Here is a 230,686-nt window from a genome sequence, read left to right as displayed (position 1 = left end):
TGGCTTCCGTACAGCTTTGACCGATCACCTCGACACCATGGCTGAACGCGCCGTACAGTTGGGCGGTGTGGCACTGGGCACAACTCAGGTTATTAATAGCAAAACGCCTCTGAAAAGTTACCCGCTGGATATCCATAGCGTACAGGACCACTTAAAAGAGCTGGCCGAACGTTATGCCGTAGTTGCAAACAGCGTACGTAAAGCTATCAGCGAAGCAAAAGACGAAGATACCGCGGATATCTTTACCGCAGCTTCTCGCGACCTCGATAAATTCCTGTGGTTTATCGAAGCCAACATTGAGTAACAGCAGACATAAGAATTACCTATATAACCCTCGCTCCGGCGGGGGTTTTGCACATCTATGGTGCATAACATTGATCATTCGTCACTCCAAAGTAAATTATTTGTAATAATCACCTCACACAATCGTTAACGAAAGATTGTTTTATCAACAATTTTTACGCTAAATAGTCATACCGTTTGCACCGTGACTGGTTCGCACCAAATGAGTGCCCCAAAACAGTGCAGATTACTCACTTTGCCCTACTTATTGTGCAACAAAACGAGACACCCTCTTGTTAAAACAATGAGTTGCAAAATTGGCACGATTTTTTCATTAAGCCATATGTTCTCGCAGGGGATCGCCCCGTGGATATAAAAGGAAATCCTATGAAGTCTGTATTAAAAGTTTCACTGGCTGCACTTACCCTGGCTTTTGCGGTGTCCTCCCATGCCGCAGACAAGAAACTGGTTGTCGCAACCGACACCGCGTTTGTACCGTTTGAATTCAAACAGGGTGACAAATACGTTGGTTTTGATGTGGATCTGTGGGCTGCCGTGGCCAAAGAACTGAAACTGGATTATGAACTGAAACCAATGGATTTCAGCGGCATCATCCCGGCTCTGCAAACCAAAAATATCGACCTGGCACTGGCAGGTATCACCATCACCGATGAGCGTAAAAAAGCGATCGACTTCTCCGACGGCTACTACAAAAGCGGTCTGTTAGTGATGGTGAAAGCGAATAACAACGACGTCAAAAGCGTAAAAGATCTGGATGGTAAAGTCGTTGCGGTTAAGAGTGGCACCGGTTCCGTTGATTACGCGAAAGCGAATATCAAAACCAAAGACCTGCGTCAGTTCCCGAATATAGATAACGCATATATGGAACTGGGCACCAACCGCGCAGACGCTGTACTGCACGACACACCAAACATTCTTTACTTTATCAAAACAGCTGGCAATGGTCAGTTCAAAGCTGTAGGCGAATCGCTGGAAGCCCAGCAGTACGGTATCGCCTTCCCGAAAGGCAGCGACGACCTGCGTGAGAAAGTGAACGGCGCACTGAAAACGCTGAAAGAGAACGGTACTTACAACGAAATCTACAAAAAATGGTTCGGTACTGAACCTAAATAATAACCGGCAGCGTTGCCCGGTAGCGTGATGCTTACCGGGCCTACGCCTGGATTTTTGAGACCTGTAGGCCGGATAAGCACAGCACATCCGGCAAAACGGGCATTTGAATATTTACACCACGGTAACAGGAACGACATATGCAGTTTGACTGGAGTGCCATCTGGCCCGCCATCCCGCTTTTGATTGAAGGCGCCAAAATGACCCTGTGGATCTCGGTCCTCGGTCTGGCTGGCGGTCTGATAATCGGACTTGCAGCAGGGTTTGCGCGCACTTTCGGCGGTTGGATCGCCAACCACGTAGCGCTGGTGTTTATCGAAGTCATTCGCGGTACGCCAATCGTTGTGCAGGTAATGTTTATTTACTTCGCTCTGCCAATGGCATTTAACGATTTACGCATTGACCCCTTTAGTGCCGCCGTTGTCACCATCATGATCAACTCCGGGGCCTATATTGCGGAAATCACCCGCGGTGCGGTGCTCTCAATCCATAAAGGGTTCAGCGAAGCCGGTTTGGCGCTTGGACTTTCACGCACAGAGACTATCCGCCACGTTATTTTACCTCTCGCACTGCGTCGTATGCTGCCGCCGCTGGGCAACCAGTGGATCATCAGCATTAAAGATACCTCGCTGTTTATTGTCATTGGCGTCGCTGAACTGACCCGTCAGGGCCAGGAAATCATTGCCGGTAACTTCCGCGCACTGGAAATCTGGAGCGCCGTTGCGGTGTTCTATCTGATCATTACGCTGGTGCTGAGCTTCATTCTGCGTCGTCTGGAAAGAAGGATGAAAATCCTGTGATTGAATTTAAAAACGTTTCTAAGCACTTTGGTCCAACCCAGGTGCTGCACAATATTGACCTGAACATTCAGCAGGGTGAAGTCGTGGTGATTATCGGGCCGTCAGGATCCGGTAAATCTACCCTGCTGCGCTGCATTAACAAGCTGGAAGAGATAACCTCCGGCGATCTGATCGTCGACGGTCTGAAAGTAAACGATCCGAAGGTAGACGAGCGCTTAATCCGTCAGGAAGCCGGAATGGTATTTCAGCAGTTTTACCTGTTCCCACATCTGACGGCGCTGGAAAACGTCATGTTTGGACCGCAGCGCGTACGCGGGGCGAATAAAGAACAGGCCGAGAAACTGGCGAAAGAGCTGCTGGCAAAAGTGGGTCTGGCCGAACGTGCACATCACTACCCTTCTGAACTGTCCGGCGGTCAACAACAGCGTGTGGCTATCGCCCGTGCGCTGGCGGTAAAACCGAAAATGATGCTGTTTGATGAGCCAACCTCAGCACTCGACCCGGAACTGCGCCATGAAGTTCTGAAAGTTATGCAGGACCTGGCGGAAGAAGGGATGACCATGGTGATTGTGACCCACGAAATTGGCTTTGCCGAAAAAGTGGCTTCACGCCTGATTTTCATTGATAAGGGACGAATTGCCGAAGACGGTAATCCGCAGGCCCTGATTGAAAATCCACCCAGCCAACGCTTACAGGAATTCTTGCAGCACGTTTCCTGATAGCTCAACCTCCCTTCGCCCGAAGGGAGGTTTTTCACCAGAATCCTCTCATTTCAATTCCCTCCCGCCCTGACATCTATACTTATCCTTTTGAATTTATTTTCTCATGGGAGGAGTCATGCGCTGGATCCTGTTCATCTTTGTTTGTCTGTTGAGTCTTCCGGCACAAGCAGTGACGATACCTGGCGTCACCACGCCAACGTCAACCAACGCACAAACCGCCCCGGCAAAGGAGCCAGATGTTGAACAGAAGAAAGCGGCTTACGGCGCACTGGCTGATGTGCTGGAAAATGACACCTCTCGGAAGGAACTGATCGATCAATTACGCAAAGTGGCAACTGCGCCCCCTGCTGAGCCGGTGCCAACCATTGTCCCACCCACGTTAACGGAAGAAAAAACGGTACTGGAAAACGTCACGGATGTCACCCGGCACTACGGTGAGGCGCTCTCCAGCCGCTTTGCCCAGCTTTATCGCAATATTACCGATGCACCGCACAAGACCTTTAACTCGCAAACGTTCACCAATGCCCTGACTCATTTTTTAATGCTGGCGGCGTCAGTGTTCGGGTTTTACTGGCTGATCCGCCTGTGCGCGCTGCCTCTGTATCGCAAAATGGGGCAATGGGCACGGCGGAAAAACCGCGAACGCAGCAACTGGCTGCAGCTTCCGGCGATGATCGTTGGCGCATTCATTATTGATTTGCTTCTGCTGGCGCTGACATTGTTTGTCGGGCAGATACTGAGCGACAGAATGAATGCCGGCAGTCGCACCATCGCCTTTCAGCAAAGCCTGTTTCTCAATGCCTTTGCCCTGATTGAGTTCTTCAAAGCCATTTTGCGTCTGATATTTTGCCCAACGGTGGCTGAACTACGCCCGTTTAACATTCAGGATGCAGGTGCGCGCTACTGGAATCGGCGTTTGAGTTCATTAAGCAGTTTGATTGGTTACGGGCTTATAGTTGCCGTTCCCATTATCTCCAATCAGGTCAATGTGCAGGTCGGCGCGATGGCCAACGTCATCATCATGCTGTGTATCACGCTATGGGCGCTGTACCTGATTTTCAGAAACAAGAAAGAGATAACGCTGCATTTACAGAATCTGGCAGAAAGATCGTTAGCTTTTTTCAGCCTGTTTATCCGTGCCTTTGCGTTGGTATGGCACTGGCTGGCCAGCGCCTACTTCATTGTGCTGTTTTTCTTTTCGCTGTTTGATCCGGGCAACAGCCTGAAATTCATGATGGGCGCTACGCTGCGCAGCCTGGTAATCATTGGAATTGCCGCCTTTGTTTCCGGCATGTTTTCCCGCTGGATAGCCAAAACTATTACCCTTTCGCCACACACCCAGCGCAGCTATCCGGAATTACAAAAACGACTGAATGGCTGGCTGTCGACGGCGTTAAGCGTGGCCAGGATCCTGACGGTGTGCGTTGCGGTGATGCTGCTATTGAATGCCTGGGGATTGTTCGACTTCTGGAACTGGCTGCATTACGGCGCAGGAGAAAAAACGGTGGATATTCTGATCCGTATCGCGCTGATTTTATTCTTCTCCGCCATCGGCTGGACGATCCTTGCCAGCCTGATTGAAAATCGTCTGGCTTCCGATATTCACGGACGCCCGCTACCCAGCGCTCGTACCCGAACCCTGTTGACGCTGTTTCGCAACGCGCTGGCGGTGATCATCAGCACGATCACCATCATGATTGTGCTGTCGGAAATTGGCGTTAATATCGCCCCATTGCTGGCCGGGGCCGGGGCGCTGGGGTTGGCTATCTCTTTCGGCTCGCAAACGCTGGTAAAAGATATTATTACCGGGATTTTTATTCAGTTTGAAAATGGCATGAACACCGGCGACCTGGTGACCATCGGTCCACTCACCGGTACGGTTGAACGAATGTCCATTCGTTCTGTGGGCGTGCGTCAGGACACCGGGGCGTACCATATCATTCCCTGGTCATCGATTACGACCTTCGCCAACTTTGTGCGTGGAATTGGATCGGTCGTCGCCAATTACGACGTAGACCGCCATGAGGATGCGGATAAAGCGAATCAGGCGTTGAAAGATGCAGTTGCTGCGGTGATGGAAAAAGATGATATTCGCGGGCTGATTATCGGCGAGCCGTCGTTTGCCGGGATTGTAGGATTAACCAATACGGCATTCACGCTACGGGTCTCGTTTACCACCTTACCGCTGAAGCAGTGGACGGTACGTTTTGCGCTCGACAGCCAGGTGAAGAAATACTTCGATCTGGCCAACATACGCGCCCCGGTACAGACGTATCAAGTGTTACCTGCACCAGGGAATGGTCCTGCGTCGGCTGCAAGCGAACCGCTACCGCCAACCGAGCAAACGCTTTAGCGTTTACGCGCCATAAAACGACGACGCTGATCGTTATCCATAAAGGTCCAGGCAATAAAGCGGCTCTGCTTTTGCCCCTGGGCCATCTCTTTCTTAACCACTTTCACCGCGCCCGCATCCGTTAGCGCGTGATACAGTGGAGGCAAGTTCTCACCGCGCGAAACCAGCGCGGTAAACCACATCACCTGGCGACCAAAGGCCTGGCTTTCAGCAATCATTTTCTTGATGAACGCCACTTCACCGCCTTCACACCACAACTCCTGCTGCTGTCCGCCAAAGTTCAGCGCATCGTCTTTGTCCTGTCCCAGATTACGGCGTTTGCGCTCGCTTCCGGCACGGGCTGAGGCCGCAGAATCATGGAATGGCGGGTTACATAATGTGGCTTCATACTGCTCATTTTTGTGAATGATGCCGTTGAAGATTGCCGTTGCATCTTTCTGGCGACGCAGACGAATAGCACGGGTTAATCCCGGATTGGCGTTGACGATCGCCTGAGCGCTGTTAAACGCTTCGCTACTGGTTTCACTACCCGTGAATCGCCAGCCATATTCATGCACGCCGATCAGTGGATAAATACAGTTTGCCCCAACTCCCACGTCCAGCACGCTCGCATTTGCCGGAATGGTTCCGCTGGTTTCACTCAACAGATCGGCCAAATGGTGTATGTAGTCAGCACGACCAGGCACCGGCGGACACAAAAAACCATCTGGAATATCCCAGTTTTTCACCGCATAAAAATGCGCCAGTAGTGCTTTATTGAGCGCCTTTACTGCCTGCGGATTCGCGAAATCAACACTCTGCTCGCCGCCGGGCGTGAGGGTGAGAAATTGCGTCAGCTCGGGCGTAACCTGGCATAAAGTCGCAAGATCATAACGGCCATTGTGGCGGTTGCGTGGGTGTAATCCCGGTTTCAGGGCGGACATAGCATTCTCCTTTTAACAGCGGCGTAAGATACCCGCATAACGCCACGCGGTAAACACACACAACAAGGAAATTTGATTTTTTACACCTGTTTGACGCTTTGCGAATTGTTCAAAAAACAGACAGCTCATCACCAATTTTTTGCGGTAAATGTCATCCGCTGACGACCTAAACTTATCAGGCACACCTGTTGTTTTTCAGAGGATATCACCATGAAGAAATGCCTCACATTACTTGCTGCTACCGTACTTTCCGGCATGACATTTGCCTCCTTTGCTGCACAGCCATACACCAGCCCAGCTACCGGTCAGCTACAAGCTTCCGGCACAGTATCCGCTACCGGCGCCTCTAACCTGAGCGACCTCGAAGACAAGCTGGCAGAGAAAGCGAAAGAGCAAGGGGCAAAAGGCTTTGTCGTTGATTCTGCGGGCGGCAAAAATCAGATGTACGGTACCGCAACCATCTATAAGTAACCCCCCCTTCTCAGCCCAACTGCATTCACCCCGAATGCAGTTTTCTGCGTGCGGTTCACTTCATTGCAGCTCAATTTGTAATCAATATGTTGGCATTTTGAATCCAATGTAAATAAATGTATTTATTTTTGAATTAATGAATGCTAAAACGTCGCACTGATTAGTAATGCTTATCAAAATCATTATCAATTACATATTCATTTCCGCGAGGCCTGCAGGGTATAACATCCATAGAGATGTCCCTTCGCGCGAGTGAAACCGTCCACTCAAACAATAATAAGTCACTCATTAACATGGATAAAAATCGCAACTTGCCGTCCAGTAGCTTTCACTCACTGACTTTTTTTGCCGGTCTGTGCATTGGCCTGTCCCCTATAGCTCAGGCTGTCGCTGCGGACGACCAGGATAAAAAACAAGAAGACACTCTGGTCGTTGAAGCGGCCAAACCTTCGCTGTACGCCCCAACACAGTCTGCCGACCCTAAATTCTCCCGTCCGGTGGCGGATACAACCCGCACCATGACGGTGATTTCTGAGCAGGTGATTAAGGATCAAGGCGCAACAAATCTGACCGACGCGTTGAAAAACGTCCCGGGCGTTGGCGCATTTTTCGCGGGTGAGAATGGTAACTCCAGCACCGGAGACGCGGTTTACATGCGTGGTGCGGATACCTCGAACAGTATTTATATCGACGGTATCCGTGATATTGGCAGCGTCACGCGCGACACCTTCAATACCGAACAAGTGGAAGTAATCAAAGGTCCTTCCGGTACCGACTATGGACGTAGCGCACCGACTGGCTCTATCAATATGATCAGCAAACAGCCACGCACCGACTCAGGAATCGATGCATCGGCCAGCATCGGTAGCGCCTGGTTCCGCCGTGGTACGCTGGACATTAACCAGGTCATCGGCGAGACCACCGCCGCACGTTTAAACCTGATGGGCGAAAAAACGCATGATGCCGGTCGCGATAATGTTAAGAATGAACGTTACGGTGTGGCCCCCTCTCTCGCTTTTGGCTTAGGGACTGAGAACCGACTGTACCTGAACTATCTACATGTCACCCAGCACAACACGCCGGATGGCGGCATCCCTACCATTGGCCTGCCGGGATATTCCGCACCTTCTGCGGGGACTTCTGCACTGAATCATTCAGGCAAAGTGGATACGCATAATTTCTACGGTACCAACTCGGATTATGACGATTCGACAACCGATACCGCGACGATGCGTTTTGAACATGACCTGAACGACAGCACCACTATTCGCAACACCACCCGCTGGTCGCGCATTAAACAGGATTATCTGATGACGGCGGTGATGGGCGGCGCGTCTAACATCACCCAACCCACCAGCAGCGTCGACAGCTGGACCTGGTCACGCCTGGCAAATACCAAGGATGTCAGCAATAAGATCTTGACCAACCAGACCAACCTGACCTCAACGTTCTACACGGGATCCATCGGTCACGACATCAGCACCGGTGTGGAGCTGACGCGCGAAACACAAACCAACTATGGCGTGGCGCCGATCACCCCACCACCGGTGAATATCTATCACCCCGACAGCAATGTGAATATCGGCGGATTGTCTCGTAATGGCGCCAACGCTAACGGGCAAACAGACACCTTCGGTGTATACGCTTTTGATACGCTACAAATTACCCGTGAATTCGAGCTGAACGGTGGTATTCGCCTCGACAATTACCGCACAGAATATGACAGCGCCACCGCTTGCGGCGCTTCCGGTCGCGGCGCAGTCGCGTGCCCGACAGGCGTGGCTAAAGGTTCCCCGGTCACCACTGTGGATACTGCCAAATCAGGCAATCTGGTGAACTGGAAAGCTGGCGCGCTGTATCACCTGACCGATAACGGTAACGTGTACATCAACTATGCCGTTTCTCAGCAACCGCCGGGCGGCAGCAACTTTGCTCTTGCTCAGGGCGGCAGCGGTAACAGTGCGAATCGTACCGATTTCAAACCGCAGAAAGCGAAAACCAGCGAGATCGGCACCAAATGGGAGGTGCTGGATAAGCGCCTGCTGTTAACCGCTGCGATTTTCCGCACGGATATTGAGAATGAAGTTGAGCAGAACGACGACGGTACCTATTCCCAGTACGGAGAGAAACGCGTTGAAGGCTACGAGCTCTCGGTAGCAGGCAACATCACCCCCGCATGGCAGATTATTGGGGGTTACACCCAGCAACGCGCGACCATCCACAGCGGTAAAAACGTTGCTCAGGATGGCTCCTCTTCCCTGCCATATACACCTGAACATGCGTTCACGCTGTGGAACCAGTATCAGGCTACCAATGATATCTCCGTTGGCGCAGGCGCTCGCTACGTGGGTAGTATGCATCGCGGTTCCGACGGTGCAGTGGGTACGCCATCCTACACTGAAGGTTACTGGGTCGCTGACGCCAAACTGGGCTATCGCGTGAATCACAATCTCGATTTCCAGCTAAACGTCTATAACCTGTTCGACACCGATTATGTATCCTCCATAAACAAGAGTGGATACCGTTATCATCCGGGCGAGCCAAGAACTTTCCTGCTCACCGCCAATATGCATTTCTAATCCATCGCGTGGGGCGTAAGCCCCACTTTCAGGAGAAATACTGATGATGTACCACATTCCCGGCGTTCTGTCGGCGCAGGATGTAGCCTGGTTTCGTGAACAACTGGACGCTGCCGACTGGGTTGATGGCCGCACAACCACCGGCGCTCAGGGGGCGCAGGTAAAAAACAACCAGCAGGTGAATACGCAAAGTGAACGCTACGGCGTTTTACAACAGGCGGTACAGACTGCGGTAAATAACAGCGAGCTTTTCTTCGCCGCAGCACTACCGAAAACGCTCTCCACACCGCTGTTTAATCGCTACCAGGACAACGAGACCTACGGTTTTCACGTTGACGGTGCGGTGCGTAGCCATCCGCAAAACGGCTGGATGCGCACGGACCTTTCCGCAACTTTATTCCTGAGTAACCCGAATGATTATGAAGGAGGAGAACTGCTGGTCAATGATACTTACGGCCAGCATGCGGTGAAGCTTCCGGCAGGCGATCTGGTGCTTTACCCTTCCAGCAGCCTACATTGCGTCACGCCAGTGACCCATGGCGTTCGTGTAGCGTCTTTTATATGGATACAGTCGATGGTCCGTGACGACAAAAATCGCGCCATGCTTTTTGAACTGGATAAAAACATTCAATCCCTGAAAGCTCGCCATGGGGAGAGCAGCGAGATCCTGTCATTACTCAATCTCTACCATAACCTGCTGCGTGAATGGTCTGAAATCTGATACTGCTGGCGCGTGGTCGTTTTTCAGCCATCACCTTCGCTATACTTAGTCTGTAGACATCAGCAGGAGGTACACATGGCATCCGGATGGGCAAATGACGACGCGGTTAACGAACAGATCAACAATACTATTGAAGATGCTGTTGCCCGCGCTCGCGGTGAGTTACCGACGGGGAAAAGTCTGTATGAATGCGAAGAATGCGGCAATCCTATCCCTCAGGCCAGACGTGAGGCCGTGCCAGGGGTACGCTTGTGCATCGCCTGCCAACAGGATAAAGATTCACATAACTCAGCATTTTCAGGATATAATCGCAGAGGTTCGAAAGACAGCCAGCTACGTTGACTTATCTTTACCAAAAGTTTCAGCGCATACGATTTCCTTTACGAGCACGATTTTTTGCACCCTGTGTAGCAAAATGTGCCGTTGTCGCCTTCTCTGTAAAGCGCAATGACAAGAACTGTAAATCCCTTACTCGAATTTATTAATATTCAATAAGTTATTTGTCATTCAATTTATTTGATTGATGTGGTCAATTCTATTCGATTTTCTCTCACCAAAAAAAACGTGATACTTATCACATCGACGGAACAACGTCTTCTTAAAGAACACTGACTAACAGAACAACCCTGCGAGAGATTAATCATGAAAAATATCAAATTTGCTGTTGCTGCCATCGCCCTGTCTACCCTGTCATTTGGCGTTTTCGCTGCCGAGCCGGTTTCCTCTACTCAGGCGCAAAACATGAACAAAATTGGTGTGGTATCTGCTGACGGCGCTACTACGCTGGACGGCCTGGAAGCCAAACTGGCTGAGAAAGCGAATGCAGCTGGCGCAACTGGCTACAGCATCACTTCCGCTATCGGCAAAGACAAAATGAGCGGCACCGCGGTTATCTATAAATAACCGAAAGATTACCTGTACGACCCAATGCTCCAACCCTCATTGACCCTGTTTGTTACCCTTTGTTTGCCCGTCCGCCACTGGACGGGCTTTTTTTTGCCTATTTTTCCAGCCGTTGACAGAATTCCTGCAACACGGTGTCTGGCATCCCAATTTGCAGTGCCGCCTCACAAATCGCTTGCCAGCTTCCGGCATCCAGCGGAATACCGTGTTCCAGCCGTTCCTCGCGAGTATTCACCTCCCACTCCCCAGGCAACAGGATCGGGGCATCTTCAGCATGCGGGGACGCTTTCACCCACTCAGCAAATGCCGCGACCTGGTTGTCGCAGTCCGGCGCGCCGAACAGTTGTGGATTCATAATGATGGTGGTCATACAGTTAATGATGGCGTCCGCGCTGGTCTGCAGGCTCTCTTCATGTGTGGTTTTACCGCCAGAAAGCGCACCGCCCATAATTTCGCACATCGCCGCCAGCGCATACCCCTTGTGCTCGGCAAAGGTCAGCAACGACCCCAGCGGAGAAACCTGCATTACCGCAGGATCGGTAGTGGGCACACCCGCCACATCAATCAGGCATCCTGGAGCCACCGGCTCGCCCTTATGCCATGCCACACGGGTTTTGCCAAACGCGATGGCGCTGGTTGCATAGTCCAGCAACAGTGGGAAGGTATTTTTACGCGGGAATACGACGCAGAAGGGATTGGTGCCAAAACGGCTATCGCGGCCATGAAACGGTGCGACCATCGGGATCCCCACCACATTCACAAAATGCACCGAGACAAAACCTGCTGCCGCACATTGCTCCGCCCAGTAGCCAATACGGCCGATATGGTGCGAATTATGTAATGCCACAGCGGCGATTCCGTACTGACGCGCCTTTTCGATTCCAAGCGTGATTGCCTCGTGCGCCGCCACCTGACCAAACGCACAGTCGCCGTCAAGCGTAATCACCGCCCCCGCATCTTTTACCACTTTGGCATGACGGTTGATCTGCAGATGCCCCTGCGAGAATGAGCGAATATAGCTTGGGATCATACCGATGCCATGGGAGTCGTGACCGGCGAGGTTAGAGGCTATCAGATGGTCGGCCACCAGCCGCGCCTCCTGATCATTGCTTCCCATCTGATGAAAAACGGCCTGGATAAAGGCGTGCAGCGTTGGCACATGGAAGCGATGTCCACTGTTCATTGTTATCTCCTTTGTGTCGCGTGTTTGTTGTGTTTCTTATTTTTCAACAAACTATGCTGCGCCACGGTGCGCTGGAGGTCAATAAACGTGCAGAAATTTCACATTGCCGAAAAGAGAGAACCGACAGGCCAGGCAACAGGCCCGTCGGGATAACAAATGGTTTAGAAACTTTGCTCGACGCGGGCAAGTCCTTCAGCCAGTGAGGCGGACTCACCGGTTGCCACCAGGCAGCAGGCCATCTGGATTTTCAACGATGCCGGAACAGGCTCGCTGCCAGCCAGACAACGCTCAATCCAGCGCGCGGTGGTTTCCGGGTCTTTTGCTACCGGTAGCGGTACCGGCTCGTCAGGCATCTCGCTCTGTCGGTCTTGTAGCACTCGCACACCGGATGAATCGATCAGGCTTATCTGCGGGCAGCGCTGCGGGTTGGCATACACTTCGCCCTCGGTACCATGCATCAACAGGCCGCGCCCACCGATATCGCCGAAGAACTTCGCCACGCGCGAAACGTATTCCGGGTGGGACACGCTGGAAAGACGCAGCGCGGCATCTTCAGCAAACGGCGTGGCTAATTTAGCCAGCGTGTGCGCACTGTTACGCACACCCATGCGCCAGCGCATCGCCAGCTGTTTCTCCAGCGGAGGGCACAGCGCGCTCACCGGAATAAACACCGGCTCATGACCATCCAGCTTTGCCTGCGCCTGCCCGGCATGCAGCGTTGGCGTAATTCCCATCAGTTCGAAAATGGTTTCAGTCAGCACGCGGGTCGGATCCTCGCTGACGCCGTGCACCACCACCGGGAAGCCAAGTTTATGCAATAAAATCGCCAGCAGCGGAGTCAAATTCGCCTGCTTGCGCGCACCATTGTAGCTGGGAATGACAATCGGCATGGGTTTGGCTACCGGCGGAGTCAGGCGAATGGTGTGGTTTTGCATCGCTTCGTAAAAGCCCAGCATCTCCGCTTCACCTTCGCCCTTGATACGTAGCGCAATCAGTACCCCGCCCATCTCGAGGTCAGGTACGTCGCCGTTCATCATATGGGTATACAGTCCGCGAGCGGTATCCTTGTCCAGGTCACGCGCGTGATTTTTTCCTCGCCCAATCTCTTTAATGATTTTGCGGTAATCCATCGATAACTCCTTGCCTGTTGCTCGCATCGTTAACGCCGACGGCGGCGCGTGGGTTTCGCTTTTTCTTTTGGTTTTACTATAACGTCTGGCACAGCAGGTTGCTCTATCGGAAATATGGGTAACGCGTTCAGTAAACGCTTGCCATAGCTTTTGGTCAATAAACGCTTGTCATAAATAACCACTTCTCCCCAGCAGCCATGGCTACGGATGAGTCGCCCAACCTGCTGGATCAAATTGAACGACGCCGCAGGCAGGCTCTGCACCTCGAAGGGGTAGCGGTTCAGGCTTTTCAACCACTCGCCCTCGGTGATCACCACCGGACTGTCGATAGGCGGAAAAGCAATTTTGTGAATATGCACCTGAGTCAGCAGATCGCCTTTCAAGTCCAGACCTTCAGCAAAAGATTGCAGCCCAACCAGCACGCTGCGCTCGCCGTTGGTCACCCGTTTGCGGTGCAACTCCACCAGACGGTAGCGCGGCTGATCGCCCTGCACCAACAACAGCAGGCGCAAATCGGTAACGTGCTCAAGAAAACGCTGCATCGCCCGACCGCTGGCAAAGAGTACCAGCATGCCCTGATGCTTTTTACTCTCCAGCTGTTCACGAAAATAGGCGGCCATTTCCGCGATATGCTGCTCTTCGTTATCAATTAACGGTTCATAGCGCATTTGCGGAATGACGATTTTGCCCTGTTCAACGTGATTAAACGGTGAATCCAGCGCGACAAACCGGTCCCCTGCTTTTTCCTTCAGACCGCTCATCTCCTGCAAACGCGAGAAGCTGTTGAGCGAGCGCAGCGTTGCGGAAGTGACAATAATATGCGGGACGCTACGCCACAGCAGTCGTTCGAGCTGATCGCTCACACGAATCCCCACGCAGTGGAACCAGACGTGGATCTGCCCGTCACGCACCTCGCGCGTCGCCCATTTACTTACCGGTGCACCTGACGACTGCGCGAGCGATGCCAGCCGCCACAGTTTGCTTTGCGCCTCAAACATGCCAAGCGCCCGGTTCATCTGCAAAATAACCCGATGCAGACGCACGATATCGTGAGTGCCGGTTTTTTCGCTGAGATCGTTGAGGAAAAGTTCCGCCAGACCGCGCAGCATTTCCGTTAGCTTTGCCAGACGCTGACAAATATCCATCACTTCCGTAGGCAATTCGCCCATCGCGAAGCGGTGTTCCGCCTCCTGGGTAGCGGGCATATACAGATTAAGAATGTTATTGAGCGATGAAATCAGCTCATACAGCTCCTCACAGTGACCGTTCAGACGCTCGGCATTTGCCAGTGGCGGCGTGGTCTTCGGGCGAAACTGCTCCAGGCAGGTAGCCACTAATTTGCAAAATAGATCCAACTGCAGTCGATACCAGGGGGCGCTGATTTCTGCGCTCATCTCCAGCGCATCGCGCGCGACATCCGGCAAATGGTGGCCTTCATCAAGTACCAGCAGTAGATTTTTCGGCTCCGGCAAAACGGCTTCGCTTTCCATGGCCGCCATTACCAGCGCATGATTAGCCACGACCACTTCAGCTTCCTGAATCTCCCGGCGGGCGACAAAAAAAGGGCATTCACGATAGTAGTGACAGTTGCGATTCAGACAGCTGGCTTTATCGGTGCTCAGACGCAGCCAGAGTCCGTCGTCGATAGCGATATCGGTGTGATCGCGCAGCCCGTCCCACTTGTAGCTGTCGAGATCGACTTTTAGCCTGGCACAGCGCTTTTGTTCTTCCTGGTTGTTAGGCGTCAGGTCATCGTCGAGAAAAGCCAGCAGATCCTGCTGATTGGGTTCAGTGCTGGCCAGCGCCGCTAAGTTACGCGGGCAGACATAGCGTCCGCGACCAAACGCAGCGGTAAAACGCAGGTCGGGGATAATTTTGCGCAGCAGCGGTAAATCTTTGCTGTAGATCTGGTCCTGCAAAGCGACGTTGGCGGTACTGACCACCAGCGTTTTTTGTTCTTCACGCGCGATGGCAATACCGGGGATCAGATACGACAGGGTTTTCCCCACCCCGGTCGGTGCTTCAATCGCCAGATGTCGCCCTTCTTCCCCGGAGAGCGTTTTCGCGACGTCAGCAATCATCTGCCGCTGCGGCGCACGGGGGATAAAGTCGGGGATCTGTTCCTGAAGCGCCTTGTACCAGGCGGCGATTTGCGCTTTTAGCGCAGCCGTAAGTGCCATGAGAAAACCTGAAATACTGTATAAACAGCCACTATTGTGGCACATTTCAGGCGTTGGATGTACCTTTTTCCCCCATTCTGGAAAGCGCTTCGCAGCTCTGGCTTAAATTACCGGATGGCGGCTTACACCTTATCCGGCCTACAGTCAGGTACATTGCAGGCCGAATAAACGTGTCGGTTAATAGTATCCCAGCAGCTTCCACCACAGCATGCCCACTGCAAAAATGATAATCACATTTGCCGTTACCACACAGAGGTTAATTTTGTAAAAACGCGGTCGTTCAAAATAGCCTTGGGCAAAATAAATAGGACCAGGTCCGCCACCATACTCGGTATTCCCCCACATCAGATTACTAAAGATACCGAAGCAAATAGCAACCATCATCGGCGGTGCACCCGCAGCGATCGCCGTGGCCGCGAAAGGAGCATACAGCGCAGCTACGTGCCCGGTAGCCGTAGCAAAGAGATAGTGGACGTAAATGTAAAGGATCCCCAGCACAATAAAGGACTCAATCGCACCAAACCCTTGAATACCGCTGCCTAACTTTATTGTCATCCATTTAATAAAACCCAGATCGGCAAGTCCGGTCGCAAGGCTAATAATGACGCTAAACCAGATAACCGTATCCCAGGCTGCATGGTCATTAAGCAAACTTTTCCAGCTAACAGCACCCGAAGCAAACAGATAAGCAGCCAGCCCCAGCCCGACAGATGTGGCAGACAATCCAGTAATCAAACTGGTGCCCCAGCCAACCAGCGCCAGCACAAAACCAAACGCGACCTTTTTCTCGTTGCTGCTCATCGAACCGAGCTCACCGAGCGCCTGCTTACCCATCGCTTTTGCCTCTGGCGTACGCTTAAGCTCAGGATCCAATAATTTATAGACCAGTAGCGGCATCAGACAGAAACAAACCATCGCAGGGACTACTGCGGAAATAAACCATCCGCCCCAGGTTATCTCCATACCCAATGACGATTTCGCCAGGCTCGCTACCAGCGGATTCGCCGCCATCCCGGTGAGAAATATCGCCCCGGTAATCGGCGTAAACTGGAAGCACACCATGGTTAAGAAATCGCCAATACGTTTGCCCGTTACCCCTGGAGCGGAGCCCAACACATCATTGATGGAACGCGTGATGGGAAAAATTATGCCCCCGGACCGCGCAGTTACTGACGGCATTGCCGGGGCCATAATCAGATCGGAAACCCCCAGTGAGTAAGCAATACCCAGGCTGCTGCCGCCAAAGAGCGATAACATTTTATACGCAATACGTTTCCCCAGTCCTGACGTCACAAACCCCAGAGACAAGACGTAGGCGCAGAAAATGAGCCATACCGTACCGGACGCAAACCCTGACAGCGCCTTTGCCTCTGGTAACGTTTTGGTGAAAATAACCACGCAAAGTGCAATCAACATCACCGCCCCCGAAGGGAGCGGCTGAGTGAGAATGGCGGCAATGGTCGCGGCAAATATCGCGAACATATGCCAGGCCTGAGGCGTTAGACCATCAGGAACAGGATAAAACCAAATGATCGCGCCTATCGCCAGCGGTATCAGGAACGACAGAATGGATTTTCCCGTGACAGAATTCGTTGACATAAAAATATCCTTATTCCGTTAGCCCGAGAGCATTCATTTCCGCGACATGTATCTTGCTAATACCTGATCCACCATCGCCGGTGCCATTCCAAGGTAATTTGCTGGGTCGGTCAGTTTTTCAATCAACTGTGGGTCCAGTCGTTCAGAGACAGATGGCATCGCATTCAGCACATCAGCCAATCGTCCACCTTGTTCGTTGACGATACGACAGGCGTCATACACCACGTCATGTGCATCCTGACGACCAATATACGGAGCCAACCCCATCATGACCGCTTCAGCCACAATCAATCCGTTAGTCATGCCGAGGTTACGTTTCATCGCCTCTTCATCGACCACCAGCCCCGCCAGCATAAAGTTGGCCTGATGCAATGCCCCCGCGCTGAGAACGAAACTTTCTGGGATAGCAATCCATTCGGCATGCCACGGCCCGGTTGCGCGCTCCAGATCTTGCACCATCGCATCAAGCATCAACCCTGCCTGTTGGCGAACGCCTTTGGCACAGGCCAGCATCAGCTCACTGGAAATAGGGTTGCGTTTCTGCGGCATGGTACTGCTGGCGCCACGCCCTTTAACAAACGGCTCATACAGTTCGCCAAACTCGTTTGCTGCCAGCAGCATTACGTCGTAGGCAATCTTGCCCAGCGACCCGGTAATCACCGCTAACAGGTTCACCGCTTCGGCAAAACCATCACGCGCGACGTGCCAGGTGGATGTTGGGACATTTAGCCCAAGCTCTTCCATCATCGCTTTTTGTACCGCGAGGCCTTTATCCCCCAGTGATGCCAGCGTACCGGCTGCCCCCGCAAATTCGCCGACCAATACACGAGGACGCGCCTGGGTAAGACGTTCCGCGTGGCGTTCAAACATATCCAGCCAGATGGCCGTTTTGTAACCAAAGGTCACGGGCAAAGCCTGTTGTAAATGGGTTCGCCCGGCCATCGGCGTATCACGGTAGCGGCGTGAAAGATCGGCCAGCGTGGCGCGGAGTTTGTCCATATCGGACTCAATGAGCGCAAAAGCATCACGAATTTGCAGAACCACTGCGGTGTCCATAATGTCCTGAGTGGTGGCCCCCCAGTGCACATAACCACCGGACTCGCCAGCCTGTTTAGAAATCTGGTGCACCAGCGGTAGGATCGGATAACCCACAATTTCGGTTTCATGGCGCAATAAATCAAAATCGAGCGTGTCAGCATTACATTTTTCTGCGATTTCCTGCGCCGCAGCCTCGGGTATCACACCGCAGCGTGCCTGGGCTTTGGCTAATGCCACTTCCACTTCCACGTATTTGCGCACCAGCTCACGATCGTCAAACACCGCGCGCATCGCCGGTGTGCCGAAAGAATCCCTGAACAGAACAGAATCAAGTACATTCGAAGCCATAAATCCCCCTGGAAAATCTGATAATGATAAGATGCGTGTTTACGGCAGTTTGTTGGATATTCAAATGCCGCCACAATGTCCAGACATAAACAAATGTCCGTACATTTTAATGTACGGACATTTATAGTATTCATAAGAAATGTAGGGAATAGTCCGTACAAATTTTCGTGATAAAGATCACTAATATTTTGATGAAACTGCGATGAAAGAATCTCTGTACAAGCGAATAGCACGTGAACTGGCGCAGCAAATTGCGGTGGGAACTTTTGCCCCCGGTTCGCTGTTTCCTACGGAAATGGAACTGTGCGAAACATGGCAGGTCAGCCGCCACACCATGCGTGAGGCGTTAAGGGAATTAACAGAGCAAGGTCTGATATCACGGCGTAAAGGCGCGGGAACCCGCGTTTGCGAACCTAAGGCTAACGGCGTCAATCACCCGCTATCGCATCTTGAGGATCTGTTGCTGCTGGCCAAAAACAATCTGCGCGTCATCAAGAAAATCGATGAGATTGTGGCGGACATAGAGTTGTCCCAGATGATTGGCTGCCCGCCCGGTTCCCGTTGGCTGCACATTGCCAGCACTCGCGAAGATGCGCAAAACCCCGACGCGCCAATCTGCTGGACGGACAGTTATGCCAGCACGGATTACGCCAAGCTGCGTACGTACATCCGTGACGACCCACACTCGTTAATCAGCGATTTGATCGAAACCCATTACGGTATTAAAAGCCATGAGGTGCATCAGACCATTACGGCTGTCGGCGTGCCCAAAAAGGTGGCAAAGATTCTCAATGTAGCACCTGATTCGCCAGCGATGAGAATCGTGCGTCGTTATCTGGACAGGGACGGGAAAGTATTTGAGACGACGATTTCGATTCACCCGGCAGGACGATATACCTGCTCAATCGTGCTGAAATCGCAAAGTTCGGGGGAGTGATTGACCTATCCGGTCTACACAGTGTGTAGGCCGGATAGCGTGTTTATACTGCCATACAGCAAGGTGAATTACTGTGCTGCAGACGGTTTGCGCGGACGGCGCGGTGGACGAGGCTTATCGCCTGCCGGGTTGCCTTCTCCGCTACGCGGTTTCGCTTTTGGCGCACCGCCATCCTGACGACGCGGCTGCTGGCCACGCCCTGCTCCGCCCTGCCCACGACCACCGCCGCCGCCACGCTGCTGGCGACCGTTCTGGATCGGCTCAGCTTTAATGGACGGATCTGGCTCGTAGCCTGGCGTTGCAATACGCGGGATCTCTTTTTTCAGCAACTTCTCGATATCACGCAACAGCTTGTGTTCATCGACGCACACCAGAGACAACGCTTCGCCGGTAGCGGCCGCACGACCGGTACGACCAATGCGGTGCACGTAGTCTTCCGGGACGTTTGGCAGCTCGTAGTTCACTACGTGCGGTAACTCTTCAATGTCCAGACCACGCGCGGCAATATCGGTCGCTACCAGCACGCGAATATCACCGGATTTAAAATCAGCCAGCGCACGCGTACGCGCACCCTGAGATTTATTACCGTGGATAGCCGCACTGCGGATGCCGTCTTTATTCAGCTGCTCTGCCAGATGGTTCGCGCCATGTTTGGTACGGGTAAACACCAGCACCTGCTGCCAGTTGCCCTGACCAATCATCTGCGACAGCAGTTCACGTTTACGTTTTTTATCAACGAAATGAACGTGCTGAGTAACCTGCTCTGACGCGGTATTACGACGCGCCACTTCAATTTCCAGCGGGTTGTGCAACAGTTTTTCGGCCAGCGATTTAATGTCATCAGAGAACGTTGCCGAGAACAGCAGGTTCTGACGTTTTGCCGGCAGTTTTGCCAGAACGCGACGAATATCGTGAATAAAGCCCATATCCAGCATGCGGTCAGCTTCATCCAGTACCAGGATCTCAACCTGATCCAGTTTCACCGCATTCTGGTGTTCCAGATCGAGCAAACGACCCGGAGTGGCGATCAGCACATCTACGCCGCCACGCAGCTTCATCATCTGCGGGTTAATACTGACGCCACCGAAGACCACCAGCGAGCGAATATTCAGATACTTACTGTAATCACGGACGTTTTCGCCAATCTGGGCCGCCAGTTCGCGGGTTGGCGTGAGGATCAGCGCACGAACCGGACGACGGCTTTTACCATGCGGCTGATTGGTGATCAGGTGCTGCAACAGCGGCAAGGTAAATCCTGCCGTTTTCCCCGTACCGGTCTGGGCGCTGGCCATCAGATCGCGGCCTTCCAGCACGGCAGGAATAGCCTGCTGCTGAATAGGGGTAGGTTCACGGTAACCCTGCTCGGCAACGGCACGTAAAATTTCAGGGTTTAAACCAAGGGAATCAAAAGACATAACAACTCCGAACCGCCCTGACCGTTACCGGTGTCGTTTTCAGGGAGATACATACAATAGAGATGACAAAAACCACAATGTCATGAAGGGGCGGAGTGTAGCAGTTTTTGTGATGTGCCGCATAAATTATCCCTTAACTGGAAAATAACGCTCCGGACTGGACAAGGCTACACATCAGTCATAATCTTAATCAATCGATTGATTAAGATCAGAGTCGTGCCATGAATACACCCACCATGACAACCAAAGGTGAACAGGCGAAGAACCAGCTCATTGCCGCCGCATTGGCGCAATTCGGCGAGTATGGTCTGCACGCCACGACGCGCGATATAGCTGCACAGGCCGGGCAAAACATTGCGGCTATCACCTACTATTTTGGCTCAAAAGAGGATTTATATCTCGCCTGCGCCCAGTGGATTGCGGATTTTATCGGTGCACAGTTTCGCCCGCACGCTGAAGAGGCCGAGCGTTTATTCGCCCAACCAGAGCCGGACCGTGGCGCGATGCGCGAACTGATCCTGCGCGCCTGCAAAAATATGATCATGCTGTTAACTCAGGACGACACCGTTAACCTGAGCAAATTTATCTCGCGTGAACAGCTTTCCCCCACCGCGGCTTATCAACTGGTGCACGACCAGGTTATCAATCCGCTGCATACACATCTGACGCGCCTGATTGCCGCCTATACGGGCGGCGATGCCAATGATACCCAAATGATTCTGCACACCCACGCCATTCTCGGCGAGGTGCTGGCTTTTCGTCTGGGGAAAGAAACCATTCTGTTGCGTACGGGCTGGTCACAATTTGATGAGGATAAAACCGCGCTGATTGACCAAACGATCACCTGTCACATCGATCTTATTCTGCAAGGTTTAACGCAAAGGAGTCTGGAGTCATGAAAAAACCTGTCGTTCTCGGGCTGGTTATCGCGGCCCTCGTTGCCGTGATTGCCGGTGGAACGTGGTGGTATCAAAGTCGGCAAGATAATGGTTTAACACTGTACGGCAATGTCGATATCCGTAGCGTCAACCTGAGTTTTCGCGTCGGCGGCAGGCTGGCCTCGCTGGCGGTTGACGAAGGCGATGCCATTACCGCCGGTCAGGTGCTGGGTGAACTGGACCGCGCACCGTATGAAAACGCATTGATGCAGGCAAAAGCCAACGTTGCCGCCGCACAGGCACAATACGATCTGATGCTGGCAGGGTATCGCGAAGAAGAGATCGCGCAAACCGCGGCAGCAGTCAAACAGGCGCAGGCCGCCTATGATTACGCGCAGAACTTTTACAATCGGCAGGTCGGATTGTGGAAAAGCCGCACCATTTCTGCCAACGATCTGGAAAACGCCCGTTCATCTCGCGATCAGGCGTTAGCTTCGCTTAAATCCGCACAGGATAAACTCACGCAATATCGCAGCGGTAATCGTGTGCAGGACATCGAGCAGGCGAAAGCCACGCTCGAACAAGCTCAGGCCGAGCTGGCACAGGCAGAGCTTAATTTGCATGACACCACGCTGACCTCGCCGTCTGACGGCACGCTTCTCACCCGTGCGGTTGAACCCGGCAGCATGCTGAACGAAGGGGGCACAGTACTGACGCTGTCGCTCACGCGTCCGGTTTGGGTTCGTGCTTACGTTGACGAACGAAATCTGAGCCAGGCGCAGCCAGGACGTGAGATCCTGCTCTATACCGATGGCCGACCGGACAAACCGTATCACGGCAAAATCGGCTTCGTTTCTCCTACCGCCGAATTTACCCCGAAAACGGTCGAGACTCCTGACCTGCGTACCGACCTGGTTTATCGCCTGCGAATTGTCGTCACCGACGCGGACGATTCGCTGCGCCAGGGAATGCCGGTAACGATTAAGTTTGGCGATGAGGCACGGCATGAATGACGCCGTCATTACGCTTAAAGGGCTGACGAAAAACTTTGCCGGAATGGAAAAGCCGGCCGTCGCCCCGCTCGACTGTACCGTTCATGCGGGCTACGTGACCGGACTTGTCGGGCCTGACGGCGCGGGCAAAACCACGCTGATGCGAATGCTGGCGGGATTATTAAAACCTGATGCCGGAAGTGCTGCGGTGATTGGTTTTGACCCCATCAAAGACGACAGCGCGCTGCATGCGGTGCTGGGCTATATGCCGCAGAAATTTGGTCTGTACGAAGATTTAACCGTCATGGAGAACCTCAATCTCTATGCCGACTTACGCAGCGTCACCGGTGAAGCGCGAGAAAAAACCTTTGCCCGACTACTGGAGTTTACCTCGTTAGGGCCGTTTACCGGGCGACTGGCGGGCAAGCTTTCTGGCGGCATGAAGCAGAAGCTCGGGCTTGCCTGTACGCTGGTTGGCGAACCCAAAGTGTTGCTGCTGGATGAGCCAGGCGTGGGTGTCGACCCTATTTCCCGTCGCGAACTGTGGCAAATGGTCCACGAACTGGCCGGGGACGGCATGCTGATCCTCTGGAGTACGTCGTATCTGGATGAAGCAGAGCAATGCCGTGATGTGCTGCTGATGAACGAAGGTGAACTGTTATACCAGGGCGATCCTACTCAGCTTACGCAAACCATGGCGGGTCGTAGCTTCCTGATGAGCAGTCCACAGGAAAACAACCGCCGACTGCTGCAACGCGCGTTAAAGCTGCCGCTGGTCAGCGACGGAATGATTCAGGGCAAATCCGTCCGTTTAATCCTGAAAAAAGAGGCTACTGCTCAGCAGATCCAAAACGCTGACGGCATGCCGGAGATAACCATCAACGAAACAGCCCCCCGCTTCGAAGATGCCTTTATCGATTTACTCGGCGGAGCCGGAACATCGGAGTCCCCGCTGGGCGCTATCCTGCATACCGTGGAAGGCACGCCTGGTGAAACGGTGATCGAAGCCAAAGCGTTGACCAAGAAATTTGGCGATTTTGCCGCTACCGACCACGTAGACTTTGCCGTGCAGCGCGGCGAGATTTTTGGTCTGTTAGGCCCTAATGGCGCTGGCAAATCCACCACCTTTAAAATGATGTGCGGCCTGCTGGTCCCCACTTCCGGCAAAGCGCTGGTGCTGGATATGGACCTGAAAGTCAGCTCCGGCAAAGCGCGTCAGCATCTGGGCTATATGGCGCAGAAATTCTCCCTGTACGGTAACCTGACGGTTGAACAGAATCTCCGCTTTTTCTCCGGCGTCTACGGCCTGCGCGGTCGGGCGCAGAAAGAGAAAATCGATCGTATGAGCGAGGCATTTGGCCTGAAAAGTATCGCCTCCCACGCCACCGACGAACTGCCGCTGGGCTTTAAGCAGCGTCTGGCGCTGGCCTGCTCGCTGATGCATGAACCCGACATTCTGTTCCTTGATGAACCCACTTCCGGGGTCGATCCCCTTACCCGCCGCGAGTTCTGGTTGCATATCAACAGCATGGTGGAAAAAGGCGTCACGGTGATGGTGACCACCCACTTTATGGATGAGGCGGAATACTGCGATCGCATCGGGTTGGTATATCGCGGCAAGCTGATTGCCAGCGGTACACCGGACGACCTGAAGGCTCAGGCTGCCGACAGCGACACGCCGGACCCGACCATGGAACAGGCGTTCATCACGCTAATCAATGACTGGGATAAGGAGCATACGCATGAGTAACTCCGCTCTCTCCTGGCGTCGCGTCCGCGCGCTGTGCGTGAAAGAGACGCGCCAGATCGTCCGCGATCCCAGCAGTTGGCTGATTGCGGTGGTGATCCCGCTGCTGCTGCTGTTTATCTTCGGCTACGGGATCAACCTCGACTCCAGCAAGCTGCGGGTAGGGATTTTGCTCGAACAGCAGAGCGAAGAGGCGCTGGATTTTACCCATACCATGACCGGTTCGCCGTATATTGACGCTACCATCAGCGATAACCGTCAGGAACTGATTGAGAAAATGCAGGCCGGGCGCATTCGCGGGCTGGTGGTGATCCCGGTGGATTTTGCCCAGCAGATGGCACGACCCAATGACGTGGCACCGATCCAGGTGATCACCGACGGCAGCGAACCCAATACCGCCAACTTTGTGCAGGGTTATGTCGAAGGCATCTGGCAAATCTGGCAGCAACAGCGGGCAGAAGATCGTGGGGAATCGTTCAAACCATTGATCGACGTGCAGACCCGTTACTGGTTTAACCCGGCGGCCATCAGCCAGCACTTTATTATTCCCGGGGCGGTCACCATCATCATGACGGTCATTGGCGCCATCCTCACCTCATTAGTGGTGGCGCGCGAATGGGAGCGCGGCACCATGGAAGCGCTGCTGTCGACAGAAGTCACCCGCGTCGAACTCCTACTGTGCAAACTTATCCCGTATTACTTTCTGGGCATGCTGGCGATGCTGCTGTGTATGCTGGTGTCGGTGTTTATTCTTGGCGTGCCCTACCGTGGCTCGTTGCTGATCCTGTTTTTCATTACCAGCCTGTTTCTGCTCAGTACGCTAGGCATGGGGTTGCTTATTTCCACCATCACCCGCAACCAGTTTAACGCCGCGCAGGTCGCGCTGAACGCCGCCTTCCTGCCCTCTATTATGCTGTCGGGTTTTATCTTCCAGATAGACAGCATGCCCGCGATTATCCGGGCGGTAACCTACATTATTCCGGCGCGTTATTTCGTCAGCACCCTGCAAAGCCTGTTCCTGGCGGGAAATATTCCGGTGGTGCTGATTATCAACGTGCTGTTTTTAATCGCTTCGGCGGTGATGTTTATTGGCCTGACGTGGCTTAAAACCAAACGTCGGCTGGATTAAATATGTGTATGGATAATTGTAGCCGTAGGCCGGATAAGGCGTTCACGTCGCCATCCGGCATTATGCCTGATGCGCTTTGCTTATCAGGCCTACAAACTGGACTGAGAGGACGGGCATGTTTCATCGCTTATGGACATTAATTCGCAAAGAGCTGCAATCGCTATTACGCGAACCGCAGACGCGAGCCATTCTGATTTTACCGGTGCTGATTCAGGTTATCCTGTTCCCGTTCGCGGCAACGCTGGAAGTCACCAACGCCACTATCGCTATCTATAACGAAGACAACGGTAAACATTCGGTTGAGCTTACCCAGCGCTTCGCCCGCGCCAGCGCTTTTACGCATGTTCTGCTGCTGAAAAGCCCGCAGGAGATCCAGCCCACCATCGACACGCAAAAAGCCCTGCTGTTGGTGCGTTTCCCGGCCAATTTTTCGCGTAATCTGGATACCTTCCAGCAGGCACCCATGCAGATTATCCTCGACGGGCGAAACTCCAACAGCGCGCAAATTGCCGCGAATTACCTGCAGCAAATCGTTAAGGAGTATCAGCAGGAGCTGATGGACGGCAAGCCGAAACCGAACAACAGTGAGCTGGTAGTGCGTAACTGGTACAACCCGAATCTGGATTACAAATGGTTTGTGGTTCCGTCGCTGATCGCCATGATCACCACCATCGGCGTAATGATCGTCACCTCGCTCTCGGTTGCCCGCGAGCGCGAGCAAGGCACGCTGGATCAACTGCTGGTTTCCCCGCTGACCACCTGGCAGATTTTTATCGGTAAAGCGGTGCCCGCGCTCATTGTGGCTACTTTTCAGGCCACCATTGTGCTGGCGATCGGTATCTGGGCTTATCACATTCCGTTTGCCGGTTCATTGGGGCTGTTCTATTTCACAATGGTGATTTACGGGCTGTCGCTGGTTGGCTTTGGTCTGCTGATTTCGTCACTGTGCGCCACCCAGCAGCAGGCGTTTATCGGCGTGTTTGTGTTTATGATGCCGGCGATTTTACTCTCGGGCTACGTCTCACCGGTCGAAAACATGCCGGTCTGGTTGCAGAATCTGACGTGGATAAACCCGATCCGCCATTTTACGGACATCACGAAACAAATTTACCTGAAAGATGCGAGTTTGAAGATTGTCTGGGGAAGCTTGTGGCCGCTGTTGGTGATAGCGGCCACGACCGGATCAGCGGCGTATGCGATGTTTAGACGCAAGGTGATGTAGCTTTTTGTCTTTCGCCAGCAGCGAGACCACGGCGGGTCCGGCAAGGATTACCAGCCCCGCCAGTGCCAGCAAGACGTTGTTTTGCAGCACACGCGACAGCAGCCACAGCACGATCATTGCGGCACCGAAATACCACGTCGTGGTCAACTCTTCCAGCACATCAGCCACGTCGCGCCAGCGCTGTTCGTGGTGACGTTGCAATGCCAGCATCAATAAAACCGTAACGCCGTACACGACGCACAATCCCAGGCCGACATGCACCAGTCTGCCGCTCATCCAGCCCATTACCAGCAACGCCACTACCAGTAAATGCAACACTATCTGCCAGCAACTTAGACCCGTTGCGACACGAACACGTTGTTGCCACCTCATGGCTATTCTCCTGAAGGATTTTCGACTAATTGTTCAGAGTACCGGACTTTACGGAAAATTCCGCAACACCGCATCTTTTTGTGACGACGACTACACTATTTTATTTAGGAAGTGACGCCATCGGGAGGCTCATGAGCGGATCGGGAGTTCAATTTTCATTCAATGTGCTCACCATTAATACTCACAAAGGGTTCACCGCCTTCAACCGGCGTTTTATTTTGCCTGAGCTACGGGAGGCCGTCAGAACGGTTGGTGCAGACATTGTATGTCTGCAGGAAGTCATGGGCGCACACGAAGCGCATTCGCTGCACATTGATAACTGGCCGGATACCAGCCATTACGAATTTCTGGCGGACACCATGTGGAGCGACTTCGCCTACGGGCGTAACGCCGTGTACCCGCAGGGACATCATGGTAATGCGGTGCTGTCGCGGTATCCCATTGAGCATTATGAAAATCGTGATGTGTCAGTCGGCGCGAGTGAAAAGCGCGGAGTCCTTTACTGCCGAATCGTACCGCCAATGCTCCCCCACCCCATTCATGTGATGTGTGTACATCTCGGCCTGCGTGAAGCTCACCGCCAGACCCAGCTCTCTATGCTGGCAGACTGGGTTAACGCCCTACCCAACGCGGAGCCCGTAGTGATTGCCGGAGATTTTAATGACTGGCGGCAAACGGCCAATCGTCCGTTGAAAGCCAAAGCTGGCCTTGACGAGATTTTTACCCGCGCCCACGGCCGCCCGGCGCGAACGTTTCCGGTGCAGTTTCCCCTGCTGCGTCTGGACAGGATCTATGTGAAAAACGCGAATGCCAGTACCCCAACGACGCTGGCGCTGCGTCACTGGCGACATTTGTCCGATCATGCCCCCCTGAATGCGGAGATTCATTTATGAAATATGGCTGGCGTGAAGGCAATCAAATTCAACTGCTGGAAAATGGCGATCAATTCTACCCCGCCGTCTTTGACGCCATTGAGCAGGCAGAGCAAAAAATTATCCTTGAGACCTTTATCTGGTTTGAAGATGCGGTCGGAAAACGGTTGCATGCCGCGTTGCTCGAAGCCGCCCGGCGAGGCATCAAAGCAGAGGTGCTGCTGGATGGCTACGGTTCGCCGGATCTGAGCGACAGTTTTGTTGAAGAGCTGACCGTAGCCGGCATTGTTTTCCGCTACTACGATCCGCGCCCACGCCTGTTCGGTATGCGCACCAATCTCTTTCGCCGTATGCATCGAAAAATAGTGGTCATTGATGACCGTGTTGCCTTTGTCGGCGGCATCAATTACTCCGCTGAACATATGTCTGATTACGGCCCGGAGGCCAAACAGGATTACGCCGTGCGCGTTGAAGGTCCAGTCGTAGCCGACATCCTAAGATTCGTGCTGGAAAACTTGCCCGGACAGAGCGCCGTACGACGCTGGTGGCGACGTCATCACCGGGCAATCGACAATCATCGCCCTGGCGAAGCGCAGGCGTTGTTTGTCTGGCGCGATAACGAAGAGCATCGCGATGATATTGAACGCCACTATCTGAAAATGCTGACCCAGGCCCGACGGGAAGTGATCATTGCCAATGCCTATTTCTTTCCCGGTTATCGTCTGCTGCATGCCCTGCGTAAAGCAGCGCGACGCGGCGTTCGGGTAAAACTCATCGTGCAAGGTGAACCGGATATGCCGATTGTGAAAGTGGGTGCCCGCCTGCTGTACAACTATCTGGTTAAGGGTGGCGTCCATGTCTATGAATACCGCCGTAAACCTCTGCATGGCAAAGTGGCGCTGATGGACGATCACTGGGCGACGGTGGGATCCAGCAATCTTGATCCGCTGAGCCTGTCGCTGAATCTGGAAGCGAATCTGATTATTCATGACCGCACGTTTAACCAGACCCTGCGCGACAACCTGAACCCTATTATTGCGCAGGACTGCAAGCGGGTTGATGAATCCATGCTGCCAAAACGCACCTGGTGGAACCTGACTAAAAGCGTGTTGGCCTTCCACTTTTTACGCCACTTCCCGGCGCTGGTCGGCTGGCTTCCGGCGCATACCCCGCATCTGGCCGAGATAGAGCCGCCCGCGCAGCCCGCTCTGGAAACTCAGGACCGTATACAAACTGAGGATGCAGGAGGGAAAACCTGATGGCAAAAAATCACCGACGCTGGCGGTTAGCGAAAAAGATCCTCACATGGTTATTTTTTATTGCGGTGATCGTGTTGCTGGTTGTTTATGCCAGCAAAGTCAACTGGCAGGAAGTGTGGACGGTAATTCACGATTACAACCGGATCGCCCTGCTCAGCGCCGTGGGGTTGGTGATCGTCAGTTATTTACTTTACGGCTGTTATGATCTGCTCGGGCGCTACTACTGCGGTCACAAACTGGCAAAACGCCAGGTCATGCTGGTGTCGTTTATCTGTTACGCGTTCAACCTGACGTTAAGCACCTGGGTGGGTGGTATTGGGATGCGTTATCGGCTCTACTCGCGTCTCGGGTTGCCGGGGGGCACAATAACGCGGATTTTTTCGCTGAGCATAACCACAAACTGGCTGGGCTATATTCTGCTGGGCGGTTTTATATTTACCTTCGGCGTCGTCGAACTGCCCGCACACTGGTATATCGATGAAGGCACATTGCGCATTTTAGGCATAGCGCTGCTGCTGATTATTGTTGTTTATCTGTGGTTTTGCGCTTTCGCTAAACATCGTCACATCACCATCAAGGGCCAAAAGCTGGTGCTACCCTCGTGGAAATTTGCCCTCGCGCAAATGGTGATATCCGGGGCTAACTGGATGGTAATGGGGGCGATTATCTGGTTGTTGCTGGGCCAGAACATCAACTATTTCTTCGTGCTGGGCGTGCTGCTGGTAAGCAGTATTGCCGGGGTGATTGTGCATATTCCGGCGGGGATCGGCGTGCTGGAGGCAGTGTTTATGGCGCTGCTGGCAGGAGAGAATACGTCTCAGGGCACGATCATTGCTGCCCTGCTCGCGTATCGCGTGTTGTACTATTTTATTCCGCTGCTGCTGGCGCTGATGTGTTATTTGCTGTTGGAGAGTCGGGCGAAAAAGCTACGGGCAAAGAACGAGAAGGCGATGGCGAAATAAGGGTGTATATAGTGCCGGATGCGGCGTACCGCCTGGTATCAAAAGTAGGCCGGATAAGGCGTTAAGCCGCATCCGGCAACAGACAATTAACGACGATTGCCGAAAATACGCAGCAGCATCAGGAACAGGTTGATGAAGTCCAGATACAGCGTTAAGGCCCCAAGAATCGCGTATTTACGCAGATTGGAGCTGTCGCGCAGGTCGATCTGCTCACCGATATTTTTCAGCTTCTGCGTGTCATAGGCGGTAAGACCGACAAACACAATCACCCCGATATAGGTCACCGCCCACATCAGCGCTTCGCTCTTCAGCCAGAAGTTAACCAGCGAGGCCAGCACAATACCGATCAGTGCCATGAACAGCATATTGCCGAAGCCGCTCAGATCGCGCTTGGTGGTGTAGCCATACAAGCTCATGATCCCGAACATCCCACCAGTGACCACGAAGGTGCTAGCGATAGACGAGTAGGTATAGACGATAAAAATGCTTGATAGCGTCAACCCGGTTAATGCCGAATAGAGCATAAACAGCGTGGTCGCCATACCCGCGCTCAGCCTTTGCACCATGCCGGACAGGACAAACACCAGCGCCAGTTGAGCGATGATCAGGCCAAAGAAGGTGATTTTGCTGGAGAAGACAAACATCATCACCGCGGGCGTATTTGCCGCATACCAGGCGATAAACGCCGTCAGCAACAGTCCGCAGGTCATCCAGCCGTACACCTGCGCCATATACGTTTGCAGACCGGAACGGGCCTGTACAATAGAATCGGATCGTGGGAATCGGTCCATGACAATCTCCTGAATCAGTATGAGCCTACAACAATTGTACTCTACCAGCGTTTTGCTGCTAGCTTATCGCTGTCGCGGGCATCAACCCAGCGCTCACCTTCCGGCGTAGCCTCGCGTTTCCAGAACGGCGCGCGGGTTTTCAGGTAATCCATAATGAACTGCCCGGCATCAAATGCGCTGCTGCGATGCGCACTGGTCACGCCAACAAACACGATTTCGTCACCCGGCCACAGTTCGCCAATGCGATGAATCACCGTCACCCGACCCAGTGGCCAGCGCGAACGCGCTTCGTCGACAATCTCCGCCAGCGCTTTTTCGGTCATTCCCGGATAGTGTTCCAGCGTTAACGCCTGCACGCTGTCACCGAGATTGTGATTGCGCACTTTACCGGTGAAAGTGACGACCGCGCCGTCTTCATCGCGCTCTGCCAGCCAGGGATACTCATCCCCGACGCTGAACGGCGCATGGCCAACAACAATTCGCGTTTGAGCCATTTTAGCCTCCGGTTACCGGCGGGAAGAAAGCGACTTCATCACCCGCGTTAAGAGGATGGTCAAAACTGACCAGCGTCTGATTCACCGCCGCCAGCAGCTTGCCGTCTTCCAGCGCCAGCGCCCAGCGATCGCTTTGCGCCGCCAGATGCTTGCGCAGCGCTTCTACCGTTGCAAACTCGGCGGCAACTTCTAACGCATCGGTGTTCACCAGTTCCCGTACCTGAGCAAAGAAAAGAACCTTAATCATGCGCATCCACCTTAAAATCACCCGATTTGCCGCCGCTTTTTGCCAGCAGACGCACCGGACCAATCACCATATCCTTTTGTACCGCTTTGCACATATCGTAGATGGTCAATGCCGCCACGGAGGCTGCCGTTAACGCTTCCATTTCAACGCCGGTTTTACCGGTCAGGCGACACAGCGTTTCAATACGTACGCGATTGTGCTCCGGCTCGGCGTGCAAATTGACTTCGACCTTGCTCAACATCAGCGGGTGACACAGTGGGATAAGATCCCAGGTCCGTTTGGCAGCCTGAATACCGGCAATACGCGCCGTGGCGAAAACGTCACCTTTATGGTGGCTGCCGTCGATGATCATCGCCAGCGTTTCGCTATGCATGGTTACGAATGCTTCTGCACGCGCCTCGCGTACGGTTTCCGCTTTGGCGGAGACATCCACCATATGCGCTTCGCCAGCGGCGTTAATATGAGTCAGTTGCGACATACTTATTTCTTCAAATGTGGGTGGAAATTACACGGACGCGTACGGGCATCAAGCTGCGGCGCAATGATATTTTCCCATGCGGTACGACACGCTTTCGTCGAACCCGGCATGGCAAAAATCAGCGTTTTATTGGCCACCCCGGCAATCGCCCGGGATTGCAGCGTCGCGGTGCCAATCTCTTCAAACGACAGCATACGGAAGACTTCGCCAAACCCTTCAACTTCTCTGTCGAACAGCGGTTGCAGCGCTTCCGGCGCCTGGTCCCCTTCGGTTAAGCCAGTGCCACCGGTAATGAGCACCACCTGTACATCGTCACTGGCAATCCAGGCAGAAACCTGGGCGCGGATGGCGTAGCGGTTCTCTTTGACAATCGCCTTATCGACAATCTGATGACCCGCTTCTTGCGCCGAGTCACGCAGATAATGGCCGGAGGTGTCATCTTCTTCGCCGCGACGGTTGGAAACAGTAAGAATAGCAATGCGTGTCGGGATAAATTCAGCGCTTACCTGACTCATGAAAAACTCCTTTTAGCGATCAGCCGCCAATGTAAGATAAGTTTTGCGTAATACCGGTATTGTTCTGATGCAGGAAATGGGTCTGCTTTTTCTCCAGCAGCGCGGCTGAAATACGTTCTTCCAGCGCCGGTTGCTGAGCATCGTCTTCCAGCAAATCACGCAGGCTTACGCCACCTTCACCAAATAAACACAGATGAAGCTTGCCGACAGAGGAAACGCGCAGACGATTACAGGTGGCGCAGAAGTCTTTCTCATAAGGCATGATCAGACCAATTTCGCCAACATAATCAGGATGACAGAATACCTGAGCCGGGCCGTCGCTACGCTGTCGGATCTGGTGGATCCAGCCGCGACGCAGCAGCTCATCGCGCAGTACCTGTCCGGAAATATGGTGTTTACGGAAGAGAGAGCTGCCCTCGCCCGTTTCCATCAGTTCAATAAAACGCAGTTGGATTGGTCGAGGTTGGATCCACGCCAGGAAGGTGTCCAGTTGATGATGGTTTACGTCGCGCATCAGCACGGTGTTGACTTTCACTTTTTCAAAACCGGCATCAAAGGCGGCATCAATGCCTGCCATCACCTGCTGAAACTTGTCCTGTCCGGTAATGGCGTGAAACTGACGGGCATCGAGGCTGTCGACGCTGACGTTGAGCGCGGTCAGTCCGGCATCGCGCCAGGCGGCGGCATCGCGCGCCAGACGATAACCATTGGTGGTTACCGCAATCTGGCGGATGGCGTCGTTTTCGCGCACGGCGGCGATGATGTCAGTGAAGTCGCGACGCAGTGAAGGTTCGCCCCCCGTCAGACGCACTTTTTCCGTTCCCAGACTGGCGAACGCACGCGTGACGCGGCGAATTTCATCAACGGTCAAAAAGCCGTTATTGGTGACCCCGCCGGGCTTATAGCCATCCGGCAGGCAGTAGGTGCAACGAAAGTTACACACATCGGTAATCGACAAACGTAAGTAGTAAAACTTACGTGCGAAAGCATCGGTAAGTTGAGAGCCCATGTACACCTTTCCAAATACGGGAGACGTAGTCATTTCTTCCTGCGCCCTGGTGACAAACTTTTTCAAGTCTTGTCACGGCCAAAGCACCGTATCATTTGACCCAGGTGCAGAGGCTAGAGTGTTTATACTCATCATACTTCGAGTTGCAGATGCGTTGGCTTTCGGCAACTCAAATTATTAAAAGTACTTTGTGGTTATGCCGATACTAGCGTGTAAATGACGCTTTTGCCATGTACACTTTCGCTGTATAAATACATACATAACGACATGATCGTGCAATTTCGCTACAGAATAAGCAAAAACTGCAGTTTTGCATTGATATACATCATCTTGCTATCAGGTGGGTGTCGTCAGAAAGGAGTAGATTGCAGAAAAAAATTACGGCAGATGCCGACTGGATAATTGCCGAAAACACGCTATTTACGTTACTGTAGCGCCGATCAATTGATATCAGGAAAATATATGCGCACTCGCACGCTGGCAGATCTGGACCGCGTTGTCGCTCTCGGCGGAGGGCATGGATTAGGACGCGTTCTCTCCTCTCTTTCCCCATTAGGTTCCCGACTGACGGGGATCGTCACCACCACGGATAACGGCGGGTCGACAGGTCGTATTCGTCGCTCTGAAGGAGGGATAGCCTGGGGAGACATGCGTAACTGTCTGAACCAGTTAATTACCCAACCCAGCGTTGCATCCGCCATGTTTGAGTATCGTTTTGGCGGTAATGGCGAACTTTCCGGGCATAACCTCGGAAATCTGATGTTAAAGGCGCTCGATCACCTCAGCGTGCGGCCTCTGGAAGCTATCAATTTAATTCGTAGCCTGCTGAAAGTTGACGCACATTTAATTCCGATGTCGGAGCTGCCGGTGGATCTGATGGCCATTGATGACCAGGGACATGAAGTTTATGGCGAAGTGAATATCGATCAGCTCACCGTCCCGCCTCAGGAACTGATGCTGTCGCCAAAAGTCCCGACTACGCGTGAGGCCGTTGAGGCTATCGCTGAAGCGGATTTGATTTTGATAGGCCCTGGCAGTTTTTACACCAGCCTGATGCCGATTCTGTTACTCGATGAAATGTCACAGGCATTACGTCGCACACCGGCTCCGATGGTCTACATAGGCAATCTTGGGCGCGAATTAAGCCTGCCAGCAGCCAGCCTGACGCTTAGCGATAAGCTGGCCATTATTGAACAGTACGTCGGGAAGAAAGTGATTGATGCGGTGGTTGTGGGGCCGAAAGTGGATACTTCCGCTGTTACCGACCGCGTTGTGATCCAGGAAGTGCTGGAAGCCAGCGATATTCCCTACCGCCATGACCGCCAGCTATTGCATAGTGCGCTGGAGAAAGCGGTGCAGGCGTTAGGTTGACCATATTTGCCTGATGCGCTGCGCTTATCAGGCCTACAAAACGCTCTGCTCCGCCATCCGGCCTACGTACGCTATCTACCCCGTAGGTCGGATAAGGGTTTACCCCGCATCCGACACCGCCTTACGATGCCGCAATAAACAACTCGCGCAGCTGATGCAACTGGTCACGGATTGTCGCGGCCTCTTCAAACTCGAGATTCTGTGCGTGCTGCATCATTTGCCCTTCCAGCTCGTGAATCTTCTGCTGCAGCGCTTTTGGCGTCATATCCAGTTCGACAACCTCAGACTTCGCGCCTGCGCGTGACTTCCCTTTGCCTTTCGCTTTGGTCTTCGCAATATTCTGACCCAACGCCAGAATATCGACCACTTTCTTGTTCAGGCCCTGCGGCGTAATACCGTGCTCTTCGTTGTAGAGCTGCTGTTTCTCACGACGACGTTCGGTTTCACCAATCGCTTTGGCCATTGAGGCGGTAATTTTATCACCGTAAAGAATCGCCTTACCGTTGATATTACGCGCCGCACGACCGATGGTCTGGATAAGCGAACGTTCAGAACGCAGGAACCCTTCTTTGTCTGCGTCCAGAATCGCCACCAGGGAGACCTCAGGCATGTCCAGGCCTTCACGTAACAGGTTGATACCCACCAGCACGTCAAACTCGCCCAGACGCAGGTCACGAATGATTTCCATACGTTCCACGGTATCGATGTCAGAGTGCAGATAACGCACCCGCTCGCCGTGTTCTTCGAGGTATTCTGTGAGGTCTTCCGCCATCCGTTTGGTGAGCGTGGTGACCAGCACACGTTCGTTAATCGCCGCACGGGTGCGGATTTCAGACAGCAGGTCGTCAACCTGCGTCGCCACCGGACGCACCTCAATAACCGGATCCAGCAGCCCGGTCGGTCGTACCACCTGATCGACCACATCATCACCGGATTTCTCCAGCTCATAGTTGCCCGGCGTCGCCGAAACGTAGATGGTTTGCGGGGCCAGCGCTTCAAACTCTTCAAATTTAAGCGGACGGTTATCCAGCGCCGACGGCAGACGGAATCCGTATTCGACCAGGGTTTCTTTACGCGCCCGGTCACCGCGATACATGCCGCCAATTTGCGGTATAGTCACGTGGGATTCATCCACAACCAGCAGGCCATCGGCAGGCAGGTAATCAAACAGCGTCGGCGGCGGCTCGCCCGGACCACGCCCGGACAGATAGCGGGAATAGTTTTCAATCCCCGAGCAGTAACCCAGCTCGTTCATCATTTCCAGATCGAACTGGGTACGCTGACTTAAGCGCTGTTCTTCCAGAAGTTTGTTATTTGCCAACAGGACTTTTCGCCGCTCTGCAAGCTCAACCTTAATTTCTTCCATCGCCTGTACAATACGTTCGCGCGGCGTCACGTAGTGCGTTTTAGGGTAGATGGTAAAGCGCGAAATAGTGGATTCGACCTGCCCGGTAAGCGGGTCAAACAGCGACAAACGTTCGACCTCTTCATCAAACAGTTCCACGCGCAACGCAATGTCGTCAGATTCTGCCGGGAATATGTCGATCACTTCACCGCGCACGCGGAAGGTCCCGCGCTGGAATGCCTGATCGTTGCGGGTATATTGCAGCTCCGCCAGACGACGCAGGATCGCGCGCTGGTCGATAATCATCCCCACCGTCAGGTGCAGCATCATTTTCAGGTACAGATCCGGGTCACCCAGACCATAAATCGCGGAAACCGACGCCACGACAACGACATCCCGTCGCTCAAGCAACGCTTTGGTCGCTGACAGTCGCATCTGCTCAATGTGTTCGTTAACCGAGGCATCCTTCTCGATGAAGGTGTCAGAACTTGGCACGTAGGCTTCCGGCTGATAATAGTCGTAGTAGGAGACGAAATATTCCACCGCGTTATCCGGGAAAAACTCTTTCATCTCACCGTACAACTGTGCGGCAAGCGTCTTATTGGGGGCCAGCACCATGGTAGGTCGCTGTAAGTCCGCAATCACGTTCGCGATGGTGAATGTTTTCCCCGACCCCGTCACCCCCAGCAGCGTCTGATGCGCCAGTCCATCCTCCAGACCTTCTTCCAGGCGACGAATCGCCTCAGGCTGATCGCCAGAGGGTTTAAAAGCGGAATTTAGTTTGAACGGTTTACTCATGAGCAGCTACCTGAAGCAATGGGCGGGCAGGTGTGTAATTTTACTCGCAGCCGTATATTTTGCCAGTAAAATATACTGGATGGAAAAACAGTAACGCGCCAGAATATTTCTGTTACCCCAGCAAAATGGCCGTGACTACAGGCTAAAATTTGTCCGCAGGCAAGATAAAACACCAGCAAAAATGTGTTATCCCCAAACCAATGACTTTTTTAACATTTGTCAAGCTACCCGATGAAAGTTTTGTGGCAACACATGACACTTCTGCGACAGCCATTGCATTTATCTAACACACTGTAATTTAATGATTATTATCTCAAGCCGTCTTTCGCATCAATTTAGTCGCAGGCCGCGTCTTCTCTCGCTTACCTTGTGTTTTCTAACTCTAATACACAAGGTTATCCACAGGAATAGTGGATAACTGCCTCCAGCCCGTATGGACTGTAGCCTGGCAAAAACGTCCTGATGGTCTTTTCTGGTGGGATAAAAAAAAATTATCGCTATTTTTTGATATTTATCAGCTAACGAAGCGACCTGGAATGGCCGAGATCTTGCTCGCATTTTCATCATTTTCCTGCCTGCACCATCACAATGCCACCAGGCACTGACAATGTGCACACTGCGGCGCTCATCCACAACAAGCCAGATACCGCAACCCGCTCAATACACTATTCTGCTGTATTTTCCCCTCATTCCGCTTCTGGCAAGAGATTTGCAGTTTTCTCCCGACCATCAGCCCGCGAGGCGGATATCATCATGAGGGAGAAATCTATGTTGAGTCTTCGTGCAGTGAATCACTATTACGGTAATCAACACTCGCTTTGGGATGTCGATCTCGACCTGTTGCCCGGTAAATGTACCGCCGTGCTGGGTCTTCCAGGGATGGGAAAAACCACGCTGGCCAATTGCATCACAGGCAATTTACCGATTAAGAGCGGAACCATGTTCTGGCATCAGGCTGGCGCACCACCTTGCGATCTGCTTCAGATTCCGGCGGCAAAGCGCATTGCGCTGGGTATTAACTGTGTATCACAGGAACGGCGAATTTTTTCGCAGCTGACGGTAGAGGAAAATCTGCACATTGCGCGCCAGGCGGTTGAGAAAAGCGAAACGATGAACAGCAGCGATATTTACCGCCTGTTTCCACAGCTGTTTGTACTGCGTCAGGCCAAAGGGGTGGCATTGTCGGAGGAAAATCAGCACCAGCTTGCACTCGCCAGTGCGTTAGTCACTCGCCCGCGCCTGCTGATTCTCGATGAGCCGACGCGAGGAAGTGGCCAGGCGTATATCCACAAACTGGGGAATCTGATAGTGAGGCTAAGCCAGGAGCTTGGCATCGCCATTATGCTCGCGGAGCAGAGCCTGCCGTTTATTCGTCGGGTCGCTGACTGCTATTGCTTGTTATACCGGGGGCGCAACGTGGCTCAGGGGGAAATAACACCGTTCGGCGACCCGTTAATCAATGACTGGGGGACGCCAGAGATAAAACGCTAAGATCGATATAACGCCCTGTCGATGCCTGCTCCGGCTCTTCTGCCAGCCAGGGAATTTCCCCCAGCATTGGAGCCGCAAGTACACGTCTGAGCGTTGCCATATATTCAGCATGACGCTTGCCGGGTGGCGTCACATCATTGGCAACCCATCCGGCAAGTTTCAGCCCGGCCTGCTGCACCGCCTGGGCGGTCAGCATAGCGTGGTTGATGCACCCGAGCTTAACGCCAACCACCAGAATCACCGGCAGTTGCTCTGCTGTTACCCAGTCAGCAAAACTCAGCGTTGGCGAAAGCGGCGTAAACCACCCGCCAGCGCCCTCCACCAGCACCCACTCAGCCTGCTCTTCCAGCGCGCGTAAACCTGCAGACATCACTGAGGCCTGAATCGGGCGGCCTTCGTCAGCGCTGATGATATGCGGTGAGGTAGGTTCTGCGAAGGTATAGGGGTTGATAGCCGCATAATCCACTGGCACAACGCTGTTGCGCTGTAATGCCAGGGCATCGCTATTACGCAGACCTTCAGTCGTCATTTCACTGCCTGACGCCACGGGTTTATAACCAACGGTTCGTAACCCCAGCTGTCCCGCCGCCTGAAGCAGCGCACAGCTGGCGATAGTTTTACCCACCTCAGTATCCGTCCCGGTGACAAAATAGGTGTTAGTCACGTTGAATCACTCCCAAAAATAGTTGATAAGTCAGCGGATATTTCCCCTGCTGACAGGGCCAGGCTAGCTGTAGCTGACGCAACTGCGAACGGGTAAGCACGCGCTGCTCGCGTCCATCATGCAAATGCGTCGCGCCGATGCCTTTTAGCGAGCGCATGGCGCTCAGCGCATCATCAAACCACAGCGTGACGGCATGAGACTGGTATTCCGCATCCCAGCCATGCAGCGCGTTTTCCAGTTGTTCCACGGGCAAAAAACGGTTGGCATGCTCCCGATCGTCAACCGCCTGCCAGGCCTGACGAAGCTCCGGCATTGAACCCTGCGCCAGAGTACTAAACGCCACCACCCCGCAAGGGCGCACCACCCGGTAAAGCTCGCTTAATGCGCCTCGAAAGTCGCTGCACCACTGTACGGCCAGATTGCTCCAGGCCAGGTCGAAAGTACCGGCGGCCTGCGGAATGGCTTCGATATCCGCCAGCAGATAGCGGTGGGCGACATCATGACGCTGCGCTTGCGTCAGCATTTGCGCCGACAGATCCAGCGCGCAGACCTCGCTCCCCTGCTCCCGCCAGTAACGACTCATACGGCCTGGCCCACAGCCCGCATCCAGTACCTGAGAGAACACCCGACCATCGAGTCGCGCCAGTAACGCATCGGCGCTCTGACGCTGAAGCTCAGCGTGTTGCTCATAGTGCGTGGCCGCACGACCAAACGCCGCGGCAATCGCCTGCTTATTGACCTGCGCCATGCAGCACCTCCAGTAAGTTGTCGATATCCTGGGCTTCATGCGCCTGAGTCAGCGTAAGCCGCAGCCTGGCCGTACCCGCCGGCACCGTCGGTGGACGAATCGCCGTCACCCAGCATCCCTGTTGCCGTAACGTCTGTGCCAGTTGCAAGGCCTTATGGTTATCGCCAACGATCAGCGGCTGAATAGCGCTGTCTGAATGCGCCAACGTTAAGTCCGGCGTATTAATCCCAGCACGAAAACGCTGGATCAGCATCGCCAGCTTTTCTCTGCGCTCATCGCCTTCGCGGCTGCGGATCACCGCCAGCGCGGCGCGCAAGGCCTGAGCCTGTGCCGGGGGCATACTGGTGCTGTAGATCAGATGCCGGGCAAACTGCAGCAGATAATCGGCTACGCTATCGGAACACAGGATTGCTGCGCCGCTAACGCCAAACCCTTTGCCAAACGTCACCACTAACAGCTCAGGTTTTACCTGCTGTCGAGAGCAGGAGCCGCGCCCTTCCTCGCCGCACACGCCGATCCCGTGTGCGTCATCCACCAGCAGCCACGCGTTATGCCGTTTCGCCACCGCGTGAATTTCAGCCAGCGGCGCGCTGTCGCCGTCCATGCTGAACACGCCTTCAGTCACCACGAGCTGCTGCCCCGGACAGGGAGTAGTCAGCAGACGCTCCAGATGTTGCGAGTCGTTATGGGTAAAGCGACGTAACACGGCGGGGCTAAGGCTGGCAGCTTCCAGCAGCGAAGCATGGCTGAGCCGGTCTGCAACAATCCGATCCTCTTTTCCCATCAATGCGGCAATGACCGCCTGATTAGCGGCAAAACCGGAGATAAACAGCAGCGCCCGGGAGTAGCCGAGCCACTGCGCCAGCTCTTCTTCCAGTGCCTGATGAGCAACGGAATAACCGCTGACATGGCCCGAGCCGCCGCTACCGACGCCAAAACGCTCAGCACCCTGCTGCCACGCGCAGATAATCTGCGGATGGTGGCTCAAGCCAAGGTAGTCGTTGCTGGAGAAATTCAGATACTGGCGACCATCAGCCTGCAGCCAGCGACCGGCGCCCTGCGTCACCGCATAGCGCTGACGCCACGCATCAGCACGACGACGCGCCGTTAGCGCATCGTCTATTTTTTGCTGCCAGGTCATACGGTTGCCGCGTTGTAGTAATCGTCAGTATCCGGAGTACGCAGCGCCTGCTCCAGGCGTTGCTGCTGTTCGTTATCGCCCGCCAGTACCGCCGTTTGCTGCGGATTAAGGCCCAGCTTGCGAAACAACAGTAAATCTTTGTCTTCGTTCGGATTGGGTGTAGTAAGCAGTTTGCAGCCGTAGAAAATCGAGTTGGCCCCGGCCATAAAGCACATTGCCTGGGTTTGTTCGTTCATTTGCTCGCGCCCGGCAGAAAGACGCACGTACGAGGTCGGCATCATGATGCGCGCCACGGCAATAGTACGAATGAAATCAAAGGCATCTACGTCGTCATTATCGGCGAGCGGCGTGCCCTTCACTTTTACCAGCATATTGATCGGCACGCTTTCCGGCGGCGTCGGCAGATTAGCTAATTGCAGCAGTAAACCCGCGCGATCGGTCACCGTTTCCCCCAGCCCCACAATTCCGCCGGAACAGACTTTAATGCCCGCCTCACGCACTTTATCCAGCGTATCCAGGCGCTCCTGGTACGAACGAGTGGTGATAATATTGCCGTAGAATTCCGGCGAGGTGTCGAGGTTGTGGTTGTAGTAGTCCAGACCCGCATTGGCCAGGCGCTGGGCCTGAGTTTCGTCCAGCGTGCCCAGCGTCATACAGGCTTCCAGCCCCAACTCTTTCACGCCCTGAACCATCTGTTCCAGGTAAGGCATATCGCGTTCGTGAGGGTTCTTCCACGCCGCGCCCATGCAAAACCGCGTTGAACCGGCCTGTTTCGCCTTACGCGCCGAGTCCAGTACCTGTTCAACCTCCATCAAACGCTCCGTTTCCAGACCGGTTTTATAGCGGGAACTTTGCGGGCAGTATTTGCAGTCCTCCGGGCAGGCGCCGGTCTTAATCGACAGCAGCGTACTGACCTGAACCTGCTGCGGATCGAAGTGCTGACGATGAACCTGCTGCGCTTCAAATAGCAGATCCAGCAGCGGTTTTTGAAATAATTCGGTGACTTGCGACATTGTCCAGCGAGAAGAATGAGCCATATTGGTATACGTTTCGTTGTTAGTTTGGTGTAGACTCGTAAACCTAAATCTTTTTAATTTGGTTTACAAGTCGATTATGACAACGGACGATCTTGCGTTTGACCAACGCCATATCTGGCACCCTTACACCTCCATGACCTCCCCGCTGCCGGTTTATCCGGTGGCGCGTGCCGAAGGCTGTGAATTGATTTTAGCCAGCGGTGAGAAGCTGATTGACGGCATGTCGTCCTGGTGGGCGGCTATCCACGGTTACAATCACCCACAGCTGAACGCCGCGATGAAAACGCAGATTGATGCCATGTCGCATGTGATGTTTGGCGGCATTACCCATGCCCCGGCCATTGCGCTGTGCCGTCAGTTGGTGGCGATGACGCCAGAGGCGCTGGAGTGTGTTTTTCTCGCGGATTCAGGGTCGGTCGCCGTAGAAGTCGCAATGAAAATGGCGCTGCAATACTGGCAGGCTAAAGGCGAATCCCGTCAGCGTTTCCTGACGTTTCGTAACGGCTACCATGGCGATACCTTCGGCGCGATGTCGGTCTGCGATCCCGACAACTCGATGCACAGTCTGTGGAAGGGATATCTGCCGGAAAACCTGTTTGCACCCGCCCCGCAAAGCCGCATGGGCGGCGAGTGGGACGAACTGGATATGGTGCCTTTTGCCCGCCTGATGGCCGCGCATCGCCACGAGATTGCGGCGGTGATCCTTGAGCCAATCGTACAGGGCGCTGGCGGTATGCGGATGTATCATCCCGAATGGTTAAAGCGCATCCGTAAAATGTGCGACCGTGAAGGGATCCTGCTGATTGCCGATGAAATCGCCACCGGATTTGGCCGTACAGGTAAGCTGTTTGCCTGCGAGCACGCCGACATCACTCCGGACATTTTGTGCCTGGGTAAAGCGTTAACCGGTGGGACAATGACTCTTTCAGCAACCCTGACCACGCGTCAGGTCGCAGAAACCATCAGCAACGGCGAAGCGGGCTGCTTCATGCACGGCCCAACCTTTATGGGCAATCCGCTGGCCTGCGCCGTCGCCTCCGCCAGCCTGTCGTTACTCGAAACCGGCGAGTGGCGCTCGCAGGTCGCGGCCATTGAAGCGCAGCTGCGGGCAGAACTTGCCCCGGCGGCGGATTCCAGTTGGGTAGCGGACGTACGCGTACTCGGCGCCATCGGCGTCATCGAAACCACCCATCCGGTGAATATGGCGGCGTTACAGAAGTTCTTTGTCGAACAGGGCGTCTGGGTACGACCATTTGGTAAACTGATTTATCTGATGCCGCCGTACATTATCAAGCCCGATCAGTTGCGTCGCCTGACCCTGGCCGTGAACGAGGCTGTGCGCAGTGCAACATTTTTTAGCGATTAATCAGCGGTAAGCTCCACGGTTTCTGGCTACACTTTTTGGCTAACGAGAGGAGTCAGCATGAAACTAATCAGTAACGATCTGCGCGATGGCGATAAGCTTGGACATCGCCACGTCTTTAACGGCATGGGGTATGACGGGGATAATATTTCCCCACATCTGGCGTGGGATGACGTGCCCGCAGGAACCAAAAGCTTTGTCGTGACCTGCTTTGATCCTGATGCGCCAACTGGCTCCGGCTGGTGGCATTGGGTGGTGGTAAATCTGCCGGCTGATACCCGCGTACTGACGCAAGGATTCGGCTCCGGGCTGGTTGCAGTGCCGGATGGCGTGATTCAGACCCGTACGGATTTTGGTAAAGCCGGTTATGGTGGAGCAGCCCCGCCGAAGGGGGAAACCCATCGCTATATCTTCACGGTTCACGCGCTGGATGTGGAGCGTATTGATGTCGATGAAGACGCCAGCGGCGCGATGGTCGGATTTAACGTTCACTTCCATTCGCTCGCCAGCGCCTCGATTACGGCGATGTTTAGCTAAGCTTTGTTGTGCCGGATGTCGGCTTCGCCTCATCCGGCCTACAAAGCAGACAGTAGGCCTGATAAGATGCGTCAGCGTCGCCATCAGGCAATTTTCTACAGAAATTCAGGCAACAATTTCAACAACTTTCCTTGCGCTAACAGTTCGGTCGCGCACTCAATATCCGGGGCGAAAAAGCGGTCCTGGGTATAGTGGGCAACTTGTTCACGTAATGCCTGACGCGCCTGCTCCAGCAGCGGACTTGAGGTTAACCCTTCGCGCAGGTCGATCCCCTGGCACGCCGCCAGCCACTCCACGGCAATCACGCCGCGCGTATTCGCCGCCATCTCCCACAATCTGCGACCCGCCGCAGGCGCCATAGATACGTGATCTTCCTGGTTGGCGGAGGTCGGCAAGCTGTCCACGCTGTGCGGATGCGCCAGCGCTTTGTTCTCGCTCGCCAGCGCGGCGGCGGTTACCTGAGCAATCATAAAGCCGGAGTTAACCCCACCGTTTTTCACCAGGAACGGCGGCAACTGCGACATATGTTTGTCCATCATCAGCGCAATGCGCCGCTCTGATAACGCGCCGATTTCCGCAATCGCCAGCGCCAGGTTATCTGCCGCCATCGCCACCGGTTCGGCATGGAAGTTGCCGCCTGAAATCACATCGCCCTCTTCGGCAAACACCAGCGGGTTGTCGGAAACCGCGTTAGCTTCCACCAGCAGGACATCCAATACCTGGCGCATTTGCGTCAGACACGCCCCCATCACCTGCGGCTGACAGCGCAGAGAATACGGATCCTGCACTTTTTCACAGTTATGATGCGACTGGGAAAGCGCGCTGGTGTCGGTCAACACATGGCGATAAAGTGCAGCGGCATCAATCTGCCCACGCTGTCCTCGCGCCGCATGAATGCGGGCGTCAAACGGACGACGGGAGCCCAGCACGGCTTCTGTGGTCAGCGCCCCGCACACCGTCGCAGACGCAAACAGTTCCTGAGCTTCAATTAACCCGCGCAGTGCAAAGGCGGTGGAAGCCTGAGTGCCGTTGAGCAGCGCCAGTCCCTCTTTCGCCTCCAGCGTGATCGGCTCCAGTCCGGCCTTTTTCAGCGCGTCGGTCGCCGGGAGCCATTCTCCCTGCCAGCGCGCTTTCCCTTCGCCCAGCAGCGTCAGAGACATATGTGCCAGAGGCGCCAGGTCGCCCGATGCGCCCACCGACCCTTTCGCCGGGATCAGTGGATACACCTCGGCATTCACCAGCGCAATCAGCGCTTCAATCACGCTCAAACGAATGCCGGAAAAACCGCGCGCCAGGCTGTTGATTTTCAGCACCATAATCAGGCGAACCATTGCGTCATCCAGCGCTTCGCCAACGCCTGCCGCATGGGAAAGCACCAGCGAACGCTGTAAATTCTGCAAATCTTCCGTGGCGATACGGGTCTGGGCCAGCAGACCAAACCCGGTATTAATGCCATACGCCGTACGGCCTTCAGCGACAATATTATTGACGCAGGCGACGCTGGTGTTGATTGCATCAATCGCCCCGGCATCCAGACTCAGTTTGACCGGCTGCTGCCAGATTTCACGTAGCTGGGTAAAACTCAGATGGCCCGGCGTGAGTGTCATGGTGTTCATATCAGCGTTTCTCCTGCGTCGCGGCAACCATCGGCAAATTCAGCCCTTCTTCAACGGCGCACTCCACCGCAATGTCATACCCGGCATCAGCGTGACGCATCACCCCGGTTGCCGGATCGTTATGTAATACCCGGGCGATGCGCGCCGCGGCTTCATCGGTGCCATCGCAAACAATCACCATCCCGGCATGCTGGGAGAAGCCCATGCCAACCCCGCCGCCGTGATGAAGCGACACCCAGGTCGCGCCGCTGGCGGTGTTAAGCAGCGCGTTCAGCAGCGGCCAGTCGGATACGGCGTCTGAACCGTCGCGCATAGCTTCGGTTTCGCGGTTTGGGCTGGCAACAGAGCCGGAGTCCAGATGATCGCGACCAATAACAATCGGCGCAGATACTTCACCACTGCGCACCATTTCATTAAACGCCAGCCCCAGTTTCTGACGCCACTCCAGGCCGACCCAGCAGATACGCGCCGGTAAGCCCTGGAAGTTAATCCGCTCACGCGCCATATCCAGCCAGTGATGAAGATGCTTATCATCAGCCACGATCTCTTTCACTTTGGCATCTGTCTTATAAATATCCTGCGGATCGCCGGACAGCGCCACCCAACGGAATGGCCCTATGCCGCGACAGAACAGGGGGCGAATATAAGCAGGTACGAAGCCGGGGAAATCAAAGGCGTTTTCCACGCCCATCTCTTTGGCCATCTGGCGAATGTTGTTGCCGTAATCAAACGTCGGCACGCCCATTTTGCTGAAAGCCAGCATCGCCTCGACGTGCGTTGCCATTGAACGTTTCGCCGCCTGTACCGTGCCCTGAGGATCGGACACCGCTTTCGCCTGGTATTCTTCCCAGCTCCAGCCGGACGGCAGATAACCATGCAGCGGATCATGGGCGCTGGTCTGGTCGGTGACCATATCCGGTCGCACACCGCGTTTCACCATTTCCGGTACAACGTCGGCGGCGTTAGCGCATAGCGCGATAGAGACCGCTTTACCCTCACGGGTATACTTGTCGATACGCGCCAGCGCGTCGTCAAGCGATGTCGCCTGCTCGTCCACGTAGCGGGTACGCAGACGGAAATCGATTCGGCTTTGCTGGCATTCAATGTTCAGCGAACAAGCGCCTGCCAGCGTAGCGGCTAACGGCTGCGCCCCGCCCATCCCGCCCAGCCCGGCGGTCAGTACCCAGCGTCCGCTCAGGTTCCCCTGATAATGCTGACGCCCGGCCTCAACGAAGGTTTCATAAGTCCCCTGCACGATGCCCTGGCTGCCGATGTAGATCCAGCTTCCGGCGGTCATCTGGCCGTACATCGCCAGCCCTTTGGCGTCCAGTTCGTTGAAGTGTTCCCAGGTAGCCCAATGCGGCACCAGGTTGGAGTTAGCAATCAGCACGCGCGGCGCATTGTCATGAGTTTTGAACACGCCAACCGGTTTACCGGACTGGACCAGCAGGGTCTCATCGGTCTCCAGTTTGGTCAGCGCGTTGACGATGGCGTCATAGCACTCCCAGTCCCGCGCCGCACGACCGATCCCGCCGTAAACCACCAACTCATGGGGATTTTCCGCCACGTCGGGATCGAGATTGTTCATTAACATGCGCAATGGCGCTTCGGTCAGCCAGCTTTTGGCCGTTAAGGCAGTGCCACGTGGGGCACGAATATCCTGCTGACGATATTTGCTATGGGACATGACAGAAAACTCCTCAGGCTGAATGTAGGCCGGATCAGGCGTGTACGCCGCCATCCGGCACAGCGCCTGATGGCGACGCTAACGCGTCTTATCAGGCCTACGATTAACGGTCACATTAGCTAAAAGTATATACTTGTCTATACAATTAAACGCAAGATCGCAGTTAACAACTGAGCTACATTTTTGCCATACTGCGGCAGCAATCACGATTTTCAGGACATGAAGCGCCCTTGCAGACGATAGCGGGAACCCGGGAACAGCAAACGGGCATGAGATACAATGGATGACGCAGACCAGGTTTTACGACGGATTAGCAGGCAGGGATCGTGTTCTTTGATATTCAGCAGTACACATTCTTCGGCGCTGGCACGCACCGCTTCAACAATATGTTCACCTTCCGTTAAAGGGGCTATCAGCGACAGGTAAGCGTGCGGCGTGGTCTGGCTGTAATCCTGCGCCAGATACTCCGGCACAATTTCGGCATTCACGCAGCGATCCTCAATCTGCACCGGCAAATCGTTCTCGAAGTGCACCATGACAGAGTGAAAAATGGAGGTGCCTTCTTTGACGTTTAACACCAAAGCCTGCTGCGCGTTTGCCTGGGTTCTTTCCAGCGTCAGCACTTCGCACCGGTGCTGATGCTGACGGGCGTTGATTTCATCCGCGATGCTGCGGATTTCAAACAGCGCGGACTGGCCTTTTGGTTCGGCGACAAACGTCCCCACGCCCTGTAAACGCACCAGTAGACCTTCATCCGTTAACTCACGCAGCGCACGGTTGATGGTCATGCGGCTGAAACCATACTGCGCCACCAGCTCAGCCTCAGACGGAATGCGATCGTGAGGTTGCCAGATACCACTGGCAATTTTTTCGCTGATCTCCTGTTTGACCTTTTCGTAAAAAGGAGCCGGAGCAGAACGGGATGGGAGCATGCGTGAGCCTTCCTTAAGCTGAGAATGTGAGTGGGTACAGTTTACAGGCATTACCCGAACCTGATAAGCGCAACGCCATCAGGTATGTCAGTGCCACCAGTGCGCGATTTGCCAGCCTAATCGCGCCGCAACCCGCGCCGCCCTGCCATCATCGTCAAAGCGTGGATTAAATTCAACCATATCCACCGCCTGTAGTTTACCGCTACGGCACAGGGGCTCAATCAGTCTCAGCAGCGTCGCCAACGGTACGCCAAGCGCGGCGGGGGCCGACACGCCGGGCATTTCCCACACTGGCATCACGTCGAGGTCGATAGTCAGATAGACGACATCCAGGTTGGCGGCAAACTGCGCCAGCTGAGCCTGCGCCGTATCACAATGCAGATCCTCCACTACGGTCACACCGAGTCGCTGGGCTTCATCCCATAGCGCCTGGGTATTTGCCGCCCGGCTGACGCCGATACAGGCATAGTGAAATTCACGCTGCTGTTCGTCGCACAGTTGCGCCAGTTGGCGAAACGGCGTACCGGACGTGGCCTGCCCGGCATGGCGCAAATCGAGATGCGCATCGAAGTTGACTATCCCCACTTTCGCCTGCGGGAACGCATCCAGTACGCCAGCGCCGTGCGCAAAGGCGGTTTCGTGTCCTCCACCCAGAACGAAGGTACGCATGTTCTCCTGCTGACAGCGCTGTACCGCATTGCGTAACGCCTGCTGCGCGCCCTCAAGATCGGGAGCCTGCGCCACAATATTTCCCAGATCCACCAGCCGATGATGCCCATCGTGGCTGGCTAAATTTGCCAGCGCCTTGCGCAGTACATCGGGCGCACCGGCGGCTCCCGTGCGCCCCTGATTACGTTTCACGCCTTCGTCACAGGCAAAACCAAGCAGTGCTATCTGCTCTCGATACATTTCCGGGCTAAACGTCGGGCTCAGGGTGATAGTCTGAAACAGGCGCAGCGCATTCGGCGATTCGGCGCGGTCATCACGTCCCTGCCACAGCGCAGGTGAAGCAGGTTGCCAGTTAGTCATGCTATTTGTCCTTTGAATATGCGTTGGTAGAGCGGGTTGCGTCCGGGTTCATACAAGATCTCGACCGGGAGAGTTGCGTCCCACACCACAAAATCGGCCACAAACCCGGCCTTCAATTGACCGTGGGTGGCATGACGCCCCAGTGCCCGAGCCGCATGACGGGTTACGCCCGCCCATGCTTCTTCCGGCGTTAGGCCAAACTGAACACAGGCCATATTCATCGCCCAGTGCAGGCTGATAAACGGACTGGTACCGGGGTTAAAATCTGTCGCTACCGCCATCGGTACCTGATATTGTCGCAGCAACGCTACCGGTGGGCGCTGCTGCTCTTTGAGGAAATAGAACGCGCCGGGCAGCAGCACGCCGACCGTACCGCTTTGGCTCATCGCCGCCACGCCCGCTTCATCGAGGTATTCAATATGATCGGCGGATAGCCCGTGGTAGCGGCTTACTAATTGCGCACCACCAAGCAATGACAGTTGTTCGACATGACCTTTAATCGGGATGCCCAGCGCCTGCGCAGCCTGAAACACCCGCTCACTCTGCGCCAACGAAAAACCAACGCTTTCACAGAACAGGTCGACGGTCTCGAAAAGCCCTTGTTCCCACAACTGCGGCAAAATGGTCTCGCAAACCAGCGTAATATAGCCGTCAGGGTCATCACGGTATTCCGCTGGAGTCGCATGCGCAGCCAACAGCGTCGGGCTGATTTCAACGATATTCTCTGCCGCCAGCGTCGCCGCCACGCGCAATATTTTCTCTTCTGTCTGTAAATCCAGGCCGTAACCCGATTTTATTTCCAGCAGCGTAACGCCTTCTTTGATCAACTGTTCCATCCGCTGATGGGCTACGTGTAAGAGTTGTTCATCCGTGGCGCTGCGGGTCGCCGACACGGTGGCATTAATCCCCCCGCCCTCGGCGCTTATCTGCTGGTAGGAGACACCGTTTAGCCGTTGCTCCCATTCACCTGCGCGGTTTCCGCCAAAAACCAGATGCGTATGGCAGTCAATCAGGCCAGGCGTAATCAATCTGCCCTGCATATCAAAGGTATTATCATGAGTCAGATATAACGATGACTCCGGGACGATATCGCGAATCTTACCCTGGCGGACGATCAGCGCATGGCCATCCACCAGCCCATACGGGGTGCCTCGTTCAGGATCCATAGTCGCCAGACGAACATTGCGCCAGATAACATCATCAGGGAAGAATTGCTGCATTCGACTCACCACTTGTCATAGGTTGTATAGACATTTATTTTTGATTATAGGGATGTTGTCAACCTGAAGGACCGTAATTGTTATGTATTTGTGATATAAGGACTCTCCGCGCCGGGCTTTGTGGTGATAAAAACAACTTTTTACCTTTTAACCTTCCCGTTTCGCTCAACTTAGTATAAAAAAGCAGGCTTCAATGGATAACTTTCAAAGCCCGGAGCAACCTGTGAACATATCATCAGTTTCCCGTCTGGCGCTGGCTATGGCTTTTGGCGTGACGCTGACCGCCTGTAGCTCTACGCCGCCCGATCAAATTCCTTCCGATCAGACCGCGCCAGGCACCTCTTCGCGCCCGATCCTGTCGGCCAATGAAGCGAAAAACTTCGTTGCTGCGCACTATTTTTCCGCACTGACGCCAAACACCGCGCCGTGGAGCCCTTCTGCTATTTCTTTGCCTGCGCAGCCTGACTTCGTCGTTGGCCCGGCAGGCACTCAGGGCGTCACCCATACCAGCATTCAGGCTGCGGTTGATGCGGCAATCATCAAACGTACTAACAAACGTCAGTACATCGCGATTATGCCGGGCGAGTATCAGGGTACGGTATACATTCCGGCAGCAACGGGTAGCCTGACGCTGTACGGTATGGGCGAAAAACCGCTGGATGTAAAAATCGGCCAGGCCATTGACGGTGACATGAGCACCGCAGACTGGCGTCGTACGGTGAACCCGGGCGGTAAATACATGCCGGGTAAACCTGCGTGGTATATGTTTGATAATTGCCAGAACAAACGTGGCGCAAATATTGGCGTAATGTGTTCCGCCGTCGTCTGGTCGCAAAATAACGGTCTGCAATTGCAAAACCTGACCATCGAGAACAACCTCGGTGACAGCGTTGATGCGGGCAACCACCCGGCCGTTGCGCTGCGTACCGATGGCGATAAAGTGCAGATTAACAAGGTTAACATCCTGGGCCGCCAGAATACCTTCTTCGTGACCAACAGCGGCGTGCAAAACCGTCTGGAAAACGATCGTCAGCCGCGTACGCTGGTTACCAACAGCTACATTGAAGGCGATGTGGATATTGTGTCCGGTCGCGGTGCAGTGGTGTTCGATAACACCGAATTCCGTGTAGTGAATTCCCGTACCCAGCAGGAAGCCTATGTGTTCGCACCGGCTACCCTGTCAAACATCTACTACGGTTTCCTGGCTATCAATAGCCGCTTCACGGCAAGTGGTGATGGCGTGGCGCAACTGGGCCGTTCGCTGGATGTCGATTCCAACACTAACGGTCAGGTCGTGATTCGTGACAGCGTAATTAACGAAGGCTTTAACATGGCAAAACCATGGGCTGACAGCGTTATCGCAAAACACCCGTTTGCCGGAAATACGGGTGCAGAAGATGATAAAGGTGAAATCCAGCGTAACCTGAACGACACCAATTTCAACCGCATGTGGGAATACAACAACCGCGGTATCGGTAGTAAAGTGGTTGCTGAACCTAAGAAGTAAACGTCATTCTCTTATGTAAACCCGGCAGAATCATGCTCTGCCGGGCAGTATGCCGGATGCTCATCCGGCATTCGACGCAGAATTAATACGCGTTAACCACGACCCACATTGGGCCCTGACCTACTGCATAACGTCCTTTCTCTGTCAGCAGCCCTTGCTCGCCTGCAATCTCGTACACCGCGATATGGTGCGATTTTTGCCCGGCGGCAATCAGGTATTTACCACTGTGGTCGACATTAAAACCGCGCGGCTGAGTTTCGGTAGGCTGGAAACCCTCTTTGGTCAGCACGCTGCCATCTTCAGACACGCTAAAGACCGTAATCAGGCTGGCGGTGCGATCGCAGGCATACAGATGACGCCCATCCGGCGTGATGTGAATATCTGCGGCCCAACGGGTATCAGCGAAATCAGCAGGCATCATATCCAGCGTCTGCACGCACTCGATCTTACCGTACGGATCTTTCAGCTCCCAGACGTCAACGGAGCTGTTCAGTTCATTCACACAGTAGGCATATTGTTTATTCGGATGGAACGCCATATGACGTGGGCCCGCACCTTCAACGGTGTTTACTTCAGCCGGTTCCTGCGCGACCAGATGACCATCATCGCTTACCTCAAACAGGCAGATACGATCCTGCTTCAACGCAGGAACCCACAGAATACGGTTATCCGGAGAGATGTTGGCCGAGTGACAGCCATCCAGACCTTCAACCACGTCAACCAGTTCCACCGGCAGACCATCTTCCAGACGCGTGACGCTCACGCTGCCAGCGTTATAAGAGCCAACGAACACGAAACGTCCCTGATGATCGGTAGAAATATGCGTCGGGCTGCCCGGCAGCGCAGACTCCGCCGCGAAAGTCAGCGCACCGTCATCAGGCGCAATACGGTAAGCCAACACGCGAAACTCCGGGCGCACACCTACATACAGGTAGCGCTTATCCGGGCTGACGACCATCGGCTGTACCTGACCCGGCACATCAACCACCTGCGTCAGCGTCAGAGAACCATCGTGATTCAGGCTCCAGACGTGGATTTGCTGACTTTCAGGGCTGGCGGTATAAACGGTTTGCTTCATGAATACTCCTTTGCTTTTTGGCAGGTGGCTGCAATTGCCTGACACACGCCTAAGGTAGACGCTTTTAACGGTGAATGCTTAATTAAGGCTCAGAATTTTGTCCGGCTCCCGTCTCGGTGTACCATTCCAGCAGACGAAATTCTCAACCTTAATCTGGAAAAAACTATGACCGCACGCGTGATTGCCCTGGATTTAGACGGTACCCTGTTGACCCCGAAAAAAACCTTGCTGCCATCCTCTCTGGAAGCGCTCTCGCGCGCCAGAGAAGCAGGCTACCAACTTATCATTGTCACAGGTCGCCATCACGTTGCTATTCATCCTTTTTATCAGGCACTGGCGCTGGATACACCTGCAATTTGCTGTAACGGTACCTACTTGTATGATTATCAGGCAAAAAAGGTACTGGATTCCGATCCTCTTCCGGTAGACCAGGCATTACAGCTGATCGAAATGCTGGATGAACATCAGATCCACGGGCTGATGTATGTCGATGAGGCCATGCTGTATGAGCGCCCGACCGGGCATGTAGTACGTACCGCTAACTGGGCGCAAACTCTGCCGCCGGAACAGCGCCCAACCTTCACCCAGGTGCCTTCGCTGGCACAGGCCGCACATGACGTTAACGCCGTCTGGAAATTTGCGCTGACCGACGAAGATATTCCGAAACTGCAGCAGTTTGGTCAGTACGTCGAGCAACAGTTGGGGCTGGAGTGTGAATGGTCCTGGCACGATCAGGTCGACATTGCCCGTAAAGGCAACAGCAAAGGACGACGCCTTACCCAATGGATTGAAGCACAGGGCGGATCAATGGAAAACGTGATTGCCTTTGGTGATAACTTCAACGATATCAGCATGCTGGAAGCCGCAGGCACTGGCGTGGCGATGGGCAATGCGGATGACGCGGTCAAAGCCCGCGCCAACATCGTGATTGGTGACAACACCACCGACAGCATCGCGAAATTTATTTACTCGCACCTGCTGTAATCAGGCGGTAATCGACACGCTCTTAATTTGCGCGTACAGCCACAGGCCAGGTTTGATACCCAGGTCATCCCTGGCCCATGGGCTAATCCTCGCCCACAGCGTCCTGCCGCCCACTTCAAGCTGAACTTCCACCTGGCCGTTATCGTCATAGCACTGCGCGACTTTCGCCCGGAGAACGTTACGAATACTGGTCTGCTGCGGCGGTTGGAGCACCAGTGAAACATCAGATGCCTGAATACGAATACGCAGCGCGGTTTGCAGCGGTTGATCCAGCTTATTGACCCACAAATGCTGATCGCCAAGCGCCAACGCGGTCATCGCGTAGTGTGGATGATGTTCCAGCACGCTGACTTTCAGAATACTGCTTTGCTGTTCCTTAGGCAGCCAGGGGTGCATCACGCTGCTGCCCCAGACATCTTCCAGCGAACCAAACGCTTTGACCTGCCCGTTTTCCAGTACCATCACTTTGTCCGCCAGGTGCAAGATTTCATCGAGCGAGTGGCTGACGTACAGCATCGGAATATTGATTTCTCGCGCCAGGCGTTGCAGATAAGGCAGCAGTTCGCGCTTACGCGGAATATCCAGCGAGGCTAACGGCTCATCAAGCAGCAACAGTTCCGGCGCGGTAAGCAACGCCCGGCCGATCGCGACGCGCTGCTTTTCGCCACCAGAAAGACCGCCGGGCAGACGGTCAAGCAGCGGCTCAATGCCCAACAGCGCCACCAGCTTGTCAAACTGTCCGGCCATGCTTTTCGCCATTCCATAACGCAGGTTACCGCGTACTTTATAATGCGGGAACAGGCGCGCATCCTGGAAAACATAGCCCACCCGGCGTTTTTCAGGCGTTAAACAGACACCGTTCTCGACGTCGTTTAAGACCCGACCGTTGAGCACGATACGCCCGGACTGCGGCTGGGTCAGACCGCTGATGGCGTTAATCAGTGAGGTTTTTCCCGCGCCGGAAACACCGAAAATAGCGGTGATCCCGCTGGCTGGCAGCGTTTCGTTGAGCGTCAGGCAATGCGTTCCCAGCGTCTGAGAGAAATTAAGTTCCAGCATGGTTATCGCCCCGTCCGTTCACGGCTAATACGCGCCAGCCATTCAGAGATCAGCAGTGAAATCAGCGCTAACACAATAGAAATAATACATAACCTTGCCGCCGCGCTTTCGCCGCCGGGGGTCTGGATCAAGGTATACATCGCCGAAGGGATAGTGCGGGTTTCGCCAGGAATATTGGAGACAAAGGTAATTGTTGCGCCGAATTCCCCGAGGGAACGCGCAAACGCCAGCACCGTACCGACAATAATGCCGGGTAGCATCAGCGGTAGCGTAATGGTCATAAATACGCGCCAGCGTCCGGCTCCCAGCGTGCGGGCCGCCTGCTCCAGTTTGACGTCAACACCTTCCAACGCCAGACGAATAGCCCTTACCATCAGAGGGAAGGACATCACCGCTGCGGCCAGCACCGCACCGCGCCAGCTAAAGGCAAAGGTGATGCCAAACCAGTCGTACAGCCATTCGCCAATGAATCCGCGCCGCCCCATAGCAATCAACAGCAGATAGCCCACCACCACCGGCGGCAGAACCAGCGGCAAATGCAGAACGCTGTCGAGCAGTGCTTTGCCCGGGAACTTGCATCGCACAAGCAGCCAGGCAAAGAAGATCCCAAACGGCAGGCTAAACAAGACGGCCAGGGAAGAAACTTTCAGGCTCAGTATGACGGCCTGCCATTCAGGATCGGTCAGTATCATTACTTGGTCGTAAATCCATAACGTTTAAAGATTTCAGCAGCCTGCGGTCCTTTCAGGTAATCATAGAACGCGCTAACCGTTGCGTTTTTGTGCCCATCAACAATCGCGATAGGGTATTCCACTTTTTTGTGCGAATCTTCCGGGAAAGTCGCAACGACTTTTACGCCCTTGCTGGCGACGGCATCGGAACCATAGACGATACCCAGCGGCGCTTCGTTACGCTCTACCAGTGCCAGCGCACCGCGCACGTCTTCAGCAGGAGCCAGTTTCGGGGCCAGGGTATCCCATGCACCCAGTTTTTGCAGCGCTTCTTTGGCATAAATGCCCGCCGGAACATGTTCTGGATCGCCAACAGCCAGGCGTCCACCGTTCAACAGACTGGTCCAGTTGGTTTTGCTGTCAATGGTGAAGTCTTTCTGCGCGCTGGCTTTCGGCGCAACCACCACCAGACTGTTACCCAGCAGCGTTTCACGCGATGCGGTATCAATCGACTTCTTGTCTACCGCGTAGTCCATCCATTTCTGATCGGCAGAAATAAACAGATCGGCCGGAGCGCCTGCTTCAATCTGACGCGCCAGCGTGGAAGAAGAAGCAAAAGAGGAGACAACATCAACGTTCTTCTCTTTTTTATATTGCGTTGCAATGTCCTGCATCGCGTTGGTCAGCGAAGCAGCTGCAAAAACGGTAATCTTTCCTTCATCCGCCAGCGCATGTCCGGCAACGGTAAGAGAAAGTGTTGCCCCTGCAAACAAGCGTAACCATGTACGTGCCATCTGTAACTCCTTTGCGTTTCGTTATGTAGGCGCAAATATAGCGAGTAAATCAGGATTTTCCCAGTGGTTATTGATACCAATTAGAGGTTACACAAAGAAAATATCGGCAGGGAAAGCAAGATCTTGAGAAAACGAGTTGGCAGGCAAAAAATATAAACGCCCGACTGAGCGGGCGTTTGGGGAATCAATGATTCTGTCTGGACTGGTCTTTCTGACCGATACCGGAGAAAATGTTAAACACTTCACCCAGTCCGTAAATCAGACCCAGAATGATGGCCATTACCACAGGTACCATGATTACGGCGAATACCAGACTTTTCAATAACTCTAACATGGTCAACTCCAGATATAGTCCTTAGTTGTATTCTAACCACATAACACAGAAAAGCACTCCCCTTTTGTGCGGTTGGCTTTGCGCGCGCGCGGTTTTCCGTCACAATACCCCTTTTGCCAGGAGCTTGTGATGCAGGCCGAAATCCTTCTTACGCTGAAACTTCAGCAAAAACTGTTTGCCGATCCCCGTCGCATTTCTCTGCTTAAACACATTGCGCTTTCCGGCTCCATCAGTCAGGGCGCAAAGGATGCAGGTATCAGTTATAAAAGCGCCTGGGATGCGATTAACGAAATGAACCAGCTCAGTGAGCAAACGCTGGTTGAGCGCGCCACTGGCGGCAAAGGCGGCGGCGGCGCGGTGTTAACGCGCTATGGCCAACGCTTAATCCAGCTGTATGATTTATTAGCGCAAATCCAACAGAAAGCCTTCGATGTTTTGAGCGATGACGATGCCCTGCCACTCAATAGCCTGCTGGCGGCGATCTCTCGCTTTTCGCTGCAAACCAGCGCCCGTAACCAGTGGTTTGGCACCATTACCGCCCGCGACCACGATCAGGTTCAACAGCATGTCGACGTCCTGCTGGCGGATGGCGAAACGCGCCTGAAAGTGGCAATCACTGCGCAAAGCGGCGAGCGTCTCGGGCTTGAAGAAGGCAAAGAAGTCCTGATTCTGTTGAAAGCGCCGTGGGTGGGAATCACTCAGGACGACGCCATTGCCCAGGCCGCCGATAACCAGTTGCAGGGTACAATTAGCCATATCGAACGCGGAGCTGAGCAGTGTGAAGTGTTGATGACCTTGCCAGACGGCCAGACGCTGTGCGCGACGTTGCCGATAGAGCAGACCCACACATTAACGGAAGGCGCTAACGTCACAGCATATTTTAATGCGGACAGAGTGATTATCGCCACACTGTGCTGAGTTAATTGACATCAGCCTGAAGAACACGTATCCCTGTTATTCATCGCTGCAAATAATGGGATACAAAATGTCATCATTGCAAATTTCGCAAGGCACGTTTCGTCTTAGCGACACAAAAACGCTCCAGTTAGATGCGTTGACGTTAAACGCGGGTGATAGCTGGGCGTTTGTTGGCTCTAACGGCAGTGGGAAATCTGCGCTGGCCCGCGCGCTGGCGGGCGAGTTGCCGCTCCTGAAAGGCGAACGCCGCTGCCAGTTCACACGTATTACCCGACTCTCCTTTGAGCAGCTCCAAAAGCTGGTCAGCGACGAGTGGCAGCGAAACAACACCGATCTTCTTAGTCCCGGTGAAGACGACACCGGGCGCACCACCGCAGAAATCATTCAGGATGAGGTTCACGACCCCGCCCGCTGCGCTACGCTGGCGCAGCAGTTTGGCATTTCTGCCCTGCTCAACAGGCGTTTCAAATACCTTTCCACCGGTGAAACCCGCAAAACTCTGCTCTGCCAGGCATTAATGTCCACGCCAGATTTGCTGATCCTTGATGAACCCTTTGACGGGCTGGACGTCGCGTCCCGCCGCCAGTTAGCAGATTTGCTCGCTGAGTTGCACCAGGCCGGTTTAACGCTGGTGCTGGTGCTAAACCGCTTTGATGAAATTCCCGAGTTCGTGCAGTTTGCCGGCGTGCTTGCCGATTGCACGCTGACGGAAACCGGCGCAAAAACAGACCTTCTGCAACAGGCATTAATCGCTCAGCTTGCCCATAGCGAACGGCTGGAAGGCATCCAGTTACCCGAACCGGATGAGCCTTCGGTGCGCCACACGTTGTCAGATAACGAGCCGCGCATTGTGCTTAACGACGGCACCGTCTCGTATAACGATCGCCCTATCCTGCATCATCTGAGTTGGCGGGTAAATCCGGGGGAACACTGGCAAATCATCGGTCCCAACGGTGCGGGGAAATCAACCCTGCTCAGTTTAATCACCGGCGATCATCCCCAGGGATATAGCAACGACCTGACCCTGTTTGGCCGCCGCCGGGGCAGCGGTGAAACTATCTGGGATATCAAAAAACACATTGGCTATGTCAGCAGCAGCCTGCATCTGGATTACCGGGTAAGTACAACAGTTCGCAACGTTATTCTCTCCGGTTATTTCGATTCAATCGGCATTTATCAGGCCGTCTCCGACAGGCAGAACAAGCTGGTACAACAGTGGCTGGATATTCTGGGCATCGATAAACGTACCGCGGATGCGCCATTTCATAGTCTTTCCTGGGGGCAGCAGCGGCTGGCATTGATTGTTCGTGCACTGGTGAAACATCCTACGTTGCTGATCCTTGATGAACCGTTGCAAGGATTAGATCCGCTCAACCGTCAACTGATCCGTCGGTTTGTGGATGTCCTGATCGGTGAAGGTGAAACTCAGCTTTTGTTTGTCTCTCATCACGCCGAAGATGCCCCGGGCTGCATTACCCATCGGCTAGAGTTTGTACCCGAGGGTGATATCTACGCCTATCGACAAACCTCTCTGCGTTAATTTTCATGTCAGGGCGTTTATCACGCCCTTTTTTCTGCTTTTTTTTCAGACAAGTGCTGAAATAACAACCTAACATAATGATTTATAATAAAGTAACTGGCAGCATCGAGTGAAAACACCGGAGTGTAAACGATTCCACTAATTTATTCCGTGTCACACTTTTCGCATCTTTGTTATGCTATGGTTATTGCATACCATAGGCTTAACGGAGCGAATTATGAGAGTATTGGTTACAGGTGGTAGCGGTTACATTGGAAGCCACACTTGCGTGCAGTTGCTGAAAAACGGTCACGAAGTGGTGATCCTGGACAATCTCTGCAACAGCAAGCGCAGCGTACTGCCCGTCATTGAGCGTTTAGGCGGCAAGCATCCGACCTTCGTGGAAGGAGACATCCGTAACGAAGCGCTGATAACCGAAATTCTGCACGATCATGCCATTGATACGGTCATCCATTTTGCCGGTTTAAAAGCCGTTGGAGAATCCGTTGCCAAGCCGCTGGAGTACTATGACAACAACGTCAACGGCACTCTGCGTCTGGTGAATGCAATGCGCGCTGCTAACGTGAAAAACTTCATTTTCAGCTCCTCCGCGACCGTCTATGGCGATCAGCCGCAAATTCCTTACGTTGAAAGCTTCCCCACCGGCACGCCGCAGAGTCCGTACGGCAAAAGCAAGCTGATGGTGGAACAGATCCTGACCGATCTGCAAAAAGCGCAGCCCGACTGGAGTATTGCCCTGCTGCGCTACTTTAACCCGGTTGGTGCTCATCCATCGGGAGATATGGGGGAAGATCCGCAAGGTATTCCAAACAACCTGATGCCTTACATCGCGCAGGTAGCCGTTGGCCGCCGCGAGTCTCTTGCCATATTTGGCAATGACTACCCTACTGAAGATGGCACCGGTGTACGCGACTATATCCACGTGATGGATCTCGCCGACGGCCACGTTGCCGCCATGGAAAAACTGGCGGGCAAACAGGGCGTACATATTTACAACCTCGGTGCAGGCATCGGCAGCAGCGTGCTGGACGTGGTCAACGCCTTCAGCAAAGCCTGTGGTAAACCGGTGAATTACCATTTCGCGCCGCGCCGTGATGGCGATCTTCCTGCCTACTGGGCTGATGCCAGCAAAGCCGATCGCGAGCTCAACTGGCGCGTGACCCGCACACTGGATGAAATGGCACAAGATACCTGGCACTGGCAGTCACGACACCCGCAGGGATATTCGGATTAAGGACCAATCATGACGCAATTCAATCCTGTCGATCATCCACATCGCCGTTTTAACCCGCTCACCGGGCAGTGGATCCTCGTCTCACCGCATCGCGCCAAACGCCCGTGGCAAGGGGCGCAGGAAACTCCGTCTAAGCAGGTACTGCCTGCACATGACCCGGACTGCTTCCTGTGCGCTGGCAATACGCGAGTTACCGGCGACAAAAACCCGGATTACACCGGGACCTATGTCTTTACCAATGACTTTGCGGCGCTGATGTCCGATACCCCGGACGCACCGGACAGTCACGATCCGTTGATGCGCTGCCAGAGCGCACGCGGTACCAGCCGTGTGATTTGCTTCTCACCCGATCACAGCAAAACGTTGCCGGAACTCAGCGTCCCTGCACTGACAGAAATCGTAAAAACGTGGCAGGAACAGACCGAAGACTTAGGGAAAACCTACCCTTGGGTGCAGGTATTTGAGAATAAAGGCGCAGCGATGGGGTGCTCGAACCCGCACCCACACGGACAAATTTGGGCCAACAGCTTTTTGCCTAACGAAGCCGAACGTGAAGATCGCCTGCAGAAAGCGTACTTCGCCGAACAAGGCGCGCCGATGCTCGTTGATTACGTCCAGCGAGAACTGGCGGATGGCAGCCGTACGGTCGTTGAAACCGAGCACTGGCTGGCGGTTGTACCTTACTGGGCCGCGTGGCCGTTCGAAACGCTGCTGCTGCCGAAAGCGCATGTGCTGCGTATTACCGATTTGACCGACGAACAGCGTGCTGACCTGGCGCTGGCGTTGAAAAAACTGACCAGTCGTTATGACAACCTGTTCCAGTGCTCATTCCCCTATTCCATGGGCTGGCACGGCGCACCGTTCAACGGTGAAGAAAACCATCACTGGCAGTTGCATGCACACTTTTATCCGCCGCTGCTGCGTTCCGCGACCGTGCGTAAATTTATGGTCGGATACGAAATGCTGGCAGAAACCCAGCGCGACCTGACGGCCGAACAAGCAGCTGAACGACTGCGTGCGGTCAGCGACATCCATTTTCGCGAATCCGGAGTTTAAATAATGAGTCTGAAAGAAAAAACACAATCTCTGTTTGCTGAAACATTTGGCTACCCTGCCACCCATACTATTCAGGCACCGGGTCGTGTGAACCTGATCGGTGAACATACCGATTATAACGACGGCTTCGTTCTGCCCTGCGCTATCGACTATCAAACCGTTATCAGCTGTGCGGCACGCGACGATCGAAAAGTCCGTGTGATCGCCGCTGATTACGAGAATCAGGTTGATGAGTTCTCGCTTGATGCGCCGATTATCGCTCATGACAGCCAACAGTGGTCAAACTACGTGCGTGGCGTAGTGAAACATCTGCAAAAGCGCAATAACGCCTTTGGCGGTGCTGATCTGGTGATCAGCGGTAATGTCCCGCAGGGTGCGGGCTTAAGTTCTTCTGCCTCGCTGGAAGTCGCTGTTGGTACGGTATTCCAGCAGCTCTATCATCTGCCGCTCGACGGCGCGCAAATTGCCCTGAATGGTCAGGAAGCTGAAAACCAGTTTGTCGGCTGTAACTGCGGCATTATGGATCAGTTGATCTCGGCACTTGGTAAGAAAGATCATGCGCTACTGATCGACTGCCGAACGCTGGGCACCAAAGCCGTTTCCATGCCTGAGGGCGTCGCGGTGGTGATCATCAACAGTAACTTTAAACGCACATTGGTCGGTAGCGAATACAACACCCGTCGCGAACAGTGTGAAACCGGCGCGCGCTTCTTCCAACAGCCAGCGCTGCGTGATGTCAGCCTTGAAGCGTTTAACGCCGTCGCCCACGAGCTGGATCCGATTGTCGCCAAACGCGTTCGCCACGTGATCACGGAAAATGCGCGTACCGTTGAAGCCGCGCAGGCGCTGGAAAAAGGCGACCTGCTGCGTATGGGCCAATTGATGGAGGAATCTCACGCCTCCATGCGCGATGACTTTGAAATTACCGTGCCGCAAATTGATACGCTGGTAGAGATTGTCAAAGCGACCATTGGCGATAAAGGCGGTGTCCGTATGACCGGTGGCGGCTTCGGCGGCTGCATCGTGGCGCTGATCCCGCAAGATTTGGTTCCTGCCGTACAGCAGGCCGTCGCGGAACAATACGAAGCGAAAACCGGTATCAAAGAAACATTCTACGTCTGCAAACCTTCACAAGGAGCAGGACAATGTTAAACGAAATCCCGGTGCAGGCTCCGGACGGTCAGCCGTTTCGCCTGCTCACCCTGCGCAATGACGCAGGGATGGTCGTCACGCTCATGGACTGGGGCGCGACACTGCTCTCTGCACGTATTCCGCTTAGCGATGGCAGCGTGCGCGAAGCATTGCTCGGGTGCGCCAGTCCGGAACAATACCCGGAGCAGGCTGCATTTCTGGGGGCTTCGATTGGTCGCTACGCCAACCGTATCGCCAACAGCCGCTATACCTTTGCCGGCGAAACCGTTGAATTAATACCAAGTCAGGGTGAAAACCAGCTGCATGGCGGGCCAGACGGTTTCGACAAACGTCGCTGGCAGATAGTCAATCAGAATGACCGTCAGGTGCTGTTCGCCTTAACATCTGACGATGGCGACCAGGGTTTCCCTGGCCATCTATGCGCCACCGCGCAGTATCGCCTGACTGACGATAATCGTATTTCGATAACCTACCGCGCCACGGTCGATAAGCCCTGTCCGGTGAATCTGACGAATCACGTTTATTTTAACCTCGATGGTGACAAAACAGATGTGCGCCAGCATAAGCTGCAAATTATGGCAGACGAGTACTTGCCGGTTGATGAAATGGGCATCCCGCATGACGGGCTGAAATCCGTCGCTGGTAGCAGTTTCGATTTCCGCACGCCTAAAATCATCAGCAGTGAATTTCTTGCCGATGACGATCAGCGCAAGGTAAAAGGTTACGATCACGCCTTCCTGCTTCAGGCACAGGGCAATGCGCGTACGCCGGTCGCTCGACTGTGGTCCCAGGATGAAAAACTGCAGATGGTGGTATACACCTCCGCCCCGGCATTGCAGTTTTACTCCGGCAACTTCCTCGGCGGTACACCATCTCGCGGACCAGGCGCCTACGAAGACTGGCAAGGTCTGGCGCTGGAAAGTGAGTTTCTCCCGGACAGCCCAAATCATCCTGAGTGGCAGCAGCCGGACTGCTTCCTGCGTCCGGGCGAAGAATATGCCAGCGTGACGGAATATCAGTTTATTCCAGTCTGATCCTTTCCCCTCACAGGCCCGATGACGTAACGTAGCGGGCCTGTTATTTGTTTATCACAGTATAACCGCTCAAATCCCCACCACTCAAAGACAAAATCGCAACCTTGAATTCACAAGAACCTTACACTGTGGCGCTATTTTCGCTATGGTTATGCGTAAGCATTGCCGCTGACGCTTTACGGCAATATAATGAGAATTATTATCATTCAATATGATTTATAGGAGTGAGTGTATGGCTGTAACTAAGCTGGTTCTGGTACGTCACGGTGAAAGTCAGTGGAACAACGAAAACCGTTTTACCGGTTGGTATGACGTTGATCTGTCAGAGAAAGGCGTGGGCGAAGCAAAAGCGGCAGGTAAACTGCTGAAAGAAGAAGGCTACAGCTTCGATTTTGCTTATACCTCTGTGCTGAAACGTGCCATCCACACCCTGTGGAACGTACTGGACGAACTGGATCAGGCCTGGCTGCCGGTTGAAAAATCCTGGAAACTGAACGAACGTCATTACGGCGCGCTGCAGGGTCTGAACAAAGCTGAAACCGCTGAAAAATACGGTGACGAGCAGGTTAAGCAATGGCGTCGCGGCTTTGCGGTAACACCACCGGAGCTGACCAAAGATGACGAGCGTTATCCAGGTCACGATCCGCGTTATGCGAAGTTGACCGACAAAGAGTTACCGGTTACCGAAAGCCTGGCGCTGACCATCGATCGCGTTATCCCCTACTGGAACGAAACCATTCTGCCGCGTATGAAAAGTGGTGAGCGCGTAATTATCGCCGCTCACGGTAACTCTCTGCGTGCGCTGGTTAAATACCTGGATAACATGGGCGAAGATGAGATCCTTGAACTGAACATCCCGACCGGCGTACCGCTGGTATATGAGTTCGACGAAAACTTCAAACCAATCAAACACTACTATCTGGGTAATGCTGACGAGATCGCAGCAAAAGCGGCAGCCGTTGCGAACCAGGGTAAAGCGAAGTAATTTTCATCCCGGGTCAAACGAAAAAAGCGTGGAATGCTCCACGCTTTTTTATTGCCGGATGACGGCGTTGCCTTATCCGGCCTACCGAGCGTAGCCCGGATGAATTTTTTAACCGCGGCGCGCTTTTACAGCATCCGCCAGCTGGCGCAACACCGCATCGGTATCTTCCCAACCAATGCAGGCGTCAGTGATACTTTTACCGTAGGTCAGCGGCTCACCGCTATCCGGGTTCTGATTACCTTCTACCAGATGGCTTTCGATCATCACGCCAATAATTGCTTTTTCGCCCCCAGCAACTTGTCCGCAAACATCTTTCGCAACATCCATCTGCTTTTTGAACTGCTTGCTGGAGTTGGCATGGCTAAAGTCGATCATCACCTGCGCTGAAAGCCCTGCTTTGATCAGACCTTCTTTCACGTCGGCAACGTGCTGAGCGCTGTAGTTCGGCTCTTTGCCGCCGCGCAGAATAATATGGCAATCGCCATTACCACTGGTATTCACGATCGCCGAATGGCCCCATTTGGTCACAGACAGGAAGCAGTGCGGCGCTCCCGCGGCGTTAATCGCATCAATCGCTACTTTTATCGTGCCATCAGTACCGTTTTTAAAGCCAACCGGGCAGGACAGACCAGACGCCAATTCGCGGTGCACTTGAGATTCTGTGGTACGTGCCCCAATCGCGCCCCAGCTCATCAGGTCGGCGAGGTATTGCGGCGTAATCATATCGAGGAATTCACCCGCAGCAGGCAATCCGCTGTCATTGATATCCAGCAGCAGTTTACGCGCAATGCGCAGCCCATCGTTGATCTGGAAACTGTTGTCCATGTGCGGATCGTTGATAAGCCCTTTCCAGCCGACGGTAGTTCGCGGTTTTTCAAAATAGACGCGCATAACGATTTCAAGCTCGCCTTTTAACTCTTCACGCAGTGCCAGCAGGCGAGCGGCATACTCTTTGGCGGCTGCCGGATCATGAATAGAGCAAGGCCCAATCACTACCAGCAGGCGATCGTCACTCCCTTTCAGGATTTTATGAATTGCCTTACGGGCATGAGCTACCGTGTTTGCGGCATTTTCAGTAGCGGGGAATTTTTCCAACAATGCGACTGGCGGTAATAACTCGTTGATCTCTTTAATGCGTAAATCGTCGTTCTGATAATTCATGATTATTCCAGCGTTGCCATACTTATATAAATGAATGCAATCCCTCCAATCTATATCTTCAGTCATAAAGTGTAAACGGGGTTTTACACTTTGGACGGATTAATCCTGGAATTAGCCAAAAAAACGCAATAAAGTAGCGAAAAACGAGATCCAACCTACAATTTATAACTGTAACAGCTTTAATTTTCATAAATTTCAAGATTCTATGCTGGGTTTAATTTCTCTGGCAAAACTATTAACCACATATTGATGATGTAACTGGCACATGCACTGTTGGAAGACGTTATCCGACATATCGACCATAACAGGAGCATATTATGCATATGACAAAGCTGGCTTCACTCTTTCTTACCGCTACACTCAGCCTCGCCAGCGGCGCGGCGCTGGCAGCTGAAACCAATACGCAGTCCAATAACGGCCAGGCAAATTCCTCGGCGGATGCCGGTCAGGTCGCCCCAGACGCACGCGAAAACGTGGCACCAAATAATGTCGACAACAGTAACGTGAATTCGGGTGGCACAATGCTGCACCCGAACGGTTCATCAATGAACCATGAAGGGATGACCAAAGACGAGATGCACAAAAACACCATGTGTAAGGACGGTCGCTGCCCTGATGTGAATAAGAAGGTTGAGACCGGAAACGGCATTAACAATGATGCTGAGACAAAAACTGATGGCACTACGCAGTAACGCTGAAAATAAAGCTAATAATGGGAGAGCAATAGCTCTCCTTTTTAATTTTATCATCCCAAAAACGGTATGATGGCATACAGTAAAGATGAGAATAACAAAGGGATGGCATAATGGCGCACTCGCATACTCATACTTCTTCTGAGCAACCCAAGGACAATAATGCCCGCCGCTTGATGTTTGCATTCTGCATTACAGCCGGATTTATGTTGGTTGAAGTGGTGGGTGGATTACTTTCAGGTTCACTGGCCTTGTTGGCCGATGCCGGGCATATGCTCACTGATGCCGCAGCGCTCCTTTTTGCGCTGCTGGCCGTCCGGTTTTCCCAGCGCCCGCCCACAATACGACACACCTTCGGCTGGCTGAGGCTCACGACACTGGCCGCGTTTGTTAATGCCATCGCATTGGTCGTGATCACCATTTTAATCGTCTGGGAAGCCATTGAGCGTTTCCATACGCCCCGCCCCGTGGCTGGCGGCATGATGATGGTTATAGCTGTCGCGGGTTTACTGGCCAACGTGCTGGCTTTTTGGGTTCTACACCGCGGCAGTGAGGAGAAAAACCTGAACGTCCGCGCCGCGGCACTGCATGTGATGGGCGATTTACTCGGCTCGGTCGGGGCGATCATCGCTGCGCTGATTATTATCTGGACGGGCTGGACGCCTGCGGACCCGATTCTCTCGATTCTGGTTTCCGTGCTGGTACTGCGTAGCGCCTGGCGACTGTTAAAGGATAGCGTTAATGAATTACTGGAAGGCGCCCCGCTGACGCTGGATATCGCCGCACTGCAGCGCCATCTCAGCCGGGATATCCCTGAAGTCCGCAATGTACACCATGTCCATGTCTGGATGGTGGGTGAAAAACCGGTAATGACGCTGCATGTGCAGGTGGTTCCGCCGCACGATCACGACGCGCTGCTGGAGCGTATTCAGCACTTTCTTATCCATCACTACCAGATTGAACACGCCACGATCCAGATGGAGTATCAGCCGTGTAATGGGCCGGACTGCCACCTGTATCAGGGGGTATCCGGCCATTCACACCATCACCATTAATGGGACAGCGCGTGGGACCCCCGCTCACGCGCGCTGTTAATCCACATCCTGCTACCGTTCAGGGCGATAACAGTCAGGATCACATACTCCAGCGACATGGCATATACGCCTTGCAGGGCGAAAATCACTACGCTTATTACGTTAATGATCACCCACAGCAGCCAGTTTTCAACGTACTTACGCGTCATCAGGATCATCGCCGCAATCGACAACACCATCATGCAGGAGTCCCAGAATGGGAATGCATCGGGTTGCAACTCAGGCACAACAACCTGTAATCCCAATGCCTGCATAATGTTCACCGCAATGCGGGTCAGGAACGCAAAGACCGGATCGATATAGACCGACATCAGGCCGATCGCCACCACGCAAGCCGCCAGCCAGCCGATCGCTTTTGGTAACGGCAGCCAGCGAATTTTCAGTTCCGCTTCATGCTGGTTGGTTTGCCTGGACCAGGCATACCAGCCGTAGATGTTGGCGGCAAAAAAGAAAACTTGCAGCAACAGGCTTGCATAGAGCTGGATCTGAAAGAAGATAATCGCAAACAGCGTGACGTTTATCAGGCCGAAGAAGTAATTGCTGATTTTCTCAAGGCTCGCCAGGCCAATACACAGCAACCCGGCGATCGTCCCCACAGCTTCGATCCAAGACAGATCGTAACCGCCAGCGCCAATCGGAATATGTACCAGAATGTTCTGCGTGCTAAAAAAGTCCATCTTTTCCCCCAGAGCAAAAATATTAATTAAGCTCGAAGTGTAGCCGCAAATTCCAACATGCGGTTTAACGGCAACAACGCCCCTTCTCGAAGCCCAGCATCAACATGTATCTCATGAGCCACTCCGCCTTGTTCCAGGCCCTCAGCAATCGCCTTGAGGCCGTTCATCGCCATCCACGGACAATGCGCACAGCTGCGACAGGTTGCCCCCTCACCAGCCGTCGGCGCTTCGAGTAACTCTTTATCCGGAACAGCCTGCTGCATTTTGTAAAAAATGCCCCGGTCAGTCGCCACAATCAGCTGTTGATGCGGTAACGATTTAGCTGCGTTGATTAACTGGCTGGTTGAGCCAACCGCATCGGCCATATCAACGATAGACTGGGGGGACTCCGGGTGCACCAACACCGCAGCATCAGGGTAAAGCCCCTTCATGCGTGTTAAAGCCTGAGTTTTAAATTCGTCGTGGACGATACAGGCCCCCTGCCAACAAAGAACGTCTGCACCGGTCTGTTTTTGTACGTAGTTGCCCAGATGTCTGTCCGGAGCCCAGATGATTTTTTCACCTAAACTATCAAGATGCTCAATAAGTTCTACCGCGATACTGGATGTGACGACCCAGTCCGCACGTGCTTTAACGGCGGCTGAGGTATTGGCGTAAACCACCACGGTACGATCCGGATGCGCATCGCAAAACGCGCTGAACGCATCAATCGGACAGCCCAGATCTAATGAGCATTCCGCCTGTAGGGTCGGCATCAGGATGGTCTTTTCCGGGCTGAGGATTTTGGCGGTTTCCCCCATAAATCTCACGCCTGCAACCAACAGCGTAGAGGCAGAATGCTTTGAGCCGAAACGCGCCATCTCCAGAGAATCAGAAATACAACCACCGGTCTCTTCGGCCAACTGCTGAATTTCGGGATCGGTGTAATAGTGCGCGACCATAACGGCATCACGCTCTTTCAGCAGGCGCTTGATTTTTTCACGATAAAATTGCTTTTCATCCACACTCAGCGGGGCTGGCTTCGGCGGAAACGGATAAATTGCTGCTTCTGGATCAAACATCACGCTCATCTTGCTTTCTCGTTTTACTGGCTTAACGAAATAACCGATTAAAAGCGTGACGCACGCCGTATTCGGTTAGATTTGTTTTATATGCTAAACAAGATAGCGGATTGGCGTAAGAAAGTCACAATAATTGCGTGTGATGAATACCGGAAGGCGACTGACGTCTTATCCGGCCTACGTGAATAGTGTCGTCTGTAGGACTGATAAGCGAAGCGCATCAGGCAAGCAGGTTCGAATCTTATAAATCGCAGATAGCAAAAAGGCGCCTTTAGGGCGCCTTTTTACACTGGTGGGGCGTGCAGGATTCGAACCTGCGACCAATTGATTAAAAGTCAACTGCTCTACCAACTGAGCTAACGCCCCCTTATGGGGTTTACTTCTTTATACTTTCAGGATGGTGGGTCGTGCAGGATTCGAACCTGCGACCAATTGATTAAAAGTCAACTGCTCTACCAACTGAGCTAACGACCCGCTCGGGTATAACCTGAAAATTTTTACTCGGTACCACCAATAAATTGGTGGGGCGTGCAGGATGACTCGACTTCGTCTCGCCCTAACGGGCCGTTGCTAAAGCAACGTTATCCTTCACGTTTAACATCTGAGTACGATGTTAAAGTTGGTGGGGCGTGCAGGATTCGAACCTGCGACCAATTGATTAAAAGTCAACTGCTCTACCAACTGAGCTAACGCCCCGAGTGGTGGGTGATGACGGGATCGAACCGCCGACCCCCTCCTTGTAAGGGAGGTGCTCTCCCAGCTGAGCTAATCACCCGATACTGCGCTGGATACTACTTACTAACTAAGTTAGTGGTGGGTCGTGCAGGATTCGAACCTGCGACCAATTGATTAAAAGTCAACTGCTCTACCAACTGAGCTAACGACCCACTTTTTTTGCCGCTTTCGGGCTGTTTGATATCCCTTGGCAACGGCGGCATATATTACTGATTTCAGATTTTAGCGCAACAAAAATTTCGATGTAAATAACTCAACTGCTTAGGAATCACACGACGCGACCAGAATTAACACGATTTCTGGTCGCATGGTGTTCATTACATCGCGCCAAGGCGTTTTTGCGCTTGTTTCGCGCCATCAGTGCCAGGGTATTTAGTGATAACCTGCTGATAAACGGCTTTCGCTTTCTCTTTATCACCTTTGTCCTGCATGATGACACCGACTTTATACATCGCGTCTGCAGCCTTTGGTGATTTAGGGAAGTTTTTGACTACAGAAGCAAAATAGAACGCTGCATCATCTTTTTTCCCCTTGTTGTAATTCAACTGACCCAGCCAGTAATTCGCATTTGGCAGGTAAGTTGAGTCTGGGTACTTTTTAATGAAGTTCTGAAATGCTTCAATCGCGTCATCCTGGCGGGATTTATCCTGCACCAGAGCAATGGCCGCATTGTAATCGGTATTCGCATCGCCAGTTTGTACCGGAGCACCTGACGCTGCCGCTGCACCCGCATCAGGTGCAGGGGTTGCTGCTGCCCCACTCTGATCGCCGCCCGCTGATTGCGCCGCAGGTGCACTACCGCTGCCAAGATTATTCATCTGCAGCAATATCTGCTTCTGGCGTTCAACAACCTGATTCAGTTGATACTGATTTTCCTGAATTTGACCGCGCAGGGAATCAATATCGGACTGATTATCGGAGAGTTGTTGCTGGAGTTGGGTTAAAAGCTGACTGTGAGCGTTAGAAATACGCTCGAGTTGAGTGACACGGTCTTCGACCGAGCCAGAGCCGACACTACTGATTGGCGCCTGTGCAAAAGCGGCCCAGGGGGCCGCTATGCCAACCAGTAACGACAGACTCAACAGATGATGTCTGAAGTTACTGCTCATGCAATTCTCTTAGTAAACCAGTACGGCGCGACGGTTTTTGGCGTAAGCCGCTTCGTCATGACCCAGTACTGCAGGTTTTTCTTTACCGTAAGAAACGATGGAGATCTGGTCAGCAGAAACGCCTTTACCCTGCAGGTACATCTTAACGGCGTTCGCACGACGCTCACCCAGGGAGATGTTGTACTCAGGAGTACCACGTTCGTCCGCATGACCTTCTACGGTGACTTTGTAAGACGGGTTGCTACGCAGGAAGTTAGCGTGAGCATCCAGCATTGCAGCGAAGTCAGAACGGATATCGTACTTGTCCAGATCGAAGTAAACGATGTTGTTCTGCTGCAGCTGTTGCATCTGAAGACGCGCTTGCTCTTCAGAAGACATGTTGCCGCTGCCGTTTGCATCCATACCAGTGCCGGCACCCAGCATGCCTTCGCTGCCGTCATTGCTGGCGTTCTTGTTAGAAGAACACGCTGCAATAGCCATAACAGGCAGAGCAATCATCAGCCCTTTCAGCACTTTGTTCAGTTGCATTTCAATGATTCCTTTATTAATCAATTATTTATTATCACAGATACGGCGACCAGGCAGGGAATTTAACCTGTCCATCAGTTGCCGGAAGACGCGCTTTGAAACGCCCATCTGTAGAAACCAAATTCAGCACGGATCCCATCCCCTGAGAAGAGCTGTAGATTACCATAGTGCCGTTAGGTGCCAGACTTGGCGTTTCGTCCAGGAACGTTGACGACAGAACTTGTACGCCACCCGCTACCAGATCTTGTTTGGCAATGTGCTGCTGACCGTTGGCCGAGCTTACCATTACCATAAATTTACCGTCGCTGCTCACATCCGCATCCTGGTTTTGCGAACCTTCCCAGGTAATGCGCTGCGGAGCACCGCCGTTGACGTTAACTTTATAAACCTGCGGACGACCGGCCTGGTCAGAAGTAAAGGCCAGGTTTTGGCTGTCCGGGAACCAGGTAGGTTCCGTGTTGTTGCTACGACCATCCGTCACCTGACGGATCTGACCGGAACCAATGTCCATGACATACAGGTTCAGGCTACCGGTTTTAGACAGGGCAAACGCCAGTTTGCTGCCATCCGGAGAAAACGCTGGCGCACCGTTGTGACGTGGGAACGACGCTACCTGACGAACCGCGCCGTTAGACAGTGTCTGAATAACCAGCGCAGAACGACCGCTTTCGAAAGTGACGTATGCCAGTTTTGAACCGTCCGGAGACCATGCCGGTGACATCAGCGGCTGCGGAGAACGGTGTACCACGAACTGGTTGTAACCATCGTAGTCAGACACACGTAATTCGTACGGGAACTGACCGCCGTTAGTCTGAACAACATAAGCGATACGGGTACGGAATGCACCTTTAATACCGGTCAGTTTTTCAAACACTTCGTCACTGGCAGTATGGCCCGCATAACGCAGCCACTGCTTGTTCACTTTATAAGTATTCTGCGCCAGTACGGTACCCGGCGCGCCACCGGTATCTACCAGTTGATAAGCGACGCTGTAGGAACCATCCGGATTCGGTGTAACCTGACCGACGACCACGGCATCAATACCCAGCGCAGACCATGCGGCAGGTTGAACTTCCTGCGCGGTACCCGGCTGCTGAGGCAGACGAGAGCGGTCTAACGGATTAAATTTACCGCTGTTACGCAGGTCAGCGCCTACGATGCCACCGATATCTTCAGGTGCAGCACCCGGCCCTGCCCACTGGAAGGGGACAACACCAATCGGGCGTGCCGAGTCCACCCCCTGGGTGATCTCGATACGTACTTCTGCGTGCAGCACCGCTGCCCACAGCATCAGAAAACCAAATGCTACTCGTAATGCCTGCTTCATCATATCTCCCTTATCTGGACGGAAAGCCCACGATAATTTAGCAGAATGTTAACAAACTCAAATACACAAAACTACCAGAACTCTGTCTCAACCTTAGACCGTTTCCCCTGAATTCTCAGGGGGCGTTATTACAGTTTAAAGTCCAGTTTGGCATCTTTTACTTTTTCATAAACAGCCTGGCTAGGCGGTTTAGGAATTCTGGCTGTTTTCGCAGCCGTCAGCGCAGCCTGGCACAATGCCGGATCTCCGCCCTCTTCGGTCACATCCAGTAACAGACCATCGGGTGCTAACTTGATATGTAATACGCAAGATTTACCTGCATACAAATCGGCACCATACAGACGACTCTGGATCGCATTACGAATTTGAGATGCGTAAGCACTGATATCAGCGCCAGATGCACCGCCATTAGCACCACTTGTACCACTATCTTTCGCCGGTTGACCGCTTCCTTTCGCTCCACCACCCGATTTCGGTGCATTCTTACCGGAGCTTAGGTCACCTAACAAGTCGTCAACGCCAGAGGCTGCTGCGGCTTTTTCGGCCGCAGCCTTTTTCGCAGCAGCCGCTTTATCAGCCGCAGCTTTCTTATCGGCAGCGGCTTTCTCGGCTGCAGCTTTTTTATCTGCAGCTGCTTTTTCAGCCGCGGCTTTCTTATCAGCCGCCGCTTTTTCAGCAGCGGCAGCTTTCGCGGCGGCGGCTTTTTCTGCTTTCTCAGCGGCAGCTTTCTCGGCTGCAGCTTGCTTAGCGGCCTCAGCCTGCGCTTTCTTCGCAGCGTCTGCTGCTGCCTTAGCAGCTTGTGCTTCTGCAGCTTTCTTCGCATCAGCGGCGGCTTTAGCAGCTTCAGCCTCAGCTTTTTTCTGTGCGTCCGCAGCGGCTTTCTTCGCAGCATCTGCCGCTTGTTTCGCCTGAGCATCAGCTTTGGCCTTCGCATCTGCAGCAGCCTTCGCCGCAGCTTCTTCAGCCTGTTTCTGTTGCTCTTGCGCTTTCGCGGCGGCGGCTTCGGCCTGCTTTTGCTGTTCCGCCTGTTCGCGCACTTTTTCCTGCGCGGCTAAACGTTCTTTTTCCAGCTGCTTCAGTCGCTCTTGCTCAGCCGCTTGCTTCTCGCGAAGTTCCTCAGCTTGCTGCTGCGCCTGTTTTTCACGCTGTTCTTCTGCACGTTTCGCACTTGCCTGCTGCTGCTGCTGCCTGTCGTACTGTTGCACAACGGCGCCAGGATCGACCATAACGGCGTCGATGGACGAACCGCCACCGCCGCCAGCTGAAGCATCAATGTGCTCATCGAACGAACTCCAGATCAGTACTGCAAATAAAATGACATGCAGCACCGCTGAAATAATTATCGCCCTTTTGAGCTTGTCGTTTTGTTCGGTTGCCTTTGACACTCTCGGTTCCCAAAAAACTGTTCGCCTGTTACGCGCTATCTTTCAAGCCAGCAAAACGCGGTCATCAGATTGGCTGCGTCATCAAGCCAACCGATTTTACGCCTGCACTGTGTAACAAGTTCAGCGCTTTAATTATTTCATCATAAGGCACGTCTTTCGCACCACCGATTAAAAAGACCGTTTTCGGATTGGTCTGCAGGCGGCTTTTCGCTTCCGCGATAACCTGCTCCGGCGGCAGTTGATCCATCCTGTCTTTCTCAACGACCACGCTGTATTGCCCAATACCGGAAACCTCAATAATGACCGGCGGTTCGTCGTTACTGCTGACGGCTTGCGATTCGGTCGCATCCGGCAGGTCGACTTCCACACTCTGCGTAATGATCGGCGCGGTTGCCATAAAGATCAGCAACAGCACCAGCAGTACGTCGAGCAGCGGTACAATATTGATTTCGGACTTGAGTTCGCGACGACCTCGTCCACGCGTTCTGGCCATGGCTTACCCCTTGTTGCTCTCGCTAACGGTAAACGCCTGGCGGTGCAGAATCGCGGTGAACTCTTCCATAAAGTTGTCGTAATTCAGTTCCAGCTTGTTCACGCGCTGATTCAGTCGGTTGTAAGCCATAACCGCCGGGATTGCCGCAAACAGACCGATAGCCGTGGCGATCAACGCTTCCGCGATACCCGGCGCGACCATTTGCAGCGTGGCCTGTTTTACCGCGCCCAGCGCGATAAATGCGTGCATGATCCCCCAAACGGTACCGAACAGACCGATATACGGGCTGATGGAGCCGACGGTGCCGAGGAATGGAATATGCGTTTCCAGCGTTTCCAGTTCACGGTTCATCGAGATACGCATCGCACGGGATGCCCCTTCAACGACCGCTTCCGGCGCGTGGCTATTCGCCCGATGCAGACGCGCAAACTCTTTGAATCCGCTATAGAAAATTTGCTCTGAGCCCGCCAGATTATCACGACGCCCCTGGCTTTCCTGATACAGACGCGACAATTCAATACCAGACCAGAACTTGTCTTCAAATGCTTCGGCTTCACGTGAAGCAGCATTAAGAATACGGGTCCGCTGGATAATAATGGCCCAGGATGCGATTGAGAAACCAATCAAAATCAACATGATAAGTTTAACCAGAAGGCTTGCCTTCAGGAACAAATCAAGGATATTCATGTCAGTCACTGCTTAAACTCCGCGACAATAGACTTGGGAAGCGCACGAGGCTTCATTTTGAGTGGATCAACGCAAACGATCAGAACTTCGGCTTCATTCAGCACGGTGTTCTCTGCGTTGACAATGCGTTGCGTGAAAACCAATGAGGTGCCACGCATTGACGTAATTTCGGTTTGAACTTCGAGCATATCGTCGAGCCGGGCAGGCGCAAAATACTCGAGGGTCATCTTGCGCACCACAAAGGCTACACGTTCGGCCAACAGGACCTGCTGACTGAAGTGATGATGACGCAGCATCTCTGTACGAGCTCTTTCATAAAAAGCGACGTAGCTGGCGTGGTAAACCACCCCACCGGCATCGGTATCTTCATAGTAGACACGAACCGGCCATCGAAACATATACTTATTCATTCCTACTGCCTCTTTGTTGGCTTCGCCCACTCACACCAGTTGCTTACCCTGGTAAGCGCCTGGTGACTCGCGTTCTTGCCGCCGCGATGCATCAAGAATGTCGTTGTATATCGCGCTGTCTTCACTGTACATCCCGGTAATGCAACAAAAGGTTAGTGCTTTCAAACTTCGCTACTATACGCGCGGGAATGGTGCTTTGGAATGGGGGAAAGTAAACGGAGAGTAAAAAATTATGGGCTTATGCAAGCCCATAAATATTTAAGGATGTTTCTTATTCAAAAGAAGAAGAAAAACAGTCCAACAACGAGGACGATATCCGCGATCAGCGGGCAGAAGATACCCTGCCAGTGTACGGCACGAGGACGGAAGCCAACGCCGTGAATAATGCCTGCGCAGACCGCCCACATCAGCAGGAAACCATGCCAGATTTCAAGCTCACTGGTTTTGGCCGCAAAACGTGACGGATCCCAGAATATGCAGCCAGCCAACACGATTGCCAGCACAAAGGAAAGCGCCCGCAGGGGGCGCTTGTCCATCGCGTTGTATACCATCGCGATAATGTTGGTCATCAGCTATCTTCTTGTCCGGCTTTGCCTGATTCAACGTGCTCAAGCGCCAGCGCTGTGATTATCCCAAATGCACAGGCAAGAAGCGTTCCCAAAATCCATGCGAAATACCACATTTTAAGCTCCTTACTTAGTACAGAGAGTGGGTGTTGCTTTCAATATCTTCTTTAGTGATGCGACCGAACATCTTCCAGTAGCACCAGCCGGTGTACAACAGAATGATCGGTACAAACACCGCCGCGACCCAGGTCATCAAGTTCAATGTAAGCTGGCTGGAGGTGGCATCCCACATAGTCAGGCTTGCGTTCATCATGGTGCTGGATGGCATCACAAACGGGAACATTGCGATACCGGCAGTCAGGATGATGCAGGCTAACGTCAGTGAGGAGAAGACGAACGCCCATGCCCCTTTCTCCATACGAGAAGTCAGGATAGTCAACAGCGGCAGAACGACGCCCAGTGCAGGAACCAGCCACAGGATAGGTGCGTTATTAAAGTTCACCATCCATGCGCCAGCCTCGCGAGCCACTTCTTTGGTCAGCGGGTTTGAGGCGGCATGGTGATCCAGTGCGGAGGTCACAACATAACCGTCAATACCGTAAATCACCCATACACCGGCCAGCGCGAAGCAGACCAGAGTCACCAGTGCCGCAACCTGCGAAGTTGCACGTGCACGCAGATGCAGCTCACCTACCGTACGCATCTGCAGATAGGTCGCGCCCTGGGTGATGATCATCCCAACACTCACGACACCCGCCAGCAGACCAAACGGATTCAGCAACTGGAAGAAGTTACCGGTGTAGTACAGACGCATGTAGTCGTCTACGTGGAACGGAACCCCTTGCAGCAGGTTGCCGAATGCCACGCCAATAACCAGCGGTGGAACGAAGCTACCAATGAAGATGCCCCAGTCCCACATGTTGCGCCAGCGCATGTCTTCAATCTTGGAGCGGTAATCAAAACCGACCGGACGGAAGAACAACGACGCCAGTACCAGAATCATCGCCACATAGAAGCCGGAGAACGCGGCGGCATACACCATCGGCCAGGCTGCGAACAGTGCGCCGCCTGCGGTGATGAGCCAAACCTGGTTACCGTCCCAGTGTGGGGCGATGGAGTTAATCATAATTCGACGCTCGGTATCATTACGACCGAGGAAACGGGTGAGCATGCCCACCCCCATGTCGAAGCCATCAGTGACCGCGAAACCAATCAGCAGAATGCCAACCAGCAGCCACCAGATAAAACGCAATACTTCATAATCGATCATTTGACGACTCCTGTCTTAGCGTGCCGGCTGAGAAGTCACAGTGGACTGCTCGTAGTGATAACGACCGGTTTTCAGGCTACTCGGCCCAAGGCGTGCGAACTTGAACATCAGATACAGTTCAGCCACCAGGAACAGGGTATACAGGCCGCAAATCAACAGCATCGAGAAGATGAGGTCGCCAGCGGTCAGCGAAGAGTTCGCTACGGCTGTTGGTAACACTTCACCAATCGCCCACGGTTGACGACCGTACTCTGCGACAAACCAACCGGATTCGATCGCAATCCACGGCAGAGGAATCGCATACAGCGCAGTGCGCAGCAGCCATTTTTTCTCACCGATACGGTTACGAAGTACGGTCCAGAAGGACACAGCGATGATTGCCAGCATCAGAATGCCGCATGCCACCATGATACGGAATGCGAAGTACAGCGGCGCAACGCGAGGAATAGAATCTTTCGTTGCCTGCTGAATTTGCGCTTCGGTCGCGTCGGTGACGTTATCCGTATAGCGTTTCAGCAGCAGACCATAACCCAGGTCTTTCTTCATGCTGTTGAACTGATCGCGAACGGCCTGATCGGTCGTACCAGCACGCAGCTCTTCCAGCAGTTGATACGCTTTCATCCCGTTACGGATGCGCTCTTCGTGCTGCACCATCAGATCTTTCAGACCAATGACCGGTGTATCAACAGAGCGGGTGGCAATGATGCCCAGCGCATAAGGAATTTGAATCGCAAAATGGTTTTCCTGCGCATCCTGGTCCGGAATACCGAACAGCGTAAAGGAAGCCGGTGCAGGCTGAGTTTCCCATTCTGCTTCAATCGCAGCGAGTTTGGTTTTCTGCACGTCGCCCATTTCGTAACCGGATTCATCACCCAGAACGATAACAGACAGAATTGCAGCCATACCAAAGCTGGCGGCGATGGCAAAAGAACGTTTAGCGAACGCGAAGTCACGACCGCGCAGCATATAGTAGGAGCTGATCCCCAGAACGAACATCGCGCCACAGACATAACCAGATGCCACAGTGTGAACAAATTTCACCTGTGCAACCGGGTTGAGCACCAGTTCAGAGAAGCTCAGCATTTCCATACGCATGGTTTCGAAATTGAAATCCGCGGCGATTGGGTTTTGCATCCAGCCGTTCGCAACCAGAATCCACAGCGCGGACAGGTTAGAACCCAGAGCTACCAGCCAGGTGACGCACATATGCTGGACTTTACCCAAACGGTCCCAGCCGAAGAAGAACAGACCTACAAAGGTGGATTCGAGGAAGAAGGCCATCAAACCTTCGATCGCCAGCGGCGCACCGAAAATATCCCCTACATAGTGGGAGTAGTAGGACCAGTTAGTCCCGAACTGGAACTCCATGGTCAGACCGGTTGCCACACCCAGAGCGAAGTTGATACCAAACAACTTACCCCAGAACTTGGTCATATCTTTATAAATCTGTTTGCCGGAAAGGACGTAGACCGTTTCCATGATGGCCAGCAAGAACGCCATACCGAGCGTCAGTGGCACAAACAGGAAGTGGTACATCGCGGTCAAGGCAAACTGTAAGCGCGACAGTTCGACTATATCTAACATCATGACTCCTTGCTCATCGCATGAAGACTCCGAGAGTGAACCCCGTTAGAAAGGGTCACACGCATGCCCCAATACAAATTTATCTGCTTCCTTCCGCCGCTACCCTTCCCTCTCATTTGAAGAAAGGATAATGATGAAAAGTTACAAACATGTTAATAAAACACTCAAATTGATCCCGCAATTATATTACGCCGTAAAATCCTTACAATAAACAGGTTTTTATCGAGACAAATTTGCATTTTTCGATAGTGATCAATTTATAGCTAATTTACCACTTTCAGACCAATTTGATCTGAAGCAATTTAACCTCTTTTGATGCTGTTTTCCAAGTTTTAAACATTGATTTAAATCAATTTTCAAATTTAATGTTAATAGTGTTTAGCACTCACGCTACTAGTAAACGCTATGTTAACAACATGTTTTTCAATGAGTAATTGCCGTTACTACAAATGATAGGATATTTATTTAAATGTACACGATCTTTTAACCAGCCCGGCTGACTAAATTGATAGCAGATAAAGAATCACTAATGCTGGGTAGCTCACAGTTTTTTGTTTAGCAAGTCATGGATTTGTTATTTCATACAAATTATTCATTTAAATTTTACTTATAATTAACACCGAGATGTAACTATCTCAACTGGAAGCGAAAACGTTCCACAATGACCGATGCATTGCGTTTGTCGTTCTGCGAGAGAATGCTGACGTTTCGCTTAAATCATCACTGAAAGTTATCATTAACACCCCCTCTTCTCTTATGTGGCAAAGATTAAATATGCCACAAACATTTCCTTATCATTTTTATCCTAAATTTAACAAAAATGAATTATGACATATAAGATTAAAAAATAAAAAACCGTTATGTCGTTCACAAGTTAATTAGTAATTGGGATTTTTGAAATTATTTAAAACACGTCATAAATGGCGCGCATAACAAAATAAGATTTCGATCACAAACATGGCAAGTAATTTATTACCCAATTCTCTAATAAATTAAAACCAGTTAAAAAAATACATCACATCACATTGATTACAAAGGGATTTTACACCAGCTAAATATAACAATCATTTTTCTCAGGATATTTTGAAAATAGATCAATTGCTTCCTTTTTCGCTTCCACAGAAACTCCAACCCTATTAAGAGGTTGTCACAATCCATGTTCTAAATATTAGAAAATAATTTCACTTATTGACCATCAGCCCTACAGAGGATTACCCATGAAGAAATCTACACTTGTTATTGGCGTCATCGGTGCTGACTGCCATGCAGTAGGTAATAAAGTTCTGGATCGCGTTTTTACTGCTCATGATTTTCACGTAATCAACCTCGGGGTGATGGTGAGCCAGGATGAATATATCGATGCTGCGATTGAAACAGGCGCCGATGCCATCGTGGTGTCCTCTATCTACGGTCATGGCGACATTGACTGCCTCGGGTTACGTGAGCGCTGCATCGAACGCGGCCTTGGCGACATTCTGCTGTACGTCGGCGGCAACCTGGTCGTCGGTAAACATGACTTCGCCGACGTGGAAGTGAAGTTTAAAGAGATGGGCTTTAACCGGGTCTTCGCCCCCAGCCACGATCTGGAAGATGTTTGCGCGCTTATCACTAATGATATTCACCAACACAATGGCCTCGAACAGCGTTGCCTGGAAGAGGCCATCTGATGCAAACAGTTTCTGTCGATATCGGCTCGACATGGACCAAGGCAGCCCTCTTCGCACATGAAGGCGAGGAATTAACCCTGGTAAACCATGTCCTGACCCCAACCACCACACATCATCTGGCAGACGGTTTTTTTGCCAGCCTGAATCAGGTGCTGAATGTTGCCGATGCTCGCCCGTTACTGAAAAGTGGTGAAGTGCAGTTGAAATACTCCTCCTCAGCGAAAGGTGGGCTCGCCGTTGCAGCAATGGGGCTGGTGCCTTCCATTACGCTGGAGTCGGCAAAAGTTACCGCCCATTCGGCAGGAGCGAAAATCGCGCAATATTATTCGTACAAGCTGAACCGTCATGACATCCAGGAGCTGGAATCATCACCACCAGACATTCTGTTGTTTACCGGCGGGACAGACGGTGGCGAAGAAAGTTACGGCCTGGCGAATGCACACGCGCTGGCAGGCTCAAAGCTTGATTGCGCCATTATCTACGCCGGAAACCGGGACATTCAGGACGAAATACAAACGATTCTGGGACATAAGGATCTGACCACGGTAGACAACATTCTGCCGGACCTCGATCACCCGAATCCGTTTGCCGCGCGCCAGGCGATTTGCGATGTGTTCTTGTCACGCATCGTCAAAGGCAAAGGTCTGGACGTTATCGTCGGCGAAACAGGCGAAGAGCCTATGCCGACGCCATGGACGGTATATGAGTTAGTCAAAGCCATTAGCGATTACGACAGCGCATGGAAGGAATTCATGCTGATTGATATGGGCGGAGCCACCACGGATGTCTATTCGGCCAGCGCGAATACCCTCTCCCCCGATACCGTCCTGCATGGTGTTCCTGAACCGTTCGTCAAACGTACCGTTGAAGGCGACCTTGGCATGCGCGTTTCCGCCGTTGTGGTGGGAGAAAGCACGCAGGATATGGTGAAAGTCATCTTCGCCCAGCAGCCACAGCGCGAGGAAGCGTTTTACCGCTATCTACGCCACTTGGTTGGGCAACCGGATTACCTGCCACTCAGCGAGGAAGAGAAATATTTCGACACCCTGCTGGCAGGTTTATGCGTGGGCTATGCCGCTGAGCGCCACGCGGGCACTAAAAAGCAGGTTTGCACCTGCGTGGGTAATGTGGATTTACAGATGGGTCGCGATCTCACCACCGTACGCAAAGTCGTCGGTTCAGGGGGATGGCTCTCTCGCGCCAGCCAGTTCGATATCCATAACTGGCTCAAATACAGGGAGCTGGACGACCAGGGTAAAAGAATTCTGTTACCGAATCAGTTTGAGTATTACCGCGATTCAAATGGCCTGCTCCCGCTACTGGCAAACGTCGCCAGGCTGTACCCGCAAGCCGCTGCTCGCACCAGCATTCAGTGTTTAACCCTATAAAACTTAAGGCAGCTACGAATGGAACTTCGAAATAAAAAATTGACCCATGACGAATTCATGACCGAAAGGCATCAGGTGTTACAAACCTGGGAAACCGGTAAAGACGTTGAGAACTTCGAAGATGGCGTGAAGTACCAGCAATCAATTCCAGAGAAAAAGCGTTTCTCCCTCGCCCTGCTGAAGGCCGATCAGGAGGGTAAAACTCTGAGCCAGCCGCGCGCAGGTGTGGCATTAATGGATGAGCATATTGCGCTGCTCAAAACATTGCAGGAAGAGTGCGACCTCCTGCCAAGTACTATCGATGCCTATACCCGTCTGAACCGCTATGAAGAAGCCGCTGTCGGGATCCAAAAATCCATCGAAGCAGGTACTTCCAAGCTGAATGGTTTACCGGTCGTCAATCACGGGGTTGCTGCCTGCCGTCGTATGACTGAATCGCTGGATAAACCGATCCAGGTTCGCCACGGTACACCGGATGCGCGTCTGCTGGCAGAAATCGCCATGGCCAGTGGCTTTACCAGCTACGAAGGCGGCGGTATCTCCTACAACATCCCTTACGCCAAACGCGTCACCCTGGAAAAATCTATCCGCGACTGGCAGTACTGCGACCGTCTGATGGGTCTGTACGAAGAGAACGGCATTCGCATCAACCGTGAGCCGTTTGGTCCGCTGACCGGCACGCTGATCCCGCCGTTCATGTCCCACTCAGTCGCGATTATCGAAGGTCTGCTGGCGCTGGAGCAGGGCGTGAAGTCTATTACCGTCGGTTACGGCCAGGTCGGTAGCCTGACACAGGATATCGCTGCTATTCAGGCACTGCGTGAACTGTCCCACGAATACTTCCATAACCATGGCTTCGACGATTACGAGCTGAGCACCGTTTTCCACCAGTGGATGGGCGGATTCCCGGAAGATGAAGCAAAAGCTTTCTCCGTTATCGCCTGGGGCGCAGCGGTTGCCGGTATGTCTGGTGCCACAAAAGTCATTACCAAAAGTCCGCACGAAGCATTCGGTATCCCAACCGCGGCAGCTAACGCCCAGGGCCTGAAAGCGTCACGCCAGATGCTCAACATGGTCAGCGATCAGAAATTCCCGCAGTGCGCTGCCGTGGAGCAGGAAGTTGACCTGATTAAGAGCGAAGTCCGCGCGGTATTGAAGAAAGTCTTCGAACTGGGCAATGGCGACATTGCGCGCGGTACGGTGCTGGCCTTTGAAGCTGGCGTGCTGGATGTGCCTTTCGCTCCTGCCGCCTGTAACGCCGGTAAGATCCTGCCTGTTCGCGATAACACAGGCGCAATCCGTATTCTTGAAGCCGGTGCAGTGCCGCTGCCGAAAGATATTCTCGCCCTGCACCACGACTACGTTGCAGAGCGCGCACATTTCGAAGGTCGCAAGCCTTCTTTCCAGATGGTCATTGATGACATCAACGCCGTATCCCACAGTAAATTAATAGGAAGACCATAATGAAAATTAAACAGGCCCTTTTCACAGCTGGCTACTCCTCATTTTATTTTGACGATCAGCAGGCCATCAAAAACGGCGCCGGTCATGACGGGTTTATCTATACCGGCGATCCGGTAACGCCTGGATTTACGTCTGTTCGTCAGGCGGGTGAATGTGTTTCCGTACAGCTGATTCTGGAAAACGGCGCGGTAGCTGTGGGCGATTGCGCAGCGGTGCAATATTCAGGTGCAGGCGGTCGTGACCCACTGTTCCTGGCTGAAAACTTCATTCCGTTCCTCAACGACCACATCAAGCCGTTACTGGAAGGTCGTGACGTTGATTCGTTCCTGCCGAACGCGCGTTTCTTTGACCAACTGCGTATTGACGGTCATCTGCTGCATACCGCCGTCCGCTATGGTTTGTCTCAGGCGCTGCTCGACGCTGCGGCGCTGGCTACCGGTCGTCTGAAAACTGAAGTGGTTTGCGATGAATGGCAACTGCCGTGCGTCCCGGAAGCCATTCCATTATTTGGTCAGAGCGGTGACGACCGTTATATCGCCGTTGATAAGATGATCCTCAAAGGTGTGGACGTCCTGCCGCATGCGCTGATCAACAACGTGGAAGAGAAACTGGGCTTTAAAGGCGAAAAACTGCGTGAGTATGTACGTTGGTTATCCGACCGCATCTTAAGCCTACGCACCAGCGAACGTTATCACCCGACGCTGCACATTGATGTGTACGGCACGATCGGTCTGATCTTCGATATGGATCCAGTGCGTTGCGCCGAATACATCGCCAGCCTGGAAGCCGAAGCCCAGGGTCTGCCGCTGTATATCGAAGGTCCGGTTGATGCCGGTAACAAGCCGGATCAGATCCGCATGTTGACCGCCATCACCAAAGAACTGACTCGTCTGGGTTCCGGCGTGAAAATCGTTGCGGATGAATGGTGTAACACCTATCAGGATATCGTGGACTTTACCGATGCGGGCAGCTGCCACATGGTACAGATCAAGACTCCGGATCTGGGCGGTATTCACAACATCGTTGATGCGGTGCTGTATTGCAACAAACACGCGATGGAAGCCTATCAGGGCGGTACCTGTAACGAAACCGAGATCAGTGCCCGCACCTGCGTACACGTGGCACTTGCCGCGCGCCCAATGCGTATGCTGGTTAAACCGGGTATGGGTTTCGATGAAGGTCTCAACATCGTGTTTAACGAAATGAACCGCACCATCGCGTTGTTGCAAACTAAGGATTAAGAGATGGCACGCACATTTAAGATCTTATCGCCTACGGCTATCCTGGGTTATGGCTTCCCGGAAGAAAGTTTTCGTAAAGCCATGGAAGAGTCACCGGATCTTATTGCTGTTGACGCAGGTTCCTCCGATCCTGGCCCCCACTACCTGGGGGCAGGTAAACCCTTTACTGACAGGGCCGGTGTGAAACGCGATCTGCGCTATATGATTGTGGCAGGCGTTAAGAACAACATCCCGGTAGTAATCGGCACAGCTGGTGGTTCTGGCGCAGCTCCGCATCTGGAGTGGTGTCGCCAGATAATCCATGAGATCGCGCAGGAAGAAAAACTGTCTTTCTCAATGGCGCTAATTCCGTCTGATGTCGACAAAGAAATCGTTCATCAGGCGCTGGATAACGGCAAAATCACTGCGCTCGATTTTGTGCCGGAACTGACTCACGAGGCCATTGAAGAGAGCACCTACATTGTCGCACAAATGGGCATCGAGCCTTTCCAGCGTGCGCTGAAAGCCGGTGCGCAGGTGGTCCTGGGCGGACGTGCCTACGATCCGGCCTGCTTCGCCGCGCTGCCGATTATGCAGGGCTTTGATGAAGGTCTGGCGCTTCATTGCGGTAAGATCCTTGAGTGTGCAGCCATTGCCGCCACCCCTGGTTCCGGCTCAGATTGTGCGATGGGAATCATTGACGATAACGGCTTTACGCTGAAGGCGTTCAATCCCAAGCGTAAGTTCACCGAGACTTCCGCAGCAGCGCACACCCTGTACGAGAAGTCAGATCCGTACTTCCTGCCAGGGCCAGGCGGTGTGCTGAACCTGAAGGCATGTACTTTCACCCAGGTTAACGAAGGTGAAGTGTATGTCAGCGGTTCACGCCATGAAGAAACACCGTATGCGTTGAAACTGGAAGGTGCACGCCAGGTTGGCTTCCGTTGCCTAACCATCGCCGGAACACGTGACCCGATTATGATTGCCGGGATTGACACGATTCTTGAAGAGGTACAGGCAAGCGTGGCACGTAACCTCTCGCTGAATGACGACAGTATCCGCATGACGTTCCACCTGTACGGTAAGAACGGTGTGATGGGCAACCATGAGCCGATGAAAACTGCGGGCCATGAACTGGGAATTTTACTGGATGTCGTCGCGCCAACGCAGGATATCGCCAACAGCGTTTGCTCTCTGGTGCGCTCTACCCTGCTGCACTACGGCTATGAAAATCGCATTGCGACTGCGGGCAACCTCGCCTTCCCGTTCTCGCCATCTGATATTCAGAGTGGACCGGTGTATGAGTTCTCGATCTATCACCTGATTGAAGCGAGCGATGCGCTGCGTTTTGATTTCCACATTGAACAGGTGACGCCAGAAGGAGTTCAGGCATGAAACACTCAATTTGTTCACTGGCGCAAGTAATTCGTTCCAAAAACGCCGGACCGTACGAACTAGTTTTAGATATTTTATTTAAAACAAGGGAAGACTATCAGCGGGTAAAAGCCTGCGAGCAATTAACGCCGCAGCTTATTGCCGGTTTATATAATGTTGAGCCTGAGTTTATTCACAATATCGTCTGGTTCGATCCAGCGAATGCCGTAAAAATCGTCATGCCACGGGATATTATTTCCGGCAATGTCGGTGACAATGATGTTTATGGTGCGCAGCAACACGCTCCATTATTAAGTATTGAGTTTAACTTGTAACAAAAAAACACAATAACAACCATTGGAGCACAGAATTCAGCTGTATCACAGTGCTTCGAATTATTCATGCGGTTGGTCACAACAGGCGTGCGTCTGAGCTGCTGTCCAGGTTCAGGCGCACGCCACCCTACACAATTCCAATTACCAGCCTTTATCCGATGGAGTACACATGAAGAAAATTAGTTTAACGAAGATGATCATATTAGGCCTGATACTCGGCATGATTGCCGGGGTGGCCATAAATAATATGGCCGCGGCTGAAACAGCAAAATCTTATGCAGCAGATATTTCCATTTTTACCACTATATTCTTACGTATGGTGAAAATGATTATCGCTCCATTGGTTATTTCAACTCTGGTTGTGGGTATTGCCAAAATGGGCGATGCCAAAACGCTGGGACGTATATTTTCGAAAACCTTCTTCCTGTTTATTTGCGCCTCTCTGGTGTCAATTGCACTGGGTCTGGTTATCGTTAATATCTTCCAGCCAGGCGCAGGTATCAACTTTGTGCCACATGACGTCGGAGCCGTTGCCGCCGTTAAGTCAGAGCCATTCACGCTGAAAGTATTCATCTCACACGCGGTACCGACCAGTATTGTCGATGCGATGGCGCGTAACGAAATTCTGCAGATCGTCGTGTTCTCAATCTTCCTCGGTTGCAGCCTCGCTGCGATTGGTGAAAAAGCCGATCCTATCGTGAAAGTGCTGGATTCACTGGTACACGTCATGCTGAAGCTGACGGGTTACGTCATGCTGTTTGCACCACTGACCGTTTTTGCCGCTATTTCAGGTCTGATTGCCGAACGTGGTCTGGGTGTGATGGTTAGCGCCGGGATCTTCATGGGTGAGTTCTACCTGACATTGGGTATGCTGTGGGCAATCCTGATTGGCCTGTCTACTATGATCGTCGGGCCTTGCATCGCACGGTTAACTAAATCAATCCTCGAACCCGCTCTGCTGGCCTTTACCACTTCAAGCTCTGAAGCCGCCTTCCCGGGTACGCTGGACAAGCTGGAAAAATTCGGTGTTTCTTCAAAAATCGCCAGCTTCGTTCTGCCTATCGGTTATTCCTTTAACCTGGTCGGTTCCATGGCTTATTGCTCATTTGCCACCGTCTTTATTGCCCAGGCGTGCAACATCGAACTGAGCATGGGCGAGCAAATCACCATGCTGTTGATCCTGATGCTGACCTCGAAAGGAATGGCAGGCGTACCGCGCGCATCCATGGTGGTTATCGCTGCAACCCTGAACCAGTTCAACATTCCAGAAGCTGGCCTGATTCTGCTGATGGGCGTCGATCCGTTCCTCGATATGGGTCGTTCCGCCACCAACGTTATGAGTAACGCAATGGGTGCTGCCATCGTGGGCCGTTGGGAAGGCGAACACTACGGCCAGGGTTGCCGTGGAACTGCGCCGGTGAAGACCCCGGAACAAGAACGTCCGGTTACCGAAACGGAAGTCGCTTTGTCCTGACAGTAGAAGAACGACTAATCGTAGGCCGGATAAAACGCGTCAGCGTTGCCATCCGGCAATTATACCGTGTTAACGCCGGATGGCGGCGTGAACGCCTTATCCGGCCTACAGGATAGTTTTCCCAACAACACCAACAGGAATGCATAATGAATAAAACAATTCTCGGCGTGAGTCTCTTTTCTTTCAGCGTCTTGTTTAGCGCAACCACATTCGCGCAAACCACGCCCGACTACGCCAAGCTGATAGAACAGGCTCATCAGAAGTACAAAAGTAACAACGATGGAAAAGTCGCCGACTACATCCCTGCTCTGGCGACCTATAGCCCGAAAAATTTTGCCATCACCATTGCGACGGTGGACGGCAAGATCTACCAGGTTGGCGATGTTAACAAACCTTTCCCAATGGAATCCCTGAGTAAAGTGTTCACCATGGCGCTCGCCATGGAGCAGCACGGTCCTCAGGTAGTGCTGGATAAACTTGGCGCCAATGCCACCGGTATGCCATTCAACTCAGGTTTAGCCGTTGAACTGACCAAAGGTGCGCCTGAAAACCCGCTGGTAAACGCCGGGGCCATGAGCACCGTTAGCCTGATCGAAGCCAAAGACAAAACCGATCGTTGGAACAAAATTCTCGACAACCTGAACGTCTGGGCCGATGCCACTCTCACCGTGAACGAACCGGTTTTCAAATCTGAAATGGAAACCAACCAGCACAATCAGGCGCTGGCCAAGCTGATGGAATCCTATAACAGCTTCTATGGCAACACTGACGAAGCCGTCGAAATTTATACCCGCCAGTGCTCGGTGGATATCACCGTTGAGCAACTGGCCAAAATGGGTGCCGTACTCGCGAACAAAGGCAAATCTCCGTTCAACGGTAAACAGTTGCTGAACGAGAAATATGTTCCGCAGGTGCTGGCAGAAATGGCAATCGCCGGGCTTTACGACGGTAGCGGTAAATGGCTGTACACCGTTGGCATCCCGGCGAAAAGCGGCGTCGGCGGCGGCATGGTTGCCGTTGTCCCTGGCGAATATGCGATTGCAGTCTATTCTCCGCCGCTGGATGCAGCCGGTAATAGCGTTCGAGCCCAGCAAACTATCGAATATGTCGCCGAAGCGACAAAAGCCAATGTCTTTTTAGCCAAATAACTTTACGCCGGATGGCGCTTCGCTTATCCGGCCTACGATTAGCGCATTTATTTACGCCGTCATCCGGCAAAATGAAAAGGTGAGAAGTACTATGTCTAAACCATTTGTCTGGCAGGAACTCTTTGTTCAGAGTAAAGATAGTACCGAGTATGAATTACTGAGTAACCAGCACGTTACGGTAACGGAGTTAGACGGAGAGGAAGTGATCAAGGTTGCACCGGAAGCGTTAACCTTGTTAGCACAGCAGGCGTTTTATGAGGCTTCATTTTTCCTGCGCGCCGGACATTTAAAACAGATTGCCAGCATTTTGCACGACCCACAGGCCAGCAGTAACGATAAGTACGTCGCATTGCAGCTGCTGCGCAATGCAGAGGTTTCAGCTAAAGGCGTACTGCCCAACTGCCAGGATACCGGGACGGCAACCATTGTGGCCAGCAAAGGACAACATGTCTGGACCGGCGGCGATGACGCAGAAGCATTAAGCAAAGGCGTGTATTCCACCTTTACCGAAAACAACCTGCGTTACTCGCAAAATGCCCCGCTGGATATGTATACCGAGGTCAATACCCAGACCAACCTGCCCGCACAAATCGATATTAGCGCCACCCCAGGTAACGAATACCGTTTCCTGTTCGTCAATAAAGGTGGCGGCTCAGCTAACAAAGCGGCACTGTACCAGGAAACCAAATCCATTCTACAGCCGGAAAAACTCACTGCGTTCCTGATCGAAAAAATGAAATCACTGGGTACAGCCGCTTGCCCGCCATATCACATCGCTTTTGTGGTTGGGGGCTTATCCGCCGACCAGGCGCTGAAAGTCGCCAAACTGGCTTCAACCAAATATTACGATAATCTGCCCACCAGCGGGAACGAGCTGGGCCAGGCGTTCCGTGATACGGCGCTGGAAGCCGAGTTGCTCAATGCCAGCCGCGAGTTTGGCATCGGGGCGCAGTTTGGCGGCAAATACTTTGCCCACGATATCCGCGTAATTCGCTTACCGCGCCACGGCGGCTCCTGCCCAATCGCGATGGCCCTCTCCTGCTCTGCCGACCGCAACATTAAGGCCAAAATTAATAAACACGGTATCTGGCTGGAAAAACTCGAGCATAATCCGGGCAAATTTATCCCCGATTCTCACCGGGTAGAAAACGGCGCTCAGACCGTACAACTGGATCTGAACCGTCCGCTGCGTGACATCCTGCATGACCTTTCAGCTCTGCCCATTGGTACACGCCTGTCGTTAAGCGGCCCGATTGTTGTCGCTCGCGATATCGCCCACGCGAACATCAAAGCGCGACTGGATAACGGCGAACCTATGCCGGAATACATGAAAAAGCATATCGTTTACTACGCTGGTCCCGCCAAAACCCCGGAAAATCAGGCCTGTGGCTCGATGGGGCCCACCACCGGCGGGCGCATGGATGGGTATGTCGATGCTTTCCAGGCACAAGGCGGCAGCCTCATTATGCTCACCAAGGGTAACCGCAGCCAGCAGGTCACTGATGCCTGTCACAAACACGGTGGATTTAGCCTCGGCAGCATTGGCGGTGCCGCCGCCCTACTGGCGCAGCAGTACGTGAAGAGTCTGCAGTGCCTTGAGTATCCCGAACTGGGAATGGAAGCGGTGTGGATGATGGAAGTTAAAAATATGCCTGCCTTCGTATTGGTGGATGACAAAGGTAATAACTTCTTCAGCCAGTTCGAACAGCAGCATCGCTGTGCAACCTGTCCGGCAGGGCATTAAGGAGTTTCCATGGAAGCGCGCGCCAATAACGACAGACACCGCCAGCGTCAGCAGAAACTGAAAGAACAGGTTGATACCCGCGTAGCGGCTGCAACGGAGAAGAAAGGGATCCTGATTGTCTTCACCGGCAACGGAAAAGGAAAATCCACCGCAGCCTTTGGCACGGCAACGCGCGCAGTGGGTCACGGAAAAACCGTTGGCATCGCGCAGTTTATTAAAGGTCAGTGGGATAATGGCGAGTACAACACACTGCAACCGCTCGGCGTCGAGTTCCATATTATGGGCACAGGATTTACCTGGGAAACCCAAAATCGGCAAGCAGATATCGAGGCGGCAACGGTTGTGTGGCAGGAGAGTAAGCGCATGCTGGCTGATGCGCATTACGATCTAGTGGTGCTGGATGAACTCACCTACATGCTGGCTTACCACTATCTGGATACGCAAGAGGTTATCAGCGCCATCGAAAATCGCCCTGCCGGTCAGAGCGTTATCGTCACAGGGCGCGGATGCCATACGCTGTTACTGGAACTGGCCGATACGGTCAGTGAAATTCGCCCGGTCAAACACGCGTTTGACCGCGGTATTCAGGCACAGGTTGGGATCGATTGGTAGCCGTTCTTTTGCCGGATAACGATGCTAACGCGTCTTATCCGGCCTACCCATCGTTGTAGGCCTGATAAGGCGCAAGCCACCCTCAGGCAGCCGATACCACGGACTTACTGAGCAACCAGTTACGGAAAATCTGTAAATGCTCGGATTCCGATTTCTCTTCACGCCACGTCATAATAAATCGATTCCCGGTACGCATTGGAACATCGCAAGGAATGACCATATCACCACTGTCCAGATCGTGCTGAATGGCAAAACGCGGGAGCAGCGCAACGCCCAGATTAGAACGGACCGCCGCGATCAGCATCGATAACAAATCAAATCTCGGACCTTTATTCACCAGCGGACTGCTGACATCTGACAGCGCAAACCACTCCTGCCACCCTTTGATGCGCGTACTTTGGTGCAAGAGCGGAAATTCGTTTAGTAATTCGTTCACCGCCAGTTTTCGTTCCGGTTCGGCCAGCAAACAGCGGCTGCATACCGGCAGAATTTCCTCTTCAAACAGGTACTCAACCCCTGACCATGGCGAATAAAAGTCTTCACGCATAATTGCCGCGTCATACTCTCGATTGAGAAAATCACCAATATTCGCCAGGGAATGAATGTTCACGATAATATCAGGATTAAGTTTGTTAAATTCACGCAGGTTTGGGATCAGCCAGTGCGTGCTGAACGTCGGATTCACCGCCAGCTCAATAACCTGTACCGTTGGCTGCCAGGTCATTATCGTCGTCGTATCTCGTTCAAGTTTATTTAACGTTTCTTTAACGATACTTAAATAGTGTTTGCCAGCCGCATTTAAAAAAATGCGTTTTTTGGCATGATTAAATAGCGCGGTATTGAGAAAATCCTCCAGTGCATTTACCTGGCGGAAAACAGCACTTTGTGTTAAAGCCAGCTCTTCAGCTGCCCGGGTATAACTTTCGTGACGCGCAACAACTTCAAAAGTTACCAGCAACTCCGTCTTAGGTATTTTTCCTCTCATAACCTCTTCCATATGCAGCGTGCAAAAATAGTTTAATTTATAAAAAATAATTCAAGATACCCAGATAAGCACCGAGAGTTATATTTTATTTCATCCATTAATGTCATTGATCCAATCCATGATTTGCTCACACTGATGGCGGATAAATATTAACCGATAATACTCAAGGGCAACAATAAACACAATTTAAATAAGGTTAAACCCAAGCAAATAGTGCCAATAAGTTCTTAATAATTTTTCAAGTTATCTTGTTTATTGCAGAAAAAACTTTGCGAGATTAATCAATATTATCAGTGCGATAATTTTGGATAATTTCACGTTATAACTTACGGGCAAACGACTGCTTTTTATCATTCCTTGATGTAGTTTCTGCCTTTTTTTGAATGATGTGATAAAGGACACAATGTGAAAACTTTCGGAAAGGTCTGGCTCGTTGGGGCAGGTCCCGGTGATATTTCATTACTTACCCTCAAAGCAATGATGTGCATTAAACAGGCTGATGTCATTATTTACGATCGGCTGGTCAATCCTAAAATTTTGGAATGGGCATTACCTGATTGTCTGCTTATCAATGTCGGCAAAAACCCAGGCTTCCATTGTGTACCGCAGGATGAAATCAATGCACTGCTTGTCCAGTATGCCCAAACGCACAATAATATTGTGCGTCTGAAAGGCGGCGATCCGTATGTTTTTGGACGTGGGGCTGAAGAAGTTGAGGATCTCGTCGAGACGGGAATCCCGTTTGAAGTGGTGCCGGGTATCAGCTCAACTATTGGTGGCCTGACCTATGCCGGGATTCCGGTAACACACCGCGATTTCGCCTCGGGATTTCACGTGGTAACCGGTCATACGCGGGAGGGCAACCAACAGCAGGACTGGCGTCAGCTGGCCAAACTGAATGGTACGCTGGTTATCGTCATGGGTATCGCCAATCTGGCGTTTATCTGTGAGGAATTATTGATGGGTGGAAAATCGGCAGATACACCTGCAGCGCTAATTATGTCCGCCACCCGGGATAACCAACGCCGACTGACCTGTACGCTCGGTTCACTACTGAGCAAGGCGCAGGAAGCTAACATCCTCCCCCCTGCGCTGATAGTGATTGGTGATGTGGTAACCCTGAGCGATCGGCTCTCTTTTATCCCTGAAGCCATCACGCTGCCAGAAAACCTTTACTGCGACAGTCTGGCATGACGAAAAGACTGGGGCGACGTTTGATGCGCCGCCCGGAAAACGCGGCAAAAGTAACTGGTTTGTGCGTATTGGAGTTTCCGGGCAATGCTGTCTATTGAATGAATGGGATCGTGCAATAACTCCCCCGCTTTTTGCATTTTTTTCTGATTCACCCAGGTTTTAAAGTTAACGCCCTGCCGTTTCTTAAAAAAACGGCTGAAATAGTTTGCGCTTAAGCAGACATGAGCCGCTACGGATTCCAGAGATAATTCACTATATAAATTCTCATCAATATAACGCAACGCTGCCAGAAGCTTTTTTTCGTGTCGGGAAGGTTCTGTAAAATAATGACGCGTGTAACTGGTCGGCGGAATAACAAACTCATCCGATTGCTGCTGTTCTGTCTCGAAATTATCAACAATAAAACTTAATAAATTAGCTGATGCCACCAGCGCATTATTATCTACTACCGCTACCTGACTCCATTCAGCTTTTATTTTTGGTTCATCCATCCATGAGCATTCATTATCAATAACGATAGTTTTATATTCCTGATATTTTGCCCGCACCTGCCCACAGAGCATAAAACCGTACAGATGCCCCTCACGAATTAATGGCATAGAAAACAGACTTAGCCCTGCGTGACAGCTGAGTATTCTGGGTTTAAGGTGTTTTAATCCTTCAAATGCACAATACTTGTCGCACTTTTGGCAACTCACACAATAGCGTTCATCCGCCCGCATTAATGTGCAGAACGAATTAAAGTTATGGCAATCCGAGAGAGTTTTTCCGCTAACATCAACCACAACAGTGGCTAATCCAGTCGCACTGGAGAATACTTTTGCTATCGAGAAAAAACGTTGTAGGTAATCATCCTGGATTTTCAACGACACGGTATCCTCCGGCATTAATGAAATTAAAGCCGGTAATATGCAGAATTTCATCAGGAGAAAGAATGATGCTCACCGCAAAAAATAATCTCATTTATGCAGATGATTATGATCAAATTGCAAGATAAATATTGAATGCCATGATGGTTATTACCTACAGAAGAAAAATCGTATAGCTTTAAGCAGGTTATAAAAATAACGCACAGACAAAAGATGAATTGCAGACATAAAAAAGGCCATCATCAGATGGCCAACCATGTCGAAACGGGACCAGCCCTTGACTATGCAGAGAGTCAGGGCTGTTTTTTTATTTCTTACTTAATAACGGTTTTCAGCGCTTCGCCGATATCGGCCAGGCTACGAACAGTTTTCACGCCTGCAGCTTCCAGCGCAGCGAATTTCTCATCCGCTGTACCTTTACCACCCGCGATGATCGCACCCGCGTGACCCATACGCTTACCTTTCGGCGCAGTCACACCCGCGATGTAACCTACAACCGGCTTGGTTACATGATCTTTGATGTAAGCAGCCGCTTCTTCTTCCGCGCTACCGCCGATCTCACCGATCATGACGATCGCTTCAGTCTGCGGATCTTCCTGGAACAGCTTCAGGATGTCGATGAAGTTAGAGCCTGGGATCGGGTCACCACCGATGCCTACACAGGTAGACTGGCCGAAACCATAGTCGGTAGTCTGCTTAACCGCTTCATAGGTCAGGGTACCTGAACGGGAAACGATACCCACTTTACCCGGCTTGTGAATGTGGCCCGGCATGATACCGATTTTACATTCACCCGGAGTGATAACGCCTGGGCAGTTCGGGCCGATCATGCGTACGCCAGCTTCATCCAGCTTCACTTTCACGGTCAGCATATCCAGCGTTGGGATACCTTCGGTGATGGTGATAATCAGTTTGATGCCTGCATCGATTGCTTCCAGAATGGAGTCTTTGCAGAACGGGGCCGGAACGTAGATAACGGTGGCGGTTGCGCCGGTCGCTTCTACCGCTTCACGTACGGTGTTGAACACTGGCAGACCCAGATGCGTGGTGCCGCCTTTGCCCGGCGTAACGCCACCGACCATTTGCGTACCGTAAGCGATCGCTTGTTCAGAGTGGAATGTCCCCTGGCTACCGGTGAAGCCCTGGCAGATAACCTTGGTATCTTTATTAATTAAAACTGACATTATTTCCCCTCCACTGCGGCAACAACCTGCTGAGCTGCATCCGTCAGACTTTTCGCTGCAATAATATTCAGGCCGCTATCAGCCAGTTTTTTCGCGCCGAGTTCAGCGTTGTTACCTTCCAGACGTACCACGACCGGAACGTTTACGCCTACTTCTGCTACCGCGCCGATGATACCGTCAGCGATCAGGTCGCAACGTACGATACCGCCGAAGATGTTAACCAGTACGGCTTTAACATTGTCATCAGAGAGGATAATTTTGAACGCTTCGGTTACACGCTCTTTGGTCGCACCGCCGCCAACGTCGAGGAAGTTAGCCGGTTCGCCGCCGTGCAGCTTAACGATGTCCATGGTGCCCATTGCCAGGCCCGCACCGTTAACCATACAACCGATGTTGCCGTCCAGCGCAACGTAGTTCAGTTCCCACTGTGCAGCCTGCGCTTCACGCGGATCTTCCTGAGACTGGTCGCGCATTTCGCGCAGGTCAGCCTGGCGGAACAGTGCGTTGCCGTCAGCGCCCAGTTTGCCGTCGAGGCAGATCAGGTCACCCTGCTTGGTCACAACCAGCGGGTTGATTTCGATCAGCGCCAGATCGCGCTCCAGGAAGATAGTCGCCAGACCCATGAAGATCTTGGTGAACTGCTGAACCTGTTTACCTTCCAGACCCAGTTTGAACGCCAGCTCACGCCCCTGGTAAGGCATCGGACCTGCCAGCGGATCGAGCGCCACTTTGTGGATCAGATGCGGGGTTTCTTCCGCCACTTTTTCGATTTCCACGCCGCCTTCGGTAGAGGCCATGAAGACCACGCGACGGGAGCTACGGTCAACAACTGCGCCGAGGTAAAGTTCTTTACCAATGTCGGTCGCGGCTTCAACCAGAATCTGATTTACCGGTTGGCCATGAGCGTCTGTCTGGTAAGTAACCAGACGTTTACCCAGCCAGTGCTCAGCAAAAGCGCGAATGTCTTCTTTGCTGTTTACCACCTTCACACCGCCCGCTTTACCACGGCCACCAGCGTGAACCTGACATTTCACTACCCACGGGCCAGCACCGATTTTAGATGCAGCTTCTTCGGCTTCACGCGGAGTAGTACAGGCATAACCCACCGGTGCCGGTAAGCCATAGCGGGCAAAAAGTTGTTTTGCCTGATATTCATGTAAGTTCATGTGTTCTGTCCATCCTTCAGGTAATCGTTATCTTTTACCCGTAGGTCTGATAAGCGTCCAGACCTACGGGGCAGGTGATACTCTTATTAACTACACGTCCAGCAGCAGACGCGTTGGATCTTCCAGCAACTCTTTAATGGTTACCAGGAAGCCTACTGACTCACGACCATCGATCAGACGGTGGTCATAAGACAGCGCCAGATACATCATCGGCAGGATTTCAACCTTGCCGTCTACCGCCATCGGACGATCTTTGATGGCATGCATACCCAGGATGGCGCTCTGCGGTGGGTTGATGATCGGCGTAGACATCAGGGAACCGAACACACCACCGTTAGTGATGGTGAAGTTACCACCCGTCAGATCTTCGACCGTCAACTTGCCGTCGCGACCTTTAACTGCCAGTTCTTTAATATTCTTCTCAATGTCAGCCATACCCAGCAGATCCACATCACGCAGGACCGGCGTGACCAGGCCACGCGGCGTGGAGACCGCCATGCTGACATCAAAGTAGTTGTGGTAAACCACGTCATCGCCGTCGATGGACGCGTTCACTTCCGGATAGCGTTTCAGCGCTTCAACAACCGCTTTCACGTAGAAAGACATAAAGCCCAGACGGATACCGTGGCGTTTCTCAAACGCATCACCGTATTGCTTACGCAGGTCCATGATTGGCTTCATGTTGACTTCGTTGAACGTGGTCAGCATGGCGGTAGAATTTTTCGCTTCCAGCAGACGCTCTGCTACGCGTTTGCGCAGACGAGTCATCGGAACACGTTTTTCGCCACGCGCGCCCAGTTGAGCCTGCGGTGCAGGTGCTGCAGCCGGGGCTTTTGCTTCGGCTTTCGCAGCCGGAGCTTTCGCCAGATGTTTTTCAACATCTTCACGGGTGATACGACCGCCGACACCGGTGCCGTTGATAGCGCTGGCTTCGAGGTTATGCTCACCCAGCAGGCGACGGATCGCCGGGCTCAGGGCATCGTTGTTCTGCTCAGCAAGAGACGCCTGCTGGCGCTGTGCCGGAGTAGAATCTTTCTCTTCAGACTTAGCACTGGTTTCTTTACCGGTGCTATTGCCTTCACGCAGGCGACCGAGGATCTGGCGAGAAGTGACGGTTGTCCCTTCATCTTCCAGAACCGCATCAAGAATACCGTCCGCTGATGCCGGTACTTCCAGTACCACTTTGTCAGTTTCGATTTCTACCAGTACTTCATCACGACGTACTGCATCGCCCGGTTTTTTGTGCCAGGTTGCAACCGTTGCATCCGCTACGGATTCAGGCAGGTCGGGAACAAGAATATCTACGCTACTCATTATTTATCCTTTATTTAATCGACGTTCAGCGCGTCATTTACCAGATCTTGTTGCTGCTTCTGGTGAACGGACATATACCCTACTGCCGGAGAGGCAGAGGCCGGGCGACCTGCATAACGCAGAGCTGACCCAAATGGAATTACTTCACGGAAATGATGCTGGCTGCAGTACCATGCGCCCTGGTTGAGCGGCTCTTCCTGGCACCAGACAAAATCATGTACATGAGCAAACGGTTTCAGCGCTTCCTGCACCGCTTTATGCGGGAACGGATAGAGCTGTTCGATGCGCACAATGGCGACATCTTTTTGGTCGTTCTTGCGGCGTTGCTCCAGCAGGTCGTAATAAACCTTACCAGAACACATCACGACACGCTTCACGCCTTTAGGATCAAGTTCATCTACTTCGCCAATGGCTGGCAGGAAAGTACCATTTGCCAGTTCGTCCAGCGTAGACACCGCCAGCGGATGACGCAGCAGCGACTTCGGTGACATCACCACCAGCGGACGACGCATACCTCGCAGCGCCTGACGACGCAGCATGTGGTAAACCTGCGCCGGGGTAGACGGGACGCAAACCTGCATGTTTTGCTCAGCGCAAAGTTGCAGATATCGTTCCAGACGCGCGGAGGAGTGCTCCGGACCCTGACCTTCATAGCCGTGCGGCAGCAGCATAACCAGACCGCACATACGGCCCCATTTCTGCTCACCGGAAGAGATGAACTGGTCGATAACGACCTGCGCACCGTTGGCGAAGTCGCCGAACTGTGCTTCCCAGATGGTTAGCGTGCGCGGTTCTGCTGTGGCATAACCGTACTCGAACGCCAGCACGGCTTCTTCAGACAGTACGGAGTCCCATACGCGGAAGGTGCCTTGTCCGTTATGCACATGCTGCAGCGGAGTGTAGGTTGAACCGTTGGCCTGGTTATGAATTACTGCGTGACGGTGGAAGAAGGTTCCGCGACCGGAGTCTTCACCAGACAGACGGACCGGAATGCCTTCGTCAACCAGCGTGGCGTAAGCCAGATTCTCTGCACCACCCCAGTCAAACAGCTTCTCGCCTGCGGCCATGGCCTGACGGTCGCCGTAAATCTTGGCAACACGCGACTGCATTTCAACCGCTTCAGGTACAGTGCTGATGCGTTTTGCCAGCTCCTGCAGACGCTTCATCTCAACTTTGTTCGGGTAGCTTTCATCCCACTCGTGGTTGAGGTACGGCGACCAGGTGAAGGAGTGCATGTTCATTGGACGCCACTCTTTCACTACGCATTCGCCAGCATCCAGCGCGTCACGGTACAGATTGACCATTTCAGTCGCATCTTCCAGCGTGGCGACCTTGTCCGCTTCCAGCTTATCAGCGTAGATTTTGCGCGGGGTCGGATGCTTTTTGATTTTCTGATACATCAGCGGCTGGGTTGCGCTCGGCTCGTCGGCTTCGTTGTGGCCGTGACGGCGGTAGCACACCAGATCGATGAAGACATCGCGTTTAAAGGTATTACGGAAATCCAGCGCCAGGCGGGTCACGAAAGCGACCGCTTCCGGGTCATCCGCGTTCACGTGGAAAATCGGCGCCTGAACCATCTTACCGATGTCGGTACAGTACGGTGTAGAACGCGCATCCAGCGGGTTAGACGTAGTGAAGCCCACCTGGTTGTTGATAACGATGCGAACGGTACCGCCCACTTCGTAACCACGCGCTTTCGACATGTTCAGGGTTTCCTGAACCACGCCCTGCCCGGTAACTGCCGCATCACCGTGAATGGTGATTGGCAGGACTTTATTGCTGCTCGGCTCGTCCAGACGATCCAGACGTGCACGTACGGAACCGATAACTACCGGGCTAACGATTTCCAGGTGCGACGGGTTAAACGCCAGCGCCAGGTGTACCAAGCCGCCTTCGGTTTCGATATCAGACGAGAAGCCCATATGGTACTTCACGTCACCGGTGCCGAGGTGTTCTTTATGTTTGCCCGCAAATTCGTCGAACAGTTCCTGCGGGCGTTTGCCCAGTACGTTAACCAGAACGTTCAGACGACCACGGTGCGCCATGCCCAGTACCACTTCACGGGTACCGCTGTTACCGGCGTGGCGGATCATCTCTTTGAGCATTGGGATTAACGCATCGCCGCCTTCCAGCGAGAAGCGTTTCGCGCCCGGGAACTTAGCGCCCAGGTAGCGTTCCAGACCTTCTGCTGCGGTCAGTTCACTGAGGAAACGTTTCTTCTCTTCGCTACTGAATGCGGCACGGCCAGACTCGATACGCTGCTGAAGCCAACGTTTTTCTTCAGTGCTGGTGATGTGCATATACTCGGCACCAATTGGGCCGCAGTAGGTTTGTTTCAGCGCAACAACCAGGTCGCTCAGCTTCATCGTGTCTTTGCCGCCGGCAAAAGAACCTACGTTAAAGCTTTCCTGGAAATCCGCATCGGTCAGATCGTGGAAAGACGGGTCCAGATCGGCCACATTTTCTTGCTGCCACAGTCCCAGCGGATCAAGATTCGCATGCTGATGACCGCGGAAACGATAGGCGTTAATGAGCTGCAGGACTTTAACCTGCTTCACATTGGCATCAGGGTCGGAAATAGAAGAAGAGTAACGTGGGGTAATCAACGCCTGTCGACGGAAATAATCACGTGTTTTTGAGTGAAGTTGATCCGGTTTGACTCCGGTACCAGGTAACTGCTGGAACGTCGAACGCCAGTTAGCATCTACCGAGTCAGGGTCGGTTAAGAAGTCTTCATAGAGCTGTTCTATCCAGCTCTGGTTAGAACCAGAGAGGTAAGAAGAGTCCAACCAGGCTTTCAAAGCGCTGTTCTGCATCGTGATCCCTTAAGCATTTGTATGCTTACTTCGCCGTGGATACTACCACGCACACCGCTGTGCGTGCCGGGGTTCACTTGTTGCGGACTGTCGTGTCATCTGCGTCCGCTAAGGAACCTTTAAAAACTGTCTAATAATGTGGCAGTTTTTAGAGGTTTCCTGCACTTAAATTGCCTGATGGCGCTTCGCTAATCAGGCCTACAAGGTACGTAACCCGTAGGCCGGATAAGACGCTACGTCGCCATCCGGCAACCACTACAACAACTTACGCACTACGTTTGAGAAGCATCGACTTAATATGGCCGATGGCACGCGTCGGGTTCAGTCCTTTCGGACATACGCTGACGCAGTTCATGATGCTATGGCAGCGGAATACGCTGAAAGCGTCACTTAAACCTTCCAGGCGGCTGTCGGTCTCGGTATCGCGGCTATCAATTAAGAAGCGATAGGCTGCCAGCAGGCCTGCCGGGCCAATAAACTTGTCCGGGTTCCACCAGAATGATGGGCAGGACGTTGAGCAGCATGCACACAAAATACATTCATACAGCCCATCGAGCTTCTCACGCTGCTCTGGCATTTGTAAATGCTCACGAGCTGGCGGATTTTTCCCATTATTCAACAAGTAAGGCTTAATCTTCTCATACTGTGCGTAGAATTGCCCCATGTCTACCACCAAATCGCGCACAACCGGTAAACCCGGCAGCGGGCGAATGACAATTTTCTTGCCCGGCTGATTCAGCGCAGAAATAGGTGTGATACAGGCCAGTCCATTTTTGCCGTTCATATTCAGACCGTCGGAGCCACAAACCCCTTCACGGCAGGAGCGACGAAACGACAGCGACGGATCTTTTTCTTTCAGCTGCATCAAGGCATCCAGCAGCATCATGTCACGCCCTTCTTCCGCCTCCAGGGTGTAATCCTGCATGCGCGGAGCGTCGTCAACATCCGGGTTATAGCGATAAACTGAAAACTCGAGTTTCATTGTCCTGTCTCCGCATTAATAAGTACGAATCTTCGGCGGGAATGCCGGGCGCAGCTTCGGTTCCATATTGACTTGACGTCGCGTCATGGATTCCGATTCTGGCAGGTACAGGGAATGGCACAGCCAGTTTTCATCATCACGTTCCGGGAAGTCGAAGCGGCTATGCGCGCCACGGCTTTCGGTACGGAAGTTTGCAGATACTGCAGTGGCGTACGCGGTCTCCATCAGGTTATCCAGCTCCAGACACTCAACGCGCTGGGTGTTGAACTCGCTGGAGGTATCGTCCAGACGGGCATTTTTCAGGCGTTCGCGGATCGCTTTCAGCTCTTCCAGACCTTTCGCCATCGCATCGCCTTCGCGGAATACCGAGAAGTTATGCTGCATACATTCTTGCAGCGCTTTGCGAATCGCCACCGGGTCTTCACCGTTACGGTTACCGTTCCAGCGGTTCAGACGCGCCAGAGAAGCGTCGATTTCATCTTCGGTCGCTTCCAGCAGGTCACCCTGCTCAGCGATAGATTCCTGCAGGTGCAGACCAACCGCACGACCAAATACGACCAGGTCCAGCAGCGAGTTGCCGCCAAGACGGTTGGCGCCGTGAACCGATACGCAGGCGATTTCGCCGACGGCAAACAGCCCAGGGATCACCACATCTTCACCCTGCTCATTCACGGTCAGCGCCTGGCCAGTGACTTTGGTCGGAATACCGCCCATCATATAGTGGCAGGTTGGGATAACCGGAATCGGCTCTTTGACCGGGTCAACGTGAGCAAAGGTACGAGACAGTTCGAGAATGCCCGGCAGACGGGATTCCAGCACTTCTTTACCCAGGTGGTCGAGTTTCAGTTTGGCGTGTGGACCCCACGGGCCGTCGCAGCCGCGACCTTCGCGAATTTCGATCATGATGGAACGCGCCACCACGTCACGACCCGCCAGGTCTTTCGCATTCGGGGCATAACGCTCCATGAAGCGCTCACCGTGTTTGTTCAGCAGGTAGCCACCTTCACCACGGCAGCCTTCTGTTACCAGAACGCCAGCACCGGCGATACCGGTTGGGTGAAACTGCCACATCTCCATATCCTGCACCGGCACGCCAGCGCGGATAGCCATACCAACACCGTCACCGGTATTGATGTGGGCATTAGTAGTGGACTGATAAATACGGCCAGCACCGCCGGTGGCCAGCACGGTCGCACGGGCTTTGAAGTAAACCACTTCACCGGTTTCGATACACAGCGCGGTACAACCGACAACTGCGCCATCGGCGTTTTTCACCAGGTCCAGCGCATACCACTCGGAGAAGATGGTGGTATGGTTTTTCAGGTTCTGCTGATACAGCGTGTGCAATAGTGCATGACCGGTACGGTCGGCCGCTGCCGCTGTACGAGCCGCCTGCTCGCCGCCGAAGTTCTTCGACTGGCCGCCAAACGGACGTTGATAAATTGTGCCATTGTCGAGGCGAGAGAACGGCAGCCCCATGTGGTCCAGCTCCAGAATCGCTTCCGGACCGGTTTTACACATATATTCAATAGCGTCTTGGTCACCAATGTAGTCCGACCCTTTAACGGTGTCGTACATGTGCCATTCCCAGTTATCTTCATGGGTATTACCGAGCGCAACGGTGATGCCACCCTGCGCGGATACGGTATGGGAACGGGTTGGGAACACTTTGGAGAGCAGCGCACAGGTCTGACCGCTCTGGGAAATTTGCAGCGCCGCGCGCATACCTGCGCCGCCGGCACCAATCACAACAGCATCAAATTCTCTGACTGGCAGTTTCATTACACACCCCACACCACAACAAATCCATAAATGACGTAAACCACCAGCGCAACGACGATAGCCAGTTGCAGAATCAGGCGCACAGCCAGAGGTTTAACGTAGTCGGTCAACACCTGCCACATGCCGATCCAGGCATGAATCAAGATGGAGAAAAGTGCCAGCAGGGTGAAGACTTTGGTGAATGCCGATGAGAAGAAACCGGTCCAGACTTCATACGTCAGCTCGCCGCTGGTGGCGAAGAAACCGACCATATAGATGATGTATAACGTCAGAACGATAGCGGTAGCACGGACCAGAATGAAGTCATGTACGCCGTTGCGTCCTAATGCGGAGGCGTTGCTTACCATACGAGGACTCCTGCGAGAAGTGAAAGCACGACAATGATAACGAAACAAATTTTGGCGGAGCGTGTCCCTGCTTCGAGGGTTTCTTCGATATAGCCAAAATCCATCAACAGATGGCGAATGCCCATTACGGCGTGATATGCCAGCGCAATCAGGATCCCCCACAGAATTAACTCTACAAAGAAGTTATTCATAATGGATGACGCGGTGAGGAAACCTTCAGGGGAGGAAAGGCTGGTACCCAATAACCACAACAGAATCCCGACCGCCACGAAGGTGATCACTCCGGATACGCGATGGAGAATGGACGCTATCGCCGTGATTGGGAACCGGATCGTTTGCAGATCCAGATTGACAGGTCTTTGTTTTTTCACATTTCTTATCATGAATAACGCCCACATGCTGTTCTTATTATTCCCTTTAGACTTCGGGTACAGAAGATGAAGACACCTGTAGCCTGAAAGACGACGGGATTTCCTTCCTCCGGTCTGCGTGCGGGTCAGACAGCGTCCTTACTATAACTACGCGTCATATAAAACACTGCTTCCAGATGCTAAAACGACACGTTACAACGCTGGTTGGCTCGGGATTGCAGGGTATTCCGGAGACCTGGCGGCAGTATAGGACGTTCACAAAATCATTACAATTAACCTACATATAGTTTGTCGGGTTTTATCCCGAACAGTGACATAGGTCACGATAACAACATTATTTTAATTTTTAATCATCTGATTTGACAATCATTAAACAAAGTTGTTACAAACGACACCAGAAAAAGCATATAATGCGTAAAAGTTATGGGGTCACTCTTTCACCGGAGATTTAGTTATGTAACAGTGTGGAAGTATTGACCAATACCTTCAGGACAGTTATTAGTGATAGACAGGTTAAATAATTCGGATTGCTAAGTTCTTGATTTGCAGTTTATTCGCCATGAAAAGACCGTTTTACCTGCAAGCGCCCATAGCTCTGTACCCAGGTCATCCCCTCTTTCGCAGAGCGGCGAGCCAAATAACAAACTGGTAACGGTTTATTGATGCACGAAGGCAAATTTAAGTTCCGGCAGTCTTAAGCAATAAGGCGCTAAGGAGACCGTAAATGGCTGATACTAAAGCAAAACTCACTCTAAATGGTGACGCTGCTATTGAACTGGATGTGCTGAAAGGTACGCTCGGTCAAGATGTTATTGATATTCGTAGCCTTGGCTCAAAAGGGATGTTTACTTTTGACCCAGGTTTCACCTCTACCGCATCCTGCGAATCCAAAATTACTTTCATCGACGGTGACGAAGGTGTTTTGCTGCATCGCGGCTTCCCGATTGACCAGTTGGCGACCGAGTCCAACTATCTGGAAGTGTGTTATATCCTGCTGTACGGCGAAAAACCGACGCAGGAAGAGTACGACGAGTTCAAAACCACAGTCACTCGCCATACCATGATCCACGAGCAGATCACCCGTCTGTTCCACGGTTTCCGCCGCGACTCTCACCCGATGGCCGTTATGTGCGGTGTAACCGGAGCGCTGGCAGCGTTCTATCATGACTCGCTGGATGTAAACAACGCGCGTCACCGTGAAATCGCCGCCTTCCGCCTGCTGTCCAAAATGCCAACCATGGCAGCGATGTGCTACAAATATTCCATCGGGCAGCCGTTCGTGTACCCACGTAACGATCTCTCCTACGCCGGTAACTTCCTGAACATGATGTTCTCTACGCCGTGCGAAAAATACGAAGTGAATCCTATCCTGGAACGCGCAATGGACCGTATCTTAATCCTGCACGCTGACCACGAACAGAACGCCTCAACCTCTACCGTACGTACCGCGGGCTCTTCTGGCGCTAACCCGTTTGCCTGCATCGCAGCCGGTATTGCTTCCCTGTGGGGACCGGCTCACGGTGGCGCAAACGAAGCTGCGCTGAAAATGCTGGAAGAAATCAGCTCTGTTAAACACATTCCGGAATTTGTTCGCCGCGCGAAAGACAAGAATGATTCCTTCCGCCTGATGGGCTTTGGTCACCGTGTTTATAAAAACTATGACCCGCGCGCTACCGTCATGCGTGAAACCTGCCACGAAGTGCTGAAAGAACTGGGTACCAAAGATGATCTGCTGGAAGTGGCGATGGAACTTGAGCACATTGCGCTCAACGACCCGTACTTCATCGAGAAGAAGCTCTACCCGAACGTCGACTTCTACTCCGGCATCATCCTGAAAGCGATGGGCATTCCGTCCTCCATGTTCACCGTTATCTTCGCCATGGCACGTACCGTTGGCTGGATTGCACACTGGAACGAAATGCACACCGACGGCATGAAAATCGCCCGTCCGCGTCAGCTGTACACCGGCTACGACAAGCGCGATTTTAAGTCTGATATTAAGCGTTAATTGTCTGCCGGATGGCGCTAGCGCTTGTCCGGCTTAAAGTTATAAACGCTCCCAGGCCGGATAAAGCAGTGATGCCTATGTCCGGCCTGTTTTTATTTGATCCGCATTATTTTATTCTTATCGTGCTTTCTCTATGATTTACTGAGATTTCTCACATTTTACTCAGGAGCATGGGATGCCTGTTTTGCAGTGGAGCCTGTTGTTTGTGCTATCGCTCCTTCTTTCCCTGCTCTTTCTGTTTATCCATCTTCCAGGCCCCTTGCTGCTCGGTTCGATGATCGTCGGCATCATTTTCAGTATGCGCGGCATCTCGCTGCATCCTCCTCGCTGCACATTTCTTGGCGCACAGGCGATTCTCGGCTGCATGATTGCCCAAAATCTGACCGGTTCAATCTTCACAACCCTTGCGGCCCACTGGCCGATGGTGATTGCTATCCTGCTGGCAACCCTTATCAGCAGCGCGGTAATCGGCTGGCTGCTGGTTCGCTACAGTAATCTACCGGGGAATACCGGTGCGTGGGGCTCGTCACCAGGCGGCGCAGCGGCAATGGTCGCGATGGCCCAGGATTACGGTGCCGACATCCGGCTGGTGGCATTTATGCAGTATCTGCGCGTACTGCTGGTGGTCGGCGCGGCTGCGCTGGTCACCCGGCTGGTGATGGGCGACCAGGCCCAAACGATCAGTGAACAAATCATCTGGTTTCCGCCGCTAAGCGGCAATCTTTTCAACACTCTGATGCTGGCCGCCATTGCCGGCACGGCTGGACGCCTACTGCGTATTCCCTCTGGCGTTATGCTATTGCCAATGCTGGTGGGTGCCATGCTGAATGCAAGCGGAGTGATGGTGATTGAACTGCCGGAGTGGCTGCTGGCGATAGCCTACATGTCAATTGGCTGGCAAATCGGTCTTGGCTTTGATAAGCAGATCTTTTTAATGGCATTACGACCACTGCCGCAGATCCTGTTGTCCATTTTTTCACTGATGGCGATCTGCGCCGCCATGGCCTGGGGGCTGGCGCATTACATGCAGATCGACTTTCTCACTGCCTATCTGGCAACCAGTCCTGGAGGAGTGGATTCTGTTGCGGTAATCGCCGCAGGAAGCCACGCAGATATGGCGCTCATCATGGCGATGCAAACCCTGCGACTGTTCAGCATTTTGTTAACTGGCCCCGCAGTCGCAAGGTTTATTTCGGTGCACGCGCCAAAACAGCCCGCTTAGTGCTGACATCCCGGACACCAGTAAAAGGGGCGCGAAGAGAGCATCGTTTTTTCGATGATTCCACCACAGCGCTCACAGGCTTCACCGTCCCGATGAAAGACCTTGAAGCGAAACAGCGCGCCGTGATGTTTATTCTCATCGACCAGGCCACGGGTGTTATAAGACAGGCGCGGAATATCAAGCAGCGCATGTGCCAGTTTATCCAGTTGCTCATCACTAAGCTGCGACGCTTTATGCTGCCCGGTCAACCCGACCTGCCAAAGGATCTCTACCCGCAGGTAGTTACCTAATCCCGCCAGAAACGCCTGGTCCAGTAGCAGACCAGAAAACTGGCGGTTGCGAAAACGCGGAGATAACAGACGCGCTTTAACCTCATCGGGCGTTAAACGTAAATCCAGTACATCCGGCCCTACCCGTTGCAGGAACGGGTGGGTGGAGAGCTGTTCTGGCGTCAGTATTTCGATATCAGACGCGCTATAGAGCAGAATAGTTTTGTCGTGTGTCTGCAGCCTGACACGCAGTACCCGCGAAGTTTGCGGAATTTTGCCTGTATCCACCACTCGCCACACGCCATAGAGCTGATTGTGACTGTACAGCGTCAGGCCATTAGAAAAATGGGTCAGTAATGCTTTCCCCCGCGTTTCAAGCTGGGTTACACGTTGCCCAATCAGTTGAGATTGATACGGTTTTAACTGCTCAAAGGCAAACCAGACATCCGTCAGGGGTTTGCCTTTGACTGCCGCCTCCAGGTTATCCGCCGCACGGCGGATCTCCGGGCCTTCAGGCATAATACTTTCCTTTGTTAATGTGTTGCGCCGCCCGTCACTGCGATATCGCTTTCCACTTGCAAGGCGGTGGCAATCGCAATCTCCAGCGCACGGCGCACCGTTTCTGTCGCCATACTTGGCGCCCCGGGATGCTGTGCAGCCTGTTGCGGCAAATAAGGGATATGAATAAAGCCGCCCTTCACCGCCGGTACGTCGCGTAGTTTATGCAGCAGGCCATACATCACGTGGTTACACACGAAAGTACCCGCAGTCTGGGAAACCGAGGCCGGTATTCCCGCGTTGCGCATGGCGACAACCATCGCTTTAATCGGCAACGTACTAAACCATGCCGCCGGGCCATCGACTACAATCGGCACATCGACCGGCTGTTGCCCCTGGTTATCTGCAATACGCGCATCGTCAACGTTAATCGCCACGCGTTCCACGGTGATATCCGTGCGACCACCCGCCTGCCCCACCGCCAGCACCAGAGATGGCGACAACGCGTCAATCGCGGCATTGAGTACGGCGAGAGACTCGCCAAAGACGCACGGCAGCTGGCGGGCAATAACGCGGCATCCGCCGATAATAGCATTGTCGAGGCTCGAGACCACTTCCCAGGAAGGGTTAACTGACTCGCCGCCAAAGGGTTCAAATCCCGTGATGAGTACTGTTTTCATCCTTCCTCCTTACAGGAACATCAGGAAATACATCAGGAACACGTTGACCAGTAGCAGCAGTACGCCTGTTGGCACCTGCGCTTTAATCACCGCATTTTTGTCCGGTAGTTCCAGCAACGCTGCAGGAACAATATTAAAGTTCGCCGCCATCGGCGTCATCAGCGTCCCGCAATAGCCGGAGAACATACCAATCGCCGCCATTACCGCTGGGTTGCCGCCGTGTTGCAGTACGAGGATTGGGATACCAATCCCAGCGGTCACGATCGGGAAAGCAGCAAACGCATTACCCATAACCATGGTCAGCAATGCCATGCCGATGGTGTACACCGCCACCGCGATAAAGCGACTATCCACCGCCAGATATTCCTGCGTCAGGTATGAAATGCCGCTACCCACACCCGCCGCTGTAAACAGCAGCCCAAGCGTAGCCAGAATCTGCGGCAGAATGAACGCCCAGCCAATGGAGTCCAGCAGACGGCGTGCCTCCTGAATCGGTTGATGCACCCGCTCATGGGTCATTTTTATCGCCATCGCCAGACCAATCAACGAGCCCGCTGTCATTGAAAAGAGCGTTACCAGCGTGGCGTGATTACCCGGCCCGAACAGCGCATCCTGTAAGCCCGGAATATGGTTGAACATCAGTACGCCAATGACCGTTACCACCGGGATCGCTAATGCCGGGAAAAACAGGTGGTTGCCCAGGCGGCTGGCGCTTTCTTCGCGCTGTTGCTGCGTGCGTTGATGGTAGCTTCCCAGCTTCACACCGCCAAAACCCGCGATCAGGGCCAGCACGACCACCGCAACGCCGACGGCAATATGCACTGCGCGTTTATCGCCAAACAGCGAGTATGTCCAGTCACCAAGCAGAAACAGTACGCCATATATGCCCCAAAACAGGCCTGTGGTAAAGCGGCGCGGGTTTGCTTTGTCCTGCCAGGACATCAGCGCCACAATCAGTAATACCGCACCTGCCAGCCAGTAGAGATAGCTTTGTTGAAAATTCATTTCGCTTCCCCTTTCGCTGCGGCATTCGCTTTCGCCACCTCACGTTGCAAATAGCTATCCAGACGCCACAAACGCGTGCCGTGGATCAGGAAAGCACAAATTGCCGTTGGGATCCCCCACAAGGCGATATGCAGCGGTTCGGTCTGGATCCCACCAGACTCCAGCATAAAGTTGTGCATGAATATGATCGCGCCGAAGGCAACAAAGATATCTTCACCGAAAAACAGCCCGACGTTATCGGTCGCCGCTGACATTGCGCGCAGGCGATAGCGAACCGCGCCGGGTAGCTCGCCGTGATTTTTCTCGGCGGCCCCTTCCGCCATTGGCGCCAGCAGCGGGCGCACCATCTGCGGATGCCCCCCCAGACTGGTCAACCCTAACGCAGCAGTCGCTTCGCGAATGAACAGATAGACAATAAGCAGACGGCCACTGGTGGCACTGCGGATTTTAGCAATCCACGCCTGAGCACGCTCTTTGAGTCCGTGGCGTTCCAGCAGGCCAATAACCGCCAGCGGGATCAGCAGGATAAACGGCAGGTTGCGGGTGTTAAGAAAACCTTCACCCAGCTTCTCGAGGATGGTGGCGATCGGCATATGCGCCGCCAGTCCCGTGACGATCCCGGCAATAATAACCACCAATACCGGATTAAAACGTAAAAGAAATCCGACCACGATGACGGCGATCCCCGTCAATGGCCAGAGAGATATCACCTCTCCCATAATTCATTCCCGTATATGTTGTTGTGTAATATATTGTTGTTTTGTATGGTAAATCTTATGCACCAATTTCAATATTGCATGCATTAAAGGCGCTACGCAAGCGACGGGCAAAAGCGAGTGCGTGCTCGCCATCCCCATGAATGCATACCGTCTGGCCGGTCACGCTTGCCCATGTTCCACTTTGGCTTTTTACTCTGCCGGATTGCACCATTTCTAACGTTTGCGCCAGCGCCTGCTCTTCATCCTCAATCAGTGCGCCCGGCTGGTTACGTGGCACCAGACTGCCATCGGCCTGATAACCCCGATCGGCAAAAACCTCCTGACGCGTTATCAAGCCATAGTGTTCTCCAGCGCGAATCAGTTCGCTTCCCGCCAGCCCGACCAGAACCAGCGACGGATCGCAGGCATGAACCGCTTTCGCAATCGCATCGGCCAATTGAGGATCTTTCGCCGCCTGGTTATAGAGCATGCCATGCGGTTTGACATGGCGCATCACGCCACCTTCTGCCCTCGTGATGGCAGCCAGCGCGCCAATTTGATACAGCGTCTGTGCATACACCGTTTGTGCAGGCAGAGTCATGGCGCTACGACCAAAATTTTCCCGATCCGGAAAGCTGGGATGCGCGCCTACCGCCACACCATTTTTTAACGCATCACGCACGCTTGAGAGCATAGTTTGCGCATCGCCGGCGTGAAACCCACAGGCGATGTTGGCCGATGACACCAATTGCAGCAACGCTGCATCGTTCGCACATCCCTCACCGAGGTCTGCATTGAGATCAATTTTCATTGTTAAGTCGCCATGCTAACTGTTCCAGATAACGCTGCTGGTCGTACCGCGCCTTCAGCGCTTCCTCCAGCGAACACTGCACAAAATGAATCGGCTGACCGAGCGGGATCTGCGCCAGATGATACATATCTGCCTCGATAATACAGGCGATGCGCGGATAGCCACCCGTCGTCTGAGCATCGTTCATCAGCACGATTGGCTGGCCATTATGCGGAACCTGCACCACGCCGGGGAGCAAACCATGCGACAGCAGCTCGCGATCGGTCGTGCGCGTCAGCGGCTGCCCCTGAAGACGATACCCCATACGGTTACTTTGCGGGCTAAGCTGCCACGGCGAGCGCCAGAAAGAGGCCTGCGATACCTCATCAAACTCCTGATACTCAGGGCCGGGCAGTGCGCGAATGAGATTACCCCACATCAGTTGTTTTACACCTTGTGCCCCGCTGAATTGCTGGGTCGATACGCCAATCGCCAGTCGATCGCCATCACGCAGCAGACGCCCTTCAAACCCACCAATGCCCACTTTCAGATCGGTACTACGCGAGCCCATCACTTCGGGAACATCAATACCGCCCGCTACCGCCAGATAACTGCGCATGCCATGAAGTGGGCGTTTTAGCGTCAGGCGCTGCCCGGCTTTTACCGGTAACCGCCATCCGCTCCATACGGGAGTTCGATCCAGATGCGCTTCGCATCCGGCACCGGTCAGGGCAAACCAGCCATCGGCTTCAAACTCCACCACCAGTTGCCCCAGCGTGATTTCCAGCGCTGCGGCATTCGCATCATTACCCACCAGCAGGTTAGCCACGTTCAGCGCCGGTTTATCCAGCGCGCCGCAGTGACTAATTCCGGATTGACGAAAACTATGGCGTCCCCCGTCCTGTACTGAGGTGTACATGCCAGCGCGGATGATGTTTAACATATCCCCTCCTTCTGCGGGACAAAACGCACGGTATCGCCAGCCCGTAACAGAATCGGCTCCTCCCGTTTTGGATCAAATAACGAAACGGAGGTACGCCCAATCAATTGCCACCCACCGGGTGTGGCAAGCGGGTAGATCCCCGTTTGAGATCCACCGATACCGACAGAACCTGCCGGAACAAGCAAACGCGGTTCCGCACGTCTGGGGGTATGCAGCTGTTCAGGTAAGCTCCCGAGATAGGGAAATCCCGGCTGAAAACCGATAAACCACACCACATAGTCAACTGACGCATGAAGTTCTACGACCTGCTTGTCGCTTAATCCACTGTGTCGGGCGACCTCTGCCAGATCAGGGCCAAACTCACCACCATAGGTCACAGGTATTTCAATAAAGCGTGAATCCGGCTCCAGTGCTTCGCTCTCTTCCCACCAGCGCTGCAGGCGTTCAATCGCATCCAGCGCCAGTGTTTGCGGGTCGCGCAGGGTAACCGTGATATTGTTCATTCCCGGAATAGCTTCAAGCACATTCGGGGCGTCAACTAAACGCTGAGCCAGACGCCAGATGCGTTTCTGAGTCGCCAGCGTGATGGGGGGCTCCAGTTCAAGAACCACCGCCGTTTCACCTAACAGATAACAACGCGCTCGCTGCACTTTCATCCCTCTTTTATTACGCTGGATTAGGAATATCGATAAAGGTTACGTCCAGATCGGTATTTTCATTCAGCCATTCGCTTAATGCGCGAATGCCACCGCGTTCGGTCGCATGGTGACCGGCAGCATAAAAATGCAGCCCCTGCTCGCGGGCTGAGTGAATGGTTTGCTCAGAGACTTCACCGGTAATAAAGGCGTCGACACCAAATCGGGCTGCGCTATCAATAAAACTTTGCCCCCCCCCGGTACACCAGGCAACGCGCTGAACTTTCTCCGGCCCGGTATCACCGCACCATAACGGTTTACGACCTAAACGCGCTTCAATCCACGATGCCAGCTCCAGCCCCGGAACCGGCATGGAGAGTTCGCCCCATGGCACCAGCGGTTCAATTTCACCCATCACGGTGATTCCTAACAGCGCGGCCAACTGCGCGTTATTCCCCAATTCCGGGTGTGCATCCAGCGGCAAGTGCCAGCCATACAGGTTGATATCATTTTCTAACAGCGTTTTCAGACGATTGCGCTTCATGCCGCGAATAACCGGAGATTCGCCTTTCCAGAAATAACCGTGGTGAACGATAACCGCATCCGCTTGCTGGCGTACCGCCTCGTCCAGCAATGCCTGGCTTGCAGTCACACCGGTCACGATTTTATGCACCGTCTCTTTGCCCTCAACCTGCAAACCATTCGGCGCATAATCGCTAATGGCGGCGCTGTTTAGTTTGTCGTTGATCAGTTGTTCCAGTTCGGTGTTTTTCATCATCGTCCTCGTAGTCATCATTTCTGCCTGCCCAATCAGCAACACAGCTTAGGTTAAAATAGCGTCCCCGCCTGCGTTCGTCGATAGCCATTTCACTGACACATAAAGAAACAATCACACCCGCTTTGAACGTGATTTGCTTACCACTACGCGATCTAATTCATGTATATTTATGCAATCAGACAGCATATTGCAAAAATAATCAGATCTGTATCAAAGTTACAACTTTAAGGAAACACACTCGCGCAGCACGTTCAGCCAGTCGCGAGGCATTTACTTCGAGAAAATAATGAATAAACAAGCATCTCAACCACGGGCGATATACTACGTTGTCGCGCTACAAATCTGGGAATACTTCAGTTTTTACGGCATGCGTGCGCTGCTGATCCTGTATCTCACTAACCAGCTTAAGTACAACGATAATCACGCATATGAACTGTTCAGCGCCTACTGCTCGCTGGTCTATGTCACCCCTATTCTCGGGGGATACCTGGCCGATAAAGTGCTCGGCAATCGAATGGCGGTGATGATCGGCGCATTTTTAATGGCGGTGGGGCATCTGGTTTTGGGTGCCAGTGAAATGGCCCCGGCGTTCCTCTATTTGTCGCTGGCGATAATTGTCTGCGGTTACGGTCTGTTTAAATCAAATATCAGTTGCCTGCTTGGCGAGTTATATCAACCTGAAGACCCACGTCGCGATGGTGGATTCTCTCTGCTCTACGCCGCCGGTAACATCGGTTCGATCATCGCACCAATTGCCTGCGGATACGTGCAGGAAGAGTACAGTTGGGCGATGGGCTTTGCGCTGGCTGCCATCGGCATGCTGGCAGGGCTGGTGATATTCTTATGTGGTAATCGCCATTTCGCCCACACCACCGGCGTCAACAAGGCCGTTCTGTGTGCTAAAACCTTTATTCTGCCAAACTGGGCCTGGCTGTTAGTTTTGTTGGTTGCCGCACCGCTGCTGATTACCGTGCTGTTCTGGAAAGAGTGGTCCGTTTACGCACTGATTGTTGCCACCATTATTGGTCTGGCAGTTCTGGCGAAGATTTATCGCCAGGCACAGACGCAGAAACAACGCAAAGAGCTGGGGCTTATCGTCACGCTGACCTTCTTCAGCCTGTTGTTTTGGGCCTTTGCTCAACAGGGCGGCAGCTCGATCAGCCTGTATATCGACCGCTTCGTTAACCGCGATATTCTGGGGTATTCCGTCCCTACCGCGATGTTCCAGTCGGTTAACGCTTTTGCCGTTATGCTGTGCGGTATCGTACTGGCGTGGGTAGTCAAAGAAAGCGTGAGTGGCAATCGTACCGTACGTATCTGGGGTAAATTTGCCCTTGGCCTCGGCTTAATGAGCGCTGGGTTCTGTATTCTAACCTTGAGCGCTCGCTGGTCCGCTGCTTACGGCCACTCTTCGATGCCGCTGATGGTACTTGGGTTGGCGGTCATGGGCTTTGCCGAACTGTTTATCGATCCGGTGGCAATGTCACAAATTACGCGTATTGAGATCCCTGGTGTTACCGGCGTATTAACCGGCATTTATATGCTGCTTTCCGGTGCCATCGCCAACTACCTGGCAGGCGTTATCGCCGATCAGACCTCACAAGGCTCGTTTGATGCTGCGGGCGCTATCAACTACTCCATCAATGCCTATATTGATGTCTTTAGTGAAATTACCTGGGGCGCGCTGGCCTGTGTGGTGCTGGTGCTGATGATTTGGCTGTACCAGTCGCTTAAGTTCAGAAACCGTTCACTGGCGGTAGAATCCTGAGTGTAGGGGCCCGATGATGTAATCTGATTCGGGCTTTTTTTCAGGAATTACGCATGGCTGGCAGTCAACTCCTCTTCAGAAAGACCTGTAACCAGAAGCACCATGTTGCGATCTATTCCCTGCTCCAACATAGTTTGCGCTATACGTAATGCGGCTTCTCGTTTGCCTCGCTGCAACCCTTCCTGTAATCCATCTAAGCGTAACCGCTCGGCAATCGTCATCAGCTTCTCCTTATGTTGGGGGATCCGTTGCGCCATCTCTTGTATAAATTCATTAAAGCGAGATTCATCGCCGGATTGCAGGATGTAATTAAACATCGCCTGTAGTTGCGTGTCATTAGCGCACCCTGTAAGTAACAGCGTGGCCAGTTGATCTACCAGCCCCATCAAATCCCGCTGACGGATATGTTTTTGCAGATCTGCTGGAAGGTATTACGCAGAAATCCGCTGCGCGCTTATCCCTTACGCGCCGCCTCATATGCCGCCAGCGTCGCCAGCCTCGCCTGTTTATGATCCACAATCGGGCGAGGATAACTTAGTGTCACCTGCGCTTTTTCAGCCCACGACCACGGTTCATGAATGGCTTTACCCGGCACGTCGCGCAGTTCCGGCACCCACTGGCGGATAAACTCACCGTCACGGTCGAATTTTTCGCCCTGCGTCGTGGGGTTAAAGATACGGAAATACGGTGCGGCGTCGGTTCCGGTTGAGGCTGCCCATTGCCAGCCGCCGTTATTGGCCGCCAGGTCGCCATCGATCAGTTGCGACATAAAATACTGTTCGCCTTTACGCCAGTCGATCAGCAGGTCTTTCACTAAAAAACTGGCGGTAATCATGCGTAAACGATTATGCATCCAGCCCGTTGCGTTAAGCTGACGCATGGCCGCATCCACAATGGGGTAGCCCGTATTCCCTGTTTTCCAGGCCTGCAAATGCGTCGGATTATTCTGCCATTGCACGCGATCGGTCCAGCGAATAAAAGGTTGATACCGACACAGCGACGGATGGTAAGTCATTAGATGACGATAAAATTCACGCCAGATAAGCTCATTCAACCAAACGCTACCTGCCCCATCCTCAAGCGCCTGCGGCTGCTCCACGAGCAGTCGATTCAGGCACTGGCGCGGTGATAGTCCTCCTGTCGCCAGGCTTGCGGATAATCGACTGGTTCCGTCAATCGCCGGAAAGTCACGCAGTTGTTCATATTCTCCGGCGGCCTGCTGGCAAAAATGGCGTAACTGCACGATGGCCAATTTTTCTTCTGCCGGAAATTGCTGCGTATCAAAATCCTGCTGCGGGTAGCTCAGCGAGATGGATGTTAATGGAGAGTCAAGAGCACCGCTTTCTCTCACCTTCGGCGCACTGACACATTCTGGGATCCCGTCTTTTATCCGCTTCAGCCAGGCATTTTTAAACGGCGTAAAGACTTTATACATCTCGTGATTACCGGTCATGACCGCCCCCGGAGGCAGAATCACGCTGTCGTCAAACCCTTCGCACACCACCTGAGGTAATAACTTTTCGACGGCAACATCACGCTGGCGTTCGTTTATTTCATATTGATAGTTATAAAATATTCGACTGACGCCATGCTGTACGCAGACGTTTTTGACGGTTTCCACACTGGTCGCAAAATCAGCAACTTCATGAAACAGAAGCGGGATGCCCTTTTCTGCCAGCGCCGTTTGCAACGCGTTCAGCTGCGCGTTAACCAATGCCGCCTGACGTGGGGCCATATCATGCGCCTTCCACTGTTCAGGCGTGGAAATATAGAGCGCGAGTACATGTGCAGAACGATCCCGACAAGCCGCCGCCAGCGCGAGATTGTCGTGCAGACGCAAATCACGCCGAAACCAGACCAGATGCGTGGTCATAACACTCCCTGATAAAAATTAATCATTGCCCTGTAAACGCCAAATCGCAGGCCAGAGTTCAAAATAACGTTGCCCGGACAACCAGGTGTTCGGGTGCTCAGCCATATAGTGTTTGAGGAGCATTAAGGGTGCAAGTAGCGGCTGCGCCTCGCGTCGATAGTTATCGATTATCGAGGTCAATTCCTGACGTTGACGCAGATCGAGCTGATTACGGAAATAGCCCTGCACGTGCATCAATACATTGGTATGGTTACGCCGGGTAGCAGGATTTAATAACAGATGGGTCAATCGTAGGCGATACTCGGTAAAAAAAGCATCGAGATCTTGCCATTCATGGATTGCGGCAACGAAGGGGCCAAGCTCCCGATACTCTGGCTGGGAATGCGCCAGTAGTACCAGTTTGTAGCGAGTATGATAGTCAATTAATGCGCCCCGCGTTAATTTTCGCTGACGCAGGCGGTGCAATTCATGCAAAGCGTAAACACGTATTAATGTATTTTCGTCGAACTGAGGTGCCTCACTCGCTTCTGTGGTCAGACAGGTGCGGATACCAACAGGAATTCTCGTGCTCATCGCCACTCCTTATCCGTTACTCAGATAAGTGTAGACGTCGGCGTATAAAAAAACCGCCACATTGCTGTTAGCGGTTTTCTTGAACAATAACGACAACTTAATAGAAGTCGCAGGTGGCTTTTTCAGCCTGCTCCATCCACACCGGTTTATCACTGGTTTTGGACCAGACGCGGTGCAGATAGCTGTAAAAACGGGCGCGGTCTTTCCAGAACAACATGACCGGCAGCGCCAGCACGCCCGCCACAACGGCAAAGGTACGGCGCAAGAAAACAATGTGTGCTGGATATTCTTTATAAAAGTCCATAATCCTCTCCCATATATCTGTTCGGTGAATCGCACCGGAAAAATAAACTTGGTTAACTGATGAAAATAATACCGCCTTGTGTGTAATTTTGCTACTCATCCGACCACTTATTTTTATCTATTGATGCTCCGTTTAGCTAAAAACCGTAATTAAGTTACATAAAAGTTAAATTAATACTAATCATTAGTTAAATAATGGTCTTTGCCATTTTTATACTTTTTTTACACCCCTCCCACTGATTTTTGCGAAATCTTTGCAAGCAAAAATCTACGCTCTGGTTATCACATTTATGCCACTGGAGGTGCACCGTGAGTGCAGGCGTGATAACCGGCATTGTGCTGGTCTTTTTATTATTAGGTTATCTGGTGTATGCCCTGATTAATGCGGAGGCGTTCTGATGGCGGCCCAAGGATTTTTACTCATTGCCAGTTTCTTGCTGGTACTGTTTATCATCGCCAGACCGCTGGGTTTTGGCTTGGCTCGGCTGATCAATAATACGTCCCTGCCGGGCCTGGCTGGCGTGGAACATCTGCTCTGGCGCGGTCTGGGCATCTCGCAGCAGGAGATGAACTGGCGGCAGTATCTGTTGGCGATCCTCGCGCTCAATGTGCTGGGGTTGCTGGTCCTGTTTTCAATGCTGATGGCGCAAAACCTGCTGCCGCTAAATCCGCAACAGCTACCTGGGCTTTCGTGGGATTTAGCGCTCAACACGGCGGTAAGTTTTGTCACCAACACCAACTGGCAATCCTATGCTGGCGAAACCACCTTAAGCTACTTCAGCCAGATGGTCGGGCTGACCGTGCAGAACTTCCTGTCAGCGGCAACCGGGATTGCGGTGATTTTTGCCCTGGCTCGTGCCTTTACTCGCCAGAGTATGAACACGCTGGGCAACGCCTGGGTCGATCTGGTTCGCATTACGCTGTGGATCCTGCTCCCCATTGCATTGCTCATTGCGTTGTTCTTCATTCAGCAAGGTGTGCTGCAAAACGTGTTGCCCTATCAGCCCATTACTACCCTTGAAGGGGTGAAACAGCTGCTGCCGATGGGGCCCGTCGCCTCACAGGAAGCGATTAAGATGCTTGGCACTAACGGGGGCGGGTTCTTTAACGCTAACTCATCACATCCGTTTGAAAACCCTACCGCGTTGACCAATCTGGTACAGATGTTGGCCATTTTCTTAATTCCTACCGCGCTGTGTTTTGCCTTTGGTGATGTGGTTGGCGATCGTCGCCAGGGGCGGACCCTGCTGTGGGCCATGTCGCTGATATTTGTGGTCTGCGTAGCCGTGGTGATGTGGGCCGAAGTTCAAGGCAACCCGCACCTGATGGCATTCGGTACAGACAGTAATATCAACATGGAAGGCAAAGAAAGCCGCTTTGGCGTGCTGGCTACGAGTCTTTTTTCCGTCGTGACGACAGCGGCATCTTGCGGCGCTGTCGATGCGATGCATGACTCCTTCACCGCGCTGGGTGGGATGGTGCCGATGTGGCTAATGCAGATTGGCGAAGTGGTCTTCGGTGGTGTCGGTTCGGGCCTGTACGGCATGCTGCTGTTCGTGTTGTTGGCGGTGTTTATCGCGGGCCTGATGATTGGTCGCACGCCGGAATATCTGGGTAAGAAAATAGACGTGCGTGAAATGAAAATGACTGCACTGGCGATTCTGGTCACCCCTGCGCTGGTACTGCTCGGTACGGCGATAGCGATGATGAGCGATGCCGGGCGCAGCGCCATGCTCAATCCTGGTCCACATGGCTTTAGCGAAGTGTTGTACGCCGTATCGTCTGCCGCGAACAACAACGGTAGCGCCTTCGCCGGATTAAGCGCCAACAGCCCGTTCTGGAACTGTCTGCTGGCCCTGTGCATGTTCTTCGGCCGTTTCGGCGTGATCATTCCCGTGATGGCAATTGCCGGATCGCTGGTCAGTAAAAAGATCCAGCCAGCAAGCCCTGGCACGCTGCCTACTCACGGTGCACTGTTTGTCGGGTTGTTAATCGGTACGGTGTTACTGGTTGGCGCCCTCACCTTTGTTCCTGCCCTGGCACTTGGCCCGGTCGCAGAATACCTGTCATTACACTGAGTGATGCGGAGCACATGACTATGAGTCGCAAGCAACTGGCGCTGTTCGAACCCTCTCTGGTCGCACAGGCGCTGATGGACGCCGTGAAAAAATTAAGCCCACATACCCAGTGGCGCAATCCGGTGATGTTTATCGTCTGGCTGGGCAGTCTGCTGACAACCCTGTTAACGCTGGCAATGGCCACAGGCCATATGCAAGGCAATCCGTGGTTTACCGGCGCGATAAGTCTGTGGCTGTGGATTACCGTTCTGTTCGCCAACTTTGCCGAAGCGCTGGCGGAAGGACGCAGTAAGGCTCAGGCTAACAGTCTGAAAGGAGTTAAAAAAACCGCTTTTGCTCGCAAACTCCGCGAACCGAAATACGGTGCCGCCATGGATCACGTTCCGGCGGAGGATTTGCGCAAAGGAGATATCGTGTTAGTAGAAGCGGGCGATATTATCCCGTGTGACGGCGAGGTCATCGAAGGTGGCGCATCGGTGGATGAAAGCGCCATTACCGGTGAATCCGCGCCGGTCATTCGTGAATCCGGTGGTGATTTCGCCTCCGTCACCGGCGGGACCCGCATCCTCTCCGACTGGCTGGTGATCGAATGTAGCGTAAACCCTGGTGAAACGTTCCTCGACCGGATGATCGCCATGGTTGAAGGCGCGCAGCGGCGTAAAACGCCGAATGAAATCGCCCTGACGATCCTGTTGATAGCCCTGACCATCGTTTTTCTGCTGGCGACCGCCACGCTGTGGCCGTTTTCCGCCTGGGGTGGTAGCGCGGTTAGCGTCACGGTACTGGTTGCCCTGCTGGTGTGTCTGATCCCCACCACCATCGGTGGGTTGCTCTCTGCTATTGGCGTCGCCGGGATGAGCCGCATGTTGGGCGCGAACGTCATCGCCACCAGCGGACGTGCAGTGGAAGCGGCGGGTGACGTGGACGTACTGCTGCTGGACAAAACCGGCACCATTACGCTGGGCAACCGCCAGGCTTCAGATTTTTTGCCCGCCCAAGGGGTGGATGAAAAGACGCTGGCCGACGCCGCGCAGCTTTCATCACTGGCCGATGAAACCCCTGAAGGCCGCAGTATCGTGATTCTGGCAAAACAGCGCTTTAATCTGCGTATTCGCGACGTGCAATCGCTGCACGCCACCTTTGTACCGTTTACCGCCCAAAGCCGAATGAGCGGGATCAACATCGACAACCGCATGATCCGCAAAGGGTCGGTCGATGCTATTCGTCGTCACGTCGAAGCCAACGGCGGCCACTTCCCTGCCGACGTGGAGCAGAAGGTCGAAAACGTCGCACGCCTTGGCGCTACGCCGCTGCTGGTTGCCGAAGGCTCCCACGTGCTGGGCGTGATTGCCCTGAAAGATATCGTAAAAGGCGGAATCAAAGAACGTTTTGCCCAACTACGCAAAATGGGCATCAAAACGGTGATGATCACCGGCGATAACCGCCTGACCGCCGCCGCGATTGCGGCAGAAGCCGGGGTAGATGACTTCTTAGCTGAAGCCACGCCGGAAGCCAAGCTGGCGCTGATTCGTCAGTATCAGGCGGAAGGTCGTCTGGTGGCGATGACCGGCGATGGAACCAATGACGCCCCGGCGCTGGCGCAAGCCGACGTGGCGGTCGCCATGAACTCCGGGACCCAAGCGGCGAAAGAAGCAGGCAACATGGTGGATCTCGACTCTAACCCCACCAAGCTGATTGAAGTGGTGCACATTGGTAAACAGATGCTGATGACGCGTGGTTCGCTGACCACCTTCAGTATCGCCAACGACGTGGCGAAGTATTTCGCCATTATCCCGGCCGCGTTCGCCGCCACCTACCCGCAGCTCAATGCGCTTAACGTGATGGGCTTGCATTCGCCGGACTCGGCGATCCTCAGCGCGGTTATCTTTAATGCGCTGGTTATCGTCTTACTGATCCCGCTGGCGCTTAAAGGCGTGGGCTACAAACCGTTATCCGCATCCGCAATGCTGCGCCGTAATTTGTGGATCTATGGTCTGGGTGGTCTGGTTGTGCCGTTTATCGGTATCAAAGCAATTGATTTACTGCTGACCCTACTGGGTCTGGTGTGAGGTTTCAGATGAGTGGATTACGTCCTGCATTATCAACATTGATTTTCCTGATGCTTATCACCGGCGGAGCTTACCCGTTGTTGACCACCGCGTTGGGGCAGTGGTGGTTTCCCCACCAGGCTAACGGCTCGCTTCTACGCGAAGATCAAGTCGTTCGCGGCTCTGCGCTCATTGGGCAACATTTTACCGCGGCCGGTTATTTTCAGGGACGTCCGTCAGCTACAGCAGAAATGCCCTATAATCCAATGGCTTCAGGCGGCAGTAACCTGGCAGCCAGCAATCCGGAACTGGATAAACAGCTGCAAAGCCGGATAACCGCACTGCGTGCTGCTAACCCGCAGGCAAATCCTATCGTTCCGGTAGAGCTGGTAACGGCTTCTGCCAGCGGGTTGGATAACAATCTGACGCCAGCCGCGGTGGCCTGGCAAATCCCCCGCGTGGCGCAGGCTCGCAACCTCAGCGTTGAAGAGGTCACGCGCCTGGTTGCACAATACACGCAAAAGCCGTTGGTCAGTTTTATCGGCCAGCCGGTGGTGAACCTGGTAGAACTTAATTTAGCGCTGGATAAGCACTGAGAAAAAGGACATGCATAACGAACCCTTACGCCCCGACCCCGATCGCCTGCTGGAGCAGACCGCTGCCCCGCACCGCGGAAAACTGAAAATTTTCTTCGGCGCGTGTGCAGGCGTCGGTAAAACCTGGGCCATGCTGGCAGAGGCCCAACGGTTGCGGGCGCAGGGGTTAGATGTGCTGATTGGGGTGGTGGAAACCCACGGACGCAAAGAGACCGCCGCGTTGCTGGACGGTCTCAGCATCCTGCCGCTAAAGAGACAGGCGCGCCATGGTCGTCATATTAGCGAGTTCGATCTCGACGCGGCGCTGGCCCGCCGTCCGGCGCTCATTTTGATGGATGAACTGGCGCACAGTAATGCGCCTGGCTCACGCCACCCTAAGCGTTGGCAAGACATTGAAGAGCTGCTCGAAGCCGGTATTGACGTTTTTACTACCGTCAACGTGCAGCATCTGGAAAGCCTCAATGATGTGGTCAGCGGCGTCACCGGCATTCAGGTTCGCGAAACCGTCCCCGATCCTTTTTTCGATGCCGCCGACGATGTGGTTCTGGTCGATCTTCCCCCCGACGATTTGCGCCAACGACTGAACGAAGGCAAGGTCTATATCGCCGGTCAGGCGGAAAGAGCCATCGAGCATTTCTTTCGCAAAGGGAACTTGATCGCGCTACGTGAGCTGGCCCTGCGCCGCACGGCCGATCGGGTTGACGATCAGATGCGTGCCTGGCGAGGGCGTCCGGGGGAAGAAAAAGTCTGGCATACCCGTGACGCCATTTTACTGTGCATTGGACACAATACCGGCAGCGAAAAGCTGGTGCGTGCTGCCGCGCGTCTGGCAGCGCGCCTCGGCAGCGTCTGGCATGCAGTGTATGTCGAAACGCCAGCGCTGCACCGGCTGCCCGAAAAACAGCGCCGCGCAATTTTAAGCGCTCTGCGGTTAGCCCAGGAGCTGGGTGCAGAAACCGCCACCCTTTCCGATCCCGCTGAAGACAAGGCTGTAATCCGCTACGCCCGTGAGCATAATCTGGGAAAAATTGTCCTCGGACGTCCGGCTACACGACGCTGGTGGCGCAGTGATTCTTTTGCTGACAGACTGGCCCATCGCGCACCGGATCTCGACCTGATGATCGTTGCGCTCGATGAGCCACCTTCGCGCCCTGTGCTACAAACTGCAGATAACCGCACCTTTAAGGATAAATGGCGGGTACAAATTCAGGGTTGTGTGGTTGCCGTCGCGCTGTGCGCCATCATTACGTTGATTGCCATGCAGTGGTTGATGGCCTTTGACGCCGCCAACCTGGTGATGATCTATTTATTAGGCGTGGTGGTTATCGCCCTCTTTTACGGACGCTGGCCGTCGGTGCTGGCAACTTTTATTAACGTCGCCAGCTTCGATCTCTTCTTTATTGCTCCACGCGGCACGCTGGCCGTTTCCGACGTCCAGTACCTGCTCACCTTCGCCGTGATGCTAACGGTAGGGCTGGTAATCGGTAATCTTACCGCCGGAGTGCGTTATCAGGCGCGGGTAGCCCGTTATCGCGAACAACGTACGCGCCATTTGTATGAGATGTCGAAAGCGCTGGCCGTCGGACGGAGTCAGCAAGATATCGCTGCCACCAGCGAACAGTTTATTGCCTCAACGTTCCAGGCCCGCAGCCAGGTTTTACTGCCCGGTGAGAACGGTAAGCTGGCCCCTCTCACCCATCAACAAGGCATGACACCGTGGGATGATGCCATTGCCCAATGGAGCTTTGATAAAGGGCAACCGGCTGGCGCAGGTACTGACACGTTGCCAGGAGTGCCGTATCAAATTTTACCGTTAAAAAGTGCCGACAAAACGCATGGGCTGCTGGTTGTGGAACCGGGAAATTTACGCCAGCTGATGATCCCCGAACAGCAACGCCTGCTGGAAACTTTCACTTTACTGGTCGCCAGTGCGCTGGAGCGTCTGACGCTAACCGCCAGCGAAGAGCAGGCCCGGTTTGCCAGCGAGCGCGAAAGCATTCGCAACGCGCTGCTCGCCGCCCTTTCCCACGATTTACGTACGCCGCTAACGGTGCTGTTTGGTCAGGCAGAGATCTTAACGTTGGATCTGGCAAGCGAAGGATCGCCGCACGCGCGCCAGGCCAGTGAGATTCGCCAGCACGTCCTTAATACGACCCGACTGGTTAATAACCTGCTGGATATGGCGCGAATTCAGTCCGGCGGCTTTAATCTTAAGAAGGAGTGGTTAACACTGGAAGAGGTGGTCGGCAGCGCCCTGCAGATGCTGGAGCCAGGACTCTCTGCTCCTATTAATTTGTCGCTACCAGCACCGTTGACGCTGATCCACGTCGATGGCCCACTCTTTGAACGGGTGCTGATTAATCTGCTAGAAAATGCCGTTAAATACGCAGGTCCAGCGGCGCAAATCGGTATTGATGCCAGCGTCAATGGCGAGCACCTGCAACTGGACGTCTGGGATAATGGCCCCGGCATTCCATCGGGTATGGAGCAGCGAGTTTTTGACAAGTTTTCCCGGGGAAACAAAGAGTCATCGGTACCGGGCGTTGGGCTGGGGCTGGCAATCTGTCAGGCCATTGTGGACGTGCACGGCGGTACGATTTCCGTCCACAATCGCGCACAGGGAGGAGCATGTTTCCGTGTTACACTGCCCCAGGAAATCCCCCCTGAACTTGAAGATTTTCATGAGGATATGTGACGAACGTACTGATTGTTGAAGATGAACAGGCTATCCGTCGCTTTCTGCGTACCGCGCTGGAAGCCGATGGTCTGCGTGTATATGAAGCAGAAACGCTGCAACGTGGTCTGCTGGAAGCCGCCACGCGAAAACCCGATCTCATCATTCTCGATCTCGGTCTGCCGGACGGTGACGGCATTGATTTTATTCGTGACCTGCGACAATGGAGCGCGATACCGGTAATTGTGCTCTCAGCCCGCAGCGAAGAAAGCGATAAAATCGCCGCTCTGGATGCCGGCGCCGATGACTATCTCAGTAAACCCTTTGGTATTGGCGAGCTACAGGCGCGATTACGTGTGGCATTGCGCCGCCACAACAGCGGCGCGTCTCCCGAGCCAGTGGTGCATTTTTCCAACGTAAAAGTAGATATCGCCGCCCGGCTCGTACATCGTGGTGATGAAGAGATTCATCTGACGCCGATTGAGTTTCGCCTGTTAGCGGTACTGCTGAATAATGCCGGAAAGGTACTAACGCAACGCCAGCTGTTAAATCAGGTTTGGGGACCGAACGCCGTCGAACACAGTCACTATCTGCGAATTTACATGGGACACCTACGCCAGAAGCTGGAACTGGACCCGGCGCGTCCGCGTCATTTTCTGACCGAAACCGGGATTGGTTATCGGTTTATGCCGTGAATCTAAGCCGAATAAAAAAAGCCGGATCAGCACAAAGCTATCCGGCTTTTTAATTCATGCCGGATAGCGACGCTAGCGTCTTATCCGGCCTACGGTTTACGCGTTTTTCAGCACTTCGCTGACGATTTCAACCGCTTCTTTTTCGATCTGCTTGCGGTGTTCTTCACCGAGGAAGCTCTCGCAATAGATTTTATAAGCGTCTTCGGTGCCGGACGGACGAGCGGCAAACCAGCCGTTGTCAGTCATCACTTTCAGACCGCCGATAGAAGCACCGTTGCCCGGTGCCGCCGTCAGACGTGCGGTGATCGGGTCGCCCGCCAGCGTGCTGGCACTCACCATTTCCGGAGACAGTTTAGACAGCGCCGCTTTCTGTGCGGAGGTCGCACTTGCCTGCAGGCGGTTGTAGCTCGGCGCACCAAAGCGGGCAGCCAGTTCGTTGTAGTGCTCCTGCGGATTCTTACCGGTCACTGCGGTAATTTCTGCCGCCAACAAGCACATGATGATGCCGTCTTTGTCGGTCGACCACGGTGTACCGTCGAAACGCAGGAAAGATGCCCCCGCGCTCTCTTCACCACCAAAGCCAAAGCTGCCGTCGAACAGACCGTCAACAAACCATTTAAAGCCAACCGGCACTTCGACCAGTTTACGCCCTAAATCATTCACCACGCGGTCAATCATCGCCGAGGACACCAGCGTCTTACCAACGGCAACATCTTTGCCCCACTGCGGGCGATGCTGGAACAGGTAGTTGATCGCCACCGCCAGATAGTGGTTCGGATTCATCAGCCCCGCCGGGGTGACAATACCGTGACGGTCGTAGTCTGGGTCGTTGGCAAAGGCCAGATCGAACTTGTCGCGCAGCGCCAGCAGGCCTGCCATCGCGCACTCGGAGGAGCAGTCCATGCGGATTGCGCCATCTTTGTCGAGATGCATGAAACGGAAAGTCTGATCAACGTGATCATTAACGATAGTCAGGTTCAGGTTGTAGTGCTTAGCAATACGCTTCCAGTATTCGATACCGGAACCGCCCAGCGGATCGACACCCAGCGTCAGACCCGCTTTTTGGATCGCCGCCATGTCGACGATGTCAGCCAGTCCTTCAACAAACGGCTGAACCAGATCCTGCTCTGTTACATGGCCAGATGCCAGCGCAGCGTCCAGCGACATGCGCTTCACGCCTTGCAAACCGTCAGCCAGCAGCGCGTTGGCTCTGTCTTCCACCACTTTGGTGACGTTGGTATCTGCCGGACCACCGTTTGGCGGGTTATATTTAATGCCGCCATCTTCCGGCGGATTGTGGGACGGCGTGATCACAATGCCGTCAGCCAGCGGGCCGCCTTTTTTGTTGTGGACCAGGATAGCATTCGACACAGCAGGGGTCGGCGTAAAACCATTACTTTCCTGCACGATGACGTCAACGCCGTTCGCCGCCAGCACTTCCAGTACAGAGATAAAAGCCGGTTCAGACAGCGCGTGGGTATCCTTGCCCACATAGCACGGGCCAGTAATCCCGTTTTTCGCACGTTCTTCAGCAATCGCCTGAGCGATAGCCAGAATATGCGGCTCGTTAAAACTATGACGACCTGCACTGCCGCGATGTCCGGACGTACCGAACTTAACGGCGTGCTCAGCGTTCCCTGCTGTTGGTTTCAGTACATAATACTGTGCCGTCAGTTGGGCGACGTTAATCAAATCACTCTGTTGCGCAGGTTGACCTGCACGGTTGTGGATTGCCATTGCCTGGTCCTTCTAATGCAAGGATTAAATTGTTCCGCAAACCTTTTCAATCAATTCCGCGGGGAATTGCATTGACTGCATGATGTGTTCAACCATGCTGCATTTACGGCCGGTATTGGTGTTGGTGATCACCCAGTACGGCGTGCCTGGCACGTGTTTCGGTTTGGTTTGATTACCATTTTTCAGCAGCGTCTGTTCATCTGCTGCAAAATAAACGCGCGTACGGCCATGCAACGATTCCGTTGCTTCGGCGAACGCGTTTTGATCCAGTGAATAGAGTGTAGACAGCACCAGCATAAAGCGATTTACTGCTTTCTTCTGTTCCGCGTATTCGTCGGACAGCAGCAGTTCACGCATCGCGCGCACTTTATCTTTTACGGGGTTAACCGGCTTAGCTTCCACGACAGGTTGCACAGCGCGGACTTCTTTGACTATCGGAGTGACAGGCTGTGATGCGGCGGAAAATTTCAACATACGCCGTAAAATGTCGGATGCGCTCTCGCCAATATGCTTGGTGTGGCTGGCAATATAGCTATAGAGTTCATCATCAACTTCAATCGTTTTCATCTTAATCCAGTGCAGTGTTTAGCTGAATACAAGTTGTCGGGGTAAACACACGTAGTGTAAAGGCAAATCCCAACAGCGGATAGCGTCAAGCCTGGTGGCCAGCAAAACTCAGAGTAACCGTAGTTGTTGCAGCCATGTGGCAGAATGGTCAACATGATACCCTAACCCGTGAGTGTGAAAAAAAGAACTTTGCCATGAAATTGAATATCCGAGCGCAATCTGCGCAAAACCTGCACAATAATTCTCCCATCGTCCTGGTTCACGGCCTGTTTGGCAGTCTGGATAACCTGGGGATCCTGGCGCGCGATCTGGTGGTCGATCACGATATCATCCAGGTCGATATGCGAAATCATGGCCTCTCCCCTCGTTCCCCTGAGATGAATTATCCGGCCATGGCGCAAGATTTGCTGGATACGCTGGACGCTCAGCAAATAGAAAAGGCGACCTTTATTGGTCACTCGATGGGGGGGAAAGCCGTCATGGCGTTAACCGCGCTGGCTCCTGATCGTATCGATCGACTGGTGGCCATTGATATTGCTCCGGTCGACTATCATGTTCGCCGTCACGATGCGATCTTTACCGCTATTAATGCCGTAACCGATGCCCAGGCCACTTCGCGTCAGCAGGCGGCCAGCGTCATGCGTCAGCATCTGCATGAGGAAGGCGTAATCCAGTTTCTGCTGAAATCTTTCGTCGACGGCGAATGGCGTTTTAACGTTCCCGTGCTGTGGGATCAGTATCCTCATATCGTCGGTTGGGAAACCATTCCTGCGTGGGAGCACCCGGCGCTGTTTATCCCTGGCGGCAACTCACCGTATGTTACCGAAGCGTATCGCGAACAGCTGCTGGCGCAATTTCCGCAGGCTCGGGCGCATGTTATTGCTGGAGCCGGTCATTGGGTGCATGCGGAAAAACCGGAGGCGGTGCTGCGCGCCATCCGTCGTTATCTGAACGAACACGCTAACTGATTAAAAACTCAGCGTCTGCGCGCGATTACGCGCGTGGGCGTTGGCGTGTCACCCCTGCTGATGTATTATGGCGCGCTATCCATCCGGGCAGACGCCTGGCTGATTGTTTCCCCGAAGTCACCAAGATCATGGCCAAAGAACAAACGGACCGTACGACATTAGATCTGTTCGCGCAGGAGCGTCGCCCGGGACGACCCAAAACTAATCCGCTCTCGCGTGATGAACAGTTACGTATTAATAAACGTAATCAGCTTAAACGCGATAAAGTTCGCGGGCTTAAGCGTGTCGAACTGAAACTGAACGCTGATGCCGTTGACGCTCTGAACGAGCTGGCTGAGGCGCGCAACATGAGTCGCAGTGAACTCATCGAAGAGATGCTGATGACCCAACTCAGCACATTGCGCGGTCAGGCATAGTCTGAATTTCTGCTCTAAATCATAAATCGTGTAGCACAGAGTGCAGTCCTGCGTGTTTGCTGTTTCCGCATGCCTGACTGTTCTGCTATGATTGCCCTTATCCGTGGGCAATGCGCCACCACCATTTCAATAAGTTTCAAGAGGTTATTTAACTCATGGCAATCACTGGCATCTTTTTCGGCAGCGACACCGGTAATACCGAAAACATCGCAAAAATGATTCAAAAACAGCTTGGTAAAGACGTTGCCGATGTTCATGACATTGCAAAAAGTAGCAAAGAAGACCTCGAAGGTTATGACATTCTGCTGCTCGGCATCCCAACCTGGTACTACGGTGAAGCGCAGTGTGACTGGGATGACTTCTTCCCTACCCTCGAAGACATTGATTTTAACGGCAAACTGGTTGCATTGTTCGGCTGTGGCGACCAGGAAGATTACGCAGAGTATTTCTGCGATGCGTTAGGCACAATTCGCGACATCATCGAACCGCGCGGTGCAACCATCGTTGGTCACTGGCCGACTGCGGGTTATCACTTTGAAGCGTCTAAAGGCCTGGCTGACGACGACCACTTTGTCGGTCTGGCTATCGATGAAGATCGCCAGCCAGAACTGACAGCAGAACGCGTAGAAAAATGGGTTAAGCAGATCTCTGAAGAGCTGCACCTCGACGAAATCATTAATGCCTGATTTCGTGCGGCGTAGATTTCCATCTGCGCCGCATCAATAGATAAAACCAATCAAAATAATTGCTACAAATTTGTAACTTTTTCGTCTGACCCTGTACAATGGCTGGATGCCAATCGGGTGTTGCACAGTGTGTTTGTCGGCGATACCACGTTTTGATTAACAATATATGCCAGAGACTTGCAGTTTTCATTTAGCCATGGCAGTTCTATAATGATACGCATTATCTCAAGTGCAATTTCTGTCACTTCTGTTAATGAAGTGAATCGTTTAGCTACAGGACAGATTCCGCATGACTGACAACAATACCGCATTAAAGAAGGCTGGCCTGAAAGTAACGCTTCCTCGTTTAAAAATTCTGGAAGTTCTTCAGGAACCGGATAACCATCACGTCAGTGCGGAAGACTTATACAAACGCCTGATCGATATGGGTGAAGAAATTGGTCTGGCGACCGTGTATCGCGTGCTGAACCAGTTTGATGATGCCGGTATCGTGACCCGCCATAATTTTGAAGGTGGTAAATCCGTCTTCGAACTGACTCAACAGCATCATCACGATCACCTCATCTGCCTTGACTGCGGCAAAGTGGTCGAGTTCAGCGATGATTCCATCGAAGCGCGCCAGCGTGAGATTGCGGCTAAACATGGCATTCGCTTAACTAACCATAGCCTCTATCTTTACGGTCACTGCGCCGAAGGCGATTGCCGCGAAGATGAGCACGCCCACGACGGCAAATAATGTAATGCTTTCTGAAAAGCCAACCCTCCGGTTGGCTTTTTTTATGGGCGTTACCTGCCCTTTTCCCCTTCCCTCCGCTCCTGTGTTGCTTTAATGTAAAAATCAATTGCCCCTTCCGGAGAGTCGAAATGGAACTTCGCCAGCTACGCTATTTTGTGCGCATTGTAGAAACCGGCAGCATGGGTAGCGCGGCGCTCGATCTCAATATCGGGGTTTCGGCACTCAGCCAGCAAATGTCGCGTCTGGAAAACGAACTCGCTATTCGCCTGCTGCAACGCACCTCACGAGGCGTGACACCCACCAGCGCCGGGCTGGCTTTTTACTCCCAGGCGCAGCTGGCGCTTCGTCACGCAGACGACGCGATCCTAGCCGCACGCGAGTCCCGACTTTCCGGGCACGTCAGCGTCGGCATGGCTCCCAGTACCGCTTCCGTTCTCGGAATGCCGTTTATCAACGCCATGCAGGAAAGCTACAGTGATGTCCGTCTGCATGTGGTGGAAAGCCTCTCTGGCAATCTGGAGCGGATGATTAATACCCGCCAGATTGATCTGGCTGTCGTGTTTCAGAAAGAAAAGATCCTGCGCTGGAGCGCCATACCGATTCTCGAAGAGCGGCTGTTTTTGATTGGGACTCATGCCTTACTGGCTGATATTGCCGATGACAATATTGCTCCAGCCCAGCTGGCAAGTATCCCATTGATAATGCCAAGCCCGGGCCACGGTCTGCGCGGCAGGCTGGAAGCGATTTGTCAGGAACACGCGCTGAACATTGAGATCGCCACGGAAATTGATGGTCTGGCGCTACTCATGCGTGCCGTGCGCAGTGGCATTGGTGCCACTCTCCAGCCCGGTGCGGCAATTTCCCATCTCGATAAAGAGACGCTAAGAGTGATCGGCGTCCACAATCCAATACTTAGCCGCCCCAACTTTCTGGTGAGTCTCTCAGACGATGAACTCACCCCGGCAGGCCTCGCGGCCCGCGTAGTGCTGACGAAAGTGATGCATCAACTGGTGGAAGCAGGAAGCTGGCCTGGCGCCATCCTTTACAATAACTAAAGTACCGTTTAGCACTACGTCATAGCGCCCGCACAAGCTGCGCGTATACATTTCAATTACAAATTTAACAAATGGTTAAATGGTGATGGAGTATACGATGGTTGATGTTCTGGTGATTGGTGGTGGCAATGCCGCGTTATGCGCTGCCTTGTCCGCCCGGGAGCAAGGAGCTTCGGTACTTCTGCTCGAAGCGGCTCCCCGGGAATGGCGCGGGGGAAATTCCCAACACACGCGTAATCTGCGCTGTATGCATGATGCGCCGCAGGATGTGCTGGTGGAAAGCTATCCGGAAGAGGAGTTCTGGCAAGACCTGCAGCGCGTAACTGAAGGAAATACCAACGAAGCCCTGGCGCGTCTGGTGATCCGTACCTCATCACAGTGTCGCGACTGGATGCGCCAGCACGGCGTCAATTTTCAGCCCCCACTATCTGGCGCTCTACACGTGGCGCGAACCAACGCTTTTTTTATGGGGGGCGGTAAAGCTCTCGTGAATGCCTATTATCGCAGCGCAGAAAAGCTGGGCGTGCAAATCCGCTATAACACACCGGTGCAGGCGCTTGAACTGCACAACGGCGAGTTCGTGGCGGCGCTGGCAGGCAAAGAGCGTATCACAGCGAAATCCTGCGTGCTTGCCGCTGGCGGATTCGAATCTAACCGGGAGTGGTTGCGCGAAGCCTGGGGGGAAAATGCCCGCGGCGAGTGGCCTGCGGATAACTTTCTGATTCGCGGCACGCGTTTTAATCAGGGCGTACTGCTCAAATTTATGATGGATGCTGGCGCAGACATTATCGGCGATCCCTCCCAGTCACACTGTGTGGCAATTGATGCCAGAGCGCCATTATATGACGGCGGGATTTGCACCCGCGTGGACTGCGTTTCGCTCGGTATTGTGGTGAACCGGGACGCTGAGCGTTTTTATGATGAAGGTGAAGATTTCTGGCCCAAACGCTACGCCATCTGGGGACGTCTGGTCGCTCAACAACCAGGACAGATTGGCTACTCCATCATCGACAGTAAAGCTATCGGACACTTCATGCCTCCGGTCTTTCCTGGCACGCAGGCCAATACGCTGGCTGAACTGGCCTTTCAGTTAGGACTGGATGCCGAACGCTTTACCCACACCGTGACAGAGTACAACAACGCCTGCCAGCCAGGTCAGTTCGACCATACCGTTCTGGATAACTGCGCCACTAAAGATTTGCTACCCGCGAAAACGCATTGGGCGCGACCGCTGGATCAACCGCCTTACTACGGCTACGCCCTGCGGCCAGGAATCACCTTCACTTATCTTGGGTTAAAAGTGAACGAACGCGCCGCTGTACATTTTGCAGGGCTTCCAAGCCGTAACCTGTTCGTCGCCGGAGAGATGATGGCGGGCAACGTGCTGGGCAAGGGTTACACCGCAGGCGTGGGGATGTCGATCGGCACGACCTTTGGCCGCATTGCCGGAAAAGAAGCCGCGCTGGCTGCACGTAAGGAGACACGTCATGAAGCAGCTTGAGAAACTGATCATCGAAGCGCAAATTATCACCGAACCGGAAGCGGAAGTTGAACGCGTGATGCAGGTGTGTAACGCCTGCCGCTATTGCGAAGGCTTTTGCGCCGTGTTCCCGGCCATGACTCAGCGTCTGGAATTCGGTAAAGCGGATATCAATTATCTGGCAAACTTGTGCCATAACTGCGGCGCTTGCCTGCACGCCTGTCAGTATGCCCCGCCTCATGAGTTTGCCATCAACGTGCCGAAGGCGATGGCGGAAGTCCGGCTTGAAACCTATCAGCACTACGCGCAACCCGCCGCTTTTGGAGCGCTATATCGTCGCGCAGGCGTAACCGTGACGCTGGCGCTGGTATTCGGTCTGATCCTGTTTTTACTCCTCGCTACAGGTTTGAAAGGTTCACTATTACATCCACCGCTGGCCGGGGATTTCTATCAAATTTTCCCGCATAACCTGCTGGCCTGGATGTTTGGTTCGGTCTTTGTTCTGGCGATCGGTTTGCTGATGGCAGGCGTGATCCGCTTCTGGCGCGAGATTTCTCCGGGCATGCCGCGTTCCGCCGAGATTGCTGAAGCCTCACACAATGCGCTGACGCTGAAGTATCTCGATGGAGGCCATGGCAAAGGTTGTAACGAAGCGGATGATGCTTTCACCCTGATGCGTCGCCGTTTCCACCACTTCACCTTCTACGGTTTTCTGCTCTGCTTTGCCGCCACCGTGGTGGCAACAGGCTATCACTACTTTGCCGGCATAGAAGCACCCTACCCGTTCTTCAGCGTTCCGGTCATGCTGGGCACGTTGGGTGGCATTGGCCTGGTTGTAGGCCCGGCTGGCTTGCTATGGCTTAATCTCAGGCGCTCACCGCTACACGGCGACGCCCGGCAAAAACCGATGGATCGCGGTTTTATTTTGCTGCTGCTGCTGACCAGTCTGACCGGTCTGGCGCTGCTGGCAGGAAGAGATACCTCATGGATGGCTATTTTACTGGCCATTCATCTCGGCGTGGTCATGGCGCTTTTTCTGACCATTCCTTACGGAAAATTTGCCCACGGATTTTACCGCTGCGCAGCCTTACTCAAGTGGGCAATTGAGAAACGGCGCGGCAAACAGGCGGGAGTCTCAGGCGACTAACCCGCAAACTCTTACCTCTATAAATATTATGATAAGACAGTGGAGCAAACCCAATGACACAACAACCATCGCGCACCGGAACTTTCGGCGCAATACTGCGGGTAACCAGCGGTAATTTTCTCGAACAGTTCGACTTTTTTCTGTTCGGGTTTTACGCCACCTATATCGCAAAGACTTTCTTCCCCGCGGAGAGTGAGTTTGCCGGGCTCATGTTGACCTTTGCGGTTTTCGGTTCGGGTTTTTTAATGCGGCCCGTTGGCGCAATCGTGCTGGGTGCTTATATCGACAGAATTGGTCGCCGCAAAGGACTGATGGTGACGCTGGCGATCATGGGCTGTGGGACCCTGCTGATTGCCCTGGTTCCCGGTTATCAAAGTATTGGCCTGCTGGCTCCTGTGCTGGTATTAGTCGGTCGATTATTGCAGGGCTTCTCTGCGGGCGTAGAGTTGGGCGGCGTTTCGGTTTATCTTTCTGAAATCGCCACGCCTGGCAATAAAGGTTTCTACACCAGCTGGCAGTCCGCCAGCCAACAGGTTGCCATTGTGGTGGCAGCGCTGATTGGCTACGGCCTGAATGCCACGCTGGGGCACGATGAAATCTCTGAATGGGGCTGGCGCATTCCGTTCTTTATTGGTTGTATGATTATTCCGTTGATCTTCGTCCTGCGCCGCTCGCTTCAGGAAACGGACGCATTTTTACAACGTACACACCGTCCCGACACCAGGGAAATTTTCACCACTATCATCAAAAACTGGCGTCTGATCTCAGCGGGTACGCTGCTGGTGGCGATGACCACAACGACGTTTTACTTTATTACCGTCTATACCCCGACCTATGGCAGGGCTGTACTCCATCTGAGCGCTCGCGACAGCCTGGTTGTCACCATGCTGGTCGGTATTTCTAACTTTATCTGGCTGCCGATTGGCGGAGCGATTTCTGACCGAATTGGTCGCCGCCCGGTGTTGATGGGGATTACCGTACTCGCTCTGATCACCACCTGGCCGGTCATGCACTGGCTCACCGCCGCGCCAGATTTTATGCGCATGACGTTGGTCCTGCTTTGGTTCTCGTTCTTTTTTGGTATGTACAATGGGGCAATGGTCGCGGCACTCACCGAGGTGATGCCTGTCTATGTCCGTACGGTGGGTTTTTCACTGGCCTTCAGTCTGGCTACGGCGATTTTTGGCGGTCTGACACCCGTCATATCCACGGCACTGGTTCAGCTAACCGGAGATAAAAGCTCACCGGGATGGTGGCTGATGTGCGCGGCACTTTGCGGACTCGCCGCCACGGCAATGCTGTTTGTCCGGCTGAGTCGGGGTTATCAACCAGTGGAAAATAAGCTCTGAAATGCAAACGGGCGGAAAATTCTCCGCCCGTTGTCTTTTTCATTTTTTGAATTACTGTGCGGCATTCTTGCTGCGAATTTCCTGCCAGACCTTGTCACAATCAGCATTAACGGACTGACCGTTACCCGTGCGCGTGGCCTGGATACACTGCTGATAATCCAGCACACGTACGCTTTCTTCATTGGCAAACTGCTGGTGCTGTTTTTCTTTCTTCAGTACATTCAACACGCTTTGGCAGGCTTCTATTTTTTCCGGCGATCCTTGAGCGGTATTAATACACGCGCTGTAGGCTTCTTTCAGACGGCTGTCCTCTTTCGGCGCAGGAGATTGCGCACACGCCACCAGCCCTGATGCCATAACGGCAATGAGTATCAGTTTTTTCATAGCACTTTCCTCAACGAAGCGGCAGGCCCCCGGCCTGCCGCTGTTGGCATTAGAAGATGGTGAACGGAGCAATAACGATGAACTTCACGTCGCGCTCATCCTGGAACATGTTGCCGTAGCCACCGCCCCAGCTCGGAATGTCTGAATGGTTGTCGTACTGAGTGAAGTGCAGCTTAAACATGGTGCCCTTCGCACGACCATCCTGCAGGGTGTAGACCGCATCCAGGCTGTAAGAAGATTCTTCGATAGTCCGGTTTTTGTCGTAGTACGCATCCGGGTTAAGCTGCCAGGTTGATGGCTTAGCATCCCATGCGTAAACGTAGGACGCGCCTACCGCCCAGCCCGGCAGATTCCAGTTCTTCAGGTCATACATTGCGCCGAAGAAGACCGCCTTTTCACCGTTGGCGTTGAAGTCAGAACGGTTATCCCACCAGACATCCAGACGACCGTTTGAAGAGGCATAGGTTGGGGTCATACGCTGCAGGAAGTAACCCTGCTGGCCGTCCGCTTTAACCCAGGTCCCTTCCAGACGAAGGTCAACGACTTCTGCCACTTTGTAGCCAAAAGTCAACGCCTGCAACCAGGCAGTACCATCATAAATATCGTTCACGGTACGATCATCAACCTTGTCGCGTGCACCGTAGAACTGGTAGCTGGTGGTAAATGGGTTACCGCCTAAATCGAATTTGTAGCTGGCTTTTGCGAAGTACTGATCGACGTAACCTTCAGACTGACCAAATGCCGCTTCCAGCAAGAGGTTATTTTTGAAGTCATATTTCGCGCCAATTGAGTGCAAGTAATCAACGCTGGTCTTTTTATCAGCCTGATAGAATTTATCGACTTCGGTATGCCACGGTGCTTTATATTCGTTAGCCCACATATAGGAGAAGCTCAGCGCGCCAGCATCACCATAGTCGAAGTTGGCACCGGCTTCAGCACCCTGATAGGTACCTGGCATAAAGCTCCAATGCGGTGCCAGCAGAGTCTGCCCGGTTGGTTGAATGTAACCGGCGCGCGCCCAGGTTGGGCCGTATTTAAATTTGGCTGCTGCTTTATAAAGGCTAATCCCGCTCTTATCTCCGGAGTAATCCTCGTCATAGCCTTTATTTTTGGAAGAGAATGCGATTTCGTTTGGATGGCCGCTTTCGCTACTTTCGTTCATTTCAATAGCGGTAAATGCTGCGATATCAATACCAAACATATCGGCCGCATAACCGGACTGGAAGTCGAGGTTAGCGTTCCAGGTGGAGTGAGAAAGGTTGGTTTTGTATTTGTCATGATCGGTCACATCTTTACGGTCACGCTCACGCTGCCAGTAATAGATGCCGCCGGTTAAGGTTGAGTCATCAATAAATCCTTCGGCGTGTACCTGGGGAGCAACAACAAAACCCGACATTGCTGTGATACCGGCGATAGCCAGCGCCAGCGTACTACGTTTGCCACTAAACGTACGCATATGTTAATCCTCTTTGACGTATAAAATGCTGCCGACAAAAGCGGACAGCGAAAAAACAAAAAATAAAAAAAGTAGCGCTAAGAAAACCTCAGTGACTACAATGAATAGACTATTTTTCGCGACGCGAATTATCAATCTCTTTCTGTAACGAGTATGTAATAGTATGAGCAACCGCACATATTTCATTGCTTTCTGTTACATTTTCATTGGGAGATAAAAAAGCGTTGAAAAATGAAGAAAGCGCTTGTTTTCCATGGAGATGAAATCGGTTTCAGCCCATTTCACATTGAGGTAAGTTATTTAAACGCAAAAACATTCAGCTAAGCCATTATTACAAGCATGTAATTAATTCGCTCCGCAAATGGAGCTCGTTACACGGTTTTTTTGCGAAAAAAAACGCCGCATGAAGCGGCGTTTAGAGAGGATGTGTTGCGGCTTATTCGCCCGCTTTAGCCCACGTATCACGCAGACCAACGGTACGGTTAAACACCAGCTTTTCAGCCGTTGCATAACGGCTGTCCAGGCAGAAGTAACCTTCACGCTCGAACTGGAACGCTTTACCTGCAACCGCTGCCTGCAGCGACGGCTCACCGTAACCCTGCTTAATGACCAGCGACTCAGGGTTAATAACAGACAAGAAGTCTTCCGCCGCACCTGGATTTGGCACGCTAAACAGACGGTCGTACAGACGGATTTCAATCGGTAGCGCATGGGACGCGCTCACCCAGTGAATAACGCCTTTGACTTTACGACCATCGGCCGGGTCTTTGCTCAGGGTGTCGGCATCGTAGGTGCAGAAAATGGTGGTGATATTTCCTTCCGCATCTTTCTCAACACGTTCGGCTTTGATCACATAAGCATTACGCAGGCGTACTTCTTTGCCCATCACCAGACGCTTGTACTGCTTGTTCGCTTCTTCACGGAAGTCTGCGCGATCGATCCAAATTTCACCGCTAAATGGCACTTCACGGCTGCCCATTTCCGGTTTGTTCGGATGGTTAGGCATGGTGACCAATTCGCTTTCGCCCTGCGGATAGTTTTCGATAACCAGTTTAACCGGATCGATAACCGCCATCGCGCGCGGGGCGTTTTCGTTCAGATCTTCGCGGATACAGGATTCCAGAGAAGCGATCTCAATGGTGTTGTCTTGCTTGGTCACGCCAATGCGTTTGCAGAACTCACGGATCGCGGCAGCGGTGTAACCGCGACGACGCAGGCCAGAAATCGTCGGCATACGCGGATCGTCCCAGCCTTCAACGTGCTTGTCGGTCACCAGCAGGTTCAGCTTGCGCTTGGACATCACGGTATATTCCAGATTCAGGCGCGAGAATTCGTACTGACGCGGATGAACCGGAATGGTGATGTTGTCCAGCACCCAGTCGTACAGACGACGGTTATCCTGGAACTCAAGCGTGCACAGGGAATGCGTAATGCCTTCCAGCGCATCGCTGATGCAGTGGGTAAAGTCGTACATCGGGTAGATGCACCACTTGTTGCCGGTCTGGTGGTGTTCGGCGAACTTAATGCGGTACAGCACCGGATCGCGCATCACAATAAACGGCGACGCCATGTCGATTTTCGCACGCAGGCACGCTTTACCTTCTTCAAAACCACCGGCACGCATTTTTTCGAACAGCGCCAGGTTCTCTTCGACGCTACGATCGCGGTACGGGCTGTTTTTGCCTGGCTGAGTCAGCGTGCCGCGGTATTCGCGGATTTCGTCCGCTGACAGTTCGTCAACGTACGCCAGTCCTTTATTAATAAGCTCTACCGCATAGGCGTGAAGCTGATCGAAGTAATCCGAAGAGTAGCGAATATCGCCAGTCCAGTGGAAACCTAACCATTCAACGTCGTTTTTAATCGACTCAACGTACTCGATATCTTCTTTAACCGGGTTCGTATCATCAAAACGCAGGTTGCACTGGCCCTGGTAATCTTGCGCAATGCCAAAGTTCAGACAAATGGATTTCGCGTGGCCAATGTGCAGATAGCCATTTGGCTCCGGCGGAAAACGGGTATGGATAGTGGTGTGCTTACCACTGGCCAGATCTTCATCGATGATCTGACGAATAAAGTTACTCGGGCGGGCTTCAGCCTCACTCATCGTGGATTCCTCAAAGCGTAAACAACGTATAACGGAGTATGATCTTATAAGCGACGTCAGGAGACAACTATTAGTTGCACAAAAAAGGTGTTTCAACAGGATATATGAGGGCATTTGCTGCAAAAAAAAGCGGCGGAGGAATATCCCCCGCCGCTTAAGGCACTTAACTCACTTTACTCAGGAGCAGTTATTTACCTTTAATCTCATATAGTGGTGTTTGACCGGCAACCACATGACCTTCGGCTTTAATAACCAGAGCGCCGAAATCATCGCTGTTGCTGCACACAACCGGGCTTATCATGGAACGTGCGTTAGCGTTCAGGAACTCCAGATCCATTTCCAGAATCGGTTGGCCTGCAGTAACTTCCGCACCTTCTTCGACCAGACGCTTAAAGCCTTTGCCTTCCAGCGCTACGGTGTCGATGCCCATATGGACCACGATTTCCGCGCCTTTAACCGTTTCCAGGCAGAACGCATGGTTAGTGTTGAAGATTTTCACGATGGTGCCCGCAGCCGGAGCAACCACGATTTTATCCGTTGGTTTCACTGCCACGCCGTCGCCTACAGCTTTACTGGCGAAGGCTTCATCAGGAACCTGTTCCAGCGCAACTACGTCACCAGTAATCGGAGAAACCAGCGCTTCAACGGTGACTGCATTCGCTACAGCCTGCGGTTTTGCTACTGGGGCCGCTGCTGCTGGCGCACTTTCACCAGATGCTGCTGCCACCGGGCCACGCGCGACAACTTTCTTCATTTCGTCGCCGATGGATTCAGCTTTCGCACCCACGATGACCTGGATAGTTTGCTTGTTCAGCTTAACTACTCCAGATGCACCTAAACGCTTACACATCGCATCGTTTACGCGACCGGAGTCGGCAACAGTCAGACGCAGACGAGTGATACAGGCATCAATCGCTTTCAGGTTATCAGTACCGCCAACCGCTGCAATGTAGTTGGTTGCCAGTTGAGCCAAACCTTCTTCAGTGTTGCTGTTGGCTTCTTCAGTAACGATATCGTCTTCTTTATCTTCGCGGCCCGGCGTTTTCAGGTTAAACATACGAATAACCGCGCTGAACAGCACAAAGTAGATAACGAAGAACACCAGCCCCATCACCACCAGCATCCAGACGTTCTGGCTTGCTGCCGGCAGGTTGTACATCAACACGTAGTCGATAGCACCTGCGGAGAAGGAGAAGCCTGCGTGGATCCCCAGCAGTGTTGCAACGAACAGGCTGATACCCGTTAACAGTGCGTGCAGGAGGTACAGCAGTGGAGCCAGGAACATGAACAGGAATTCCAGCGGCTCGGTAACACCGGTCAGGAACGCGGTGATCGCAACGGACAGCAGCATACCGCCAACCATCGGACGACGTGCTTTAGGAGCCGCGAAGTACATCGCCAGCGCCGCACCCGGCAGACCAAACATCATGATTGGGAAGAAGCCAGACATGAACATACCCGCAGTGCCGTCACCCGCGTAGAAGCGGTTGATGTCACCGTGGAATACGGTACCTGCAGCGTTAGTAAATTCGCCAATCTGGAACCATGCGATGGTGTTCAGCACCTGATGCAGACCGGTTGGGATCAGCAGACGGTTGATGAAACCAAAGATACCGGAACCCAGCGCACCAGCGCCCACGATCCACTCACCACCCGCATGGATGGCATTCTGTACCGGCGGCCATACGTAACCGAAGATAGCAGCCAGCACCAGACAGAAGAAACCAGTGGCGATCGGCACAAAGCGTTTGCCGCCAAAGAAGCTCAGGAAGTCAGGCAGTTTGATACCAGACCAGCGGTTATACACGGCACCGCCGACCAGACCGGTGATGATACCAGCCAGCACGCCCATATTGATTGCAGGGTTAATGGTAACCATTGCTTTGGTCAATATGAAATAACCGACCGCACCTGCCAGCGCTGCCGCACCTGCGCTGTCTTTTGACCAGCTGGAAGCAACACCGATCGCAAAAATTAACGCGAGGTTATCAAAGATGGCCCCACCCGCTTGCGCGATGAAGGGTACGTTAAGTAAATCTGGTTGGCCGAATCGCAGCAGCAGTGCCGCGACTGGCAGCACAGCGATGGGGAGCTGTAACGCCCTACCCAGCCGCTGGAAAAAACCTAAAATATTCATTTTATTCCCCCTACGAGACCCCGATTAGGCTTCTTTGAAGCCATATTTTTATTGTGCGACCATTCCTGACAGCAAGATTCTGGAACAACGATATTAACCATTCATCTACATTCAGAGTGTGTGAAAAATTAATTCGTATCGCAAATTAAACGCGTGTTTTTTGTGATTCCAGTCACCAAATATCGTTATTAACCCTCCCTTTCACTGGCTAACTACGAAAACTTATTTTATCATTCAAAAAATCGAAACGGATTGATCCTTACCGATGCAAAACCAGGTTACGCTTATTACTGCACAGAGACTCAATCCGCCAATTGCTTACATTTACTTTTGAGGTGAAGAATGAGACTGATCCCCCTGAATACCGCTGAACAAGTCGGCAAATGGGCTGCTCGCCATATCGTTAACCGTATTAACGCGTTCAAACCAACGGCAGATCGTCCGTTCGTTCTGGGCCTGCCGACTGGCGGTACTCCGCTGACAGCTTATAAAGCATTGGTTGAAATGCACAAAGCGGGCCAGGTGAGCTTCAAGCATGTTGTTACTTTCAACATGGACGAATATGTTGGCCTGCCGAAAGAGCATCCGGAAAGCTACCACAGCTTTATGCACCGCAATTTCTTTGATCACGTTGATATTCCAGCAGAAAACATCAACCTCCTCAATGGTAACGCGCCGGATATTGATGCAGAATGCCGTCAGTATGAAGAAAAAATCCGTTCTTACGGTAAAATCCACCTGTTTATGGGCGGTGTTGGTAACGATGGTCACATCGCGTTCAACGAACCAGCTTCCTCTTTGGCTTCCCGTACCCGCATCAAAACGCTGACTCACGACACACGTGTTGCTAACTCACGCTTCTTTGACGGCGACGTAAGCCAGGTGCCTAAATATGCGCTGACCGTTGGCGTGGGTACCCTGCTGGATGCTGAAGAAGTGATGATCCTGGTTCTGGGCCACCAGAAAGCACAGGCGCTGCAAGCCGCCGTTGAAGGCAACGTTAACCACATGTGGACCATCAGCTGCCTGCAGTTGCATCCAAAAGCCGTTGTGGTCTGCGATGAGCCTTCCACCATGGAACTGAAAGTGAAGACGCTGAAATACTTCAACGAGTTAGAAGCGGAAAATATTAAAGGTCTGTAATTGATGTCTCCGCCCTGTCGATAAGTTGCAGGGCGGCATTTTTTTGAAATCGGGGGTCGGAATGTATGCTTTAACCCAGGGCCGGATCTTTACCGGTCACGAAATTCTTGATGACCATGCGATTGTTGTCGCCAATGGCCTGATCGACAGCGTTTGCCCACTGGCTGAATTACCGTCAGGGATTGAACAGCGCTCACTGAATGGGGCCATTGTTTCCCCCGGTTTTATTGATGTACAGCTGAACGGCTGCGGCGGTGTGCAGTTTAATGATACGGCAGAAGCCGTGACCGTTGAAACGCTGGAAATCATGCAGAAAGCCAATGAAAAATCTGGCTGCACCAACTATCTGCCAACGCTTATCACCACCAGCGATGACCTGATGAAACAGGGTGTTCGCGTGATGCGTGAATACCTGGCGAAACACCCGAATCAGGCATTAGGACTTCATCTTGAAGGACCGTGGCTGAACCTGGTGAAAAAAGGTACCCATAATCCGGGATTTGTCCGTCAGCCGGACGCTGCACTGGTTGATTTCCTGTGCGATAATGCGGATGTGATCACCAAAGTCACACTGGCACCAGAAATGGTCCCGGTAGAGGTCATCACCAAACTGGTGAATGCGGGTATCGTGGTTTCTGCGGGTCACTCCAATGCAACGGTAAAAGAAGCAAAAATTGGCTTCCGCGCAGGCATCACCTTTGCGACACATCTGTTCAACGCGATGCCGTACATTACCGGCCGTGAGCCCGGTCTGGCGGGCGCTATTTTGGATGAAGCCGATATCTACTGCGGTATCATCGCCGATGGCCTGCATGTTGACTACGTTAACATCCGTAATGCTAAGCGCCTGAAAGGCGACAAGCTGTGCCTGGTCACTGACGCAACCGCGCCAGCAGGTGCAAACATTGAACAGTTCATTTTCGCTGGTAAAACAATATACTACCGCAATGGACTGTGTGTTGATGAGAATGGTACGTTGAGCGGTTCATCATTAACCATGATTGAAGGCGTACGCAATCTGGTCGAGCATGCAAATATCGCCCTCGACGAAGTCTTACGCATGGCAACGCTCTACCCTGCTCGCGCCATCGGCGTCGACAAACAACTCGGCAGCATCGCGCCAGGCAAAGTAGCCAACCTGACTGCGTTCACGCACGACTTTAAAATCATCAAGACCATCGTTAATGGCAACGAGGTCGTTACTGAGTAAGAGAAAGAATGACACCAGGCGGACAAGCTCAAATAGGTAATGTTGATCTCGTAAAACAGCTTAACAGCGCGGCGGTTTATCGCCTGATTGACCAGCATGGGCCAATCTCGCGAATTCAAATTGCCGAGCAAAGCCAGCTTGCCCCCGCCAGCGTAACCAAAATTACGCGTCAGTTGATCGAACGCGGGCTGATCAAAGAAGTCGATCAGCAGGCCTCCACCGGGGGCCGCCGCGCTATCTCTATCGTCACAGAAACCCGCAATTTCCACGCCATCGGCGTACGCCTGGGTCGCCACGACACAACGCTCACGCTCTATGATATGAGCAGTAAAGTGGTTGCTGAAGAGCATTACCCTCTCCCGGAGCGCACCCAGGAAACGCTGGAATATGCGCTGCTCAACACCATTGCCATCTTTATTGAGAACTGCCAGCGGAAAATCCGTGAGCTGATCGCAATTTCTGTCATCTTGCCAGGCCTTGTCGATCCTGAAAGCGGCGTCATCCGCTATATGCCACACATTCAGGTCGAAAACTGGGGACTGGTCGAAGCGCTCGAAAAACGCTTCAACGTCACCTGCTTTGTTGGTCATGATATTCGCAGCCTTGCGCTGGCTGAGCACTATTTCGGAGCAAGCCAGGATTGCGAAGACTCCATTTTGGTGCGAGTGCACCGCGGAACCGGCGCGGGTATCATCTCCAATGGCCGAATTTTCATCGGTCGCAATGGCAACGTCGGCGAGATTGGTCATATTCAGGTAGAGCCGCTGGGTGAGCGCTGTCACTGCGGTAACTTCGGCTGTCTGGAAACCATTGCCGCCAATGCCTCTATCGAACACCGCGTGCAGAACTTATTGAAACAGGGTTATCCAAGCCGGCTCACGCTGGATGATTGCAGCATCAAAGCTATCTGTAAGGCGGCAAATAAAGGCGATAACCTGGCAGCAGAAGTCATTGAGCACGTTGGTCGCCACCTGGGTAAAACCATCGCCATCGCCATCAACCTGTTTAACCCACAAAAAATCGTCATTGCGGGCGAAATTACCGAGGCGGATAAAGTGCTGCTGCCTGCAATAGAAAGCTGTATCAACACGCAGGCGTTGAAAGCGTTTCGCCACAATTTACCGGTGGTTCGTTCCACGCTGGATCACCGCTCTGCCATTGGCGCCTTTGCGTTGGTGAAGCGTGCGATGCTCAACGGTACACTGCTGCAACGTTTGCTGGAAAACTAATACACGTCATCCTTCGAGCTGCCTCTGCGTTAGCTGCATCTGCTCACCCCGGTCACTTACTTCAGTAAGCTCCAGGGGTTCGCAGACTTGCCGCCTTGATGCAACTCGAATGATGTAGTGTATTTTGTGTATAGTAATGCCTTCTTTTTTTAATGTCGGATTGTCCATGGCCATTAAGAATGTAATTTGTGATATCGACGGCGTGCTGATGCACGACAATGTTGCCGTACCAGGTGCGGCAGAATTTCTGACTGGGATCCTGGAAAAAGGCCTGCCGTTAGTCCTGCTGACTAACTACCCTTCGCAGACCGGGCAAGATCTGGCAAACCGCTTCGCCACCGCGGGTGTGAATGTCCCTGATAGCGTCTTTTATACTTCCGCGATGGCTACCGCTGATTTCCTTCGTCGCCAGGAAGGAAAAAAGGCCTATGTGGTGGGTGAAGGCGCGTTAATTCACGAACTGTACAAAGCTGGATTTACCATTACCGACGTGAACCCCGATTTTGTGATTGTTGGCGAGACACGTTCCTATAACTGGGACATGATGCATAAAGCAGCATATTTTGTCGCCAACGGCGCGCGTTTTATCGCCACTAACCCGGATACCCACGGTCGCGGCTTTTATCCCGCCTGTGGAGCACTCTGTGCCGGTATTGAGAAGATCTCAGGTCGTAAACCGTTTTATGTCGGCAAACCCAGCCCGTGGATTATTCGCGCGGCTCTCAACAAAATGCAGGCGCACTCGGAAGAAACCGTTATCGTTGGCGACAACCTGCGTACCGATATTCTGGCTGGTTTTCAGGCGGGTCTGGAAACTATCCTGGTACTGTCTGGCGTATCCAAGCTTGATGATATTGACAACATGCCGTTCAGACCAAGCTGGATTTACCCATCCGTTGCTGAAATAGACGTCATTTAATCTCTTTAGCCGGATAACAACATCTGTAAGTTATCCGGCCTGAAAAATACATCCATTCAATAAAATCACCACTTCACTGTTGATTCATCAATAATAGCGCTCATTACATAATCTTTTTTCACCAATCCACAATGACTATTGCGTTTTTTATTTTCTGACCCGTAATTCGCTTGCGCCCTCTCCAGCTTTGCGGCATTTTCTTTATCAAGCAAACATAAAAAGCATCACGCAACAGGTTAACGGAGAAGGTTATGTGTTCTATTTTTGGCGTATTCGATATTAAAACTGACGCAGTTGAACTGCGTAAAAAAGCCCTGGAACTGTCTCGTCTGATGCGCCACCGCGGCCCGGACTGGTCAGGTATTTACGCCTGTGATAACGCCATTCTGGCGCACGAACGTCTGTCCATCGTCGACGTCAATGCCGGTGCTCAGCCGCTGTACAACATGAAGAAGACACATATCCTGGCGGTTAACGGTGAAATTTATAACCACCAGACACTGCGTGCTGAATACGGCGATCGCTACCAGTTCCAGACCGGTTCCGACTGCGAAGTTATCCTCGCGCTGTATCAGGAAAAAGGACCCGCTTTCCTCGATGACCTGCAAGGGATGTTCGCTTTTGCCCTGTACGACAGCGAGCAGGACGCCTACCTGATCGGTCGTGATCATATCGGGATCATCCCGCTGTATATGGGTTACGACGAGCACGGTAACTTCTACGTTGCGTCTGAAATGAAAGCGCTGGTTCCTGTCTGCCGCACAATCAAAGAATTCCCGGCCGGTAGCTATTTGTGGAGTAAAGACGGTGAAATTCGTCAGTACTACCAGCGCGACTGGTTTGAATACGATGCCGTCAAAGACAACGTTACCGATAAAAACGAGCTGCGCCAGGCGCTGGAAGATGCGGTGAAAAGTCACCTGATGTCAGATGTTCCTTATGGAGTTCTGTTGTCCGGTGGTCTGGATTCATCCGTCATTTCCGCGATCACTAAAAAATACGCGGCACGCCGTGTTGAAGATCAGGAACGTAGCGAAGCCTGGTGGCCACAGCTACACTCCTTCGCCGTCGGCCTGGAAGGCGCTCCGGATCTGAAAGCTGCGCAAGAGGTGGCGAACCATCTGGGGACCGTGCACCATGAGATCCACTTCACCGTGCAGGAAGGTCTGGATGCGATCCGCGACGTGATTTACCACATCGAAACTTACGATGTCACGACGATTCGCGCCTCGACGCCAATGTACTTAATGTCGCGTAAAATTAAAGCGATGGGCATTAAAATGGTGTTGTCGGGTGAAGGTTCGGACGAGGTGTTTGGCGGCTACCTCTATTTCCACAAAGCGCCAGATGCAAAAGAACTGCACGAAGAAACTGTACGCAAGCTGCAAGCGTTGCATATGTTCGACTGCGCCCGTGCCAACAAAGCCATGTCGGCCTGGGGTGTAGAAGCTCGCGTGCCCTTCCTGGATAAGAAATTCCTTGATGTGGCGATGCGCATCAACCCGCAGGACAAAATGTGCGGCAACGGCAAAATGGAAAAACACGTTCTGCGCGAATGTTTTGAGTCCTACCTGCCGGCAAGCGTCGCATGGCGTCAGAAAGAACAGTTCTCTGACGGTGTCGGTTACAGCTGGATTGACACCCTGAAAGAGGTGGCTGCAGAACAAGTTTCTGACCAACAACTGGAAACTGCCAGCTTCCGTTTCCCGTACAACACGCCATCGTCAAAAGAAGCGTATTTGTACCGTGAGATTTTCGAAGAGTTGTTCCCGGTAGCAAGCGCTGCCGAATGTGTGCCTGGCGGGCCGTCGGTTGCCTGTTCTTCTGCCAAGGCGATCGAATGGGATGAGGCGTTTAAAACCATGAACGATCCGTCTGGCCGTGCCGTTGGCGTACACCAGTCTGCTTATAAATAAGTTAATCCTTAGATAAGAGCCCTGCGGGGCTCTTTTTTTATGTTTGTTTTCTGTGCAAAAAAACAATTAATAACTAATAATTGCCGAATATTGCGTCATGCTGTTCGCAACCTAACCAAACAGTCACATTCCAGCTATTTTCAATGAAAAAGGGGTTGACGCTTCAAGGCTCAATACGCATAATGCGCCCCGCAACGCCGATAAGGTTACGCGAAAAAAAGATGGCTACGTAGCTCAGCTGGTTAGAGCACATCACTCATAATGATGGGGTCACAGGTTCGAATCCCGTCGTAGCCACCATCTTTTTTGCGGGAGTGGCGAAATTGGTAGACGCACCAGATTTAGGTTCTGGCGCCGCAAGGTGTGCGAGTTCAAGTCTCGCCTCCCGCACCATTCACCCGTAAGCGTTGCACGGATGGGGTATCGCCAAGCGGTAAGGCACCGGTTTTTGATACCGGCATTCCCTGGTTCGAATCCAGGTACCCCAGCCATTTTTTCTTCGATATAGCGGTTCACCGCAACGGTCATTGGGGTATCGCCAAGCGGTAAGGCACCGGTTTTTGATACCGGCATTCCCTGGTTCGAATCCAGGTACCCCAGCCATCGAAGAAAATGTTAGTATTTGGCTACGTAGCTCAGCTGGTTAGAGCACATCACTCATAATGATGGGGTCACAGGTTCGAATCCCGTCGTAGCCACCATATTAAGGACGTATCGACTCGTTCGGTAAATCCAAAAAATTGTTGGGGTATCGCCAAGCGGTAAGGCTCTGGTTTCTGATACCAGCATTCCGAGGTTCGAATCCTCGTACCCCAGCCAATTTCAAAAAGTCGTCCACTCTGTGGGTGCACCCGTTGGGGTATCGCCAAGCGGTAAGGCTCTGGTTTCTGATACCAGCATTCCGAGGTTCGAATCCTCGTACCCCAGCCATATTAAAAAAGCTCGCTTCGGCGAGCTTTTTGCTTTTCTGACGCCGGATGACGACAAGCTTTACCCGGCCTACATGAGCTGTAGGCCTGATAAACGTAGCGCCATCAGGCACCACTCGAACTACAACCCTAACGCATACTTCAGTGCCTGACGTTTCAGTACGCCAGCGCGCTCTGCGGCCATGAGCCCGAGATTACGCATGATGCGCAGCGGCTGCAGGTTATTGCTAAATCCAGCATAGAACAGATCCATACCGCTTTGCATGATGAAATTGTCAGTCATACGGCGATTCTGATAGCGCTTGAGCACCGGCTGACTGGCCCAGGATTCACCGTAGCTGCGCGCGTTCACCAGCACATCAATCAACGCATCAACATCACGAAAGCCCAGATTGACGCCCTGCCCCGCCAGCGGATGAATGGTATGCGCGGCATCACCTACCAGCGCCAGCCCCGGTTGCACATATTGCAGCGCATGACGACGCGTAAGCGGGAACGCCCCCGCAGCCACTGGCATCACCTTACCGAGTCGCGATGGAAAATGTTTAGCAATCTCCGTCTGCAATTGCGGCATATTCAGCGCTTGCAATTGGCGGATGCGAGCCGGTGAGTCGTACCACACCAACGAGGCCCAGTTATCAAACAGCGGTAAAAACGCGCGCGGGCCGTCAGGCGTAAATTGCTGCCAGGTGCTGTCTCCCGGTGAGTTTTCGCATTGCACGGTTATCAACATACAGGACTGCGCGTACTGCCAGGCATGGATACCAATCCCGGCCATTTTTCGCACCTGAGAGTTGGCACCATCGGCGCCGATAACCAGCTTCGCGCTGATGGTTTCGCCGCCTGCCAGCTCAAGCTCATGTCGATCGTTATGTTGATGCAAAGAAATCAGGGACGCCGGTACGCGCAGCGTGACTTTAGGGTGAGCTTCCAGAGCCTGCCAGAGCGCCTGTTGCAGGACCGTGTTTTCCACCATATAGCCCAACAGAGGCAGCTTAAGCTCGGCGGCATCAAACATCACATGGGCATTTTCCCACTCCCACGTTTCCAGTCGACGATAAGGATGGCTGCGCATCCCCTGCACCGTATCCCAGACGCCCAGCCCTTTTAGCAACGACACCGATGCGGAACTTATGGCAGAAATTCTGACATCAGGCTGTCCGTCAGCCACAAACGGCGCGGGAACGGCATGCTCAATGACCGTTACCGTAAATCCATGCTGCGCCAGTCCAAGCGCCAGCGCGCCGCCGACCATCCCCCCGCCGACAATGGCAATTTCCGTTGGTTGATTTGTCATGGTCAATTATCCAGTTACATGTATTGTGTAAGTTTACAGGATTTTTTACCCCTTGAGGCTGACATCCGTCATACTGGTCACAACCGCGCCAAAGCAGTACACTATGCGCCCTGCATTTCAGCCACAATTTCGCAAGAGCAAGTCGATGACCAAAAAACTCCATATTAAAACCTGGGGCTGTCAGATGAACGAATACGATTCATCGAAGATGGCCGATCTGCTGGATGCCACTCATGGGTATCAACTGACTGACGTGGCGGAAGAAGCGGATGTGCTGCTGCTGAATACCTGCTCAATCCGTGAGAAGGCTCAGGAAAAAGTGTTCCATCAACTGGGCCGCTGGAAACTGTTAAAAGAGAAAAATCCCAAGCTCATCATTGGGGTCGGTGGCTGTGTTGCGTCTCAGGAAGGCGATCATATTCGCCAGCGCGCGCATTACGTCGATATTATTTTTGGGCCGCAAACGCTGCACCGCCTGCCTGAAATGATCAACAAAGTGCGTGGAAGCACGACCCGTAGCCCGGTGGTTGATATCAGTTTCCCGGAGATCGAAAAGTTCGACCGCCTGCCGGAACCGCGTGCTGAAGGTCCAAGCGCGTTTGTGTCCATCATGGAAGGTTGTAATAAATATTGTACTTACTGCGTGGTGCCCTACACCCGCGGTGAGGAAGTCAGCCGTCCGGCGGATGATATTCTGTTTGAAATCGCCCAGCTTGCAGCCCAAGGCGTGCGTGAAGTGAACCTGCTGGGGCAAAACGTGAACGCCTGGCGTGGTGAGAACTACGACGGCACGATCGGATCTTTTGCCGATCTGTTACGTCTGGTCGCAGCGATCGACGGTATTGATCGTATCCGCTTCACCACCAGCCATCCGATCGAATTCACCGATGATATCGTTGAAGTTTATCGCGATACGCCAGAGCTGGTGAGCTTCCTGCATCTGCCGGTACAGAGCGGTTCAGACCGCGTACTGAACCTGATGGGGCGTACCCATACCGCGCTGGAATACAAAGCGATCATCCGCAAACTGCGCGCTGCGCGTCCGGATATCCAGATTAGCTCCGACTTCATCGTTGGCTTCCCGGGTGAGACCACGCAGGATTTCGAGCAGACCATGAAGCTGATTGCTGACGTCAATTTTGACATGAGCTACAGCTTTATTTTCTCTGCGCGTCCTGGCACCCCTGCCGCCGATATGGTTGACGACGTACCGGAAGAAGAGAAGAAACAGCGTCTGTACATTCTACAGGAGCGTATCAACCAGCAAGCTATGGCCTGGAGCCGCCGTATGGTCGGCACGACCCAGCGCATTCTGGTTGAAGGCACATCGCGTAAGAGCATCATGGAACTGTCAGGCCGTACCGAAAATAACCGTGTGGTGAACTTTGAAGGCAACCCGGATATGGTCGGTAAGTTCGTGGACGTAGAAATTACCGATGTCTGGACTAACTCCCTGCGCGGTAAAGTGGTGCGTACCGAGGACGAAATGGGCCTGCGCATCGCAGAATCCCCTGAGTCGGTTATTGCGCGTACGCGCAAAGAAAACGATCTGGGCGTCAGTATTTATCAGCCTTAATCCTGCTGAAAAACGTAAACAAGGCCCGATGGCACTATGCTTATCGGGCCAACACTCCCAGGCTCGCTGCTCCAGCGGGCCTTGTAATCTGCCCTATCATCCCCATATTTGCTGCAATGCTTGCGCCTTTCCCCCATGGCGTGAATAATTTCCTTAGATGCCGGTAAATGTTCAGCGTCCGGCGAGACATGCATAAGAGGAACAGTTTGAACATAGACACTCGCGAAATAACCCTTGAACCCGCAGACAACGCCCGCCTGTTGAGCCTTTGCGGCCCATTTGATGACAACATCAAACAGCTGGAACGTCGCCTCGGCATCGAAATTAACCGCCGTGATAACCACTTTAAACTGACCGGTCGTCCAATTTGCGTCACCGCTGCGGCAGATATTTTACGTAGCCTGTACGTCGATACCGCCCCAATGCGCGGTCAGACGCAGGACATCGAGCCTGAACAAATTCATCTGGCGATCAAAGAAGCGCGTGTGCTTGAGCAAAGCGCAGACAGCGTGCCTGAATTTGGCAAAGCGGTGAACATCAAAACCAAGCGTGGAGTAATTAAGCCGCGCACGCCGAACCAGGCACAGTACATTGCGAATATCCTCGACCACGACATTACATTTGGCGTTGGCCCTGCGGGTACGGGTAAAACGTATCTCGCGGTTGCCGCTGCGGTTGATGCGCTTGAGCGTCAGGAGATCCGTCGCATTCTGCTGACCCGTCCGGCAGTGGAAGCGGGCGAAAAACTGGGATTCCTGCCAGGAGATCTCAGCCAGAAAGTCGATCCGTATTTACGACCGCTGTATGACGCGCTTTTCGAAATGCTTGGCTTTGAAAAGGTTGAAAAGCTGATTGAGCGTAACGTCATTGAAGTTGCGCCCCTGGCCTACATGCGCGGTCGTACGTTGAACGATGCGTTCATCATTCTTGATGAAAGCCAGAACACTACCATCGAACAGATGAAAATGTTCCTGACCCGTATCGGCTTTAACTCTAAAGCGGTCATCACAGGTGATATCACCCAGATTGACCTGCCGCGTAGCACCAAATCTGGTCTGCGTCATGCCATTGAAGTACTGGCTGAAGTCGACGAAATTAGTTTTAATTTCTTCCATAGCGAAGACGTGGTGCGCCACCCGGTGGTCGCCCGTATCGTCACGGCGTATGAAGCCTGGGAAGAAGCAGAACAGAAACGCAAAGCCGAGCAGGCTGCAGAACGCAAGCGCGAAGCTCAGGAGCAGGAACAAAAATGAGTCAGGTTATCCTCGATTTACAGCTGGCATGTGAAGACGAATCCGGTTTACCAACAGAAAGTCAGTTTCAGGGCTGGCTGGATGCGGTGATCCCGCAGTTTCAGGAAGAATCAGAGGTGACCATTCGTCTGGTCGATGACGCGGAAAGCCACGACCTGAACCTGACCTATCGCGGGAAAGACAAATCCACCAACGTGCTCTCTTTCCCGTTTGAGGCTCCGCCGGGCATCGAGATGCCGCTGCTGGGCGATTTGATCATCTGCCGTCAGGTGGTTGAGAAAGAAGCGCAGGAGCAAGGCAAACCGCTTGAGGCCCACTGGGCGCACATGGTGGTGCACGGTAGCCTACATTTACTCGGCTACGACCATATTGAAGACGATGAAGCGGAAGAGATGGAATCCCTCGAAACAGAGATTATGCTTGCTCTGGGCTATGAGGATCCGTACATTGCCGAGAAAGAGTAAGCATTTCGACATCTTGTAGGCCTGATAAGGCCTACCTGGTTTGAAGTACAATGAAGAGATATGCCGTCAACAGCTGAGTAAACGCATGACGCGCTTTGTATTAACTAACATGAGAACCCATACGACGCCATGAGCGACGACAATTCACACAGTAGTGACACCTTAAACAGCAAAAAGGGATTTTTTTCCCTGTTACTGAGCCAACTTTTCCACGGTGAACCGAAAAACCGCGACGAACTGTTGGAGCTGATCCGTGATTCCGGGCAAAACGACCTTATCGATGAAGATACGCGCGATATGCTCGAAGGGGTAATGGATATTGCGGACCAACGTGTTCGCGACATCATGATCCCTCGCTCCCAGATGATTACCCTGAAACGCAACCAAACTCTGGACGAATGCCTCGATGTCATTATCGAGTCTGCCCACTCGCGTTTCCCGGTAATTAGCGAAGACAAGGATCACATTGAAGGGATTCTGATGGCCAAAGATCTGCTGCCGTTTATGCGTAGCGATGCCGAAGCCTTCAGCATGGAGAAAGTGTTACGCCAGGCGGTTGTCGTCCCTGAAAGCAAGCGGGTTGACCGCATGCTGAAAGAGTTCCGCTCCCAGCGTTATCATATGGCTATCGTCATCGACGAGTTTGGCGGTGTCTCAGGTCTGGTGACCATTGAGGACATCCTTGAACTGATTGTCGGTGAAATTGAAGACGAGTACGACGAAGAAGACGATATTGATTTCCGTCAGCTCAGTCGCCACACCTGGACTATTCGTGCGCTGGCGCCGATTGAAGACTTCAACGAAGCTTTCGGCACGCATTTCAGCGATGAAGAAGTGGATACCATTGGCGGGTTGGTCATGCAGGCCTTCGGTCATCTGCCCGCGCGTGGAGAGACCATCGACATTGATGGTTACCAGTTCAAAGTGGCAATGGCCGATAGCCGTCGTATTATTCAGGTTCATGTCAGAATTCCGGACGACTCACCCCAGCCCAAACTGGACGAATAAACCCGAAACTGGATCTAAGACTACATGGCATTTGCCCCATTAATTGAACGCCAGCGCATTCGCCTGCTGCTGGCGTTATTATTCGGTGCCTGCGGGACACTGGCTTTCTCACCGTATGACATCTGGCCCGCTGCGATTGTTTCGCTGATGGGTCTGCAGGCTCTCACCTTCAACCGCCGTCCGCTCCAGTCTGCCGCTATCGGCTACTTCTGGGGACTGGGACTGTTTGGCTCAGGCATCAACTGGGTTTACGTCAGTATCGCGCAGTTTGGCGGTATGCCGGGCCCCGTTAACGTCTTCCTCGTGGTTCTGCTTGCTGCTTACCTTTCCCTCTACACCGGCCTGTTTGCCGGCGTTTTGGCGCGTCTGTGGCCGAAAACTACCTGGACACGCGTAGCGATTGCCGCGCCGGTAGTCTGGCAAATCACTGAATTTCTACGCGGCTGGGTACTGACCGGTTTTCCGTGGCTGCAGTTCGGCTACAGCCAGATCGACGGTCCGTTAAAAGGGCTGGCGCCGGTAATGGGCGTTGAGGCGATTAACTTCCTGCTGATGATGGTTAGTGGCCTGCTGGCACTTGCGCTGGTAACGCGTAACTGGAAGCCGCTGGCTGCCGCCGCAGTTCTTTTCGCTCTGCCCTTTCCGCTACGTTATATTCAGTGGTACACGCTGGAGCCGGAAAAAACCACCCAGGTCTCGATGGTGCAGGGTGACATCCCGCAGTCGCTCAAATGGGATGAAGGCCAGTTACTCAACACCCTGAAGATTTATCTCGACGCCTCCCAGCCTGAGATGGGCAAATCACAGCTCATCATCTGGCCAGAATCCGCTATTCCTGACCTGGAAATTAACCAGCAGCGTTTTCTGAGTATGATGGATGACCTGCTGAAATCGAAAAACAGCACGCTGATTACCGGTATTGTAGACGCGCGTCTGAACAAGCAGAATCGTTACGACACTTACAACACCATCATCACACTGGGTAAAGACAGCCCATACAGCTACGACTCCAGCAACCGCTACAACAAAAACCATCTGGTACCGTTTGGCGAGTTTGTCCCGCTGGAATCTATCCTGCGCCCGCTAGCGCCATTCTTTGACCTGCCAATGTCTTCGTTCAGCCGCGGTCCTTATGTACAGCCACAGTTGCATGCACACGGGTTTAAGCTGACCGCTGCCATCTGCTACGAAATCATTCTTGGCGAACAGGTACGGGATAACTTCCGCCCGGATACGGACTACCTGCTGACTATCTCCAACGATGCATGGTTTGGTAAATCTATTGGCCCGTGGCAGCACTTCCAGATGGCGCGTATGCGTTCCCTGGAGCTGGCGCGACCTCTGCTGCGTAGCACCAACAACGGTATTACGGCGGTGATTGGTCCGCAGGGCGAAGTGCAGGCGATGATCCCGCAGTTTACCCGCCAGGTGCTGACCACCAGCGTGACGCCAACGACGGGCTTAACCCCTTATGCCCGTACCGGAAACTGGCCGCTCTGGCTGCTAACCGCGCTGTTTGGCTTTGGCGCAGTGGTAATGAGTCTGCGCCAACGTCGTAAATAAACCAGTACCCCATCAAATGTAGGCCGGATAAGGCGGTACGCCGCCATCCGGCAGTTGTGCCGCATCGTGCCTGATGGCGCTACGCTTATCAGACCTACTCCCCCCTTCCGCTCTTCCAATGCCCATTCTGGCACGTCTATTGCTTTGTTCTACAAGGCAAACGCTGTTTTGGCTGAATGTGCAACCTGGTCGCACCAAAGTTGAGCGCCGGTAGCACCTGAAAAGTGCAACAAGATATTTTTGCCCCCAAATGGTGCGGCGCACTTCGCAAAAATAAACAATAACACAGCAAATTCTTTACATTCATCCAAACTAAATGTTAACAAACACATACAAGACTGCACGTTTTAGTAGCAAACAATAACAACATCACAATGGGTATCAATGCGTCCCTGGCGCAGACGATAAAGGAGTTGGATATGCAATTACGTAAGCTCGCCACTGCCATGCTGGTCATGGGAATGTCCGCCGGTCTGGCGCACGCAGAAGACGCAGCACCAGCGGCAGGCAGCACGCTGGATAAGATCGCCAAAAATGGCGTAATCGTTGTCGGCCACCGTGAATCATCAGTACCGTTTTCTTACTACGATAATCAGCAAAAAGTGGTCGGTTATTCACAGGATTACTCCAACGCGATCGTTGACGCCGTGAAGAAAAAGCTGAACAAGCCTGATCTGCAGGTGAAACTGATCCCGATTACTTCTCAAAACCGTATCCCGCTGCTGCAAAACGGCACCTTCGATTTTGAATGTGGATCCACCACCAACAACGTCGAGCGCCAAAAACAAGCGGCTTTCTCTGACACCATTTTCGTTGTCGGCACCCGTCTGCTGGCGAAAAAAGGCGGCGACGTCAAAGATTTCGCCGATCTGAAAGGTAAAGCCGTAGTCGTGACTTCGGGTACCACCTCCGAAGTTCTGCTGCACAAGCTGAATGAAGAACAAAAAATGGATATGCGCATCATCAGCGCGAAAGACCACGGTGACTCTTTCCGTACTCTGGAAAGCGGTCGCGCCGTTGCCTTTATGATGGATGACGCCCTGCTGGCTGGCGAGCGCGCGAAAGCGAAGAAACCAGACAACTGGGAGATCGTCGGCAAGCCACAGTCTCAGGAAGCCTACGGCTGTATGTTGCGCAAAGATGATCCTGAGTTCAAAAAGCTGATGGACGACACTATCGCCAAGGCGCAAACCTCAGGCGAAGCTGAGAAATGGTTTGATAAGTGGTTTAAAAATCCAATTCCACCGAAGAACCTGAACATGAATTTCGAACTGTCAGACGAGATGAAAGCTCTGTTCAAAGAACCAAATGATAAAGCGCTTAACTAACTAAAATAAATGGGAGGCTTCCCCTCCCTCTCGATTGTTACTCGGCACGGACAGACTATAAGCCTGATGGTCGTTCCCCATCAGGCCTGAAAACCGCAAAACGCCGAATAACAATCTTCGAGGGTAGCGCTGCTACCCTTTTTTTTCTGGAGTAGATTTATGTCTATAGACTGGAACTGGGGTATTTTTTTACAACAAGCCCCGTTCGGCAACACCACCTATCTCGGCTGGCTCTGGAGTGGTTTCCAGGTCACTGTCGCGTTATCCATCACCGCCTGGATTATCGCTTTCCTCATAGGCTCTTTATTCGGCATCTTACGTACCGTTCCAAATCGTTTCCTTTCTGGGATCGGCACGCTGTACGTTGAGCTGTTTCGTAACGTTCCGCTCATCGTCCAGTTTTTTACCTGGTATCTGGTTATTCCGGAACTGCTGCCGGAAAACATTGGGATGTGGTTCAAGGCTGAGTTGGATCCCACCATCCAGTTCTTCCTCTCATCAATGCTTTGTCTGGGGCTGTTTACCGCCGCGCGCGTCTGCGAACAGGTTCGCGCCGCAATTCAGTCTCTGCCTCGTGGGCAGAAAAACGCCGCACTGGCGATGGGGCTAACGTTGCCGCAGGCCTACCGCTATGTTCTGTTGCCAAACGCCTACCGCGTGATTGTTCCGCCAATGACCTCAGAGATGATGAACCTGGTGAAGAACTCCGCTATCGCCTCCACCATCGGCCTGGTCGATATGGCGGCACAGGCGGGCAAACTGCTGGATTACTCCGCCCACGCATGGGAATCGTTTACCGCTATCACTCTGGCTTACGTCCTGATTAACGCCGTCATCATGCTGGTGATGAATCTCGTTGAACGTAAAATCCGCCTGCCTGGCAATTTGGGAGGCAAATAATGTACGAATTTGACTGGAGTTCTATCATCCCTTCCCTGCCGTATCTGCTGGATGGGTTAATCATCACGCTGAAAATCACCGTTACGGCGGTAGTCATTGGTATTGTCTGGGGAACCATCCTTGCAGTAATGCGTCTGTCCAGCTTCGCGCCGATTGCCTGGTTTGCGAAAGGCTACGTCAACGTATTTCGTTCTATTCCGCTGGTCATGGTGCTGCTGTGGTTCTACCTGATTGTGCCCGGCTTCCTGCAAAACGTACTGGGTCTGTCGCCAAAAACCGATATTCGCCTGATCTCAGCAATGGTCGCGTTTTCGATGTTTGAAGCCGCGTACTATTCCGAGATTATCCGTGCCGGTATCCAGAGTATTTCTCGTGGGCAATCCAGCGCCGCGCTGGCTCTGGGGATGACCCACTGGCAGTCGATGAAGCTCATTATTCTGCCGCAGGCATTCCGCGCGATGGTACCGCTGCTGCTAACCCAGGGCATCGTACTCTTCCAGGATACCTCGCTGGTCTATGTATTAAGTCTGGCAGACTTCTTCCGTACCGCCTCTACCATTGGCGAGCGTGACGGCACACAGGTTGAAATGATCCTGTTTGCTGGCGCCGTTTATTTTGTATTCAGTCTGAGCGCATCGTTGTTGGTCAGCTATTTGAAGAAAAGGACAGTTTAATGATTACCCTGAAAAATGTTTCTAAATGGTATGGTCACTTTCAGGTGCTGACCGACTGCTCCACGGAAGTGAAAAAAGGTGAAGTGGTGGTGGTCTGCGGCCCGTCAGGTTCAGGTAAATCAACGCTTATCAAAACGGTGAACGGGCTGGAGCCGGTACAGCAGGGCGTCATCACCGTTGATGGTACCGTGGTGAATGATAAAAAAACTGATCTGGCCAAACTGCGCTCTCGCGTTGGTATGGTGTTCCAGCACTTTGAACTGTTCCCTCACCTGTCGATCATTGAGAACCTGACTCTGGCGCAGGTAAAAGTGCTCAAGCGCGATAAAAAGCCGGCCCGCGACAAAGCGCAAAAGTTACTGGAACGCGTTGGTCTGTCAGCACATGCCGAAAAGTTTCCAGCTCAGCTCTCAGGGGGCCAGCAACAGCGTGTCGCTATCGCCCGGGCGCTGTGCATGGATCCTATCGCCATGCTGTTTGACGAGCCGACGTCGGCGCTTGATCCTGAAATGATCAACGAAGTACTGGACGTTATGGTTGAACTGGCCAATGAAGGGATGACCATGATGGTGGTAACCCACGAAATGGGCTTTGCGCGTAAAGTGGCGAACCGGGTGATCTTCATGGATGAAGGGAAAATTGTTGAAGACTCACCGAAAGAAGAGTTCTTCGCTAATCCGAAATCGGACCGCGCCAAAGACTTCCTCGCGAAAATACTGCACTAATCTTGCTGGCGCGCACCTCCATGTGCGCGCCACCTCACGCTTTATATCTTCGCCTCTCGAAACACATACAGCCCAGCGTTAACCTTGTCACAAAGTCCCACTTACAAGGAGCAACAATGGCACTTCCTATCCTGTTTGATTGCGATCCGGGTCATGACGACGCTATCGCAATTGTTCTCGCCCTCGCCTCACCAGAACTGGATGTGAAAGCGATAACCTCATCAGCCGGTAACCAGACACCAGACAAAACACTGCGTAACGTGTTGCGCATGTTAACGTTGCTCAACCGTACGGATATACCAGTAGCTGGTGGCGCAGTGAAACCACTAATGCGCGATCTGATTATCGCCGATAACGTTCACGGCGAGAGTGGGCTGGATGGCCCGGCGCTGCCGGAACCCGCTTTTGCGCCACAAGACTGTACCGCCATGGAACTGATGGCGAAAACCCTGCGTGAAAGCCCGGAACCGATGACGATTGTCTCCACCGGGCCGCAAACTAACGTCGCATTGCTCCTGAATAGCCATCCTGAGCTGCACGCCAAAATCGCCCGTATCGTGATTATGGGTGGTGCGATGGGCCTCGGAAACTGGACGCCCGCCGCCGAGTTCAACATCTTCGTGGATCCCGAAGCCGCCGAAATCGTATTCCAGTCGGGTATTCCGGTGGTAATGGCAGGGCTTGACGTCACACATAAAGCGCAAATACATCGGGAGGATACCGAGCGGTTCCGCGCTATCGGCAACCCTGTTTCGACGATCGTGGCTGAACTACTCGACTTCTTCTTTGAATATCACAAAGATGAAAAATGGGGATTCATCGGCGCACCGCTGCATGATCCATGCACCATTGCCTGGCTGCTGAAACCTGAACTGTTTACCACCGTTGAACGCTGGGTCGGCGTGGAAACTCAGGGTAAATATACCCAGGGAATGACCGTGGTGGATTACTATTTCCTGAGCGGCAGGAAGCCAAACGCCACCGTAATAGTAGACGTTGATCGTCAAGGGTTTGTCGATTTGCTGGCAGAACGGCTGAAGTTTTACGCCTAATACACGCCGGATGGCGCTAACGCTTATCCGGCCTACAAAATCGTGCAATTTGTAGGCCGGATAAGACGCTTTGCGTCGCCATCCGGCAAAAAGCGATCACGGCTCAAACGGTCGGCGCTGGAACTGATCGTGTCCGCATTTTGGACACAGCGGCAGCACATCCGGGGTGTAAACCGCTAAATGGAAGTGGCACTTCTCGCAGACCAGATTACCTAATCCGACCACCTCACCGCTGTGATAAACCCCGTGATGACTGAGATCCTGGAACACTTCTCGCCATTCGAGCTGCGTTTTATCGGTAATATCGGCCAGTTCCTGCCAGATACTCTCCTTGATAACCCGCATAAAGACGCTGTCTGTCTCCTCATCGAGACTTTCTTCATAGCTCAGAGCAAACTCTTCCAGGTCACGTCTGACGGCCCGGGTGAGCTCTTCCACCTCGGTTCGCGTTAACTCCCCGGTCTGCATAACTCGTTGACGCGCTTGCTCCACCAACGCATCAATATCGCGTTCGCCATTACGCAGACGTTCGCTCAGTGAAGCCACCAGTTCACGGTAATATTGAGCAACCTTGTTCATCGCTTCGCCTCCTGGGTCGTTAACTGTCTATAATAATAGACGTTATTTACGCTACGCTTTGCAAGACTGTCCACAGAGTGTGTAAATTCGTGCAAGAATTATCCTTGCGGGAATTCAACGCTGAATGCGCGAAAGGCTGTTTTGGCGCGGGCGTTTGGGCTATGCTATGCGGATCTGAAACACCACATCTAGAGCTACGTTTGTAGCTGTATTGAAAACAGGACCACTGGCTGCCATGCAAGAGCAATACCGCCCGGAAGAGATAGAATCCAAAGTACAGCTTCACTGGGATGAGAAGCGCACATTTGAAGTTACCGAAGACGAGAGCAAAGAGAAGTATTACTGCCTGTCTATGCTTCCCTATCCTTCTGGTCGACTACACATGGGCCACGTACGTAACTACACCATCGGTGACGTGATCGCCCGCTACCAGCGCATGCTGGGCAAAAACGTACTGCAGCCAATTGGCTGGGATGCGTTCGGTCTGCCTGCAGAAGGCGCTGCGGTTAAAAACAATACCGCGCCAGCACCATGGACGTACGACAACATCGCATACATGAAAAACCAGCTCAAAATGCTGGGTTTCGGTTACGACTGGAGCCGTGAGCTGGCGACCTGCACCCCAGAATACTACCGTTGGGAACAGAAATTTTTCACCGAGCTGTACAAAAAAGGCCTGGTGTATAAGAAAACGTCTGCGGTCAACTGGTGCCCGAACGACCAGACCGTACTGGCGAACGAACAGGTTATCGACGGCTGCTGCTGGCGTTGCGATACCAAAGTCGAGCGTAAAGAGATCCCACAGTGGTTCATCAAAATCACCGCTTACGCTGACGAACTGCTGCGTGACCTGGATAACCTGGATCACTGGCCTGACACCGTGAAAACGATGCAGCGCAACTGGATTGGCCGTTCTGAAGGCGTGGAAATCACCTTCGATGTGAACGGTTACGACAACACGCTAACCGTTTACACCACCCGCCCGGACACCTTTATGGGTGCGACCTATCTGGCCGTTGCCGCAGGTCACCCGCTGGCGCAGAAAGCTGCTGCAAATAATCCAGAACTGGCCGCCTTCATTGACGAATGCCGCAACACCAAGGTTGCTGAAGCCGAAATGGCAACCATGGAGAAGAAAGGCGTCGACACGGGCTTTAAAGCCGTTCACCCGCTGACTGGCGAAGAAATCCCCGTTTGGGCGGCAAACTTCGTCCTGATGGAATACGGTACGGGCGCAGTCATGGCCGTTCCGGGCCACGATCAGCGCGATTACGAGTTTGCGACAAAATATGGCCTGACCATCAAGCCAGTAATTCTGACCGCTGAAGGCGCAGAGCCGGATCTGTCCGAACAAGCTCTGACCGAAAAAGGCGTGCTGTTTAACTCCGGCGAGTTTGACGGCCTCGGCTTCGAAGCTGCCTTCAACGCCATTGCTGACAAGCTGGTAGCGAAAGGCGTGGGTGAACGTAAAGTGAACTACCGTCTGCGTGACTGGGGTGTTTCCCGTCAGCGTTACTGGGGGGCGCCAATTCCGATGGTGACGCTGGAAGACGGTACCGTACTGCCGACGCCAGAAGATCAGTTGCCGGTTATTCTGCCGGAAGACGTGGTTATGGACGGCATCACCAGCCCAATAAAAGCCGATCCGGAGTGGGCAAAAACTACCGTTAACGGCATGCCTGCGCTGCGCGAAACCGACACCTTCGATACCTTTATGGAATCCTCCTGGTACTACGCGCGCTATACCTGCCCGCAGTACAACGAAGGGATGCTGGATCCAGAAGCCGCAAACTACTGGCTGCCAGTTGATATCTACATTGGTGGTATTGAACACGCCATCATGCACCTGCTCTACTTCCGCTTCTTCCACAAGCTGATGCGCGATGCGGGCATGGTCAACTCTGACGAACCGGCCAAACAGCTGCTGTGCCAGGGTATGGTGCTGGCTGATGCGTTCTATTACGTTGGTGCAAACGGCGAGCGTAACTGGGTTTCTCCGGTTGATGCCATCGTTGAGCGCGACGAAAAAGGTCGTATCGTCAAAGCTCAGGACGCAGAAGGCCATGAACTGGTCTATACCGGCATGAGCAAAATGTCCAAGTCGAAAAATAACGGTATCGACCCGCAGGTCATGGTTGAACGTTACGGCGCTGACACGGTACGTCTGTTCATGATGTTCGCTTCTCCGGCTGATATGACGCTGGAATGGCAGGAATCCGGTGTTGAAGGGGCGAACCGCTTCCTGAAACGTGTATGGAAGCTGGTTTACGAACATACTTCCAAAGGCGATGTTGCTGCCCTGAACGTTGATGCGTTGAGCGAAGACCAAAAAGCGCTGCGTCGCGACGTACATAAAACCATTGCTAAAGTTACCGATGATATCGGTCGTCGTCAGACTTTTAACACTGCAATTGCGGCGATTATGGAGCTGATGAACAAGCTGGCGAAAGCACCGCAGGAAGACGAACAAGACAGAGCCCTGATGCAGGAAGCGTTACTGGCCGTCGTTCGCATGCTGAACCCGTTCACCCCACACGTTTGCTTCACGATGTGGGAAGCACTGAAAGGCGAAGGCGATATCGACAACGCACCGTGGCCGGTGGCAGACGAAACCGCAATGGTTGAAGACTCGAAGCTGGTTGTTGTTCAGGTGAACGGTAAAGTCCGTGGCAAAATTACCGTTCCGGTAAATGCGACAGAAGAACAGGTTCGTGAACGTGCTGGCCAGGAGCATCTGGTGGCAAAATATCTTGATGGCGTTACCGTACGTAAAGTGATTTATGTACCGGGTAAACTCCTCAATCTGGTCGTTGGCTAAGCGCGGGAGGAAGCGTGCGACTTCTGACAACATTGTTGTTATCTCTGGCGGTGCTTGTCACCGCCGGATGTGGATGGCATCTGCGTAATACTACGCAGGTCCCACCCTCAATGAAAACCATGATTCTGGACTCTGGGGATCCAAACGGCCCATTAAGCCGCGCGGTTCGTAATCAGCTGCGTCTGAACGGCGTTACGCTGCTAGAGGACGGCTCAATGCGTAAAGATGTGACGTCCTTACGTCTGGGCGCGGTCAGCATATCGCAAGATACGGCGTCGGTATTCCAGAACGGTCAAACGGCTGAATACCAGATGGTGATGTTCGTGAGTGCATCCGTGCTGATCCCAGGTCATGATATTTATCCAATCAGCGCCAAAGTTTATCGTTCGTTCTTTGACAACCCACAGGCTGCACTGGCGAAAGATAACGAGCAGGACATGATCATCAAAGAGATGTATGACAAAGCGGCTGAACAGTTAATTCGTAAGCTGCCAAGCGTACATCTTGCCGATACTCTGTCATCCAATGCTGATGATGATGCTAAGCCAGCGGCGACAAAAGCCGCAGAGCCTGCGTCGTCTCCGGCGCGTGTTTCCACCACGCTGGGTAACTGATGCTCAAGTTGTACCCTGAACAACTCCGCGCACAGCTCAATGAAGGGCTGCGCGCGGCGTATTTGCTCTTAGGTAACGATCCTCTCTTATTGCAGGAAAGCCAGGACGCTATCCGTCAGGCAGCAGCAACGCAAGGATTCGAAGAACACCACGCTTTCACCCTGGACAATAGCACCGACTGGGGAGAGATTTTTTCACTCTGCCAGGCGATGAGCCTGTTTGCCAGCCGTCAAACCCTACTTTTGCAGTTGCCTGAAAATGGCCCCAATGCCGCCATTAACGAACAGCTCGCTTCACTCGTCACACTGCTACATGACGACCTGCTGCTGATTGTTCGCGGCAACAAACTGACTAAAGCGCAGGAAAACGCCGCATGGTATACCGGACTTGCCAATAATGCGGTGCAGGTAAGCTGCCAGACGCCGGAGCAAGCACAGCTTCCTCGTTGGGTCGCTGCCAGGGCGAAGCTTAACAATCTACAACTGGATGACGCAGCCAATCAGCTGTTGTGCTATTGCTATGAAGGTAATCTGTTAGCGCTGGCGCAAGCGCTGGAACGGCTAGCGTTGCTTTGGCCTGATGGCAAACTAACGCTGCCTCGCGTGGAGAAAGCCGTTAACGATGCCGCGCACTTTACCCCGTTCCATTGGGTGGATGCGCTGCTGATGGGCAAAAGCAAACGCGCGCTGCACATTCTGCAACAGTTACGTCTGGAAGGCAGTGAGCCGGTTATTTTGCTACGTACGATACAGCGTGAATTACTGCTGTTGGTCAACTTAAAACGGCAGTCAGCCCATACGCCTTTGCGCACGTTGTTTGATAAACACCGGGTGTGGCAAAATCGCCGGGGTATGATGGGAGACGCGCTAAACCGGCTGAGTCCTTCGCAGTTGCGTCAGGCGGTAACGTTGTTAACGCGTACGGAAATTACGCTTAAACAAGACTATGGTCAGTCAGTGTGGGCGGAACTTGAGGGGCTTTCCCTTTTGCTCTGCCATAAATCGCTGGCCGATGTTTTTATTGATGGTTGATATGAAATCATTGCAGGCTCTGTTCGGTGGCACCTTTGATCCGGTGCATTATGGTCATCTTAAACCGGTTGAAATTCTGGCGAATCTGATTGGCCTTTCCCGGGTCATTATCATGCCCAATAACGTGCCGCCGCATCGTGCGCAACCCGAAGCGTCCGGCGAACAACGTCAGCGCATGGTTGAACTGGCCATTGCCGATAAGCCGCTGTTCTCCCTTGATGAACGCGAACTGAAACGCGATACCGCCTCCTACACCGCGCAAACGCTCAAAGAGTGGCGCGAGGAGCAAGGACCGGAAGTACCGTTAGCGTTTATTATTGGCCAGGACTCACTGCTTACCTTTCCGTCCTGGCATGACTACGACACGATTCTGGGTAACACCCACCTCATTGTCTGCCGACGTCCGGGCTATCCGCTCGAAATGGCGCAGGAAAAGCACCAGCAGTGGCTGGAGGATCATCTGACCCATTCGCCAGATGACCTGCACAACTTGCCTTGCGGGAAAATTTATCTGGCTGAAACGCCGTGGTTTAACATCTCCGCCACGCTCATCCGTGAGCGTCTGGAAAAAGGCGAGCCGTGCGACGACCTGATGCCAGCTGCAGTGCTTGACTATATCAATCAGCAAGGGTTGTACCGCTAAGCACCTTGTGTAAAGCCGCCAACAGGCGGTTATTCTCTTCCTGGCTGCGAACGGCTACCCGATAATAGCGCGCATCCAGCCCCGGATAATTAGCACAACTGCGAATCAAGACATGTTGCTCCAGCATTGCGCGTTGCAGATCAATATCCGCCCGCTCGGAGCGCAATAAGCGATAATTTGCCCTGCCAGGATACACCGTCAGGCCGGGCAGTTCTTTCAACTGCCGATCAAACCTTGCACCCTCTTGCTCCAGCCACTTCCACGTTGCCTGCTGATATGCGCTGTCGTGTAAAATAATCTCGCCTGCCAGTGCAGCAAATGCGTTAATTGACCACGGCATTTGTCGACGGCGCATCTGTGCAACAGCCTGTTCATTACTGTTGACCAGATACCCCAACCGGAGCCCCGGTATCGCATAGAACTTGGTGAGAGAGCGCAGCACCCAAATATGCGGGTTATCACGAAGCAGCGGAATAAACCCCGGCTCCCCGGCAATAAAATCGATAAACGCTTCATCAAGGATCAGATTGATCCCAAGCAACTCACAACGCGCGGCTATTTCGCGCAGCAGGCGATTATCTGGCAGCAAGCCAGTGGGATTGTTGGGCGTACAGAGAAGCAGGCAGTCCAGCTCTGAGGTTAACGCATCGATGATTGCATCAGTAAGCTGCCAACCATCGTCTTCGCGTAGCGCAAACTCATGGATCGTACAGTCTTCCCATTGCAGCGCCCGACGATATTCAGCAAACCCGGGCGTCACGATCATCGCATGGCGTGGTTTAAGACCTTGCACCAAAGTGAAAATCGACTCAGTCTCGCCGTTTCCGGCAAGTATCCATGAGGCAGGAATCTGATGATGCTCCGCCAGCGCCGCATGCAGTTTAGCGTAATCAACATCCGGGTAATGCTCCGCGCAGTCCAGATTGTCGACGATCGCGCGTTTTAAACTTGCCGGCATACCCAGCGGATTAATATTCGCGCTAAAATCCAACAATTGCTCAGGCGAGATGCCCAACAGTTCGGCGGCTTCTCGGGTATTGCCACCATGCGCGCTCTTCAATAAAGACATCGTGCCGCTCCACGCAAAAAAAGGTATTTTAGTGAAAAATCTCTGCGCAATCAGGGCAAACATCATGTTTTGTGCGAATAACCTCAAGAGGAAAAAATGAGACTCTGGTTAGTACGTCATGGAGAAACTGAAGCCAATGTCGCTGGTTTATACAGCGGCCACGCCCCCACACCGCTAACGGGACGGGGTATCGCTCAGGCGCAAACACTGGGTACGCTGTTACGCCATGTGCCTGTCGACAACGTTCTGTGCAGCGAGTTGGAACGTGCCCGCCATACAACGCAGTTGATCTTAGGCGATCGCGAGGTTCCTGTGCGCAACATGCCTGAGCTCAATGAGATGTTTTTTGGTGACTGGGAAATGCGCCATCATCGCGATCTGGCGCGAGAAGACGCCGAAAACTACGCCGTGTGGTGTAACGACTGGCAGAATGCGACGCCAACCAATGGTGAAGGTTTTCAGGCGTTTTCCCAGCGCGTGGAACGCTTTATTGCTCAGCTCGCTGATTACAAAACGAGCCAAAACCTGCTGGTGGTGAGTCATCAGGGTGTTCTGAGCGTGTTGATCGCCCGTCTGCTGTCCATGCCGGCTGCAGCAATGTGGCATTTTCGCGTCGAACAAGGTTGCTGGAGCGCAATTGATTTTTGCGATGATTTTGCGGTTCTTAAAGTGCTCAACAGCCGGGCAGTATGGCACGACGGGGAGTGAACGCACTGTTTTTTCTGCCGAAGGGCTTCTCTCCCATTGACACCCCATGACAGGCTGTTATTCTCCGCAACCTGACTTTTCCCGCCCTTCAGAGCTTTGCAGAAATTGTTTTACAAAAATGGCGATGCATTCTGCGGCGTGGGGTGGGATGATAGCGCACTTCAAAAGCGCTTTCGGAGACATTTGTCCCGATATCGCCTCTGGTTCAGGTATACTAACAGACGTTTTTAACTCTTTTCACCCAGGGGGAACACTTGCAGGGTAAAGCACTTCAGGATTTTGTAATCGACAAAATTGATGACCTGAAAGGTCAAGACATCATCGCCTTAGACGTTCAGGGCAAATCCAGCATCACTGATTGCATGATTATCTGCACCGGCACGTCCAGCCGCCATGTAATGTCTATCGCAGACCACGTTGTTCAGGAGTCCCGCACAGCTGGCCTGCTGCCGCTCGGCGTAGAAGGCGAGAACGTTGCAGACTGGATCGTCGTTGACCTCGGTGATGTGATTGTCCACGTGATGCAGGAAGAAAGCCGTCGCCTGTATGAACTGGAAAAACTCTGGAGTTAATGCGTGAAGCTGCAACTTGTCGCTGTGGGTACGAAAATGCCTGACTGGGTGCAAACCGGGTTTACGGAGTATCTCCGTCGGTTTCCGAAAGATATGCCCTTTGAGCTGATCGAAATCCCGGCAGGAAAACGCGGCAAGAACGCGGATATTAAACGCATTCTCGACAAAGAGGGTGAGCAGATGCTGGCTGCCGCAGGCAAAAATCGCATCGTCACCCTTGATATCCCTGGTAAACCCTGGGACACGCCGCAACTGGCGACTGAACTGGAACGCTGGAAACTGGACGGTCGTGACGTCAGTCTGTTGATTGGCGGGCCGGAAGGTCTCTCTCCTGCCTGTAAGGCGGCAGCGGAACAAAGCTGGTCACTCTCTGCGTTAACCCTTCCTCACCCTCTTGTTCGGGTTCTGGTTGCGGAGAGTCTGTACAGGGCGTGGAGCATCACCACCAACCATCCTTATCACCGTGAGTGATCATTGATTCTTGAGTAGATTAAGCAGCGGATGAAACTACAGAATTCTTTTCGCGACTATTCGGCTGAGTCCGCGCTGTTTGTGCGCCGGGCGCTGGTCGCTTTTTTGGGGATTTTGCTGCTCACCGGCGTGCTGATCGCCAACCTTTATAATCTGCAAATCGTTCGCTTTACTGATTACCAGACCCGCTCGAACGAAAACCGCATCAAACTGGTGCCTATCGCCCCCAGTCGCGGCATCATTTATGACCGTAACGGAATTCCGCTCGCCCTTAACCGCACCATTTATCAGATAGAAATGATGCCGGAAAAGGTCGACAACGTTCAGGATACCCTCGACGCGCTGCGTAACGTCGTAGACCTGACGGACGACGACATTGCCGCCTTTAAAAAAGAGCGCGCCCGTTCACACCGCTTCACCTCCATTCCGGTAAAAACTAACCTGAGTGAAGTGCAGGTGGCACGGTTCGCCGTTAATCAATATCGCTTTCCCGGCGTCGAAGTTAAAGGCTATAAACGCCGCTATTACCCCTACGGCTCTGCGCTGACCCACGTCATTGGCTACGTATCGAAGATCAACGATAAAGACGTGGACCGCCTGGACAAAGACGGCAAGCTGGCCAACTACGCGGCAACGCACGACATCGGTAAGCTGGGTATTGAACGCTATTATGAAGACGTACTTCACGGCCAGACCGGTTATGAAGAAGTTGAAGTGAACAACCGTGGCCGCGTCATTCGCCAGTTGAAAGAAGTGGCGCCGCAGGCCGGGCACGATATCTACCTCACCCTTGACCTGAAACTCCAGCAGTACATTGAAACGCTGCTGGCGGGCAGTCGTGCCGCGGTGGTAGTCACCGACCCGCGTACCGGTGGCGTTCTCGCACTGGTGTCCATGCCGAGCTACGACCCGAACCTGTTTGTCGATGGTATCTCGAGTAAAGATTACTCCGGGTTGCTCAATGACCCGAATACCCCATTGGTTAACCGCGCGACTCAGGGTGTCTACCCTCCTGCTTCGACGGTTAAACCTTACGTCGCGGTTTCTGCATTAAGTGCGGGCGTCATCACCCGCAATACTGGTCTGTTCGATCCGGGTTGGTGGCAATTACCGGGCTCTGAAAAACGTTACCGCGACTGGAAAAAATGGGGGCACGGCCATCTGAACATCACCCGTTCTCTGGAAGAGTCGGCGGATACGTTTTTCTATCAAATTGCCTATGATATGGGGATAGACCGCCTTTCAGAATGGATGAGCAAGTTTGGCTACGGCCAATATACGGGTATCGATCTTGCCGAAGAGCGCGCCGGAAACATGCCAACCCGCGAGTGGAAGCAAAAACGGTTTAAAAAGCCATGGTACCAGGGTGATACCATTCCGGTCGGCATCGGTCAGGGTTACTGGACGGCAACCCCTATCCAGATGAGTAAAGCGCTGATGATCCTTATCAACGACGGTTTGGTAAAAGTCCCGCATCTGCTGATGAGCACAGCAGAAAACGGCAAGCAAGTGCCGTGGATACAGCCACACGAACCACCTGTTGGTGACATTCATTCCGGTTATTGGGAAATCGCAAAAGACGGCATGTACGGTGTAGCCAACCGTCCTAACGGTACTGCACACAAATATTTCGCTGGCGCACCTTACAAAATTGCGGCGAAATCCGGTACTGCACAGGTCTTTGGCCTGAAAGCCAATGAAACCTATAACGCACATAAGATCGCCGAGCGCTTACGTGACCACAAGTTGATGACGGCCTTCGCACCCTATGATAAGCCCCAGGTTGCTGTCGCCATAATCCTTGAAAACGGTGGCGCGGGCCCGGCTGTGGGTACCATTATGCGCCAGATCCTTGACCACATTATGTTGGGCGACAATAACACCAATCTGCCTGCAGAAAACCCCGCGGTTGCAGCAGCGGAGGACCAATAATCGTGACGGATAATCCGAACAAAAAAACATTCTGGGACAAAATCCACATCGATCCCACGATGTTGCTTATTTTGCTGGCGCTGCTGGTTTACAGCTCGCTGGTCATCTGGAGCGCCAGCGGCCAGGATATTGGCATGATGGAGCGCAAGGTCGGTCAGATCGCGATGGGCCTGGTCATCATGGTGGTGATGGCGCAAATCCCGCCCAGGGTTTATGAGGGCTGGGCGCCCTATCTCTACATCTTTTGCATCATTCTGTTGGTGGCGGTAGATGCCTTCGGCGCTATCTCCAAAGGTGCGCAGCGCTGGCTGGATTTGGGGATTGTGCGTTTTCAGCCCTCCGAAATCGCCAAGATTGCCGTGCCGCTGATGGTCGCGCGCTTCATCAACCGTGATGTTTGCCCGCCATCGCTAAAAAATACCGCCATTGCGTTAGTGCTGATATTTATGCCCACCCTGCTGGTGGCCGCCCAGCCAGACCTCGGAACTTCAATTCTGGTCGCCCTTTCCGGTCTGTTTGTTCTGTTCCTTTCTGGTTTGAGCTGGCGTTTAATCGGTGTTGCAGTGGTCCTGGTTGCGGCGTTTATCCCGATACTGTGGTTCTTCCTGATGCATGATTATCAACGTCAGCGCGTCATGATGTTACTCGATCCGGAAACTGATCCGCTGGGTGCGGGTTATCACATCATTCAGTCTAAAATTGCTATTGGCTCCGGCGGTCTACGTGGTAAGGGCTGGCTACACGGTACGCAGTCGCAGCTTGAGTTTTTACCCGAACGTCATACAGATTTTATCTTCGCGGTATTAGCGGAAGAACTGGGTCTGGTAGGGATCTTAATTCTGTTGGCGCTGTACATTTTGCTGATTATGCGCGGATTATGGATCGCTGCCCACGCGCAAACCACCTTTGGTCGCGTTATGGCGGGTGGTTTAATGTTGATATTATTCGTTTATGTCTTCGTAAATATTGGTATGGTGAGCGGTATTCTGCCCGTGGTTGGCGTTCCTCTCCCACTGGTCAGTTACGGAGGCTCGGCACTTATCGTGCTGATGGCTGGGTTCGGGATTGTTATGTCGATCCATACCCATAGAAAAATGTTGTCGAAAAGCGTGTAAGGGGTACGCAATGCGTAAGCAGTGGCTTGGTATCTGCATCGCAGCAGGAATGCTCGCGGCGTGTTCGAGTGATGATGGTCAGCAACAGGGTGCTGTCGCGCCGCAGCCTGCGGTGTGTAATGGTCCGATTGTTGAAATCAGCGGGGCCGATCCGCGCTTTGAACCCCTGAACCCAACGGCGAATCAGGACTATCAGCGTGATGGTAAGAGCTACAAAATCGTCCAGGACCCTTCCCGCTTTAGCCAGGCAGGGCTTGCCGCTATCTATGATGCGGAACCCGGAAGCAACTTAACCGCGTCTGGTGAAGCGTTCGACCCGATGCAGTTAACCGCTGCGCATCCGACGCTGCCAGTCCCAAGCTATGCCAGAATAACTAACCTGGCAAATGGCAGGATGATTGTCGTGCGCATTAACGATCGCGGCCCTTATGGCAACGATCGCGTGATTTCACTTTCACGTGCAGCAGCCGACCGTCTGAATACCTCCAACAATACCAAAGTGCGTATCGACCCGATCATCGTCGCCCAGGATGGTTCCTTGTCCGGGCCGGGAATGGCTTGTACCACGGTAGCGAAACAAACCTATGCCCTGCCCGCGCGTCCTGACTTAAGCGGCGGTGGCAATATGGGCAGCATGCCTGCGCCATCGGATGCGGGTCAGCCGCAAGGCGATATTCGTCCGATCAGCAATTCCACGTTGAAAAGCGATGATACAACCGGTGCGCCAGTGAACAGCAGTGGATTCCTCGGTGCGCCGACCACGCTCGCTGCTGGCGTGCTGGAAGGTAGCGAGCCGACTCCGGCTCCGCAACCGACCACCACCGCACCGGTAACACCAACCGCACCAGCAGCAACACCAGCCGCCGTCGCTGCACCTGCGCCAGCGGCAGTAGCCAACGGACGCTACGTGGTTCAGGTTGGCGCAGTCAGCGAGCAGTCGCGTGCGCAGCAGTATCAAAAACGTTTAAGCCAGCAATTTGGCGTCCCAGGTCGGGTGGTACAAAACGGCGCAGTCTGGCGTATCCAGATGGGGCCGTTCGCCAGCAAAGCTGAAGCCTCCACATTGCAGCAGCGTCTTCAAGCCGAGGCGCAATTACAGTCCTTCATCACCGGCGTGTAATAACGTAAATCAGGTATCTGAACTGTCAGTTTCTGTAAATGACATTAACAAAGTCACGCGGAAAGTCAGATGCCTGCCCGTTTTGCATTTGCTATAGTAGGGCACTTTTTTTAATTTCATCACGGACGTCGTAGTTCAGACCATGAAGACCACTTTTTCCGCTCGTTTCGTGCAGCGTATGGCGCTCACCGCGGCTCTCTGCGCAGCTTCTCTCTCTGCTGCCCATGCCGATGACCTGAATATTAAAACCATGATCCCGGGTGTTCCGCAGATCGATGCGGAGTCATATATCCTGATTGATTACAATTCAGGCAAAGTTCTGGCAGAACAGAACGCTGACACTCGCCGCGATCCCGCCAGTCTGACCAAAATGATGACCAGCTACGTCATCGGCCAGGCGATGAAAGCCGGGAAATTCAAAGAAACTGATCTGGTCACCGTCGGCAATGACGCCTGGGCTACAGGTAACCCGGTCTTTAAAGGTTCATCATTGATGTTCCTGAAACCTGGCATGCAGGTTCCTGTTTCTCAGCTTATCCGTGGTATCAACCTGCAATCCGGGAATGACGCGTGCGTGGCAATGGCGGACTTCGCAGCCGGTAGCCAGGATGCTTTCGTCGGTCTGATGAACAGCTATGTGAACGCGCTGGGCCTGAAAAACACCCACTTCCAGACCGTTCATGGTCTCGATGCTGACGGTCAGTACAGCTCGGCTCGCGACATGGCGATGATTGGTCAGGCGCTGATTCGCGACGTGCCTAACGAATACTCTATCTATAAAGAAAAAGAGTTCACCTTTAACGGCATCCGTCAGTTAAACCGTAACGGCCTGCTGTGGGATAACAGCCTGAATGTCGACGGTATCAAAACCGGTCATACCGACAAGGCTGGCTATAACCTCGTTGCATCCGCAACCGAAGGTCAGATGCGTCTGATCTCCGCCGTCATGGGTGGCCGCACCTATAAAGGTCGTGAAACCGAAAGTAAAAAACTGCTGACCTGGGGCTTCCGTTTCTTTGAAACCGTGAACCCACTGAAAGTCGGTAAAGAGTTTGCTTCAGAGCCCGCCTGGTTTGGTAATACCGATCGTGCATCGTTAGGCGTAGATAAAGATGTCTACCTGACTATTCCGCGCGGCCGCATGAAAGATCTGAAAGCAAGCTATGTGCTGAACACCACGGAACTGCACGCACCGCTGCAGAAAAACCAGGTTGTCGGCACCATCAACTTCCAGCTGGATGGCAAAACTATTGAGCAGCGCCCGCTGGTAGTCCTGCAGGAAATCCCTGAAGGCAACTTCTTTGGGAAAATCATTGATTACATTAAATTAATGTTCCATCACTGGTTTGGCTAAAAATCGAACACTTGAAAGTGTGATTTACGTCCCCATATACTAGGTATCCAGATAACTCCCACGCGCTGTGGGAGTTATTATTTATTGATGTAACGCCGGAGCTGACATGAAAACCAAACTTAACGAACTGCTTGAATTCCCTACTCCATTTACTTACAAAGTAATGGGGCAGGCGTTGCCTGAGCTGGTTGATCAGGTGGTTGAAGTGGTACAGCGCCATGCGCCAGGTGATTACTCTCCGACGGTAAAACCGAGCAGCAAAGGCAACTACCACTCGGTCTCAATCACTATTACTGCTACACATATTGAGCAGGTTGAAACGCTGTACGAAGAATTAGGCAATATCGATATCGTACGCATGGTACTGTAAAAACCTGTTGGTTACCCGCTGCATCCCCGCTCGGGTAACCCCTCCCCCCTGTGATATACTTTTCCCCCTCTTTTATATTCTCTACTCTATGTGAGTATCTACGGAGATGCCGTTTTGTATCAGGATAAAATTCTTGTCCGCCAGCTCGGTCTTCAACCTTACGAGCCAGTTTCTCTGGCCATGCACGAATTCACCGATACCCGCGATGAAAACAGTTATGACGAAATCTGGCTGGTAGAGCATTATCCTGTTTTTACCCAGGGTCAGGCAGGTAAAGCAGAGCACGTACTGATGCCGGGAGATATTCCGGTGATCCAGAGCGATCGTGGCGGTCAGGTGACTTATCACGGGCCGGGCCAGCAAGTCATGTATGTGCTGTTGAACCTGAAGCGTCGTAAACTTGGCGTTCGCGAACTGGTTACGCTGCTGGAGCAAACCGTTGTGAATACCCTTGCGGAAATCGGTATTGACGCCCACCCGCGAGCCGATGCGCCTGGCGTATACGTTGGAGAGAAGAAAATCTGCTCTTTGGGGTTACGTATTCGTAAAGGTTGTTCATTTCACGGTTTAGCGCTCAATGTGGATATGGACTTGTCGCCTTTCCTGCGTATCAATCCTTGTGGTTATGCCGGAATGGAAATGGCGAAGGTATCGCAGTGGGATAGCACTGCCACGACCGAGAGCATTCGCCCAAGGCTGCTGGCCAACATTCTGGCGCTGTTGGGTAACCCACCGCACGAGTACATTGCGGACTGAAAATACGCGCATACTTTGCCACGGCATATGTTGTGGCAAATGGCACAAAACAACAACTATTTTACATTTTGCCAGCCTGTCAGGCTGCTTTCTGGCCCGTTTCAATGATATACTGCGTATCACTAATTCAAAAATAGTTGATAAATGCAACATTCCCTTGAATTGAAACGCTTTCCTTCGTAATTCGCAACTGGAACACGCAAGCTATGAGTAAACCCATTGTGATGGAACGCGGTGTTAAATACCGCGATGCCGATAAGATGGCTCTTATCCCGGTAAAAAATGTGGCAACAGAGCGTGAAGCCCTGCTGCGTAAACCGGAATGGATGAAAATAAAACTGCCAGCGGACTCCACTCGCATCCAGGGCATCAAAGCGGCAATGCGCAAAAATGGCCTGCACTCTGTCTGCGAAGAAGCTTCCTGCCCTAACCTGGCTGAATGTTTCAATCACGGAACTGCAACCTTTATGATCCTCGGCGCAATCTGTACCCGCCGTTGCCCATTCTGTGACGTTGCCCATGGCCGTCCGGTTGCTCCTGATGCTAACGAGCCGTTAAAACTTGCTCAGACGATTGCTGACATGGCGCTGCGCTATGTCGTCATTACCTCCGTTGACCGCGACGATCTGCGTGACGGCGGCGCTCAGCACTTTGCTGACTGCATCACCGCTATTCGTGAGAAAAGCCCGTCGATTAAAATCGAAACGCTGGTGCCTGACTTCCGTGGTCGTATGGATCGCGCGTTGGATATCCTCACCGCCACGCCGCCGGATGTGTTTAACCACAACCTCGAAAACGTACCGCGCATTTATCGCAATGTACGCCCTGGGGCTGACTACAACTGGTCACTGAAGCTTCTGGAACGTTTCAAGGAAGCGCACCCGGAGATTCCAACCAAATCAGGTCTGATGGTCGGTCTGGGCGAAACCAATGCGGAAATCATTGAAGTCATGCGTGACCTGCGCAGCCATGGTGTCACCATGCTGACATTGGGACAGTATTTACAGCCAAGCCGCCATCACCTGCCGGTTCAACGCTATGTGAGCCCGGATGAGTTCGATGAGATGAAAGCCGAAGCTATGGCCATGGGCTTTACCCATGCAGCCTGCGGTCCATTCGTTCGCTCTTCATACCATGCTGACATGCAGGCCAAAGGGCTGGAAGTGAAGTGATCGTGTAATACTCACTTACATTTCGGCAATAAAAAAACCGGCAAATTGCCGGTTTTTTTTCATGCAGAGTATGCAGTATGAGCATCATGCTCCTGACATTACTCTTTATGAGAAAGCTTCTCAGCCTGAACGCTACCATCAGCATCTTTCTTAGCATCGGCATTATCGTCGTTCATTGCTTTCTTGAAGCCCTTGATTGCCGTTCCCAGGTCTCCACCCAGTGTACGTAACTTCTTGGTACCAAACAGCAGAACAACCAGTGCGGCAACCACCAGCAGTTTGGTAATACTAATCTCACCCATAGATACCTTCTTGACTTAAACCAGGCTGCATAAAGCGCCATATTAACCTGAGAATATTAACGGCCTTTCGACGCGCGCACACAATAGCAATCTGTAACAAGGTGAATCAAGCCTTGTTTAAAAAAACGTCATAATAATTGCGGTGGCGCAAAGCGTCGGTTACTTAACACCGGGAGTTGTGCCCTAACCTGCCTCACCCGCTCGGCGGAAACCTCGGCCATAATTAGCGTGGGCGTTTCTGCCGCAGCAGCAATGGTCACACCAAAGGGGTCGATGACCCTGCTTTGGCCGATATTCTTGTTACCGCACTCTCCCGCCGCAATCAAGTAACACGTCGCATCTAACGCTCTTGCCGCCAAAAGCGTAGCCCAGTGATGTTCTTTAAGCGATCCCCGAACCCAGGCTGCGGGTAAGACAAGAATTTCCGCTCCCTGCAATGCGTGCGCCAGCGCCAGCTCAGGAAAGCGCAGATCATAACAGGTCATTAACCCTACTTTTAACCCGTCTACGTCCAGCAGCGGCGCTATGGCGTCCCCTGCATCCACATTACGTGACTCCTGAATCGAAAAGGCATCATAGAGATGTAATTTAGCGTAATGGGCCACGACCTGACCTGCCCGTAGCGCCACCAGCATGTTAAACGCCCGGCCTGGCACAGAAGGAACATGAATTGTCAGGATTGTCGTCATCTCGTTTTGCGCGCTTTCTCGCAGCAAGCGCGTCAAAAATCCGCCCTCCAGCAGTTGAGCTGATTTCACTGACAGGTCTGGGTCCAGATCGTCACGGGCCAGAAGCGCCTCCGGTAATACCAGCAGCGACGCCCCCTCTCCTGCAGCCTGTGACATCAATAAGACGCAGGTTTCTGCATTTTTTTCCCATGAAGGTCCCACGGCAAATTGCCCTGCTGCAACGAACATATTCCCTCCAGAAAACGTTGTTAGGCTCGCCAACCACGATTATTCAGCGTTACACTCATCCTATATACAATCAAATAGCAGGATTATGCAGTGTTACAACTCCTTTTAGCGGTTTTTATCGGTGGTGGTACAGGTAGTGTAGCAAGATGGATGTTGAGCATGAGGTTTAACCCGCTCCATCAGGCCATCCCATTCGGTACGCTGGCTGCAAACTTACTTGGCGCATTTATCATTGGTATGGGTCTGGCGTGGTTTAATCGCATGACTAACATTGATCCAATGTGGAAGGTACTGATTACCACTGGTTTTTGCGGGGGACTAACAACGTTCTCCACTTTCTCAGCTGAGGTGGTGTTTTTGCTACAGGAAGGACGCTTTGGTTGGGCTATGGTGAATGTACTGGTTAATCTGTTGGGATCATTTGCGATGACCGCCCTGGCATTCTGGCTGGTTTCAGCCTCTCCCGCGCACTGAAGCGAAAAAAAACCCGCAATTAAGCGGGTTTTGAATGCTTGCTGTCGTATGCTTACAGAGCGATTACGTTTGCAGCAGAAGGGCCTTTGGCACCGTTAGTGATTTCGAACTCTACACGCTGACCTTCAGCCAGAGTTTTAAAACCATTGGTCTGGATTGCAGAGAAGTGTACGAACACGTCTTTGCTGCCATCTTCCGGAGTAATGAAACCGAATCCTTTGGACTCATTAAACCACTTAACGTTACCTTTAATCTTAGACATCAAAATTACCTTTACATGAAAAATAGACACAAATGCTGTGTCGGGTATCAGTACAACAATTGTGGTGGACTTTGTCCAGTCGAACTTTATCAAAAAGTGATAAATGTCGCGTTATTTTTCAGCTAAAGTTAATATCACACTGTTTTTAAAAGACTTTTTAATAATCCACCTGACAATACAGGTAGTCCATCAAAACTGGAAACGCATCCATGCAAAGTAGACGTTACCGTTGTTGTACGTTCCCGGAATGTAGGTCATCTGGAACGTTGCCGGACCATACCCTATCGATGCCAGCGGTAACAGCACGGGTACCGGAATGTAGTTCCAGTTATCGCGCGCGGTAAAACCAGCGGTAAAACCGAGACCTGTATGGAAATTTTCATCTGCCAGCGGTCGCCAGGTTTTTTCCCAGCCATAACCACCAATGGGTTCCCATTTATTGTAGGAATCCTTAAAGGCCATTATATAAAGCCCGTGCCAGTTACCTTTATCATCCCAACGAGATTGACCAAAGCCCGCCCCCCATGGGCGTTCATTGTAGCGATCCGTTTTTTCTTTATCATAAGCAAAACGCGCATGCCAGGTAATAGCCGGCACGTACAAATCATAATGTTCTGGCTGCTGCCAGGTTTCACTGACATTGTCTTTAAAAGTAGCGAACCAACCTTTATCTTCAGCAGCGCCCTGGGGAATGAAAGCTAACTGAATAAAAAGAAATGAAAAAATGAGAAAATATCGTTTAGCGACAATCACAACTTAATTACCATCCTGGGATTTATTATTAATTGTAGCAAACCCAACCTTAATGTTAGCTTAACAAAAATGCGCAGCTAAAAAATCAGAATAATCCTCAGCCTATAATTTTTAAGATAAATATCCATGAATTTATTGAGTCATCTGATAGGAACTATTTTCTCTTTATTGCCAATAAATTGTTCTTTCCTCCGAAAAAAGTTAAATATCATCACAATAAATTAACAATTAACAATCAATATCGTCACAAAACACATACATCAGCGCTGCGCTTCACAGTTTCTTATTGTGAGATTCTTTTTTTAACCGCGATGCTGAAAAAACGGCTTAGCCATCGCTTGAATCCGTATTTTTATTGATTTTAATCAGCAAGAGTTATCGGTTTATTAGGCACATTCTGTCACCACTTTTTACTTTTTTTAGTTTTTTTACTTTCTGGGCAGCAATGCGACAGGGGAAACGATGTTGACATTTATTGAACTCCTTATTGGGGTTGTGGTTATTGTGGGTGTAGCGCGCTACATCATTAAAGGTTATTCCGCGACAGGCGTACTGTTTGTTGGCGGTCTGGTTTTGCTGATTATCAGTGCGCTGATGGGGCATAAAGTTTTGCCGTCCAGCGCGGCATCGACAGGCTATACGGCAACAGACATTGTTGAATATATTAAAATTTTGCTGATGAGCCGTGGTGGCGATCTCGGCATGATGATCATGATGCTGTGTGGTTTTGCCGCTTATATGACCCATATTGGCGCGAACGATATGGTCGTTAAGCTGGCCTCCAAGCCTCTGCAATACATCAACTCTCCTTACCTGCTAATGATTGCCGCCTATTTTGTCGCCTGCCTGATGTCACTGGCGGTTTCGTCAGCAACCGGTCTGGGCGTATTGCTGATGGCAACACTGTTCCCGGTCATGGTTAACGTAGGGATCAGCCGTGGCGCCGCAGCGGCCATTTGCGCCTCCCCTGCTGCAATTATTCTTTCACCAACATCCGGTGATGTGGTGCTGGCGGCAAAAGCTGCGGAAATGCCGCTGATCGATTTCGCCTTTAAAACCACGCTGCCAATTTCCATTGCCGCCATCATTGCTATGGCGATTGCCCACTTTTTCTGGCAGCGTTTTCTGGATAAAAAAGAGAACATTTCTCATGAAATGTTAGATGTGGCTGAAATCACCACGACTGCTCCGTCATTTTACGCCATTCTGCCGTTTACCCCGATTGTTGGCGTCCTGATTTTTGATGGTAAATGGGGTCCACAGCTGCATATCATTACGATTCTGGTTCTGTGCATGCTCATCGCGGCTATTCTGGAGTTCGTACGTGGGTTCAACACCCAAAAGGTTTTCTCTGGTCTGGAAGTCGCTTACCGTGGCATGGCGGATGCCTTTGCTAACGTGGTGATGTTGTTAGTCGCTGCGGGTGTTTTTGCCCAGGGCCTGAGCACAATCGGCTTTATTCAGAGTCTGATTTCTATCGCCACCTCGTTTGGTTCGGCGAGCATTATTCTGATGATGGTGCTGGTGATCCTGACTATGCTGGCGGCAATGACTACGGGTTCCGGTAACGCTCCGTTCTATGCCTTCGTTGAGATGATCCCTAAGCTGGCGCATTCCTCCGGCATTAACCCTGCTTACCTTGTTATCCCGATGCTGCAGGCGTCAAACCTTGGACGCACAATCTCCCCGGTCTCCGGCGTGGTGGTTGCTGTTGCAGGTATGGCGAAGATTTCTCCGTTCGAAGTGGTGAAACGTACTTCGGTTCCGGTTCTGGTTGGGCTGTTGGTTGTGATTATCGCAACTGAAGTGATGGTACCAGGCTCTTCTTCAGCCGTCGTTGGCGGCTGATACTCAGTGAAATGTAGGCCGGATAAGGCATTCACGCCGCATCCGGCATTTCGACTGCAACGTTGCCGGATGTCGATGCTAAAGCATCTTATCCGGCCTACGTCAGAAATTAGCATTTAGCCGCCGTGATAGATACGCTGCGGCCTACCCACCTTACCGTGAATAATCTCCGCAATAATCAAATGACGGCTGGCACAGTACTCCAGGTAGCGTCTGGAAGTCGTTCGGCTGATGGTGAGCGCCTGGGCGATCGTTTCTGCTGTATGGTGTACCGTCGGATCGGCGAATAATTTCAACACTGCATTCAGCGTTAACGCATCAATCCCGGTCGGTAAATCCCCTTTCGGCTCGCCCCGCGCGTAGGCATTAAACATCTCATCTATCTGCTTTTGGCTGGCGCTATCATTACCGGCCAACATGCGTCGACGCTGTTGATAACGCGTCAGGGTCTGCCCCAGCCGCTCGTAGGCAATGGGTTTGACCAGGTAATCAAACGCGCCGCTGCGCACAGCTTCGGAGACTGTTTCCATGTCGCTGGCCGCCGTGGTAAACACCACACCGCCCGGATAACGCGCCTGGGTTAGCTCATGCAATAAGGTAATTCCCTTGCCGTCCGGCAAGTAGTTATCGAGCAGAATCAAACCGGGCTTAAAACGCTCAATCATCATCCTCGCCTGCGCAAGATTACCCGCCAGCCAAATCTGGCTGAAGCCGGGTATATGGCGGATATATTCAGCATGCATTTCCGCCAGTAGCGTTTCATCCTCAACGATCAATAGCGTTAATGGTTCCGTCATTGTTTTTTTTCACTTTCGGAAGAAATAAAGAAAATAAGGTGCCGCAGGGGGAGTTATCTTCGAGCGTAATCACCCCGTCACAGCGCCTCACATAACTTGCAATAAGATACAAACCGATGCCATGTTCACCTGGTTCATCGGTACGGGTGCTCACACCCTGTTCAAATATTTTTTCACGCAATGTTTCCGGCACACCGCATCCCTGATCGGCAACTTCGATGATCACGTCATCCCCTTCATCGCTCAAATAAAGCTCTACGACCTTGTTGCCTTGCTGGGTGCGCAAGCTCGCTTCAAATGCATTATCAAGCAGATTGCCAACAATTGCTGCAAACTCTGTGCTATCCAGCCCCTCGGGGAGTTGATGCAGTTGGCTGCCCGGAACAATAGTCATGGTGAGACCCAGTTCCCGCGCGCGCTGCACCTTGCCAAACAACAGACCGGCTACCTGACGATCGGCAAACGCGCCGCGCAGGCTGTCAATCAGTTGCTGTTGCGCCTGGGATTCTCCCTGCACCATAGCCAGAACCTTGTCATACTCTTTCATTTGCAGCAGACCATTGATGGTCGACATCCAGTTCAGGTGCTCATGACGCAGCGTTCTCAGGCTCTCTACATACTGTTTGATCTGCGTTAACTGCGCATTAAGAGTAGCAATTTCATCTTTACTACGAAAACTGATGATTGCCCCAAGCAGTTCGTCACCGGAGCGAATCGCCTCACGGTTGGCGATAACGCTCAGTCCATTAAAGTTGACCATCGCATCCTGTCGTTTTTCCGCAATCTGTTGGGTGAAAAAGTCCGCTGGCTGAACCACCTCACTCACCGGTTTTCCAAGCCACTTTCTCCCAGGTGAAGACAGCCCCAGCATTTTCCTCGCACTGCGATTTATTGCGGTGATATATCCATCAGGATCCACGGCAATCAATCCTTCATATACCGAGCTAAACAACGCTTCCTGCTGACGTACCACCCGCGCAATTTGTTTCGGTTCCATACCCAACATCTGCCGACGAATATGGGCAGCGAAAAACCAGGAGAGCAGCATAAGTACCAGCAACAGCAGGATAAACACGCCGGCCATCGGAAGTAAGAAGTCCGATCGCCAGCTATCGATTTTGCTGATCAGATAACCAATTGAGACTACGCCAATGATTTTGCCATCGTCATCAAAGATGGGCGTTTTAGCGCGCATTGCCATCCCGATGGACCCTTTACCGGTAATAAAGTAGCTCTCCCCTTTTTCCAGCGCGCCGGGTTTGGTGAACTGCATCGGATAGCCAATCTTTTCCGGGTTCGGATGATATAGACGAATGGAGTTGGTATCCCCGATAACCACATAGTCGAAGTCAGTTCCGCTCTGCAGTTTGTCGGCAATCGTCGCCAGCCGCTTGTAATCACGATGCTTAACCGCCGTGATGATACTGTCGTTAGAGGCGATGATTTTGGCCTGATTCATTGCCATATCGCGGACATGCGTTGCCAGATAATCTTCAAAGCTGGCGGTAAAGTATTGTGCCAGGGCGGCAATGATAAAAACAGAAACGACCAGAATAAGCAGAAAGATACGTAAAGGAAACGCCAGACTGCGGAAAAAAGGAAACCGTGTTTTATTTTTCTGTTCTGTCATCACATTTTTCCTCACCGACGTTAACTAAAACTAATTTCTCATTGTAGTTGTAATTAAAATGTTCTATTTACACGTTATGGTATAAAACATGATCGTTGCAGATTCCCCACCTTAAATCAATTAAACAAATTAAAACCACACCTTATTTTAGGGTTAAATTAATTAAAAAACTTAAAACCATAAAACACATTAAAACCTTCTAACTTATTGTGAAATAAATCAAAAATTACCTCCAAAATACCCCTTACGATGTATGCAGCAGGGAAAAAAAGAAATACTCCGTAATAAAAAACCATTCCCTTCAATTGCAAACAAAACGTTATCAGGTTGCTAAACAGAGCAACAAAAACAGAAACCCAGTAACAAATATAGCATCGGGGCTCTATTCACTATGTTCGGTAATAATATATTCACGCAAGTTAAACGCTCAGAAAATAAAAAGATGGCGGCTATCGCGCAATTTCTGAAAGAGAATGATTTGAGCGTAGATACGACCGTCGAAGTATTTATCACCGTCACCCGTGACGACCGTCTGATTGCCTGCGGTGGTATCGCTGGGAATATTATTAAGTGTGTCGCAATCTGTGAATCTGTCCGCGGCGAGGGTTTAGCGCTAACGCTGGCGACCGAGTTAATCAACCTTGCCTATGAACGCCATTGTACGCACCTCTTCATCTATACCAAAACCGAGTACGAATCGCTGTTTAAACAGTGCGGTTTTTCTACGCTCACCAGCGTTCCCGGCATTATGGTATTGATGGAAAACAGCACCACACGTCTGAAACGCTACGCCGAATCACTGGCAAAACAGCGTCATGATGGGAAAAAAATTGGCTGTATCGTCATGAACGCCAACCCCTTCACCAACGGACACCGTTTTCTGATCCAACAGGCAGCCGCGCAATGTGACTGGCTGCATCTGTTTTTGGTGAAAGAAGATACCTCACGTTTTCCGTATGAAGACCGCCTGGATCTGGTGCTTAAAGGAACAAAAGACATTCCACGTTTAACCGTGCATCGCGGTTCGGAGTACATCATTTCCCGCGCCACGTTCCCGTGTTACTTCATCAAAGAGCAGAGCGTTATTAACCACTGCTACACCGAAATAGACCTGAAAATCTTCCGCCAGTATCTGGCTCCGGCTCTCGGCGTCACGCACCGCTTCGTCGGTACTGAGCCGTATTGCACTGTCACCTCCCAGTATAACAACGATATGCGTTACTGGCTGGAGACCCCAACGCTTCCCGCCCCGCCGATTGAACTGGTGGAAATTGAGCGGCTGTGTTTCCAGGAGATGCCGATTTCCGCCTCCTGGGTGCGCAAGCTGCTGGTTAAAAAAGATCTCACGGCTATCGCATCCCTGGTCCCTGACGCCACGCTGCAGTATCTGCAAAGCATGGTTGAACGAGCCTCATCGGGTGCGGCAGTCCGCCAAAATACCCCCGCATTAGCAACAGGTGAAAAATGAAAATAAACCAGGCAGCCGTCGCAGGCACACTCGAGTCCGGTGATGTGATGATTCGCATCGCCCCACTCGATTCGCAGGATATTGACCTGCAGGTTAACAGTAGCGTCGAAAAGCAGTTCGGTGATGCCATACGGGCTACCATTCTGGACGTTCTGTCCCGCTACAACGTACGCGGCGTGCAATTGAATGTTGATGATAAAGGCGCACTGGACTGCATTTTACGTGCGCGACTGGAAGCACTACTGGCCCGCGCTGGCGGTATTCCGGCACTGCCATGGGAGGATTGCCAGTGATTTCCGAATCTTTGCAGCAACGTAAAACCCGTACTCGCCGCAGCATGTTGTTCGTACCGGGCGCCAATGCCGCCATGGTCAGCAACTCGTTCATCTACCCGGCAGATGCACTAATGTTCGACCTGGAAGACTCCGTCGCGTTGCGTGAAAAAGATACCGCTCGCCGCATGGTGTACCACGCGCTGCAACATCCGCTGTATCACGACGTTGAAACCATCGTGCGTGTAAACGCACTCGACTCCGAATGGGGAATCAACGACCTTGAAGCTGTGGTACGCGGCGGTGCTGACATCGTACGTTTACCGAAGACCGATACCGCGCAGGATGTCATCGACATCGAAAGCGAAATTCTACGTATCGAAAATGCCTGTGGCCGTGAGCCAGGCAGCACCGGTCTGTTGGCTGCCATCGAATCGCCGTTAGGCATTACCCGCGCGGTAGAAATTGCCCATGCTTCCGAACGTCTGATCGGTATTGCCCTGGGTGCGGAAGACTATGTACGTAACCTGCGCACTGAGCGCTCACCGGAAGGTACTGAACTGCTGTTTGCCCGCTGCTCTATTTTGCAGGCTGCACGTTCTGCCGGTATTCAGGCGTTCGACACCGTGTATTCCGATGCCAACAACGAAGCGGGTTTCCTGCACGAAGCCGCACACATCAAGCAGTTGGGTTTTGACGGCAAATCGCTCATCAACCCGCGCCAGATCGAACTCCTGCATAACCTGTACGCCCCAACGCGCAAAGAGCTGGCTCACGCCCGTCTGGTTGTGGAAGCCGCTGAAGCCGCTGCTCGCGAAGGTCGTGGCGTAGTTTCCCTGAACGGCAAAATGGTCGACAGCCCGGTTATCGAGCGCGCCCTTCTGGTTATCTCCCGTGCAGAACTTTCCGGCATTCGCGAAGAATAAGGCAAAAAAATGACGCAGAAAATCGAACAGTCTCAACGCCAGGATCGCGTGGCGACCTGGAGCCGTCATGCAGAAAGTGAGCTTTCCGCTTATCAGAGCACCGCAAAAGTAGAATTGCAGGCGCAAAAACCGCGCGACAAAAAGCTGTGCACTAACCTGGAAGACGCTATTCGTCGTTCAGGTTTACAGGATGGTATGACTATCTCTTTCCACCACGCTTTTCGTGGTGGCGATCTGACGATTAACCTGGTGATGGACGCCATCGCCAATATGGGCTTTAAAAATCTGACGCTGGCCTCCAGCTCTCTGAGCGACTGCCATGCTCCGCTGGTTGAGCACATCCGTCAGGGCGTGGTTAGCCGCATTTATACCTCCGGTCTGCGTGGCCCGCTGGCGGAAGAAATCTCACGTGGCCTGCTAGCCGAACCGGTACAAATTCACTCCCACGGTGGCCGTGTGCACCTGGTGCAAAGTGGCGAGCTCAGCATTGATGTGGCGTTCCTCGGCGTGCCGTCCTGCGACCAGTTTGGCAACGCCAACGGTTATACCGGTAAAGCGTGCTGCGGCTCACTGGGCTATGCCCGCGTAGACGCCGAAAACGCGAAACAGGTTGTCCTGCTGACTGAACAGCTGCTGACCTATCCGCATAACCCGGCCAGCATTACGCAGGATCAGGTAGATCTGATCGTGCAGATCGATCAGGTCGGCGATGCGGACAAAATTGGTGCCGATGCGACCCGCATGACCACCAACCCGCGTGAACTGTTAATCGCCCGTAGCGCGGCTGAGGTCATTGCTAATTCCGGCTACTTCAACGAAGGCTTCTCACTGCAGACAGGAACCGGCGGCGCCTCTCTGGCCGTTACGCGTTTCCTGGAAGACAAAATGCGCAGCCGCGATATCCGTGCCGACTTCGCGCTGGGCGGCATTACCGCTACCATCGTTGACCTGCACGAAAAAGGCCTGATTCGCAAACTGCTGGACGTTCAGAGTTTTGACCGTAACGCCGCAGAATCGCTGGCCCGCAATCCAAACCACATTGAGATCAGTGCCAACCAGTATGCCAACTGGGGCTCAAAAGGCGCATCCGTCGATCGTCTGGACGTCGTGGTGCTCAGCGCGCTGGAAGTTGATACCAGCTTCAACGTTAACGTACTGACCGGTTCTGACGGCGTACTGCGCGGCGCATCCGGTGGTCACTGCGATACCGCGGTTGCCGCTGCGCTGTCTATCATCGTCGCGCCGCTGGTTCGCGGACGCATCCCGACCCTGGTTGATAACGTGCTGACCTGCGTAACCCCAGGCTCCAGCGTTGACATTCTGGTCACTGACCACGGTATCGCCGTCAACCCTGCACGTCCGGAACTGGCAGAACGTCTGAAAGAAGCCGGTATGAAAGTGGTGTCCATTGAATGGCTGCGCGAACGTGCACAGCAGCTCACCGGTCAGCCACGCGCTATCGAATTCACTGACCGCGTGATTGCCGTTGTGCGTTACCGCGATGGTTCAGTGATTGACGTTGTGCATCAGGTGAAGGAATAAACCATGCACCTGCTCCCTGAATACGCCACCCGACACGAGGTTTCCATTCCCGAGCTGCTCGCCAGCCGCGATGAGAGACAGGCAAGGCAACAGGAGTGGCTGACACGCCACTCTGCGCCGCTGGTCTCGTTTACCGTCGTCGCACCGGGACCGATTAAAGACAGCGAATTAACCCGTCGTATCTTTAATCACGGCGTAACCGCCTTGCTCGCGTTGGCGGAACAATCCACCTGGATTGTCAGGGAGCAAACAGCGCTGGTTTCTGCCAGCGGTCCAGAAGGTCTTTTGTCTATTGAGGCTCCAGCCCACGACCTCAAGCTCGCCACAATTGAACTTGAGCATTCACACCCGCTGGGACGGCTATGGGACATCGATGTCCTGACCCCTGAAGGGGAAATTCTGTCCCGGCGTCATTTCGCACTCCCTGCCCGCCGCTGTCTGCTGTGCGAGCAAAGTGCTGCCGACTGTGCGCGGGGTAAAACCCACGCGCTTTCCGACTTACTCACTCAGATGGAGGCACTGCTGCATGATGCCGATTCCCGCAACATCAACCAATAACGCAGTCCTCCCTCTGGATCTGCCTGATGCTTACGCAACGCTTGCGTGGCGCGCCATGTTGACTGAAGTCAACCTGTCGCCCAAACCCGGTCTGGTAGATCGTATTAACAACGGCGCGCATAAAGATATGGCGCTGGAAGATTTTCATCGCAGCGCTGAAGCGATTCAGTCATGGCTGCCACGTTTTATTGAATATGGGGCGTTTAGCGCACAGCTGTCGCCTGAGGATGTATTGAAAGGACTGCGCCCTCTGGGCATGGCCTGCGAAGCCGATATGTTCCGCGCCACCGCCGGGGTGAACACCCATAAAGGGAGCATCTTTTCACTGGGACTGCTGTGCGCCGCCATTGGCCGCCTGCACCAGCTCCAACTCACTGTTACCGCTGAAACCATTTGCTCTACGGCAGCAACATTTTGCCGTGGCCTGACCGAGCGCGAACTGCGCCAGAACAATCAACAACTCACGGCTGGCCAACGTCTTTATCAGCAACTGGGATTAACCGGCGCACGGGGCGAAGCCGAAGCGGGATATCCGCTAGTCATCCAGCATGCCCTGCCGCACTACCGCGCACTGCTGACTCAGGGCCGCGACCCTGAACTGGCGTTACTCGACACATTATTGCTGCTGATGTCTATCAACGGCGACACCAACGTGGCTTCACGTGGCGGCGCAGAAGGTCTGCGTTGGCTACAGCAGCAGGCCACCGCCCTGATGCAGCAAGGGGGGATTCGTACCCCTGCCGATCTCGAATATCTACACCAGTTCGACCAACAGTGCATTGAACGCAACCTCAGTCCCGGAGGCTGCGCCGATCTGCTGATCGTCACCTGGTTTTTAGCTCAGATTTCACAAGTTCATCATTATCACAATTAAAGATCCTTTCCGGAGAATCACACACATGTCTTTAGCAAAAGATAAAATATGGAAGTTACTGGCCCCATTGGTCGTCATGGGTGTCATGTTTCTTATCCCCGTCCCTGATGGAATGCCTCCACAGGCCTGGCACTACTTTGCCGTATTCGTGGCAATGATTGTCGGTATGATCCTTGAGCCAATCCCGGCAACAGCGATCAGCTTTATCGCCGTAACGATCTGCGTTATCGGCAGCAACTATCTGCTGTTTGATGCTTCAGAACTGGCCGACCCGGCGTTTAAAGCGGGCAAGCAAGCGCTGAAATGGGGTCTGGCTGGCTTCTCCAGCACCACCGTGTGGTTGGTGTTTGGTGCGTTTATCTTCGCACTGGGTTATGAAGTCACCGGTCTGGGTCGTCGTATCGCGCTGTTCCTGGTGAAATTCATGGGTAAACGTACCCTGACGCTTGGCTATGCGATTGTTATCATCGACATTTTGCTGGCACCGTTTACTCCATCTAACACCGCGCGTACCGGTGGCACCGTATTCCCGGTAATCAAAAACCTGCCGCCGTTGTTTAAATCATTCCCGAACGATCCTTCCGCGCGCCGTATCGGTGGATATTTGATGTGGATGATGGTCATCAGTACCAGTCTGAGCTCTTCGATGTTCGTGACCGGCGCTGCACCTAACGTACTGGGTCTGGAATTCGTCAACAAAATTGCCGGTATTCAAATCAGCTGGTTGCAGTGGTTCCTTAGCTTCCTGCCGGTCGGTATTATTTTGCTGATCGTTGCTCCGTGGCTGTCATACGTTCTGTACAAACCAGAAGTTACTCACAGTGCTGAAGTTGCCGCTTGGGCCGGTGATGAACTGAAAGGCATGGGTAAACTGACCCGTAAAGAGATAACGCTGATCGGTCTGGTATTGCTCAGTCTGGGTCTGTGGGTCTTCGGTGGTAAACTGATTGATGCAACCGCAGTGGGCCTGCTGGCTGTTTCCCTGATGCTGGCGCTGCACGTTGTACCGTGGAAAGACATTACCCGTTATAACAGCGCATGGAACACTCTGGTTAACCTCGCCACGCTGGTCGTTATGGCGAATGGTTTAACCCGTTCAGGCTTCATCGACTGGTTCGCCAACACTATGAGCACGCACCTGGAAGGCTTCTCGCCTAACGCGACCGTGATCGTTCTGGTACTGGTGTTCTACTTTGCTCACTACCTGTTTGCCAGCCTTTCCGCTCACACCGCCACCATGCTGCCGGTTATTCTGGCCGTCGGTAAAGGTATTCCGGGCGTCCCGATGGAACACCTGTGTATCCTGCTGGTACTGTCCATCGGTATCATGGGCTGTCTGACTCCATATGCAACAGGCCCTGGCGTTATCATCTACGGCTGTGGTTATGTGAAGTCCAAAGACTACTGGCGTCTGGGTGCTATCTTCGGCGTTATCTACATCGCTATGCTTCTGCTGGTCGGCTGGCCGATTCTGGCAATGTGGAGCTAATCATCCCGGTTCACGCCTGATGAAAATGATGCCAGTCAGCTAAACCTGACTGGCATTTTTTATGATTAAATAGATGATATTCAGAATTTATATAAGTGTCCGAAATCATCATGACATCAACATGGCGTTATTCTTCGTTGCTGGCAGCACTCCTGCTGCCAGTTTCTGCAACTCAGGCCGATGAACTTCAGGCAAAACAATACGCTGATTTTGACAGCTACGTGCTGGCTCTCTCCTGGCAAACCGGATTTTGTCAGAGCCAACACGAGCGTAATCGTCAGGAGCCTGACGAATGTCGTTTGCAAAAAGAGAGCGCAGACAAAGCGGATTTCCTGACCGTTCACGGTTTATGGCCCAGCCTGCCTAAATCCATTGCCGCCCGTGGAGTAGACAACCGCCGTTGGATGCGTTTTGGCTGCGCGACTCGCCCCATTCCCAACCTGCCTGAAGCCCGCGCAAGCCGTAAATGCGCGGCCCCCGAAACCGGACTGTCGCTGGAAAGCGCGGCAAAACTCAGCGCTGTAATGCCCGGTGCTGGAGGGAGATCCTGTCTGGAACGTTACGAATATGCCAAACATGGCGCGTGTTTCGGTTTTGATCCCGACACATACTTCGGCACTATGGTACGGCTGAATAATGAGGTTAAGAACAGCGAGATGGGCAAATTCCTGGCGGAAAACTACGGCAAAACCGTCAGCCGTAACGCATTTGACACCGCCGTTGCCAAAAGCTGGGGCAAAGAGAACGTCAAAGCTGTGAAGCTAAGCTGCCACGGTAATCCATCGTATCTCACTGAGATCCAGTTATCCCTGAAAGCCGACAACATCAACCAGACGTTATCTGCCCAGTCATTCTTACCGCAACCGCATCCGGGTAACTGCGGTAAACAGTTTATTATCGACAAAGTCGGATACTGAAACTTGCGACCGACGCTGCGAGCTGGCGTCGGTCCGTAAACTTAGCGTTTTGCACGGGCGTCCGGGCGAACTAAATCAAAACGGTGTGTTTCACTGATCGAATAATACGCCGTTGGCCCACCTGCACGCAGCACCGGCTTCGCTTTCGCCGTCTGATAGATGCCGTCTTCCAGGAGCGTTTCATCTATGTGAATGCCTACCACTTCCCCCAACACCAGCCAGGTATCAACCGGTGAGCCATCAGCAGTAGTTAGTTGCAGAGTTTGCGATAAACGACACTCAAAATTGACCGGGCTTTGCGCCACGCGCGGCACGTTGACTATCCGGCTATCTGCCTTGCTAAGCCCGGCGGCAAAAAACTCGTCCTCACCGTGCGGCAAGCTGGCTGACGTTTCGTTCATCGCAGTGGCCAGCTCAAGAGTCGTCAGGTTCCAGACAAATTCACCGGTTTCGATAATATTCTGCACGCTGTCTTTCCAGCCGCTGCTGGCGAAACCGATAATCGGCGGGTGATAGTTGAAACAGTTAAAGAAACTGTATGGTGCCAGATTGTGCCGACCGTTGCTGTCACGCGACGCAATCCAGCCAATCGGGCGCGGTCCAATGATGGCATTTAGCGGATCATGCGGTAAGCCGTGTCCCTGTGACGGTTGATAGAAATACATAGCGTTCCCTGTTGAAGTTAACGTCAGCGCAGCACAAATTATGCTTCGCTCATCCCCCTGGAAAAAGAAGATCAGCGTAGAACAATCTGCCAACGATTACGACTGAATAAAGTTGAGCAGGTCACCGTTGATCTGTTGCTTATGGGTGGTGCAAATGCCATGCGAGCCGCCGACATATACCTTCAATTGCGAGTCCGGCAGTATTTCCGCCGCGACCTTTCCGCAGGTTTCAAACGGGACAATCTGATCGTCATCACCGTGGATCACCAGCGTCGGGATGGTCATCTTTTTGAGGTCTTCACGCAGATCTGTTTCCGAAAACGCGTGTATACAGTCGTACAACGCTTTGATGGAACCTTGTAAACCTTGTTCAACAAAGCTTTCGCGAACGGCTTTCGACTCTTTTGCGCCAGGACGGTTGTAGCCATAGAATGCAGCGGTCAGTTCATAGAAAAAGGCGGCGCGATCGTTCACAACCCCCTCACGGATGCCATCGAATACCTCTTTCGGCACGCCATTTGGGTTAAAGTCAGTCTTGATCATGATGGGCGTCACTGCGCCAATTAACACCGCTTTTGCCACCCGCTGCGTCCCATGCCGGCCAATATAACGAGCCACTTCCCCACCGCCGGTAGAGTGTCCAACATGTACGGCATCTTTAAGATTGAGATGCGCGGTAAGTTCAGCCAGGTCATCAGCATACTGATCCATATAATGACCATCCCAGGGTTGGGCCGAACGCCCATGTCCACGCCTGTCATGGGCGATCACACGAAATCCTTTCGATCCAAGGAACAGCATCTGATCTTCAAACGCGTCTGCCGTCAGCGGCCAACCGTGACTGAACACAATAGGTTGTCCACTTCCCCAGTCTTTAAAATGCAAATAGCTGCCGTCTTTCAAGGTAAGTTTGTCGTACTGGCTCATGAGATCTCCTGTCGCGGAACACTGAGTTGTTTGACGCGCCCGCAGCGAGCGCTTAAAAAGCATAATGCAAATTGGAGAACGATCACGTTTTTCGGCTAAAATCACACCATATGCGACAATATTGATGATTTACCTGAATGTGAACTAAATCACTTCAAACATGGGGTAAGTCTCAGTATCATCATAAAAGCTAAACCCTTGCCGCCTGACGGTGAGGGTTTTCTTTTGGGATTATTTACCTGCGCACCCGCAGTATCGACGACATGGAGTAATAAATGTCCAGACCAACTATCATCATTAACGACCTCGATGCGGAACGCATTGACCGCCTGTTGGAGCAACCTGCGTTTGCTGGTTTACCGATTGCCGACGCCCTTAACGCCGAGCTGGATCGTGCCCAAATGTGTTCTCCAGAAACCATGCCGCACGACGTCGTGACCATGAACAGCCGCGTGAAATTCCGCAATCTGAGTGATGGCGAAGTCCGTGTGCGTACCCTGGTGTATCCGGCCACTATGACTGACAGCAACACACAGCTTTCGGTAATGGCACCTGTCGGCGCTGCACTTCTGGGGCTGCGCGTTGGAGATACCATTCACTGGGAACTGCCAGGCGGGACCTCAACGCACCTCGAAGTTATCGAGCTTGAGTACCAGCCTGAAGCTGCAGGCGACTACCTGCGCTAACTCTGTCTTATCAAAGCCACTCGCTTTATCTTACAGGGGATGCATCCGCATCCTCTTTCCGGTTAGATCTCCCTGCTCCTCGCTTTCTTTCCTGTTCGCAAAACATAAATCTGTGTCGTGACTGACAGAATCATTTTTAATACTATGCTGTTATGTGTTCATGTAATGACAAGGAGAATGTTTATGTACAACACAATCATAATGCCTGTTGATGTATTCGAAATGGAACTGAGCGACAAGGCTATTCGCCATGCAGAATTTCTGGCCCAGGATAAAGGGGTTATCCATCTGCTGCATGTGCTGCCAGGCTCAGCGAGCTTAAGCCTGCACCGCTTTGCAGCCGATGTCCGTCGTTTTGAAGAACATCTGCAACACGAAGCGGAAACCCGTCTGCAAACGATGGTCGGTCACTTCAGCATCGATCCTTCCCGTATTAAACAACATGTCCGCTTTGGCAGCGTACGTGACGTGGTCAACGAGTTGGGTGAAGAGTTGAATGCGGATGTCGTTGTCATTGGATCGCGTAACCCATCAATCAGCACCCATCTACTCGGCTCAAACGCTTCCAGCGTTGTCCGTCACGCGACTTTGCCAGTGCTGGTTGTTCGTTAACAGCCACTGATTTGATAAAGAAAACCCCTGCCAGGTTAACGCCTGACAGGGGTTTTTATAGTGCAGGTGAGTCTTACTTTTTTTATGCTACTGTCGTGCGAATCAGATAATCAAACGAACTTAACGAGGCCTTCGCACCTTCACCTGTCGCGATGATAATCTGCTTATACGGTACGGTTGTGCAGTCGCCGGCAGCGAAAACGCCTTTCACGCTGGTTTCGCACTTGGCATCGATGATGATTTCACCCATACGGTTACGTTCAACGGCACCTTCCAGCCAGTTGGTGTTCGGCAGCAGACCAATCTGAACAAAGATACCTGCCAGTTCCACATTGTGAACATCGCCGCTCACACGGTCACGATACTCCAGGCCAGTAACTTTGCTGCCATCGCCTTTCACTTCTGTCGTTTGCGCATTCAGAATGATGTCGACGTTTTTCAGACTGCGAAGCTTATTTTGCAGCACCTGGTCGGCCTTCATTTCAGGAGCAAATTCCAGCAGCGTCACATGTTCAACAATACCTGCCAGGTCGATAGCCGCTTCAACGCCGGAGTTACCGCCGCCAATCACCGCAACACGCTTGCCTTTAAACAGCGGACCATCACAGTGCGGGCAGTAGGTTACGCCTTTGGTGCGATACTGATCTTCGCCCGGAACGTTCATGTTGCGCCATTTCGCGCCGGTGGCGATGATAATGCTGCGTGCTTTCAGCACCGCGCCGGAGGCCGTTTCAATCTGATGTAGACCGCCTTCCTGCGCTGCCGGGACCAGTTTGCTTGCGCTCTGGCTGTCGATCACATCAACATCATAATCATCAACGTGTGCTTTCAGCGCGCCTGCCAGTTTCTGACCTTCGGTTTTCGGCACCGAGATGTAGTTTTCAATATCTACAGTATCAAGAACCTGACCGCCAAAACGCTCGCCCATCAGACCGGTGCGAATGCCTTTACGTGCAGAGTACACCGCTGCCGCCGCACCTGCAGGACCAGAGCCGACAATCAACACGTCATAAGCATCGCGCTTATTCAGCTCTTCAGCCGCACGTTTTTCTGCGCCAGTATCCACTTTCGCCACGATCTCAGTCAGCGTCATACGTCCCTGACCGAACTCTTTGCCGTTCATAAATACCGCCGGAACGCCCATCACGTTACGATCGGTGATTTCGTTCTGGAATGTACCGCCGTCAATCGCCGTATGCTTGATACGTGGGTTCAGCACCGCCATCAGGTTCAGCGCCTGCACCACATCCGGGCAGTTATGGCAGGAAAGCGAATAATAGGTTTCAAATTCAAAATCACCGTCGAGATCGCGGATCTGCTCCAGCAACGTCTGCGCCTCTTTTGAGGGATGGCCGCCAGTCCACAACAGCGCCAGCACCAGAGAGGTAAACTCATGTCCCAGCGGAGAACCGGCAAAACGCGGTCCCTGGTGAGAACCGGGATTGGTAATAAGGAACGATGGCTTACGCACCGCCAGAGTATTGTCTTCTTTGAAGGTGACTTTTTCTGACAGTTCAGCAATTTCAGTCAGCAGTTCCTTAATTTCTGCCGATTTAGCGCTGTCATCCAGCGTCGCAATCAGCTCAACAGGTTTGGTCAGTTTCTCAAGGTAAGCCCTGAGCTGGGTTTTCATATTTGTGTCGAGCATTCTTCTTCCCTCTCTGAAAACATCATCATGCAAGCCGATTTTGCGGGACTGCATTAATGCAACTTGCGTCATGGTGCTGGAATGAAACAGGCGCAAATTTGCGCCTGTGGAATGCCGGATGCACTACGTTTATCCGGCCTACAAACTATGCGACTTAGATTTTACCAACCAGGTCCAGAGATGGCGCTAAGGTTGCTTCACCTTCTTTCCATTTCGCCGGGCAAACTTCACCTGGGTGGGAAGCGACGTACTGTGCGGCTTTGATTTTACGCAGCAGGTCAGACGCATCACGGCCGATACCTTCAGCAGTAACTTCGATTGCCTGGATGATACCCTGCGGGTCAACAACGAAGGTTGCGCGGTCAGCCAGACCTTCATCTTCACGCATGTTGTCGAAGTTACGGGTCAGGGCGCCAGTCGGGTCGCCGATCATCGCGTATTTGATTTTTGCGATGGTTTCAGAGCTGCTGTGCCATGCTTTGTGGGTGAAGTGGGTGTCGGTAGAAACGGAATACACATCTACGCCCAGTTTCTGCAGTTCTTCGTAATGGTCTGCAACGTCACCCAGCTCGGTCGGGCATACGAAAGTAAAGTCAGCCGGGTAGAAGAAGAAGACGCTCCAGCGACCTTCGGTATCTTTCTCGGTTACTTCGATGAACTCACCGTTTTTGAACGCCTGGTTTTTGAAAGGTTTAATTTTGGTATTAATCAAAGACATCTGTACTTCCTCCGTGTTTTCGTTGAGAGATAAGTTAACGAAAATCTCTTCGCAGGGCTAATGCGTTTCCTTTATCAAATCAATAAGCGTTAACTAACAACCCACTCAAACTCATGTTGTGAACCTAAAGATAAAAGTAAAAAAGGCCCCCTTTGCAGGGAGCCTCATTACCCGAGCTACCCGCAGGTAACGTCAGTGCCAGCAGAGCTGGCTATGTGTTGCGCTCTACATTACCTTAACAAAGGTCGTAACAGCGATGGGGATTACATCACCCAACTAAAGAAAGGGCAATCGACAGACCGTCGATCTTACCTATGGCTGTGATAGGTTTTGCAATTAAGCCCACTTTCCTGCTGATTTTATAAGGAAAATCAATGTTTAAACGCACCTTACTCGTAACTCTTCTCCCCGCTATCGTGCACGCAGAGGAGCTCCCTGCCCCTGTTAAAGCCATTGAGAAACAGGGAATTACCATCCTGAAGCCCTTCGACGCACCGGGTGGAATGAAAGGCTATCTGGGAAAATACCAGGACATGGGGGTCACTATCTATGTCACGCCTGACGGTAAACATGCCATCTCCGGCTACATGTATAATGAAAAAGGCGAAAACCTCAGTAATGCGCTCATAGAAAAAGAGATCTATGCCCCTGCCGGACGTGAGATGTGGCAGCGAATGGAAAAAGCGTCGTGGATTCTGGACGGGAAAAAAGAGGCCCCGGTCATCGTCTACGTGTTTGCTGATCCCTTCTGTCCTTATTGCAAACAGTTCTGGCAGCAGGCGCGCCCATGGGTAGATTCCGGTAAAGTTCAGTTGCGTACATTACTGGTTGGCGTCATAAAACCCGAAAGCCCGGCCACCGCTGCGGCAATTCTGGCAACCAAAGATCCGGCTAAAACCTGGCATGACTATGAAGCCTCCGGCGGGAAAATGAAGCTGGAAATCCCGACTTCGGTCCATCCTGAACAGATGAAGGTACTGAATATCAACCAAAAACTCATGGATGATTTAGGTGCTAATGTGACGCCCGCGATCTACTACATGAGCAAAGACGATACGTTACAACAGGAAGTGGGATTACCCGATAAGGAAAAATTAAATATTATTATGGGGAATAAATAAAGGTTACAGAATGAGTGATTGTTATCGTTCTCATTTCAATCACTCTTTAAAATGTATTTTTATCGTAACCATCAAGCAATCTGTGTTATTTTAGTTTAAGTTAATTATTCATTAAGCCATAAACATAAATTCTAAGAATGATTAGAATTTAAATTATTCAACAATTGAATTATCCTATACATTACCATCACAGGAAGGTATGCATGGCTAACCTCTATGACCTCAAAAAATTCGATCTTAACCTGTTGGTAATTTTTGAATGTATTTATCAACATTTGAGCATCAGTAAAGCTGCGGCAACACTGTATATCACGCCTTCAGCCGTCAGCCAGTCATTACAGCGACTGCGTACGCAATTTAACGACCCTCTGTTTATTCGCTCAGGTAAAGGCATCACGCCTACCGTAACCGGGATCAACCTTCATCATCACCTTGAGCAGAATCTGAATACGCTGGAACAAACCATTAATATTATGCACGGTTCCAGCCTGAAGAAGAAATTTGTCATTTACAGTCCGCAAATTACTATTAACTTAGGGGTAATTGAGTTAATCAATACGCTAAGGCAAAATTCAAATGTCGAAGTTGAACATCACGACATAATAATGACTGCCGATACTGCAGAGAACATCCTCGCATACAGGAAAGCAGATTTAATCATCACTACCGCTCCCGTATATAACAGGTCTATTGTATGTACGCTATTTAAAACTATTGAGTGTGTTTTAACATGTAGCAGTAATCACCCCAGAATGAATGAATCTGCTACCCTTACACAAATATTGGAGGAACAATTTACTTTGTATCTTACAGAGGAAGAGGGTATTAAAGAGTATCAAGCACAAGCCAACGCCTTACTAACTAATCGTAAAACTGGCTTTAGTAGCGACTCTATGACGTCAATTATTAATGTAATTTCCAGTACAGATATTATTGGTATAATCCCAAAACTTAGTTATGAATTCCATGCTGCCAGACTTAATTTAAAAGAAATCAATATAGATTTCAAAATCCCATCAATCAGATTATACTTAATGTACAACCGTGCCTCACTTAGTAATAAAAAATTCGCAGAATATATCAATACAATAACATCTGAAAATCAACAACCCACATCATCAACAGTATGACAAATCCATTTTTGGAATATAAAACGCAAACACATTCACATTACAAATATTTCTTTAAGCGTTGCTTATTTTAAAGATTGGCATACTTTATTGCAGGCATTTATTTTAGTATAAAATAAAATTCGGATATGGATGTGATATGTCTGTTTATAAAATACCGTTAAACCAGAATGTTCTTGAAGCCGCTCAGGAACGCATTACCTGGACGCTTGAGAATCTACCGCGTGTCTGCGTTTCTTTCTCTGGAGGTAAAGATTCGGGGTTGATGTTACATCTGACCGCTGCCATTGCCCGCCAGTTACAGAAAAAAATAAACGTCTTATTTATCGACTGGGAGGCTCAGTTTTCCTGCACTATCGACTATGTCCACGCGCTACGCGAGAATTATTCCGATGTCATCGAAGAATTTTATTGGGTTGCATTGCCGCTGACGACGCAAAATTCACTGTCACAATTTCAGCCTGAATGGCAATGCTGGGAACCAGGCACTCAATGGGTGCGCCAACCGCCCGCAGATGCCATAACCGATCCCGAATATTTCTCTTTCTACCAACCCGGTATGACTTTCGAGCAATTTGTTCGTGAGTTCGCTGACTGGTTTTCGCAGAAACGACCGGCAGCCATGATGGTCGGGATCCGCGCCGACGAGTCATATAATCGCTTCGTCGCCATTGCGAACTCGAAAAAACAGCGTTTTGCCGATGATAAACCCTGGACCACCAGCGCCCCCGGCGGGCATACCTGGTATATTTATCCCATTTATGACTGGAAAACCGCCGACATCTGGACGTGGTTTGCGAAATCAAGACTCCCTTGTAACCCCCTGTACAACCTGATGTATCAGGCGGGGGTTCCCACTCGATACATGCGTATCTGCGAACCGTTTGGGCCAGAACAACGCCAGGGCCTGTGGCTTTACCATGTTATTGAGCCTGAACGCTGGGCAATGATGTGCTCCCGCGTCAGCGGGGTAAAAAGTGGCGGGATATATGCTGGTCAGGACAACCATTTCTACGGTCACCGCAAAATATTAAAACCCGAACATTTAAGCTGGCAGGAATACGCCATGCTGTTATTGAAGAGTATGCCGGAAACGACCGCTGAACATTACCGCAATAAAATCGCCGTCTATTTACAGTGGTATAAGAAAAAAGGCATGGAGAATATCCCACAAACCCAGGAAAGAGATATTGGTTCAGTGGATATTCCGTCGTGGCGGCGTATCTGCAAGGTCCTGCTGAATAACGACTATTGGTGCCGGGCTCTCTCATTTAGTCCAACGAAACCCAAAAACTATCAACGTTACAATGAGCGCATGAAAACAAAACGCCAGGAATGGGGACTCTTATGCAACAACGATTAACTCAGGAACTCCTCGGCTTTCTTTCTTGTTTATCAGAACCAGAGAGAATTGAAGCCATAAATGAATTCAGAAAAGCAATACACAGCGTCAGTCCCTTCCGCGAGGAGCCCGTAGATTGCGTACTTTGGGTTAAAAATGATCATATTTCACCCAATGACTACAACCCCAATAACGTTGCGCCACCGGAGAAAAAGCTGCTGCTGAAGTCCCTCGAGGCTGACGGGTTTACGCAGCCCATTGTAGTGGTTCACTCAACGGCTGAAGAATACGAAATTGTCGACGGTTTCCACCGCCACGAGTTAGGTAAAGCCAAAGCCTCACTAAGGCCCAGGCTGAAAGGATATCTGCCGGTTGCCTGTTTAGAACGCGAACGCCATGAGCGAATGGCGGCAACCATTCGCCACAACCGCGCTCGCGGGCGTCATCAAATCCACGCCATGTCCGAGATTGTCCGCGAGCTATCGCAACTGGGATGGAGTGAAGAAAGAATTGGCAAGGATCTTGGTATGGACAGCGACGAGGTGTTACGCCTGAAGCAAATCAACGGCCTGCAAGCGTTGTTTGCCGACCGTCGATTCTCCAAAGCCTGGACCGTGAAATAGCTACAGCGAAACCAGACGCTCGGCTGCCGCTAACAGCGTCGATTCTTGCTTGGCAAAACAGAGGCGAATCAGTTTATGCGGGAAAGGATCGGCGCAGAACACCGACAGCGGGATTGCCGCAACGCCCACTTCAGTGGTCAGCCACTGGCAAAACTCCACGTCGTTAAGCGAGGAAACGGCGCTGTAATCGACCAGTAAAAAGTACGTGCCTTCACACGGCAGAATTTCCAGTCGGCTGTCACGCAACGCGTTCACCAACACGTCGCGTTTTTTTTGATAAAACGCGGGCAGTTCGCGATAGTGTGCCGGATCGTCTCGTAGCATATCCGCCAGTGCGAGCTGAGCCGGCGTGTTAACGGAAAACGTCAGATACTGGTGCACTTTTCGTAGCTCAGCGCTAATGGCGGCTGGCGCAACGCAGTATCCGACCTTCCAGCCGGTCATGTGGTAGGTCTTACCAAACGATGAAACAGCAATAGCGCGTTCCCGCAGCTCTGAATGTGCCAGCACGCTGGCATGCCCCTGTTTGGCGAAACAGATATGCTCATAAACTTCGTCGCTGATGACAAAGATCTCGCGTTCTTTAATCGCCTGCCATAGCGCGTCGAAATCGGCGTGATGCCACACAGTGGCAGAAGGGTTATGCGGCGTGTTCAGGATAACCAATCGGGTACGGTCGCTGAGTAAGGCACCAAACGCCTGCCAGTCGACGCGAAAAGACGGTGGTTGCAGGGCGATACGTTTAACCACACCGCCGGATAATTCAACCGCAGGCGCATAGCTGTCGTAGCTCGGGTCAAAACAAATCACCTCATCACCAGGGCGCACCAGCGCAGTGATCGCGGCATACAATGCTTCTGTGGCTCCCGCCGTGATGGTCACTTCACTATTCGCGTCAGGTTTATAGCCGTACAGGTCTGCCGTTTTATCCGCGATAGCTTCGCGCAGCGGCTGCACGCCCGTCATCGGCGCATACTGGTTTGCGCCATGCGCGACGTGATACGCCAGACGCTCTTGCAAAAAGAGCGGACCGTCAAAATCAGGAAACCCCTGCGAGAGGTTAATGGCCTGATGCTGCTGCGCCAGCGCACTCATTTGCGTGAAGATAGTAGTGCCCAGATTAGGCAGTTTGCTTTGCGGAATCAGCGGGTTATTACTCATTATTGTTATCCCAGCGTGTGATGTTGTGGTTGAAGCCACTATAGCACGATGCTAGTATTTGGCAATCAAGACGTTCAGACGTCTATATAAAAATAACCTGCCTGGACAGGACAGCCAAAAGGACAACACAACATGAGTAATACCGAAATTCGCGTCGTCACCGGCCCGGCCAACTATTTTTCCCATCCCGGCAGCCTGTTAAGACTCAACGATTTTTTCTCTGCCGACCAACTTTCACGCGCCGTGTGGGTTTATGGTGAACGCGCCATCGATGCAGCCCGCCCTTACCTGCCAGAGGCTTTTCATCTTGCCGAGGCTAAACGCCTGCTGTTTACGGGACATTGCAGCGAAACCGATGTTGCTCAACTGGCAAAAGAGTCGGGAGAGGATCGCAGTGTGGTGATTGGCGTGGGAGGCGGTACATTGCTCGACACCGCTAAAGCGTTGGCCCGTCGTCTGGATCTGCCGTTTGTCGGTATTCCTACTATCGCGGCGACCTGCGCTGCCTGGACGCCACTCTCCGTCTGGTATAACGATGCGGGCCAGGCTCTACATTTCGAAATTTTCGCTGACGCGAATTTCCTCGTGCTGGTCGAACCCGAGATTGTTCTCAATGCGCCAGAAGAATACTTACTGGCGGGGATCGGCGACACGCTGGCAAAGTGGTATGAAGCCGTCGTGCTCGCACCTCAGCCGGAAACACTGCCATTGACAGTACGTCTGGGTATTCAAGCCGCGCAAACCATCCGCGATGTCCTGCTGGAAAGCAGCGAGCAGGCGCTGGCAGACAAACAACAAGGCACGCTAAGCCGCACGTTTTGCGATGTGGTGGATGCGATTATTGCCGGAGGCGGCATGGTTGGTGGTCTGGGCGAGCGCTACACCCGCGTGGCGGCGGCGCATTCTGTTCACAATGGCCTGACCGTCCTTCCACAAACTGAGAAGTTTTTACACGGCACCAAAGTGGCGTACGGCATCCTGGTGCAGAGCGCGCTGCTGGGACAAGATGATGTGCTGGCGCAGTTAATTACCGCTTATCAGCGATTCAACCTGCCAACCCGATTAGCTCAACTGGAAGTGGACATCAATAACCGCGCCGAAATCGACAAAGTGATTGCGCACACTCTGCGCCCGGTGGAGTCCATTCACGCCCTGCCGGTAACGTTAACGCCGGAGACACTGCGCGCAGCATTCGAAAAGGTAGAGTCGTTTACGGTGTGATTATGGTGCGGGTTTCCTGATGACGGCTTCGCCTTATCAGGCCTACGACGACAAATTACGCCAATACGATGTTGTAGGCCGGATAAGCGTCAGCGCCATCCGGCAAAAAATCAACAGCACTTCGCGCCACCTTTCCCGCCATATCGTGCATCCTGGCGCTCACGGAAAAATTCTTCGTAGGTCATTGGCGTCTGGTCCGGATGCGTGACGCGCATATGTTCAACATAGTTGTCGTAATCCGGCACACCTATCATTAATCGGGCGGTTTGACCTAAATACTTCCCGGCTTTGGCGAGTGTTTCAAACATAGTGTTTCCCTGTCGTACAAACGCCCTCCCCGTTCAGGAGAGGGCTCGTTGGTTAAGAGAATATTAGTGCGCACCTTTCGCCTGCGCCACGATCTCTTCGACATTCTCAGGCATCGGCTCGTACGGTGTCTCTTTCGAAGTTGGTTTGTCCTCTTTCAATGCTGCCATCGCAGTTTTGATGGAGAACAGACCCAACACCACAACGACGACCATGAAGAAGATGGTGAGACCCGCATCCAGGCGGTTGTTAAACACCAGTTGCGTCAGCTGCGACTGGGTGTACTGCGCCGGAATGTTACCGCTGTCGATCATCGCCTGGAACTTGTTGGCGATAGCCAGGAAGCCGATTTTCGCATCCGGGCTAAACGCTTTCTGCCAGCCAGCGGTCAGGGTACAAATCAGCAGCCAGGCCGTTGGCACCAGCGCCACCCATGCGTAGCGCTGGCGTTTCATCTTGAACAGCACCACAGCACAGAGCATCAACGCCATACCGGCCAGCATCTGGTTAGCGATACCAAACAGCGGCCACAGGGTATTGATACCGCCCAGAGGATCCACCACGCCCTGGTGTAAGAAGTAACCCCAGGCCAGCACACACAGCGCTGTAGCCAGCAGGTTTGCAGGCAGCGAATCGGTACGTTTCAGGCTCGGTGATACCACGCCCAGCAAGTCCTGCAGCATAAAGCGCGCGGCGCGTGTACCGGCATCTACCGCCGTCAGAATAAACAACGCTTCAAACAGAATGGCGAAGTGATACCAGAACGCCACATCCATCATGCCGCCCAGCGCGCCGTGCAGAATGTACGCCATCCCGACGGCCAGCGTCGGCGCACCACCTGCGCGGGAGATGATGGATTGCTCACCCACTTCATTGGCGATTTGATGCAGGGTGTCTGGCGTAATGGCAAAGCCCCAACTGCTGACTACCTGTGCCGCAGAAGCCACTACGTCCACCGTCCCCGCAGGAGCCAGCACCGCCATCGGGCTGTTCATCGCAAAGTACACGCCCGGATCGATGATGCACGCGGAAACCAGCGCCATAATGGCGACAAAGGATTCCATCAGCATTCCGCCGTAGCCGATAAAGCAGGCCTGCCCTTCATTCGCCAGCATCTTCGGCGTGGTACCGGAGGAGATCAGCGCATGGAAGCCAGATACCGCACCACAGGCAATGGTAATAAACAGGAACGGGAACAAGTTACCGGTCCAGACCGGGCCAGTACCGTCAACAAACTTGGTCAGCGCAGGCATGGTCAGCGTCGGACGCATGATCAAAATCCCTACTGCCAGACCAACAATGGTGCCGATTTTCAGAAAGGTAGAGAGGTAATCACGCGGGGCCAGCAGCAGCCACACCGGCAGGACGGCGGCAACAAAACCGTAGCCCACCAGCATCCACGTCAGCTGTACGCCGGTAAAGTCAAAGTACGGTGCCCAGGTCGGGCTTTCAGCCACCCAGCCGCCGGAAATAATGGCAAACACCAGGAACACCAGACCGATGACCGACACTTCGCCAATGCGGCCCGGGCGCAGATAGCGCAGATAAATCCCCATGAAGATCGCCAGCGGGATGGTGAACGCCACGGTGTAGGTTCCCCACGGACTGTGGGTCAGCGCTTTCACGACGATCATCGCCAGTACCGCGAGAATAATCACCATGATCATAAAACAGGCCACCAGCGCAATAACGCCCGCCGTTGGGCCCATCTCTTCTTTCACCAGTTCGCCAAGGGAACGACCATCGCGACGGGTAGAAACAAACAGCACCATGAAGTCCTGCACCGCACCCGCCAGTACCACCCCGGCGAGCAGCCAGATCATCCCCGGCAGATAGCCCATTTGCGCCGCCAGCACCGGTCCAACTAACGGACCCGCTCCGGCAATTGCCGCAAAATGGTGACCAAACAGCACTTTTTTATCGGTGGGAACATAATCCAGACCGTCGTTATGGCGCACGGCTGGCGTCATACGCGTCGGGTCAAGCGCCAGTACATTTTTCGCGATGTACAGGCCGTAGAAACGATAAGCGATAAGGTAGACACAGACCGACGCCACGACTATCCACAACGCGTTGATCTGTTCACCACGATTTAATGCGATATAGCCGAGGGCAAATGCTCCCATAACGGAGAGCACTGTCCAGACGAGGTACTTCCCTGATTTGTTCATAGTTGTTATCCGTTGTCCGATCCAGAGAGATGTTACATTTTGTTTCTATAACATCTTTTCTGAATTTAACAACCTGACAACCATGCAAACCCGAACTTTCACTGAGTATTTACATTGTATTGTTAACTTGATCACTTTCAACGCAGCGACAACTGAAACAATTGCGCGCTACGTGCCAACCTCTCTATGTTTTGTTCAGATCCCCCCGGCATGATGCCGATCTTGTCGCTTAATATTCTTTATTATTAATAATGGAATTTACTAAAAATATACCTCTGACTTTCTCAGCTAATACAGTTATTAAACTTAGGACTTCAGATTATCCTGACTTTTTATGCAGTTAGTGCTTTATTTTATTTTAATCACAAAGTTCAAAGTAAAGAATATATCCACACCTCCAGTTTTAATGACAAAATCCCCACATAAAAACGAAATTAATTCAGCAGAAATTTATCAGCGCCAGATTGTTCAGGATGGCCATATATGGAAATAAATTATGAATAAATGCTATCGCATCGTCTGGAATGTCGCCAAAAATATGTTTGTAGTGACTTCCGAACTCTCACAGGGCGATCATCGGGTTCGCGCAACCGTTGCGGGCCTGGTGTTATCGGCTATTGGACTAACAGCAAACTGCGTACATGCCAGTGATTACGGCCCGCTTAGCGGTGAAACCATCAACTTAAATGATGGCGATACAGTGACGTCTGTCGATGGCACCACCGGTATCGAAAGCCTGTCCTCAGGTGGGCAAGGCGTACAGATTAATGGTAAAGCCACCATTCACGTTACCGGTGATAGCGGTTCTATTGGCGTGAAGCTTGATAACAGCGCCAGTAATAATTTAGGTAACGGTACACAGATTAACGTTACGGATACAGGAACTGCAAAATCAGCATCAACCGCGGGTCTATATATTAACAACACCAGTCCAGATACAAATATAAACGCAGAGAATATATCAATTAACACCATCAGTAAAAAAGATGCTTACGGAATTAACGTTCATACAAAAAATGCCACTCTGAACTTCGGCAGCAATAGTAACATCATTACCGATTCCCAGAATGGTAATGCGACTGGTGTCTATTTTTATGATGACAATAATACGTTAACCATGGATGGTGGATTAGTTAACGTCATCAGCGGCGCCACAGGTAAAGCTATTGGTATCGACACATACTGGACAAGCGGTACAACGCTCAATTTGGGTGATGACACCCGCATTGAATTAGTAAGCGGAACAGCTGGTGGAAGTGCGCTCTATCTCGGGGAAAACACCTTACTCAACGCGAACGGGCTAAACGTTGATTTCACCGCCTCAGAGGCAGGAACAGGTACCATTATCTATGGTATCCAGACGGGACAAAACAGCCAGATTAACCTGGGCGAGAATAGCGCAATTTCACTCTCATCCTCTGGAGGTACGGTATATGGGCTCCTTTCTGGTGCACAAAGTCATTTTACGGCAGATAGCCTTGATATCACCCTTACCACAACCTCTACCGAGCGCGCAAAAGGGACGGGCGCGGACATCAGCGGCAATGTGGATTTTGGCAATGATTCCACCATTACCGTGCACGGTTTCTCCGAAGGGTACGGGATGGTTGTTGAGGATTATTCGGCAACCACCAAAGATGATGCCATCGGAACAGTGAAGGCCAACAATCTCACCATTGACGTCACAGGCCAGAAGACGGAAGGGCTTCGAATAGAAGGTGGTGTGGTTGATTTAGGATCAGACAGCTCCATCAGCGCAAACGGGACTGCATCAACAATTTACCTGACCGGCCGAGGATACGGTGAATTCAATGCCAATAATCTGACCGTCACGACCGCGCAGTCCACCGCCCTTACACTAATCAGCAGCATGCATGCCACCGTCGCCAATATTGGCGAAGGCAGCACCATTGATGGAAGAAATACTACAAGCCACACGACCAACGGTATTGTGGCCAACACGCCCCACAACGCCCCGACAACCATAAATGTCAACGGTTCCGCAGAGCAGCGTAACACTATCTACGCGGTGAACGGCTACGGAGCTTCAGCCCAGTATAGCGGCGCGACCATCAATCTATCCAATACCGATATCATCATGAGCGGTAGTAATCCCTACGGCCTTTGGGCTATTGGCAGCGGAGATTTCACTCACGCCGGCATAATCAATGCTGAAAATCTGACGATTGATATGAGCGGCGCTAACGGCAGTGGTTACGGTGTGGTAGTGCAACAAGGCGGAATTGTGAATCTGACGGGCGATACCACCATCATCGCCAACGGCGGCGTTGCCATCTGGAATCCGAAAGTCACCTCGGGCGGGTATGTTCTACCTGGCGGGACGGTAAATGGCTCAGGGAAAATGACAATTACCGGCGACATCATTAACAGCGGTTGGGGATATATCAACCTCAGCATGGACGCGGGTTCTTATTTCGCCGGGGCAACCTCGGTTAATGAAAGCTTCAACGATCAGGGTATTGATTCCATCCTCAATCTTAACCTTGCGGACCAGAGCCAGTGGCGGGTAACAGATGACTCCACCCTCACGACACTGACCAACGCCGGAACCCTTGAGCTGGCGGCAGACCACACAGCCGGAACTTACAGCACCTTGCATGCTGACGAGGTCACGCTGAAAGAAAGCAGTATTCTCAGCGTCGATTTAAGCGCCGCGGCGCTGGCCAGTCGGTCCGCTAACCCGCTAATTACCGGCGGACAGGTTAATCCTGGCGGCGATCTACACGTTAGCAATTCGGGTAATACGCTGGATCTCAACGCGCTGACCTCAGACAATCAACTGGCAGACATCGACAAGGTTACGCTAATTGATGCCGACTCCGCAATCGTGAGCGATTTCGCTTCGATCTCAACCGATCCGGATACCCTGCCCGACTATATCGCGATTTCTGGTCAGGTTAACGCCCTTGATAATACCCAATATGAATTGGGCGTGGGGCTCAGTTGGTACGCCGGAGACTCCGCCGCGGCTTCTACGCCTGCACACGGTACGTTCACCCTGGACGCGGGCCAGACATTTACCGTCAATAGGTTACTGGAAGATACCTCATCCAACGCTACCACAGGATGGGACGGTAAAAGTTTGACCAAAAAAGGAGATGGTACGCTCACCCTTACCGCAAAGAATACCTGGAGCGGAACCACAGACATTCAGCAGGGAACGCTGTGGTTAACTGAATCGGGCGTTATCGGCGCTGAAGGCAGCAAGCAGAGCGTCAATGTCAAAGCCGGAGCCACCCTCGGCGGCAACGGGGTAATCAACGGCGCGGTGAACAACATCGGCCTGCTAAGTTTTGGTGATAGCACAACGCCAGACAGCCAGTTTATCGTTAATGGTAACGTAACCAATCAAGGTGTAATCCGCAGCAGTAGCACGACTCCCGGGAATGCATTAATCATCAACGGCGACTACACGGGTAACGGCGGTCAGCTCTCACTTAACGCCAGTTTAGGCGATGATAATTCACCAACCGACCAGCTCATTGTCTCGGGTAATGTTAACGGCAGCACCACGCTCTACATCAATAATGTGGATGGCGTGGGTGCATATACCGATCAAGGTATCGAGATTGTTGACGTCGGTGGGGTGTCATCAGATAACGCGTTTTATCTTGGCAATCAGATTCAAATCGGGCTGTATGAGTATCGTCTGTATGAAGATAACGAAAGCTGGTATTTGCGTTCCAAAGCAGAAACGCCTGACAACCCGGATGATGACGTTACACCAGTCGATCCTGACGACGGCGGCAGCGACGTGACGCCAGTCGATCCTGACGACGGCGGCAGCGACGTGACGCCAGTCGACCCTGACGATGACGGCAGCGACGTGACGCCAGTCGACCCTGACGATGGCGGCAGCGATGTGACGCCAGTCGACCCTGACGATGGCGGCAGCGATGTGACGCCAGTCGACCCAGACGACGGCGGCAGCGACGTGACGCCAGTCGATCCTGACGACGGCGGCAGCGACGTAACGCCAGTTGATCCTGACGACGGCGGCAGCGACGTGACGCCAGTTGATCCTGATGACGGCAGTAGCGACGTTACCCCATCAAATCCACAATATCGCGCCGATATAGGCGCTTATCTGGGCAACCAGTGGCTGGCGCGTAGCCTGCAGATGCAAACGCTGTTCGATCGTGAAGGGAGCCAGTACCGCTCGGCCGAAGGAAGCGTCTGGGCGCGAATGAAAGGCGGAAAAACGGACACATCTGCGGTAAACGGCAATATCGACATGGACAGCGATTACACCCAGTTTCAGCTTGGCAGCGACATTGCGACCTGGCGCGATGATCAGCAAAGCATCACGTTTGGCCTGATGGCCAGTTACCTTGACGGCAGTACCGACAGCACCGGAAATCGCGGCGCGGATGGCAGTCAGTTTACAGCCACAGGCGATATCGACGGTTACAATCTTGGCGCGTATGCCACCTGGTTCTCTGATGCCCGGCAACATCGCGGCTGGTATGTTGATACGTGGTATCAGTATGGTTTCTACAATAACAGCGTCGAAAATGGCAATGTCGGTTCAACGCATTACGACTCCCTGGCTCACGCGATTTCGCTGGAAAGCGGTTATCGCTACGACATTAATATGAGCAGCGCTAACACAGTAAGCCTCACGCCTCAGGCGCAGGTTATCTGGCAACGCTACCAGGCAGATAGCGTTGAGACAAACGGTACACACATAGATGGACAAAACGGTGATAGTTGGACCACACGTCTTGGTCTGCGGATTGATAGCCAGCTTTCGTTCGATGATGCTACCGTCCGACCATTCGCTGAGATTAACTGGCTGCACACCTCTGACAATCTGGCCGTATCATTTGATAACGCAACGGTAAAACAGGATCTACCAGCGGATCGCAGCGAACTAAAAGTAGGGATTCAGGCTAATCTCAATAGTCAATGGAGTATCAGCGCCCAGGCCGCAGGTCAGATAGGGAACAATGATTATCAGGACCTCAATGGTAGTCTTAATCTGCGCTATAGCTGGTAAGTGAGTAACGAAGCGCGCCTGAACGGCGCGCTTAACTTTCACCCCATCACCGCAGTGCCTAAGCGGCAGGTGCAACAGCGTCGCCCCTGCTCATCAAAGATAACAATTTCCCAGCTTTGATTTTGACGCCCAAGGTGCAACGGCTGACAAACGCCGCGCACTTTCCCCTGCGATACCGCCCGATGATGCGTGGCGTTGAGTTCCGTCCCCACCACGCACTGCCCGTCGCGGGTCATCAGATAACCCGCCATCGACCCCAGCGTTTCCGCCAGGGCCGCGGATGCGCCGCCGTGCAGCAGGCCAAATGGCTGATGCGTGCGGCTATCCACCGGCATTTCGGCTTCCAGCACATCATCCCCCAGCCGGGTGTAGACCATGCCTAAATGCGCCACCATCGTGTTCTGACTGGTGGCATTGAGTTCATCCAGCGTTAAATGACGCTTCCAGATCATCGTCATGCCCCCAGCGTGGAACCGCCGTCCACCACGATATCCTGTAACGTAATGTGGCTGGCCAGATCGGAGGCGAGGAATAAAATAGTGTTGGTGATCTCTTGCGGCCGGGCGATTTTCCCCAGCGGAATCCCGAGCTTAAACTGCTCGCCAAATCCACGAATACGCTGTTGCTCCGCGTCATCGCTAACCCACAGCGTGCGCTGCATATCGGTGTCGGTCGAGCCTGGCGACACCACATTACAGCGCACACCGCTACCCGCCAATTCAAGTCCGACGGTCAGCGCCAGACTTTTCAACGCGGCCTTTGACGCACCGTAAGCACTCATGCCGATACGCGGCGTGTGCGCCGCATCCGACGCGACGGTCACGATCGCCCCGCCCTGCTGGCGACGAAACTGCGCCATCGTCTGCTGAAACAGATTGAACGCCCCACCAACGTTAACCGCAAACGTCTGCTGCCACTCCTCAACGCTCAACGCATCGGTGGCCCCCATACGCAAAATACCTGCGGCATTGACCAACACATCTAAACGCTCGCGCGCTTTGAGGACGCGCTGGCACACTTCAGCTACCTGTCCGGTATTCGCCACATCCAGCACTTCGGTCGCAAACGGGTAGTTATCCTGAGGAAATTCGCGATCGAATCCTGTCACCTCAGCACCAGCATTCGCAAACGCCAGCGCCGTGGTGTAGCCAATCCCTTTACCCGCGCCGGTTACCCAGACGGTTTTCCCGGCAAAATCAAATCCAGCCATTACTTCACCTCGCGGGAGAGCAGCGCCCACCATGCGTCAATGGTCGGTTTTTTCGCCAGCATCACGAAATCAATGTCACCATGAACCTTACGCCAGCGCGCCGCCAGCGCCATCATGCGCACGGAATCCAGCCCGTAGTCGATCAGGTTTTCGTCATCCATCGGCTCTTCAGACTCATCCAGCAACGGCAGAATAACGCTGCGCAACGCATCTTTACTGGTCGGGACCGGTGTCGGCAATAATTCCTGGGTCATTACCACACGCCCGGAACGTCCCGCCACGTATTTCAGCGACATCAGGTGTTCGTCACGGCTAAAGTCCGCCAGCGCATCGGCAACCATAAACGGCTTGATGTCACGCATGAAGGCGTCCGTTGCGGTGGTCATACAGCCGATATGCGCATACACCCCGGTAATGATCAGTTGATTACGCCCGGTTTCCTTGAGCATCTGTTCCAGCGGGGAACGATGAAATGCGCTATAACGCCATTTCACCAGAATGGTATCCGCTTCATCCGGCGCCAGCGCCTCAACGATCTTTTGTTGTTCCGGGGAACGCGTCAGGCCCGGTCCCCACATATCATTGAGCAGAGCGCGGTCTTCATCACTCTGTTCTTTCGGCTGAGCGGTGTAATACACCGGAATGTTATGCTCTTTGCAGTACTGGCGCAGCGCGGCGATGTTCGCGACGACCTGCTCCATCATCGGGCAGTTATCGCCCCAAAAGCCGATAAAATAATCCTGCATGTCGTGGATCAGCAGCGCGGCGCGTTCAGGGTCAAATGCCCAGTCGACTTTGTTCACCGGAACATCGAGCGCCGTTGGTAGCGCATAAGCCTGCAGTTTAGGAATTGCCATTTCTATTTCTCCTTCAGGCCAGTGAACGTAATGCCAGCCACTGACGTAATTGTTTTTTATCTACCTTCCCCACTGGAGTCAGCGGTAATGACTCAACGCACTCAACACGATCGGGTAATTTGAATTCCGCTATGCCCTGTTCGCGTAGAAAACGGCGCACCTGCACCGCGCGCAGCGGCTCTTTCACCACCAGCCAGGCACAGCTTTTCTCGCCCATCAGTTCGTCATCCATACTGACCAGCGCGGCATGGATCACCATTGGATGGCGCAGTAGCAGGTTTTCAATCTCTTCAGCGGCGATCTTCTCCCCGCCGCGATTGATCTGATCCTTTTCACGCCCCTGAACGGTGATGTAACCATCCGGATCGATAGCGATCAGATCGCCGGAACAGTAAAAGCCGTTGGCGTCAAAGGCGCTGGCATTATGCTCAGGACTTTTGAAATAACCGCGGAAGGTGTACGGACCACGCGTCATCAGGCGTCCGGTCTCTCCCTGGGCTAAGGGGTTGCCGTCAGCGTCTGCTACCCAGACTTCATCATCGGGACACATCGGGCGACCCTGGGTATTGATGATGCGCTCAGGACTGTCGTCCAGACGGGTGTAGTTCACCAGCCCTTCCGCCATGCCGAAGACCTGCTGCAACTGGCAGCCAATCTCGGCTGGAATACGTGCCGCAAGCGTGGCGGAAAGTCTCGCGCCACCGACCTGAAGCAGTTTCAGCGAAGCCAGTTGCGCATTGCTGCCCCACTCCGCAATCGCCTGCAACCACAGGCTCACCGCAGGTGGCACCAGCGCCGTGACGTTAACCTGATGCTGTTCAATCAGCGGGAAACACAGAGTGGCACTCGGGTCAGCCGCCAGCACTACAGTGCCACCGGCCAGGAATACGCCCAGCGCGCCTGGCGAACTCATGGCGTAGTTATGCGCCGCCGGGATTGCGCATAAATAACGCGTTTCCCCGGTGAAGCGGCAAATCTCATTGCTGCGACGCACGCTGTAGTAGTAATCGTTATGAGTGCGAGGAATCAGCTTTGGCGTCCCGGTCGTCCCCCCAGAAAGCTGGAAATACGCCACCTCATCAGCAGGCGATGGCGTAGCAGTAAAATCTGTCGCAGGCTGGTTTATCGCCGTTTGCAGATTATGTTCACCTTCATCGTTGCGCAGTTGCACCACGCGCACTGAATTGTGTTCGGCCACAAAAGCGTTAAGAAAATCGTCGCCGCTAAACAGCGTATGCTGGCGATCGGCAATCAGCAGTGCCGGCTCAATCTGTTTGGCATAGGCGTTAAGTTCGTTACGCTGATGGCTGAACAGCGCCAGCACCGGAGCTACGCCCAGCTTGAGCAGCGCAAAGAAGGTGATATACAGCTCAGCCACATTGCCCAGTTGTACTAGCGCGGTTTCGCCGGGTTTGATCCCCTGGCGACGCAAACTGCAGGCAAGATTGTCAGCAGCCTGATTCAGTTGGCGATAGCTCAGATGGCGTTCACCATCAATTACCGCCGTATGCTCGCTGTCGGCGTGACAGGTCAGAATGTCGGTCAGCGGCAAATCCTGCCAGTAACCTTTTTCACGATAGCGGCGGGCAAACTCTTCCGGCCAGCGGGTGAAAGGAATACTCATTATTGCTCCTTAAAACCAGTCCACAAGGCTCTTAGTGCAGTCCAAAAACATTCAACATCGTGGAGAGCTTAGCCCCCGTTTCGCGCCATTCCGCAACCGGGGAAGAGGCTGGAACAATTCCTGCTCCGGCAAAGAAACGTACCTGATTGCGCAGCAGCTTCGCACAGCGGATCGTCACTACCCACTCACCGTTACCTTCGGCATCACACCAGCCAACAATGCCACCGAACAATTCGCGATCGAACGGCTCCAGCTCGGCGATAAGCTTGCGCGCAACCTGATGTGGGAAGCCGCTCAGCGCAGGCGTCGGATGTAGCAGGCACGCCAGCGTCAAGGCGTTTTCCTGCGGGTTAGCTTTACCTTCAAACGGCGTGCCGAGGTGCCAGAGCGTCGGCGTGGTAACCAGCTGCGGAGAAGAAGGCAGTTGCAGTTCACGGCTGCGATCGCGCAATACCGTTTTCATCGCTTGCGTCACCAGTTCGTGCTCATGGCGGTCCTTCTCAGACGCCAGCAGGCGGATCCCTGCTTCGCGATCCAGCACATCATCAGGCTGACGACGTGCAGAGCCCGCCAGCGGCAGAGAACTGAAACGATCGCCTTCTTTGCGCAGTAACAGTTCCGGGCTGGCACCAATCAATACGCCGCCGTCTTCAATCGGTACATGGAAGTTGTAGCTCGCCGGGTTTTGCGCCACCAGACGCTCCAGCAGCGCACCGCTGTCAATGTTGGCATCGGCGGTGATATCGATCAGGCGTGACAACACCACTTTGTCGACTTCCGGAGTGGACGTCAGCGCAGCCGCCCGGGCGACCATATCTTCAAAAAAGTCCTGTTCCGGGATCGATTTACGTTCAACGACGTTCAGCGACTGATGCGCGGTAAAGTAACGTGATGATTGCTGCTTCGCCGTACGAGAAAAGCTCTGCCACGATTGGGGAATAAACAGCGATGATGGCTGGCGGGTATCAAAGGGAATAGCCCCGACCATGACAGGGTTCGTGATGCCCTGCGATTTGGCATCAGCAAACAGTGCGTTCATTTTTTGTTGGAAAGGGCTGTCTGGCGAATCGCCATCAATTGCCGGTTCCGCATAGCGGGCGAAGCATCCTGACGTCGTAAAACTACGGTACGGCGACATAAAGAAAAAACTGTCGGGAGCGAGCGTCGGCATAGTCTGCGTTTTTTCCTCGGCCAGTGACGTATCCATATCATCCTCCAAAAATGATAAAGGCTCTAATAATGATTATCATTTATATTTTCGGTCGCTAACCTAAAAGTAAAGCGGCGGTATGTCAACTCTTGTGGTAGCACAATGTGCGACTTTGGCTTGCATCCTTACTCGCTAACAATGAAAATGAGAAGCATTACTCATACAGATAACAGGAAGCCGATTCGTGAGTCTCCCCTCTTTTTGCCGCACCGTGCTCTTACTGGCAGGTTTATCTCTTTCAGGAATTTCTTCAGGTCACGCCGCCGACTGGCCGCGTCAGGTTACTGACAGCCGCGGCACGCATACGCTGGAACATAAACCACAGCGAATTGTCTCCACCAGCGTGACCCTCACCGGCTCGCTGCTGGCGATTGATGCCCCGGTCATTGCCAGCGGTGCCACTACGCCGAACAATCGCATCGGCGATGCGCAGGGCTTTTTACGCCAGTGGAGCGAAGTGGCAAAAGAACGCAAACTGAGCCGCCTGTATATCGGCGAACCGAGCGCCGAAGCCGTCGCAGCTCAAATGCCGGATCTGATTCTGGTTAGCGCCACTGGGGGAGATTCTGCCCTCGCGCTATACGATCAGCTGTCCACCATTGCGCCAACGCTCATCATTAATTACGACGATAAAAGCTGGCAGTCGCTGCTGACCCAGTTAGGTGAAATTACCGGTCAGGAGCAACAGGCAGTTGCGCGAATTGCCGAGTTTGATAAGCAACTTCAGGCGGTTAAGCAACATATTACCCTGCCACCACAGCCGGTCAGCGCGCTGGTATATACCGCCGCGGCGCACAGCGCTAACCTGTGGACACCTGAGTCAGCGCAAGGCAAGCTGATGGAGCAGTTAGGGTTCACGCTGGCAACGCTGCCTGCCAACTTGCACACCAGCCAGAGTCAGGGCAAACGCCACGATATCATCCAGCTTGGCGGTGAGAACCTGGCGGCAGGCCTGAACGGCGAAGCGCTGTTCCTGTTTGCTGGCGACAGCAAAGATGCCGACGCTATTTACGCCAATCCGCTTCTGGCGCATCTGCCAGCCGTGCAGAATAAACGCGTTTACGCCCTGGGTACGGAAACCTTCCGTCTCGACTACTACAGCGCCACGCTGCTGCTGCAACGTCTGTCAGCTCTCTTTTAATGTTCAGCGCCGGATGCGGCTCACGCCTTATCCGGCCTACAACCTTAGAGCACAACGCGATCAGACATTCACGGGGACCTGCCGGAATCGGCGTACTTCTCCCAACAACAGCAGCAGTAGCAGACCGACAATCACCAGCCCGAATCCACTCACGCTTGCCGAAGCAACCGGCGTCATCATCGCGCCCAGACCACCTAACAACGCCGCGCCAATCGCATCGCCGGTGACGTTTTGCGCCGTCCACAAACCGTTAATTCGTCCGAGCATCGCTTCCGGCGTCTGCGTTTGTAACAGGGTGTACTGCAACAAAGAGCTGACCGCGCTCAACCAGCCAAACAGCGCCAGACAAACCACACCAAGCTGCCAGACGGGCATCAAACCAAACAAGCCGATAGCCAGAAATGAAGCCACGGTCGATGCCAGCATAATCAGTCCCGGGCGAACGCTGTGCGCCAGTTGTCCGCTAGTCAATGCGCCCACGGCTGCCCCTAGCGGAATAGCCGCATACAACAGGCCAATTTGCGCACTCGACATGTGCCAGTTAATCGCCAACGCCGGATACAGCACACGCACGGCGCTCGCCATGGTTAACAGACCACCGAGCAGCGCAATGCCGCCAATCAGCGGGCTGGCAAGCAGAAAGCGGAATGCTGCCAGCAGCGATTTCAGCGGATGCTCGCGCGGCTGCGGCGGAGGCGGCAACGCAGGAAGGCTCAGCAACGGTAGTAAGGTAATGAAGGTTCCCGCCGCCGCCAGTCCGTAGTTCCAGGCCACGCCGCCAGTCGCGAGCAGCACCCCGCCAAGCATCGGTGAAATTACCGATCCCAGACGCACCGTCAGCATGGTAATCGCCCCAGCCTGCATCAAATTCTCGCGCCCAACCAGCGCTGGCGTCGCAGCCAGCAATGCGGTCACGCCCAGAGAGGCAAAGAAACCGTCCCATAAGCCAAGCAGATAAATCGCCAGCAACGACGGTTCGGGCAGCAGCGCATTCAGACACAGGCCAATAAAGCCAATACCACAGGTTCCACGCGCCAGCAGGATCACTTTTTTACGCTCATAGCGGTCGGCCAGCACTCCGCCCACCATCAGGCCAATAAACATTGCGCTACCGGTCAACGTCACCGACAACCCCACCTGCCAGGTCGACTGGGTCATCATCTGGATCTGTACCGGAACCGCCACGCCGAGTAGCCCCAGAGAGACAATGGAAATAAAACGGGCGAGGAAGACAGCGCGAAATGCTGGGTGGGTCTTTAACAGGCTGAGATTGAGCAGCCAGGATTGTCGATTCATTACAGAGCCTTACCAGGTACTTTTTCAATATCCATTCGATGGCTGCACATGCTAACATATCCAAATAAGATCGATAACGATAATTACTATCATTATCAGGGAAGTTGATATGTCATGCTCTGTTTCCGCGACACGTGCCTTCGCCGTGCCCGGACTATTGTTATTACTTGTTCTCACCACGGTATTAAGTCTGGTTATTGGCGCCAAGTCGCTACCTGCCTCCGTGGTGCTGGATGCGCTCACCGGCAGTTGTCAAAGTGCTGATTGCACCATCGTGCTGGACGCGCGCCTGCCGCGCACGCTGGCGGGGCTGCTCGCCGGTGGCGCGCTGGGCCTGGCTGGCGCACTTATGCAAACGCTCACGCGTAACCCTCTCGCCGATCCCGGCATTCTGGGTGTCAACTCCGGCGCCAGCTTCGCTATTGTGCTGGGGGCCGCGCTGTTCGGCTTTTCCTCTGCGCAAGAGCAGCTGCTGATGGCCTTTTGCGGTGCGCTGGCTGCGTCGCTGATCGTAGCTTTTACCGGCAGTCAGGGCGGCGGGCAGTTAAGCCCGGTGCGTCTGACGCTGGCGGGCGTTGCGCTGGGCGCGGTGCTGGAAGGATTATCCACCGGCATCGCCCTGCTCAACCCGGACGTTTACGATCAGCTGCGTTTCTGGCAGGCCGGTTCACTGGATATCCGCAGCCTGCAAACGCTGAAGGTTGTGCTGGTACCGGTACTGATTGCCGCGGCTGTCGCACTGTTCCTCAGTCGCGCCCTGAATAGCTTGAGCCTCGGCAGCGACACCGCTACCGCGCTTGGCAGTAAAGTCGCTCGCACGCAGTTTATTGGCCTGCTGGTTATTACCGTACTGTGCGGCAGTGCGACCGCGATTGTCGGTCCTATCACCTTTATCGGCCTGATGATGCCGCACATGGCACGCTGGCTGGTGGGGGCGGATCACCGCTGGTCACTGCCCGTAACCCTACTGGCAACGCCTTCTCTGTTACTGATTGCCGATATAATCGGTCGCCTGATTGTCCCCGGCGAGCTGCGCGTGTCGGTAGTCAGTGCGTTTATCGGTGCACCGGTGCTTATCTTTCTGGTACGCCGTAAATCGCGCGGAGGTGGCGCATGATGCACCTCTCCCGCCGCCTGATAATCAGCAGCCTGCTGCTGATTGCAGGTTGTCTCGTCATGGGTTTGTGGAGCCTGCGTAGCGGCGTTGTTACGCTGGAAACCCAGCAAATTATTGCCGCCCTGCTCGGCGATGCGCCGCGCAGTATTACGCTGGTGGTGACCGAATGGCGTTTGCCACGCGTGCTCATGGCGCTATTGATTGGCGCAGCGCTCGGCGTGAGCGGCGCAATATTCCAGTCGCTGATGCGCAACCCGCTGGGCAGCCCGGATGTGATGGGTTTCAACACCGGGGCCTGGAGCGGTGTGCTGGTGGCAATGGTGCTGTTCGGACAGCATCTCACCGCTATCGCGCTGGCAGCCATGCTGGGTGGGATCCTGACTTCTCTGGTGGTCTGGGCGCTCGCCTGGCGCAATGGTATCGACACCTTCCGGCTGATTATTATCGGTATCGGCATTCGCGCCATGCTGGTGGCGTTCAACACCTGGCTGCTGCTGAAAGCATCATTAGAAACCGCGCTGACGGCTGGGCTGTGGAACGCCGGATCGCTCAATGGCCTGACCTGGGCCAAAACCTGGCCGTCTGCCCCGCTGATTATCATCATGCTGGTATGCGCCGCGCTGCTGGTACGCCGGATGCGCTTACTGGAAATGGGTGATGACAGCGCCTGTGCGCTTGGCGTCAGCGTTGAGCGTTCACGTCTAATGATGATGCTGGTTGCGGTGGTACTAACCGCTGCCGCCACCGCGCTGGCCGGTCCTATCTCGTTTATTGCTCTTGTCGCGCCGCATATCGCGCGACGTATAAGCGGTACATCGCGCTGGGGATTAACCCTGTCGGCGCTGTGCGGCGCGTTGCTGTTGCTGATGGCGGATTTATGCGCCCAACAGCTGTTTATGCCTTATCAGCTTCCGGTGGGCGTTGTCACCGTAAGCCTCGGCGGTATTTATCTTATCGTCTTGTTAATTCAGGAGTCCCGCAAAAAATGATCGAATCAGTAGCCCGTTTGCGTGGCGACCAGTTAACGCTGGGTTATGGCAAGTTTACCGTGGCGGAAAACCTCAATGTATCGATTCCCGACGGCCATTTCACCGCGATTATCGGGCCAAACGGCTGCGGGAAATCAACGCTACTGCGCACGCTGAGTCGTCTGATGACGCCCGCGCACGGCAAGGTCTGGCTCGATGGCGAGCATATACAGCACTATGCCAGCAAAGAAGTCGCCCGTAGAATAGGTTTGCTGGCGCAAAACGCCACCACGCCGGGGGATATTACGGTACAGGAGCTGGTTGCCCGCGGACGCTACCCGCACCAGCCGCTGTTTACCCGCTGGCGGCAAGAGGATGAAATTGCGGTCTCAAACGCCATGCAGGCGACGGGTATCACCCACCTGGCATCACAAAGTGTGGATACCCTTTCCGGCGGACAACGTCAGCGTGCATGGATTGCGATGGTGCTGGCGCAGGAAACGTCGATTATGCTGCTCGATGAACCCACCACCTGGCTGGATATCAGTCATCAGATCGATCTGCTGGAACTGTTGAGTGAGCTAAATCGGGAAAAAGGTTATACGCTGGCCGCCGTTTTGCACGACCTGAATCAGGCCTGTCGCTATGCAACACATCTGATCGCGCTGCGTGACGGAAAAATAATTGCCGAGGGTGCACCGAAGGAGATCGTCACCGCGCAGCTTATTGAAAAAATCTATGGACTGCGCTGTATGATTATCGACGATCCGGTTGCCGGAACGCCGTTAGTGGTGCCGCTTGGACGCAACAAATAACACGCGTTACAGTATGGCGGCCAGCTTGCCGCCATACGACAATTCATCACACCAGTTGCTGATCAATAAACGTCATTTTTTGCTTACGCGACACCATGGCATAGTTCAGCAGAACGCCACCACACGCCACTATTCCCCCCAGTAATGCGGCCAGAATAACGATCATTGATTTAGCCGGACCGTCTTTTTTAACCGGCAGCGAAGGTGAGAGTTGATATTTAAACGGCGTAAATGTTACGTCACCCACATTCATCGCTAACAGTTGCTCAACGTGATACTGGCGATTACGTAATTCACCGTTAATTTCAGCAACATCCGTTACTGATTTTTCTATTTCTAATTTACGTTCGATGCCGTCAGCACCCAGTGAAATAGAGAAATCGGGGTCATCTTTTACCGCCTGGCCATTACTGTAGACCGGCTTTTTAATCCCGGCGGCATTGGCGATCTCCAGCGAGTAGTTCAGTCGCTGGATATTTGCTTCCAGCTGGTTTTTGAGCCTGACGCGATCCATCTCCAGTCTCTCTTTTTCATAACTGGTTTTGATGGACAATTTATTGCGAATATCTTCCAGCGTTTCTTTCACCACAAGGGCAGAAATATACTGGATATATCCCTTCAGCACTGACTGGGCTTCTTCGGCCTGAGGTGCGGTAAAACTCAGTGTCCATGCGGTATACAGCGAAGTTTCGTTCTTCTTACCCAGGTTAGTATCAACCGCTTTCATTTTCTCACTGAGCCTGACAATTGCCTGATGCAACTCCATTTCGTCGATATCAGCACCTTTCAATTGATCCATTACGTAAGGCGAAGAGCGCAGATACTCTTCTAACAATGAAGGCGACTGGAATTTTTTGATAAACAGATTAAACACATCACCACGGCTAACGCTAATATCCATATCCAGCACGCGCAATTTGGTCAGCGTATTCTCGAGTCCCTGCCATTGAACCGCTTCCGCCGGCGTCACGATGGCCTGACTGGTCCATTTTTGTGGCAGCAGAAAAGAGACCAGAATACCCACACAAGCAAAGGCGAAAACGGTCGCTATAATTTTCGTTCTTGCGCGCCATAAGATTTCGATTAGATTCACTAAATCGATTTCATTTGCGTTTGCCGTTGGCTGAGGATACCCAGTAAATTCCGAAACGTTATCTTGCTTTATATTTAATGATGACATGTTGCGTGACCTGAAAACTTTCCTAAAAGAAAAACATTCCTGTGGGAGAAGTCTACCAGTTAGTCAGAATTATCCGAAACATTCTTTGTGCTTGTTGCCCTACCAAAAATTATATTCGGAATTTATTCACCCCTTTCATCACCTTGCACCGCACAAAAAAGAACAATTCCATAACATATTTTTTACATTATGGAATTGTTCGATCACCGCGATAGCAATATTCGTCTTGTTACACAGATTTATTAATCAGTGTATTTATTACAGGTCCTATCACCTCAAATGCGGTGGGGGAAATAATATCAACATGCGCGCAATCCTGGCGGTAAACATCCAGACTGGATATCCACGGCGACCAACTGCGCTCAGGACTCACACCCGGTACTAACGTGCGCTCAGCGACGAAAAGCGTGGCGTGACCTGCAAACGGCACGCTGTGCGCCGTGGTAAGCAGGCGAACCGCATCGGCGTAGTTGCCTTCGATTGCGTTAAATAAAGCCTCTGACGCATTCCCCTGCTGCGCCGCCAGAAACGCTTCGCGTTCACGCTCGATCTCCGCCAGTACCGCTGGATCCAACCCATTAGCCTCTTTTTCTTGCCAGTTTTGCGTTTCCGGCGGCCAGGTATCCAACAGCCCGAGGAATGCAACCGTCTCTCCTCTGGCATGTAAGCGCGCGGCGATCCCCTGTGCCAGCGTGCCGCCCAGCGAATAACCTAATAAATAGTAAGGTCCGTGAGGCTGTTGACTGAGCAACGTTGCCAGATGATGTTCGCATACCGCGTCGAGGTTTTCCGCCGTCTGCATAGGCCCATCCTGTCGTGGCGACTGAATACCTATAATCGACCACTGCGGGCTGAGATATCGCGACAGCACGCTAAACTGCCAGGCAAAACCCGACGCCGGATGGAAACAGAACAGCGTTGGGCCGTGACTTTCACGCAGCGGCAGCAGTGCCTCAAATCCCAGACGCTGTGACTGTTCATCATCAGTGCTCTCCAACAGAGCGCTCAGTTGTTCAACGGTAGAGGCCACCATAATCTGCCCCGGCGTCACCTGACGCTCAAAAACCCGGCTCAACTGTGCTGCCAACTTCATCGCCAGCAGCGAATGCCCGCCAAGCGCAAAGAAGTCCGCCGCCGCGTCATTAACCTCGCAACCCAGCAAGGCCGCAAAAGACTGCGCGATGGTCGTTTCAGTCCCTGCTCGCAGTGCGCGCCCGGAAACACGCGACGTCAACTGAGGCATCGGCAGCGCTTTACGATCCAGTTTACCGTTCGCGCTAAGCGGCAGCTCCGCCAGTTGCAACAATACTGTCGGCACCATATGCGCAGGCAGTTTTTCACGCAGCTTTTCCCGCAACGCTGACGTATCCAGCGGTAAACCCGATTGTGACACCAGATACCCCACCAGTTGACGCGCATCGCCGCCTGTCGCTGCCGCCTGGTTGAATACGCAGGCATGGGCAACGGCATGCTCGACATCAGGCAACTGCTGCATCACCCGGTCAATCTCACCGAGCTCAATGCGCTGTCCACGAATTTTTAGCTGGTCATCGCTGCGCCCGAGGTATTCCACCGCGCCATTTTCCAGCCAGCGCGCCACATCTCCGGTACGATACATACGTTCACCAACGTTAAACGGATCGGCGATAAAACGGCTTGCGGTCAAATCCGGACGGCCCAGATAACCTTGCGCCAGTTGGATCCCCGTCAGATATAAGTCACCAGCCACGCCGAAAGGCACCGGGCGCATCATGGCATCCAGAATACGTAAACCGGTATTCCATACCGGATAGCCAATCGGCACGCTGTTGCCGGTTACATCAGCAAGGTCTTCCCCCCAGGCCGGATACCAGCTCACATCAACCGCCGCTTCCGTTGGTCCGTACAAATTGTGCAGTGGCGCATGAGTTAACTGTTCCCACTCACGGCATAAATCTGCAGGCAAGGCTTCGCCGCTGCAAAATACCCGTTTCAGCGAGGCACAACTCTCCCGCGCGGTTTCCTGCGTCAGTGAAGCGACAAAAGCGGCCAACATAGAGGGAACAAAGTGCGTGGTCGTCACCCCATATTGGGCAAAGAACTGCTGCATCGCCAGCGGGTCGCGGTGCGCCTCAGGCTCTGCCATTACCAGCTTTGCCCCGGCAATAAACGGCCAGAAAAACTCCCATACCGAGACGTCAAAACTGCACGGTGTTTTTTGCGCCACCACATCATCCGCGGTCAGCGGATAGTGATTTTGCATCCACAGCAGACGGTTAACGATGGCGGTTTGCCCAACCATCACCCCTTTTGGTCTACCGGTAGAACCGGAAGTAAAAATGATATAGGCAGTATGATTGGGCTGAGATACTGCCAGCGGAGCAGCATCTTCTGCTGGCAGGGGTGAGTCATAGCACAGACTTTCCAGCCCAGGAATATCGCTAAAGCGCGCCAGTTGCTCATTGGTCGCGATCAACAATTTTGGCTTCGCGTCTTCGAGCATCATCCGCAGGCGATCGTCCGGGTATCCGGTATCCAACGGCAGCCAGGCTGCACCGGCTTCAACAATACCGTGCAGCGCCAGCGTCAGGAACACGGAACGCGGTAATGCCACGGCGACGCTGTCGCCAGGCTTGACGCCGCGTGCACGCAAAAGGCTCGCCAGCGCCACGACCTGCTGGCGCATTTCGCGATAGCTAAACTGATAGCGGGCATCGGCCAACGCCGGGGCATCCGGCGTTTTATCGGCCTGCTGTGCCACCAGCGCGCTCAGCGTAGTGGACGGGATCTCGACGATCGTGTCGTTAATCTTCGTCAGCCGCTCATTTTCTGTTGGCAACAGCATCCCGGCGTCGCCGCAGCATAGCGCCGGATTGTCGGCAAACTGCTCGATAAGCCCGATTAAACGCGAGGCATGCTGCGCCAGCATTTCTGCATCGTAGCGCTGTTTATTGGCCAGAATTTCAATACTCAGCCCACCGTTTTCATCCGGGAATAACGCCAGCTCAAGATCGTTCACCGGCCCTGTCGCCAGCGTGTGGGTTTGTGCCTGAACGCCGGGAATATTCAGCTGATAGTCGAATATTTTCACGTTCAGCACCGGGCCAAACAGCGGCTCGGCACCGGCTGCACGCCCGCTGTCGCGAACGATTTGTTCGGCATCATAACGTTGATGCCGACGCATTTTCTTCAACTGTCCGGCCAGTCGTTGTGCAAGTGCAGGCAAGCTTTCTGCCGCATCCAGCCTCACACCAAATGGCAGTACGTTTAAAACCGGTCCAGTGGAGGTCAACGCCGCCGACCCCATACGCCGCATAAAGATAAACCCGGCGGCATAATCCATTCGGCTGCATAAACGTCCCAGCCACAATGCTACCAGCGCGAGGGCCAGATCCGCACGCTGAACGTCAGGCATACGTGCCGCAAGCCGACGAAACGCCCCTTCAGGCGCGGTTAACTTCATACGAATAATATCCGCGCTGGCCGATCGTCCCGGCAACGGATTGTTCGACAGCGAGACAGGAGGCGGGAGTTGCTTTCGCTGCTCGCGCCAGAAAGCGCCGTCGCGTTGCCAGGCATCGCTTTGACGGTACTGTTGATACTCTTCCACCACCTCGGCGAACGGCGTAAAAGGCGAGTCTGGCGTAGGCTCGCTGTGTAGCCATGCGCGATAAATTGCGGCTATCTGGCGGGTAATGGCCGGAAAACTGAAGCCATCGACCAGCAAATGATGGTAACGCTGATACCAATACCAACGCTTTTCTCCCACCTGTATAAGCAGGTGAAAAACCAGCGGCTTATTGCCATCAGCACGTATGTCCTGCTGCAGGTCTGCCTGCATCAATGCACGCGCCGCCTCATGTGGATTGGCTTTTTCGCGCAGGTCGATAATTTCAGGTTGCGCAAAGGCGAGCGCAGAATCCACCCATTGCCAGATCTCACCGTTATCTTCGCTAAACCGCATCCGCAGGGTATCGGCCTGCTCCAGGCCCGCCACAACGGCTTTCGCCAGCAACGACGCGTCCAGTTCGCCAGTTAATTCTACGTAGTGCGCCACGCTCCACGCCGAGGGCAATGTGGAGAGTTTTTCCGCCATCCAGATCCCCGGCTGAGCCGCCACTAACGGTAAACGCTGAGTCATAGAGCCTCCTGCACATCGACGTAGTTCGTTGGCGTCAGCGTGGTCCAGTTTGCATCCAGCCATTGCTGGCAGGCTTCCTGGGATTGAGGTTCGCAAGCAATTTGCCAGCCAGCAGGAAGCGAGCACTGCTGCGGCCAAAGGCTAAACTGACGTTGGGGATTTTGCAGAATGTAAAACTGGCCCTGCGGATTATCGAAGGGGTTACTGAATTCCATACTCAACTCCTGTCGTGGAACATCGTCCGGTTAAATCGTGTCGGTAAGCGGTTGCCAGAGCGTCATTAGCCCTTGCATCAGACCGCCGCGCCAGCAAAGCGCATCGTGTCCGCCATCAACCTGACGCCAGAAAATAGACTGTGGTGCAGAAGGTAACTGGGCATATAACGCCTGATTAGCGCGATAAATAATGGGCTCGCGGATCCCCGCTTCCAGGACAATACGCAGCCCCTGAGCGCTGACGGTCCCGGTCTTCAGTTGCTCGACGATCGCCCCGTCCTGATAACCACCACGATGCGGCCACCAGTAAGAGCCCGACTGGCTAAGCACACAGCCAAAGCGCGCGGGCCAGTTCAGCCCGGCATACAGCGATGACAACCCGCCAAAACTTTGCCCAGCCACCACGGTGCGCTGCGGATCGTCACTAAACGCGGTCGTTGTCTTCACCAGTGGTAATAGCTCCTCCTGCACCGCCAACCAAAAATCCGCATTACACGGTAGCTCATGGCTGCGGTGAGCCGTATCAATGGCATCAATCAGAATATAAACGGCAGAAGGAAGGTGTCCGCGATGCGTGAGTGAAGTCAACGCAGGCCAGACCGGCATACTCTGTGCCCAAAACTGCCCATCCAGCAGGATAGCCAACGGACGCGTTTCGGGTTGAGCATCACCGGTGGTAAACACCCATACGCGACGCGTATTGCCGAGCCTGGCGCTATGCCATTGCAGGCAAACTGTGGGTGAATCTGGGTTTTCAGGTCGATCCCATCCTGGCTGTACGGGTGCCTCCGGCATTTCCAGCGCAGACACCGCGTGGCCACGACCGCCCCGCCAGCTCTGCGGATTAAGGGGATCGGCAATGGCCTGCGGCAGCAATTGCCGCCAGCCTTCACGCAGGATGCTTCGGTCAGGCGCAGCGTCCGCCGCCAGCGAGGAGAAGATATCGTTTCGTGCTGTTGGGATAAAACAGTAGCTGCCACGCCAGTTGGCGCTGAGGGAAACACTCCAGCACCAAACATTTGTTCCATCAATGCGTCGCATCGACTGAGGGATGGCATTTTGATGGTGGTCGGTGACGCCGGTGATATAAACCCAAACGCGATGAATGGCTGACTCTTTTTCCGTTCCCCGTGGGTCACGCCACCAGAAGGTTACCCGATAATTTCCGTTGTCTTCACGCTCCCACTCCGGGCCTTTTTTCGACTGCCACCACGCCTCGCTTCCCATCTTTAACGTCGTCACAGCCATAACCCCATGTTTATTGTGAAATTTTATGATCTAGCGTGAAATATATTGATAATATTATTGATAACTATTTGCATTTGCAATAGCGTATTGTCGCGCTGTGGGAAGCGCGTACAGTTTTTCACCACTTATAAACCGACCTGGCGCTGCGTACTTTTTCTGGAATGGATAGTTTACGCAGATGCGGGCGACATCAGGCCAAATGCCGCACCACGGCACA

At 52.9% G+C, this 230,686-nt stretch carries 209 protein-coding genes, 12 tRNA genes, 3 pseudogenes and 1 riboswitch (1 of these 225 cut by a window edge); of the genes and pseudogenes, 122 read left to right on the top strand and 102 right to left on the bottom strand.

What is annotated here, in order from left to right:
• From dps to ybiO, 5 genes are all read left to right on the top strand, one after another.
• Positions 1 to 304, top strand: the 3' portion of a protein-coding gene (dps, locus tag OGX89_RS19965) for a DNA starvation/stationary phase protection protein Dps (RefSeq protein WP_003035253.1). It extends 200 nt beyond the left edge of the window; only the last 304 of its 504 coding nucleotides appear in the window; its start codon lies beyond the left edge, outside the window; the stop codon is at positions 302 to 304.
• Positions 305 to 669: 365 nt separating this feature from the next.
• Entirely contained in the window at positions 670 to 1,416 is a 747-nt protein-coding gene (gene glnH / locus OGX89_RS19960) for a glutamine ABC transporter substrate-binding protein GlnH (RefSeq protein ID WP_003035251.1), read from the top strand.
• A gap of 137 nt (positions 1,417 to 1,553) precedes the next feature.
• The gene (gene glnP / locus OGX89_RS19955; protein WP_003035248.1) at positions 1,554 to 2,213 is read left to right on the top strand and encodes a glutamine ABC transporter permease GlnP; all 660 of its coding nucleotides are present in this window, start codon (positions 1,554 to 1,556) and stop codon (positions 2,211 to 2,213) included.
• Positions 2,210 to 2,932: a glutamine ABC transporter ATP-binding protein GlnQ gene (gene glnQ, locus OGX89_RS19950; protein WP_003035246.1), complete on the top strand. Its 723-nt coding sequence runs from the start codon at positions 2,210 to 2,212 to the stop codon at positions 2,930 to 2,932. The genes glnP and glnQ overlap by 4 nt, the downstream gene beginning before the upstream one ends.
• Positions 2,933 to 3,050: 118 nt before the next feature.
• Complete coding sequence (gene ybiO, locus OGX89_RS19945; RefSeq protein ID WP_126956719.1) at positions 3,051 to 5,288, top strand: mechanosensitive channel protein; 2,238 nt, start codon at positions 3,051 to 3,053, stop codon at positions 5,286 to 5,288.
• Here the strand turns inward: ybiO and rlmF are convergent.
• On the bottom strand, positions 5,285 to 6,211 hold the full coding sequence (rlmF, locus tag OGX89_RS19940) for a 23S rRNA (adenine(1618)-N(6))-methyltransferase RlmF (RefSeq protein WP_126956717.1): 927 nt from the start codon (positions 6,209 to 6,211) through the stop codon (positions 5,285 to 5,287). The two genes, ybiO and rlmF, sit on opposite strands and share 4 nt — an antisense overlap.
• 210 nt (positions 6,212 to 6,421) lie before the next feature.
• Here rlmF and mcbA point away from each other — a divergent pair, with 210 nt between their 5' ends.
• From mcbA to ybiJ, 5 genes are all read left to right on the top strand, one after another.
• Positions 6,422 to 6,682, top strand: a complete 261-nt coding sequence (gene mcbA / locus OGX89_RS19935; protein ID WP_003831565.1) for a DUF1471 family periplasmic protein McbA — start codon at positions 6,422 to 6,424, stop codon at positions 6,680 to 6,682.
• A 293-nt stretch (positions 6,683 to 6,975) separates the two neighbouring features.
• The gene (locus OGX89_RS19930; RefSeq protein WP_126956715.1) at positions 6,976 to 9,261 is read left to right on the top strand and encodes a catecholate siderophore receptor Fiu; all 2,286 of its coding nucleotides are present in this window, start codon (positions 6,976 to 6,978) and stop codon (positions 9,259 to 9,261) included.
• 43 nt (positions 9,262 to 9,304) lie between these two features.
• Positions 9,305 to 9,982, top strand: a complete 678-nt coding sequence (gene ybiX / locus OGX89_RS19925; protein ID WP_126956713.1) for a PKHD-type hydroxylase YbiX — start codon at positions 9,305 to 9,307, stop codon at positions 9,980 to 9,982.
• A gap of 75 nt (positions 9,983 to 10,057) precedes the next feature.
• Positions 10,058 to 10,324, top strand: a complete 267-nt coding sequence (locus OGX89_RS19920) for a DksA/TraR family C4-type zinc finger protein (RefSeq protein ID WP_126956711.1) — start codon at positions 10,058 to 10,060, stop codon at positions 10,322 to 10,324.
• Positions 10,325 to 10,624: 300 nt separating this feature from the next.
• Positions 10,625 to 10,885 carry a DUF1471 family protein YbiJ gene (gene ybiJ / locus OGX89_RS19915; protein ID WP_003831561.1) on the top strand — a complete coding sequence of 87 codons (261 nt, stop codon included), beginning with the start codon at positions 10,625 to 10,627 and terminating at the stop codon, positions 10,883 to 10,885.
• Positions 10,886 to 10,982: 97 nt separating this feature from the next.
• Here ybiJ and OGX89_RS19910 read toward each other — a convergent pair whose 3' ends face one another.
• The 5 genes from OGX89_RS19910 to OGX89_RS19890 form a co-directional block, all read right to left on the bottom strand.
• Positions 10,983 to 12,068, bottom strand: coding sequence for a malate/lactate/ureidoglycolate dehydrogenase (locus tag OGX89_RS19910; protein WP_003831560.1), 1,086 nt, complete (start codon positions 12,066 to 12,068; stop codon positions 10,983 to 10,985).
• 161 nt (positions 12,069 to 12,229) lie between these two features.
• A complete protein-coding gene (ybiB, locus tag OGX89_RS19905) occupies positions 12,230 to 13,198 on the bottom strand; it encodes a DNA-binding protein YbiB (protein WP_048226020.1) in 969 nt (322 codons plus the stop codon).
• A 29-nt stretch (positions 13,199 to 13,227) separates the two neighbouring features.
• The gene (gene dinG, locus OGX89_RS19900; RefSeq protein WP_279891235.1) at positions 13,228 to 15,378 is read right to left on the bottom strand and encodes an ATP-dependent DNA helicase DinG; all 2,151 of its coding nucleotides are present in this window, start codon (positions 15,376 to 15,378) and stop codon (positions 13,228 to 13,230) included.
• Positions 15,379 to 15,555: 177 nt separating this feature from the next.
• Entirely contained in the window at positions 15,556 to 16,977 is a 1,422-nt protein-coding gene (locus OGX89_RS19895; protein ID WP_003831557.1) for a DASS family sodium-coupled anion symporter, read from the bottom strand.
• Positions 16,978 to 17,010: 33 nt separating this feature from the next.
• Positions 17,011 to 18,363, bottom strand: a complete 1,353-nt coding sequence (locus OGX89_RS19890; RefSeq protein ID WP_003831555.1) for a class-II fumarase/aspartase family protein — start codon at positions 18,361 to 18,363, stop codon at positions 17,011 to 17,013.
• A gap of 202 nt (positions 18,364 to 18,565) precedes the next feature.
• Between OGX89_RS19890 and OGX89_RS19885 the strand changes: the two genes are divergently transcribed.
• The gene (locus OGX89_RS19885; protein WP_003831553.1) at positions 18,566 to 19,300 is read left to right on the top strand and encodes a GntR family transcriptional regulator; all 735 of its coding nucleotides are present in this window, start codon (positions 18,566 to 18,568) and stop codon (positions 19,298 to 19,300) included.
• Positions 19,301 to 19,368: 68 nt separating this feature from the next.
• Here OGX89_RS19885 and rhlE read toward each other — a convergent pair whose 3' ends face one another.
• Entirely contained in the window at positions 19,369 to 20,715 is a 1,347-nt protein-coding gene (gene rhlE, locus OGX89_RS19880) for an ATP-dependent RNA helicase RhlE (RefSeq protein ID WP_126956707.1), read from the bottom strand.
• Positions 20,716 to 20,936: 221 nt separating this feature from the next.
• Between rhlE and cecR the strand changes: the two genes are divergently transcribed.
• The 5 genes from cecR to OGX89_RS19855 all read left to right on the top strand — a co-directional run bounded on the left by cecR (position 20,937) and on the right by OGX89_RS19855 (position 26,683).
• Positions 20,937 to 21,614 (top strand): transcriptional regulator CecR, encoded by a 678-nt coding sequence (cecR, locus tag OGX89_RS19875; RefSeq protein ID WP_003831550.1) that lies wholly within the window; start codon positions 20,937 to 20,939, stop codon positions 21,612 to 21,614.
• The gene (hlyD, locus tag OGX89_RS19870; RefSeq protein WP_003831548.1) at positions 21,611 to 22,606 is read left to right on the top strand and encodes a secretion protein HlyD; all 996 of its coding nucleotides are present in this window, start codon (positions 21,611 to 21,613) and stop codon (positions 22,604 to 22,606) included. Before cecR ends, hlyD begins: the two co-directional genes overlap by 4 nt.
• Entirely contained in the window at positions 22,599 to 24,335 is a 1,737-nt protein-coding gene (locus OGX89_RS19865) for an ATP-binding cassette domain-containing protein (protein ID WP_003831546.1), read from the top strand. The genes hlyD and OGX89_RS19865 overlap by 8 nt, the downstream gene beginning before the upstream one ends.
• A complete protein-coding gene (locus OGX89_RS19860; RefSeq protein ID WP_003831545.1) occupies positions 24,328 to 25,461 on the top strand; it encodes an ABC transporter permease in 1,134 nt (377 codons plus the stop codon). Before OGX89_RS19865 ends, OGX89_RS19860 begins: the two co-directional genes overlap by 8 nt.
• Positions 25,462 to 25,576: 115 nt before the next feature.
• The gene (locus tag OGX89_RS19855) at positions 25,577 to 26,683 is read left to right on the top strand and encodes an ABC transporter permease (protein ID WP_003831543.1); all 1,107 of its coding nucleotides are present in this window, start codon (positions 25,577 to 25,579) and stop codon (positions 26,681 to 26,683) included.
• On the opposite strand, the gene OGX89_RS19850 is transcribed toward OGX89_RS19855, so the two are convergent.
• Complete coding sequence (locus OGX89_RS19850) at positions 26,645 to 27,055, bottom strand: YbhQ family protein (RefSeq protein WP_003831542.1); 411 nt, start codon at positions 27,053 to 27,055, stop codon at positions 26,645 to 26,647. The genes OGX89_RS19855 and OGX89_RS19850 overlap by 39 nt on opposite strands.
• Positions 27,056 to 27,186: 131 nt before the next feature.
• Here OGX89_RS19850 and OGX89_RS19845 point away from each other — a divergent pair, with 131 nt between their 5' ends.
• From OGX89_RS19845 to OGX89_RS19835, 3 genes are read left to right on the top strand one after another with little or no spacing between them, the layout of a single operon-like run.
• Positions 27,187 to 27,948: an endonuclease/exonuclease/phosphatase family protein gene (locus OGX89_RS19845; RefSeq protein WP_126956705.1), complete on the top strand. Its 762-nt coding sequence runs from the start codon at positions 27,187 to 27,189 to the stop codon at positions 27,946 to 27,948.
• Positions 27,945 to 29,186, top strand: a complete 1,242-nt coding sequence (gene clsB, locus OGX89_RS19840) for a cardiolipin synthase ClsB (protein ID WP_003831540.1) — start codon at positions 27,945 to 27,947, stop codon at positions 29,184 to 29,186. Before OGX89_RS19845 ends, clsB begins: the two co-directional genes overlap by 4 nt.
• The gene (locus tag OGX89_RS19835) at positions 29,186 to 30,148 is read left to right on the top strand and encodes a lysylphosphatidylglycerol synthase domain-containing protein (RefSeq protein ID WP_003831538.1); all 963 of its coding nucleotides are present in this window, start codon (positions 29,186 to 29,188) and stop codon (positions 30,146 to 30,148) included. Before clsB ends, OGX89_RS19835 begins: the two co-directional genes overlap by 1 nt.
• Before the next feature lie 86 nt (positions 30,149 to 30,234).
• On the opposite strand, the gene OGX89_RS19830 is transcribed toward OGX89_RS19835, so the two are convergent.
• The 6 genes from OGX89_RS19830 to moaA all read right to left on the bottom strand — a co-directional run bounded on the left by OGX89_RS19830 (position 30,235) and on the right by moaA (position 33,682).
• Entirely contained in the window at positions 30,235 to 30,939 is a 705-nt protein-coding gene (locus OGX89_RS19830; RefSeq protein ID WP_003831536.1) for a Bax inhibitor-1/YccA family protein, read from the bottom strand.
• Positions 30,940 to 30,980: 41 nt separating this feature from the next.
• Positions 30,981 to 31,433 (bottom strand): molybdopterin synthase catalytic subunit MoaE, encoded by a 453-nt coding sequence (gene moaE / locus OGX89_RS19825; RefSeq protein ID WP_003831533.1) that lies wholly within the window; start codon positions 31,431 to 31,433, stop codon positions 30,981 to 30,983.
• A 1-nt stretch (position 31,434) separates the two neighbouring features.
• On the bottom strand, positions 31,435 to 31,680 hold the full coding sequence (moaD, locus tag OGX89_RS19820; RefSeq protein ID WP_003831530.1) for a molybdopterin synthase sulfur carrier subunit: 246 nt from the start codon (positions 31,678 to 31,680) through the stop codon (positions 31,435 to 31,437).
• Complete coding sequence (moaC, locus tag OGX89_RS19815; RefSeq protein WP_003831529.1) at positions 31,673 to 32,158, bottom strand: cyclic pyranopterin monophosphate synthase MoaC; 486 nt, start codon at positions 32,156 to 32,158, stop codon at positions 31,673 to 31,675. The genes moaD and moaC overlap by 8 nt, the downstream gene beginning before the upstream one ends.
• 2 nt (positions 32,159 to 32,160) lie before the next feature.
• The gene (moaB, locus tag OGX89_RS19810; RefSeq protein WP_003035187.1) at positions 32,161 to 32,673 is read right to left on the bottom strand and encodes a molybdenum cofactor biosynthesis protein B; all 513 of its coding nucleotides are present in this window, start codon (positions 32,671 to 32,673) and stop codon (positions 32,161 to 32,163) included.
• Positions 32,674 to 32,692: 19 nt separating this feature from the next.
• Complete coding sequence (gene moaA, locus OGX89_RS19805; RefSeq protein ID WP_032934386.1) at positions 32,693 to 33,682, bottom strand: GTP 3',8-cyclase MoaA; 990 nt, start codon at positions 33,680 to 33,682, stop codon at positions 32,693 to 32,695.
• Positions 33,670 to 33,815, bottom strand: a riboswitch (molybdenum cofactor riboswitch). It overlaps the preceding gene by 13 nt.
• 329 nt (positions 33,816 to 34,144) lie before the next feature.
• Between moaA and yvcK the strand changes: the two genes are divergently transcribed.
• Positions 34,145 to 35,053 carry a uridine diphosphate-N-acetylglucosamine-binding protein YvcK gene (yvcK, locus tag OGX89_RS19800; protein WP_126956703.1) on the top strand — a complete coding sequence of 303 codons (909 nt, stop codon included), beginning with the start codon at positions 34,145 to 34,147 and terminating at the stop codon, positions 35,051 to 35,053.
• Between the two features lie 121 nt (positions 35,054 to 35,174).
• Here the strand turns inward: yvcK and uvrB are convergent, their stop codons facing one another.
• Entirely contained in the window at positions 35,175 to 37,196 is a 2,022-nt protein-coding gene (uvrB, locus tag OGX89_RS19795) for an excinuclease ABC subunit UvrB (protein WP_008784186.1), read from the bottom strand.
• 768 nt (positions 37,197 to 37,964) lie between these two features.
• Between uvrB and OGX89_RS19790 the strand changes: the two genes are divergently transcribed.
• Positions 37,965 to 38,687 (top strand): ABC transporter ATP-binding protein, encoded by a 723-nt coding sequence (locus tag OGX89_RS19790; protein WP_126956701.1) that lies wholly within the window; start codon positions 37,965 to 37,967, stop codon positions 38,685 to 38,687.
• Here the strand turns inward: OGX89_RS19790 and bioD are convergent.
• Genes bioD through bioB form a run of 4 tightly spaced genes read right to left on the bottom strand, consistent with a single transcriptional unit; the run spans position 38,653 to position 42,277 of the window.
• Positions 38,653 to 39,351 carry a dethiobiotin synthase gene (bioD, locus tag OGX89_RS19785; protein WP_047412497.1) on the bottom strand — a complete coding sequence of 233 codons (699 nt, stop codon included), beginning with the start codon at positions 39,349 to 39,351 and terminating at the stop codon, positions 38,653 to 38,655. The two genes, OGX89_RS19790 and bioD, sit on opposite strands and share 35 nt — an antisense overlap.
• Positions 39,344 to 40,099 (bottom strand): malonyl-ACP O-methyltransferase BioC, encoded by a 756-nt coding sequence (bioC, locus tag OGX89_RS19780; RefSeq protein WP_087051519.1) that lies wholly within the window; start codon positions 40,097 to 40,099, stop codon positions 39,344 to 39,346. Before bioC ends, bioD begins: the two co-directional genes overlap by 8 nt.
• Positions 40,083 to 41,240 carry an 8-amino-7-oxononanoate synthase gene (bioF, locus tag OGX89_RS19775; RefSeq protein WP_100194124.1) on the bottom strand — a complete coding sequence of 386 codons (1,158 nt, stop codon included), beginning with the start codon at positions 41,238 to 41,240 and terminating at the stop codon, positions 40,083 to 40,085. The genes bioC and bioF overlap by 17 nt, the downstream gene beginning before the upstream one ends.
• Positions 41,237 to 42,277, bottom strand: coding sequence for a biotin synthase BioB (gene bioB / locus OGX89_RS19770; RefSeq protein WP_087052991.1), 1,041 nt, complete (start codon positions 42,275 to 42,277; stop codon positions 41,237 to 41,239). The genes bioF and bioB overlap by 4 nt, the downstream gene beginning before the upstream one ends.
• A gap of 76 nt (positions 42,278 to 42,353) precedes the next feature.
• Between bioB and bioA the strand changes: the two genes are divergently transcribed.
• Both bioA and OGX89_RS19760 read left to right on the top strand, forming a co-directional pair.
• The gene (gene bioA, locus OGX89_RS19765; protein WP_126956699.1) at positions 42,354 to 43,643 is read left to right on the top strand and encodes an adenosylmethionine--8-amino-7-oxononanoate transaminase; all 1,290 of its coding nucleotides are present in this window, start codon (positions 42,354 to 42,356) and stop codon (positions 43,641 to 43,643) included.
• 57 nt (positions 43,644 to 43,700) lie between these two features.
• Positions 43,701 to 44,177: a kinase inhibitor gene (locus OGX89_RS19760; protein WP_043015665.1), complete on the top strand. Its 477-nt coding sequence runs from the start codon at positions 43,701 to 43,703 to the stop codon at positions 44,175 to 44,177.
• 95 nt (positions 44,178 to 44,272) lie between these two features.
• Here OGX89_RS19760 and hutH read toward each other — a convergent pair whose 3' ends face one another.
• The 5 genes from hutH to hutI all read right to left on the bottom strand — a co-directional run bounded on the left by hutH (position 44,273) and on the right by hutI (position 50,661).
• Entirely contained in the window at positions 44,273 to 45,793 is a 1,521-nt protein-coding gene (gene hutH / locus OGX89_RS19755; protein WP_126956697.1) for a histidine ammonia-lyase, read from the bottom strand.
• A 1-nt stretch (position 45,794) separates the two neighbouring features.
• Positions 45,795 to 47,480, bottom strand: coding sequence for a urocanate hydratase (gene hutU, locus OGX89_RS19750; protein WP_043017869.1), 1,686 nt, complete (start codon positions 47,478 to 47,480; stop codon positions 45,795 to 45,797).
• 212 nt (positions 47,481 to 47,692) lie between these two features.
• Positions 47,693 to 48,412 (bottom strand): histidine utilization repressor, encoded by a 720-nt coding sequence (locus OGX89_RS19745; RefSeq protein ID WP_043015663.1) that lies wholly within the window; start codon positions 48,410 to 48,412, stop codon positions 47,693 to 47,695.
• 87 nt (positions 48,413 to 48,499) lie between these two features.
• A complete protein-coding gene (gene hutG, locus OGX89_RS19740; RefSeq protein WP_043015662.1) occupies positions 48,500 to 49,441 on the bottom strand; it encodes a formimidoylglutamase in 942 nt (313 codons plus the stop codon).
• On the bottom strand, positions 49,438 to 50,661 hold the full coding sequence (hutI, locus tag OGX89_RS19735; RefSeq protein ID WP_126956695.1) for an imidazolonepropionase: 1,224 nt from the start codon (positions 50,659 to 50,661) through the stop codon (positions 49,438 to 49,440). The genes hutG and hutI overlap by 4 nt, the downstream gene beginning before the upstream one ends.
• A gap of 223 nt (positions 50,662 to 50,884) precedes the next feature.
• On the opposite strand from hutI, the gene OGX89_RS19730 reads away from it, so the two are divergent.
• Positions 50,885 to 52,168, top strand: coding sequence for a putative acyl-CoA thioester hydrolase (locus OGX89_RS19730; RefSeq protein ID WP_043015660.1), 1,284 nt, complete (start codon positions 50,885 to 50,887; stop codon positions 52,166 to 52,168).
• Positions 52,169 to 52,250: 82 nt separating this feature from the next.
• On the opposite strand, the gene pgl is transcribed toward OGX89_RS19730, so the two are convergent.
• The gene (gene pgl, locus OGX89_RS19725) at positions 52,251 to 53,246 is read right to left on the bottom strand and encodes a 6-phosphogluconolactonase (protein WP_043015659.1); all 996 of its coding nucleotides are present in this window, start codon (positions 53,244 to 53,246) and stop codon (positions 52,251 to 52,253) included.
• Between the two features lie 165 nt (positions 53,247 to 53,411).
• Here pgl and OGX89_RS19720 point away from each other — a divergent pair, with 165 nt between their 5' ends.
• Positions 53,412 to 54,230, top strand: a complete 819-nt coding sequence (locus tag OGX89_RS19720; RefSeq protein WP_043015658.1) for a pyridoxal phosphatase — start codon at positions 53,412 to 53,414, stop codon at positions 54,228 to 54,230.
• Here the strand turns inward: OGX89_RS19720 and modC are convergent, their stop codons facing one another.
• From modC to OGX89_RS19700, 4 genes are all read right to left on the bottom strand, one after another.
• Complete coding sequence (gene modC / locus OGX89_RS19715; RefSeq protein ID WP_126956693.1) at positions 54,231 to 55,289, bottom strand: molybdenum ABC transporter ATP-binding protein ModC; 1,059 nt, start codon at positions 55,287 to 55,289, stop codon at positions 54,231 to 54,233.
• 2 nt (positions 55,290 to 55,291) lie between these two features.
• Positions 55,292 to 55,981 (bottom strand): molybdate ABC transporter permease subunit, encoded by a 690-nt coding sequence (modB, locus tag OGX89_RS19710; RefSeq protein ID WP_032942750.1) that lies wholly within the window; start codon positions 55,979 to 55,981, stop codon positions 55,292 to 55,294.
• The gene (gene modA / locus OGX89_RS19705; protein ID WP_003831470.1) at positions 55,981 to 56,754 is read right to left on the bottom strand and encodes a molybdate ABC transporter substrate-binding protein; all 774 of its coding nucleotides are present in this window, start codon (positions 56,752 to 56,754) and stop codon (positions 55,981 to 55,983) included. Before modA ends, modB begins: the two co-directional genes overlap by 1 nt.
• 184 nt (positions 56,755 to 56,938) lie before the next feature.
• On the bottom strand, positions 56,939 to 57,088 hold the full coding sequence (locus tag OGX89_RS19700) for an AcrZ family multidrug efflux pump-associated protein (protein ID WP_003023026.1): 150 nt from the start codon (positions 57,086 to 57,088) through the stop codon (positions 56,939 to 56,941).
• Positions 57,089 to 57,217: 129 nt separating this feature from the next.
• Here OGX89_RS19700 and modE point away from each other — a divergent pair, with 129 nt between their 5' ends.
• From modE to gpmA, 7 genes are all read left to right on the top strand, one after another.
• Positions 57,218 to 58,006 (top strand): molybdenum-dependent transcriptional regulator, encoded by a 789-nt coding sequence (modE, locus tag OGX89_RS19695; protein WP_003831465.1) that lies wholly within the window; start codon positions 57,218 to 57,220, stop codon positions 58,004 to 58,006.
• A gap of 67 nt (positions 58,007 to 58,073) precedes the next feature.
• On the top strand, positions 58,074 to 59,546 hold the full coding sequence (gene modF, locus OGX89_RS19690; RefSeq protein ID WP_126956689.1) for a molybdate ABC transporter ATP-binding protein ModF: 1,473 nt from the start codon (positions 58,074 to 58,076) through the stop codon (positions 59,544 to 59,546).
• Positions 59,547 to 59,763: 217 nt separating this feature from the next.
• The gene (gene galE / locus OGX89_RS19685) at positions 59,764 to 60,780 is read left to right on the top strand and encodes a UDP-glucose 4-epimerase GalE (RefSeq protein ID WP_003831462.1); all 1,017 of its coding nucleotides are present in this window, start codon (positions 59,764 to 59,766) and stop codon (positions 60,778 to 60,780) included.
• 9 nt (positions 60,781 to 60,789) lie between these two features.
• The gene (galT, locus tag OGX89_RS19680; protein WP_126956687.1) at positions 60,790 to 61,836 is read left to right on the top strand and encodes a galactose-1-phosphate uridylyltransferase; all 1,047 of its coding nucleotides are present in this window, start codon (positions 60,790 to 60,792) and stop codon (positions 61,834 to 61,836) included.
• A gap of 3 nt (positions 61,837 to 61,839) precedes the next feature.
• Complete coding sequence (gene galK / locus OGX89_RS19675; RefSeq protein WP_126318789.1) at positions 61,840 to 62,988, top strand: galactokinase; 1,149 nt, start codon at positions 61,840 to 61,842, stop codon at positions 62,986 to 62,988.
• A complete protein-coding gene (gene galM / locus OGX89_RS19670) occupies positions 62,982 to 64,022 on the top strand; it encodes a galactose-1-epimerase (RefSeq protein WP_126956685.1) in 1,041 nt (346 codons plus the stop codon). The genes galK and galM overlap by 7 nt, the downstream gene beginning before the upstream one ends.
• Positions 64,023 to 64,254: 232 nt before the next feature.
• Positions 64,255 to 65,007, top strand: a complete 753-nt coding sequence (gpmA, locus tag OGX89_RS19665) for a 2,3-diphosphoglycerate-dependent phosphoglycerate mutase (RefSeq protein WP_003022999.1) — start codon at positions 64,255 to 64,257, stop codon at positions 65,005 to 65,007.
• Between the two features lie 108 nt (positions 65,008 to 65,115).
• Here gpmA and aroG read toward each other — a convergent pair whose 3' ends face one another.
• A complete protein-coding gene (gene aroG, locus OGX89_RS19660; RefSeq protein ID WP_003831449.1) occupies positions 65,116 to 66,168 on the bottom strand; it encodes a 3-deoxy-7-phosphoheptulonate synthase AroG in 1,053 nt (350 codons plus the stop codon).
• Between the two features lie 317 nt (positions 66,169 to 66,485).
• Here aroG and OGX89_RS19655 point away from each other — a divergent pair, with 317 nt between their 5' ends.
• Positions 66,486 to 66,860 (top strand): YbgS-like family protein, encoded by a 375-nt coding sequence (locus OGX89_RS19655; protein ID WP_003022994.1) that lies wholly within the window; start codon positions 66,486 to 66,488, stop codon positions 66,858 to 66,860.
• A 113-nt stretch (positions 66,861 to 66,973) separates the two neighbouring features.
• Entirely contained in the window at positions 66,974 to 67,915 is a 942-nt protein-coding gene (gene zitB / locus OGX89_RS19650; RefSeq protein WP_063940679.1) for a CDF family zinc transporter ZitB, read from the top strand.
• Here the strand turns inward: zitB and pnuC are convergent.
• The 18 genes from pnuC to cydA form a co-directional block, all read right to left on the bottom strand.
• Positions 67,912 to 68,631 (bottom strand): nicotinamide riboside transporter PnuC, encoded by a 720-nt coding sequence (pnuC, locus tag OGX89_RS19645; protein WP_003831446.1) that lies wholly within the window; start codon positions 68,629 to 68,631, stop codon positions 67,912 to 67,914. The genes zitB and pnuC overlap by 4 nt on opposite strands.
• Positions 68,632 to 68,657: 26 nt before the next feature.
• The gene (gene nadA / locus OGX89_RS19640; protein ID WP_003831444.1) at positions 68,658 to 69,701 is read right to left on the bottom strand and encodes a quinolinate synthase NadA; all 1,044 of its coding nucleotides are present in this window, start codon (positions 69,699 to 69,701) and stop codon (positions 68,658 to 68,660) included.
• A gap of 281 nt (positions 69,702 to 69,982) precedes the next feature.
• A tRNA-Lys gene (locus OGX89_RS19635) sits at positions 69,983 to 70,058 on the bottom strand.
• 32 nt (positions 70,059 to 70,090) lie between these two features.
• A tRNA-Lys gene (locus OGX89_RS19630) sits at positions 70,091 to 70,166 on the bottom strand.
• Positions 70,167 to 70,312: 146 nt separating this feature from the next.
• Positions 70,313 to 70,388: transfer RNA gene (locus OGX89_RS19625), tRNA-Lys, on the bottom strand.
• Between the two features lie 3 nt (positions 70,389 to 70,391).
• Positions 70,392 to 70,467 (bottom strand) — tRNA-Val (locus OGX89_RS19620).
• Between the two features lie 36 nt (positions 70,468 to 70,503).
• Positions 70,504 to 70,579: transfer RNA gene (locus tag OGX89_RS19615), tRNA-Lys, on the bottom strand.
• A gap of 165 nt (positions 70,580 to 70,744) precedes the next feature.
• Positions 70,745 to 71,536 carry a cell division protein CpoB gene (gene cpoB / locus OGX89_RS19610; RefSeq protein ID WP_003831441.1) on the bottom strand — a complete coding sequence of 264 codons (792 nt, stop codon included), beginning with the start codon at positions 71,534 to 71,536 and terminating at the stop codon, positions 70,745 to 70,747.
• A 9-nt stretch (positions 71,537 to 71,545) separates the two neighbouring features.
• Positions 71,546 to 72,064: a peptidoglycan-associated lipoprotein Pal gene (pal, locus tag OGX89_RS19605; RefSeq protein ID WP_003022983.1), complete on the bottom strand. Its 519-nt coding sequence runs from the start codon at positions 72,062 to 72,064 to the stop codon at positions 71,546 to 71,548.
• Between the two features lie 34 nt (positions 72,065 to 72,098).
• The gene (tolB, locus tag OGX89_RS19600) at positions 72,099 to 73,391 is read right to left on the bottom strand and encodes a Tol-Pal system beta propeller repeat protein TolB (RefSeq protein ID WP_003022981.1); all 1,293 of its coding nucleotides are present in this window, start codon (positions 73,389 to 73,391) and stop codon (positions 72,099 to 72,101) included.
• 128 nt (positions 73,392 to 73,519) lie between these two features.
• Positions 73,520 to 74,776 (bottom strand): cell envelope integrity protein TolA, encoded by a 1,257-nt coding sequence (tolA, locus tag OGX89_RS19595; protein ID WP_043015645.1) that lies wholly within the window; start codon positions 74,774 to 74,776, stop codon positions 73,520 to 73,522.
• Between the two features lie 64 nt (positions 74,777 to 74,840).
• Positions 74,841 to 75,269 (bottom strand): colicin uptake protein TolR, encoded by a 429-nt coding sequence (gene tolR, locus OGX89_RS19590; RefSeq protein ID WP_003022978.1) that lies wholly within the window; start codon positions 75,267 to 75,269, stop codon positions 74,841 to 74,843.
• 3 nt (positions 75,270 to 75,272) lie between these two features.
• Entirely contained in the window at positions 75,273 to 75,965 is a 693-nt protein-coding gene (gene tolQ / locus OGX89_RS19585; RefSeq protein ID WP_003022976.1) for a Tol-Pal system protein TolQ, read from the bottom strand.
• The gene (ybgC, locus tag OGX89_RS19580) at positions 75,962 to 76,366 is read right to left on the bottom strand and encodes a tol-pal system-associated acyl-CoA thioesterase (RefSeq protein ID WP_003831439.1); all 405 of its coding nucleotides are present in this window, start codon (positions 76,364 to 76,366) and stop codon (positions 75,962 to 75,964) included. Before ybgC ends, tolQ begins: the two co-directional genes overlap by 4 nt.
• A 275-nt stretch (positions 76,367 to 76,641) precedes the next feature.
• The gene (gene ybgE, locus OGX89_RS19575) at positions 76,642 to 76,935 is read right to left on the bottom strand and encodes a cyd operon protein YbgE (RefSeq protein ID WP_048214655.1); all 294 of its coding nucleotides are present in this window, start codon (positions 76,933 to 76,935) and stop codon (positions 76,642 to 76,644) included.
• Positions 76,935 to 77,048 carry a cytochrome bd-I oxidase subunit CydX gene (gene cydX, locus OGX89_RS19570; RefSeq protein ID WP_003022970.1) on the bottom strand — a complete coding sequence of 38 codons (114 nt, stop codon included), beginning with the start codon at positions 77,046 to 77,048 and terminating at the stop codon, positions 76,935 to 76,937. Before cydX ends, ybgE begins: the two co-directional genes overlap by 1 nt.
• A gap of 14 nt (positions 77,049 to 77,062) precedes the next feature.
• Positions 77,063 to 78,202, bottom strand: coding sequence for a cytochrome d ubiquinol oxidase subunit II (gene cydB / locus OGX89_RS19565; protein WP_043015643.1), 1,140 nt, complete (start codon positions 78,200 to 78,202; stop codon positions 77,063 to 77,065).
• A 15-nt stretch (positions 78,203 to 78,217) separates the two neighbouring features.
• A complete protein-coding gene (gene cydA / locus OGX89_RS19560) occupies positions 78,218 to 79,786 on the bottom strand; it encodes a cytochrome ubiquinol oxidase subunit I (RefSeq protein WP_003022965.1) in 1,569 nt (522 codons plus the stop codon).
• Positions 79,787 to 81,003: 1,217 nt separating this feature from the next.
• On the opposite strand from cydA, the gene glmS reads away from it, so the two are divergent.
• From glmS to cobO, 10 genes and pseudogenes are all read left to right on the top strand, one after another.
• Positions 81,004 to 81,453 (top strand): methylaspartate mutase subunit S, encoded by a 450-nt coding sequence (gene glmS, locus OGX89_RS19555; RefSeq protein WP_003022963.1) that lies wholly within the window; start codon positions 81,004 to 81,006, stop codon positions 81,451 to 81,453.
• Positions 81,453 to 82,841: a methylaspartate mutase accessory protein GlmL gene (glmL, locus tag OGX89_RS19550; protein ID WP_003831429.1), complete on the top strand. Its 1,389-nt coding sequence runs from the start codon at positions 81,453 to 81,455 to the stop codon at positions 82,839 to 82,841. The genes glmS and glmL overlap by 1 nt, the downstream gene beginning before the upstream one ends.
• A gap of 18 nt (positions 82,842 to 82,859) precedes the next feature.
• Positions 82,860 to 84,305: a methylaspartate mutase subunit E gene (locus OGX89_RS19545; RefSeq protein ID WP_003831428.1), complete on the top strand. Its 1,446-nt coding sequence runs from the start codon at positions 82,860 to 82,862 to the stop codon at positions 84,303 to 84,305.
• On the top strand, positions 84,305 to 85,546 hold the full coding sequence (locus tag OGX89_RS19540) for a methylaspartate ammonia-lyase (RefSeq protein ID WP_003831427.1): 1,242 nt from the start codon (positions 84,305 to 84,307) through the stop codon (positions 85,544 to 85,546). Before OGX89_RS19545 ends, OGX89_RS19540 begins: the two co-directional genes overlap by 1 nt.
• 3 nt (positions 85,547 to 85,549) lie before the next feature.
• Complete coding sequence (locus OGX89_RS19535) at positions 85,550 to 86,920, top strand: acyclic terpene utilization AtuA family protein (RefSeq protein ID WP_003831426.1); 1,371 nt, start codon at positions 85,550 to 85,552, stop codon at positions 86,918 to 86,920.
• Complete coding sequence (locus OGX89_RS19530; protein ID WP_126955835.1) at positions 86,917 to 87,234, top strand: DUF4387 domain-containing protein; 318 nt, start codon at positions 86,917 to 86,919, stop codon at positions 87,232 to 87,234. The genes OGX89_RS19535 and OGX89_RS19530 overlap by 4 nt, the downstream gene beginning before the upstream one ends.
• 169 nt (positions 87,235 to 87,403) lie before the next feature.
• Positions 87,404 to 88,685: pseudogene (locus OGX89_RS19525) on the top strand (dicarboxylate/amino acid:cation symporter); the annotation flags it as partial.
• Between the two features lie 169 nt (positions 88,686 to 88,854).
• Complete coding sequence (gene glsA / locus OGX89_RS19520) at positions 88,855 to 89,856, top strand: glutaminase A (protein ID WP_063940684.1); 1,002 nt, start codon at positions 88,855 to 88,857, stop codon at positions 89,854 to 89,856.
• A 91-nt stretch (positions 89,857 to 89,947) separates the two neighbouring features.
• Positions 89,948 to 91,600 (top strand): class I fumarate hydratase, encoded by a 1,653-nt coding sequence (locus OGX89_RS19515; protein WP_003831421.1) that lies wholly within the window; start codon positions 89,948 to 89,950, stop codon positions 91,598 to 91,600.
• A gap of 9 nt (positions 91,601 to 91,609) precedes the next feature.
• Positions 91,610 to 92,212: a cob(I)yrinic acid a,c-diamide adenosyltransferase gene (cobO, locus tag OGX89_RS19510; protein WP_063940686.1), complete on the top strand. Its 603-nt coding sequence runs from the start codon at positions 91,610 to 91,612 to the stop codon at positions 92,210 to 92,212.
• An 82-nt stretch (positions 92,213 to 92,294) separates the two neighbouring features.
• Here cobO and OGX89_RS19505 read toward each other — a convergent pair whose 3' ends face one another.
• Positions 92,295 to 93,197 (bottom strand): LysR substrate-binding domain-containing protein, encoded by a 903-nt coding sequence (locus OGX89_RS19505; protein WP_003022936.1) that lies wholly within the window; start codon positions 93,195 to 93,197, stop codon positions 92,295 to 92,297.
• A gap of 405 nt (positions 93,198 to 93,602) precedes the next feature.
• Here OGX89_RS19505 and cobA point away from each other — a divergent pair, with 405 nt between their 5' ends.
• Positions 93,603 to 94,391, top strand: a complete 789-nt coding sequence (gene cobA / locus OGX89_RS19500) for a uroporphyrinogen-III C-methyltransferase (RefSeq protein ID WP_003831416.1) — start codon at positions 93,603 to 93,605, stop codon at positions 94,389 to 94,391.
• On the opposite strand, the gene OGX89_RS19495 is transcribed toward cobA, so the two are convergent.
• The 9 genes from OGX89_RS19495 to sdhC all read right to left on the bottom strand — a co-directional run bounded on the left by OGX89_RS19495 (position 94,370) and on the right by sdhC (position 105,249).
• Positions 94,370 to 95,263, bottom strand: a complete 894-nt coding sequence (locus OGX89_RS19495) for a PocR ligand-binding domain-containing protein (protein WP_126955836.1) — start codon at positions 95,261 to 95,263, stop codon at positions 94,370 to 94,372. The genes cobA and OGX89_RS19495 overlap by 22 nt on opposite strands.
• Before the next feature lie 311 nt (positions 95,264 to 95,574).
• On the bottom strand, positions 95,575 to 96,444 hold the full coding sequence (gene sucD, locus OGX89_RS19490; RefSeq protein WP_003022929.1) for a succinate--CoA ligase subunit alpha: 870 nt from the start codon (positions 96,442 to 96,444) through the stop codon (positions 95,575 to 95,577).
• Positions 96,444 to 97,610, bottom strand: a complete 1,167-nt coding sequence (gene sucC / locus OGX89_RS19485; protein WP_003022927.1) for an ADP-forming succinate--CoA ligase subunit beta — start codon at positions 97,608 to 97,610, stop codon at positions 96,444 to 96,446. Before sucC ends, sucD begins: the two co-directional genes overlap by 1 nt.
• 90 nt (positions 97,611 to 97,700) lie before the next feature.
• Positions 97,701 to 98,924, bottom strand: coding sequence for a 2-oxoglutarate dehydrogenase complex dihydrolipoyllysine-residue succinyltransferase (gene odhB, locus OGX89_RS19480; RefSeq protein ID WP_003022925.1), 1,224 nt, complete (start codon positions 98,922 to 98,924; stop codon positions 97,701 to 97,703).
• Between the two features lie 14 nt (positions 98,925 to 98,938).
• Complete coding sequence (gene sucA, locus OGX89_RS19475; RefSeq protein WP_003022923.1) at positions 98,939 to 101,740, bottom strand: 2-oxoglutarate dehydrogenase E1 component; 2,802 nt, start codon at positions 101,738 to 101,740, stop codon at positions 98,939 to 98,941.
• Positions 101,741 to 102,005: 265 nt separating this feature from the next.
• Positions 102,006 to 102,722, bottom strand: a complete 717-nt coding sequence (sdhB, locus tag OGX89_RS19470) for a succinate dehydrogenase iron-sulfur subunit SdhB (RefSeq protein WP_003022921.1) — start codon at positions 102,720 to 102,722, stop codon at positions 102,006 to 102,008.
• Between the two features lie 15 nt (positions 102,723 to 102,737).
• Entirely contained in the window at positions 102,738 to 104,504 is a 1,767-nt protein-coding gene (gene sdhA, locus OGX89_RS19465; protein ID WP_126955837.1) for a succinate dehydrogenase flavoprotein subunit, read from the bottom strand.
• Entirely contained in the window at positions 104,504 to 104,851 is a 348-nt protein-coding gene (gene sdhD, locus OGX89_RS19460; protein WP_003831408.1) for a succinate dehydrogenase membrane anchor subunit, read from the bottom strand. The genes sdhA and sdhD overlap by 1 nt, the downstream gene beginning before the upstream one ends.
• Positions 104,845 to 105,249 carry a succinate dehydrogenase cytochrome b556 subunit gene (sdhC, locus tag OGX89_RS19455; protein ID WP_003831406.1) on the bottom strand — a complete coding sequence of 135 codons (405 nt, stop codon included), beginning with the start codon at positions 105,247 to 105,249 and terminating at the stop codon, positions 104,845 to 104,847. Before sdhC ends, sdhD begins: the two co-directional genes overlap by 7 nt.
• 383 nt (positions 105,250 to 105,632) lie before the next feature.
• Between sdhC and OGX89_RS19450 the strand changes: the two are divergent.
• The 3 genes and pseudogenes from OGX89_RS19450 (at position 105,633) to OGX89_RS19440 (ending at position 108,452) form a co-directional block, all read left to right on the top strand.
• Positions 105,633 to 105,743: pseudogene (locus OGX89_RS19450) on the top strand (hypothetical protein).
• A 203-nt stretch (positions 105,744 to 105,946) separates the two neighbouring features.
• Positions 105,947 to 107,230, top strand: coding sequence for a citrate synthase (locus tag OGX89_RS19445; protein ID WP_003831404.1), 1,284 nt, complete (start codon positions 105,947 to 105,949; stop codon positions 107,228 to 107,230).
• A gap of 175 nt (positions 107,231 to 107,405) precedes the next feature.
• Positions 107,406 to 108,452, top strand: coding sequence for an AbrB family transcriptional regulator (locus OGX89_RS19440; protein WP_126955838.1), 1,047 nt, complete (start codon positions 107,406 to 107,408; stop codon positions 108,450 to 108,452).
• On the opposite strand, the gene nei is transcribed toward OGX89_RS19440, so the two are convergent.
• Genes nei through ybgI form a run of 8 tightly spaced genes read right to left on the bottom strand, consistent with a single transcriptional unit; the run spans position 108,449 to position 114,745 of the window.
• Entirely contained in the window at positions 108,449 to 109,240 is a 792-nt protein-coding gene (gene nei / locus OGX89_RS19435; RefSeq protein ID WP_126955839.1) for an endonuclease VIII, read from the bottom strand. The two genes, OGX89_RS19440 and nei, sit on opposite strands and share 4 nt — an antisense overlap.
• 14 nt (positions 109,241 to 109,254) lie before the next feature.
• Complete coding sequence (pcp, locus tag OGX89_RS19430) at positions 109,255 to 109,899, bottom strand: pyroglutamyl-peptidase I (RefSeq protein WP_003831398.1); 645 nt, start codon at positions 109,897 to 109,899, stop codon at positions 109,255 to 109,257.
• A gap of 9 nt (positions 109,900 to 109,908) precedes the next feature.
• On the bottom strand, positions 109,909 to 110,904 hold the full coding sequence (locus tag OGX89_RS19425; RefSeq protein ID WP_126955840.1) for a DUF979 domain-containing protein: 996 nt from the start codon (positions 110,902 to 110,904) through the stop codon (positions 109,909 to 109,911).
• Positions 110,901 to 111,623, bottom strand: a complete 723-nt coding sequence (locus OGX89_RS19420; protein ID WP_126955841.1) for a DUF969 domain-containing protein — start codon at positions 111,621 to 111,623, stop codon at positions 110,901 to 110,903. The genes OGX89_RS19425 and OGX89_RS19420 overlap by 4 nt, the downstream gene beginning before the upstream one ends.
• Before the next feature lie 55 nt (positions 111,624 to 111,678).
• A complete protein-coding gene (gene pxpA / locus OGX89_RS19415; protein WP_126955842.1) occupies positions 111,679 to 112,413 on the bottom strand; it encodes a 5-oxoprolinase subunit PxpA in 735 nt (244 codons plus the stop codon).
• On the bottom strand, positions 112,403 to 113,335 hold the full coding sequence (pxpC, locus tag OGX89_RS19410) for a 5-oxoprolinase subunit PxpC (RefSeq protein WP_126955843.1): 933 nt from the start codon (positions 113,333 to 113,335) through the stop codon (positions 112,403 to 112,405). Before pxpC ends, pxpA begins: the two co-directional genes overlap by 11 nt.
• A complete protein-coding gene (gene pxpB / locus OGX89_RS19405) occupies positions 113,329 to 113,985 on the bottom strand; it encodes a 5-oxoprolinase subunit PxpB (protein ID WP_003831391.1) in 657 nt (218 codons plus the stop codon). Before pxpB ends, pxpC begins: the two co-directional genes overlap by 7 nt.
• Before the next feature lie 16 nt (positions 113,986 to 114,001).
• Positions 114,002 to 114,745 carry a radiation resistance protein YbgI gene (gene ybgI / locus OGX89_RS19400; protein ID WP_003831390.1) on the bottom strand — a complete coding sequence of 248 codons (744 nt, stop codon included), beginning with the start codon at positions 114,743 to 114,745 and terminating at the stop codon, positions 114,002 to 114,004.
• 289 nt (positions 114,746 to 115,034) lie between these two features.
• Here ybgI and dtpD point away from each other — a divergent pair, with 289 nt between their 5' ends.
• Positions 115,035 to 116,516: a dipeptide permease DtpD gene (gene dtpD, locus OGX89_RS19395; RefSeq protein ID WP_126955844.1), complete on the top strand. Its 1,482-nt coding sequence runs from the start codon at positions 115,035 to 115,037 to the stop codon at positions 116,514 to 116,516.
• 47 nt (positions 116,517 to 116,563) lie between these two features.
• On the opposite strand, the pseudogene OGX89_RS19390 reads toward dtpD, so the two are convergent.
• From OGX89_RS19390 to OGX89_RS19375, 4 genes and pseudogenes are all read right to left on the bottom strand, one after another.
• Positions 116,564 to 116,932: pseudogene (locus OGX89_RS19390) on the bottom strand (Rpn family recombination-promoting nuclease/putative transposase); the annotation flags it as partial.
• A gap of 38 nt (positions 116,933 to 116,970) precedes the next feature.
• On the bottom strand, positions 116,971 to 118,389 hold the full coding sequence (gene phrB, locus OGX89_RS19385; RefSeq protein WP_003831379.1) for a deoxyribodipyrimidine photo-lyase: 1,419 nt from the start codon (positions 118,387 to 118,389) through the stop codon (positions 116,971 to 116,973).
• An 18-nt stretch (positions 118,390 to 118,407) separates the two neighbouring features.
• On the bottom strand, positions 118,408 to 118,962 hold the full coding sequence (locus OGX89_RS19380) for a DUF1722 domain-containing protein (protein WP_003831377.1): 555 nt from the start codon (positions 118,960 to 118,962) through the stop codon (positions 118,408 to 118,410).
• 97 nt (positions 118,963 to 119,059) lie between these two features.
• Positions 119,060 to 119,266, bottom strand: coding sequence for a YbfA family protein (locus tag OGX89_RS19375; protein WP_003022870.1), 207 nt, complete (start codon positions 119,264 to 119,266; stop codon positions 119,060 to 119,062).
• Between the two features lie 308 nt (positions 119,267 to 119,574).
• Between OGX89_RS19375 and kdpF the strand changes: the two genes are divergently transcribed.
• Genes kdpF through kdpE form a run of 6 tightly spaced genes read left to right on the top strand, consistent with a single transcriptional unit; the run spans position 119,575 to position 127,356 of the window.
• Positions 119,575 to 119,664 carry a K(+)-transporting ATPase subunit F gene (gene kdpF, locus OGX89_RS19370; RefSeq protein ID WP_001670793.1) on the top strand — a complete coding sequence of 30 codons (90 nt, stop codon included), beginning with the start codon at positions 119,575 to 119,577 and terminating at the stop codon, positions 119,662 to 119,664.
• Positions 119,664 to 121,343 carry a potassium-transporting ATPase subunit KdpA gene (gene kdpA / locus OGX89_RS19365; RefSeq protein ID WP_063940696.1) on the top strand — a complete coding sequence of 560 codons (1,680 nt, stop codon included), beginning with the start codon at positions 119,664 to 119,666 and terminating at the stop codon, positions 121,341 to 121,343. The genes kdpF and kdpA overlap by 1 nt, the downstream gene beginning before the upstream one ends.
• Positions 121,344 to 121,363: 20 nt before the next feature.
• Positions 121,364 to 123,412 (top strand): potassium-transporting ATPase subunit KdpB, encoded by a 2,049-nt coding sequence (kdpB, locus tag OGX89_RS19360; RefSeq protein WP_126955845.1) that lies wholly within the window; start codon positions 121,364 to 121,366, stop codon positions 123,410 to 123,412.
• Positions 123,413 to 123,420: 8 nt separating this feature from the next.
• Positions 123,421 to 123,987, top strand: coding sequence for a potassium-transporting ATPase subunit KdpC (gene kdpC, locus OGX89_RS19355; RefSeq protein WP_126955846.1), 567 nt, complete (start codon positions 123,421 to 123,423; stop codon positions 123,985 to 123,987).
• A 10-nt stretch (positions 123,988 to 123,997) separates the two neighbouring features.
• Positions 123,998 to 126,682 (top strand): two-component system sensor histidine kinase KdpD, encoded by a 2,685-nt coding sequence (gene kdpD, locus OGX89_RS19350; protein WP_003831370.1) that lies wholly within the window; start codon positions 123,998 to 124,000, stop codon positions 126,680 to 126,682.
• Positions 126,679 to 127,356: a two-component system response regulator KdpE gene (gene kdpE, locus OGX89_RS19345; RefSeq protein WP_003831369.1), complete on the top strand. Its 678-nt coding sequence runs from the start codon at positions 126,679 to 126,681 to the stop codon at positions 127,354 to 127,356. Before kdpD ends, kdpE begins: the two co-directional genes overlap by 4 nt.
• Positions 127,357 to 127,452: 96 nt before the next feature.
• Here the strand turns inward: kdpE and pgm are convergent, their stop codons facing one another.
• Together pgm and seqA are read right to left on the bottom strand one after the other, a co-directional pair.
• Entirely contained in the window at positions 127,453 to 129,093 is a 1,641-nt protein-coding gene (pgm, locus tag OGX89_RS19340) for a phosphoglucomutase (alpha-D-glucose-1,6-bisphosphate-dependent) (protein ID WP_126955847.1), read from the bottom strand.
• A 24-nt stretch (positions 129,094 to 129,117) separates the two neighbouring features.
• The gene (gene seqA, locus OGX89_RS19335) at positions 129,118 to 129,660 is read right to left on the bottom strand and encodes a replication initiation negative regulator SeqA (RefSeq protein ID WP_003022848.1); all 543 of its coding nucleotides are present in this window, start codon (positions 129,658 to 129,660) and stop codon (positions 129,118 to 129,120) included.
• 194 nt (positions 129,661 to 129,854) lie between these two features.
• On the opposite strand from seqA, the gene ybfF reads away from it, so the two are divergent.
• From ybfF to OGX89_RS19290, 9 genes are all read left to right on the top strand, one after another.
• Positions 129,855 to 130,628, top strand: a complete 774-nt coding sequence (ybfF, locus tag OGX89_RS19330) for an esterase (protein WP_126955848.1) — start codon at positions 129,855 to 129,857, stop codon at positions 130,626 to 130,628.
• Between the two features lie 128 nt (positions 130,629 to 130,756).
• On the top strand, positions 130,757 to 131,044 hold the full coding sequence (ybfE, locus tag OGX89_RS19325; protein WP_003831362.1) for a LexA regulated protein: 288 nt from the start codon (positions 130,757 to 130,759) through the stop codon (positions 131,042 to 131,044).
• Between the two features lie 155 nt (positions 131,045 to 131,199).
• Positions 131,200 to 131,730: a flavodoxin FldA gene (fldA, locus tag OGX89_RS19320; RefSeq protein WP_003022839.1), complete on the top strand. Its 531-nt coding sequence runs from the start codon at positions 131,200 to 131,202 to the stop codon at positions 131,728 to 131,730.
• A 210-nt stretch (positions 131,731 to 131,940) separates the two neighbouring features.
• Positions 131,941 to 132,027, top strand: a complete 87-nt coding sequence (locus tag OGX89_RS19315) for a ryhB-regulated fur leader peptide (RefSeq protein WP_100247215.1) — start codon at positions 131,941 to 131,943, stop codon at positions 132,025 to 132,027.
• Positions 132,020 to 132,466: a ferric iron uptake transcriptional regulator gene (fur, locus tag OGX89_RS19310; protein WP_003022836.1), complete on the top strand. Its 447-nt coding sequence runs from the start codon at positions 132,020 to 132,022 to the stop codon at positions 132,464 to 132,466. Before OGX89_RS19315 ends, fur begins: the two co-directional genes overlap by 8 nt.
• Before the next feature lie 128 nt (positions 132,467 to 132,594).
• Positions 132,595 to 133,521: a tricarballylate utilization LysR family transcriptional regulator TcuR gene (gene tcuR, locus OGX89_RS19305; protein ID WP_003831357.1), complete on the top strand. Its 927-nt coding sequence runs from the start codon at positions 132,595 to 132,597 to the stop codon at positions 133,519 to 133,521.
• Positions 133,522 to 133,618: 97 nt separating this feature from the next.
• Complete coding sequence (gene tcuA / locus OGX89_RS19300; RefSeq protein ID WP_126955849.1) at positions 133,619 to 135,022, top strand: FAD-dependent tricarballylate dehydrogenase TcuA; 1,404 nt, start codon at positions 133,619 to 133,621, stop codon at positions 135,020 to 135,022.
• Positions 135,009 to 136,148, top strand: coding sequence for a tricarballylate utilization 4Fe-4S protein TcuB (gene tcuB, locus OGX89_RS19295; RefSeq protein ID WP_126955850.1), 1,140 nt, complete (start codon positions 135,009 to 135,011; stop codon positions 136,146 to 136,148). Before tcuA ends, tcuB begins: the two co-directional genes overlap by 14 nt.
• A gap of 53 nt (positions 136,149 to 136,201) precedes the next feature.
• Complete coding sequence (locus OGX89_RS19290) at positions 136,202 to 137,497, top strand: MFS transporter (RefSeq protein WP_126318831.1); 1,296 nt, start codon at positions 136,202 to 136,204, stop codon at positions 137,495 to 137,497.
• Positions 137,498 to 137,548: 51 nt separating this feature from the next.
• Here the strand turns inward: OGX89_RS19290 and OGX89_RS19285 are convergent, their stop codons facing one another.
• The 4 genes from OGX89_RS19285 to nagE form a co-directional block, all read right to left on the bottom strand.
• The gene (locus OGX89_RS19285; protein ID WP_063940703.1) at positions 137,549 to 137,881 is read right to left on the bottom strand and encodes a ChiQ/YbfN family lipoprotein; all 333 of its coding nucleotides are present in this window, start codon (positions 137,879 to 137,881) and stop codon (positions 137,549 to 137,551) included.
• A 49-nt stretch (positions 137,882 to 137,930) separates the two neighbouring features.
• Positions 137,931 to 139,337, bottom strand: a complete 1,407-nt coding sequence (gene chiP, locus OGX89_RS19280) for a chitoporin ChiP (protein ID WP_003831346.1) — start codon at positions 139,335 to 139,337, stop codon at positions 137,931 to 137,933.
• 436 nt (positions 139,338 to 139,773) lie between these two features.
• On the bottom strand, positions 139,774 to 141,441 hold the full coding sequence (gene glnS / locus OGX89_RS19275) for a glutamine--tRNA ligase (RefSeq protein WP_063940704.1): 1,668 nt from the start codon (positions 141,439 to 141,441) through the stop codon (positions 139,774 to 139,776).
• 187 nt (positions 141,442 to 141,628) lie between these two features.
• Entirely contained in the window at positions 141,629 to 143,578 is a 1,950-nt protein-coding gene (gene nagE / locus OGX89_RS19270; protein ID WP_003831342.1) for a PTS N-acetyl glucosamine transporter subunit IIABC, read from the bottom strand.
• A gap of 342 nt (positions 143,579 to 143,920) precedes the next feature.
• Here nagE and nagB point away from each other — a divergent pair, with 342 nt between their 5' ends.
• From nagB to OGX89_RS19210, 12 genes are all read left to right on the top strand, one after another.
• Positions 143,921 to 144,721 carry a glucosamine-6-phosphate deaminase gene (gene nagB, locus OGX89_RS19265; protein ID WP_003022803.1) on the top strand — a complete coding sequence of 267 codons (801 nt, stop codon included), beginning with the start codon at positions 143,921 to 143,923 and terminating at the stop codon, positions 144,719 to 144,721.
• Positions 144,722 to 144,782: 61 nt separating this feature from the next.
• Entirely contained in the window at positions 144,783 to 145,931 is a 1,149-nt protein-coding gene (gene nagA, locus OGX89_RS19260; RefSeq protein WP_003831339.1) for an N-acetylglucosamine-6-phosphate deacetylase, read from the top strand.
• 8 nt (positions 145,932 to 145,939) lie between these two features.
• Positions 145,940 to 147,160 (top strand): DNA-binding transcriptional regulator NagC, encoded by a 1,221-nt coding sequence (gene nagC, locus OGX89_RS19255; protein ID WP_126955851.1) that lies wholly within the window; start codon positions 145,940 to 145,942, stop codon positions 147,158 to 147,160.
• A 166-nt stretch (positions 147,161 to 147,326) separates the two neighbouring features.
• The gene (gene nagD / locus OGX89_RS19250; RefSeq protein ID WP_003022792.1) at positions 147,327 to 148,079 is read left to right on the top strand and encodes a ribonucleotide monophosphatase NagD; all 753 of its coding nucleotides are present in this window, start codon (positions 147,327 to 147,329) and stop codon (positions 148,077 to 148,079) included.
• A 251-nt stretch (positions 148,080 to 148,330) separates the two neighbouring features.
• Positions 148,331 to 149,995, top strand: coding sequence for an asparagine synthase B (gene asnB, locus OGX89_RS19245; protein ID WP_003831332.1), 1,665 nt, complete (start codon positions 148,331 to 148,333; stop codon positions 149,993 to 149,995).
• A 223-nt stretch (positions 149,996 to 150,218) separates the two neighbouring features.
• Positions 150,219 to 150,295: transfer RNA gene (locus OGX89_RS19240), tRNA-Met, on the top strand.
• Between the two features lie 8 nt (positions 150,296 to 150,303).
• Positions 150,304 to 150,388, top strand: a tRNA-Leu gene (locus OGX89_RS19235).
• Positions 150,389 to 150,411: 23 nt separating this feature from the next.
• Positions 150,412 to 150,486 (top strand) — tRNA-Gln (locus tag OGX89_RS19230).
• 37 nt (positions 150,487 to 150,523) lie between these two features.
• Positions 150,524 to 150,598 (top strand) — tRNA-Gln (locus OGX89_RS19225).
• Positions 150,599 to 150,619: 21 nt separating this feature from the next.
• A tRNA-Met gene (locus tag OGX89_RS19220) sits at positions 150,620 to 150,696 on the top strand.
• A 43-nt stretch (positions 150,697 to 150,739) separates the two neighbouring features.
• Positions 150,740 to 150,814 (top strand) — tRNA-Gln (locus OGX89_RS19215).
• Between the two features lie 36 nt (positions 150,815 to 150,850).
• Positions 150,851 to 150,925: transfer RNA gene (locus OGX89_RS19210), tRNA-Gln, on the top strand.
• 120 nt (positions 150,926 to 151,045) lie between these two features.
• On the opposite strand, the gene ubiF is transcribed toward OGX89_RS19210, so the two are convergent.
• Positions 151,046 to 152,221, bottom strand: a complete 1,176-nt coding sequence (gene ubiF / locus OGX89_RS19205; protein ID WP_003831329.1) for a 3-demethoxyubiquinol 3-hydroxylase — start codon at positions 152,219 to 152,221, stop codon at positions 151,046 to 151,048.
• Between the two features lie 145 nt (positions 152,222 to 152,366).
• Here ubiF and miaB point away from each other — a divergent pair, with 145 nt between their 5' ends.
• The 10 genes from miaB to rihA all read left to right on the top strand — a co-directional run bounded on the left by miaB (position 152,367) and on the right by rihA (position 162,764).
• Positions 152,367 to 153,797, top strand: coding sequence for a tRNA (N6-isopentenyl adenosine(37)-C2)-methylthiotransferase MiaB (gene miaB, locus OGX89_RS19200; RefSeq protein WP_126955852.1), 1,431 nt, complete (start codon positions 152,367 to 152,369; stop codon positions 153,795 to 153,797).
• Positions 153,798 to 154,003: 206 nt separating this feature from the next.
• Positions 154,004 to 155,050, top strand: coding sequence for a PhoH family protein (locus OGX89_RS19195; protein ID WP_003022776.1), 1,047 nt, complete (start codon positions 154,004 to 154,006; stop codon positions 155,048 to 155,050).
• Positions 155,047 to 155,514 carry an rRNA maturation RNase YbeY gene (gene ybeY / locus OGX89_RS19190; RefSeq protein ID WP_003831323.1) on the top strand — a complete coding sequence of 156 codons (468 nt, stop codon included), beginning with the start codon at positions 155,047 to 155,049 and terminating at the stop codon, positions 155,512 to 155,514. Before OGX89_RS19195 ends, ybeY begins: the two co-directional genes overlap by 4 nt.
• 129 nt (positions 155,515 to 155,643) lie before the next feature.
• Positions 155,644 to 156,522 (top strand): CNNM family magnesium/cobalt transport protein CorC, encoded by an 879-nt coding sequence (gene corC / locus OGX89_RS19185; RefSeq protein ID WP_003022770.1) that lies wholly within the window; start codon positions 155,644 to 155,646, stop codon positions 156,520 to 156,522.
• A 24-nt stretch (positions 156,523 to 156,546) separates the two neighbouring features.
• Complete coding sequence (gene lnt, locus OGX89_RS19180) at positions 156,547 to 158,085, top strand: apolipoprotein N-acyltransferase (RefSeq protein ID WP_003831320.1); 1,539 nt, start codon at positions 156,547 to 156,549, stop codon at positions 158,083 to 158,085.
• Positions 158,086 to 158,504: 419 nt separating this feature from the next.
• Positions 158,505 to 159,413: a glutamate/aspartate ABC transporter substrate-binding protein GltI gene (gltI, locus tag OGX89_RS19175; RefSeq protein WP_003831318.1), complete on the top strand. Its 909-nt coding sequence runs from the start codon at positions 158,505 to 158,507 to the stop codon at positions 159,411 to 159,413.
• Positions 159,414 to 159,572: 159 nt separating this feature from the next.
• The gene (gene gltJ, locus OGX89_RS19170) at positions 159,573 to 160,313 is read left to right on the top strand and encodes a glutamate/aspartate ABC transporter permease GltJ (protein WP_126955854.1); all 741 of its coding nucleotides are present in this window, start codon (positions 159,573 to 159,575) and stop codon (positions 160,311 to 160,313) included.
• Complete coding sequence (gene gltK, locus OGX89_RS19165; RefSeq protein WP_003831315.1) at positions 160,313 to 160,987, top strand: glutamate/aspartate ABC transporter permease GltK; 675 nt, start codon at positions 160,313 to 160,315, stop codon at positions 160,985 to 160,987. The genes gltJ and gltK overlap by 1 nt, the downstream gene beginning before the upstream one ends.
• Positions 160,987 to 161,712 (top strand): glutamate/aspartate ABC transporter ATP-binding protein GltL, encoded by a 726-nt coding sequence (gene gltL / locus OGX89_RS19160; RefSeq protein ID WP_003022754.1) that lies wholly within the window; start codon positions 160,987 to 160,989, stop codon positions 161,710 to 161,712. The genes gltK and gltL overlap by 1 nt, the downstream gene beginning before the upstream one ends.
• Positions 161,713 to 161,828: 116 nt before the next feature.
• A complete protein-coding gene (rihA, locus tag OGX89_RS19155) occupies positions 161,829 to 162,764 on the top strand; it encodes a pyrimidine-specific ribonucleoside hydrolase RihA (protein ID WP_126955855.1) in 936 nt (311 codons plus the stop codon).
• 96 nt (positions 162,765 to 162,860) lie between these two features.
• Here rihA and OGX89_RS19150 read toward each other — a convergent pair whose 3' ends face one another.
• Entirely contained in the window at positions 162,861 to 163,343 is a 483-nt protein-coding gene (locus tag OGX89_RS19150; RefSeq protein ID WP_003022748.1) for a zinc ribbon-containing protein, read from the bottom strand.
• Positions 163,344 to 163,578: 235 nt separating this feature from the next.
• Between OGX89_RS19150 and leuS the strand changes: the two genes are divergently transcribed.
• The 4 genes from leuS to nadD are packed head-to-tail and all read left to right on the top strand — an operon-like array spanning position 163,579 to position 168,449.
• Positions 163,579 to 166,161: a leucine--tRNA ligase gene (gene leuS / locus OGX89_RS19145; RefSeq protein WP_126955856.1), complete on the top strand. Its 2,583-nt coding sequence runs from the start codon at positions 163,579 to 163,581 to the stop codon at positions 166,159 to 166,161.
• Positions 166,162 to 166,175: 14 nt separating this feature from the next.
• The gene (gene lptE / locus OGX89_RS19140) at positions 166,176 to 166,775 is read left to right on the top strand and encodes an LPS assembly lipoprotein LptE (RefSeq protein WP_063940708.1); all 600 of its coding nucleotides are present in this window, start codon (positions 166,176 to 166,178) and stop codon (positions 166,773 to 166,775) included.
• Positions 166,775 to 167,806: a DNA polymerase III subunit delta gene (gene holA / locus OGX89_RS19135; protein WP_126955857.1), complete on the top strand. Its 1,032-nt coding sequence runs from the start codon at positions 166,775 to 166,777 to the stop codon at positions 167,804 to 167,806. Before lptE ends, holA begins: the two co-directional genes overlap by 1 nt.
• A 1-nt stretch (position 167,807) precedes the next feature.
• Positions 167,808 to 168,449: a nicotinate-nucleotide adenylyltransferase gene (gene nadD / locus OGX89_RS19130; protein WP_122973951.1), complete on the top strand. Its 642-nt coding sequence runs from the start codon at positions 167,808 to 167,810 to the stop codon at positions 168,447 to 168,449.
• Here nadD and cobD read toward each other — a convergent pair.
• Complete coding sequence (cobD, locus tag OGX89_RS19125; protein ID WP_126955858.1) at positions 168,424 to 169,518, bottom strand: threonine-phosphate decarboxylase CobD; 1,095 nt, start codon at positions 169,516 to 169,518, stop codon at positions 168,424 to 168,426. The two genes, nadD and cobD, sit on opposite strands and share 26 nt — an antisense overlap.
• Positions 169,519 to 169,614: 96 nt before the next feature.
• On the opposite strand from cobD, the gene OGX89_RS19120 reads away from it, so the two are divergent.
• The 10 genes from OGX89_RS19120 (at position 169,615) to lipA (ending at position 179,088) form a co-directional block, all read left to right on the top strand.
• Positions 169,615 to 170,226, top strand: coding sequence for an adenosylcobalamin/alpha-ribazole phosphatase (locus tag OGX89_RS19120; RefSeq protein ID WP_063940710.1), 612 nt, complete (start codon positions 169,615 to 169,617; stop codon positions 170,224 to 170,226).
• 254 nt (positions 170,227 to 170,480) lie between these two features.
• On the top strand, positions 170,481 to 170,798 hold the full coding sequence (gene rsfS, locus OGX89_RS19115; protein WP_003022728.1) for a ribosome silencing factor: 318 nt from the start codon (positions 170,481 to 170,483) through the stop codon (positions 170,796 to 170,798).
• A gap of 3 nt (positions 170,799 to 170,801) precedes the next feature.
• Positions 170,802 to 171,269, top strand: a complete 468-nt coding sequence (gene rlmH / locus OGX89_RS19110) for a 23S rRNA (pseudouridine(1915)-N(3))-methyltransferase RlmH (RefSeq protein WP_003022725.1) — start codon at positions 170,802 to 170,804, stop codon at positions 171,267 to 171,269.
• Positions 171,270 to 171,299: 30 nt separating this feature from the next.
• Positions 171,300 to 173,201, top strand: a complete 1,902-nt coding sequence (mrdA, locus tag OGX89_RS19105; protein ID WP_003831292.1) for a peptidoglycan DD-transpeptidase MrdA — start codon at positions 171,300 to 171,302, stop codon at positions 173,199 to 173,201.
• Positions 173,202 to 173,203: 2 nt separating this feature from the next.
• A complete protein-coding gene (gene mrdB / locus OGX89_RS19100; protein ID WP_003022718.1) occupies positions 173,204 to 174,316 on the top strand; it encodes a peptidoglycan glycosyltransferase MrdB in 1,113 nt (370 codons plus the stop codon).
• Between the two features lie 10 nt (positions 174,317 to 174,326).
• Positions 174,327 to 175,436: an endolytic peptidoglycan transglycosylase RlpA gene (gene rlpA, locus OGX89_RS19095; protein ID WP_032942683.1), complete on the top strand. Its 1,110-nt coding sequence runs from the start codon at positions 174,327 to 174,329 to the stop codon at positions 175,434 to 175,436.
• 142 nt (positions 175,437 to 175,578) lie between these two features.
• A complete protein-coding gene (gene dacA / locus OGX89_RS19090) occupies positions 175,579 to 176,790 on the top strand; it encodes a D-alanyl-D-alanine carboxypeptidase DacA (protein ID WP_003022711.1) in 1,212 nt (403 codons plus the stop codon).
• A gap of 106 nt (positions 176,791 to 176,896) precedes the next feature.
• Positions 176,897 to 177,160 carry a DUF493 family protein YbeD gene (gene ybeD, locus OGX89_RS19085; RefSeq protein WP_003022706.1) on the top strand — a complete coding sequence of 88 codons (264 nt, stop codon included), beginning with the start codon at positions 176,897 to 176,899 and terminating at the stop codon, positions 177,158 to 177,160.
• Between the two features lie 114 nt (positions 177,161 to 177,274).
• Positions 177,275 to 177,916: a lipoyl(octanoyl) transferase LipB gene (gene lipB / locus OGX89_RS19080; RefSeq protein WP_003831286.1), complete on the top strand. Its 642-nt coding sequence runs from the start codon at positions 177,275 to 177,277 to the stop codon at positions 177,914 to 177,916.
• Positions 177,917 to 178,122: 206 nt separating this feature from the next.
• Positions 178,123 to 179,088, top strand: a complete 966-nt coding sequence (gene lipA / locus OGX89_RS19075; RefSeq protein ID WP_003022702.1) for a lipoyl synthase — start codon at positions 178,123 to 178,125, stop codon at positions 179,086 to 179,088.
• A 98-nt stretch (positions 179,089 to 179,186) separates the two neighbouring features.
• Here the strand turns inward: lipA and tatE are convergent, their stop codons facing one another.
• Together tatE and OGX89_RS19065 are read right to left on the bottom strand one after the other, a co-directional pair.
• On the bottom strand, positions 179,187 to 179,390 hold the full coding sequence (gene tatE, locus OGX89_RS19070; RefSeq protein WP_003022699.1) for a twin-arginine translocase subunit TatE: 204 nt from the start codon (positions 179,388 to 179,390) through the stop codon (positions 179,187 to 179,189).
• Between the two features lie 128 nt (positions 179,391 to 179,518).
• Positions 179,519 to 180,307 (bottom strand): deaminated glutathione amidase, encoded by a 789-nt coding sequence (locus OGX89_RS19065; protein ID WP_126955860.1) that lies wholly within the window; start codon positions 180,305 to 180,307, stop codon positions 179,519 to 179,521.
• A 90-nt stretch (positions 180,308 to 180,397) separates the two neighbouring features.
• On the opposite strand from OGX89_RS19065, the gene crcB reads away from it, so the two are divergent.
• Complete coding sequence (gene crcB, locus OGX89_RS19060; protein ID WP_003831281.1) at positions 180,398 to 180,781, top strand: fluoride efflux transporter CrcB; 384 nt, start codon at positions 180,398 to 180,400, stop codon at positions 180,779 to 180,781.
• Between the two features lie 52 nt (positions 180,782 to 180,833).
• Here the strand turns inward: crcB and cspE are convergent, their stop codons facing one another.
• Both cspE and pagP read right to left on the bottom strand, forming a co-directional pair.
• Positions 180,834 to 181,043 (bottom strand): transcription antiterminator/RNA stability regulator CspE, encoded by a 210-nt coding sequence (gene cspE / locus OGX89_RS19055; protein ID WP_000034825.1) that lies wholly within the window; start codon positions 181,041 to 181,043, stop codon positions 180,834 to 180,836.
• 189 nt (positions 181,044 to 181,232) lie between these two features.
• The gene (gene pagP, locus OGX89_RS19050; RefSeq protein ID WP_003831280.1) at positions 181,233 to 181,796 is read right to left on the bottom strand and encodes a lipid IV(A) palmitoyltransferase PagP; all 564 of its coding nucleotides are present in this window, start codon (positions 181,794 to 181,796) and stop codon (positions 181,233 to 181,235) included.
• A gap of 462 nt (positions 181,797 to 182,258) precedes the next feature.
• Here pagP and dcuC point away from each other — a divergent pair, with 462 nt between their 5' ends.
• Positions 182,259 to 183,644 (top strand): anaerobic C4-dicarboxylate transporter DcuC, encoded by a 1,386-nt coding sequence (dcuC, locus tag OGX89_RS19045; RefSeq protein WP_003022136.1) that lies wholly within the window; start codon positions 182,259 to 182,261, stop codon positions 183,642 to 183,644.
• A 116-nt stretch (positions 183,645 to 183,760) separates the two neighbouring features.
• Here the strand turns inward: dcuC and dpiA are convergent, their stop codons facing one another.
• Positions 183,761 to 184,441: a two-component response regulator DpiA gene (gene dpiA / locus OGX89_RS19040; protein WP_003831279.1), complete on the bottom strand. Its 681-nt coding sequence runs from the start codon at positions 184,439 to 184,441 to the stop codon at positions 183,761 to 183,763.
• Complete coding sequence (dpiB, locus tag OGX89_RS19035; RefSeq protein WP_003831278.1) at positions 184,410 to 186,071, bottom strand: sensor histidine kinase DpiB; 1,662 nt, start codon at positions 186,069 to 186,071, stop codon at positions 184,410 to 184,412. Before dpiB ends, dpiA begins: the two co-directional genes overlap by 32 nt.
• A 391-nt stretch (positions 186,072 to 186,462) precedes the next feature.
• On the opposite strand from dpiB, the gene citC reads away from it, so the two are divergent.
• The 8 genes from citC to rna all read left to right on the top strand — a co-directional run bounded on the left by citC (position 186,463) and on the right by rna (position 194,117).
• Positions 186,463 to 187,539 (top strand): [citrate (pro-3S)-lyase] ligase, encoded by a 1,077-nt coding sequence (gene citC / locus OGX89_RS19030; protein WP_003831277.1) that lies wholly within the window; start codon positions 186,463 to 186,465, stop codon positions 187,537 to 187,539.
• Positions 187,536 to 187,832 (top strand): citrate lyase acyl carrier protein, encoded by a 297-nt coding sequence (citD, locus tag OGX89_RS19025; protein ID WP_003831276.1) that lies wholly within the window; start codon positions 187,536 to 187,538, stop codon positions 187,830 to 187,832. Before citC ends, citD begins: the two co-directional genes overlap by 4 nt.
• Positions 187,829 to 188,737, top strand: coding sequence for an aldolase/citrate lyase family protein (locus tag OGX89_RS19020; RefSeq protein WP_003831275.1), 909 nt, complete (start codon positions 187,829 to 187,831; stop codon positions 188,735 to 188,737). Before citD ends, OGX89_RS19020 begins: the two co-directional genes overlap by 4 nt.
• Before the next feature lie 9 nt (positions 188,738 to 188,746).
• Positions 188,747 to 190,279, top strand: a complete 1,533-nt coding sequence (gene citF / locus OGX89_RS19015; protein ID WP_003831274.1) for a citrate lyase subunit alpha — start codon at positions 188,747 to 188,749, stop codon at positions 190,277 to 190,279.
• Between the two features lie 3 nt (positions 190,280 to 190,282).
• Entirely contained in the window at positions 190,283 to 190,837 is a 555-nt protein-coding gene (citX, locus tag OGX89_RS19010) for a citrate lyase holo-[acyl-carrier protein] synthase (RefSeq protein ID WP_126955861.1), read from the top strand.
• Complete coding sequence (gene citG / locus OGX89_RS19005; protein ID WP_003831272.1) at positions 190,806 to 191,711, top strand: triphosphoribosyl-dephospho-CoA synthase CitG; 906 nt, start codon at positions 190,806 to 190,808, stop codon at positions 191,709 to 191,711. Before citX ends, citG begins: the two co-directional genes overlap by 32 nt.
• A 25-nt stretch (positions 191,712 to 191,736) precedes the next feature.
• Positions 191,737 to 193,200, top strand: coding sequence for a citrate/succinate antiporter CitT (citT, locus tag OGX89_RS19000; protein ID WP_003831271.1), 1,464 nt, complete (start codon positions 191,737 to 191,739; stop codon positions 193,198 to 193,200).
• A 110-nt stretch (positions 193,201 to 193,310) separates the two neighbouring features.
• On the top strand, positions 193,311 to 194,117 hold the full coding sequence (rna, locus tag OGX89_RS18995; RefSeq protein ID WP_126955862.1) for a ribonuclease I: 807 nt from the start codon (positions 193,311 to 193,313) through the stop codon (positions 194,115 to 194,117).
• Positions 194,118 to 194,158: 41 nt separating this feature from the next.
• Here the strand turns inward: rna and OGX89_RS18990 are convergent, their stop codons facing one another.
• On the bottom strand, positions 194,159 to 194,782 hold the full coding sequence (locus tag OGX89_RS18990) for a flavin reductase family protein (protein ID WP_063940716.1): 624 nt from the start codon (positions 194,780 to 194,782) through the stop codon (positions 194,159 to 194,161).
• Positions 194,783 to 194,878: 96 nt separating this feature from the next.
• The gene (locus OGX89_RS18985; RefSeq protein ID WP_126955863.1) at positions 194,879 to 195,709 is read right to left on the bottom strand and encodes an alpha/beta fold hydrolase; all 831 of its coding nucleotides are present in this window, start codon (positions 195,707 to 195,709) and stop codon (positions 194,879 to 194,881) included.
• A gap of 275 nt (positions 195,710 to 195,984) precedes the next feature.
• Between OGX89_RS18985 and rnk the strand changes: the two genes are divergently transcribed.
• Positions 195,985 to 196,395, top strand: a complete 411-nt coding sequence (rnk, locus tag OGX89_RS18980; RefSeq protein ID WP_003831264.1) for a nucleoside diphosphate kinase regulator — start codon at positions 195,985 to 195,987, stop codon at positions 196,393 to 196,395.
• 183 nt (positions 196,396 to 196,578) lie between these two features.
• Complete coding sequence (gene uspG / locus OGX89_RS18975) at positions 196,579 to 197,007, top strand: universal stress protein UspG (RefSeq protein WP_003022101.1); 429 nt, start codon at positions 196,579 to 196,581, stop codon at positions 197,005 to 197,007.
• A gap of 82 nt (positions 197,008 to 197,089) precedes the next feature.
• Here the strand turns inward: uspG and ahpF are convergent, their stop codons facing one another.
• Both ahpF and ahpC read right to left on the bottom strand, forming a co-directional pair.
• A complete protein-coding gene (ahpF, locus tag OGX89_RS18970) occupies positions 197,090 to 198,655 on the bottom strand; it encodes an alkyl hydroperoxide reductase subunit F (RefSeq protein ID WP_003831260.1) in 1,566 nt (521 codons plus the stop codon).
• Positions 198,656 to 198,809: 154 nt separating this feature from the next.
• Positions 198,810 to 199,373 (bottom strand): alkyl hydroperoxide reductase subunit C, encoded by a 564-nt coding sequence (gene ahpC / locus OGX89_RS18965; protein WP_002894394.1) that lies wholly within the window; start codon positions 199,371 to 199,373, stop codon positions 198,810 to 198,812.
• A 374-nt stretch (positions 199,374 to 199,747) separates the two neighbouring features.
• Between ahpC and dsbG the strand changes: the two genes are divergently transcribed.
• The 4 genes from dsbG (at position 199,748) to OGX89_RS18945 (ending at position 203,589) form a co-directional block, all read left to right on the top strand.
• Positions 199,748 to 200,494, top strand: a complete 747-nt coding sequence (gene dsbG / locus OGX89_RS18960; RefSeq protein ID WP_126955864.1) for a thiol:disulfide interchange protein DsbG — start codon at positions 199,748 to 199,750, stop codon at positions 200,492 to 200,494.
• Between the two features lie 203 nt (positions 200,495 to 200,697).
• Positions 200,698 to 201,624, top strand: coding sequence for a DNA-binding transcriptional repressor CitR (gene citR, locus OGX89_RS18955; RefSeq protein WP_003831212.1), 927 nt, complete (start codon positions 200,698 to 200,700; stop codon positions 201,622 to 201,624).
• A gap of 139 nt (positions 201,625 to 201,763) precedes the next feature.
• Positions 201,764 to 202,987, top strand: coding sequence for a phosphoadenosine phosphosulfate reductase (locus tag OGX89_RS18950; protein ID WP_126955865.1), 1,224 nt, complete (start codon positions 201,764 to 201,766; stop codon positions 202,985 to 202,987).
• Entirely contained in the window at positions 202,972 to 203,589 is a 618-nt protein-coding gene (locus tag OGX89_RS18945) for an IbrB-like domain-containing protein (RefSeq protein ID WP_003831207.1), read from the top strand. The genes OGX89_RS18950 and OGX89_RS18945 overlap by 16 nt, the downstream gene beginning before the upstream one ends.
• Here OGX89_RS18945 and OGX89_RS18940 read toward each other — a convergent pair whose 3' ends face one another.
• Positions 203,590 to 204,750: a pyridoxal phosphate-dependent aminotransferase gene (locus OGX89_RS18940; RefSeq protein ID WP_126955866.1), complete on the bottom strand. Its 1,161-nt coding sequence runs from the start codon at positions 204,748 to 204,750 to the stop codon at positions 203,590 to 203,592.
• Between the two features lie 132 nt (positions 204,751 to 204,882).
• Here OGX89_RS18940 and OGX89_RS18935 point away from each other — a divergent pair, with 132 nt between their 5' ends.
• Positions 204,883 to 205,971, top strand: coding sequence for an oxidoreductase (locus tag OGX89_RS18935; RefSeq protein WP_003831202.1), 1,089 nt, complete (start codon positions 204,883 to 204,885; stop codon positions 205,969 to 205,971).
• A gap of 110 nt (positions 205,972 to 206,081) precedes the next feature.
• Here OGX89_RS18935 and OGX89_RS18930 read toward each other — a convergent pair whose 3' ends face one another.
• Complete coding sequence (locus tag OGX89_RS18930; RefSeq protein WP_003022064.1) at positions 206,082 to 206,279, bottom strand: YbdD/YjiX family protein; 198 nt, start codon at positions 206,277 to 206,279, stop codon at positions 206,082 to 206,084.
• A 63-nt stretch (positions 206,280 to 206,342) separates the two neighbouring features.
• Complete coding sequence (cstA, locus tag OGX89_RS18925; RefSeq protein WP_003831201.1) at positions 206,343 to 208,448, bottom strand: pyruvate/proton symporter CstA; 2,106 nt, start codon at positions 208,446 to 208,448, stop codon at positions 206,343 to 206,345.
• A 496-nt stretch (positions 208,449 to 208,944) separates the two neighbouring features.
• Here cstA and OGX89_RS18920 point away from each other — a divergent pair, with 496 nt between their 5' ends.
• Positions 208,945 to 213,468, top strand: a complete 4,524-nt coding sequence (locus OGX89_RS18920; RefSeq protein ID WP_269757640.1) for an autotransporter outer membrane beta-barrel domain-containing protein — start codon at positions 208,945 to 208,947, stop codon at positions 213,466 to 213,468.
• A gap of 38 nt (positions 213,469 to 213,506) precedes the next feature.
• On the opposite strand, the gene entH is transcribed toward OGX89_RS18920, so the two are convergent.
• The 5 genes from entH to entC are packed head-to-tail and all read right to left on the bottom strand — an operon-like array spanning position 213,507 to position 218,366.
• Positions 213,507 to 213,920, bottom strand: coding sequence for a proofreading thioesterase EntH (gene entH / locus OGX89_RS18915; RefSeq protein ID WP_003022055.1), 414 nt, complete (start codon positions 213,918 to 213,920; stop codon positions 213,507 to 213,509).
• 2 nt (positions 213,921 to 213,922) lie between these two features.
• Complete coding sequence (gene entA, locus OGX89_RS18910; RefSeq protein ID WP_126955867.1) at positions 213,923 to 214,678, bottom strand: 2,3-dihydro-2,3-dihydroxybenzoate dehydrogenase EntA; 756 nt, start codon at positions 214,676 to 214,678, stop codon at positions 213,923 to 213,925.
• A complete protein-coding gene (locus tag OGX89_RS18905) occupies positions 214,678 to 215,535 on the bottom strand; it encodes an isochorismatase (RefSeq protein ID WP_003831197.1) in 858 nt (285 codons plus the stop codon). Before OGX89_RS18905 ends, entA begins: the two co-directional genes overlap by 1 nt.
• A gap of 13 nt (positions 215,536 to 215,548) precedes the next feature.
• Positions 215,549 to 217,159: a (2,3-dihydroxybenzoyl)adenylate synthase EntE gene (entE, locus tag OGX89_RS18900; RefSeq protein ID WP_126955868.1), complete on the bottom strand. Its 1,611-nt coding sequence runs from the start codon at positions 217,157 to 217,159 to the stop codon at positions 215,549 to 215,551.
• Positions 217,160 to 217,190: 31 nt separating this feature from the next.
• The gene (gene entC / locus OGX89_RS18895) at positions 217,191 to 218,366 is read right to left on the bottom strand and encodes an isochorismate synthase EntC (protein WP_003831195.1); all 1,176 of its coding nucleotides are present in this window, start codon (positions 218,364 to 218,366) and stop codon (positions 217,191 to 217,193) included.
• Between the two features lie 187 nt (positions 218,367 to 218,553).
• On the opposite strand from entC, the gene fepB reads away from it, so the two are divergent.
• Positions 218,554 to 219,510 (top strand): Fe2+-enterobactin ABC transporter substrate-binding protein, encoded by a 957-nt coding sequence (fepB, locus tag OGX89_RS18890; RefSeq protein WP_003831194.1) that lies wholly within the window; start codon positions 218,554 to 218,556, stop codon positions 219,508 to 219,510.
• 60 nt (positions 219,511 to 219,570) lie between these two features.
• Here fepB and entS read toward each other — a convergent pair whose 3' ends face one another.
• Positions 219,571 to 220,806, bottom strand: a complete 1,236-nt coding sequence (gene entS / locus OGX89_RS18885) for an enterobactin transporter EntS (protein ID WP_003831193.1) — start codon at positions 220,804 to 220,806, stop codon at positions 219,571 to 219,573.
• A gap of 109 nt (positions 220,807 to 220,915) precedes the next feature.
• On the opposite strand from entS, the gene fepD reads away from it, so the two are divergent.
• From fepD to fepC, 3 genes are read left to right on the top strand one after another with little or no spacing between them, the layout of a single operon-like run.
• A complete protein-coding gene (fepD, locus tag OGX89_RS18880) occupies positions 220,916 to 221,923 on the top strand; it encodes a Fe(3+)-siderophore ABC transporter permease (protein WP_126955869.1) in 1,008 nt (335 codons plus the stop codon).
• Positions 221,920 to 222,912, top strand: coding sequence for an iron-enterobactin ABC transporter permease (gene fepG, locus OGX89_RS18875; protein WP_003831191.1), 993 nt, complete (start codon positions 221,920 to 221,922; stop codon positions 222,910 to 222,912). Before fepD ends, fepG begins: the two co-directional genes overlap by 4 nt.
• Positions 222,909 to 223,706 carry an iron-enterobactin ABC transporter ATP-binding protein gene (gene fepC, locus OGX89_RS18870; RefSeq protein ID WP_032941813.1) on the top strand — a complete coding sequence of 266 codons (798 nt, stop codon included), beginning with the start codon at positions 222,909 to 222,911 and terminating at the stop codon, positions 223,704 to 223,706. The genes fepG and fepC overlap by 4 nt, the downstream gene beginning before the upstream one ends.
• Before the next feature lie 46 nt (positions 223,707 to 223,752).
• On the opposite strand, the gene wzz(fepE) is transcribed toward fepC, so the two are convergent.
• The 4 genes from wzz(fepE) to fes all read right to left on the bottom strand — a co-directional run bounded on the left by wzz(fepE) (position 223,753) and on the right by fes (position 230,469).
• Positions 223,753 to 224,886 carry an LPS O-antigen length regulator Wzz(fepE) gene (wzz(fepE), locus tag OGX89_RS18865; RefSeq protein WP_048226145.1) on the bottom strand — a complete coding sequence of 378 codons (1,134 nt, stop codon included), beginning with the start codon at positions 224,884 to 224,886 and terminating at the stop codon, positions 223,753 to 223,755.
• 229 nt (positions 224,887 to 225,115) lie between these two features.
• The gene (entF, locus tag OGX89_RS18860) at positions 225,116 to 229,006 is read right to left on the bottom strand and encodes an enterobactin non-ribosomal peptide synthetase EntF (RefSeq protein ID WP_126955870.1); all 3,891 of its coding nucleotides are present in this window, start codon (positions 229,004 to 229,006) and stop codon (positions 225,116 to 225,118) included.
• Positions 229,003 to 229,221, bottom strand: a complete 219-nt coding sequence (locus OGX89_RS18855) for an MbtH family protein (RefSeq protein WP_126955871.1) — start codon at positions 229,219 to 229,221, stop codon at positions 229,003 to 229,005. Before OGX89_RS18855 ends, entF begins: the two co-directional genes overlap by 4 nt.
• A 30-nt stretch (positions 229,222 to 229,251) precedes the next feature.
• Positions 229,252 to 230,469 (bottom strand): enterochelin esterase, encoded by a 1,218-nt coding sequence (gene fes, locus OGX89_RS18850; protein ID WP_003831183.1) that lies wholly within the window; start codon positions 230,467 to 230,469, stop codon positions 229,252 to 229,254.
• Positions 230,470 to 230,686: the final 217 nt, after the last annotated feature.

Origin of the sequence: Citrobacter sp. Cpo103 (assembly GCF_030332605.1) — a bacterium.
Classification (GTDB): domain Bacteria; phylum Pseudomonadota; class Gammaproteobacteria; order Enterobacterales; family Enterobacteriaceae; genus Citrobacter; species Citrobacter portucalensis.
The sequence above is the reverse complement of the archived record's forward strand: the minus strand, read 5'-3'. Positions and strand labels throughout refer to the sequence as shown.

Coding starts and splice junctions, on each gene's coding strand:
- holA (WP_126955857.1), top strand. CDS start 166,775: ATGCTCAAGTTGTACCCTGAACAACTCCGCGCACAGCTCAATGAAGGG.
- mrdA (WP_003831292.1), top strand. CDS start 171,300: ATGAAACTACAGAATTCTTTTCGCGACTATTCGGCTGAGTCCGCGCTG.
- fes (WP_003831183.1), bottom strand. CDS start 230,469: ATGGCTGTGACGACGTTAAAGATGGGAAGCGAGGCGTGGTGGCAGTCG.
- kdpA (WP_063940696.1), top strand. CDS start 119,664: ATGGCGGCCCAAGGATTTTTACTCATTGCCAGTTTCTTGCTGGTACTG.
- modF (WP_126956689.1), top strand. CDS start 58,074: ATGTCATCATTGCAAATTTCGCAAGGCACGTTTCGTCTTAGCGACACA.
- dtpD (WP_126955844.1), top strand. CDS start 115,035: ATGAATAAACAAGCATCTCAACCACGGGCGATATACTACGTTGTCGCG.
- gpmA (WP_003022999.1), top strand. CDS start 64,255: ATGGCTGTAACTAAGCTGGTTCTGGTACGTCACGGTGAAAGTCAGTGG.
- pal (WP_003022983.1), bottom strand. CDS start 72,064: ATGCAACTGAACAAAGTGCTGAAAGGGCTGATGATTGCTCTGCCTGTT.
- nagA (WP_003831339.1), top strand. CDS start 144,783: ATGTATGCTTTAACCCAGGGCCGGATCTTTACCGGTCACGAAATTCTT.
- chiP (WP_003831346.1), bottom strand. CDS start 139,337: ATGCGTACGTTTAGTGGCAAACGTAGTACGCTGGCGCTGGCTATCGCC.
- OGX89_RS18855 (WP_126955871.1), bottom strand. CDS start 229,221: ATGGAATTCAGTAACCCCTTCGATAATCCGCAGGGCCAGTTTTACATT.
- pxpA (WP_126955842.1), bottom strand. CDS start 112,413: ATGAAAATTGATCTCAATGCAGACCTCGGTGAGGGATGTGCGAACGAT.
- ybiX (WP_126956713.1), top strand. CDS start 9,305: ATGATGTACCACATTCCCGGCGTTCTGTCGGCGCAGGATGTAGCCTGG.
- entC (WP_003831195.1), bottom strand. CDS start 218,366: ATGGATACGTCACTGGCCGAGGAAAAAACGCAGACTATGCCGACGCTC.
- OGX89_RS19505 (WP_003022936.1), bottom strand. CDS start 93,197: ATGAGAGGAAAAATACCTAAGACGGAGTTGCTGGTAACTTTTGAAGTT.
- bioF (WP_100194124.1), bottom strand. CDS start 41,240: ATGACCTGGCAGCAAAAAATAGACGATGCGCTAACGGCGCGTCGTCGT.
- OGX89_RS19865 (WP_003831546.1), top strand. CDS start 22,599: ATGAATGACGCCGTCATTACGCTTAAAGGGCTGACGAAAAACTTTGCC.
- glsA (WP_063940684.1), top strand. CDS start 88,855: ATGAATAAAACAATTCTCGGCGTGAGTCTCTTTTCTTTCAGCGTCTTG.
- OGX89_RS19535 (WP_003831426.1), top strand. CDS start 85,550: ATGGCACGCACATTTAAGATCTTATCGCCTACGGCTATCCTGGGTTAT.
- ybiO (WP_126956719.1), top strand. CDS start 3,051: ATGCGCTGGATCCTGTTCATCTTTGTTTGTCTGTTGAGTCTTCCGGCA.
- cydX (WP_003022970.1), bottom strand. CDS start 77,048: ATGTGGTATTTCGCATGGATTTTGGGAACGCTTCTTGCCTGTGCATTT.
- OGX89_RS18945 (WP_003831207.1), top strand. CDS start 202,972: ATGCAACAACGATTAACTCAGGAACTCCTCGGCTTTCTTTCTTGTTTA.
- OGX89_RS18905 (WP_003831197.1), bottom strand. CDS start 215,535: ATGGCAATTCCTAAACTGCAGGCTTATGCGCTACCAACGGCGCTCGAT.
- pgm (WP_126955847.1), bottom strand. CDS start 129,093: ATGGCAATCCACAACCGTGCAGGTCAACCTGCGCAACAGAGTGATTTG.
- glnP (WP_003035248.1), top strand. CDS start 1,554: ATGCAGTTTGACTGGAGTGCCATCTGGCCCGCCATCCCGCTTTTGATT.
- ybiJ (WP_003831561.1), top strand. CDS start 10,625: ATGAAAAATATCAAATTTGCTGTTGCTGCCATCGCCCTGTCTACCCTG.
- sdhA (WP_126955837.1), bottom strand. CDS start 104,504: ATGAAACTGCCAGTCAGAGAATTTGATGCTGTTGTGATTGGTGCCGGC.
- OGX89_RS19655 (WP_003022994.1), top strand. CDS start 66,486: ATGCATATGACAAAGCTGGCTTCACTCTTTCTTACCGCTACACTCAGC.
- nagE (WP_003831342.1), bottom strand. CDS start 143,578: ATGAATATTTTAGGTTTTTTCCAGCGGCTGGGTAGGGCGTTACAGCTC.
- modC (WP_126956693.1), bottom strand. CDS start 55,289: ATGCTGGAACTTAATTTCTCTCAGACGCTGGGAACGCATTGCCTGACG.
- tcuA (WP_126955849.1), top strand. CDS start 133,619: ATGGTTGATGTTCTGGTGATTGGTGGTGGCAATGCCGCGTTATGCGCT.
- tolR (WP_003022978.1), bottom strand. CDS start 75,269: ATGGCCAGAACGCGTGGACGAGGTCGTCGCGAACTCAAGTCCGAAATC.
- OGX89_RS19380 (WP_003831377.1), bottom strand. CDS start 118,962: ATGAGCACGAGAATTCCTGTTGGTATCCGCACCTGTCTGACCACAGAA.
- OGX89_RS18985 (WP_126955863.1), bottom strand. CDS start 195,709: ATGAGCCAGTACGACAAACTTACCTTGAAAGACGGCAGCTATTTGCAT.
- entA (WP_126955867.1), bottom strand. CDS start 214,678: ATGGCTGGATTTGATTTTGCCGGGAAAACCGTCTGGGTAACCGGCGCG.
- mcbA (WP_003831565.1), top strand. CDS start 6,422: ATGAAGAAATGCCTCACATTACTTGCTGCTACCGTACTTTCCGGCATG.
- dpiA (WP_003831279.1), bottom strand. CDS start 184,441: ATGACGGAACCATTAACGCTATTGATCGTTGAGGATGAAACGCTACTG.
- rna (WP_126955862.1), top strand. CDS start 193,311: ATGACATCAACATGGCGTTATTCTTCGTTGCTGGCAGCACTCCTGCTG.
- tatE (WP_003022699.1), bottom strand. CDS start 179,390: ATGGGTGAGATTAGTATTACCAAACTGCTGGTGGTTGCCGCACTGGTT.
- citC (WP_003831277.1), top strand. CDS start 186,463: ATGTTCGGTAATAATATATTCACGCAAGTTAAACGCTCAGAAAATAAA.
- OGX89_RS19120 (WP_063940710.1), top strand. CDS start 169,615: ATGAGACTCTGGTTAGTACGTCATGGAGAAACTGAAGCCAATGTCGCT.
- fur (WP_003022836.1), top strand. CDS start 132,020: ATGACTGACAACAATACCGCATTAAAGAAGGCTGGCCTGAAAGTAACG.
- citT (WP_003831271.1), top strand. CDS start 191,737: ATGTCTTTAGCAAAAGATAAAATATGGAAGTTACTGGCCCCATTGGTC.
- OGX89_RS19290 (WP_126318831.1), top strand. CDS start 136,202: ATGACACAACAACCATCGCGCACCGGAACTTTCGGCGCAATACTGCGG.
- OGX89_RS19760 (WP_043015665.1), top strand. CDS start 43,701: ATGAAACTAATCAGTAACGATCTGCGCGATGGCGATAAGCTTGGACAT.
- sucC (WP_003022927.1), bottom strand. CDS start 97,610: ATGAACTTACATGAATATCAGGCAAAACAACTTTTTGCCCGCTATGGC.
- OGX89_RS18920 (WP_269757640.1), top strand. CDS start 208,945: ATGAATAAATGCTATCGCATCGTCTGGAATGTCGCCAAAAATATGTTT.
- leuS (WP_126955856.1), top strand. CDS start 163,579: ATGCAAGAGCAATACCGCCCGGAAGAGATAGAATCCAAAGTACAGCTT.
- nagD (WP_003022792.1), top strand. CDS start 147,327: ATGGCCATTAAGAATGTAATTTGTGATATCGACGGCGTGCTGATGCAC.
- rnk (WP_003831264.1), top strand. CDS start 195,985: ATGTCCAGACCAACTATCATCATTAACGACCTCGATGCGGAACGCATT.
- sdhC (WP_003831406.1), bottom strand. CDS start 105,249: ATGTGGGCGTTATTCATGATAAGAAATGTGAAAAAACAAAGACCTGTC.
- OGX89_RS18930 (WP_003022064.1), bottom strand. CDS start 206,279: ATGTTTGAAACACTCGCCAAAGCCGGGAAGTATTTAGGTCAAACCGCC.
- lnt (WP_003831320.1), top strand. CDS start 156,547: ATGGCATTTGCCCCATTAATTGAACGCCAGCGCATTCGCCTGCTGCTG.
- ybiB (WP_048226020.1), bottom strand. CDS start 13,198: ATGGATTACCGCAAAATCATTAAAGAGATTGGGCGAGGAAAAAATCAC.
- zitB (WP_063940679.1), top strand. CDS start 66,974: ATGGCGCACTCGCATACTCATACTTCTTCTGAGCAACCCAAGGACAAT.
- OGX89_RS19890 (WP_003831555.1), bottom strand. CDS start 18,363: ATGGCTTCGAATGTACTTGATTCTGTTCTGTTCAGGGATTCTTTCGGC.
- yvcK (WP_126956703.1), top strand. CDS start 34,145: ATGCGCACTCGCACGCTGGCAGATCTGGACCGCGTTGTCGCTCTCGGC.
- OGX89_RS19855 (WP_003831543.1), top strand. CDS start 25,577: ATGTTTCATCGCTTATGGACATTAATTCGCAAAGAGCTGCAATCGCTA.
- fepC (WP_032941813.1), top strand. CDS start 222,909: ATGATCGAATCAGTAGCCCGTTTGCGTGGCGACCAGTTAACGCTGGGT.
- glmL (WP_003831429.1), top strand. CDS start 81,453: ATGCAAACAGTTTCTGTCGATATCGGCTCGACATGGACCAAGGCAGCC.
- sucA (WP_003022923.1), bottom strand. CDS start 101,740: ATGCAGAACAGCGCTTTGAAAGCCTGGTTGGACTCTTCTTACCTCTCT.
- hutU (WP_043017869.1), bottom strand. CDS start 47,480: ATGTCCCATAGCAAATATCGTCAGCAGGATATTCGTGCCCCACGTGGC.
- OGX89_RS19420 (WP_126955841.1), bottom strand. CDS start 111,623: ATGGGAGAGGTGATATCTCTCTGGCCATTGACGGGGATCGCCGTCATC.
- OGX89_RS19285 (WP_063940703.1), bottom strand. CDS start 137,881: ATGAAAAAACTGATACTCATTGCCGTTATGGCATCAGGGCTGGTGGCG.
- nadA (WP_003831444.1), bottom strand. CDS start 69,701: ATGAGCGTGATGTTTGATCCAGAAGCAGCAATTTATCCGTTTCCGCCG.
- OGX89_RS18940 (WP_126955866.1), bottom strand. CDS start 204,750: ATGAGTAATAACCCGCTGATTCCGCAAAGCAAACTGCCTAATCTGGGC.
- OGX89_RS19445 (WP_003831404.1), top strand. CDS start 105,947: ATGGCTGATACTAAAGCAAAACTCACTCTAAATGGTGACGCTGCTATT.
- hutH (WP_126956697.1), bottom strand. CDS start 45,793: ATGAACACCATGACACTCACGCCGGGCCATCTGAGTTTTACCCAGCTA.
- dsbG (WP_126955864.1), top strand. CDS start 199,748: ATGTTTAAACGCACCTTACTCGTAACTCTTCTCCCCGCTATCGTGCAC.
- nei (WP_126955839.1), bottom strand. CDS start 109,240: ATGCCTGAAGGCCCGGAGATCCGCCGTGCGGCGGATAACCTGGAGGCG.
- galK (WP_126318789.1), top strand. CDS start 61,840: ATGAGTCTGAAAGAAAAAACACAATCTCTGTTTGCTGAAACATTTGGC.
- ybgI (WP_003831390.1), bottom strand. CDS start 114,745: ATGAAAAACACCGAACTGGAACAACTGATCAACGACAAACTAAACAGC.
- ybgC (WP_003831439.1), bottom strand. CDS start 76,366: ATGAATAAGTATATGTTTCGATGGCCGGTTCGTGTCTACTATGAAGAT.
- pgl (WP_043015659.1), bottom strand. CDS start 53,246: ATGAAGCAAACCGTTTATACCGCCAGCCCTGAAAGTCAGCAAATCCAC.
- lipA (WP_003022702.1), top strand. CDS start 178,123: ATGAGTAAACCCATTGTGATGGAACGCGGTGTTAAATACCGCGATGCC.
- glnS (WP_063940704.1), bottom strand. CDS start 141,441: ATGAGTGAGGCTGAAGCCCGCCCGAGTAACTTTATTCGTCAGATCATC.
- citG (WP_003831272.1), top strand. CDS start 190,806: ATGATGCCGATTCCCGCAACATCAACCAATAACGCAGTCCTCCCTCTG.
- OGX89_RS19720 (WP_043015658.1), top strand. CDS start 53,412: ATGACCGCACGCGTGATTGCCCTGGATTTAGACGGTACCCTGTTGACC.
- OGX89_RS19065 (WP_126955860.1), bottom strand. CDS start 180,307: ATGTTCGTTGCAGCAGGGCAATTTGCCGTGGGACCTTCATGGGAAAAA.
- gltJ (WP_126955854.1), top strand. CDS start 159,573: ATGTCTATAGACTGGAACTGGGGTATTTTTTTACAACAAGCCCCGTTC.
- citF (WP_003831274.1), top strand. CDS start 188,747: ATGACGCAGAAAATCGAACAGTCTCAACGCCAGGATCGCGTGGCGACC.
- pcp (WP_003831398.1), bottom strand. CDS start 109,899: ATGAAAACAGTACTCATCACGGGATTTGAACCCTTTGGCGGCGAGTCA.
- cstA (WP_003831201.1), bottom strand. CDS start 208,448: ATGAACAAATCAGGGAAGTACCTCGTCTGGACAGTGCTCTCCGTTATG.
- miaB (WP_126955852.1), top strand. CDS start 152,367: ATGACCAAAAAACTCCATATTAAAACCTGGGGCTGTCAGATGAACGAA.
- rhlE (WP_126956707.1), bottom strand. CDS start 20,715: ATGTCTTTTGATTCCCTTGGTTTAAACCCTGAAATTTTACGTGCCGTT.
- moaE (WP_003831533.1), bottom strand. CDS start 31,433: ATGGCTCAAACGCGAATTGTTGTTGGCCATGCGCCGTTCAGCGTCGGG.
- asnB (WP_003831332.1), top strand. CDS start 148,331: ATGTGTTCTATTTTTGGCGTATTCGATATTAAAACTGACGCAGTTGAA.
- OGX89_RS19850 (WP_003831542.1), bottom strand. CDS start 27,055: ATGAGGTGGCAACAACGTGTTCGTGTCGCAACGGGTCTAAGTTGCTGG.
- OGX89_RS18990 (WP_063940716.1), bottom strand. CDS start 194,782: ATGTATTTCTATCAACCGTCACAGGGACACGGCTTACCGCATGATCCG.
- rihA (WP_126955855.1), top strand. CDS start 161,829: ATGGCACTTCCTATCCTGTTTGATTGCGATCCGGGTCATGACGACGCT.
- ybeY (WP_003831323.1), top strand. CDS start 155,047: ATGAGTCAGGTTATCCTCGATTTACAGCTGGCATGTGAAGACGAATCC.
- OGX89_RS19835 (WP_003831538.1), top strand. CDS start 29,186: ATGGCAAAAAATCACCGACGCTGGCGGTTAGCGAAAAAGATCCTCACA.
- citR (WP_003831212.1), top strand. CDS start 200,698: ATGGCTAACCTCTATGACCTCAAAAAATTCGATCTTAACCTGTTGGTA.
- moaA (WP_032934386.1), bottom strand. CDS start 33,682: ATGGGCTCTCAACTTACCGATGCTTTCGCACGTAAGTTTTACTACTTA.
- gltI (WP_003831318.1), top strand. CDS start 158,505: ATGCAATTACGTAAGCTCGCCACTGCCATGCTGGTCATGGGAATGTCC.
- tolB (WP_003022981.1), bottom strand. CDS start 73,391: ATGAAGCAGGCATTACGAGTAGCATTTGGTTTTCTGATGCTGTGGGCA.
- OGX89_RS19425 (WP_126955840.1), bottom strand. CDS start 110,904: ATGAATTTTCAACAAAGCTATCTCTACTGGCTGGCAGGTGCGGTATTA.
- fepG (WP_003831191.1), top strand. CDS start 221,920: ATGATGCACCTCTCCCGCCGCCTGATAATCAGCAGCCTGCTGCTGATT.
- galE (WP_003831462.1), top strand. CDS start 59,764: ATGAGAGTATTGGTTACAGGTGGTAGCGGTTACATTGGAAGCCACACT.
- OGX89_RS19860 (WP_003831545.1), top strand. CDS start 24,328: ATGAGTAACTCCGCTCTCTCCTGGCGTCGCGTCCGCGCGCTGTGCGTG.
- aroG (WP_003831449.1), bottom strand. CDS start 66,168: ATGAATTATCAGAACGACGATTTACGCATTAAAGAGATCAACGAGTTA.
- cecR (WP_003831550.1), top strand. CDS start 20,937: ATGAATACACCCACCATGACAACCAAAGGTGAACAGGCGAAGAACCAG.
- nadD (WP_122973951.1), top strand. CDS start 167,808: ATGAAATCATTGCAGGCTCTGTTCGGTGGCACCTTTGATCCGGTGCAT.
- dinG (WP_279891235.1), bottom strand. CDS start 15,378: ATGGCACTTACGGCTGCGCTAAAAGCGCAAATCGCCGCCTGGTACAAG.
- OGX89_RS19545 (WP_003831428.1), top strand. CDS start 82,860: ATGGAACTTCGAAATAAAAAATTGACCCATGACGAATTCATGACCGAA.
- OGX89_RS19910 (WP_003831560.1), bottom strand. CDS start 12,068: ATGAACAGTGGACATCGCTTCCATGTGCCAACGCTGCACGCCTTTATC.
- ybgE (WP_048214655.1), bottom strand. CDS start 76,935: ATGACCAACATTATCGCGATGGTATACAACGCGATGGACAAGCGCCCC.
- cydA (WP_003022965.1), bottom strand. CDS start 79,786: ATGTTAGATATAGTCGAACTGTCGCGCTTACAGTTTGCCTTGACCGCG.
- fepD (WP_126955869.1), top strand. CDS start 220,916: ATGTCATGCTCTGTTTCCGCGACACGTGCCTTCGCCGTGCCCGGACTA.
- OGX89_RS19885 (WP_003831553.1), top strand. CDS start 18,566: ATGAAAGAATCTCTGTACAAGCGAATAGCACGTGAACTGGCGCAGCAA.
- tcuR (WP_003831357.1), top strand. CDS start 132,595: ATGGAACTTCGCCAGCTACGCTATTTTGTGCGCATTGTAGAAACCGGC.
- gltK (WP_003831315.1), top strand. CDS start 160,313: ATGTACGAATTTGACTGGAGTTCTATCATCCCTTCCCTGCCGTATCTG.
- modB (WP_032942750.1), bottom strand. CDS start 55,981: ATGATACTGACCGATCCTGAATGGCAGGCCGTCATACTGAGCCTGAAA.
- bioB (WP_087052991.1), bottom strand. CDS start 42,277: ATGGCTCATTCTTCTCGCTGGACAATGTCGCAAGTCACCGAATTATTT.
- kdpC (WP_126955846.1), top strand. CDS start 123,421: ATGAGTGGATTACGTCCTGCATTATCAACATTGATTTTCCTGATGCTT.
- citD (WP_003831276.1), top strand. CDS start 187,536: ATGAAAATAAACCAGGCAGCCGTCGCAGGCACACTCGAGTCCGGTGAT.
- ubiF (WP_003831329.1), bottom strand. CDS start 152,221: ATGACAAATCAACCAACGGAAATTGCCATTGTCGGCGGGGGGATGGTC.
- sdhB (WP_003022921.1), bottom strand. CDS start 102,722: ATGAAACTCGAGTTTTCAGTTTATCGCTATAACCCGGATGTTGACGAC.
- citX (WP_126955861.1), top strand. CDS start 190,283: ATGCACCTGCTCCCTGAATACGCCACCCGACACGAGGTTTCCATTCCC.
- OGX89_RS19745 (WP_043015663.1), bottom strand. CDS start 48,412: ATGCTCCCATCCCGTTCTGCTCCGGCTCCTTTTTACGAAAAGGTCAAA.
- kdpD (WP_003831370.1), top strand. CDS start 123,998: ATGCATAACGAACCCTTACGCCCCGACCCCGATCGCCTGCTGGAGCAG.
- hlyD (WP_003831548.1), top strand. CDS start 21,611: ATGAAAAAACCTGTCGTTCTCGGGCTGGTTATCGCGGCCCTCGTTGCC.
- glmS (WP_003022963.1), top strand. CDS start 81,004: ATGAAGAAATCTACACTTGTTATTGGCGTCATCGGTGCTGACTGCCAT.
- OGX89_RS19845 (WP_126956705.1), top strand. CDS start 27,187: ATGAGCGGATCGGGAGTTCAATTTTCATTCAATGTGCTCACCATTAAT.
- OGX89_RS19515 (WP_003831421.1), top strand. CDS start 89,948: ATGTCTAAACCATTTGTCTGGCAGGAACTCTTTGTTCAGAGTAAAGAT.
- pnuC (WP_003831446.1), bottom strand. CDS start 68,631: ATGGACTTTTTTAGCACGCAGAACATTCTGGTACATATTCCGATTGGC.
- modE (WP_003831465.1), top strand. CDS start 57,218: ATGCAGGCCGAAATCCTTCTTACGCTGAAACTTCAGCAAAAACTGTTT.
- hutG (WP_043015662.1), bottom strand. CDS start 49,441: ATGACTAACTGGCAACCTGCTTCACCTGCGCTGTGGCAGGGACGTGAT.
- OGX89_RS19150 (WP_003022748.1), bottom strand. CDS start 163,343: ATGAACAAGGTTGCTCAATATTACCGTGAACTGGTGGCTTCACTGAGC.
- rlmF (WP_126956717.1), bottom strand. CDS start 6,211: ATGTCCGCCCTGAAACCGGGATTACACCCACGCAACCGCCACAATGGC.
- gltL (WP_003022754.1), top strand. CDS start 160,987: ATGATTACCCTGAAAAATGTTTCTAAATGGTATGGTCACTTTCAGGTG.
- modA (WP_003831470.1), bottom strand. CDS start 56,754: ATGGCACGTACATGGTTACGCTTGTTTGCAGGGGCAACACTTTCTCTT.
- OGX89_RS19375 (WP_003022870.1), bottom strand. CDS start 119,266: ATGGACTTTTATAAAGAATATCCAGCACACATTGTTTTCTTGCGCCGT.
- OGX89_RS18950 (WP_126955865.1), top strand. CDS start 201,764: ATGTCTGTTTATAAAATACCGTTAAACCAGAATGTTCTTGAAGCCGCT.
- fldA (WP_003022839.1), top strand. CDS start 131,200: ATGGCAATCACTGGCATCTTTTTCGGCAGCGACACCGGTAATACCGAA.
- nagB (WP_003022803.1), top strand. CDS start 143,921: ATGAGACTGATCCCCCTGAATACCGCTGAACAAGTCGGCAAATGGGCT.
- OGX89_RS19830 (WP_003831536.1), bottom strand. CDS start 30,939: ATGGACCGATTCCCACGATCCGATTCTATTGTACAGGCCCGTTCCGGT.
- OGX89_RS19540 (WP_003831427.1), top strand. CDS start 84,305: ATGAAAATTAAACAGGCCCTTTTCACAGCTGGCTACTCCTCATTTTAT.
- OGX89_RS19440 (WP_126955838.1), top strand. CDS start 107,406: ATGCCTGTTTTGCAGTGGAGCCTGTTGTTTGTGCTATCGCTCCTTCTT.
- nagC (WP_126955851.1), top strand. CDS start 145,940: ATGACACCAGGCGGACAAGCTCAAATAGGTAATGTTGATCTCGTAAAA.
- OGX89_RS19790 (WP_126956701.1), top strand. CDS start 37,965: ATGTTGAGTCTTCGTGCAGTGAATCACTATTACGGTAATCAACACTCG.
- sucD (WP_003022929.1), bottom strand. CDS start 96,444: ATGTCAGTTTTAATTAATAAAGATACCAAGGTTATCTGCCAGGGCTTC.
- clsB (WP_003831540.1), top strand. CDS start 27,945: ATGAAATATGGCTGGCGTGAAGGCAATCAAATTCAACTGCTGGAAAAT.
- entH (WP_003022055.1), bottom strand. CDS start 213,920: ATGATCTGGAAGCGTCATTTAACGCTGGATGAACTCAATGCCACCAGT.
- dacA (WP_003022711.1), top strand. CDS start 175,579: ATGAAGACCACTTTTTCCGCTCGTTTCGTGCAGCGTATGGCGCTCACC.
- dcuC (WP_003022136.1), top strand. CDS start 182,259: ATGTTGACATTTATTGAACTCCTTATTGGGGTTGTGGTTATTGTGGGT.
- ybfE (WP_003831362.1), top strand. CDS start 130,757: ATGGCCAAAGAACAAACGGACCGTACGACATTAGATCTGTTCGCGCAG.
- moaD (WP_003831530.1), bottom strand. CDS start 31,680: ATGATTAAGGTTCTTTTCTTTGCTCAGGTACGGGAACTGGTGAACACC.
- phrB (WP_003831379.1), bottom strand. CDS start 118,389: ATGACCACGCATCTGGTCTGGTTTCGGCGTGATTTGCGTCTGCACGAC.
- galM (WP_126956685.1), top strand. CDS start 62,982: ATGTTAAACGAAATCCCGGTGCAGGCTCCGGACGGTCAGCCGTTTCGC.
- glnH (WP_003035251.1), top strand. CDS start 670: ATGAAGTCTGTATTAAAAGTTTCACTGGCTGCACTTACCCTGGCTTTT.
- tcuB (WP_126955850.1), top strand. CDS start 135,009: ATGAAGCAGCTTGAGAAACTGATCATCGAAGCGCAAATTATCACCGAA.
- entE (WP_126955868.1), bottom strand. CDS start 217,159: ATGAGTATTCCTTTCACCCGCTGGCCGGAAGAGTTTGCCCGCCGCTAT.
- cobO (WP_063940686.1), top strand. CDS start 91,610: ATGGAAGCGCGCGCCAATAACGACAGACACCGCCAGCGTCAGCAGAAA.
- OGX89_RS19315 (WP_100247215.1), top strand. CDS start 131,941: ATGATACGCATTATCTCAAGTGCAATTTCTGTCACTTCTGTTAATGAA.
- hutI (WP_126956695.1), bottom strand. CDS start 50,661: ATGCAGCAATTCTTCCCTGATGATGTTATCTGGCGCAATGTTCGTCTG.
- seqA (WP_003022848.1), bottom strand. CDS start 129,660: ATGAAAACGATTGAAGTTGATGATGAACTCTATAGCTATATTGCCAGC.
- cydB (WP_043015643.1), bottom strand. CDS start 78,202: ATGATCGATTATGAAGTATTGCGTTTTATCTGGTGGCTGCTGGTTGGC.
- kdpB (WP_126955845.1), top strand. CDS start 121,364: ATGAGTCGCAAGCAACTGGCGCTGTTCGAACCCTCTCTGGTCGCACAG.
- uspG (WP_003022101.1), top strand. CDS start 196,579: ATGTACAACACAATCATAATGCCTGTTGATGTATTCGAAATGGAACTG.
- corC (WP_003022770.1), top strand. CDS start 155,644: ATGAGCGACGACAATTCACACAGTAGTGACACCTTAAACAGCAAAAAG.
- uvrB (WP_008784186.1), bottom strand. CDS start 37,196: ATGAGTAAACCGTTCAAACTAAATTCCGCTTTTAAACCCTCTGGCGAT.
- bioC (WP_087051519.1), bottom strand. CDS start 40,099: ATGGCGCAGGTCAATAAGCAGGCGATTGCCGCGGCGTTTGGTCGTGCG.
- cspE (WP_000034825.1), bottom strand. CDS start 181,043: ATGTCTAAGATTAAAGGTAACGTTAAGTGGTTTAATGAGTCCAAAGGA.
- OGX89_RS19930 (WP_126956715.1), top strand. CDS start 6,976: ATGGATAAAAATCGCAACTTGCCGTCCAGTAGCTTTCACTCACTGACT.
- galT (WP_126956687.1), top strand. CDS start 60,790: ATGACGCAATTCAATCCTGTCGATCATCCACATCGCCGTTTTAACCCG.
- sdhD (WP_003831408.1), bottom strand. CDS start 104,851: ATGGTAAGCAACGCCTCCGCATTAGGACGCAACGGCGTACATGACTTC.
- OGX89_RS19920 (WP_126956711.1), top strand. CDS start 10,058: ATGGCATCCGGATGGGCAAATGACGACGCGGTTAACGAACAGATCAAC.
- ahpF (WP_003831260.1), bottom strand. CDS start 198,655: ATGCTCGACACAAATATGAAAACCCAGCTCAGGGCTTACCTTGAGAAA.
- OGX89_RS19700 (WP_003023026.1), bottom strand. CDS start 57,088: ATGTTAGAGTTATTGAAAAGTCTGGTATTCGCCGTAATCATGGTACCT.
- bioA (WP_126956699.1), top strand. CDS start 42,354: ATGACAACGGACGATCTTGCGTTTGACCAACGCCATATCTGGCACCCT.
- moaC (WP_003831529.1), bottom strand. CDS start 32,158: ATGTCGCAACTGACTCATATTAACGCCGCTGGCGAAGCGCATATGGTG.
- entF (WP_126955870.1), bottom strand. CDS start 229,006: ATGACTCAGCGTTTACCGTTAGTGGCGGCTCAGCCGGGGATCTGGATG.
- pxpC (WP_126955843.1), bottom strand. CDS start 113,335: ATGTTAAACATCATCCGCGCTGGCATGTACACCTCAGTACAGGACGGG.
- rlpA (WP_032942683.1), top strand. CDS start 174,327: ATGCGTAAGCAGTGGCTTGGTATCTGCATCGCAGCAGGAATGCTCGCG.
- ybfF (WP_126955848.1), top strand. CDS start 129,855: ATGAAATTGAATATCCGAGCGCAATCTGCGCAAAACCTGCACAATAAT.
- cobD (WP_126955858.1), bottom strand. CDS start 169,518: ATGTCTTTATTGAAGAGCGCGCATGGTGGCAATACCCGAGAAGCCGCC.
- ahpC (WP_002894394.1), bottom strand. CDS start 199,373: ATGTCTTTGATTAATACCAAAATTAAACCTTTCAAAAACCAGGCGTTC.
- dpiB (WP_003831278.1), bottom strand. CDS start 186,071: ATGACAGAACAGAAAAATAAAACACGGTTTCCTTTTTTCCGCAGTCTG.
- moaB (WP_003035187.1), bottom strand. CDS start 32,673: ATGAGTCAGGTAAGCGCTGAATTTATCCCGACACGCATTGCTATTCTT.
- OGX89_RS18935 (WP_003831202.1), top strand. CDS start 204,883: ATGAGTAATACCGAAATTCGCGTCGTCACCGGCCCGGCCAACTATTTT.
- cpoB (WP_003831441.1), bottom strand. CDS start 71,536: ATGAGCAGTAACTTCAGACATCATCTGTTGAGTCTGTCGTTACTGGTT.
- ybeD (WP_003022706.1), top strand. CDS start 176,897: ATGAAAACCAAACTTAACGAACTGCTTGAATTCCCTACTCCATTTACT.
- OGX89_RS19895 (WP_003831557.1), bottom strand. CDS start 16,977: ATGTCAACGAATTCTGTCACGGGAAAATCCATTCTGTCGTTCCTGATA.
- OGX89_RS19530 (WP_126955835.1), top strand. CDS start 86,917: ATGAAACACTCAATTTGTTCACTGGCGCAAGTAATTCGTTCCAAAAAC.
- odhB (WP_003022925.1), bottom strand. CDS start 98,924: ATGAGTAGCGTAGATATTCTTGTTCCCGACCTGCCTGAATCCGTAGCG.
- entS (WP_003831193.1), bottom strand. CDS start 220,806: ATGAATCGACAATCCTGGCTGCTCAATCTCAGCCTGTTAAAGACCCAC.